The organism is Providencia sp. PROV141 (genome assembly GCF_028481645.1).
Taxonomy (GTDB): domain Bacteria; phylum Pseudomonadota; class Gammaproteobacteria; order Enterobacterales; family Enterobacteriaceae; genus Providencia; species Providencia rettgeri.
Genome location: NZ_JAMPPR010000014.1, coordinates 173,015 through 403,700, shown reverse-complemented (window position 1 = coordinate 403,700; position 230,686 = coordinate 173,015). Strand labels below are relative to the sequence as shown.

The following is a 230,686-nucleotide window of genomic DNA, read 5'->3' as shown; positions in this document are numbered from 1 at the left end:
ATGTGAGTGACTGCCACTATAAACAAAGTTAAATCGCTAGATATTTTACCAAATTATAATTAACTTGGTTGTTTGCCAGGTTAACCAAATGACGTATTAAGGATAATTAAAAATGGAAACGTTAAAGCAAACTGTTGCCACATCGTTTGAAAAAACCTTTGGTTATCAACCTGAAATATATGTTCAAGCGCCAGGACGAGTAAATATCATCGGCGAGCATACAGACTACAATGATGGTTTTGTTTTGCCTTGTGCGATTGATTACCAAACAATGACTGCAGCGGCAAAACGTGATGATCGCATTATCCGAGTTGTTGCGGCTGACTACCATAATGAGTGCGATGAATTCAGTTTGGATAGTGATATTACATTTTTGCCTGAAAAAATGTGGGCGAACTATATACGTGGTGTAGTGAAGTTTCTCTTACAAAGAGGGTTTTCGTTTAATGGTTGCGATATTGCAGTCAGTGGAAACGTTCCGCAGGGTGCGGGATTAAGCTCTTCAGCCTCACTAGAAGTTGTAATTGGACAAACATTTAAGGCCTTGTATCAATTAGATATTAGTCAACAAGATATCGCGCTGAATGGCCAACAAGCTGAAAACCAATTTGTTGGTTGTAACTGCGGCATTATGGACCAACTGATTTCAGCTTGTGGGGATGCTGGCCATGCTTTACTTATTGATTGCCGTAGCTTAGCACTATTTCATATTTCCATACCTGATGATTTGGTTGTGATGATTATCAATTCAAATAAGCAACGGGGTTTAGTTGGGAGTGAATACAATACACGCCGCCAACAATGTGAAGAAGCTGCTAATGTGTTTGGAGTGAAAGCGTTGCGCGATGTCACATTTGATGAATTTTTACAGCAGCAACACCAGTTATCCCCTGTCGTTGCCAAGCGAGCCAAACATGTGATCAGTGAGAACGAGCGTACTTTGGCGGCAGCAAAAGCATTAACGCAAAATGACTTATTGCAACTAAGCGAATTAATGGCGCAGTCACATATTTCCATGCGTGATGATTTCGAAATCACAGTTAAAGAAATTGATACTTTAGTGGATATCGTTAAGTCCGTTTTAGGTGTTCAAGGCGGGGTACGTATGACCGGAGGGGGCTTTGGTGGCTGTGTGGTTGCGGTGATGCAGCAGCAATGTGTTCAACCAGTGATTGATGCGGTAGAAGCGCAATACCAGAAAGCGACAGGTTTACAAGCCGATATTTATGTATGCCAACCTAGCTCAGGTGCGAGTGTGGTGCGTTAAAAGCAAATCAACACATTGAGAAGTTGAGATAACATGATGTTTACTCAAGAAAAAAATCAGACATTAGGTTCACCCAAAGTCGTCGTGTTAACCAATCAAAATGATATGGAAATTACCCTGACAAGTTTAGGGGCAAGTTGGCTAGGTTGTATTTTACCGCTAGCGAGTGGGAAGCGAGACGTTATCCTAGGTTCACCAAACATGGATAAACAGAAGGAACAAGACGTGTATTTGGGGGCGACAGTGGGACGCGTGGCTAACCGTATCGCGAATGCACGCTTTTCTATTCATGGTGAAAATTATTTAGTATCAGCCAATCAAGGGGCGAATTGCTTACATGGTGGGAAAGATAATTTTAGCTATCGAGTTTGGGCAATTTCACAGACTAGTGCTCAACAGGTTATTTTTTCACTTATTTCGCCAGATGGTGACCAAGGTTTTCCTGGGGAACTGAACGTTGAGGTGAGTTATGAATTAACGGATGAAAACCAAGTGATTATCCGCTATAAACACCAAACTACAAAGAGCTGCCCTGTGAACCTAAGCAATCATGCTTATTTTAATTTGGCGGGTGAAGGTAGTGAAAAAACAGCTCTAGATCACGCTCTTACGATTTGCAGTGATTGTTATTTACCGACAGATAAAACAGGGATCCCCAGTGGAGAGTGGCGTAATGTGACTGGCGGCAATTTTGATTTTCGTCAAAGCAAACTCATTGGCCGTGATTTTCTCCAAGATAACGACCAAGTTTCTGCTGGGGGATATGATCACACATTTATTCTCGAAACATCTCGTATTGATGGGCGGCAAACGGTGGCATCGCTGTGTGCTCCTGAAGGGGACGTAAAAATGAATATTTCTACAACAATGCCCTCTATGCAGCTTTATACAGGGAATTATTTGATTTCAGTTGCGGGTAAAACAAAATCGTATACGCCTTTTTCTGGTGTTGCATTTGAAACGCAATTTCCACCCGATGCAGTTAACCACCCTGAATGGGGGGAGCGATACAGCCCGATTTCACAGCCTAATCAAATATATTGTAGTGAAACGTGTTATCAATTTATTTTTTAAGCCTACTGTTGATTAACACCGCTGAAATGCGGTGTTTTATTTTTCTATACTATGCATTGATGAGTTTCAGCTAAATAATTTTAATATGCGCTATGCCATTGTTTTTAATTCTAGCTCATTGTTTAATAAGCCATCCTAATTGTAGAGGTACACGATGGCGACAATCAAAGATGTGGCAAAAGAAGCAGGTGTTTCTGTTGCAACTGTTTCACGGGTGATTAATCAATCACCTAAGGCAAGCCAAGCTTCTATTGCATCCGTAAAAAAGGCAATGAATAAGCTAGGGTATCGCCCAAATGCGGCGGCTCGCGCGTTAGTGAACCAAAGCTCAAATACAATTGGGGTACTCGTTAACGATGTGTCAGACCCATTTTTCGGTGTTATGGTTAAAGCTGTTGATGCGGTAGCCCATAAAAATGGCAAACATATCTTGATTTGTAACGGTTATCATAATGCAAAAGAAGAGCGCCAATCTATCGAGCTATTGATTAACAACCGCTGTGATGCTTTGGTTATTCACTCTAAAGCCCTTGATGACGCTGAATTGCTTCAATATGCGAACGAAGTCCCGAGTATGGTACTGATCAACCGCCATATTGATGAGATTGCAACCCGCTGTATTTCATTGAATAACTACAAAGGTGCCTATTTAGCAACGGAACACCTCATTCGACATGGGCACACTAAAATTGCGTACATTTCTTCAAATCACCAAATTGAGGATGCGGTACAGCGTTTGCAGGGTTATCGAGATGCGTTAAAAAATAATGGTATTCAGCTGTCTGATAGCTATGTTGAATATGGTGCTCCTTATGGGGAAGGTGGGGAGCAAGCGATGACTAACTTGCTGATAAAATCACTCGAAATCACTGCGGTCGTTGGTTACAACGATTTTATGGCCGCAGGAGCCATTGCGGTATTAGATGAAAATGAAATTCACTCACCAGAACAGGTTTCGGTTATTGGTTTTGACGATGTATTGATTGCCCGCTATATCCATCCACGTTTAACAACGATTCGTTATCCCATTCAAATGATGGCAGAAAAAGCCACTCAGTTAGCACTTTCTTTAGCAAGAGGGGAAAAAACGACAGGTGAAAGTTTGATTTACTCACCGACATTGGTTCAACGCAATTCAGTTAGGCCCTTACACACCTAATTACGTTATAGGTATAGAATTACGGCATGAAATGTAAACGTTTTCATTAATATTTGATGGGCTTCACGGAACCATCAAAAAATAGATTACTTTTCAGTAATTCGTCTTCGTTCTTCTCTGAAAATTTGCATTAAAATCTGTTATTTAATCCACTAAGTTAACATTATTGAGGATATTGTGAAAATATGTGATTCATTTAACGGTGATATCTTGTGGTAACGTTTACACTTGCTTCGTTATCATTTGGCGAAGGAATTTGATTATGCAAACTGAAGGGGTTGGGCTAAGCACATTAGATTACGGAATATTCATTCTGTATGTGCTTATCATTATTAGTGTGGGTCTTTGGGTTTCTCGAGATAAAAAAGGGCAAAAAAAAGGTACAAAAGACTATTTTCTGGCAGGAAAAACATTACCTTGGTGGGCGATAGGTTCTTCACTGATTGCGGCAAATATCTCTGCAGAGCAGTTTATTGGTATGTCTGGCTCTGGATTTTCAATTGGTTTAGCCATCGCATCCTATGAATGGATGGCGGCACTAACACTGATTATTGTCGCAAAATACTTTATGCCCGTATTTATCGATAAAGGTATTTTTACCATTCCAGAATTTGTTGAAAAACGCTTTAATAAAACATTAAAAACGATCTTAGCTGTATTCTGGTTAGCATTATTTATCTTTGTTAATTTAACTTCAGTTCTCTATTTAGGGTCATTAGCATTACAAACAATCCTAGGTATCCCAATGCATTATGCTATTTTTGGCTTAGCATTATTTGCAGTGGTTTATTCTCTTTATGGCGGGCTATCTGCGGTTGCATGGACGGATGTCGTACAAGTTTTCTTTTTAATTTTAGGCGGTTTTTTAACCACAATAATGGCGGTGAGCTATATTGGCGGCGATGCAGGTTTATTCGCAGGTATGAGCCGTATGGCAAGTGAAGCGCCTGCACATTTTGAAATGATTTTAAGCCAAGACAACCCGCAATTTAGCAATTTACCCGGTATTGCCGTATTAATTGGCGGACTATGGGTTGCCAATTTATATTACTGGGGCTTCAACCAATATATTATTCAACGTGCATTAGCGGCTAAATCTATTAATGAAGCGCAAAAAGGCTTGGTTTTTGCGGCATTTCTCAAATTGATCATCCCAATCCTTGTTGTCGTACCGGGTATTGCGGCATTTGTGATTGTTTCTGACCCTGCATTACTGGCGGGATTAGGAACGATGGCACAAGAACATATGCCAACACTGGCGCAAGCGGACAAAGCTTACCCATGGTTAACACAATTCTTACCTGTCGGCGCTAAAGGGGTCGTATTTGCGGCATTAGCTGCGGCTATTGTCTCTTCTTTAGCTTCCATGCTGAACTCAGTGGCAACTATTTTCACTATGGATATCTACAAAGAATATATTGCTCCGTCAACCGCGGACCATAAATTAGTGAATGTCGGGCGGATCAGCGCGGTTGTTGCGTTAATTGTGGCATGTTTTATCGCACCATTATTAGGTAACATTGGACAGGCTTTCCAATATATTCAAGAGTATACGGGGTTAGTTAGCCCTGGTATTTTAGCGGTATTCTTACTAGGTTTATTTTGGAAGAAAACCAATGCAAAAGGCGCGATTATCGGTGTGCTGCTCTCAATTCCGTTTGCATTATTCTTAAAACTGATGCCGTTAGGTATGCCATTCCTTGACCAAATGATGTACACCTTCTTCTTTACTGCGGTCGTGATTGGTTTAATTAGCCTGACAACGGCAAAAGAAGATGACTGTGAGGGGGCAATTATTTTAACGTCGGAGACCTTTAAAACATCGACAGGTTTCAATATCGCATCCTACGCAATTATGGTTATTTTATGTGTGTTATATGCGTTGTTCTGGTAGCGCAATATTTCTAACAACCTGATAAGTAAATGATAGCACTAGGCGGGAAGGAACACCCCCGCCTTATTTTTTGCATTTATTAACTTAAATAATGAGCTAACATTAGTATCGCAATCATTTTCGTTATTCTCGCCTAATAATATCCCTTTCTTATGTATGGTTAATTGTGTCTAAATTGATTTTTTTAATAACTATTTGTTATAAGTAAATATGCCAAATTGATTTTAATTTGACTTATTTTTAGGAATAATACTGAGACTTATTATTATTATCATTGGAACTATTTTGTGAAAAATTTAGGTTTATTTCGTTTACATCAGGTTGCCATTTTCACCTTGTTAGCGCTGGCTGTTCAAAACCAATCCATGGCAAATGAACAAAATAGCGACAAACAAGACTCTTTCGTTGTCAGTGCACAAGCACTCAAAGTGAATACTGCGCTGCAAGAAACGCCAAAATCAGTTTCGATTATTACCGAACAAGATTTGACCATACATGCTCCGCAAAAAATTGATGAAGCACTTCGTTATACCTCAGGGGTTGTTGCACAGCCTTATGGAGCTGATAATGATACTGATTGGTTCAAAGTCCGCGGTTTTGATGCCGCAACCTATTTAGATAATAGCCGGTTATATCGAGATGGCTATTATACTTGGTTGCTTGAACCTTATGGGTTGGAAAGTATTGAAGTCGTGAAGGGGGCATCAGCTGTTCTCTTTGGCGAATCCACTCCTGGAGGCGCTGTTAATTTAGTAACGAAAAAACCATCTATTAATGCTAAAAATGAAATATTTTTAGAAGCGGGTAATAACGATCACCAAGCGCTAGGTTTTGATCTTTCTACGGCATCAGCCGATGCAGGTGCCCGCTACCGTTTAGTGGGAACGATGAAAAAATCGGATGGGGAACTCAAAGACACAGATAATAAACGTATTTATCTGGCGCCAAGTGCGGCATTTGACTTGTCTGACCAAACTGTACTTACGTTAATGGGAACGTATCTGCACGATGATGGTACGCCCACGAATCCTTTTTTCCCCGCAGCGGGAACATTAATTCACTCTAATTATGGCAAAATTAAACCATCAACCAATTTAGGTGAGCCTGATTACGATAAATATAAGCGAACTCAGTTCTCAGTAGGTTATTTACTAGAACATCAATTTAATGATGAGTGGCGTTTTGCACAGCGTGTGAATTACGGTTACAACGACCTAACACTCAGAAGTGTTTATGCCTTCTTTAATGCAGATCCTGCTGTGCAAGAATTGGAGCGAGGTGTTGTTTTTCGCGATGGTAAAAACCAAAGTTTTAGCTTAGATAACAATATTGTCGGTGAATGGGATAGTGAGCGGTTTGAAAATACTTTACTTGCGGGTATTGAATTTCAATATCATCAAACCAAAGGTGATGAACAGGATAATTATGCTTTTGGTAAAATTAACCCGTGGAAGCCAGTTTATGGGCACTATACCCCACTAGACCCATCTAATAATATTCATCGCACTATTGATAAAACACAAACTAGTATTTATTCACAATACCAAACAAAGCTTGATAGCAAATGGATTGGGGTCATTGGCGCACGTTATGATTGGGTAAAAACTGAAAATAAAGCACATAAAAAAGCAGAAGATGAGTCTAGAAACGATGGGCAGATGAGTTTAAATGCGGGTTTAATGTATATTGCTGACAATGGCATTTCACCTTATTTAAATTACTCTCAATCTTTTGAAGTTCAATCGACGATCGACCCAACCACCCAAAAACTGTATAAACCACTTAAAGGTGAGCAATTTGAAGCCGGTATCAAATATACGCCTTATTTTGTGGATGGCTATTGGAATATTGCTTGGTTCGATATCGAACAAAAAAATGCGTTAGTGACCAATCCCAAGACTTTTATTGCAACTCAAACGGGTAAGGTGACTTCACAAGGTATAGAAACGGAACTCTTCGCAAGTGTTACTGATAATTGGGATATTAAAGCGACATACACTTATACCAATGCGCAAACAGATAATACGGGAGGGAAAGGACGCAAGCAGGCTGGCATTATTCCCAAACATATGGCGACTGTCTGGACTGACTACGAAATTCCAATCGTGAGTAACCAGTCGTTAAAACTCGGAACAGGTATTCGCTATTATGGTCAATCAAAAGACAACCCAGCGAGTAGCAACCTTTCTGTTCCTAGTGCGACACTCTGGGATATGGCCGCGATATATCAATTATCGAACAATTGGCAGTTCCAGTTCAATATGAATAACATTCTTAATAAAGAGTATGTTTCATCTTGTGATTACTGGTGCTACTACGGCCAATCGCGTTCATTTGTGTTACAAACAAAGTACACTTGGTAATTTTAAAAAAGGCATGCTAATAACCTTGGCATGCCTTGAGTCCTTTCTATGTTTCGATTAGCAAATATTAATATCGTTCGTGATCATCGTTCTATTTTATCTATAGATTCGCTAAATATACCGACAACAGAACTCACAGTAGTTCTTGGTCATAATGGTTCAGGAAAATCTACACTGGTTAATCTCCTTTCAGGGCAGATGGCACCGGATAGCGGACAAATCGATTTAAATGGCACGAGTCTTTCTCGATATAAAACGAAAGAATTAGCGCAGAAAATCGCGTATTTACCACAAAAACTGCCAGCCTCAGCGGGGCTGTCTGTGAAAGAACTTGTGCGCTTAGGCCGCTTTCCGTGGCGAGGTGCACTTGGTCGCTGGCAAGCTGACGATGAAATTATTATCCAGCAAGCAATGGAAAAAGCGGGAGTTGAGGGGTTTTCTTCGAGCTTAGCAGACAATTTGTCTGGTGGAGAGCGCCAGCGCGCATGGGTTGCCATGTTACTTGCCCAACAATCACCGGTTTTAATACTGGATGAACCGACTTCTGCATTAGATATTCACCATCAATACCAGTTAATGAATTTATTGAGTGAGCTTAATAAAGTTCATGGGATTGGTGTGATTGTGATCCTTCATGACCTCAACCTTTCTCTACGCTACGCAACACACATAGTGGCATTAAAAAAAGGGAAAATAGAATTTGAGGGAAAAAGTGTTCTTCTTCATGATGAAGCAAGGCTATCGTCACTTTACGATACCCCGATTAAGTTAATACCACACCCTAATTTTCCAGAGTCAGAACATCATAGGGTTGCTATCGTATGCGCTTAAAAATCAATTTGCTTGGCCTTATTTTATTAACAAGTACATTATTATGCTCATTTTATACACGGGCTTATTCTGTTACGGACAGTCGTGGTATTGTCGAGTTCAATTCACCGCCTCAGCGTGTTGTGGTTTTAGATTGGGATTTACTCGAGCAGCTATTAACCCTTGAAGTCACCCCTATTGGGGCCACGGAATTAGAAAGTTACCAGCAATGGGTTGTTGACCCTGTTGTTCCTTCTTCAGTCAAAGAGGTAGGAACCCGAGCTGAGCCTAATCTAGAGCAAATTGCCGCATTGAAACCTGATGTTATTATTGCAAGTAGCGCGCAAGAAGATTTACTGCCTTTATTGGAAAAAATAGCGCCAGTCGTTTATTTATCAAATTTTGCACGCCAAGATGACTCAGGGCTTGTAGCCATTGCGCATTTTAAAACGTTGGCTCACTTATTTAACAAAACCTCTTTTGCCGATGAATATTTAGTGAAAATGGATAAACGTTTTGCTGAATTAAGATCACAGCTTGAACGAGCTTTTTCCACGAAACCAAATGTTGCTGTTATCCGGTTTTCAAGTTTAAGCACTATTTTTCTTTATACTGAGAACTCAACGCTAAATTATGTTCTTGAACAGCTTGCATTAAAGCCCGCTATTTTAGTTCCCGCACGTGCTTGGGGAATAGAACAGAGACGAATAAATTCATTACAGTTTATTAATGATGGGTACGTGTTATATATCAAACCATTTGTAGAAGAAAAAAAACTAAATGATTCTATTTTATGGCAGTCGATGCCCTTTGTTAAACAAGGGCGGATAAATAGTGTTCGTCCCGTTTGGAATTATGGTGGTGTATTTTCCTTGCAATTAATGGCGGAAGCATTAACAGAAAGCTTATTACAGGTTGCTCCTCATAATGACAACTAAACAGTACTCAATACTATTTTTTGTATTAATGGTGTTTGCGCTGATTAATCTTCAGCTCGAACCTGGGGTTATACTCAGTCAGCAATTATTTTTAATTATTCATCCTGCTTCAGCCGATACATTTGCTGATTATTTTTATTTATATGGCCAATTACCACGCCTTGCTATGGCATTATTAGTGGGCGCGACTTTTGGTTTATTGGGCAGTTTGATGCAGCAATTAACACAAAATAATCTTACTTCACCACTGACATTAGGTTCATCATCCGGTGCTTGGTTAGCATTAGTGGTAGTCAATATTTGGTTTAGTAATGAGATTGGGTTATATCAAACGCTAGCTGCGATGGTGGGAGCATTACTTGCATTTGGGTTGGTAATATTAATTGCAGGTATTCGCAATATGACAGGCATTCCGTTGGTTGTTTCGGGAATGGTCATCAATATTTTGTTTGGTGCAATAGCGACTGCATTAATTACATTAAATTCTCAATTTGCACAAAACATTTTTATGTGGGGAGCTGGAAATCTAGCGCAAGATGGCTGGCAAAAAGTGGTTGGTTTATTACCTTTATTGTTCCCTATCATTATTATTATCTGTTTTGCACCTCGTATTTTGACATTATTGAAATTAGGTCATGAGGGGGCTAAAGCTCGTGGCTTATCCGTTTTACCTACTTTCTTGTTTTTTATTGTTTTAGCATCTTGGTTAGTGGCGGCGACTATTTCAACTGTAGGGGTTATTAGTTTTATTGGTTTATTAGCCCCAAATATAGTACGGCGAATGGGTAATATGAGTGCAAGGCAAGAGTTATTAAACAGTGCAGTTGTAGGCGCTATTTTATTGCTTCTTGCAGACAGCTGGGCTATCGCACTAACAAACTACCTTAATATTGTGGTTCCTACGGGGGTAATGACTGCTGCTATTGGTGCTCCTTTATTGATCTGGTTTAGCCGCCGAGCAATGACAGCCCAAGATCAATTATCGATAGGTCTATTACCAACAAAAATAATACTTTCCAAAACCACGGTATGTATTCTTATTTTATTGTTAGCAAGTGGAGTTGTATTTTCACTTTGCTTACAAACGAATGGTGAACAATATTATTGGCAACTGCCATCAAGTTTTCAATGGGATATTAAATGGCCTCGTTTATTAGCGGCTATATTCTCTGGCTTAGCATTGAGTATTGCAGGCGTTTTATTACAAAGAATTATTTATAACCCGTTGGCCAGCCCAGATATTTTAGGGGTTTCTTCAGGTGCTACAGCGGCACTTGTTCTATTTAGTTTACTATTAGGCACTGCTATTCAAACCTCATTTTGGGGTATTGCTTTAATCGGGAGCCTGATTGTATTAGGGCTATTGTTGTACCTAGGTAAGCGACACCAATACGCACCAGCAAGCTTAATTTTGACAGGGATCTGCCTAACGGCAACGTTAGAAGCTTTTGTTCAGTTCTTTTTAGCTCAAGGTACATTGAGTAGCTATCGGATATTATTATGGCTTTCAGGGTCAACTTATCGTGTGGAAGGGCAACAGGCCATTATTTTTTCAATCAGTATTGTTGTGTTAGCTATATTAGCGATCACGTTAAATCGTTGGCTAGTTTTATTATCAATTAGTCGGTCATTTGCACAGGGAAGAGGACTAAATTCACAATTAGCGACTATATTGCTATTAATCTTAGTTGCATTATTGTGTGCTTTTGTCACTTCTACTGTTGGCCCTATTGCATTTCTTGGTTTAGTTGCACCCCATATGGCTTTTTTAGTTGGCGCTAAAAAGGCGAAACAACAACTTATTATTAGTGGGTTGATCGGCAGTATATTAATGGTTTGGGCAGATTGGTTAGGACAAATTATTATTTATCCAACACAGATAGCTGCTGGAATATTTGTCGCCATTTTAGGTGGCGGGTATTTTTTATTGCTGATGGCGATGAATAAAATCAAGTCATAATTTATGGTGTAAATATGGCTAACCAAATCGCTACTCAAAAGACCTAACTAATATTGATAAGTCAGGTCACATCGCGATAGCCATAAAAAAAGATAAATACGAAAAGAAAATAGTAGTATTTATCTTATCCGTATTATTTCAATACCACAGCCCCAGAATGGCAGTAAAAAGGTGAGTTAAGTTGAGCCACGCTCAATTAATTGCCATTCGAGGATTTCATGGCTGTCATCGAGTTGCGGGTGCTTAATTTTATTGAGTAGCAGTTGAACGCTACGGATGCCAAATTGATGCATCGGCTGTACAATAGTACTTAATGGCGGCGTGGTTACTTCACCGAAGGGCACGCCATCAAACCCTAACACGGCAATATCATTGGGAATATGCAACCCCTGCTGATGTAAAACACTCATTGCACCGCCTGCGGTGACATCAGAAATCGCGAATACAGCATCGGGTTTGGGCGCATTTTGCAGTAACTTTTCCATGGCCTTCGCCCCTGCGGTGTAATCTAATTCTTCTACATACTCGATTTTACAATACTCAAAGCCAAGTTCAGTGAGTGCTTTTCGATATCCTTGTTCCCGTTGTTGCGAATAGAGGTAACGCATATCACTGTTAATTAATGCAATGCGTTGGCGATTTTTCGCTGCTAAATGATAAACGCCAGCGCTAGCGGCTTGTGAATTATCAATAGTAACCGAAGAAGCACGAAATTCTGGATCCCCCTCACCACACTGCACCCACGGAAAATCGCCAATCATATCCGTAAGCCCTGGCAAACAACTCACGGCATCCATAGTGATGACGCCATCAACAACCTTACCTCTGAGTAAACTCAGATAAGCGGATTCACGTGTTGGATTGGATTCAGAATTACATAACAAAATATGATAGCCGTGGCGTTCCGCTTCTTCTTCAATACCTCGTACAACGAGTGAACAAAAGGGGTTAGTGATATTAGATACCAACACCAATAGCATACGACTACGCGAGGTACGTAGTTGGCGCGCTAATAAATTAGGCTGATAATTACACTGAGCGATGGCGGCGAGAACTTTATCGCGAGTTGCGGGTTTGACAATATGTTGATCATTCAATACCCGTGAAACCGTTGCGGCAGAGACTCCTGCGATTTTCGCCACTTTTTCTATCGACATTGTTCACTTTTCCTTTTGTCTATTGCCATGCACAGTATGCAACATCGTGATGAAAAGTACGATTGATACAAGCAACTTGTGATGCAGATTGCAAATTTACCTTTTAGGTCATTATTGAACCATTCAGCTAGTTGCTGAAAGAAACAATTTGGCTATATTTTATAAATGAAATCGATTTCAGTAAAAATGTAATCGATTTCATTTTGGGATCTAGCTGCCATTTAGCAAAAAGCCTCATTTTATAAACAATAAAACATGAGAGGTAATGAATGGATATACAACTACAGCTTGCGAAATACACTGATCGGAATGAAGTCGCGCATTTGATTTATCACTCAACGAATGTCTGGTATCAGCAACATGGCTTAGGCGCAATATTTCAGTCTGCGCCTGAAGAGTGCCACTTATTTGTTGATGTATACCAACAACTTGATCCTGACTACCACTGGGTAGCCCGTGATCCACAACTTAATATTCTTGGCTCGTGTTTTTTTCACCCACGTGAAACCCATTTGGGCCTTGGGATTATGAATGTCCATCCCGATGCATTCGGACAGGGTATTGCAAAGAAATTATTGTCCAAAGCGGATGAATTAGCAGGAAATTTACCCATTCGCTTAATTTCAAGTGCCCTGAATTTAGACTCTTATTCTCTTTATCGCCGTGGCGGTTTTACACCTTACGCAATATACCAAGACATGGTGATTTCAGTACCCGAGCAAGGCGTAAATCTCCCTCGTTTGACCGAAGGAATTGTACGAGATGCTCGAACCGAAGACTTACCAGCTATTTTACAATTGGAAGCGGATTTATTGGGTATTAGTCGTCAGCGGGATATTGAATATTTTTTGAATGACACCAGCGGGTTATGGCGAATTGCAGTCTGGGAGCATAACCAGCGCATTGAAGGTTATCTTGCCTCTATCGCACATCCCGCATCGAGGATGTTAGGGCCCGGCTGCAGCTATCGTGATGAGGTAGCGCTGGATTTACTCGGTTGGATGTTAGACAAACATCATCGTGGTGCGATGCCAGTCGTTTTAGTTCCCGTAGAGCGAAATGCACTGTGCCAAGCACTATTGCGATGGGGCGGTCGAATTTGTGAATTACATCTTGCGCAAGCCAAAGGTTATGCGCAGAAACCAAGCGGCGTGGTTATGCCGTCCTTTTTACCTGAAAGTGGCTAATAAAAAATAGAAATTATTGGGGGTCTTATGGGTACAAATAGTCTCGCTCAAGGCGGTAAAAATACTGCCCATGTATGGGTAGTACCGCGATTGGCGTTAATGATGTTCCTTCAATTTTTTGTGTGGGGGGCATGGTATGTCACGCTAGGGGTTGTCATGGGGAAATATGGTTTATCAGCAATTATTGGTGATGCCTATTCGACAGGGCCTATCGCCTCTATTTTATCTCCTTTTGTACTAGGGATGGTGGTTGACCGTTTCTTTGCATCACAAAAAGTGCTTGGTGTACTGCATCTCATCGGTGCCGCTTTATTATGGATGATCCCAAGTTACTTTACGGGGGATCATAGTGGTCTGTTATGGATAATCTTTGGTTATATGCTTTGCTATATGCCAACTATTGCTCTTAGTAACAACGTTGCCTTTTATAGTTTACCGAACAGTGAGAAAGCGTTCCCAGTTGTGCGTGCATTCGGTACATTCGGTTGGATTGTCGCGGGGTTGATTGTCGGTTCAACAGGGTTATCAGATAGTACAGAAATTTTCACCTTGGCGGCAGCGGCTTCGTTGGTACTGGCGATTTACAGCTTTACATTACCACACACGCCAGCACCAGAACGAGGTAAGCCCGTAGCAATGCGCGACTTGTTATGTGCGGATGCGTTTGCCATGCTCAAGCAACGTCATTTTTTAGTTTTCATCATTTGCGCAATGCTGATCTCCATCCCATTGGCGGCTTATTATGCCTATGCGGCGCCATTTGTTGCAGCGACAGGGTTTACTAACGTTGGTGGCGTGATGTCTTTAGGGCAGATGTCAGAACTGTTCTTTATGTTATTGATACCTTTCTTCTTTGCGCGTCTTGGCATTAAAGTGATGTTACTCATTGGGATGCTGTCTTGGTGCTTACGTTATGTCATGTTTGCCTTAGGGATCGCTGAAGAACTGCGCTGGATGATTTATATCGGCATTTTCTTACATGGTATGTGTTATGACTTCTTCTTCGTTATTGGTTTTATCTATACAGACAAAGTTGCTGGTGAGAAAGTAAAAGGGCAGGCGCAGAGCTTGCTGGTTTTGTTCACCTATGGCGTGGGGATGTTAATTGGTTCACAAATCAGTGGCATGCTGTTTAATAGCATTGTTACAACGGAAGGTGCAGCGGCTCTGCCACAATGGCAAAGTTTCTGGTGGTACCCAGCGATAGGTGCGTTACTGATAGCCGCATTGTTCTTCTTCACGTTCAATTATAAAGAAAAGCCGGTGGAGGGGAAATAAGATGGCTAATTTACGCGTCTTAGTCGTTGGTTGCGGCAATATGGGAGCCTCTCATGCAGAGGCTTACCACCGAATGGAAGGGGTTGATATCTGCGGGCTGGTGGCTCGTGGCCATTCAAAAAACACTCTCAATGAACATTTAGGTGGTGAATATGCCACGTTTGATAATTACGAACAGGCATTAAAAGCAACGCAACCAGATGCGGTTTGCTTAACGACATACCCTGATACGCATGAAGCTTATGCATTGCTAGCACTCAAGGCTGGCTGTCATGTGTTTATTGAAAAGCCGTTAGCCACTACGGTTGAAGGGGCCAAGCGTGTCATTGCTGCGGCTAAACAAGCCCATCGACAAGTGGTGGTCGGTTATATTTTGCGTCATCACCCATCGTGGCAACAATTCATTCATCTAGCTCATGAGCTGGGTAAGCCATTAGTGATGAGAATGAATTTGAATCAACAAAGCCATGGGCAGATGTGGAATGTACACCGTAACCTGATGCAATCACTATCACCGATAGTTGACTGCGGCGTTCATTATTTAGATGTGATGTGCCAAATGACTCAAGCTCAACCAGTGAGTGTCAGCGCTATTGGCGCAAGATTGACCGATGAATTACCAGATAATATGTATAACTATGGTCAATTACAGGTTCGTTTTGATGATGGCTCAGTGGGTTGGTATGAGGCGGGTTGGGGGCCAATGATCAGCGAAACGGCGTATTTTATCAAAGATGTCATAGGCCCTCGCGGTGCGGTTTCGATAATGGCTCGGCATGGAGAAGGAAATAGTGACAATGTTGATGGGCACACACGCACTGACTCTTTACGTATTCACTATGCGGAGCTTGATAAAAACAATGCCTTTAAGCATCCCGACCGTTGGGTTGACTGCCAAGACGAGCCAGACCATTTGGCGCTGTGCCTAAGTGAACAACATTATTTTATTCAAGCGATTACGGAACAATTTTCATTAGAACAGCATCTACAAGACGCACTCAATAGCTTGCGAATTGTTCTTGCTGCGGATGAAGCTGTGCGTACACAGCGCACCGTGATTTTAGGGAGTGAGTCATGAAAACAATCCAAGGCCCCGGTATCTTTCTGGCACAATTTATTGGCGAAAAAGCCCCTTTTAACTCATTAGAAGGCCTCGCTGAATGGGCATCAAGCCTAGGTTTTACCCATATCCAAGTGCCAACGATCGACCCACATATCTTTGATTTAGATTTGGCAGCCACAAGCCAAACTTATTGCGATGAGCTGGTTGCCATGTTACAGCAATATGGTATTCAGATCAGTGAGTTATCGACTCATATACAAGGCCAATTAATTGCGGTACATCCAGCGTATGACACGGTTTTTGATGGTTTTGCCCCTGTGAGCGTCAGAGGCAATCCTCAAAAGCGCCAGCAATGGGCGGCAGAGCAACTCATCAAAGCGGCAAAAACCTCGCAGCGCCTAAAGCTAACTACGCACGTGACTTTCTCAGGCGCGCTGGCGTGGCCTTATTTTTACCCTTGGCCACCCCACAATGCACAGCTATTTGATGAAGCATTTGCTGAACTTGCGTTGCGTTGGTTGCCTATTCTGAATGTGTTTGACGAGTGTGGCGTCGATGTATGTTACGAGTTACATCCAGGGGAGGACTTACACGACGGTGTGACATTTGAGCGTTTTCTCGGCCTTGTCGATAACCACCCACGTTGCCATATTCTCTACGATCCAAGCCATTTATTGCTCCAGCAGATGGATTATCTTGCGTTTATTGATTGCTATCACCAACGCATTCGCGCATTTCATGTCAAAGATGCGGAATATTCACCAAATGGCCGAAGCGGTGTCTATGGCGGCTATCAATCATGGGTTGAGCGCGCAGGGCGTTTTCGTTCGTTAGGGGATGGCCAGATTGATTTTGTCTCTATTTTCAGCAAATTAACCCAGTACGGTTTTTCCGGTGTTGCCACAATGGAATGGGAGTGTTGCCTTAAATCTCCAGATGCCGGGGCGAAAGAGGGAGCTGATTTTATCACCAATCATATTATTCCAGTGGTTGATCATGCCTTTGATGATTTTGCAGCGGTAGATACTAATCTTCAACAAATCAAAGCATTACTTGGGATCGTGAGTGATAAATAAAGGATAAGGCGATGAGACTAAAGTTGGGAATGGTTGGAGGCGGCGAAGGTGCATTTATTGGTGCTGTGCATCGATTAGCAGCTCGTATGGATGATGAGTTTGAGTTAGTCGCGGGCGCGTTTTCTTCAAACGAGCAAAATTGTCAACGTACAGGGCAACGGTTACATCTTGCTCCTGAACGTAGTTACGCCAGCTATCAGCAAATGGCGCAAAGCGAGACGGCACGTGATGATGGTATTGATGTGGTTGCGATTGTTACGCCTAATCACCTGCATGCCCCTATTGCCGTTGAATTTTTGCGTTCAGGTATCGACGTGATCTGTGATAAACCATTGTGTACATCATACTCAGAAGCTTTGCAGCTTGCCGATGTTGTGCGAGAAACGGGTAGGCAACTGATTCTCACGCATAATTACAGTGCTTATCCGCTAATTCGCGAAGCGCGCAGCCGGATATTGGCAGGTGAACTAGGCGAAATTCGTTATATTGAAGTGGAGTATTTGCAGCAGTGGCTAGCAACACGATTAGAGGAAACTGAAAACAAGCAGGCGAGCTGGCGTACCGATCCACAAAAAGCGGGAGCGGGCTGTATCGGTGATATCGGTACTCATGCGTGGCAGTTAGCTTCATTTGTCACAGGGATGCTACCAGAGGCCATTTGTGCTGAACTCACATCAATGATCCCTGGAAGAGTGCTAGATGATGATGTGCGTGTGCAAATGCGTTATCACAACGGAGCAAAAGGGCGTCTATGGGCGAGCCAAGTGGCCTGTGGTGAAGAAAACGGGTTGAGACTGCGCATATATGGCAGTCAAGGGAGTCTTTCATTTTCCCAAGAAAATCCTAACCAGTTATGGTTAAAACCATTTGATTCACCCATGTTTTGTGTGACTCGGGGATCAATGTCTCAATGGGCGGAAAACCGTGCGATGTCAAGGGTTCCGGCCGGGCATCCTGAGGGATATTTAGAAGGTTTTGCTCAGGTTTATCGTGAGGCGGCAACTCGTTTACGCGAGGGTAGCGGCGCATCACCGTTATTACCAGGTATTGAAACTGGCCTACAGGGAATGGCATTTATTGATGCCGCAAAACGTAGCCATGATAACAGCGGCCAATGGATTGATTTTACGCAATATCGTTGCTCATCATAATCTCTGCAATAAATGGTCTGAGGCTAATGAGTTGGTATAATCTCGTTAATTACAGCTACAGCCTCTGTGTAATATCAGAGGCTGTAATAATGATTTTTTTCTTTGTAATACGGATAGGCAAAAGCATCGGGGGGAGTGAACCGGAAAGCTATACTACGTGATAGCATCAGTTAAAAGGAGAGGCATTCTCTCCTAGTGATGTTACACCACCAGCATGGTGTAACAAAAAGTGTTTCAATGTCGGTATGTATCTTGTTACGTGTGCAACTTAATGTCGTTATTTAATCTATTCTCGTTGAATAATTTCGACACTCAATGAGTAATTGATTTAGAGAACAACTGGATAATAACAATTCCCAGTGCAATGCATGCTAGACCAATTAATGCTGGAAAATCAAGTTTTTGTTTATAAACAAAAAATGATAATGCTGAAACAAGAAATATTCCCGCTCCAGCCCATATCGCATAGGCGATACCAATATTCATACTTTTTACAACTTGGGATAATCCATAAAAAGAAATGGCATAACCAATAACGACAATAATACTGGGTACCAACTTAGTAAACCCATCAGACGCCTTCATCATGGTTGTCGCGGTTGTTTCAGCTATGATAGACACCATTAAGATTGCGTACACTTTCAGCATAAAAACCTCTTTAACTTATTTAGCAAACATTCCAAAATGACAATTTTAAACGATGTTTGAGATAAAAATACCTAATGGCTATGAAACTCTACGCCTAAGTAAGCGTTTATACCAAGGGACTGGAACTGGGTGTACAATAGCCCGCAAAGCACGTGCATAATCCATAATTAATCCAGGGGTCCATGCCATCATCAGTGCACGCCGACGAATTTGAGCCGCAATCCATAATTCTGGCATACAAAGTACATTTAATATTCCGATAAAATCACTTCTCTTTTGCATAGACAAAACACCATCTAATGCAGCTTCTAAACCATATGCAACACTGCTGGAACAGTTTTGGTATGTTAGGTTATAAATAGGATACTGGCGATATTTTTCCCAAAAACTCAATAAAGAAGCATAATTATAAACATTGAAAACAATCTGTCTGTCAGATTCACACCATTCTGATGCTTCAGCTTGATAATTAGGCAAGAAACGCCCTGGAACGTTATTATCAGCGGTTGCTTTTAGTAGCCTGAAAAATTCTGAAGGAGAGCGATCAATATCTTCTTCAGGGTATAAGCTGATATAGAGGTGCGGATAGAGTTCTAGAGATGCATGCCCCGTAGAGATTACTCCCTCAGAATCAACAGCCGCAATATAACGATTAATAATTGGCCGTGGTACAGGGCGTTGGTTCGCGGAGCCTTCGGGGGTCCAGATATGAACAGTCAAAATAGTATCTTGTTCAGTTTCTCTATTTAAAGGGGAAGATTGTAGGCTCTCTGTTATTGGTCGCATTGCTCCTTTTTTCTTAAACGACACAGGTAAAGGACGCATCAGTTCAAATATAGATGTTCCTCGTTGGATATGACGGGCTCGAAATGCTAACTTCAGGCATCCAAATCCACTTCCTATCATCAAAAAGCCAATGAAAAAAGAAATTGTTGCTTGGTGATGGGTAAACAAAAAAAAGGCAAACAGCATTTCAATGACGCCCCATAATAGGATTAATTGCCATCCAGGAAAACGTACGATCCAAGCTGATGCAACAACAAATAATCCGGTAATAAAAAAAACAAAACCGAACATCGCTGACAATAATACATTGCTATATGTTTGATTAATTAAGATAACCAATGCACAGAACAAAAATAGACCACCTTTAAAGAAAAGTATCGTTTTTTGTGTTCCAATTCCGCTTGAAGCGACACTTAAAGTGATCAGACTTTCAAGTAACAGTAGAATACCAAACAAATGTATTGGAAAAAAAAGAATACCATCAACACCATCAATGAAAATAAATATACCAATAAAACACCAAAGGAGCCCAATCCCCCAGAGGTAATGTGCTTTTCCTCTGATAAATTCGGCACCGAAAAGTAATAATGCAATTTGTAGCATCACTTATCCTTTGTTATTACATCAATTTTAGGATACTTCACCCAAAATAAACCAATTCCCAACAATCATTACTGGCTTGTTATGACTAAAAATAACACTTCCACGATCTTCTATATTCCACCAACGACCTTCTTTATCTTTCAGACAAAAGGTTATTATTGGAAGAGTGGTCTGAGCTTGCTCTTGTTCCCAATGTCGAGCGAGTTTTTCTCGGTCGTCAGGGTGAATAGATTCCATAATTTGCCTTAAATCGGAAAGGGGTATTAAATCAGCCTTCGGATATGAACAATCTGTGCTTCCCCATTCTATACCACCATTATCTAGATTAAGTTGATATACTAGGTGCTGCGGTTTATAAGCTCCTTGTGTGTCATCAATTCTATGAGTACTTCGAGCGACAACTCGTAAAAAAACCATTAATAATGATATTACGGTCAAATATCCCTGTATTAACCACAGTGACTCATGGCGAAATAGGCCATGAAGATAAAAAGGTCCATGCTGATTACGCGTGTAATAGATTGTAATAGTGGCAAGTATTAATAGTGCTATTGATCCTCCTCTGTTTCCCCACAGCATAGACAGGGTAACAGCAAGCAAAATAGGGATACAGAGTAGCGATAATTTAGCAGTATTACGATGATGATGAAAATAGGAATGGTATACCTGTATCGCAGTATCATTGAATATTAATATAGTGCTAATAATAAGAAGAATAAAAACAATACTTCCCCAAACTATATTAATTTTGAAAGAAGGCACCACCTTTTTGAAATGGGTATTAATTAGCCCCATAATCACTGTTGTCGCAAAGATATTGCCAGTAATATCAGCAATAAAACCATCCCAAAAAATATCATTAAGTGATGTATTATCAAGCCAATACAAACTGATAGAAAATAGAACTGCATCTGCAAAACTGACAATTATTGTTGCCGATAGCCATAACAATATTAGTTGCAGATCATCTCCTCGCTGAGCATACCTACGGACAATCCAAGCAATAGCAATACAAGAAAGTACTGCTAGAGCGGCATATATAAGTGAAAGGGTGATTTGCTCACTATCAAAGCCATTCAGAATCAAGTTTAATACAATGAAGCCAACCAGTAATGGTAGCCATTGGCGTTTGTGCATACATAAAAAAGCGGTTGTTGCGACCCCCGCAGGAAACCAAACAACAGAAATATCTGAATTCTCTGGTGTAAGTATTTCGGAGATTTCACCTGTTACGTAATAAAGTAATAGCCATCCTATTATTACGATTAACGTGGTTTTATTTGATAGTAAAGATGTTTTCATAGTTTATTTCAGGTTATGCATCATAAAGTTATGTTTGGCCTTATCTTAACGCGTAAAGGTCTACATCATTTCTCTTTTCAAAAAATATCAAAATGATATCTTGAGGTATAGCTATTATTATATTTTTTCCTGTATTTTTAGACACTTTTTATTTTATTATGAGTTCGGCGCTGTAGGTACTTCAATGAACATTACGCACCTAGAAAAAGCCAATAGCACACCTAATCTAAATTTCTTAAAAATAAAACACGGCTTGTTGTTTTCATAGACAGCTATTCGTGAAAGATACCCACGTCATATAAAGCAGTAGCCGAGCAATAATGGCAAAAATTGAGCGTGTCCACCACAATTAAAAATAGCTAACAAGAGTTAGGTATTTTTTAGACATTACCATGAGATAACACTATAAAAATACTAAAATAAGTATCTGACAGCAAATACAACTTCTTGAGATTTAAGGTGTGCTTTTATTTGCTCGTCTTGTAAGCCTCGAGTATTAGCAAATCGGTTCATGCCACTTTCGATTTTACCTAGAGCTACATAACAATACATCGCCGCACATCAAACTGTTAGAGCATACTGCCTTAAAAAATCCCGGCAACATCTGATAGCTGCTTGAGCCATTATGGCTGTTAAGTAGGATAATTTCAGTGACTTGTATGCCTGTAATTTGGTCATGTCGCCGAAGTCGTAACATATGTTTGGTGTGCTCTCGGCGGCTGACATCACGCCTCCGAGTTTGGCAAGCAAAGAACGGATAAAAGCCTTCTTTTTGCAGGCTGTCTAACAAGGTGATGGTTGGAATGTAAGTATAACGTTCACTGCAAGAATCGTGTTTTTCTTCAGAAAATACACTCGGTACAGTACGGAATAACTCTTTAAACCTGTTGTCCTATCACTGACCCACCAAATTTGGTGGGCTGGCGGAGTCTGAATTCGTCGCTTAACTAAATGATTTTATAGTGCTAATGTTCAATTCAACTTTTCAAAAGTGCCTAATAAGGTACCTAAAAATGAATTAGTTTATTTCTTGAGTCTATGATTACTTAAATTCACGTAAAAAACTATATTTTTTTCGGTTAGCTTTAAATAAGGTATAATTTTTCATATTGGAAATATTCATAGTGGCTGTAATACTATTAATTTTCTAATAACCTTCAAGGTTTATTCATTATTGGCTCTTGTATAAAACATAATGGATGTTGTTCAGGATATGAATAATGTTGTTTAAAACCTAGAATAACATCCTTGGTTCTTACGGTATTGAATATTATTGGCCATAATTTAAATTAACCAGAAACTTTAACTTATTGATAATTAATGTGAAATGTGGATTTTACTGAAGGTAAATTATAATTAGTCTATTAGAAATTAAACTAAAAAAGGCCCACATGCCTAATGCGGGCCATAATATTTTTCGGTTAACATAAGTTTTAATATCCATCTTCATTAATTGAGACGTATTCATATAGATATTAATAGTACCTTCGATAAATTCATTGGTGTAATTTTAACTAATCTGTTGTTTTTTTAAAAGAAAATCAGAAAGTTCTGGTGATAAATTTTGGCTGCCCATTTTAGGTGATGGCGTTTGCTGGTTACGATTTGGCTGGGGAACGTACTTTGCTAGAGTGAGTGCCGTTGAAATGGTTACTGCGAGATTATCAATCAGTGGAACACTTACTCGCTCATGAAGGATTGCGGGGAAACCTGCGAGTGCAGCTCCCCCCAAAATGACACAGGATGCCCCATCTTTTTGTGCACAGGTATCGCTGAGTTTCACTATCATTTCATAAGCTTTATCTGGATTGTTAACGATTTCTGCACCTGTCATTGAAACAGTTCTCACGGAAGCTAACCGGTTTGCTAGGCCAAAATTTTCAACTTGTTTTTCCAAAATAGGCTTCCATTTTTCGCCTCCCGAGAGAATTGAAAATTTACGTCCAAATAGCAGGGCAGTGGACAGAGATGCTTCGAGTAAGCCGATGACTGGAAAAGGCACCATCTCTTGTAAAATAGAGGCTTCGCCGCAGCCGAAACCAGCAATAATCGCGGCATCAAATTGTGCGTCTTTTTTAAGTTGTTTAGCCATCATATCAATGAGTGAATGCATTGCGATACCGATAGCAACCTCGCTGCCGATATAGTCAGGCCCAAAACTGGATGTTAGCCCAACAACCTCGACATTATCTCCTGCAGCTTTACGTGTTTCAGAGACGATGAGCTGAGTAAATTTCTCAGAAGTATTTGGATTAAGGACTAATAAACGTATTTTTTTCATTAAATTATTGGCCGTTGAGTCGGTAGATGCGATAGTTTTTTGGGTAACCGCTATAGTCGCTAAAGCCGATGCTCCGAGTATAAAATTTCTACGGCTGCTATTCATATTCATTTGAACTGTCCTTAGTTGAAATAACATAAATGTGATTATTGAACGGTATCTAATAAACGAAATAGGACAATCTTGTATTCTTGCTGTAAGGCAATTTTAAATTCTAGATCTCTGGTATTATTGATTCTGGTTTTAAGAGAAGAGAAAATTTGTTGTTTAGAGGCTTTTTTAACGGCCAATAAAAAAGGGAAACCAAATTTTTCATTATATTCTTTATTTAATTTAGCTAGTTCTTTGGCCTCTTCCTCTGTGCATTCATTGAGCCCAGCACCTGATTGTTCCCCTTGTGATAAGGCTGCGATGTTATTATTGCGCAAATTTTTGCACGCTAATTGAGGATGAGATTTAATGAGCTCTAATTGTTTCTCTGCTCCCGATTTTTCAACCACATTAACAAGATCAATATACATATTAACAAACCCAGTAAAAGGGCGTTTAGAGGCACTCTCGACAATAGGCCACGTTGTATCTTCAAAAATATTCGAGAATGTTTTTTCGTAATCATTAACACTCATTTTATTTACTTCATCAATATTATAAACTTGACTGGCAGTTACATAGTGTGCAGAAAGTAACAAAGGCAAAGAAATTAAAGCGCATTTAATTAATTTCATATCTATTCCTTTATATAATGGTAAAGTTGATTTTAATTTTAAAGAAATCAAAGGCATTATTTATTAATGCCTTTGATTGCGAGTGAGACTATTCTGTTTTCTTACAATTCAAATAATTTAGAATATAGATAATGAATTGCAAAATAGTTATTTGAAATTATAGTTCAATATCACGGTTACAATCTTTAGAATAAATATAGCTAAATTCTTCGTCGCCAACAGCATAACCTGCTTGCAGTGCATATGATGCCATAAAAATATAATCGCCTTTCTTGACAGGAACCCAATCATTATCGAGGTTATACATACCTTTACCCGATAATATTAACGCACCATGTTCTTGATAATGGGTTTCGATATAACCGTGGCTAGCACCTGGTTGGAAGGTTAGAATATGGATATTCATATCAAAACCAAGGTCTTTAGGTAATAAGTCTTGTAAATGAACGTTGTGCATTCCTTCATAATCAATTTTAGGAAGCTCATTGACGTTACCACAAACCACGTGTGCTTTATGGCCCTCTGTTGGTTCATAAACGCGTTTGTATAAAAATATTTGTGAAGGGTTACCCTTGTTATTATTTTTAAAGCGCATGGTGACACCCGCTGGGCAATACAGGTAACCACCTTGGGTTAATTTATGTTCATCTTTATCAGAATAAGCAATTAGTTCGCCTTCAATGACATAAATAATACATTCAATTTTACCGCCACCAAAACCCGCTAAGTTACCACCTTCATTGAATAAGGTTCCGACGTAGTCAACAAAGCTAGCTCCTAATTTTGGGGTGGATAAAATTGTCATATTACAGTCAGTAAAACCGGGAATGATATTACAAACAACCCCGTTAGGTGGAATGATGGCATAATTATCTTTTTTGATAATTGCACGTGACGCCAAAATATCATTTGGGTAGCCAATTTGATTATCTAAATAACCCATTTTAACCTCTCCTAAGTAATTTCATTATTTGTTGTTTTGGCTATATGTTGCAGAACATCTATTCCAGATAGGCCAATTTATATAAAACTTCCGTCAGTAATTTCACTCCTTCAGCGAGATCGCTTAATGTAGTGGCTTCCGCAGGATTATGGCTGATCCCTTTAATGCTGGGAACGAACATCATGACGGTTGGAACAATAGGGGCAAATATTTGTGAGTCATGGCCAGCACCACTGTGCATGACTTTATAGCTATATTGATTTTCATCACAAATTTTTTTTACGAAAGTAACTAGCTGCTCATCCATTGGAATTGGTGCTTCGTCCATCCAGAGGTCGATTTTTACCTCAATACCCATTTCAGCGCAAATTCGTTGAATATCGTTCTCTATCATAGCGGTGAATTCAACTAGCGTTGCTTTATCGGTATGGCGACAATCAATCGTAAAATCAGTTTGGCCTGGGACCACATTCACCGTATTTGGGTGGGGAACTACTCGACCAAACGTGAGTACTAATGGGTCACCATACTGTTTGGCTTTTTCAGTGGATTCATAGCAAATACGGCTGAAGGCACAGATAGTATCTTTACGATACCCCATTGGCGTTGTGCCTGCGTGATTGGCTTCACCTTTTAAGGTTATATTGTAACGACGTTGACCAACAATGCTATTCACAACGCCAATTGTAATATGTTCACGTTCAAGAACGTTACCTTGTTCAATATGTAATTCAACAAAGGTTTTAATATCACTGCGAGGTTTTTGGTTGGCGGGGCGAAATTTAAAACCAGCTTGCGACATTGCGTCGACAAAATTGACCCCTTCAGCATCTGAAATATGTTTAACGTCTTCCTTTTTGGCGATACCGACAATATTTTTGCTACCCCAGTACACGTAAGGGAAGCGGCTACCTTCTTCTTCCGCTAAGGAAACAACCTCTAATGTTCTGAGTGGCTGGCCATATGTTTTTTGCAGATAATCTAAAGCTATAAAGGCGGCTTCAATTCCGAATTGCCCGTCTAGATTTCCACCATTAATAACGGTATCGATATGTGATCCTGATAAAATCACTTGATCTGGATATTTACGGCCCTTGAGTTGACCAAACAGATTGCCAATATCATCGTAATAGGCATATAGACCTGAACTTTCGAATGCATTTTTTAACGCTTTTTGTGCACTAACCCATTCTTGAGTATAAAGCAGGCGCGTCATGCCATTATTTTCTACCGCGCCGTGTTGAGACAGCCAATTTGAAGTTTCTTTAACTTCTTTTGTAAAGTCCTTCATATTCATACCACCTAGTGATTTTTATACTGTGTGCTGTAGCAACAAAACAGTTTGTGTTGTCACTAAAGCGCGATATTTGTTTTCATAGGCAAAAGAAAATAATTAATGGTTCTACTGTATCTTTGTTATATTTGGCAAGGAACCCCTAATCTCTTATTTATCGAGTGATTAGGGGTAGAACGATGCAATAAATATTGGCAGGAGATCCGATTAATCATCGTATTTCCGTATTTATTTAGCTGGCAAATGGTGATTTATTGTCATAGGATTTTTGGTAAATATCATCAGAAACCAAATAATCATAAATTTCATCGACAATATCGATACCATTTACTTCACTTTGTTTTTCTCTTGCTAAGCTATTTTGTCCTGGGAATTGAACCTTATCGAAGCCTGGAGCAGGCTTAACGGCATTGAGTTCATTCATGACTTGAGTGATGTGTTTGCGGAACATCACAGGATCAGTAAAATAAGCAGGGTTGATAACAATATGTAATTGGCCCAGCTCTCTTCCTTGCGTTAAATCGTGGTACATGGAACTGACGTGTTTACCAAAAGGCAGTCCAAGTAATACACCGGAGAGAATATCGACCATCATCATCAAGCCATAACCTTTAGGCCCTGCAATTGGGACTAATGCCGTTACTGCAAATGGATCTGTTGTTGGGTTACCGTCTTTATCTACAGCCCAAGTATCTGGAATTTTTGCATTTTTTGAACGAGCATCTAACACTTTGCCCCAGGCTTGTACGGTAGTCGCCATATCAAAAGTGATATTATCTGTTTCACCCGGCGCTGAGAATGCGATAGGGTTAGTACCATAGTAGGTTTCAGCACCACCATAAGGAACCACCATCGGGTCTGACTGACAAACTGAAATACCTATCATGCCAGCACTAGAAGCCTGTTGAACAAAATAAGATAATGAGCCGCTGTGACCTATACGGCGCACTCCTACCACTGCAATCCCATTTTCTTCTGCCATTTTAATGGCTTCGTCCATACTCAGTTTTGCAGCAACGTGGCCTGCGCCGTTATCACCGTCAAAGACAGCACTACAAGGACCTGTTTTATCAAAAGTAAAATTAGGTGAGTTATTTGTGCCACCTTTCGAAATGCGCTCTGCATAATATTCGACACGCACTGCACCGTGGGAGTGAATACCCTTTGCATCGGCATGGACAAGAACATCAGAAACGATATCAGCATGATCTTTAGATAATCCTGCTGCATGGATTTTATTAGCGATGAGCTGATGGAGTTTTTCTTTAGAAACTTTCATACATAAATAACCCTTTAGTGTTTTCGAAGTTTAATAAAACTCTTTGCTGATACCAATGTAACAACTAAATTATCTATAAATGTGATCTAGATTATTTTTATTTGATTTTATAAAAAATTATGCAAATAGCCCCTTAATTATTAGAACGAATCTAATAGTTTTAAATTTGGTGTTTTTTCTTTTAATGTCCAGTGTATTTTAAAGGAATTTCTAACAATATATAAAGTGTGAGCATTCTCAACTTATTTGTAAGGTTTATTTGTAATTTTATTTTTCAATAAATGCCTATTTACTTTTTCATCTCATATATTGAGTAAATAAAACTTCAATTAATAAAAGTTGTTTAAAGGATGTCACTATGATCCATGCTTTCATAAAAAAAGGGAGCTTCCAAGATTCAGTGAGCTTAATGCTGATATCTCGAAAACTAAGTGAATCTCCAAATGTTTCAGAAATCTCCGTCATGATGGGAACACCAGCAAATAAGTCGTTACTTGATGCGACCGGATTTTGGCATTCATCCTTTGATGAAGCAACACCGAATGATATCTGTGTTGCGATTAAAACTGAATCTGCAGATACCGTTATTGTTGATGAAATTGCACAAGCGCTGGATGAATCACTCAAAGCATTGGCTCAAGGACAGCAGCAAACGGGGAAAAAACTCCAGCGTGTTCGTAGTTGGCGAATGGCCAAGAATAAGCTTCCAAATGCCAATGTTGTATTAGTTTCTATTGCAGGGGAGTTTGCCGCAGAGCTGGCTGACCAAGCATTAGATGATGGCTGTAACGTCATGATGTTCTCCGATAATGTGTCGCAAGCGGATGAGCGTAGATTAAAACTGAAAGCAAGCGAACGTGGTCTGATAGTGATGGGACCAGACTGCGGTACGGCTTACTTAGCCGGGGCACCATTAGCGTTTTCTAACGTAGCACCACAAGGAAACATCGGCATTATTGGGGCATCGGGAACTGGTATTCAAGAGCTGATATCTCAAATTACGCTTGCGGGACAAGGTATCACCAATGCGATTGGATTAGGTGGTCGTGATTTAACGGCGGAAATTGGTGGAGTCAGTGCCATGACCGCCATTGAATTACTCGCATCTGATCCGCAGAGTGATGTTATCGCCTTTGTTTCTAAGCCTCCAGCCAAAGAAATCCGTAGCAAAGTGATTGATAAGCTTAAGGCTCAAGGAAAACCAGTTGTCGCATTATTCCTCGGGACAAAACCCGAAATCAAACAGGATGGAAATTTATACTTTACTGAAACATTGGATGAAACTGCACGTGTTGCGGCCATGCTTGGCCGTGTTGAAAAAGCAGCAGCATTTCAACCGCAAGCAAAGGGCAAGAAAATTTCAGGCCTATATGCTGGGGGGACACTCGCGGCTGAGTGCGCAATGTTATTGGCAGAAAAATTAGGACTGCAAACAGACGCAGCTCACGATCAGGGAATGATGCTTAATCAAGATGGCCACAGAATTATTGATTTAGGTGATGACTTTTATACACAAGGCAAGCCTCACCCAATGATTGACCCTTCTACTCGCAACCAGCAAATTGCTGCGTTTGCTCAGAAAAATGATGTTGGGGTGTTATTGCTGGATGTGGTTATTGGTTACGGTGCTCAAATAGATTCCGCGCAAACACTAGCCAAAGAAATCAAAGCATTAAGAGAAAGTCGTCCAAGTAGCTCACCGATTGCGGTTATCGCTACCGTGACGGGGACTGAGCAAGATCCTCAAGTGCGCTCCGAACAAATCGCTTATCTAGAAGAGGCCGGTATTGCGGTGATGAATTCACTGCCTGAAGCGGTGACGCTGGCATGCAATATTATCTCTCCACCTGTGATTGTATTCCCCCAAAAAGAACAAGATATCCTGCAAAGCGTTTCGGTCATTAACGCGGGCGTACGCAGCTTTGCGGATGACTTACAAGCCAATGATATTCCAGTTGTTCACTACCAGTGGGCTCCAGTCGCTGGTGGGAATAAAAAATTAGCTAATATTCTGAAAAAATTGAAATAAGGGTTTGGATATGTACTCAACGATTGAAGAAGCAAATACCGCAGTAATTGAACGTATTCGTGCCGCTCGTCCTTTTTGGCAAAGTGTTGAACCTGCAAAAGATCTCATCCCAACTTTGCAACAAGGCAAAAAATTACTGCATGCGGGCCCACCTGTAACTTGGGAAGAAATGAGTGGTCCAGTGCGTGGTGCTTGTATCGGTGCGTGTTTATTCGAGAAATGGGCCGATAATGAAGATCAAGCACTTAACCTATTGAATAATGGCGAGATTGAATTTATTCCTTGTCACAGTGTAAAAGCAGTGGGGCCAATGGGGGGAATTACTTCCGCCAACATGCCTATGTTAGTTGTCAAGAATATGACCCATGGCAACGTTGCATACTGCAACATGAATGAAGGAATCGGTAAAGTCATGCGTTTTGGGGCATATGGTGAAGATGTGCAAGTACGTCATCGCTGGATGCGTGATTCATTAGGTCCTGTTCTGAAAAAAACCTTACAAACGTTAGAAAATGGCATTGATTTAACGGCGGTGATGGCACAAGGCATTACCATGGGTGATGAATTCCACCAACGCAACATTGCCACTTCAGCATTGTTATTAAGACAACTGGCACCAATCATGAGTGCGCTGGATATCGATAAAACTGAACTTCAGCAAGTGATGCAATTTTTAAGTATCACAGACCAATTTTTCCTCAATCTTGCAATGGCTTACTGCAAATCGGCGATGGATGCTGGCGCTGAAATTCAGCATGGCACCATTGTGACCGTATTAACGCGTAATGGTAAAAACTTTGGTGTGAAAATCAGCGGTATGGGTGATCAGTGGTTTACTGCGCCAGTTAACACACCGGAAGGTCTCTTTTTCTCAGGTTACAGCCAAGCTGATGCCAACCCAGATATTGGTGACAGCGCAATCACTGAGGCGTTCGGTATCGGCGGTGCAGCGATGGTAGCAGCACCGGGTGTTACACGTTTTGTTGGTGCAAGTGGTGGTATGAGCGCCGCATTAGATGTGTCTGAGGAAATGACTGAAATTTACTTAGAACACAACATGATGCTGCAAATTCCGACTTGGGATTTCCAAGGCGCGTGTATTGGGCTGGATGCGCGTAGAGTCGTTGAAACGGGTATAACACCGCTCATCAATACAGGGATCGCACATAAAGAAGCAGGGATTGGTCAGATTGGTGCGGGTACGGTAAGAGCACCACTGGCTTGCTTTGAAAAAGCGATTGTTGCGCTAGCTGAAAAAATGGGTATCAGCGAATAAATCGATAATTTTCACTCTGAAGGAGTTTAAAAATGATCATGCAAGCACTGTCCGTTAGCGCTCACTTACCTAAAGAAACAGGAATATTGAATTGCGTTGGACGCTTTAATCATGCACTTAATTTTGTCACTCCTTCAGGTGAATTATTGACATTACATCGCTATGGTCGAGGATTAAGCCCAATGGGCTGGATGGTCTCTGATACTGATTTTCAAGCTATTTTTAATGATGAGAATGAGTTTGTTGAGTATAAAAACGATCGATTGGTCAGCCCTAACTGGCAACTCATTGCGCCAAAAGAACACTTATCGCTCAAGTTGGTGCCACAAAAACTCCCTGATGGAACGTTTACAGCGCTATGGGATATCTTAAGGCAATCGAAAGCGAAAAGTGGTTTACACGGCAGTTTGAGTGAAGCGACAACCGGCCCATTATGTCGAGAGCTAAAAGAATTAAAAGCAAACTATCAACGATACCTTCAAGGTGAACGTATTGATTGGCAGTCGATAATTGGAAGAGGGCCGGGGTTAACACCAAGCTTTGATGATATCTTAATAGGTATGCTATTGGTCACCTTTCTTAATCCAGAGATTGACAGCGACAGCTTACCAAACTTTTTTCAAGATACTCCTTCTTTAGGGTCATTAACGACTCTGGTCAGTGTGAACTATTTACGTTTTGCTTCCCAGGGCATCTTTTCTACTCCACTACAAACATTAGCAACTGCGTTAGTGCAGCCGATGAAATTATCACAGGCGGTTCGCTTGCTGCTTCAGGTCGGCCATTTTTCTGGTGCGGATACGTTAATAGGCGTGTGGTTAGCGGGTATGGATGAAATGGGTTAACGTTCGCGAATAAACAAGGACAAACATGGAAACTATTGTTATCGCCTTAGGTGGCAATGCATTACTGCAGCGTGGAGAAGTGCTTTCCGCTGAAAATCAATACCAAGCTATCGCATCGATTGCGGGTACTTTGGGGCAACTTGCACAAAAATATCGTGTGGTGATTGTACATGGCAATGGGCCTCAAGTCGGGCTATTGGCCTTGCAAAATTTAGCTTATACCGATGTTCCTGCTTATCCTTTGGATATTTTAGTGGCCGAAAGTCAGGGAATGATTGGATATATGCTGATGCAAGAACTGGGACGCAAGCACCCTAAACAGCCAGTAGCAACGCTGCTCACTCGTGTTGAAGTTGATAGCAATGACCCTGCTTATCAAAACCCCACTAAATACATTGGCCCTGTGTATGACAAGCAGGAAAAAGAAAGCTTAGAAGCTGAGCTAGGTTGGGCGATTAAACCCGATGGCAAATATTATCGTCGGGTTGTTCCATCTCCTCAACCTAAAGCCATTCTGGAAATTGATGCCATCAAATGCTTATTAGATCAAAAGCATATTGTCATCTGTAATGGTGGCGGTGGTGTTCCTGTTATTCAGCAGGATAATGGATTTTGTGGGAGTGAGGTGGTTATCGATAAAGATTTATCCTCCGCACTATTAGCAGAAGTGCTTGAGTCTGACCACCTAATTATTCTAACCGATGCGGATGCCGTCTATCGGAATTGGGGAACTCCTGAGCAAAGCGTGATTAGATGCGCAACGGTAGCAGAGGTTGCCCCTATGGCAATTGATGATGGTTCTATGGGACCGAAATTGATGGCGGTCAGCCGTTTTGTACAGCGTTCTGGTAAACCTGCTTATATTGGTGCGTTAAAGCAAATAGATGCTATCTTGAAAGGAGAGGCAGGCACTAGAATTATACCATAGTGATTAATTGCTTTGATAATCAAGGAAGTATTAATGAAAAACGTTTCATTTGGTCATGATGTTTTACCCGCAATTGGCATGGGTAGTTGGAATTTGGGGCAGCAGCGGAAAAGTGCAAAAGAAGAAATTGAAGCGATACAAGCAGGCCTTGATGTAGGCTTAAAATTAATTGATAGCGCTGAAATGTATGGCAATGGGGCTTCTGAACAGTTAATTGGTAAAGCAATTTCAGGACGACGCGATGAAACGTTTTTAGTATCAAAAGTTTATCCCTTCAATGCCGGAGGTAAAGCATTAGTTAATGCTTGTGAGGCATCTTTACGCCGGTTAAAAACGGATAGGCTTGATCTTTACTTGCTGCATTGGGCTGGCGATATTCCTCTCGAAGAGACTATTAATGGTTTCGAAAAACTGCAATCTGCTGGGAAAATTCGTTATTGGGGAATATCTAACTTTGATATCAATGAACTGCAAGATATGTACGATCACCTCGCGGGTGGACGTTATTGTGCGACAAATCAGGTGCTATATAACCTTGGTAGCCGCGGTATTGATTATTCATTACTTAACTGGTGTCGGCATAAAAAAATGCCATTAATGGCTTATTCACCACTCGGCAGCGGCAATCAATTACTTAGACATCCAACGTTGAAGATGATTGCGCAAAAATATCAGGTCGTGCCAGCAACGGTTGCATTAGCGTGGGTGATCCGTGGCGATGGGATCGTTGCTATTCCTGAGTCAGGTAGCAGGGCGCATATGTTGCAAAATGCGCACGCTTGCCAGTTAGTATTAGACAACGACGATATTGCTTTATTGGATGAAAGCTTTCCACCGCCAACACATAAGCAATATCTGGATATTTTGTAATTCATTCAACGTTATTTTGTTGCTGGGTCAATTGGGCTCAGCAAGCTTTGGATGATGGGATCGCGCAGTTTGAACAGTTTCACGACCGTTTTTAATACTTCCCCTTGCTGATTGCTATTCCAAGCTAAGGATAAGGGGGACGGTCTTCTAGGCCTTTTTATTGATTTCTCAATCAGTTGTTGGTTTTGAATATAGGGTTTGCAAATAGAGGCAGGTAAAAAGCCGATCCCCGTTCCTTTTAGGTGACAGAGTACTTTGGTTTTCATATCAGGCACTTTGATTTCTCGTTGGCCTGATAATAGCCATGCAGTGCGTTTGGATAAAACTTGCGAGGTATCTTCCACATTGATAGTCGGGTAACAACGCAGTTGTTCATCGCTAAGAATACCATCAATAGAGGCAAGTGGGTGTTGATTGGCAACTGCAAAGACCCAATTGATTTTGCCTAAAAACAAGGTATTCATGTCGCTGTCCAATGATTCAGAACCTGGGACACCGATTGCAATATCACATTTGTTACTGAGTAGGGCATCCCATACCCCCATATACACTTGCCGAGTGATATTAAGGCGGGTGAAAGGAAAGCGCTCGGTTAGGTGTTGGAGTAGGTCAGCGACGGCATTTGGCTCATAGAGTAAGTTATTAATTGCAATCGTAATTTCTTGCTCGACACCTTCATTAATCAGCCGTAACTGATTTGGCATATTACTTAACCAGTTATACCATTCGCGGCAATGTTCAAGGAGATATTCCCCCGCAGATGTTAGGTTAACGGTTCGTGTCGTTCGAGTGAAAAGCTGGACTCCAACATATTCTTCTAAGATTTTGATCCGGTAACTGATAGTTGCAGTACTTTTGTAGAGTTGTTTTGCGGCTTGAGAAAAGCTCTGACACTGCGCAACAGTGATAAAGGTTGTCATCGTTTCTTGATCTAACATGTTTGTATCTCCCTAAAGTCAAAGGAAAAACCAATTTATAATATTTTTTAGATCTGCATTTTGTTTCACGTCATCCATTAAGTAGGCTTCATCATAATTGAAAGTGATAAGTATAAATTCTGGAGAATTGTTAGTAATTATTATCTTACTGAATATTAAGGAATTATATATAAAATAAAATGAAAAACTGTGACCTGTGATTTTTTATGGAAAAATTTTCCAAAAAATGATGTTAAATGTAATACAACCTGATAAACTGATTTTGTCATGTAGGTGGTTGTACAAAATAGTGGCTTAAAATTTTTAGTGTGTTAGGAGAAAATAATGGAACTTGTTCTATCTGATCTGACACCGGAAGCGTTTGCCCCCTATGGAGACGTCATCCAAGTTGAAGGATCTGAATTTTTTCATATCAATGATGGTACGACAGAACGTTATCATGCTTTAGGTAAGGCAGAGATTACAGATGCAAGTCCCGTTCTGATGAGTATTAGCCGTTCAGAACCTATTGATATGCCAATGAATGTTAAGCTTTTAGAAAAGCATCCGCTTTCCAGCCAAGCTTTTATCCCAATGAATGGTGAGCGTTTCATTGTGGTGGTTGCTGAGCCAGGGGATGATATCCCAGTTGATACCTTACGAGCATTTATCACCAATGGTAAGCAGGGTGTAAACTATCACCGTGATGTTTGGCATCATCCGATTTATGCATTTCAATCACAAACGGATTTTTTAACGGTAGATAGAGGCGGTGCTGACAATTGTGTCGTTAAGGATCTCCCTGAGCCTTGTCAAATAGTTTTTCCTTAACTACTCTATTGGGCAATAAGGGCTAGGTAATATAATTCCTTTCTGCCGATAGCAAACATAAAAGGTAAAAATAAATGACTGAACCACGCACAAAAGGAAGACCACAGACAGATAAAAGTTCGCCAAAAGGTGCGCAAGCACTTGAGCGCGGGTTAGATATTCTTCAATTTCTGGCTAACTCAGGTGGTAGCTCATCAGTCTCTGTTTTATCTGAGCAGTTAGGTTTGCCTTTATCAACGACATTTCGCTTGCTGAAAGTCCTTGAGCAATCAGAGTTTATTTTTCAAGACTCACAGCTTGGCTGGTGGCATATCGGTCTGCAATCATTCACAGTTGGGGCCACATATATGAATGATAGGGACGTCGTATCAGTTGCTGGGCCATTTATGCGCAGGCTAATGTTGCTATCAGGGGAAACGGCAAACTTGGCTATTCGTAATAATTTAGATGCTGTTTTAATTCGCCAATGCGAATGTCATGCGTTAGTGAGAATGTGTGCACCGTTGGGGAGTCGTTTACCATTACATGCATCAGGGGCTGGGAAGGCATTATTGTTCCCACTTGATGAAGAGGAAATGTTAGAGCTTGTCACACGCTCTGGTTTACAAGAATTCACCCCTAAAACTATCACCAGCATTAATGTGTTGAGAAAGGCGTTAGGGCATTATCAAGAACTGGGTTATGTCATTGATAATGAAGAACATGCTCTGGGTCTTAATTGTTTAGCGGCACCTATATTTGATCGTAATAATTCAGTGATAGCAGCAATATCTATTTCGGGCCCTAGTGCAAGGGTAACTGAAGAACGTTTTACTGAGCTAGGGGAACTGGTTCGTGACGTTGCTGCGGATATCAGCGCGGCATTAGGTGAGCGCCAATCATAAAGACCAGAGATCAGCGGGTGTTAATCATCCGCTAAAAAGAGGCTATTTAACAGGTGGTTAGCAGGTGATCAATGAGCTGACCAACCAACGAGTACAGAATACATAGATAATCCGTTTTTAAAACGGTTTTTTTAGACAAAAAATAAAGTTGGAAAAATTTTCCAAATAGGAGTTGTTATGGCTAAGATGCGCGCAGTTGATGCTGCAATGTATGTACTGGAAAAAGAAGGGATCACAACCGCATTCGGTGTTCCTGGAGCCGCAATAAACCCATTCTATAGTGCGATGCGTAAGCATGGTGGAATCAAACACTATCTTGCTCGTCACGTAGAAGGTGCTTCTCATATGGCTGAGGGATACACGAGAGCAAATCCGGGTAACATTGGAATGTGTCTTGGTACATCAGGTCCTGCGGGAACGGATATGATCACAGCATTATATTCCGCCTCTGCTGATTCAATTCCTATTTTGTGCATTACAGGCCAAGCACCAAGAGCTAAATTGCATAAAGAAGATTTCCAAGCAGTCGATATCGAGTCTATCGCAAAACCGGTCACCAAAATGGCTACAACGGTGTTAGAGCCCGCATTGGTTCCTCGAGTATTGCAGCAAGCTTTTCATTTAATGCGTTCTGGTCGTCCTGGACCCGTATTAATTGACCTACCTTTTGATGTGCAAGTCGCTGAAATTGAGTTTGACCCAGAGACTTATGAACCATTACCTGCTTACAAGCCAGCGGCAACAGTTGCTCAGGTTGATAAAACACTGGATATGTTATTCGCGTCGAAAAAGCCACTGATTATCTCCGGTGGCGGCGTTATTAACGCGGACGCGGCAGATAAGCTGCAAGAGTTAGCTGAAATCTGTAACGTGCCAGTCATTCCAACTTTAATGGGTTGGGGAACTATCCCTGATGACCACAAATTAATGGCAGGTATGGTGGGCTTACAAACGGCTCACCGTTATGGAAATGCCACTTTATTAGAATCTGATTTCTTATTAGGCGTCGGTAACCGCTGGGCGAACCGACACACTGGTTCTGTAGAAAAATATGTTGGTGACCGTAAAACAGTACATATTGATATCGAGCCTACACAAATTGGCCGTATTTTCTGCCCTGATTTAGGGATTGTCTCCGATGCTAAAGCGGCGTTAGCGCTCTTGGTTGAGCGAGCAAAAGCACGTAAACAAGCGGGGGCTTTACCTGATTACAGCAAATGGGTAGATGAGTGCCAAGCGCGTAAACGTACTCTGTTACGTAAAACGCATTTTGACAATGTACCTGTGAAGCCACAGCGTGTTTATGAGGAAATGAACAAAACATTTGGCCGCGATGTTTGCTATGTCACAACCATTGGTTTATCGCAAATTGCAGCCGCTCAAATGTTGCATATCTTTAAACCGCGTCACTGGATCAACTGCGGTCAAGCGGGCCCATTAGGTTGGACTTTACCTGCTGCATTAGGGGTATGTGCCGCTGATCCTAAACGTAAGGTCGTTGCCGTATCAGGGGATTATGACTTCCAATTTATGATTGAAGAATTGGCGGTCGGGGCTCAGTTCAAATTGCCATATATCCATGTATTAGTGAACAACGCTTACTTAGGTCTGATCCGTCAATCACAACGTGGCTTTGATATGGATTATTGCGTCCAGCTTTCCTTTGAAAATATCAATAATGATGCCATTGGTGAATACGGTGTTGATCACGTCAAAGTGGTTGAAGGCTTAGGTTGTAAAGCTATTCGTGTCTTTAAACCAGAAGATATTGCGCCAGCATTCAAACAAGCTGAAAAACTCATGAAAGAATTCAGTGTGCCTGTTGTTGTGGAAATCATTCTAGAGCGCGTCACAAATATCTCCATGGGAACCGAGTTGGATAATGTGACTGAATTCGAAGAGATAGCAACTTCTGAAGCCGATGCGCCAACCGCGACCGCATTTTATCAATATAAATAAGGATGCGAGAAAATGACCAAGTTTGCAGCTAACTTATCCATGTTATTTACTGAAGCAGAGTTTATGCAGCGCTTTAAATTGGCGGCTAAAAATGGCTTCAAAGCCGTAGAATATATGTTTCCTTATGATTTTCCAGCACAGTCTATCAAGCAAGAGTTAGATGAAAATAAACTGACTCAAGTTCTTTTTAACCTTCCAGCGGGTGATTGGAATGGTGGCGAAAGAGGCATTGCTTGTTTGCCTGAAAGGCAAAAAGAGTTTCAAGAAGGCGTCAAAAAAGCAATTGAATATGCAAACGTCTTGAATTGTAAACAAATTAACTGCTTAGTGGGGCGTAAAGACTCATCTCTTAGTGAAGAAAAAACGATGGAAACCCTCGTAGCAAATCTTCGTTATGCGGCTGAGCAGTTAGAAAAAGAGAATATACGTTTACTGGTAGAAGCTGTGAATACATACGATATTCCAGGTTTCTATTTGAATAAATCAGCTCAGGTCGAAGATGTAATTAAGCGTGTCGGTCATGCCAATATTTACTTCCAATATGACATTTACCATATGCAGCGAATGGAAGGTGAGCTAACTGAGACAATGAAACGTTTATTAAAGCATATTTGCCACATTCAACTCGCAGATAACCCTGGCCGTCATGAGCCAGGAACGGGTGAGATTAATTATACCTATTTATTTAAACAGCTAGAACAGATGGGCTTCACAGGCTGGATCGGTTGCGAATATAAGCCTGCGACAACAACAGAAGCGGGTTTAGGCTGGATGAAACCGTATTTATAATTAGGAGAGTATCATGAAATTAGGCTTTATCGGTTTAGGAATTATGGGTGGCCCAATGGCTGCTAACTTATTAAAGGGTGGTCATGAGCTAGCTGTAAATACTCGTGGGCAAATTCCGGCTTATCTTACAGATGAAGGGGCAAAGACATTTTCATCAGCTAAAGAAGTGACTGAAAACGCTGATGTTATCTTTGTTATGGTGCCAGATACCCCTCACGTTGGGGAGGTACTATTTGGTGAGAACGGCTGTGCATCTACAGCGTTGAAAGGCAAAATCATTGTGGATATGAGCTCCATATCCCCGATTGAAACCAAAGAATACGCTAGAAAAGTCAATGAATTAGGTGGCCAGTATTTAGATGCACCGGTTTCCGGTGGTGAAGTTGGCGCTAAGCAAGGCACATTAAGCATTATGGTGGGTGGTGAAGACTCGACTTTTGCTAAGGTAAAACCGCTATTTGAATTAATGGGTAAAAATATCAGTTTGGTGGGCGGAAATGGGGATGGGCAAACCTGTAAGGTTGCCAACCAAATTATCGTTGCATTAACCATTGAAGCTGTTTCTGAAGCATTAGTTTTTGCGTCAAAAGCAGGGGCCAATCCTGCACGCGTTCGTGAAGCATTAATGGGCGGATTTGCATCCTCGCGTATCCTTGAAGTTCATGGCGAGCGCATGGTAAAACGCATATTTGACCCAGGATTTAGGATCTCTTTACATCAAAAAGACTTAAATCTTGCTTTACAGGGTGCGAAGGCATTATCGATGAGCTTACCGAATACCGCGACCTGTCAGGAACTCTTCAATTTATGTGCCGCACATGGCGGTCAAGATAATGACCATTCAGCCTTAATCAAGGCAATTGAAATTATGGCTAACCATAAATTAGGAGACTAATACTTAGTCTAATTGTTTGAATGTAATGATCCTCATGTTTTAAGTGTAAATGTAAGTAGTAAGCAGTTTAACTAGTCGTTTATTTGCCCCATGTATCTGGGGCTTTTTTTTTGCATAGCATTAAGTGAATAAAAAAGAGGTAATATAATTAATGCATATTACCTCTATAAAATCTTACTTATTTATCTTTTCTATTTTATAGCATCCCACTTAAATATATTTTCAAGAATAATAGAAATAATAATTCCCATTAATAACCCATTTGTGATGATAGGCCTTACTATCAATGGAATATCTTGCATGTAAGTTGGAGGAACACTCATCAAAAATATGCCAATAAAAATAGGCAAAGCAAGCCGATAAATATTGCGCGGGTTTAAATCTAAAATACGAATAAATAACAAAGAAGACCAAAGCAGAGGTAAGTAAGTGACCATCATCACGGTACTACTGATCACTAAAGGAAAGGTAGAAAAGAACCCTGACAAAACGGGAACGAAACTAATAACAAAGAATAACAAACTACCAATAATAAAGGGCTTTTTACTAAAATCGTTGGTTTGAGTAATGAGCCCTATTGAAGAAACAAATGGCGCGAAAGGCACAATTCCTAGTGGTGAACAGGCAAAAGTGAGCGCACCAGAACTAATAAAACTACGACGATACATGGCTGGCGTTGCTGGCGAATCTGGATGAAATAAATCTGTTCCCTTAATCGCGCCAAACGTATTGGACGTATTTAGTAGTGAGGCAATAACACAGGTTGTGACAATACCATAATTGATAGTTTCAATTTTTCCGAGAGGGAATAGCTGCCAGCCAATGCCACTCACGCCTGTTGAGCCACTTCGAAAGATAACTGAAAATAATAACCAACCCAATATTGAGCCAATCAGTACAGCATATTTATTAATATGACGAGGGAGTAAGACAATAATTCCAATGATCAATACCATGATAAATAAAGCTAACAAGAATGTATTGAAATTAATATGGACAATATCTGTTGTGGCACTAAAAGGTAAGCCCAACATACCTTTTAAAAAAATAGTAATTAAGTTAGCGCCGAGTAACAGCATGAATACTGCCATCACACCAGGCGAAAATAGCAGAGCCAAATACTTTCCTGCTCCACTCAAACCGATAATGACAGTGATGATCCCTGCAATGGCAATTCCCACTGCAAAACTACCACCAATAACCTCTAATGGTGTTCCTTGAGCAGACTCTGCAAATGCAACAGATAAAATCGTTCCCCACCACAGCCCCGCAGGACCTTCCATGATAGAGCGCTTGTGTCCGAAAATAGCTTGAATTAAGCAAGCCAGTGATGTGGCTAAAAAAGCATACTGGGTAATTGTGTAAGTGGTGGCATTGCTCAGATGAAATGCAGATTGTAATGTAGGAGGTATAACGACTGTATTACAGAAAATAAAAAAGAACCATTGCAAGCCTGATAACATATTATCTTTGTTCAAACTAAACATAAATTACATCCTGTTATAAATAACAATACAGCACACTCAGTAAAGAGTGTGCTGTATTATTTACATCATATTACTGTTGGTGTTTTAAAATAAATTGCCCGATAGGCGTTTCACGAACACCAGTATTAATATCGTAGATAGTTTCTCCGCGTAAAATAGTGCGTGCAACTTGTGCACCTATTTTGCGCCCTACATAAGGGCTGACTTTATGGCGATACTCTAAATCTTGAGCTTTTAATTCATAAGGTGAGTTTGGCTTGATGAACACGAAATCTGCATCTTTACCAACGGTAATGGAGCCTTTATGCTTAAGGCCGAAGATCTTAGCTGCATTAGTTGCCATTAATTTGGCAAATAATGGGAGTTCCATTCCACGTTTTTGCACTGCTTCATCAAACATCAAGTCAACACAGCTTTGCATCCCTGCAATTCCACCCCAAGCTTTGAATACATGACCCGCTTTCATATCTGGTGGGCATGGTGAGTGGTCAGAACCTAAACAGTCGATTTCACCATTAAACAGTTTTTCCCACATGCCTTCTTGGTTCGCTTCATCACGAATCGGTGGTGAGCATTTTGCTAAATTACCAATTTTTTCAAACTGATTAGTTGTTAAGGCAAAATAGTGAGGGCAAGATTCTGAGGTAACATCCTGTCCTTCATTACGTGCCTTAGTCACTTCAGCAATGCCTTCAGGGCTACTGATATGGCAAATATGTATTGGGCAATTAGCCACTTTTGCCAGATATAGCACGCGGCGAATTGCCTCAATTTCAGTATATACAGGGCGCGAGGCTACATAGTCGTGAGCAGTTATGCGTCCTTGAGCTTCAGCTTCTCGACCTAATTCATCACAGATTGATGCATTTTCACAGTGAACTAATACACGAGAGTCGTTAAATTTACTGATAATTTCTGCACCACGTAAAAACTGAAAGTCATCAACATCACGGAAGTCATTATCAATAGTTTTGTCACCACAGGTGGCAACAAAGCATTTGAAGCCAACAACACCCACTTCATCTAGCTCGTGCAGTCTATCGAGATTATAAGAGACTAAACCGCCAAATTGGGCTGCATCTACTGACAGTTTACCTGCGGCAGCGTCGAATTTTATTTGAATACTTTCACGGTCAACAGTTGCAGGTAGCTGATTTAATGGCATTTCGATGATAGTTGTGATGCCACCTTTTGCTGCTGAACGCGTCCCTGTTTCATAGCCTTCCCAATGTGTTCTTCCTGGTTCCGAAATGTGGGCATGAGAGTCAACCATACCTGGTGAAACGACTAGGCCTTCGGCGTTTATTTCTTCTTTTGCACCAGATAAACCAGAGCCAATAGCGGCAATTTTTCCATTTTTTACCGCGACATCTGTTTTAATTGCTTCGTTTTCAAGAATGACAGTACCGTTTTTAATGATTAAATCGTATGACATAGGGTATTCCTTAGATAAGATTATAATTTCATTTATTAACATTACTGTTCAGCGTGTTTTCAATATATTAAAACGGGCTGAATAGGGTATTTAATTCAGATTACACTGGGTTTTTTATGCCGATATCTGAATCATTCGTAGCTTTTACTTTATTTTCAACCACCTTAGTGGTGTCTTTTTTGAATAAAGAGTAGAGAACAAAGGCCAATATGACGCCAGCAAACCAAGACACTCGTGATATAGGCTCTAATACAGGAATGAATTTTCCACCAAGGGAGAAAATAACTGCAATAACAGTGACAACGAAAGCGGTAATATTAAATCCGTGCTCATAGAATTTATAATCGCCTGCACGGGTATATAAGACATCTAAATTAATATTTGTACGCATTACGATGAAATAATGCGATAGCATGACACCAATAACTGGACCTAAAATACCGCCAATAATATCCAAGAAAGTATAAATACTGTCCTGATTCTCAATTAGTTTCCAAGGCATGATTAATACGCTGATAACGCTGGCAATAATAACGCCGTGACGATAAGTGAGTTTGGATGGGTACAGTGCAGCAATTTGGTATCCTGCAGGAATAATATTACCAGCAGCGTTGGTGGAAATTGTCGCCATCAGAATAACGACTACCGCAAAGAGTGAGGCATATAAACTATCCCATTTTTGAACAATATCAAGTACGTTCCATGTATCAACGCCGTAGTGAATACTGGCGCCGGCTAAAATACATACGCTACTAATGGCAAAGAGCAAGTAAGCCACTAACAGGCCAGCGGTTTGTCCAATGGCTTGTTGTTTAAAACTAGTCGAATATTGAGTGAAATCAGAAGCATTTACCGCAGGAGCTGCCCAGACAGCGACAACACTATTAATAACGATAAAGAAAAAGAATACTTTACTTGGCGTTTCACTAATACCATTTGGGATATAATCCAAAATAGGTTGAATGCCCACTAAAGAAACTGACCAAATTGCCATACCACCAAACAAAATATAAATACAGGGGTTAAGAATGGCAGTAAGTTTATTTAATACCTTGCCTCCACCTAGTCCTATGGCAACATTCATTGCCCAGAAAATGATGAAAACAATAAAGGCTGGAATGGTAACCCCCATATAGGTTTCACCATTGCCTATATTTAAAAATTCAGGCCAAATTTTCCCGATTAATATTAATAGCGCTAATGAACCAGTAAAGCATTGTAAGCCAAACCACATAATAGCAGCAATACAGCCTCTTAATACGCCAGGAAAGAGTGAGCCTTTAATTCCATAAGATGCCCGAAGTAGCATCGGGAATGGGATACCATATTTAGACCCCGCCGCACCATTCATTACCATAACGAAAGCTATGCATATTGCGCTTAGTGCGATGGCAAACATAATGTTCAAAGTAGAAAGGCCTAGAATAAAAAAACCGCCAACCATTAGATAATTTGGGACATTGTGTACGGAACCCATCCATAGCGTAAAGTAGTTAAATGTTTTCCATGTTCGTTGCTCCGGTGTTTTAGGTAATAAATCATTTGTATAACCACGTTCACGATAAATCTCTTTTTCTTCTGAATAGTTCATATATGAGTCCTTCCACGCATATAATTTAAATTTGAAAGCGAGAGATTTAACTAATCGAATTTTTAATAAAGTAATAAAGTTATTGTTTTAATTTTTTAAATAATATTATTTTTTATATATACATCAACTTAATAACTAATGGTTTATATATAGTTATTAGCGTCAGTTTAATTAATTATATTGACTACCCAGGAATTAATTCTTGAACTCAATATAGCCACCGTTAACTGATGGATGCAATATAAATTTAAAAAATTTTTCCAAAAAATAGATCTGGAGCGCTTTTTTGACAAAATAACATAATAAACAATGCGTTATGAAATGTTTGGTTTTTTGTCATTTCTCTTTTTGTATTTTTTTTTGAGATGTTTTGTTCAATTTAAGTTAATTTACTCTATTTCTTCTTGATTTTAATGAAGTTTGATTCATTTTAAGTTTGTTTTAATGCTTTATTACTTTTGATTTGAATGCAGCTTATTGATTTTTTTTATGAAAAATAATTGGAAAATTTTTCCAATTAAATCTTTATCAATTATTTTTTTTTGATACAATGACGAATAGAAGTTAATGGCTATACTCAGTGCTAAAACGTTTTTTAGAAAGTGGTGCTGAATATAATTCTCTCAATTTAATAAGCTAATCTATTTATCAGTAATATGCGCGCATTTGTAAAAATGAATGTGTATTTTGATAACCGATAATATTTTTCGAAATTAACAATATTATTTAACTGATTACTTAACCGTTCTATAGGTAGCCATATATGAAAATTATCATAGCCCCTGATTCTTTCAAGGAAAGCATGAGTGCAGAATGTGCCGCAAATGCCATAACTAAAGGATTTAAAAGTGTATTCCCTGATGCCCAATACCTTTGTTTACCGATTGCTGATGGTGGTGAAGGAACTGTTGATGCATTGATTGCAGCCGCAGGTGGTGAGCGAGTATCACTTGAGGTTAAAGGCCCATTAGGGGATATGGTAAGTGCTTACTATGGTTTATTACACAATGGCGAAACCGCTGTTATTGAAATGGCTCAGGCCAGCGGATTAATGCTAGTTAGTCCAGAGCAGCGTAATCCAATGCTGACGACGAGTTACGGAACAGGTCAGCTAATTCAAGATGCGCTTGAAAAAGGGGTGAAAAAAATCATCTTAGGGATTGGCGGTAGCGCAACCGTTGATGGTGGTGTCGGTATGCTTCAAGCCCTAGGTGTTGTTTTTTATGATAATCAACAAAATAAACTTGGTTTGGGCGGTGAAGTTTTAAATCATATCGCAACGATTGATACGTCAAGTCTGTCTCCTCAATTGCAACACTGTATGATCGAAGTGGCTTGTGATGTAGATAATCCTCTGGTTGGAGAGCGGGGTGCTGCGATGATATTCGGGCCACAAAAAGGGGCAACGGCTTCAATGGTATTGGAATTGGAAAAAGGTTTAAATCGTTTTGCTGAGCTTATCCAACAAATTAAAGGGCATGATTTTAGGCATTTATCTGGCGGAGGTGCTGCTGGTGGGATATCTGTTGCTGCCGCTGCATTTATGAATGCTAAGCTTAAACCCGGCATTGATATCGTTATTGATGCAGTGAAGTTAGAGCAAGAAATCTTTGATACCGATTTGGTTATTGTGGGGGAAGGTAGCATGGATGGGCAAACGGCAGGGGGGAAAGCGCCTTTAGGAATAGCCAAGGTTGCGGCCAAACACAATGTCCCTGTTATTGCATTAAGTGGTGTATTAGGTAAAGGCGTTGAAGCACTACACCAAGAAGGTATCGATGCTTTTTTCAGTATTTTGCCAAGATTAAGCCCGTTAGATGAGGCGCTAAAGCAGGGGGCGGAGAACGTGCAACAAGCGGCATATAATATTGCAAAAGTTTTACAGTTAGGTAAATTATTGTAATTATTTTTATTTTTTTGGGATGTTGAGTATTCGATAAAATTAATAACATTTAGTATAAAATAGATAAAATCCGTTTTAGTGTTGTGAAAACCTGTTTTGATTCAGGGTAGTTAGAAAGTGGATAGGGTTAATACCAATCCGCATTTGGTTATCTAGAGAGAAGCGTCGTAAAGGCAACCGTAATGCCAGTAATATCTATCAACTGAATGTTGAGAAGCTGGCTTCAGCGGCACGTATTACATTTCCTCAACCAGCAGATTCTGACCCGTCAAAATCTGTTCCCTCAAAACCTGATGCGTCAGAATCTGTCGCATCAAAATCTGTCCCGTCAGAATCGAGCAAAAATAACCGTTTTGACCCGTCAGAATCTGGGGGTGATCCGTCAGTAACTTCAAAACAAGATCCATCAGTAACTAATCCTTCATCGCAGAATTCTAACGAATCCAGCGACTAGTCAAAAATTGATTTTTTAAATCGTTACCCAGAGGTAGTGATTTACAGGACTAACTTACAGAAATGGGGATCTGCGGATGACCTTAAGTGCGCTGAATGGCTGTTTAGCCGCAAGTGTGAAGTATTCAAAGAGCTTGGACTGCAAGAGCCGAAGAGCCAAATTTCACAGAGTGGGCTAACGATGTTCGCTTGATGGTTAACCAAGACGGGCGCACCCACAAGGAGATTTGCCAATTCTATAAACGTGTTAGCTAAGATGCATTCTGGAAAAAGAACGTTCAATGCCCGAAAACATTACGTACTCAGTGGGATGATTTATAGGCGGGCAGCATGAAATTAGAAAATGTACTAAAGAACTTCCATCCTAAGTCACCCACATTTAGTGACTCAGCCAGTTGTACGTCGCCAGACCGTTTAACGGGTACTGATATTATGGCTGCGATCGGGATGACCGAATCACGAGCTAAGTTTGGGATGACAGCCTTTCTGGCTAAAAATGATGCCAGTGAAGAGGATAAATTTTCTACCGTGGAGGGCTTGACTCAATATGCGCTAAAAATAGCGCCTAAATTAGTTCGCAAAGCTGCTGGCAATAAATTGGGCTACTGTTTAATTGTTCTGTCTAAAATGACTTTTGAGGATTACGCTCGATCAGCAGGTTCGGTTTGCCAGTGTTCAGCATGTAGTGGGAAAGGAATGCTTGATAAAAAAATTACTACAACAAAGTATTCAACGAGGGAAGCTATTTTTCCATCATTTTCCAAGAGCCAGCCCAAGCGATATACCAATACAGAGCGCGATGTTGTGGAAACTAAAAAAGTGATTTGTGAGTCATGTAATAGTAAGAGCCAATTAATAAACCGTTGTCGTTGTAAAGGGAGGGCAAGGTCTTAGATGAAGTTCAGAGTGAATTACAAGTGACACCAGTTTATAAAGATTGTTCTCGTTGTGCTGGGCGTGGCTTCAATCGTGTACCGTCATCTGTAGCATTTAAAGCAATAAGACATTTAGTACCTGACCTTAATGAAAGAACATGGCGTAGAAATTGGAAGCCGTTCTATGAAATATTGATAAGTAAGTGTTTTGTTGAGGAAAGTATGGCAGAACAAGCATTTAGTCGAACAATTAAATGGTTTTAGTAATTAATTAAATTCAAATTATTTTAAAACTGTAAATTTAATGTTATTTGGTGTAAAAATAAAAACTTGTAAATTTACATGAGGTGGTATTTATGTGGAGTAATAAGATAAATTTAAAGATAGTTGTTTGGGGAACTATTATTGGTGGCTTCATTAGCTCATTAGTTAAATGGGGCTCTGAAGTGAATATGCCCCCGAGAGTTGCAGGTGAAATATCACCACCAGCAGCGAATATTGATGCGTGGTTTAGTTGGTTAGGCATCAATTCTCATTCTCTTGATTATTTTTATCAGGGATCATTGGTCGGTGGTGCTGTAACCTTATACCATTGGTTATTTAGTTTTGCGTTCGCTTTTGTATACGTCTTTATATCAGCTTATCTGCCTAAAATTCGAATGTTTTATGGTGTATTATATGGTGTTTTGATCACAATATTTGCTCATGGAATAATGATCCCATTATTTGGATTTCGTCATCCCTCATATAATGAGGGTAAAGTTGGTTGGCTCTGGAATTTAAATGGTTATGAATTAGTTAGCGAGATTTTAGGACATATTTATTGGGCTGTATCTATAGAAATATGTCTCATTGCAGTTTTAGCATCTTTTGCTCGCCCTATACGTGGTAGCTGGACTGTACGATAAAAAATACTTGCACTCACTGGTATAGAGTGTTGCATTTTGTCCGGAACTGGCTTATTTTTTTCCGAAAATGGACATTCTATAACTAGTCGCATAAAACCAATTCAAGGCCTGCAATCGCGGGCTTTTTTACATCCAATATATTCATAAAAAGTACTAGTGCGCTACGTAAATTCGATGTTATTGTGATAAGAGTGAATACGTTGTCACCTAACTTATAGAATGAAACCTTGCGATGTGATCTGACCCCATAAAGTTGGATGATTCATTAAGCGGGGTTTTTTATTGCCTCATTATTTAATCTTTAATAATATTATCTATCTAAATTAAATAGATATCTGATGTTCATATTTAATGAGGGGGTAATTAAATGAGTAAATTATTCTCAGTAGTACTAGCCATCTCAATTATGGCTGTATCAAGCAGTGCTTTAGCAGCAGAGAGAGGTCTAAATAAGGAAGAAGAAGCAAAGGTAGTTAGCCTAATAAAAAACCACCTTAAATTACCAATATCTGCAAAGTTCAAACTCGGTAAAATGATTGCTAATCCGTATGATGCATATTGCGGTTTAGTCGCTAAATCCAATAAAGAAACAATCCCTTTCATCACATCAATGCCTGAGCCTGTAGGTAACATTGACTTACGTAGAGTTGTTCTGGTTGGTGATAATGAATATAAGTATCGCAGTGTTATTGAACAATGTGAAGAGTATGGATACAAATTGAACTAATGCAGATCGGTGAGTCTTGAAAAGAATAGCATCCCGAAGTATAAATATATCATATTACACGTGTTATAGACCCGTCAGTAATGTCAGGTTTTATACCTAAAACAAACATAAGACTTGCTGTTACGATTGTTCATAGTTACATGTGTAGTTATGCACAATAAAAGAAAACCCCACCAGAGGGGTGGGGTCTTTAGATTACATTTTTTTCAAATGAGCTTCGACTTTTTGAATAAATGATTCTTTGGGAGCTTTTTCGCAAGCTTCAACAATTAACGGAGTGGATGTTGCAATACCACTAATATCTAAAGTAGGGTCTTCTACCTTACCTTTCTGGGTAATAATCTCAGCAGCACCAATTGCTGTTGGATAAAATGCATCATCGATTGCTAAGAAATCTTCGCATGTCCATTGAGATACAGGTTTTGCATCTGTTGCGGCGAAAGCTGAAGTGGTCATTAACGATGTTGCAATGATGCTAGCAAATAATATTTTTTTCATAAAATATCCTCATTTTTTTTAGTGAGACTTGCCTAATGCTTATTTTAATATAACTTATTATTTTAAAAAGCAAAATAATCATTATTTGAATGTTGTTTTTTGATGGCTATTATGTGTCGGATTATTGAAATAATAAAAATATATCTTCAATTTTTCTCTATAACGATAAAGTAATTTCAAGTGGTAGGTCTGCCGTTCTTGAAATCCACACGCAAAGTTGGGAGTTACTTTTTCATTCTGGTGCATGTCAAGGCTGACTGGCTAAACCCTATGACAATTACTCAGGGATCTGAGCAGGGGTATCGATTGAATTTTTTATTGTCGTTGATTTTTTATTTATATTTAATGAGCCATCTTTTGTTACTATGCTTCAAGCATCCCAACACATTAAAAATAATAATTATACTAATAATAAACAATTGCCCTTTTCTCTACTATATTCATAATATCTATTCATAAGGCGTGTATGTATAATGATTGATCTATTTAAATTGACAAAGAAAAGCTCTAGGCATATTTGTATAGCAATATATGTTGGTATTATTGCGGGTATATTTTCCGCTTTAGTTAAATCTGGCTTTGAAGGTTTGATTCCACCGAGAACGCTAGAAACAACCCCACCTCCCATTGTCTTGTTAGAAAAGCTTGGGCTAAATATAGATACTATGACTTATCATTGGATGGGATATAGTATTAATTGGGGCGGGAATGGTGTTCATATATTATTTTCGATAGTTATTGCAGTTATATATTGTGTTATCGCTGAATACTTACCTAAGGTGAAATTATTACACGGTATATGTTTTGGTATCGGTGTTTCTGTTTTTGCTCATGGCTTAGTTGTACCATTATTAGGATTGTCTGGCTGGCTTTGGACTGCTGGTTATCAAGCACTAATATCTGAGTTTGTTGGAACTGCTTTTTGGATTTGGTCTATTGAAGCTATTAGGCAAAACTTGCGTTATTGTTTAACTAAAGAAAAAGACGCTGAGTAGAGAGTGATGTTCACTCTTAATCTTTAATAAACTTATGGTCAGGTTAAACTTTTCATCTGAGCTATATCAGTTATTCATAAAAGATCGCCTAGGCGGTCTTTTTTATAGTTAAAATAAACATAAGATTTTCTGTCACGATTGGTCAGAGTTACATGTGCTGCTATGTGCAATAACCGATCTAAAGTGTTAATTATTTGCCTTAAGATTCTGTTAAGGTTTAATTGATAAACTATAAAAAATTAACAGACAAAAGGAATTATTATGAATAAGACAGTTATTGCGCTCGTATTATCAGCAGCTTCATTTGGCGTATTAGCTAATAACCATGCTGGTGGATTTGTTTCGAATGATGGTTCTGTTGGTCCAAAAGGTGGGTTTGTTGCAGCAGCTCAAGCAGTAACAACTGTCGTTCAAGCGAAAGAGCTTCCTGATGATGCATGGGTTTCACTTGAAGGTCATATTGTTAAACAGATTGGTAAAGAGCTTTACGAATTTAAAGATAGTACTGGCTCAATTGCTGTAGATATTGATGATAGGCGCTGGCGTGGACAGGTTGTGACACCTGAAACAAAAGTTCGTTTAGATGGTGAAATTGATAAAGAGTGGGCTTCATTAGAAGTTGATGTAAAGCGAGTAACCATTATCAATAAATAGCTGTAAATTTTTAATGAGCCCCATGATTGGGGCTTTTTTGCAATGAAAACTCGCTTACTAGCTTCTGTCTAATTCATATGTTAGATAGCTTTATCTATAGCTCTTTCAATCGCTTTACATTCGGGACTATTTCCACTGGACTGCTCTATTTTCCCAGGCAAGTTACCTTCGGGAGTATCCATTTTTATCTCGCAAGTATCTGACTTAGTTTGGGGTTTAGTGTTTGATGAACAAGCTGTTACTAAAGCGATAACAAAACATACTAATATAGCTTTGTTTTTATGCATACTGTCTATCCTGTTTTTAAAGGGCTATTCTTGATGCTATCAAAGGTTAAGCGTGAAGTGCAAAGTAATCAATAAAGCTGGTCAGTACGGCTTCTTTATCTTCTATAACGATGAGGTAATCGCAGAGAAGCGGAGGCGGCTATATGTCATGGAAACTTATAGTGGTAGTAATTTGCTTTATGTTACTCGCGATATCAATGATTGTATTTGGCGCTAACAGACTCACAGACAATACATGCGGTATTGATAAAGCCAGTTTAGAAAAACGCGCCAGAAAGTTATAGAACACTACAAAGGTCGGCAAGTTAACTTTTAATTATCTATATAGTAGATACCATGAATACAGTCAGAGCATTGTTATTTATCGCTGCGTGGATGGCCTTATGGGGAATGTGGAAACAACACGAGAGGATAGGTAAGTTAAATACCAAAAATGCCGGACTACTCGTTGAATTGACAGAGCAGGTCAAAATTAATGAGGATTACCAAAAACGCATTAACTCACTTCACGAACTCGACAAAACTCACACAATGGATCTCTCAAATGCAAAAGCTGAAATTGATAAGCTGCGCAATGATGTTAGTAATGGTACTAAGCGCGTGTACGTCAACGCCAAATGTTCAAAACCCGAAGCGAATACCTCCGAAAGCCGAAGCAATGAAAGTTCCGCACAACTTAGTGAAGCAGCTGAACAAGATTATTGGCATCTCAGAGAAATGATGGCTGAGAACGAAAAGCAAACTTTGTATTTACAAGATTATATTAGAACGGAGTGCTTACATTAGTTCCAGCCAATGAAGGTTCTAATTAAAAAAAGTAAGTTTAAGAAGGAGATAGCTGCAAGTAGATATATAAAAGCCTTAAAGAATAGAGTTGTCACGCCTGCTTGATAGTTATCACTAATAAGAATAAATACAACGCAAAGAAATAGGGAGGTAACGATAAGTATGGTTGTGAACGGGAGGTTGTGTATAAGGTTCATATTTTTGAAAACGTGATTTTATCTTGATTCTGTAATGGTGAGAGCCTTAAAAGTTATAGTACCAGAAATTGTATGGATAAAAAAAGCCCACACAGTGTTGGGCTAAATATGTTGCTTTATACAATTAAATATCGCCTTAAATATAGTTGGTATTTCAAAATACGCAAAAGTATTTCCAAATATTTTAAATTGATGGCTGTGTAAGACAACAACAGCGAGCTTCTAAGAAAACAGAGGCTTTTTAAAGGCAAAAAAATAGCCCCTAGATTGGGGCTTAAAAGGGATGGTCTATTTAACTGAGGGTAACTCTTGTAAATAGTTATACCGCTAAATAGGTCATTTTTTGAAAGTGAAAATAAAAGAACTCATTGTTTTGTAAAGATAGCAATCAAACCACTTTTCACCCGGTATATAGCAGGCATATTTAAAACACCAAGAACCCACAGAAGGGAGCATCGGAACTGTTGCTATAAATGGCGATCTCTCTTGGGAGCTTTTTTGTGCTAACAGGTTGCTTTTATTTAACTAACTATTGATAAGCTTCTTATATCAAAAAAATGGATTTTTCATATTTTATAGGCGTACACTGATAGTTATGGCTAGCATGTATTTATTATTAAGATGGAGCTATAACATGGGGTTATTAAGTAGTGAATACGAACCTTTTGGAACTTTACTCGGATATGCTCCAGGAGGCGTAGCAATATACTCATCAGATTATGATTCATTGCCTAATGTGGAAAATAAAAAAGATATTTCTTTTCGAAGTTATATTGGCAATGAATATATGGGCTATAAATGGCAATGCGTTGAGTTTGCTCGTCGTTTTTTATACCTCAATTACGGTACTGTTTTTAGTGATGTTGGTATGGCCTATGAAGTATTTTCTCTACGCTTTCTAAGACACGTAGTTGATGATGACATTTTACCATTAAAAGCTTTTGTTAATGGGAGTCCTGTTAAGCCTACCGCGGGGTCATTGTTAATTTGGGATGAGGGTGGTGAGTTTAATAAAACAGGCCATATAGCAATTATCACCAAGGTTTATGATGATAAAGTTCGTATCGCTGAGCAAAATGTCATTCACCATAAATTGCCCATAGGCCAGCAGTGGACAAGAGAATTGTCTCTGAAAAGAGATAAAGGAAGATATACACTATCAGATACTTTCCCAGACACTAAAATTTTGGGATGGATGATACAAACAGATAGTGATGAGCATGCTTATTCAGGGCCGTATACTAATCCTGAGTTGCTAAAGATTCATGCTGCTAAAATAGATAATAAGATTGACTATAATAACGAATGGTTGAATAGCTCAAATCCCATAGAAAATAAATATATTCAAGCTAGACAAGGTCGCGCGCTAAATAGCGCTCTTCATGAATATTTTACAATATCTAGTACCGCTGAAAATAAACTGATACAAGCAACCAATGAAGTTCATCTTATGTATCTGCATGCGACAGAAAAAGTATTAAAGAGTGATAAGTTATTGAAACTTTTTAATATTCCAGAAATGCTTTGGCCTCGCATACGTTTATCCTGGAAGAATCGGCGTCATGATATGATCACAGGAAGATTAGACTTTTGTTTGGATGAGCGAGGGTTAAAAGTCTATGAATATAATGCGGATTCAGCTTCTTGTCATACAGAGGCAGGGGTAATTATTGATAAGTGGGCAAAGGTAGGGCAGCTGAAAGATGGCAAAAACCCAAGTGGTTACTTAACTGAATTACTTTCTAGTACATGGGAACATTCTTCAGCTAAACCGTTTATTCATATTATGCAGGATGTAGATAGTGAAGAAGATTATCATTCGCAATACATGGCGCATGCAATTACTGAAGCGGGATTCGATTATAAAATTATTCATGGTTTAGACGAATTATTTTGGAATGAAACAGGTCAAGTCGTTGATAGTGATGGCCGTATATTAGAGTGTGTTTGGAAAACATGGGCGTGGGAAACGGCTCTTGAGCAAATTCGGCAGGAATGTGAGAAAGACTATGAGCATTCAGCGCTACAAATTCGTACCGGACACTCAGAATATAATGACGTCAGACTAGTTGATGTATTATTAAAGCCTGAGATTCGTGTCTTTGAGCCTTTATGGACAGTCATTCCAAGTAATAAAGCGATATTACCTATTCTTTGGTCGTTATTTCCCAATCATCCCTATCTTTTGAATACAAGTTTTGATATCAATGATGAGTTACGCTCGAGTGGTTATGCAATAAAGCCAATAGCAGGCCGCTGTGGTGACAATATCGGTTTGATAGGTGAGTGCGACACGATTTTAGATGAGACTTCTGGCCAATTCGATAAACAGGAAAATATTTACCAACAACTATGGTGCTTACCAAACGTTGCAGGGCGTTTTATTCAAGTCTGCACATTTACTGTCGGAGGTCACTATGGTGGAGCGTGTTTGCGTTCAGACCCATCATTAGTTATCAAAAAAGATAGTAATATGGAGCCATTATGGATACTTGATGATAATGATTTTTTGGAAAAATCATTACGTTAGAAAGTGTATTTTAAAATTAATATAGTTATATTTTGAAAGTGGCATTATTAAAATCTGATTTTTTGTAGTTTCTTAGGCCTTAAGTTAATTGCTGATGGCCTTTATTTATAAAAAAATTGAAAAGCAAAGAAAAGCCCCAAATATCGAGGCAAAATAAACTGATCAATAGTTTAGAACACACTATCAGCATAGACACATTTATAAATGTTTTACATGAATAAAGTGTAAGTAAATACGGAAAAGAAAATACAAATTGGAGTTTCGTTAAATGAATAAGGAAATACTAGAGGATTTAAAATAAATATACCCTCTAGCATTTGAAATAAGAGCATTAATGTTTACTGGGCTGCTCTTTGTATTGCTTCTCCTCCTGCTTCTATATCTTCACCAACACCTTTAGTGGTATTACAGGCAGTTAATGTGAAAGCAACAACTAATGAGCAGATGAGGAAACTGATTTTTTTTAACATATTGTCTTCCTTTCAAGTTTGAAGTTATAAGTTACAAAAGATCATTTTTAATTATAGCAGAACAATTCGATGACTATTTCTAGCTGTATACAGCAGTAAGATTGGGGTTAAACCCTCATGTTTATGTGGAATTGGCGTAGTTAGTGATACCTGACAAATGAAAATGAGCTGCTATATTTTAAGTGTTAGTACTTATTTTGGTGGTCAGTCTACATTAGCAATAAAGGGTATACTCTATGATATTAAAAGAGCTATTTATCCGTATGCTTTATGTTTTTCAATACTTAGTAGTTGGTTTTCTTTTGTTATTATCATCAATAGCCTTACCTAATTGGTTAGGTAACGTCACAAATTTTTTGTAGGATAGTATCTCATCGATAAATATTCAACGGAGTTACCATGCGAGTGAAGTCAATTTTTATGTTTTTAAGTATGCTTCTACTTAACGGATGTAGCGTTAAAGTGCCAAAAGATATATCACCTGTTGAGAAGTTTGATTTATCACGTTACCTTGGCGAATGGCATGAAGTAGCGAGAATAGATAATCGATTTGAAAAAGGATTAAGTAAAGTCTCTGCTAACTATTCTCTTCGTAATGACGGAGGTGTAAAAGTAGTGAATAGAGGATGGAATTCTGAAAGCAAAAAATGGAAAGAGAGTATAGGGAAAGCTTACTTTGTTGAATCCTCGGATACTGGGGCTTTAAAGGTTTCATTCTTTGGGCCCTTTTACGGCGGCTATAATATTATTAAGCTAGATGATAACTATCAATATTCATTAGTTGTTGGACCTAATAAAGATTATCTATGGGTGCTATCACGTACTCCAACTATGCCACCAGAGTTATTAAATGAATACCTTAGTTTTGCAAGTAACCATGGTTTTGATAGGCAAAGAATATTGATATTCCAATAGTATTTATTCCTTGTGATTAGCTTTACAGTGTTGGTTACTGAAGCTATTAATGTTAAATGAGTCGGTTATTTGTGTTTCACACCAATTGAATAGATAGGGGATTTAACAGAATCAATAATATGCATTAGACTGAGAAATTTACAAACAGAAATTTTGTTTAGCGGGTTCGTATATGGCTGTTAGTAAGAAGAATTTAATTCATCAGTCTGAGTTTGCTTGTTAGGACAGTTATTCACAATTCGCAGACTATGTTCGCAAGACTAGCCGTTACATCTTAAGTAAAGAGCAGAATGTATTCCTTGATACTGTTCTAGCTACAATCAAGGGACGAGATCGTGAGTTGAAAGAGGGGAGCATTTTTTATAGGGCTCAGCTTGGTATAGATATTTGTGATAGGACCGATAATGATGGCAACTGGATCGAAGAGGATATGTTAGGTTTTAGAGCTTCTCGTATGAAGCCTTTGGTTGATAGAGCCAAAGAAGGGCGTGCAAATCCCTAAGGCATTCCAGTGCTATATGTAGGTACAACAGTAAAGACTGCGATTTCTGAAGTGCGGCCTTGGGTCGGTGCTAATGTTTCTTTAGCAACATGCAAACTTTTATCTCCATTGAGGGTACTCGATCTTTCGCTTGGTCATGGTAAGTCCTCACTTTCTGGGCCTATTTTTAGTTATATACTCGGTGTAAAAGAGCTTACAGCACAACAGAAAGAGAAAGCTGTTTGGACTGATATTGATAACGCATTTTCAACGCCAGTTACGCGGTCGGATGATAAGGCTAATTACGCACCGACTCAAATACTGGCTGAACTTTTTCGCAGTGCTGGGTATGATGCAATAGCATATAAAAGCCATTTCGGAGATGAGGGCTATAACATCGCAATATTTGATTTAGATTCGGTCGGTGTAGTTAGTTGTGCTCCCTATCAGGTAAAAACGATAAATATTATTGCCGAACAGGTAAATAATGCATGGTATAAGACTTCTACCTAATGAATCATGTTTTTATGTTTGCAAGGCTTAACATGAAAACTATTATATATTTCAGCAAAGGATAATTAATTTAGTGTGATGGTAAAAAAAGCCTAATTCTTTTAAGAAAATTGAATAATAAATAGTTATTGATGTTTACTTTGAATTCAACTCCCTTTTAGGGAGCTGAATTAAAGGATTGATAGTATCACTAAATTAGTTATACGGTTTTAACACTATGTATAGTAGAGTTAGTTAATCCATAGTTCTATCTTTAGTTCCCCTTCGTATTGTTTAAAAGAAACATCATTTTTTTGTATAAAGCGATTCCAAAAAGGTATCGATTGATTCGTCACTTCTACACAAAGAGTATCTTCATTAGAGACAGCTATTTTTTTTATTAAATAAAGGACAAACTGCTCAGCTATACCTTTCTTCCTGTTTTCAGGAAGGACATACAGTTTATATAGTTCTCCATCATCTGCTACAGCAGCTACAGCAACAGCGGTATTGTTATCCATTGCAACATAGTATTTTCCAGAAAAGTTCATCCATATGTCTGTAATACCTACAAAATTGTTTGGCGCTGAGTTTTCTTCTGTAAGGCGACGTTGTATACCGTCTAATATTTTTTTACTGGGATTATCATCGTATATCATCAGATTGCCCTTGATATTTAAATGGTTTTTTTGAAATAAATATATTAATTTACTAGTGCAATTCAAATACTATTAACTTAATAACTCCGTTAGCACCTGATTTAGAATTCACAATGTTGATCATTCAATATAATAGAAATGATTTGGCTTGAATACTGTAAAAATCACATTTGAATTTTACTGGAGCATCGAACCAAGGGGGGGAGATAAGTTAATTTACTATTGGTTTTAAATTATCTATTTCTCAGTTTAATGCCAATATATTCTAGTTATGCATCACATTTTAGTCGTTTATTTTATACTGATTATTATTCCGACATGTATTTTTGTAATTTATAACAGCAATAGCTACATCGTCCACCATTAATTAATTCTTCTGGTGATAAGTAATCACCACATGTATCACATTCATGTGATGCAGAGCTCCCACAATAAATACAAATATCATCGCTAACTATATACGTACTATTATAACAATCAGGACATTCTGTATATGGGATATTATCTCCTTGAGTAACAGATAAATACATATCAGTAGCATAAAAGTTTTTTATGGCATCGGATATTATATCGTGATAGATAAACTTAGTTTCGCAAGTGCGACACTGAAAAATTGTATCCTCAGCATCTTCAGTATCTGATAGCGTTTCTATTAAGTCAGAACCGCATTCAGAGCAGCAATATTCTTTTAATACTTCAAGAGCGTTGTCTGTAAAATATATCAGTTTTTCGAGACTATTATTGCAACTAATCTTCTCTTTTTGATGTACTTCATGAACATCTACTAAAATTTTCCAATACTGATGACCTAGTAATTCTTTGGGATCTACTGATAGCTCATCTGCGATGAAGTCTCTAATAATTATGAAGGAGTTAGATATAAGTTGCTGAACTGATTTACGATCTAATGTACTATAATAGTGTTCGATTTCATTACGATAGTTATTAATTTGCTTTAAAATTTTCCAATCAGTGTTTATGCCGAGTGATTTAAATCGTTGCTCTATTGAAAAAACATCAACAGTTTTGTTTCCTTCACCAGACCACTGCAACAGCCCATTAGGATTTAAGATAGGTAAAATACGTTGCTTAATTAATACCTCATCAGAATCAGGGGGACTTAGTTCACAGAGCTTATATTTGAAAAGTAACAATATTCCCGCAAAAATATTCCGAGTTGAAGAAATGATTCTTCTGTCATCATTTGATTCAAAATCTTCAAGGCCAATAGCAATAGAATCTATCGCATTTTGTAGTATTTTCATGATTCTTCTATATTTAATAATTTGAGTGCTTTTATTAGGATGTTACTCAAGTTGAGATTAGTTGTATGTAACTAGAATTTATATATCTCAAGAATTTCTTTATTACGCTCGGCTTCTTCTAAATACCATTTGAGATCCCATGACCAGCTATCCGGTCTGGGGTTACAGTCCGTACATTTATCACAATTTGATTGTTTGAAGCTATTACCGAAATCATAGTCACCAGTGCTATCATATAATTGGCTTAATAAATTTCCAGTTCCTTGTACATATTTATGTTTTAAGCAGAACAAAAGATGCATACTACCGAGAGAATGCATTCTCAATGATTGAGCAAGTATTCCTCCGGGGCGATAGTGGACAAATAGATGTTCGCAGTTTTTCATTATATTTGTGGGGTCATAATTAGCAAATCCAATTCTAAGAAATTCATGGTATTGTCCTTGTGTGTCATCCGGATCCATTCCTAGATTTTTGGCCATACTTAAAAAATATTCCTTTTGCTCTTCAACTGTAAGGTCATAAAAATCTTTTTTATTGTCAAGGCTGATGACATGACATTCTATTTCAGTTAGCGCTTTATCAAAGTCAGGAAAAGTTGAGAGAATCATCTCTCTATGAGGTCGAGTCGCATTTGGATTTTGTTTAAGCAAGGTGGCGGTAAGGAAGTATATTCTTTCAATTTTATCTAAATTTTTTGATATTATACAGTACGCCATTACCAATAATGACATTTTTTCATACCAATCATCGAGAAATTCAATTGTTTCCTTAGAGCCTCTTGCTTCATGAACTTGCTTGAATATTAAAACTGACGCATATATGTTAACGAAAAAATCTGAAAGTATGTGATATTGCTCATTTCTTATCATACGGTTACATAATTCAATGATCTTTTGTAGCAAAGTACAGCAGTCTCTATACATTATTTGAGTTTGGTCATTGAAAATATAATGTTCTAAAGATTTTTCTTCGAAGTGATTGACTGAATGATGAGTAGCATGTAGTTGTTCTAATTGAGCTTTGAATTTTGCTCCTCGTGATTTACTCAGAGCAATTAGCCTGTGAACCCGACTTTTTTGTTCTCTAGCTAATAACATTAAATGTTGGCAGATATAAAAATTTTCTCTGTAAACTTCTCTCTTAATATTAGTGTAAGGGGAAATTTGGAATGCTTGCCAGTAGTATAAGACAGCAACAAATCTATCTTTGGCAGGAACTATTGGCGAATTACTTATTTCGGTAGAGCGTTCAAAAACAGTGTCATATTTTTTTTCAGCTAAAAGGTTATCCAGTTGTTGATGATATGCTTTATATAATGTTTCCCCTATATCTTCAATTTTTTTGTCGAGAGATGACGGACTAATGATTGGATATCTAGCAACTGAGTCCTTAAGTCCTTTAACATTTAAATAATCCCAGCAATCCATGACGACATCCAATATTTTATTTGCTGATGAAATATTTTTTCTGACCAATGTATTCTCAATTGGAATATGAACTTGAACTGTTTCATTTTGATTAGATTTTGATGTCTTTTCTCTTAGTATTTCATTGTTTGTTATAGGTAACCAAAATATTTTCTCAGATGTTACTTCTACAATAACGAGAATAACAGGTACTTTAAATTCAAAGTAGTATCTCAAACGCTCGGTTTTTAGTGTAAATGAAAGGATGTTATTATCATGAATAAAATTTGAGTGTTCTTCACCCTTAATTTGAACTTTAAACACACTATCTTTTCCAAGAGCTTTGCCACTATCATCTTTGCGTTCAATTTCTCCATCAATACCAAAATCATTTTGATCTTCTTGGCTTCGGAAAATCCAATTACTTGGTAAGTTATATTCAAAAATACGTCCAGCTTCTGTTCCAATCTCTCCAGCGTTCATCTGGCCCCTCGATTTTGCAAATTATATAAGACCCTCTTACCATATAGTACCATACTCAAGTAATAGCACAGTGATCAACCTAAAGTCATGCTCTAAAATTGAATTATAACCATGTAGAGATGAAATTAAACTAAAAATACTACATATGGTTATTTACATGGTGTGTTTAATACAATATATTGAAAATTGACTTAAACTTAAAGGAGTAAGAAATGACAGTCAATAAGAAGAAAAGCTCGAAACAGTTAGCATCTCAAGCAGCTAAAACTATTCAAAGCAAAAATGCATCCCAAATCCAAAAAACCTTAGCGGCTTCAGTTCTTTCGCAATCAAGTAGCTCGAAACAAACAGGGGCTGAGATGGAAACTATTGCATCTAATGTGTTAAAAAGCACAAAGTATAGTGACGAAACTAAAACTTTTGCTGCATCTGTGTTATCACAGGCAAATAAAGAACGTACTAGTAAAAAATAAACTATTTAGTGTATGCAAGCCCATCAGATTTGGGCTTGCTATTATGTGCGGAGTTATTTGGAATCAGTTTTTTGCTTCCAGTAAAGTTGTCTACTATCGTCAATATCATACGTGCCATCAGCATTTTCTTTCGTTATGACTAGCAACATTGATTCGCCAAGGTAGTGTTGTGATGGCTTATCCCCTAAGTTTGCGGCTTCTTCTAACAATTTGATAGCTTTTTCAGTATTCTGTTCAACAAGGTATCCTCTCTCATGCATTATTCCTAGTATTCTTAATGCGTCCAATTGCTTACGTTGAGCATTTGACTGTAGTTGTGCCAAATCTTTACAACTATAAATGCCGGGATCGAAATCAACGCCTTCATTCTCTAAGTCTTGCTGTGACGGAAAGGTAATGTTGCAGTTCTTTGTGTTAGAAGATTGATTTGAAGCAATGGCACTTTGGCAACTGATGCTAACGGTCACAAACAATAATGTGGTTGATACTATACTTTTAAAGCTCATAAATAATCCCAGTAGTGGTTTTTAGTTTATGTAGCCATAAGTAAGTCTTAAGGCTACATTTATTTATTTTTGAGTATTATCTTTCGGTTTTATAAACCCTTGACCTGCAATATTACCAATTTGTTTACCAAATACTTTACCTGCGGCAGCACCAATTCCACCACCGACGATTGTACCAACACCGGGGAGGAAGAATGAACCGATGATCGCACCTGCCTTGGCTCCTGCAACGAAGCCGCCTACGTTGCCAGCCAATTCACCATACTTCGCTTCCTTGCTGTCAATTTGACCTGATACAACACCAATATCGACGTTAATTTGTACAACTTCATCAAAGTTTTCACAGGGAAGGCTGGAAAGTTGATAATCGGAAAAGTCGGCTAGTAACTTGTTAGGTGGTACACCTTGGTTAATGAGTTCATCACAGACGCCAAGCACTAAATCAAGGCCAAACCCACGGTATAAGCGAGTTATCTTTCTAACCAGTGGGTTTTCATCATATTGTTTAGTGATGGTATCTCGAATGGTTTTACCCAAAGGGTTTGAAAATAGATTGTAGAGATGAGCAGCATGACTTAGCCAATTATCGTTATCCGCTAGCATTGCTGTAACTGCACTGATGCTTTTCGCTCTTTGCTCATCAGTTAGTTTTAAGTGGATATAAAGCTCCGAATTGTTCACTTCGCAAAGTGATTTGCACAGTGTGTAGGGGATATCTACAAGACAAGCGGTATCCTCTTCTTTTTCAATGAATTCGGTAGCCTGCATTATCATGATGGTCAATGCAGTAGCTTCAATGCGTTGAAAGTCGTCCATATCAACTACCCCAGAAATTTATGAAAGAAGCTGGACAATCCATCAACGTGTTCGTCAGTGAGGTTATCCCCAATCATTGAGATGTGTTCAGATGAGCCATCGACAACATCATGCAACGTCATACCTTGAAAATCGGGTATAGACATGGCTTGGAATGAACCTGTTGAACTCAAGTAGTCAACACCACCAAAAACGTTAGGTCTGGCAAAGCCTTCAAGCTGTCCCATATCACTGTGAAACATTTCAGTGTCACCTAAGGTGCTAGTGTGGCCTAGAGACTCTCCAGTTGCTCCTGAGAGGTTATAACCACCGAATACGTTTGGCATTGCTGAACCGACATACTGACCATCTTTCATGAAAGAGATACGGTCTGCAAAATTTGTCATTGTATAAAACGCCATGATAATTTCCTTATAATGAAAGTCTTTTATGATTGTTAACAATGCGATAAATGCTAGTGATACTGATATTCAGCTGTTTTGATATTGCAGGTTTGGTTGCCCCTTGAGCGAGCAAATTCAAAACTTCTGTTGTTTTCGCTCTAGCTGTGGCTTTACGCCCTGTATACCGACCTTTTAATCTGGCAAGTGCAATACCTTCTGCTTGCCTTTCTAACATGATTTCTCTTTCGAATGTCGCAATGGCAGCGATAATGCTTATCATCAATTTGCCTGTTGGGGTTGCGGTATCAATACCGATATTCATGATGAGCAGTCTGACCTGCTTAGATTCAAGGTAATCGGATATTTCGAGGAGGTGCTTTGTATTACGTGCAAGGCGATCAAGTTTCGTGACTTTGACGGTATCGCCCTCTCGAACATAATCGAGTAGAGCCGCTAACTCGGGGCGGTTGTTTTTGGCTCCACTGATGACTTCTTTAAATATTTTGTCACAATCTTGCAGCGAGTTGAGTTGAGTCTCTAAGCTCTGTCCTCGTGTCGATACTCGTGCGTAACCAATCATTGCCACAATGGCCTCCTTACCCCTAGCGATAGGGCATGGTATGATGGATTTCTATACCAAAGCTCAAATAGCCACTTTTGCTATGGTGGGATAACTTATTGAGTTATTTAGCTGGTGGTATGATATCGAAGCATGCTTATTGGTAGGGGTGATAATGAAATTTAAGTTAGGTTTAGTTGTATGCAGTCGATACAACTTTTAGTAGATGAAAGGCAAATGTGATAAGCCCTTTTATTAATGCAGTGAGGAGGATTGCTTTCATAGCAGACCTTTTTCAGCAAATGACATTGTTTCTCCACCAGCCACAATAATGTGATCAAGCAGCGTTATATCGAACAACTGCATGACTGTTTTCAGCTTATCGGTAACTTTAATATCGCTTTTTGATGGAGTTACCGTACCAGAAGGGTGGTTATGGGCACAGATAATGTTGGTGGCGTTGAGTTTTAAGGCTAGTTTTGCTATTTTACGAGGATAGACGTTGGTGTGATTAACGGTGCCATTAAACATCTCAACGTACTGTATGACTTGATTTTGAGCATTCAAGTAGATTACCGAAAATACTTCTTGCTCTTTATCTCCGAGTTGAACAGCAAGAAAGTCATAAGTGGTTTGGGGGGAGGTGAGTTGGTCAGTCAGGTAAAGACGGCTGGATAAGTATTCTCGAACTTCATTAATTTTTGCTTGCATGGCTAGCTCCTGTGGTTAATTCAACTTACTTATACCGGGAGCTAGCACGATTCATGAAAAAGCAGTTATAACCAAGTGACTTCTGGGTAAGCACACTTTAAGGGCGTGTATCTTAACCGCCGATTGCGAAACCGCATGGTGACAGCGCCAAGTGGCTCGATGATTTCTTTTAGGTACTTCGCCTTACTGAGTGCCTCCGCTTCAGATAGGCGGCATTCAGAGTATGACTTGTCGATGCGTTTCAAGATTTTTTCTTGAATTTCTTCTGGAAGCGTCCCTATCGTATGCAAGTCGATATCAAAAGCGGGCTCAAGCCGGTCAGTTCTGTTTGAGGTTTCAAAGATGATGATTGTGTTTCTCATCGTATTTCCTTACTAGGTTTTGGTTATCCAACTCATAAGAGAAGGAATAGCGTGCCGATTTTTCAGCATTTTCATAAACTTTCCATAGAGAAAATTCACAGAAAAAGTTTACTAATATGCCGTTTAATCGGCACTCAGGATTAGACCACGAAGATCGGGTTAATCACTTTGGTACTCAGCGGAGCCAAGTCAGGGTCAAGTAAGGCAATACCTCTAAATCCCGTCTTGTTATTCCGTCTGACTTTCTCAAAGCCACGTTCGACCATTTTCTTCGTGAATATCCGTTGCGTCATTCGCCACTCGTTACCTTCACTGGCAAAACTTAAAAACGCTTGATAAAGTTCGCTGGCGGCGGTGTAAGCATCCGGTTCTTGCAGACAACCTTCAAGAAACTCACCAATGAGGTCGCTTTCTTGGCGGTACTCATCGTTAGCCGCAATAACCGCAGCAGGGAGTGAGCGTTTAAGGCCTTCGGAATGCCACGCCTGTACGCCTTCCAGTGCCCAATTTAAGATCCCTTGCAGCTCTTTTCCTAATTTTACAGGTAATTCAGGGTCAATCTGAGCTGCCGTGAAGTTTGCCGCAAAAGGAATTAAGCACATTCGCCGCCACATGCCGTGAGACATATCGTGAATGGCGGGCTTGTGGTTGCCGATAATCAGTAAGCTGAATTGTGACTGAAACTCAAGCTCGTGCTTGCCGTATACCTGTCTAGCGACTAAGGTATCTCCACCTGTCATAGCTTTAATGAGCGTGTCATCAAGGCGACCATTTTCAGGCAACTCATTGGCAACCACTAATCGCTTTCCCGGTAGCTTGGCTAATGAGGCATTAGGACCTCCGCTGTTTTTATTCATCATTAGCACATCACTGTTAATCTGGGTGGCATAACTGCCCATCAGTGACTGAATAATCTGAATGAATGTGGATTTGCCGTTGCTACCGTGACCGTAGAAGAAAAACAAGAGCTGTTCATCTGTTCGACCTGCTAAGAAGTAACCCACCAACCGTTGTAAGAAGCTAGCGAGTTCAGTATCGCCGACGGTGATATCATTAATGAATCGCATCCATGTTGGGCATTTTGCATTCGGATTGAAATCAACTGGCGTATAACGCGTGATAAGGTCTAGACGGCGGTTCTCACGGTATTCACCTGTTTTTAAATCGATAACACCGTTACCCACCCCGAGTAACATTGGAGCAGCGTCAAGGTCAACCGTACACACTTCCAATTTAGACTTCACTAATTCAATCATCGCCTTTAACTTCGGTAGGTTATGAAGCTGTATGGCTGCTTTTATCAGTTGAGTACCTTTGGTGTTGTCGTCTGCAAGCACGTTATGACCTTCTGCTAGCATGTTAGCGGCAACTTGCTTGGCGTACTCCATGACCTGAACACTAGCCGGCTTCCATTGATTATCAACAAAATGGATGAAGCTGTCAGTTTCACGAATATAGCGTAAATCATGACCAAACAGACGGGCAAGACGGTTAGCATTACCCACGTCATTGAAGCCTTCAGCACCGCAGGAGTTCGGTAGGTTGCTGACGGGCGTTTCTATGAGAGGTATAAATGTTTGCTCAGCTTCGAGTATTTGCCAATCGCCACCTTGACGAATAAATTCATCAATATCACTGCCACGTTCTGGCACAATGTAATGCGTTGCGGATGGGAATTTAGAACGGTATCGGTCACCAGCATCATCATTATCAAAGTAAGTATTGATAGGACGTCTCAGAGAATTGATATAATCAACTTGCGATTGGCTAAGTGAGCCGATGGATGCAAGTACGGGGCCTGTATATCCTGCTTCAATTAGCGTCAAGGCGTCATTTTCGCCTTCCACGAGTGCAATCGTTCCGGGTTTTTCCAGTGTTTGCTGTCCGTACCAATGCGCTTCTGGCAACCAGTATTTTTTCGGTTGCTGAAATTTGAAGACTTTTTTCGGATCTTTAAAGGTAAAGCGAACGATCCTTCCATTATGAATGTGCGGGTAGACGTACACTCCCTCTGGCACGAAATCGACAATGCGACCGTGAAACTCACGAAACATACCGGTAGCTAAGAGGGTTTTATCATCATATTTACCGGATAACGTGGCGTAGCACTGCCCACCTGCAATACCGATATGGTGCTGTTCAAGTAGTAGCTGTGAGTGTCCGCGTTGCTCAACTTGATAATCTAATGCTTCATCAACCAGATTTTTGGCATAGTGAAGGGCTATATCCATACACACGCTTGAAATCACGTTATGATCTCGGTTATCTTCCTCAATAGTAGTTTCTACGGGGTGAATTGATGATGTTTCAGTTGGTATGCTAGATAGATAGCGAGCGGCTTCAACGACATTAGTAAACCCTTTCAGTTTCAATACTAAGTCAAGTACACCGCCGTGTTCTTCGCAAGAATAGCAATGGTATTGGTTGCTATCAGCATGAAAGCGAAAAGCATTTTTATGTCCACAGAATGGACAGGTCTCATCTTTTGGCTCTAGGGTGTCTGAACCACAAGAAGATATGCTTATATTAGTTAGTTTAGTGAAAACATCGTGGATAGGATAATTGTTGTTCAACGAGTTAAAATCATACTGATGCATGATTAATCTCCGCTACTTCCAAGTAGTAGCGTACTTTATATAGAAGCCATATATTTCAACATACAACAGCTTCTTTTTAGAGATTTGTATCTCTTCGTAATTTAGAGCAGCTACAAACTGCTCTTGGACAAATTAACCGATCACTAAACTATCTGTAAAGCTTTATTTTTTTATGAAACGATTGAAATTGAGATTTGCTATGTGGTAACAGCGAAATCATGAGTGTAAAGAATTGTCAGCTTGTGACTTTGTTTCAGTGGAAGATATCGAATGTTTCATAAGGCTTTACCTGAGCAATAATGGCAGAAAAATCAACTTTGTTTACGAGTTCATGCATGGCTTGTTGTTCCTTTGGTAAGGCTTTACCGTAAGAACTGGTTTGATGCCCCATAATCTTATTCAAATATTCATCAGACGGGTGCAGTGCGAGCAGCTTATCTCTAAAGTAATGACGAAAACTATAGAGTGTGACGTGCTCAGGGAGCGATTGACGGTCTCGTAAATTACGGTTGAACCATTCACCGGGCTTGGTGGCAAAAGAGTCCTGAATGAGCGTAATTTCAGGGAACAGACGTGTATCTTCACGGTGTGTGCCTGCTTTATCGTTCACAAATACCAAGAAGCCTAAGTCAATAAGTTGTTGATGGATAGGGATGTAGCGTTTGGCATTCGGTGTTTTCAACCGCTGCTTTTCATATCGGTTATCCACACGAATACACCAAATGTCATTTACCTTTTCAATGTCATTAATGAACAACTGGCAAGCTTCACCGGGACGCATGCCGGTAAATAAACACAATAGCGGTAACCAAAAGTGGTAAGGCTGTTGTATCTTCTTGGTTTTGACGCCTTTATGCATCGTAAACAGGGGATGCTGAAAAACTTGTATGGCTTCCTCGTCAGTGATGACGGCTCTATCGTCTTTATGGTTAACTCGTGGAGCCGGAAGCGGTTCTTGAGGGATAGGGTTGCGAGTTAAATACCCTAAGGACACTATCCAATCAAAAAACTGGGACACTTTTTGCAGGTGCGAATTCGCTGTTTCCACCGATATGGTTTGAGCGTGTGGATGTTTTTTTATGATTTCACTCAGTGACTGTGCCAGCATCTCTTTTGTTTTAATCCTAATAGGAAAGGTCTTTAAGCACTCTCGAAAATGTCTGCCTTGCTCGGGTGTAATCGTATCAACAAGCACATCACCAAAGTAGCTAATTGCTAAGGCGAGGCATTGAGCATACTTATTTTTGGTCTTTTGGCTGTGCCCTTTTTGCTGGCTTTCTTCTTGATATTCGCTAATCAGTTTAGATAGGGGGTAACGTGGCTTATTATCAATAATTGGCTCAACCTCAAAGGTTGCGGGTGCGTTTAACCAGTCAGGTGTTGGGTTGGATAAATACGTATTGAGTCGTTGATAGTGGTGTAAAGAGGCTTGATCAACCATACGTGCCAGTTGCTGATAGTCTTGTTCGGTTAAGTTAGGGATGACATCCAATTATTGCTCTTGGATTTCATCTAATAACGTGGCGGCTATTCTCTGGTTTTTGGCATTATCTCGATACTCTTTTTTAATAATACGCTTGTGATGAAACTCAATAAGCCCCGTTGCGACGTGCTGTAAATCATTGAGTTCATCAATGCCCTTATCAAGGTTGCCATGAAAATCATCCATTTCACGCTGCCACCACGTGCTGACTAATAATTTGAGTTGCTGCTGAAAAAAGGCAATCTGTTCCTTGGTCATTTTCGGGCTTCCTGAATATTGGACTTGCCAGTGATTATATTGACTATTGAGGACTAAGGCTAATGATCGAGCTGCATGCAGTTGCTTAGTTTTGAGGCTTAAACGGATGTCATAGCGAGTGTTTGTGGTCGGGATGGTTTTACGAAACCACCACGTATTAGCACGTTGGTAAAGGTAGTGGGGGAGTTTTAATGTCGTCATGCGGTACATTCCTGCGGCACAATTTCGACATGATAGAAAGAAAAACGACCTGAAACTTGTTAAGAATCAGGTCGTTAGATAGTGGTGGAGCTGGCGGGAGTTGAACCCGCGTCCGAAATTTCTACATCCTCGGTACTACATGCTTAGTCTAGTCTTTAAATTCATTTGCCAGCTGCGGACAGACACGCCACTAACAAACTATCCTGATTAAATTTAACGCTTCAACCCCAGGCAAGGCATCCACGCGATCTCTTTTGGGTTTGACCTCTCTTGATCCCCGTCCTAAGAGCGGAGGCTAGGGAGAGAGGGCTCTAAGCAGGTTATTAAGCTGCTAAAGCGTAGTTTTCGTCGTTTGCGACTATTTTTTTGCGGCTTTTTACGAGGCCAACCGCCCCTCGGCATGCACCTTGGGTTTCGCAAATCCCGTCGAATCCAGAATCAGCCCCAAGTTGTTGAACGCAGTATAACAGAAAAATACTCTATAAAGCTAGAGGTTAGCGGTTAGAATGTTTCATTATACGTGCTTTATCGAGTTGCCATTCACGTTCTTTAATATCAGAACGCTTGTCGTGAGATTTTTTACCTCTGGCAACACCGATTTTAACTTTACACCATGCATTTTTCCAGTAGAGAGAAAGTGCAATAACGGTATAACCTTCACGATTAACTTTACCGTAGAGTGTATCTAATTCGCGTTGATTTAAAAGTAATTTACGGCTACGTGTTGGGTCACATACAACATGTGATGATGCAACCGTCAGTGGTGTGAAGTTTGCACCGAATAAATAAGCTTCACCGTCCCGCAAAAGAACGTAGCTGTCTCCAATGTTGGCTTTGCCTGCACGGAGTGATTTTACTTCCCAACCTTGTAGGGATAGACCCGCCTCGAACTCCTCTTCGATAGAATATTCGTGGCGAGCACGCTTGTTCATAGCAATTGTTGCTGAACCGGGTTTATATGGTTTTTTCTTTGTCATAGTGCAATCATTATACTGTAAGCTGAGTTGAAAGAAATCTTTCTAAGCTGATATTTTTTTGATTGTGCAAATCTTGCCCTATGTGGGTTTTGTTTTTTGTTTAACCAATCAAAGATGGTATTATACGATCAGTTTTTGGGGATAGGAATTGATATGCCACAGATTAGTCGCTCTGCGTTGGTCCCTTTTAGCGCAGAACAAATGTATAAACTCGTTAATGACGTTATTTCATATCCAAGCTTTTTGCCGGGATGTGTAGGTAGCCGAATTATTAGTCATAGCTCTGAAGAAATGACCGCTTCTGTTGAAGTTTCAAAAGCAGGTATTAGCAAAACTTTTGTCACAAAAAATGTGCTAGAGGATAACAGATGCATACACATGCAACTCGTTGAAGGACCATTTAGCAAATTAGCTGGTGGTTGGAAATTTATTCCTTTAAGTGCAGACGCTTGTAAAATCGAGTTTCATCTTGATTTTGAATTTACAAATAAATTGATAGAGCTTGCGTTTGGCAAAATTTTTAAGGAACTAGCAAATAATATGGTTCAAGCTTTCACTTTAAGAGCAAAGGATGTATACAGTGTCTGAGGTGAATATTGAAGTGACATATGCGCTTCCTGAAAAGCAATTTTTGCTATCAGTCAAAGTGAAAGAGGGGACGACAATAGAAGAAGCGATATTAGCTTCTGGTATCCTAGCCCTTAGGGATGATATTGATCTTAAAAAAAATAAGATTGGTATTTATAGTCGCCCCGCTAAATTGACAGATTTAGTGCAAGATGGGGATCGAGTTGAGATTTATCGACCTTTGATTGCAGACCCAAAAGAATTACGACGTAAAAGAGCTGAAAAGTCTAAAGAAGTTAAAAACAAGTAAATTAATTTACTATGGCGAACCGAGCAAAAGCTCGGTTTTTGTCTTTAAATTTATTTGTGCGAAATGCGTTTAAATAAATTTTTAATAAAGGTACTCATAATAACAACCTGCCTGAATAAGTCCTTCAGAAATCAGGTTGTTATTGTCACACTAGGTAGTTCTTAGTGTTTATGGTTAGTCAGCTGTTTTAGTTTCTGATGCTTTTGTTTCAGCAGCTTCCATTGATTCCTGCGCGGCAAGATTTTTCTCATTTTTGATGTCAGTAAGAATACCATTACGATCAAAGACAAGAGTCAAAGTTTCTTGCTGAACTGGGTCATGCCCAAGTTCTTGGCGGAAAACATAATACCAAGTCTGAGTACCAAACGGGTCAGATAACATTGGGGTGCCCAAAGTATAAGCAACCTGTTGCTGTGTCATTCCTTTTTGGATCTTAGCGACATCTTTCGCTGTGAGGTAATTACCTTGGTTAATATCTGGGTGATAGACAAGACGTTCCATCATTGAACAGCCCGTAGACATTAATGCGAGTGATAGCGCGGCAGCAGTTAACAATTTATAACGCATGGATATCTCATTCCTTTTGGAGTCAGAACATCAATGATAATCGACATTGATACAATTTAAAACCTTCCTTATCGACTCTAAGACCACATGAGCGTAAAAAAGTTGTCAAAAATTATGCTGCAAGCAACTCTTTTGCGTTTGCTAGCGTATTTTTTGTTACCTCAGACCCAGCAAGAAGACGCGCAAGCTCTTGTAATCTAGATTTTTTATCCAGTAATTGCATGCGAGTTTCTGTTTCTACACCATTTGTCTCTTTGCTGACATAAAAGTGGTGATGACCGCACCCTGCCACTTGGGGTAAATGTGTAACGCACATAACTTGCGTTGATTCACCTAATTCACGTAGTAACTTTCCTACAATTGCTGCGGTTGGTCCACTAATACCAACATCGACTTCATCAAAAATTAATGCTGGAGTATCCATTTTTTTAGCTGTAATCACTTGGATAGCAAGTGCTATACGTGATAACTCACCGCCCGATGCCACTTTAGCAAGTGCTTGGTGTGGCTGCCCTGGGTTAGTCGTCACATTGAATTCTACTTTACAGGCACCATCAATTTGTAGTTGAGCTGGAGTAAATTTTACATCAATAGTAAACAGACCATGAGGCATTGAAAGTTGGTGCATGCTATTGGTAATTAACGTACTTAATTCTTGGGCATAATGTAAACGTACATGGTGTAAACGTTCTGCACATTCGAGAGCAATACTATGATTTACTTGTACTTGCGCATTTAAGGCTTCAGAGTCTTCATTCTGGTTAGCGATTAGTTCTTGTTCGCTAAGTAATTGCTGAAATAATTCGGGTAAAGCTTCTGGAGTGACATGATGCTTACGCGCTAAGTTAATTTGTTTAGAAATGCGTTTTTCAAGTTCAAACAAGCGATTAGGGTCAAGCTCATATTGGTCACAATAATGCTTTATTTCATCGCTGACTTCGCTGACTTGTATCGATGCTTCTTCAAGCATATCAAGTAGCTCTGAAAATTTAGGGTTGAGAGCGACTAGATCAGTCAATTCATTTTTTGCCATATTTAATAAGCTAATAACATTCGCATCATCATTTTCAGATAGTATTTGCGTTGTTGCTTGGCCAATAGCTAAAAATTGCCCATGATTAGCGAGTTGTTTATATTCTTGGTCTATCTCTTCAAATTCCCCTTGAACAGGAAGGAATTCGTTCAGTTCTTTGAGATGATATTCTAGCAACTGTTGTCGAGATTCACGCTCTTGCATTTGTTTTTGAAATACGGCTAATTGTTGGCAGGAATCGTGCCATATTTGCCATGCTTTTTTCATTTGAGCAATTAGCTCTTGCTGGTTTGAATAGGCATCAAGCAGGGATTTTTGATGAGCGCTATCTAGCAAGAGCTGGTGTGCGTGCTGGCCATGGATTTGGATCAGTAATGTTCCTAGTTCTCTAAGTTGCGATAAAGGAACTGAAACGCCATTAATGAAACCACGTGAACGGCCATCAGCAGAGATAGTACGGCGTAATAGGCATTCATTTTGGTTATCAAGTTGGTGCTCAGTAAGCCAATTGGCAGCCAGTTGAGCATCCTTTAAGGAAAAGCGAGCACAAAGGTCAGCACGTTGTGCGCCGGGGCGTACCATATTGGCTTCACCCCGATTGCCTAAACACAGGCCAAGAGCATCAATAGCAATGGACTTACCCGCACCTGTCTCACCGGTTATGGTTGTCATACCATTACGGAAATCAATTTCTAATTCACGTACGATTGCAAAATTATTGATTGTTAGTTGGGTAAGCATCGGCGCTCTCCTGTAAAAATAAACACCTGTATTTTAATACAGTGTATGACTGTTTTTTTATACAGTAAAGAGGCAGATTGAAAAAATTAAAAAGTTTTTTTAGCCCATCCTAGTTTTGAACTTAACGTATTGAAATAATTATAATCTTGCGGGTGAACTAAATTAAGATTTTTATTACTACGTTTAACAATGACTTCTTCACCGTCCTGAATAGGGAGCATGATTTGGCTATCACAGCTGACTTCATAATCAATATTTGTTCGTAAAAATTTCAGCCGAATACTGCTGTCGCTGCTAATTACCAGAGGTCTAGAGGATAAGGTATGTGGAAACATTGGAACCAATACAATAGCATCCAAATTCGGGGTTAAAATAGGGCCACCAGCGGAAAGTGAATAAGCTGTAGAACCTGTTGGTGTAGCAATAATTAAACCATCAGAACGTTGAGAAAAGGCAAATTTTTCATCAATATAGACCTCGAACTCAATCATATGAGCAACTTTGCCTGGGTGTAGAACAATTTCATTAATTGCGGTGCTTTTACGTGCTTTTTGGTTAGCTTTAATGACTTGTGCTTCTAGCAAAAAACGTCTTTCTTCACGGTATTCACCTTCAAGAACACGTGAAAGTTGTTGTAGTGCGTTATCAGGGTCTAAATCGGTAAGAAAACCGAGATTACCACGATTTACACCGATAACTTTATTATTATACCGAGATAATATACGAGCAGCGCCGAGCATATTGCCATCTCCTCCAACAACCACAACTAAATCAGCCTGTTGGCCTATTTCAGTTAATGTCCCAGTGTTGGCATTGACTAATTTTAAATCTTTAGCAACTTGTTTATCGATAATGGCGTGATAGTTTTTTGAAATTAACCAATGGTATATTAATTCATGAGTTGCCAATGCTTCAGGGTGCCTAGGGTGCCCGACAATGCCTATCGTTTTAAAATGTGGTAGTGGTGTATTATTGTCCTTTCGCATACTTTTTTGGCCTCTGATTGTATGACTTCCCTTGAATCCCTGTATTAGATCCCCATAATACTCTCATATATGGGATTAATGCTAAATACGCGGAGATATTCATGAGTAGTAAAGACCAAAACATGCATGATGAGCAAGCTTTTGAACAAAATGAATCACAAAAAGTGCAAGCTGAGCAAGAAGCCAGCGTTCAACAAGCTGATGAATTACAAGCAGACGAACAAGCGTTAGCCGCGCGTATTGCTGAGCTTGAGCAACAGTTAGAAGCCTCACAAAAAACTGAACGTGAAGCGATGTTACGTGCACACGCAGAAATTGAAAATATTCGCCGCAGAACTGAGCAAGATATCGAAAAAGCACATAAGTTCGCACTGGAAAAATTCTCAAATGAATTACTACCAGTGATTGATAACTTAGAACGTGCGATAGATGCAGCAGATCACGAAAGTGAAGAGTCTAAAGCGATGTTAGAAGGGCTAAATTTAACGCTAAAAACTTTTTTAGATGCAGTGGCTAAGTTTGGTATTGAGCCTGTCGGTGATGTTAATGTGCCATTTAATCCTGACGTTCATCAAGCGATAACGATGATTGAGTCACCTGACCACCAAGCTGGCCATGTCATTAACGTAATGCAAAAAGGTTATACTTTGAATAGTCGTTTATTAAGACCCGCTATGGTGATTGTCTCTAAATAAAAAGTATTGTTATTTAAATGGAGGCAAATGCCCCCAAGAGAATATTACCAAAGGGAAATCTATCAATTGATTTCCCTTGTGTTATGGTTTAGCGCCAAAAATCATCTATGGTTGTAGATTTGGCTCATCGATTACAGGGTTCCAATCAATAGGTGTTTTACCTAGTTGTTCTAAAATAGTGTTAGTTTGTGAGAAATGACCACAACCTAAAAACCCTCGATGGGCAGAAAGCGGGGAAGGGTGAGGAGCCTTGAGTACATGATGGCGCTTTGTATCAATTATTTTACCTTTTTTCTGTGCATGGGAACCCCACAGCAGAAAAATAACGCCTTGTGTATTTTCATTGATTGCTTCAATAACTTTGTCCGTGAAGGTTTCCCAACCTAAATGAGCATGGGAGTGAGCATTGCCTTGTTCTACGGTGAGGACGGTGTTAAGGAGCAAAACACCCTGTTGAGCCCAACTGAGCAAATACCCATGATTAGGTCTTTGGAAGCCAGCAATATCCTTTTCTAATTCTTTATACATATTCACTAATGATGGTGGCGGCTTAATTCCAGGAAGAACGGAAAAAGAGAGGCCGTGGGCTTGTCCTGGCCCATGGTAAGGGTCTTGTCCTAGGATAACGACTTTAATATCGGCAAGTTCGGTATACCTAAATGCATTAAAAACGTCGTCTTGAGCAGGGTAGATAATTTTACCATTTTTGCGCTGTTCTGCTACATAAGCGAGTGTCTCTTTGAAATAGGGTTTTGATTTTTCAGGGCCAATAACATCGTGCCACGTAATGGAGTTTGACATGAAATATTCCATAACAATGAATTTAGGAAGGAACAATTATATGAACCAGTTGATAGCTATAAGCTTACTGGTTCATGAGAGAGAGATAAAGCCCTGATATTGACTATTAATTTTAAAAAAAATTGAAAATTTATATAAATAGTTAAAAAAATGAATTATGAATTTTGATTTAAATCATAAAGTTGAGTTGGTTAAATTGGTTGCTAAGTGGAATAATTGATAAATATCAAAGAAAATGGGGGATCTAGCTGGTATAAAATACCTATATAGATTGGTTAGACCAAATATCCAATTACAAGTTTTCATAGATTGATGGTTAATGCAGCTTCGATTTATTAAGCAAATCGAATGCAATCTAGCTCGAACGTGGAGGTCGACATGATTACAGGTATTCAAATTACTAAAACTGATAACGCAGCGTTGTTGAATTCTTTTTGGTTACTCGATGACGAAAAAAATGAAGCTCGTTGTGTTTGTGCGAAAGCCGATTATAACGAAGGGCAAATCGTTGCTAAAGACGAATTAGGTGCTTTTGAGTACCGTGAAGTACCTTTAGAAATGAAGCCAACTGTGCGTGTTGAAGGTGGTCAGCACTTAAATGTTAACGTATTGAGCCGTGAAACATTAGAAGATGCTGTTAAGAATCCAGAAAAATATCCACAATTAACAATCCGTGTTTCTGGTTATGCTGTACGTTTTAATTCATTAACACCTGAACAACAACGTGATGTTATTACTCGTACTTTCACTGAAAGCTTATAATAAATATTAAATGTAATTACATCTAATAATACATAATAAATTCTAAAGCCATTGTTATCAATGGCTTTTTATTTGCGCCTAATAAAGTTGATTATTTCCCCTCTTGGTTATTTGTATTTCAATATTCTTCCAACAAATACACTTGTTAGGGAGAATTCATGTCATTATCAACACTACAAACAATATCAAAAAAGAATGAATATATTTTTGTTAGAGAGAATTTAAATATTTATTTACAGGCTCAATATCAAGAAATTAAACCTTGCATACCAGATATTTGGCCTAAATCTGTATTAAGAGAAGATTTTTTAGGGAGAGGGTCACAACAAAAAGATTATATTTTAGCGCTACTTGCTCAAGGTGCTTATCATAAAGATTGGTGGAATATACAGGGAATTGAAAGGTTAAGTAATAAAGAGATTAATGAGCTCGGAATTAATGCGGAATTATTAAATGATGAGCAGACGGGGCTTCAAGCTAATATTTGTAGATTTAATGATTTATATATTCTTTGTTTTGCGGGTACTAATGATATTATCGATTTTTATAGTAATATCCGTCAAGGACTTGGCTTTTATGACTCTCAGTATTTTCAAGCTGTTGGTTTAATGAATATTTTATTCAATGCAGTAAATGGAAATACGATTTGTACGGGGCATTCATTAGGTGGGGGATTGGCTTCAATTGCGGCGTTAGCGAGTCAATCACCTTGTATTGCATTCAGTCCTGCAGGGTTGGCAGAAAACACGATTAATAATATTGGGATTGACTATCACATTGCTAAAAAAATTGCACAAGAAGGGTTGATACGTTATTACACGGTGCAATATGACTGGCTCGATAGATTACAAAACTCTTTACCGATCCCTTCTGCGTTGGGAAATTGTATTAAAATGGCTTATAGCGAACATAGTTCTTGGAAAGATTGGTTACCGACCCGCTTACTTACACGAAGTTTTATCGCTCATTCAATGCTTAAAATTATTAGGGTTATGTGCAAACATAAACCATGGAATAATTGGAATGCAATCACGGGTGAATATAATAAGGTACAAGAAATACCATTAGAAATTTTCCCAACTAAAGAAGAAAAACAAGAAATGAGTTGGCAAGAATGTTGTGAAAGTGCAATCAAAAAAGGCAATATAGCTGAATTTTCAACGCTGTTATCATTAGAACATAAGTCTTGTGACATTAATATATTGGCCCAGCAATCAGTCAGAACAGTCAATGGGCAATTTATTAAAGTTTTAATGGAATCTCGATATGGGCAAACAGTTAAGATGCTTCAATCAAAAGGGCAAAGAAGTATTTTACATTTAGCTGCACAGAATGGTCGTCTTATACAATCGCAGCTTTTATTAAAAAATGGATTAACAATAAATATTAAGGATAGTTTAGGAAATACGCCTTTACATGATGCTTTAAATAGCCATGCACTCGATGTTGCTACATTATTATTGGAAAATGGAGCAAATTGGCGTATTAAGAATAATAAAGGTCTAGATTGTAAGGATATACTTGGTAACCATATTATTAAGCCTGATTTGCTGACACATGAAGGAAAACAAATGCGAGAGAAAGTTTTGCAAATGATGGGCTAAATAAAAAACGGGCCTAAACCCGTTTTTAGTCATTAGCTTTTATCGTTATCGGTTGATATAGAAGGGCTAACAGGAGTACGACGTTTCCCAATATTTTTCTTGTCGCGATGGCGTACTTTTTCTTTTTTCTTAGTTTGTTCTTCTTTTTTCTTTTCTTTACGCTTAGCAAGTACTTTCTTCGATGGTTTTGGCTTATTTAACATCGCTTCTGAAGGGGCTTTAGTTGTTGGACGTAAAGAATCAACAACGCGGATCTTGATAGGTTCTTCAATATAACGAGTAATTTTACCAAATAATGGGAAGTCATGCGCTTCGACTAAAGAAATTGCCGTGCCTTTACGGCCAGCTCGGCCAGTACGGCCAATACGGTGTAAGTAGACATCTGCAGTTCTCGGCAAGTCAAAGTTAAAAACATGGCTAACGTTTTCGATATCTAAGCCACGAGAAGCCACATCTGTTGCAACGAGTACTTTAACTTGGCCATCAACTAGGCGGCGTACAGCTTCATTACGCTTGGCTTGTGGCATTTCACCTTCAAGATAACAAGGTTCGATACCCGCTTCACGTAACCATTGAACTAATTCACGTAAACGCTCACGTTTACGTACGAAGACGATGGCTTTGGTGACTTCATCTTGTTTTAACAAATGGCACAGTAAGGCTGTTTTATGCTCTAGTGTGTCAGCACGGTAATGAAATTGCTGAATTTTTTTACGTTCACGACGTGAAGGGTCGGCATCAATTTCAATTGGGTCTTCTAATAAACGCTCAGCAAAGTCACGAATAGCTTCGCCTTCAAGAGTGGCAGAAAACAGCATGGTTTGCTTGCGCCAGCGTGTTTCGCCCGCAATTGTTTCTATGTCATTGGCAAAACCCATGTCGAGCATACGGTCAGCTTCATCAAGGATCAAAATCTCAACGGCGCGGCAGTCAAAGTTTTCTTCCTTAATATACTGGAGTAGTCGGCCTGTTGTTGCGACGACAATATCTTGATTTTCGCTGAAAACTTCAGCGTGGTTCATATAAGCAACACCACCAGTGATGGTGGCTATATCTAGGTGATTATGGGCGCATAATTCTTTTGCTTGGTCAGCAACCTGCATGGCTAGTTCACGAGTTGGCGTGACAACTAGAACGCGAGGGGGCCCTGATTTCTTTCTCGGGAAATCAAGTAAATGTTGGATCGCAGGCAGTAAAAACGCGGCGGTTTTACCTGTTCCTGTCGGGGCTGAACCTAATACATCGCGGCCATCCATTGCAGCAGGAATTGCTGCCGCTTGAATCGCGGTCGGACGTTGATAGCCTTTGTCTGAAAGCGCATCAATTAGGCTTTCATCAAGTTCAAGTTCAGTAAAAGTGGATGCAGTCATGATATACCTCTATTTGGGGCGCTGATTATAAACAGGTTAGCAAAATTGTTCACCTGAAAAAATCAGCTTTGCTCAAGTGTAACTGTTTTCACTACGGACAGGGAGCGATATATCTATGGATATGAGTGAAATATAGAGAAGGTAAATAGTTGAAGGAGGAGGGTACTCCTCCTTCAGTATGCTTAGCTAAGCATATTAATTAACCATGTATGATAAGGAATACCCACTAAGTCAATGAGTACTGCACCACTGAGTGGCACAATCATGAAAGCTTTCATCGAAATTTGTTTGTAACGTTCACAAACCGAGGACATATTTGCCATTGCGTTTGGTGTCGCGCCTAAACCGTGCCCCATTAAGCCAGCACACATTACCGCGGCATCGTAGTTTTTGCCCAATAAGCGGAAAATGACAAAGACAACTAATAAAATTAAAATAATAACTTGTGCCAATAGGATGGTGAATAATGGCAATGCAACGGCTTTTAGTTCCCATATTTTCAATGACATCATAGCCATAGTCAAAAATAGGCCAAGTGAAACTTCAGAAATAAGGTCAACCGATTTTTGGTTAATACGGAATAATTCGACTTGGTCATTAATATTACGGATAACTATCGCAATAATCATCGCTCCAACATAGCTGGGTAATGAAAACCCAGTGGCTTTGGTAAATTGCGCTGAAGCGAATTGACCGATAACCATAATCCCTAGAACGAGAGCTAGCATTTTTAAAAAAGCGTGCGCATCGATAGATTCAATTTTCCCCGCGATAGTTTCAGGAACCTGAACTCGCTCAACGTTTTCATCAGCTTTAATCTGAACGTTAAATTTCTTAATTAAGAATGTTGCAATTGGGCCACCGAGTAAGCTGCCTGTAATTAGACCAAAAGTTGCCGCAGCAATGGCTGCAACTGTTGCGGATTGCACGCCAAGGCCTTCAGCCATGCCACCGAAGGCAGCCGCACCGCCATGGCCCCCAGTAAGAGACACGCCACCGGCCATGATACCGATAACGGGATCAATACCGAGTAAATGTGCGAGGCCTGCACCAAAGGTGTCTTGGAAGATAACTACAAACCAGCAAATAAACAGGTAGATAAAGAGTAACCGGCCACCGCTTTTTAAGATGCGGAAACTGCCATCAATACCAATGGTAGTAAAGAAAGCAACCATTAAAAAGGTTTGTAAACTGGTATCAAAATTGATTTCAGCAAGGTTAAATGATTTGAGCCCCCAGATAATCAAACTAACCAGAAAACCGCCAATGACGGGAGAAGGGATACAAAAGCGCTGTAGCCATTCGATGCGTTTTTTTAAGTGGATCCCCATGAGTAGGCAGATCACCGTTAGGAAGAGGGTTGAGAGTGTGTCGAGGTGTAGAATCATATTTTTCCCTTTTTAACTGTTGTCTTTCACGCTACAGCGTTGTTGGCCGAGCTCTGTTACCCTAGTCACATACTTTTGTATGCTCCTAGGGATAACGTCACTTGCCGCCTAGCTGTAACGCGAAATTCAATAGTTAAAAACCATTAAGATATTGCGCTACGGCTAGTTTGATAATCAACTTCAAAGCTATTTTTATTGTGGTGTTTGAAAATTAATTATCTTAACAGCGTGAGAAACAGTGTATTTATCAGTCGAATTGTTGTGTTGTTTTATTAGAATAAATATTGGTAAATCAAATAAGCCGCGAGTTTGGCGGTATGGTTGTCAATATCAAATTCAGGGTTGCATTCTGCAATATCAAAAACAGCAATTTTTTGGCTACTTTTGATAATGGCAAACAGGTCATCAAAAACTTCAGTGGATATGCCTTTCGGTGCTGGTGCACTAACGCCCGGTGCAATGGCAGCGGAAAATACATCTAAATCTACGGTGACATATAAGTAGTCTACGTTGCCAATAAACTTTTTAATTTTTTCAATTGCTTGTGGAAGTTTAGAATAAGCGAGTTCTTTATCACGGATATATTGGCAACCTAATGAATCAGCCGTATCGAACAATATTTTAGTATTGCCGTGGTCTGCGATGCCTAAACATAAATATTGAAAAGGGCGTTGGTGCTGCTGACATAACATGGCAGATTGTAAAAATGGAGTGCCAGAAGTTGCTATAGAGGCTTCGCGTAAGTCAAAATGTGCATCAAAGTTAATAATACCGATCGTTTTACCTGCTTGATATTGTTCAACGTAGTCAAACAGGCCTTGGAAGCTTGCAAATGCCACTTCATGGCCACCGCCAAGTACAATCGGCTTTTGGTTCTCAGCGAGCAGTGCGATAAGCTGGTCAGATAAACGACGTTGTGCCGCTTCTAGATTGCCATCATCACAGCTAATTGTACCGGCATCTTTGATTGCAAGCGGTTGATGAATAGGTAACCCTGCCAGTTGATGGCGAATCGCATCTGGGCCTGCTTTAGCGCCTTGTCGACCTTTATTGCGCCGGACGCCCTCATCAGAAGCAAAACCAATTAATGCAAATTTGGCAGGTGCGTGTTTATTAATGACTTGATGGATGCGCAAATGCTCTTGTGTTTCACCATCTGTGCGCCCTTGCCATTGGAAAGGTTGTGTCATAGTTACTCCAAGTTAATTAATTTAGTGATGTTATGCGCTGTTTGGCGGGTGTGCGTGATAAATTCATCTACGCGATGTGTAGAGCGGAATTCAGGAGCCATAACTGAAACGACAGCTAACACATCATTCCCTTTGAAAATAGGTGCAGATACCCCCAGTACGCCTTCATCGATTTCACTCACAGACATGCCGTAACCTTGCTTGCGTATCTGTTGTAAATCTTGTTGTAGCTTTATTTTTTGTTGTTCAGTGGTTAACTGTTTTGTATGAGCTTCAAGTACTTGGTTTTGATAGAGTTCATGACGAAAAGCCAACAACGTTTTCGCACTTGCTCCCTTAACTAAAGTATTGCCTCGGCCAATAATAAAAGAACAGCGTAGCGCTTGTTCACTCTCAATCATGTCGACACAAATGGTCTCTCGTAAATTTGAGGTAATAATCGCCACCGTTTCTTGGGTTTTTTTCGCTAAAGTTTGCAGTTCTTGTTTAGATGCGCTCATCAATAAACTGTGGTGATAGTATTTTTCTTGATTTTTGATACTCTGCGAGCCAACACAGTATGTGCCATATTGTTTTGCGTGAGATACAAATTCCCAATCTATGAGAATTGTCAGTAAACGATAGACGGTTGATAATGGGATCTCTAACGCTGATGAGATAGACTGTGGCGTCACTGGAGATGCGCAAGTTGTGATGTAAGACAAGATGTCTAAGGTTCTATTTATACTGTTCATGGCATCTCCTTTTTTTCGAACTTATCAGTAAATTTTTTTCGTCTCAAATATAATTCCCATAATATGAGAATTATATTGTAGCAAATAGGTTAAATTATGACTTTTATTTGCTTAGAATGAGAATATTCGAACAAGTATTAGCCAATTAGAGTGTTTGCATGTGTAAGCAAAAAAAGAATTACCGTAAAGGCGGTTTTACATTTAAACAGTTTTTTGTGGCTCATGACCGATGTGCGATGAAAGTGGGGACGGATGGCGTGCTATTGGGGACTTGGGCTCCTGTGGACGGTGTTCAGTCTGTATTAGACATTGGAAGCGGTAGTGGGTTAATCGCCTTGATGTTAGCGCAAAGAAATACAAAGTTACGTGTTGATGCGGTCGAATTAGATAACGATGCGGCAGTGCAAGCACAGGAAAACTTTACTGAGTCGCCATGGGCTGAGCGTTTGCATGTTATCAACCAAGATATTGTCAGCTACAGCCAGTTACATTCAGCTCAATATGATTTGATTGTGAGCAATCCACCGTATTTCGAACCTGCGGTTGCGTGTCGGGATGAAAAACGAGACCAAGCGCGATATACCGCGACATTAACTCATGATGTATTATTAGAAAGTGCAAAATCCTGTCTTACATCTCATGGGCTATTTTGTTTAGTGCTGCCCTACGAGGTTGGTAAAAAAATACAGAAGATGGCTGAGAATTCAGGCTGGTTTACCGCTTTTCGCGTTAATGTTAGTGATAAACCTACAGCGGCTTACCATCGCATGCTATTAGGTATTCAACGGCAAGAGACACAAGCTCAAGTGACATCGCTGGCACTCAAAGATGAAAAGGGTGAGTATACTGATGAATTTCGTAAACTAATTCAGCCATTTTATGTAAAATACTAAAGCCGGCACTTAAGGCCGGCCAAAGTTCTGGTTATTCAGGCTGTAAAATAGTGGGGCCTGAATTAGGAAGTGGTTCTGGGTAATCTAAGGTGTAATGCAATCCTCGGCTTTCCCTACGCTCTAATGCGCAGCGAACCATTAATTCAGCGACTTGTACGAGGTTTCGTAGTTCCAATAAATTATTTGAGATACGAAAGTTGGCATAATAATCGTGAATCTCTTGTTGAAGTAAATGGATGCGGCGTAATGCACGTTCAAGGCGTTTAGTCGTTCTGACGATCCCCATGTAGTCCCACATAAATAGGCGTAATTCATGCCAATTATGTTGAATAACTACCTGTTCATCTGAGTTATGTACTCGGCTTTCATCCCACTCAGATAAATAGGGAATATCATCGATCTGTTTGATCGTTTTATTAATGTTTTCAGCCGCCGCCCAACCATATACCAAGCATTCTAATAGCGAATTGGATGCCATACGGTTTGCACCATGTAAGCCAGTGTAGCTCACCTCACCAATTGCATAGAGATTCGCGATATCAGTCATACCTGTTTCATCGACAATTACACCACCGCATGTGTAATGGGCCGCTGGGACGATAGGGATGGGCTCTTGAGTGAGGTCTAACCCTAAAGTCATCAATTTCGCATAAATAGTCGGGAAATGGTTTTTAACGAAATCGCTAGGTTTATGGCTGATATCCAAATACATGCAATCAGCACCAAGGCGTTTCATTTCATGGTCAATAGCACGTGCAACGACATCGCGAGGGGCAAGTTCACCGCGATCGTCGTGATCTGGCATAAACCGGCTACCATCAGGGCGCTTGAGGTAAGCTCCCTCACCACGTAATGCCTCAGTTAATAAAAAATTACGGGCTTGTGGGTGAAATAAACAAGTTGGGTGAAATTGATTAAACTCAAGGTTAGCAACACGGCAGCCAGCTCGCCAGGCCATTGCAATGCCATCACCAGAAGAAATATCTGGGTTAGTCGTATATTGATAAACTTTAGCTGCTCCACCCGTGGCGAGAACAATCGTTTTCGCTCGAATGGTTTCAACTTGCTCTTTTTGGCGGTTCCAAACGTAAGCACCTAAAATTCGTGGTGATTCAGCTGTGCTAGAAAGGATCAAGTCGACGGCATTATAGCGTTCTTTAATATGAATGTTTGGGTGAGCAAAAGCGAGATCGACTAACGTGGTTTCAACTTCTTTTCCTGTCGCATCAGCATGATGGAGAATTCGTCGGTGGCTATGGCCGCCTTCACGGGTCAAATGATACTGTGTTTCGCCGTTCTCGGTAATTTCAGTATCGAATAACACACCTTGGTCGATAAGCCATTGCACACAATGTTTTGCATTGGAGGCAATAAACTCAACGGCTTCTTTCTGGCAAATACCTGCACCAGCAATTAGTGTATCTTCTACATGAGATTCGATGCTGTCAGTGTCATCAAAAACTGCAGCAATACCGCCTTGTGCGTAGTAAGATGCCCCTTCGCTAAGGCTGCTTTTACTAAGAATGGTCACTTGATGAAAGGGGGCGAGCCGTAAGGCAGCTGAAAGTCCTGCGACACCACTCCCAATGATTAAAATATCAGTGTAATGCTGTGTGGATTCGTTCATAAGTGTTTGCATGTATATAATAGTATGTATTGAGTTTTTTATGTTAGCCTATCGAGTGTCCTATTGCTATGAGTGGATGGCTGTTAAGGTACAGTATATTGACCTAGCGCTACTTACGTATTCAAATGGTTTTAGTGTGATAGCTATCGCATTCGTGCCTAAAATCTGTATGCTGTCTTATGGGTCTTGTAGTTAGTTGTTTTAATAAGGATCTTTAAGATCACCCAAGTAATTTTTTCATCAGTTTTGTAAATTTTTGACTATTTTTTTAGATTAAATTGAACTTCAACGAGTTCTACTACTCAAAGTAGTGCTTGCTTTAGGAAGGGAGAACATGATCAAGTTAACATATTATCGGCCTGAATTCGGGAGATACTTCCTGGAATGAGCGAGCAACTGACCGACCAGATTTTGGTTGAAAAGGTACAAAAAGGCGATCAACAAGCTTTCAACTTATTGGTGATAAAATATCAGCATAAAGTCGCGAGCTTAGTATCTCGCTATGTACCGCAAGCAGATGTGCCTGACGTTGCGCAGGAGTCTTTTATAAAAGCTTATCGCGCCATTGGTTCGTTTCGTGGTGACAGCGCATTTTATACTTGGCTTTATCGGATTGCGGTAAATACAGCTAAAAATTATTTAGTTGCCCAAGATAGACGCCCTCCTGCGTCGGACTTGGAAGCGAGTGATGCAGAAAACTTTGAAACCGCGAGTGCCTTAAAAGAAATTTCGAACCCAGAGAACTTAATGTTGTCTGATGAATTAAAGAAAGTTGTTTTCCGGACCATCGAATCGCTGCCTGAAGATCTTAGAATGGCAATTACGCTCCGCGAGTTAGATGGTTTGAGCTATGAAGAAATCGCAGAAATAATGGACTGCCCAGTTGGCACCGTACGTTCTCGTATTTTTAGGGCAAGGGAAGCGATTGATAATAAAGTTCAGCCACTGATTCAACAGTATTAGTATGTTAAATCAGTCAATTAAACATAATTGTGATGCAATTAACTGAAGGTAATTGGGCATGCAAAGAGAGAAACTTTCCGCAATGATGGATGGCGAAGTACTAGACTTAGAACTAGTCAGCGCCATTTCACGTGATTCAACGTTAAAACAACGTTGGGAGAGCTATCATCTTATTCGTGATACTCTACGTAACGATACTAGTGAAGTCATGCATTTTGATATTGCAAGTAAAGTTGCGGCAGCATTAGAGAATGAAGCTGTGCGTATTAATCCTCAGGTAGTTGTCGAATCGCAGCCAGAGCCTGCGACTTGGGGAGCTTTCCCATTCTGGGGTAAAATTCGTCCTTGGGCGAGCCAGTTAACTCAAATTGGTGTTGCAGCCTGTGTGTCTTTGGCTGTCATTGTTGGCGTTCAACAATACAACCAAAGTAATGCGGTTGACTCACTGGTTGATGAGCCAATGTTCAATACCATTCCTGTTGGCAGCGGGGCGCCAGTTAGTTTAAATATCTCAGATAACCAATTATTTGGTAATGAGCAGCAACTTCAACAAGTTGAACAACAAAATCAACGCATTAATGCGATGCTGCAACAGTATGAAATTGAAAGACGCTCGATGCTCAACCAGCAATATCAAGAGTCTGCACAACCTGTGTCTTCAGCAGGAGTTAAATTGCAATAATGAATAAATGGTTATCCGTCATCTGCCTGACGGGCAGCCTGATTATTTCTAATCAAGCTTCGGCATCTGAAATAGATGCCGATGTTCTTTTTAAAGAAATGGGAAATGCTGCCCAGAACCTCTCTTACGAAATGTCTTATATGACATTCAGCCCGCAATCAATAACACCGGTACGTTATCGCCATGCCATCATTAATGGTGAACCAGTTTCACAAATGATCCAAATGGACTCATCGCGTCGTGAAATTGTTCAAAAAGGTAATAGTATTAGTTATTTTGAACCTGGTTTTGATGCATTTAGCTTAAATGGCAAATATATAGTTGATAATTTGCCATCAGTAGTTTTTGCCAATTATCAACAAATTAAACCTTATTATAATTTTATTGATGCGGGACGTACCCATATTGGTGATAGGCCTGCGTTAGTGATTCGCATAATATCGAAAGACAATTCGCGGTTTAACTATGTAGTATTAATCGATGAAGAAACGAAATTGCCATTACGTATCGACCTTCTCGATAATAATAGCCAAACATTAGAACAATTTCGTGTGATCTCGACGGTGCTAGATAGCCAAACAGTGAAAGACTCATTGCTCGCATTAAGTAAGGTAAATATGCCTCCATTATTGATTTCCCCTAAAAATGGAAATCCTTCTTTTAAATGGCAAGTTGGCATGTTACCTCCTGGTTTTGAAGAAATATCCCGTTCTTCGCGAAAATTAGCTGAAGACGACGTAGTAGAAACCGCAATGTTTAGTGATGGTTTATTTACCTTTTCTGTAAACGTGACAAAATCGACTAAAGGCCCGTTACTTGATCAACCGCTTCAAAATGGGCGTCGTACTATTTATACGATGACGCAAAAGCAAAATGTTATCACTATCATTGGTGAATTACCGTTGGCAACAGCGCAAGTGGTAGCAGGTAGTATTCAGTTTCGGGAGTAAATTATGGTAAAAGAGTGGGCAACAGTAGTCCGTTGGCAAAACGGTAGGGCTTTATTGCGCTACGGTTCTTCGTCCGGCTGTGGCAGTTGTGGTGCTCGTAAAACCTGTGGTTCTTATGCTTTAAGCAAAATAGGGCCAAATACGGAACATGAATTAGAAATTGCGATTGAACAACCGTTAGTTGAAGGGCAAAAAATTGAAGTGGGCATCCCGGAGGGAAGCTTGATCCGTTCAGCGCTATTAGTTTACTTAACACCTATTTTGGGGTTGTTTATTTTTGCAGGATTGGCGCAGGCGTTTGATTTTGAGCAGTTCTGGATAGCGATTTCAGGTGTAATTGGTGGTACTATTGGCTTTTATATCGCGCGTAGACTAGCCTCAAATTGGCGTGATGATGAAGCTTTTCAACCTGTTGTTTTACAGATAGGGCTACCTCCGAGTGAGCTTTCAGTACAAGTTAATTACTAAATTTCAATATGTTGAGTTAGAAGGTTAATTTGATATTGTCAATAGAAAGGGGAAACTTAAGTTTCCCTTTTTTGTGGATTAGAGTTAACAAACAAATAGTATTATGGCGAACAAAGCTATTAACCAATTTTGTCTGTTTTGAGTTAGAAATTACAATAGATTGACTAGGGCTATAGAAGTGGTTGGTGTGAGTTGTATTAATGATGAATCACGGCAACTAATCTATTAACCTGATGCAGGTTTACAGTTGTTTTACATTGAATCTTTGTGTTAGCGGGTTCTTATATGTAAAATGCAGCTAATTAACAATCTTGTGATAATCATAGCATTTTAGTTTTGTTGCAATATTTGCACAAAGCTGATTTTGTAAGGCAATTTAAAAGAAGATATTACCTTGAAAATCAATAATATAAGAAATTTCTCCATCATTGCACATATCGACCACGGCAAGTCGACCTTGTCAGATCGCATCATTCAAATTTGTGGTGGCTTAACCGACCGCGAAATGGCGGCACAAGTTTTAGACTCGATGGACTTAGAGCGTGAGCGTGGGATCACTATTAAAGCACAGAGCGTAACGCTTGATTATAAAGCTTCAGATGGTGAAACTTACCAATTAAACTTCATTGACACACCGGGTCATGTTGACTTCTCTTATGAAGTGTCTCGTTCATTAGCTGCCTGTGAGGGTGCTTTGCTGGTGGTTGATGCAGGGCAAGGTGTTGAAGCTCAAACTTTGGCAAACTGTTATACCGCTATCGAGATGGACTTAGAAGTTGTTCCGGTCTTAAATAAAATTGACTTACCTGCTGCCGATCCTGAACGTGTTGCCGATGAAATCGAAGATATTGTCGGCCTTGACGCACATGATGCGGTTCGCTGCTCTGCAAAAACCGGTGTTGGTGTTCAAGATGTGATTGAACGTCTTGTTAAAGAAATTCCACCACCTGTTGGTGATGCAGATGCTCCGTTACAAGCACTGATTATTGACTCGTGGTTTGATAACTATTTAGGCGTTGTTTCCTTGATCCGTATTAAAAGCGGAACATTGAGAAAGGGCGATAAAATTAAAGTTATGAGTACAGGGCAAGTGTATAACGCGGACCGCCTTGGAATTTTTACACCGAAGCAAATTGACCGTGATGTATTAAGTTGCGGTGAAGTGGGCTGGTTAGTTTGTGCGATTAAAGATATCACTGGCGCCCCAGTTGGGGATACATTAACTGGCGCTCGCAACCCAGCAGATAAAGCGTTACCTGGGTTTAAAAAAGTTAAACCACAGGTATATGCAGGATTATTCCCTGTCAGTTCTGATGACTATGAATCATTCCGTGATGCATTAGGTAAATTGAGTCTAAATGACGCATCTTTGTTTTATGAACCAGAAACTTCTACTGCGTTAGGCTTCGGCTTCCGTTGTGGTTTCCTTGGTTTACTGCACATGGAAATCATTCAAGAACGTTTAGAACGTGAATATGACCTTGATTTGATTACCACTGCACCGACTGTTGTGTATGAAGTGCAGCAAACTAACGGTGATATAGTGTATGTCGATAGCCCATCTAAGCTACCGGCATTGAACAATATTGAAGAATTACGCGAACCAATCGCAGAGTGTCACATGCTGATGCCTAAAGAATATTTAGGTAACGTTATTACACTTTGTATTGAGAAGCGTGGCGTTCAGACCAATATGGTCTATCATGGTAATCAAGTATCGTTGACTTATGAAATCCCAATGGCAGAAGTGGTATTGGATTTCTTCGATCGCTTAAAATCAACGTCTCGTGGGTATGCATCTTTAGATTATGCATTTAAGCGCTTCCAAGCATCAGATATGGTGCGTGTTGATGTTCTTATTAATAATGAGCGTGTTGATGCTTTAGCCTTGATCACACACCGTGCGAATTCTCAATATCGCGGTCGTGAACTGGTCGAAAAAATGAAAGAGCTAATTCCGCGTCAGCAGTTCGATATTGCGATTCAAGCAGCGATTGGTAACCATATTATTGCTCGTTCTACAGTTAAACAATTGCGTAAAAACGTACTTGCCAAGTGTTATGGTGGTGACGTTAGCCGTAAGAAAAAACTGTTGCAGAAGCAAAAGGATGGTAAGAAACGTATGAAGCAAGTTGGTAACGTTGAGCTACCACAAGAAGCGTTCCTTGCTATATTGCATGTTGGTAAAGACTAAGTTTACAAGGAGCCTCAATGGCTAACACCTTTGCCTTGATCCTAACACTGGCAACATTAATCACAGGGATTATATGGTGTTTAGACAAGTTTAAATTTGCACCTGCGCGTAAAGCAAAACTCAAGCAGTTACAGGATGCAACGAATGGCGCCGTGAGTGAAGCGGATGTGGCAAATGCTGTCCGCCGCCCATCATGGCTTGAAACAGGGTCGTCTATTTTCCCTGTGTTGGCGATTGTACTGATTGTGCGTTCATTTATTTATGAGCCATTTCAAATACCTTCAGGGTCAATGATGCCAACGTTGTTAGTTGGCGATTTTATGTTGGTTGAGAAATTTGCTTATGGCTTAAAGGACCCAATTACACAAACGACATTAATCGAAACGGGTAAGCCGAAACGTGGCGATATCGCAGTTTTTAAATACCCAAGAGATCCTAATGTTGATTTTGTCAAACGAGTTATTGGAATGCCGGGTGATAAAATTATTTATAACCCAGATGCAAAGGAATTAACAATTTACCCGAATTGTGCAGATAACAAATGTACAGAGACCTTACCTATTGTTTATGGTCCTCTGGCGCCGAGTGAATGGACAATGTTCCTTGATATCGGTTCTGTTGTTGACAACCAAAAGGGAAATTATGAAATTCCATTAGACCAACCTTTACCAAGGAATGCACTGCGTCAGTATGAGCGTAGTGAAAAGCTGGATACGGTTGAGCATCAAATTTTAATTATTCGTCAAGCAATTACTGAAGCTAAATACCTGCAACCAGGTATGCCAAAGAATGAATGGATTGTTCCTGAAAAGCACTATTTTATGATGGGTGACAACAGGGATAATAGCTCTGATAGCCGTATGTGGGGCTTTGTACCAGAAGAAAATTTAGTTGGTCGCGCAGTATTTATTTGGTTAAGTCTTGATAAACAAGAAAACGAATGGCCGACAGGTATTCGCTTTAGCCGAATTGGTCCACTATAATTTGATTAGTGGCCCTACTAGCCAAACGTTGAAAATGCGGGTTTTCGTTTGAAAATCCGCATTATCCGAAGCATTATTGTTTTACCCGGTGTACAATATAGATTAATTAATATTATTGGCTCCCCAATTATTAACTCTCCCATTTTAACTTATTGTAACTAATGAATTTTTATAATTAGTTCCACTGAGCTGTAAAATATATGGAAGGATAAGGAGTCAGTGCAAACGCAACAGTTTTGTAAAATAATGTATTTTACAGGTCTGTTGCGTGTGCTTTTTTATCAAATAAAAAATGGTTGGGCGCACATGAACCCCTCTTTATTAGAAAGATTACAGCGTAAGCTTGGTTATCAATTCAAACAGAATGAGTTATTAATTCAAGCATTGACGCATAGAAGTGCAAGTAGCAAACATAATGAGCGTCTAGAGTTTTTAGGTGACTCAATTTTGAGTTTTGTGATTGCAAATGACTTATACCACCGTTTTCCAAAAGTAGACGAGGGCGATATGAGTCGTATGCGAGCAACGCTTGTACGTGGAAATACATTAGCAGAAATCGCACGTGAATTTGAACTCGGTGAGTGTTTACGTTTAGGGCCGGGGGAATTAAAAAGCGGTGGTTTCCGTCGCGAATCTATCCTTGCTGATACTGTTGAAGCACTGATCGGTGGTATTTTTTTAGATAGTGATATCCAAACGATCGAAAGAATTATTTTAGATTGGTATCAAAGTAGACTGATTGAGATCAGTCCGGGTGATAAGCAAAAAGACCCTAAAACAAGGTTACAAGAATATCTGCAAGGGCGCCATTTGCCACTACCTAATTATTTGGTTGTTCAGGTTAAAGGCGAAGCTCACGATCAAGAATTTACGATCCACTGCCAAGTTAGTGGTATTGACCAACCTATTAATGGTGTTGGCTCAAGCCGTCGTAAAGCAGAGCAAGCAGCAGCAGAGCAAGCATTGAAAATTTTGGAGCTTGAATGAGTGAATTACAATCCCACTGTGGTTTTGTTGCCATAGTTGGACGGCCAAATGTTGGTAAATCGACATTATTGAATCAATTACTGGGGCAAAAAGTTTCGATTACTTCGAGAAAGCCACAGACGACTCGCCATCGTATTATGGGGATCCATACAGAAGATAATTACCAAATTATTTATGTTGATACCCCAGGACTTCATATTGAAGAAAAACGTGCAATTAACCGCTTAATGAACCGTGCTGCATCCAGTTCAATTGGTGATGTTGAATTAGTTATTTTTGTCGTTGAAGGGACTAATTGGACCGCTGATGATGAAATGGTATTGACTAAGTTATCTAGTTTACGTTGCCCCGTTATATTAGCAATTAACAAAATTGATAATGTGACTGATAAAACGATACTATTGCCTCATATCAGTATGATCAGTCAGAAAATGAATTTTTTAGATGTCGTTCCGATTAGTGCTGAAAAAGGTACTGGTGTGGATACAATTGCTAAAATTGTTAAACAGCATATCCCTGAAGCAGTACACCATTTTCCGGAAGATTACATTACTGACCGTTCGCAGCGTTTTATGGCATCTGAAATTATCCGTGAAAAGCTCATGCGTTTCTTAGGTGACGAACTACCATATTCGGTGACGGTAGAAATTGAGCAATTTAAGGTGACAGAGTCAGGTATTTACCATATCAATGGCTTAATTCTTGTTGAGCGTGAAGGCCAGAAGAAAATGGTTATTGGTAACAAAGGTAGCAAATTGAAAACCATTGGTACCGAAGCGCGAATTGATATGGAAAGAATGTTTGATAACAAGGTGCACCTTGAGCTTTGGGTTAAAGTGAAATCAGGCTGGGCTGATGACGAAAGAGCATTACGTAGCCTAGGTTATGTTGACGACCTAAAATAGTAGGTGGCAAAGTGAGTGGTTGGCAGCGTGCGTTTGTACTCCATTCAAGGCCTTACAGTGAGACGAGTTTATTGCTCGATTTCTTTACTGAAGGCGAGGGGAAAATACGTTTACTTGCAAAAGGTGCTCGCCGTAATCGCTCACCATTAAGGGGCTGCTTACAGCCCTTCACACCTTTGCTAATCCGTTGGGGAGGCAAAGGTGAAATCAAAACCTTAATTAATGCAGACCCGGTTTCTTTAGCCCTCCCTTTAACAGGAACCGTTCTATATAGCGGTTTATACCTTAATGAATTAACCGCGCGTGTATTAGAATTTGGTACACCCTATTCTGCGCTATTTTTTGATTATCTCTCCTGTTTACAAATCCTTGCTGCAAGTGAGCACACTCCCGAATTTGCCTTGCGTCGCTTTGAACTAGCCTTGCTTTCTTACCTTGGCTATGGTGTTGATTTTTTACATTGTGCTGGTAGTGGAGAACCTGTTTCTGACACAATGACTTACCGGTATAGAGAAGAAAAGGGATTTATTGGTAGTTTGGTTGTTGATCAACTTAGTTTTACGGGTAAACAACTTAAAGCACTGGCGAGTCGCGAATTTCCTGATGCGGATACGCTTAAAGCAGCAAAACGTTTTACTCGACTTGCTTTAAAGCCGTATTTAGGCGGTAAACCTTTAAAAAGCCGAGAATTATTTCGCCAGTTTACTTATTCGCCTGTTGTGCAGAACAAACAGAGTTGAAATTGTTTTTAATTTTATTTTTACCTAGTTTGTTATACCGCTAATACCGCTATATATCCTTTTCTCATGTATCTTTTTAGCTGAACTGGCTTTATCAAACAATATATTTTTTTGTCGATATAAAATCTTACGAAGCGCTTCGCAAAAATAAAATACAACGACTGAAATAGGGTATGAATATTGGAATTTACTTCGAATGATGAGAGATTTATTCCCTCAACACAGGAAATTACAGTAGGATAGTAGGCAGATAAGTTTATTAGCGTTTACTAATGGGGAATAAAAAATGGCAGAGCTTTTGTTAGGCGTAAATATTGACCATATTGCAACGGTTAGAAATGCAAGAGGAACCCAATACCCTGATCCAGTACAAGCTGCGTTCGTTGCAGAACAAGCGGGAGCTGATGGTATCACCATTCATTTACGTGAAGACCGCCGTCATATTACAGATAGAGATGTCACATTGCTAAATGAAACCATTCAAACTCGAATGAATCTTGAAATGGCGGTAACGGACGAAATGGTAGAGATTGCTTGTCGTATTAAGCCTGCATTCTGCTGTTTAGTACCTGAAAAACGAGAGGAAGTGACCACGGAAGGTGGCTTAGATGTCGCAGGGCAAAAACAGAAAATTGCAGATGCTGTTAAACGCCTCACGGAAGCGGGTATTTTAGTTTCATTGTTTATTGATGCAGACCACGCACAAATTGATGCTGCGCAAGCGTGTGGTGCTCCGTTTATTGAAATCCATACAGGAGCTTATGCAGACGCTAAAACAGAACAGGAGCAAGAACTGGAGTTTCGCCGTATTCATGATGGTGTTATATATGCGGCGAGTAAAGGAATTAAAGTCAATGCAGGTCATGGCTTAACCTATCATAACGTTCAACGTATTGCACAGTTGCCTGAAATTTATGAGCTTAACATTGGTCATGCAATTATTGGCCGAGCATTGTTCAGTGGGTTAGCTCAAGCCGTAGCTGATATGAAAAAAATTCTGTTGGAAGCGCGCAAATAATGGCAATTGTAGGGTTAGGTACAGATATTGTGGAAATTGCTCGTATTGAATCTGTGATTGAACGTACAGGTGACAGCCTTGCGAAACGAATTCTAACGGAGGCTGAGTTAGTCCAGTACCAACAACAATCAAAACCAGCTCGCTTTTTAGCAAAACGCTTTGCAGTTAAAGAAGCGGCAGCTAAAGCACTAGGTACGGGGATCCGCAATGGCCTTGCGTTTAACCAATTTGAAGTTACTAATGACAAGCTTGGGAAACCGTTATTGAGTTTAAGTGATGAGGCATTAAAGTTGGCTAATTGTATACATGCAACACACTTTCATGTTTCGATAACCGATGAACGGCATTATGCGGTAGCTACCGTGATAATTGAAAGCACTATAAAAAATTAAAGTATTTCTAATCAGTAGAAAAATATAGGTTATTTACTGCTTGTTTTATTAGGTAATAAATAACCTATTAAAATAAAAGATATGTTATCTAAAATAAAATAATTATTGTAAGTTGAATATTTATGCTTGAAGTTATGTAATCAAATGAGATTTCAATCAGTCAATAAAAAACGGACTAGCTAATAATATGTAATTTTATAATCATTTTGGTTATTATATTTATTGAAGAATTTATTTTAATAAAATATATAGTATTGTGTAGTTTATTGTTTTTGTTGTTAAACAGCGACAATGGGTTGTATAAATTAAAATTTACACAACCCTAAGCTAAGTAAGAACCCATCATGGGAGGTAAAATATCACTAAAGGTTAGCATGTTGTATTCATTCATAATAATGAACTCTTAACATGATATTAGAAATTTAAATTTTGTCTGCGTGGTGAATCATGACAAATTTATCCCATAGCTGCTCTTGGCTTTCGATATGATGAGGATCAATAATGATAGTATTGTTTATGGGGCATACTGATTGGCAGGTAGGCTTATCATAGTGTCCTACACATTCAGTGCATAGGTTTGAGTCAATCTCATAAATTTCATTACCCATAAAAATTGCATCATTTGGGCATTCAGGTTCGCACATATCACAATTGATACAGCGTTTTGTAATTAATAAAGACATATCAGTGACTTATACTCTACTAAGTTAAAAAATAGTAACTTATACCTTGCACCTATTCGTTACTTCTATTCGATTCTTGTGTTTTTGTGCAACCATTTTACATTGAAATGTTTGAAAAAGTAATACTAAATTACAATACTTATTTTTATATTGTTTAAACTTGAGCTTTGTTTAAGTTTATTTTTATTCAGAATGGTTATTTTTCTATGAAAAATAGAAATCCACAAAAGAAGTTGTTTAGTTAAGTTTATGGAAATGCATCGTTTGATGTTATTAATGAATTTTTATTGCTATTTAATAGTAGGTTTTATTTTCAATAAAAACCAAAATATATTTATAATGGGAAATCTTTATTTAAAAATAAATTTAAAATAGATTTTTTTAGCATTAAAAATGCTTGATGTTAATCGTATTGCTTATTCATATTTTACGGTTTTTATGGTGAAATATGATTATTTATATCAATAAGGGCCTTTAATCAGACCCTTATCCATTTTAAATTTTAACCTAAATATAATTCGGTGTTATTATTCCTCTATTGAATAGCTATGGATTTTCCAGTTTTTATCTTTTTCTGCTTGGCTATATATATGAATAAGACCATTAGCGACATAAAGCGTTGCTGATTGAATTGTATCTCCAACGTTGAAGTTATCAATAAAGATCGGTTGTATACCAGCTTTATCATCTATTTGGTACAATTCGACAATTTTTTCATTTAAATTATACCCATATAAGTACTGTTTGTTTTTTGCCGAATCATAGAATGCTTGAATATTACTAAGGTAGGATCTTAGTTTCCCTTTTTGTACTGGTGCATTCGGGTCAACTTTACCATTATCTGCCATAGAATATACAACGTAAGTTTTATCTTTTGAGTGACCTAAAAAGTAATTACGTTTAGCGGCACTAAAAGTCATCGTTGTTGGATAGAAATCTTCGAATGCACCATTTTGTACTAAGGTTCTAATAATAAGCATATATTTATTCCTTTTGTTGTTAATAATGAATAACAATGTGATTGCCTAGTAATCATAAATAAATAAGTTTGATTTAAAATAATCTTTATTATTAGTTCATTTCATATATCTAATTAATTGAATAAATATTCACAAAGAGTGAAAGTTATGATAAAAATAATAAAAAAGATAAAGGGTCAAAAATATGTTCGAAAATCTTGGTGTTCTTAACTTCTGGACTTATTTGGCAGGGTTAGTTTTAATCATTATTGTACCAGGACCTAACTCATTATATGTATTAAAAACAAGTACATCGAGTGGCACTCGGTTTGGTTATCGAGCTGCTCTAGGGGTATTTACTGGAGATGCAATATTAATTTTTCTGTCATTTATTGGTGTCGCTTCAGTGATTAAAGCATCTCCAACATTATTTATGATAGTTCGCTATTTAGGTGCGGCTTATCTACTATATTTAGGCAGTAAGATTTTATATAGCACATTTATGCGTAAAAAATCGAAGCCAGACGGTATTGACGCTATCCCAATTAAAACAGAAAAACACTTTACTCGTGCCTTAGTGCTGAGCTTAACAAACCCGAAAGCAATTTTATTTTATATTTCTTTCTTTATACAATTTGTTGACTTTAATTACTCACATGCATGGGTACCTTACCTTGTACTTGCGACGATTTTAGAATTAGTGAGCTTTTTATACCTGAGCTTATTGATTTTTAGTGGCTATTTGATTGCGCGTTTTTTGCGTGAAAAACAACTCCTTGCAAAGCTTGGAAATTGTACGGTAGGCGCCTTCTTTATGGGGTTTGCAGCTAAATTAGCAATTTTTAGCAATTAAAATTAGGTTGTTATTACAGAGATAAAAGCATTTTAATTGCGGTCATTCTAACATTTGAGGATAATCGCGTGTAAAACGCATTGACCAGAGGTAAGAGTGACGCAAATAGAAATTGATGAGTATTGGATGCAACAAGCCATTGAACTTGCGCTAACAGCACAAGATCTCGGTGAAATTCCTGTTGGTGCGGTCTTAGTTAAAGACAATCGTTTAATTGCTTCGGGCTGGAATCGTTCTATTATTGACCATAATCCAACAGCACATGCTGAAATTATGGCTCTGCAACAAGCAGGGCAAGTGTTGTCAAATTATCGGCTATTGGATACCACATTATATGTAACATTAGAGCCTTGCATTATGTGTGCAGGCGCGATGATCCACAGCCGTATTAATCGTGTCGTTTATGGTGCTAAGGATTTTAAAACTGGCGCTTGTGGTTCCTACCTAGATATTATGGGGCAAGCAGGGCTAAATCATTATGTGGATGTGACTGGTGGTGTTCTAGAAGAGCAATGTTCTTCAATGCTGAGTGCTTTTTTTAAATTGCGTAGAGCGCAAAAAAAAGAACAAAAGCGCTAACACAGTAAAATTTAGCGCACTTATTTTATTTCAGCATGATTTATAGTGGCTTTTCAGGTGCTTTTGGTGGTGAGATAGGTGTTTCATCATCGGCTTCATCAGTATGTTGTGATGGGTGTAATGAAAGTAAATATTTTCCTAATGGCAGCCTTTTTTCATCAAGAGTTTTAGATGGCTGCGCCGCAGAACTCATTTTCCCTAGATTGGTTACACTAACTTTGTCAGGAATAGGGGATTGATTTTGCATTGCTTGAGATTCTATTTTGGTATGGCTCTCAGGCGAAATCAAATAAATAAGTGACTTTTGCGCAATATCAAGTGCATGCTGCTTTCTTTCTTGGCTTTGTAAGTAACCCACTAAACTTTGATGATAACGACGAATATTCTCAACGTAACGATAAGCTTCGTGGCCACGTGCATAACCATAAGTGAGTTGTGAGTAATATTTTTTCTGCGTCAATAGAGGTAAACGGGCTTTTACATCTAACCACCGGTTAGGGTCTCCGCCTAACATTTCAGTTAATTTACGGACATCCTGCATATGCCCATACCCCATATTATAGGCTGAAAGGGCAAACCAGATACGGTCATCCTTTTCGATGGTTTCAGGTAAACGCTCCATAATATAAGCAATATAAGCGGCGCCGCCCTTTATGCTTTCTTCCGGATCTAACCTATCCGCAATACCCATTGTTGTTGCGGTTGGCTTTGTTAGCATCATTAGCCCGCGCACCCCTGTAGGTGAGGTCGCTAAAGGATCCCAATGGGACTCTTGCCATGCAATAGCCGCTAATAATTTCCAGTCAATTACCTGAGCATATTTTTCAAATAGGGGTTGATACTCGGGGAGTTTATTATCAATGGCTTTAATAAATGCCATTGTGTCGAAATAATCGAAAGACTCTACATGGCTGAAATATTTTTCATTAAGGCGCGCGAGTAACTCGCTTTCATGGCTGATGTTGAAGAAATCAAGCAACGCAGCATCTAAACTGTTTTCTTTACTACGACGCATATACCAAGTAACAGCATGATCATCCAATAAATCAAAAGCAACCGCTAATTGCGGGTGAATACGTTGCTGTAGTGCAACTGCAATAGAGTCTTCTAATGTGTAGTCAACCTCACCATCGGCAACCATTTCAAGGATTTGATTAGTATTGTATTTTGAGGTTTCTTCCCATTTTAGGTTTGGGTATTCTTTAGCGAGCTCTTTCAAGGTACTTGCATGCGCCGTACCCGCCGTCACCAATAATTTACCATTTATTTCATTGAAGTTTTTGGGGCGATTTGTTCCTTTGCGATAGACGAGTTGTTGAGTGACATTGAGATAACTTGGACCTGTTTTCGTTTTAGCTAAACGGTCTTTGTTATACAGTAAACCCGCAACCGCGATATCGGCATCGCCATTTTCAAGGTCATCAAATATTTGCTCGAATGTTGGGCGAATGGTTATCTTGAGTTTAACTCCTAAGTATGAGGCAAAGCCTTGAGCTAGCTCGTAGTCGAACCCACGCAGCTGTTTTTGCTCATCAATATAGATAAGTGGCGAGCTAACGGCACTAATACGTAATTCACCTTGAGAAATAATTTTATTAATTTGTGAATTCTGCGTATTGGGCCAGCGGACGTTAAAACCGATGACCATAGTTGCTAGTAGCGCGATGACCACGATAATTAAATAGTTAACTTTTAAGTTATTCAAATAATAGTTTCTCGTGCATTGACTGGTGCTGTATGTCCATAAAAGAGTATGGCTAAGTAATGGTTATAATTCCAGTAGTCGGCTATTTTGCTCAACATTTAGGAACGGTGCAACCTATATTATCGTATTTAGCACAGAATAATATTTAACTAATCGCTTCATTTTTAATCACGCAAACGGTTTCGTATTGATGAACATTGCTTTATAATGTGTTCCGGTTTCCCTGCTTTCATGTTCAGGGCTGGCGTTTAAAAGAGAGAAATTAAGACGATGGAAATTTTGCGTGGTTCACCTGCTCTATCAGCATTTCGTATTACCCGCCTTTTGGCGCTGTTTGTAGAAAAACAGCTTCCTGTCACGGATATCTATGCTGAATATATGCACTTTGCTGAATTATCAGCGCCGTTGAGTGATAGTGAGCAAGGCAAACTGAGCAGTTTGTTAAAGTATGGTCCTTCTCTGGCTGAGCACGACCCATTTGGTAAGCTTATTTTAGTCACTCCTCGTCCAGGAACTATCTCTCCGTGGTCTTCAAAAGCCACCGATATTGCACATAACTGTGGCCTTGGCCAAGTAAAGCGTATTGAACGTGGTATTGCTTATTATGTTCAAGGTGATGCATTGACCCAAGAACAGTGGCATGAAGTGATCGCCATTTTGCATGATCGCATGATGGAAAGCATTTTCTCTTCTTTTGAACAAGCGAGCGCACTGTTTGTGCAGCAACAGCCGGCACCAATGAAATCCATTGATGTGATTGCGGGTGGCCGACTTGCATTGGAAACAGCAAACAGGGAAATGGGCCTAGCGTTGGCTGATGACGAAATTGATTACCTGTTAGAGGCGTTTACGGGGCTAAAACGTAATCCAACGGATGTTGAGCTCTATATGTTTGCGCAAGCGAACTCTGAACATTGCCGCCACAAAATCTTTAATGCAGACTGGGTGATTGATGGTGAAGAACAACCTAAATCACTGTTTAAAATGATTAAAAATACGTTTGAAAAAACACCTGACTATGTTTTATCTGCTTATAAAGATAATGCTGCAGTTATGGAAGGTTCGTCTGTTGGCCGCTTTTTTCCTGAACCTCAAGGACGTACATACCGCTACCACCAAGAAGATGCTCATATCTTAATGAAGGTGGAAACTCATAACCATCCAACAGCGATTTCACCATGGCCAGGAGCAGCAACAGGCTCTGGCGGTGAAATTCGTGATGAAGGCGCAACAGGGCGCGGCGCGAAGCCAAAAGCCGGTTTAGTTGGTTTTTCTGTTTCTAACTTACGCATTCCTGGTTTTGAACAGCCTTGGGAAGAAGATTTTGGTAAACCAGAGCGCATTGTGACGGCTTTGGATATTATGATGGAAGGGCCATTAGGTGGTGCAGCATTTAATAATGAATTTGGTCGCCCTGCGTTATTAGGCTATTTCCGTACCTATGAAGAAAAGGTCAATAGTCACAATGGTGAAGAGCTTCGCGGCTATCATAAACCGATTATGTTAGCAGGTGGCATAGGAAATATCCGTGCAGATCACGTGCAAAAAGGTGAAATTACGGTCGGTGCCAAACTTATTGTACTGGGTGGCCCTTCGATGAATATCGGGTTAGGTGGTGGAGCCGCGTCATCAATGGCATCTGGTCAATCAGACGCAGATCTCGATTTTGCTTCGGTACAACGTGATAACGCAGAGATGGAACGCCGTTGCCAAGAAGTAATCGACAGTTGCTGGCAGCTTGGTGATGATAATCCTATCTTATTTATCCACGATGTGGGCGCGGGCGGTTTATCGAATGCCATGCCAGAATTGGTGAGTGATGGTGGCCGTGGTGGGCGTTTTGAATTACGTAAAATACTGAATGATGAGCCAGGCATGAGCCCGCTAGAAGTTTGGTGTAACGAATCACAAGAACGTTATGTGATGGCGGTTTCACCTGAACAGCTTCCTGTCTTTACGGCGATTTGTGAACGTGAACGTGCACCGTTTGCCGTGATCGGGGAAGCCACTGAAGAGCGTCATTTAATATTGAATGATGAACATTTTGCTAACCAACCTATTGATATGCCTCTGGATGTTTTACTAGGTAAAACACCAAAAATGCTGCGTGATGTAACAACATTAAAGGCAGAGCCTGATTCATTAGATAGAACAGCGATCAATTTAAATGAAGCGGTTAAACGTGTTCTACATTTACCTGCAGTTGCTGAAAAAACATTCTTAATTACCATTGGTGACCGCACCGTTACAGGTATGGTTGCACGTGATCAAATGGTTGGCCCATGGCAAATTCCTGTTGCTGACTGCGCGGTCACTACCGCTAGCTTAGATAGCTACTATGGGGAATCCATGTCAATTGGTGAAAGAACACCGGTGGCATTAGTGGACTTTGCTGCATCAGCACGAATGGCAGTGGGGGAAGCATTAACTAATATCGCATGTTCTTATGTGCAAGATTTAAAACGCGTTAAATTGTCGGCTAACTGGATGGCAGCGGCGGGGCACCCTGGTGAAGATGCGGGTCTATATGAAGCGGTTAAAGCGGTGGGGGAAGAACTTTGCCCTGCATTAGGTTTAACTATCCCAGTTGGTAAAGACTCCATGTCAATGAAAACGCGTTGGCAGCAAGATGGCGAAGAACGCGAAATGACCTCGCCACTTTCTTTGGTGATTAGTGCATTTGGCCGTGTTGAAGATGTTCGCTTAACAGTGACACCTGAATTAAAAGTAACTAATGATAATGCCTTGTTATTAATTGACCTTGGGCAAGGCAATAATGCGCTGGGCGGCTCTGCGCTGGCACAGGTATATCGTCAGTTAGGTAATAAAGCCCCAGATGTACGCAGCCCTGAAGTATTACTTGGCTTCTTTAATACAATTCAGAAGTTATTATCAGAGCAAAAACTTCTAGCCTACCATGACCGTTCAGATGGTGGTTTATTCGTCACTTTAGTAGAAATGGCTTTTGCGGGTCATTGCGGTATTAATGTTGATATTAGCTCTTTTGATGAAGACACGCTTGCGGCGTTATTTAACGAAGAGTTAGGGGCAGTCATTCAAATTAATGAAGCCGATAGAGCGTATGTAGCAGAATGTTTCGAACTAGCAGGGTTGGCAGGTTGCGTTCATTATTTAGGTTCTGCAATACATGATGACGCCGTGATTATTAATAGTCGAGATACGGTTGTATATCGTGAATCACGTAGCTTATTGCGTCAATGGTGGGCTGAAACTACTTGGCAAATGCAACGCTTGCGTGATAACGAGGTTTGTGCAGACGAAGAGCATGCGATGAAGCAGGATAACCAAGATCCTGGCTTGAATGTGAAACTGACGTATGACATTGAAGAAGACATCGCAGCGCCGTTTATTTTGTCAGGTGCGCGCCCTAAAGTGGCTGTTTTACGCGAACAAGGCGTGAACTCGCATGTGGAAATGGCTGCTGCTTTTGACCGTGCTGGTTTTGATGCGGTTGATGTGCATATGAGTGATTTACTTGCAGGTAACTTATCTTTGGAACAATTCCAAACATTGGTGGCTTGTGGTGGTTTCTCTTATGGGGACGTATTAGGTGCGGGTGAAGGTTGGGCAAAATCTATTTTATTCAATAATAAAGTTCGTGATGAATTCGCTGCGTTTTTCAACCGTCCTGATACCTTATCACTGGGGGTATGTAATGGTTGCCAGATGATGTCAAATTTACATGCGCTGATCCCAGGAGCGGAATTCTGGCCGCGTTTTGTACGTAACCGTTCAGAGCGTTTTGAAGCGCGCTTTAGCTTAGTTGAAATTGCGAATAGCCCATCGTTATTACTGCAAGATATGGCAGGCTCTCGTATGCCTATTGCCGTTTCTCATGGTGAAGGACAAGTGGAAACACGTGCAGCTGCACATTTACAGCAACTGGAAGATTACGGGTTGGTGGCGATGCGTTTCGTGAATAACTATGGTCAAGTGACTGAGCAATATCCAGCTAACCCGAATGGGTCAGTTAATGGTATTACTTCTGTGACATCGAAAGACGGCCGTGCAACGATTATGATGCCTCATCCTGAGCGTGTTTTCCGTACGGTAAGTAATTCATGGCACCCAGAGAATTGGGGGGAAGACAGCCCATGGATGCGTATTTTCCGTAATGCACGTAAACAATTAGATTAATGAGTATTTTAATAAATTAGCCGCTGAGCTAAATTGAATGCAAGCACGCTATCGTTAGGTATAAAACTAAAACGATAGCGTGCTTTTTTATTATTTAAATATTAATTAATTTTAAATTGGTTTTATGAATGAATCTCTTGATATATCAGATTAACTTTTTAATTAAAAAATGAATTAAATGTTAAATTATTGAATGCTAAATACGGCTAATTCAATTAATGGATTAGTCGTTTACATTCAAATAAAATTTAACGAGTATTAATATGAATGCTATAAATAAATTGAAGGAAGTTATTCATTTAAATAAGACAGTCGTAGGTTTAAATTATCGTGATAAAGGAGACGTATACATTAATTTAATGAAGGAAAACCTTGAGTTAGGTGAAGGTAAAGGGCATGAAGTCAAATTGGAATATACTAATAATGTGTTTTTTTCAGGGGGAATTGAATCCAATTTATTTATAAAAGGGAATAAAAACAATAATGTATTAGATGCGGGTGTAATGAAAGCGTCTATTAATGGATACGGCGGGAACGATCATATTATTTTTAGCTCGGGTGTTGCGAGAGGCGGGGATGGTGATGATAATTATTATTTACGCCGTTATCAATGGAAGAATGTTAAAAATAAAAGTATAACTAAATTAAATGCAAGAATCGTTGAGAACACAAAAGATAAGAGTGATGTTCACTTAGGGTATACTTTAGAGGAAATAGTTAACGTAAAACGCATAGATAATGACCTAGCATTAACAATAAAGGCAAAATCGCCATATAAAATCTCAGATGTTTTAGAACTAAATATTACATTAAAAAATGCTTATCAAGATACTTTAAATGGAAAAAAACTAAAACATCATTACCAGCTCTATACACATGATGGGTTTTGTTTAAATCCGATTTTAAATAACAATAGTGATAAGAAAGATTTGGAAAAATTTTATGAGATTACCTATCTTCAAGATAATGATTATCTTAAGAGAAGTGATGAAAGTGATAAAGTCAAAATAAATCAAGAAAAGCAAAATATAATCATTAATAATCATGGATATTTTTCTCCTTCCTGGGGTGATTTCAATTTTAATGGAAATATTAAAAACCTAACTTATACAGGTAGTGATCATAATGACCATTTAGTTATGGTTAATAGGAATAGCTATATTATTGCTACAAAGGGGAATGATATTTACCAGTTAAAACACAGTGATCTTGTGCCCTCGGAATTGGTTATTGACCTTGGTAATATGAAAGGGAATGATGGCCGTAAAAACAGTATTATTATAAAATTACCTGATGAATATGAAGACCAGTTACGTACAGATGGTCAATCAATATACGTTACTAATATTTTCGATGATAGAAAACTGGATATAAAATTTGTTGGCTATGAAAATAATGAATTTCAGCATATATATATTAAGGATGCAAATGATAATTTAATTAAGATTAATTTAAATAACGAAGGGCATGAAATAGCAACTAAAAAGATAACCAGTTTATTTACTGAACAATCGGATAAATTCAACCTTAGAAGGAAAGGGGACTATCTAGAGGCTATTGTTGATGCATTAGATGGGGATGATTCCATTTATAATCATAGTGGATTTGGAATGATAGCTAATGGCGGTAATGGTAATGATAAACTTATAGCATATAAGGGGATGAATGTTTTATATGGTGGGTCGGGGAATGATGTTATAGATGGAGGTATGCAAGGAGACTTATTACTTTCGGATTTAGGTGATGATATTTTAAATGGTAATGATGGGAATGATCACTATATTGTTGATGGTTCCAAAGGTATCGGAACAACAATTATCAATGATAATAAAGGTATCGGAACAACAATTATCAATGATAATAAAGGTATTAATAACATTCATTTAATGTATTTTAATAAAGAATATAAAGAAGTAGAAGAGAATGGAATAAAGTATCAGGTTTTCACGTCAGTTTCAAAATTACGTGAGGTAAAAATAAAGAAAATATCATCTAATGAAATAAATAAAAATCACATTCATCATTATGACAGGCTTCCTGATAATATTCCTAACGATGTCAAAGAAAGTATGAGCCATATGGTAAGGTACCTGGCTGAGCAAAAAAAATTCTGGGAAAGAGAGTATCCACTAATACCTTGGCAGCCGATATTTGAATTTAAAGGTTTTTTTGAAAACACAAATTACTCAATAAGAGATTTATCTTCACTAGAGATTAATATTAAGAAGGATTCAAAACCTTTTCAGTTAGTTATGAGTTTAACTGGCAATCAACATAAAGTAGTCGATAAAAGCAAACACGGACGGGTATTTAAAGCAAAGATGGATATAGGAAGTGTATCTGTTGTACACAATAATGCTGGCCATAATGTTTTGTATGCTGAAGAAGGAAATATCGATTTATCCGGTGGTGATGGAAATGATGTGCTTATTGCTAATGGTCATAGTGGGGAATTAAGTGACCAAAAAGGAGAGAATACGTTTATTGTTAATGGGGAATTCGTAGGGAAGAGTATTATAAATCACTATAGTGATAAAGACACGATACACTTAATTAGCTTTAATAGAACACCAGAAATCTTAGAACCTGATGACCGAAATGAAATAGCCCGCCATGTGTACAGTTCAGAGTCCGGTTATAAAGTTACGCTTATCCAGCGTAAAAATAACCAAGCGCCAGTTGTTGTCCATCATAATTCATTACCCGGTACGCGAAAATATACAACAGCTCAAAAGCTTGATTATTTAGTGAATACTTTAGCTGAAATGCGGTTACAAGATGAATATAACAGCGTTGGGACTCTTGATTTTGAAAGAATAAATAGTGATTGGCAACCCGTTCAGCTTGTGAACGATTTTTTGTCGAAGGGATAAGTATAAAATGAATAGTATGTTAATGAGTTACTGGTTTTAAACGTTGTAGAGTGAATAAAATCAAAAGCCCTAAAATATTCTGTTGATTTTAGGGCTTAACTAGAAACATATTTAGCGTAGTTTAGGCCCAAAAACGGTCGATTTGCTCACGTAATGCTTCTGCCGTTTTTTTACCTTTTTCGCCCACTAATGCACGGCCAGCAATAAAGGCTTTGGCCTTGATACCGTTAAATAAATGGATATCCTCCGGCACGATACCGCCAGTAATGGACAACTCTAGCCCTAAATCAGACAATTTGCGCATTTTTTCGATATCTTCACTAGTCCAGCCAATACCGGCGAGTTCTGCATCGCGGGAACGATGGTAAATCGCTTGCGAAATACCAAGTTCGACCCAATTTTTGGCATCTTCAAAAGTCCAATTACCATAAATTTCAATTTGGATCTCACGATTAAACTCATCGGCAACTTTTTTACAGGCAGCCATAGTGGCAATATGCGCCGCGGCTGAGACTGTGATCCAATCTGCTCCTGCTTCAAATGCCATTCTTGATAAAATGGCGCCACCATCCGTCGTTTTCATATCACAAACAATAATATGGTTTGGATATTTCTGACGGAGTGTCGAAACGGCTTTCATGCCTTCTGCGAAAGCTAAAATGGTACCCACTTCGATAATGTCGACAAAAGTGTGTACATTGTCAGCCACTTCGAGTGCGGCAGGTAAGTTGGTTTGGTCTAAAGCAATTTGGATCAAAGGCTTTGTCATTGTGATTGTCCTAAAATATTTTCATGGATTAGACGTGCAAGGCCATCACCGTTATTATCTGTAGCACAGACGGAATTCGCATGTGATTTCACTGTGTCATCAGCATTTTTCATTGCAACTCCTAGACCCGCTAGCTCAATCATGGAGATATCGTTGTGGTTATCACCAACAGCAATAACTTGTTTTGAGTCATAACCCTGAGAGTGAAGATATTCCGCTAAACGCGTTCCTTTGTTATTGCCTTTTGCGGCAAAGTCGAAACGGTTTGACCATGACTTTTCGGCATTAAAAGTTTGTTTAATCCAAGGGGAATTTAAGAAACGTTCTAACGTAGACGGTTCACCTTCGACGACGAACTTCCAAATATAGTCAGCCTGCTGGACTTGTTCTTCAAATGAATCAATGCGATAAATTTTCGGCGGATGGCTCATGGTTGGGTCGTTAGCCCACTGTTCCATTGCACTCATGTAATCGATAGGGTCGATTTTTGAATACACCATGGCATCGGTGATATACATCACCATTTTCAGTTTATCGTTCTGCGCTAATTCGATGAATGTCAGTGCATTTTCTTTGGTAAGGGCATTGTGCGTGATGACTTTTTCATTTTGGTAATCATAGATATAAGTACCATTGCAACAAATAATCGGCGTAGTTAGCCCGAGTTCATCATAGTAAGGACGCGCAGCGGTATGGTGGCGGCCAGTGACTATCATGACGTGGCATTGTTTTGCTGCTTGTTTAATGGCTTGTTTGACTGCAGGGTGGATTGTATGTTCTTGAGTTAAAACCGTTCCATCCAAATCAAGCGCTAATACTTTATACATAGTTGATTACCTCTATCGCTAATTAATGATTCTCTTTTATTATCATTAAATTAGCATAATGCTTGATCAATAACCTGATAAACATCATCAATCGTGCGGCAACGGCGTAGTTTTTCAAGATCGACACCTGTTTCACTGTTTTCATCATCGAGAACGCGGGTCACTTCCATCAAGCCTTCCATATGTTCATCGGATGAACTGCCTGCTAAGGTGATCAGTACATCAACGGGTTCATCTTCACCCTCAAAAACAATCGGTTTTTCCAGTGTGACTAAAGCAAAGGCAGTTTTCAGCACACCATCTTCAGGTCTCGCATGGGGAAGTGCTAAGCTAGGTGCGATACAAATATAAGGGCCGAGCTTTTCGACGCTGCTGATGATTGCTTCATGGTAGCTGGGTTTTATCGCACCTGAAGCGATGAGCAAGTCTGTACCTATCTTAATGGCATCACGCCAGTTATCAGCGGATGCTTGTAGCTGTATCGAATTATTGTCGATTAATGATTGTTTAAATCCCATCATTGCCTTCCTATTTTTCAACGTTAGGGGAGTCGATACCGTTATGAGCGATATTGACTCCTACGACTTAGGCTATTTATTACCTATAAAATTGGTATGTATGATATCGAGTAGTTCATCACCGAATGAGTTGGGGTTGAGCATATTTTGTACGCCAAGAATGAATTTACCATCACCGGGATCCATTTCTGAGCTTAAATGTTTAGATGAAACAATAATATCTGTAGCGATTAATTTTGATTTATAGTCAGATACGGCGCAGGAATCCATGATGTGCGGGATACCTTTTTTCTCAAGATACTGGCCAATTTTCATCTTCATCATCATGGAAGAGCCTTGTCCATTGCCGCAAACCGCTAAGATACGTACAGGTTTAGCACCACTATGTTCAATAGATGCCGCTTCGGCTTCTTCAATGGTTTCTATTTCTCTTTCAATTGGGCTTTGTGCATCTTCTTCAGCGCGTAGTTTCTTCGCCGCAAAATACATATAGATAAGGGAGAGAGCGACAATAACAAAGAAGAACATTTTGGAGAAAGAAAGGCCTTGCATAATCACTGGGAAGGCGAGCGCCCAGTCGGCCATACCCATCCAACCACTAAAGTCAGTACCTTGGTTATTAATTAAGCTGATTGCCCAAGCGGAACCTAATACTTCAATGATACCCATCACGAAACACACTTTCATGACGGCTTTCCAACCCCCAAAATGGTTGGCAAAAATACCGATAGTGGCGTTCGAGAAGAACATAGGGATAAAGCCAGGAATGATCATAATTGGTGAGTTAAACGCCAACATACCCAACACAGCCACAAATTGGCCTATTGCCCCCCACATAAAACCAAATACCATGGCATTAGGTGAGAATGCATAGATAGCTGCACAATCAATGGCGAGCACGGCGTTAGGAATGACACGTTCGGAGATCCCTTTAAAGGCCTCAGAAAGCTCTGCAACAAACATGCGCACACCCGTTACAATAATTTGGATAGCGACGGCAAATTTTAAACCAGTTTCAATAATATAAATGGTCCAGTGAGTGGTACCTGCCATGGTTTGTAGGTTGGGAATGCCAAAAGAAATCAAAATAACGCCAAAGAATAAGGTCATCACAATGGCAGTAGCGGAAATGCTGTCGTGAAAAATATGCAGCCATTTGGGCAGTTTTAAATTATCTACACTGTCTTTTTTATCGCCCAGTTTAGGAGCAACTTTGGTTGCTATCCATGAGGCAAACTGCTGCTGGTGCCCAATCGAAAAACCGGCACCACCAGTGACTTCTTGCGTTGGTTTAAACATAATATTGGAAGAAATTCCCCAATATAGCGCCATTAAAACTGCGGAATACAAAATAGTTTCCCACATGCTTGATCCGAGAACAAAATAGAAAACAGCGATCAAGCCTGCTTGTTGAAACATAATATGCCCTGTCAGCATAATGGTACGAATACCCGTGACGCGGCGGAAAAGGACTAAAAGAATATTAATTGCGAGAGCTAATAACACGGTATAGCCCACCCAAGAATAGTTATCACCCATGGTTTCCATTGTCGCCATCATTGATGTATATGGGTCAATGACGGACCCTGTAAGTCCATGGTATTCAGACATTTTTTCGATGACGGGTTTAAAACTGGACACTAAGGTACTGGCACCCACGCCAACTAGCATAAAACCAACAATCGTTTTGATTGTCCCTTTGAGGATTGTCGTGCCATCGCGCTTTAATAGCCAATAACCAATAAATGTGACTAAGCCTAATAATAGAGGTGCTTTTGTCATTACTTGGCTGTAAAAAATATAGAAAGCGTCGTATAAAAAATCCATATTTTTACCTCTAATCAAATTGTATTTGTAATTTATCTGGGTCAGAGATTAATCATATTGATCGTATCTGGTGTTATTGCGATATAATCATTTAAAGCGATTAATCAGTCTCGCAAAAATCAAATGTGATCATATGTAATCACGAATTGCTCTTTTTTGATTGTTCTCATTTGTGCGTTTTTTTACCAGTAAAAAAATAAATAAATGGCGACCTGATCACGTAAAATTTAAAATATACATATGTATCAATCACTTGTTTTTATTTATATTAAATGTTGTTTTTTTGCATTCGCAAAGGTTGACAATAGTAAACGAGATAAATAGAATCAAAACCAATCACTAATAATCATTTTGAGTCACAAGGTGTCATCAGGATGATTATTAATTAATAAGGCGATGATTATGAATGAAGTGCAAAGACACAATGAAATATTGTCGTTATTGGAAACACATCGAGTGATCAATGTTTCTCATATTACCGAACAGTTTAGTGTGTCTCCTGCAACAGCTCGTCGTGATATTTCAAAGTTAGATGAGCAAGGTAAATTGCGAAAAGTCCGTAATGGCGCTGAACGTATTGAAAATAAAAAGCGTAAGTGGACACCGTTAAACATCAACAGTACTGATCACTATGAAGAAAAATCGGAAATCGCAATTAAAGCGGCTGCACTTTGTCTTCCTGGGGAAAGCGCAGTCATTAACTGTGGTTCCACCGCGTTTATGTTAGGGCAGCAATTGTGCGGGAAAAACGTGCAAATTGTGACTAATTATTTTCCATTAGCGAGCTATTTGATAGACCAAGACCATGATGACGTCATTTTAATCGGCGGGCAGTATAACAAAGCACAAAACATTTTTTTGAATCCGGCTTTGAACACGTTAATGGGTTATGCAGGTAACTGGATGTTTACTTCAGGTAAAGGGTTAACGGAGGCCGGCTTATATAAAGCTGACATGCTAACTGCGGTAGCAGAGCAGCAAATGCTTGACCAAATTGATAAATTAGTCGTTGTTGTAGACAGTTCCAAAGTGGGTCATCGAACCGGAATGTTATTCTGTCCAGCTAATAAGATAGATGTTCTTATCACTGGAAGAAATGCTAACTCTGAGGTTATCAAAGCGATTGCTGCACAGGGCACGCGAGTGATACTGGTTTAATTCCACCGTATACCTAATTTTTAAAACTTAAACTAATTCTGCCGCCATGCCTTAATTTCTCGATTAAGGCATCAGGCTCCCTACATCTAAAATTCTGGAAAAAGGTATTATTACTATGAGCAAAGTAAATGAAATCACACGTGAATCTTGGATTTTAAGTACGTTTCCTGAGTGGGGAACGTGGCTAAATGAAGAAATTGAAAAAACGGTTATTGAACCTAATACCTTTTCAATGTGGTGGCTAGGATGCACAGGAATTTGGTTAAAAAGTGAAGGGAATACCAATGTTTGTATCGATTTTTGGTGTGGAACAGGGAAAAAAACACAGAAAAACCCATTGATGAATAAGCAACATCAAATGATGCGTATGGGAGGGGTGGAAGCGCTACAACCAAACTTACGAACCGCGATTTTCCCTTTAGACCCGTTTGCCATTAAAGAAGTTGATGCGATTTTAGCGTCTCATGACCATGCTGACCATATTGATGTCAATGTGGCCGCGGCGGTAATGCAAAATTGCGGCGACCACGTTAAATTTATAGGTCCTCAAGCCTGTGTGGATTTATGGATTAAGTGGGGCGTACCAGTAGAGCGCTGTGTAGTCGCCAAAGTTGGCGATGTACTGGAGGTAGGAGATATGAAAATCCGTGTGTTAGATTCATTTGACCGCACAGCATTGGTGACATTGCCACAGGGCGTTTCTTCCACGGATAAGCAAATTTTAGATGGCATGGATTCTCGTGCAGTAAACTACCTGATAGAAACAACTGGCGGCTCTATTTATCATTCCGGTGATTCACATTATTCAAACTATTATGCGGCGCATGGTAATCGTTACAATATTGATGTCGCACTGCTTTCTTTTGGTGAAAACCCACGTGGTGTGACCGATAAAATGACTTCATCGGATATTTTGCGTGCAGCAGAGTCATTAGATTGTGAGCGGGTTATTCCATTCCATCATGATATTTGGGCAAACTTCCAAAATGACCCGCGTGAAATAGAAGTGTTGTGGAATATGAAAAAAGAGCGCCTGCAATATAAATTTGCCCCGTTCTTCTGGCAAGTGGGTGGGAAATATACTTATCCAACAGATAAAGACCGCATGCATTATCAACATTTCCGTGGCTTTAGTGATATTTTCAAAAATGAGCCTGAATTACCATATAAAGCATTTTTATAATTAATTGGTTTGTTAAGAAAAGCAGAAGGGGAAACGCTTCTGTTTTTTTATTTGAACTTAATAACGAAAAAACCGCCACTATGAAGTGACGGTTTAGATTATTGATCAGAAATTATTCTTTTTCGTTTAAGATAAACATGCCGTATGGGTGGATCTGCAAATAAAGGTTTTCCCCAACAGCGGGTTGCAACTGCGTCGCATTAATTTGCAGCAACATTGATTGACCATGCCAATCAACAGTGACTTCGTATTGAGGCCCCATATAGGCAACGTGAGTAACCGTGCAGCATTGGCTATCTTCGCCTTGCAAACTCAGTGTGATGGCTTCAGGGCGAACCCCCACAGTCACCGTAGTTTTATCAGTAACAAACTGCTCTGGACGCGGTAAACGATAATTGAAAATATCGACGGAATCAGCACTGAGTGTTGCAGGGAAAATATTTGCATCCCCCATAAAGCTCGCCATAAATTTTGACGCTGGCTGGCGGTAAAGCTCTTGCGGCGAACCTAACTGCATGATTTTCCCTTTATTCATCACTAGAACCATGTCTGAAACCGCAAAGGCCTCGCTTTGGTCGTGGGTGACATATAAAGAGGTGATATTGAACTGTTGCTGTAACTCACGAATTTTTTCACGCATGCTACGACGCAAATTTGCATCTAAGTTACTTAATGGTTCATCGAATAATAGGACTTTGGGTTTAAGGATCAATGCACGCGCCAAGGCTACACGTTGTTGCTGACCTCCAGAGATTTGGTCAACAAAACGGTCAGCAAAGCCAGCCAAATCCACTAACTCTAATGCTTCTTCAACCCGTTTTTTGATCTCAGCTTTGGGTAATCCTAACATTTTTAAGCCATAGCCGACGTTGTCCCCCAAGGACATATGCGGGAATAGGGCGTAGGATTGGAATACCATACAGATATCGCGTTGCTGAATGGAACGGTCTGTCACATCTTCGCCATCAATAAACATACGGCCTTCAGTGGGTTTTTCTAACCCCGCCACTAGGCGTAATACGGTAGTTTTACCACAACCAGATGGGCCGAGTAGGGTCACCATGCTACCTTGCGGAATTGAAAGACTTAAATCATCGATGACGGTGTTGTTGCCAAAGCGTTTAGTCACATTTTTTAGTTCAACAAAATGATGTTGTGTCATGTCAGTTACTCCATGATTACTGTGCATTTTTGGCTTTGGAACGTGAAACACGGGCTTCGCCAATCAAATAGTCAAATAAGAAAATAATTGCCAACATTACGACAATCAGGATTGAGCCATAGGCAATGGCAACGCCATATTCACCGTCTTCTACACGGTTTAAAATATAGGCTGTTGCGACGCGAGTATCAGGAGTAACTAAGAATACAATCGCACTGACAGTCGTGATCGCACGGACAAAGCTATAAATCAGCGCCGATAAAATGGCTGGGCGCAACAAGGGTAGCAGAATAAAGAAGATGGTACGCATTGAACCTGCCCGTAAGCTGAGAGAGGCTTCATCCAATGATTTATCAATTTGGCCTAAGCCTGCAATACCTGCGCGGATCCCGACAGGAACATTACGCATAGTCATTGAAATAATAACAATGGCAGCTGTCCCTGTTAAATAAAACGGTGAGTCGTTAAAGGCTAAAATGTATGACACACCCGCAACAGTTCCTGGCACCGCAAAGCACAGCATCGTGGTAAATTCGATAGTCTTTTTACCGCGGAACTCTTGGCGAACCACAATATAGGCAATAAGTAAGCCAAGAATCGCGGTGATGGGAGCGGCAATACCAGCGTACAGAAGCGTATCCAACAATGACGGCCACGCACCATCGCTCATACCTTGACCGAATAATTTAATAAAGTTATCGAAGGTTAAAGTGTAATCAACACCCCAGTTAACAGTGAAGCTACCGTAGAAAATACTGCCGTATAACAAGACGTTAAATGCAACCCAAATCGCTAAGAAAGTGGTTACGATAGTAATTAATGACGTTGGTAACGGTTGAACATCACCACGGTAAGATTTTCCTGATACGGTGACATAGGAGCGTTTACCTATCCACATATACTGAACACAGAAGACTAATAGTGAGAACACTAATAGTGATGCACCCAAGGTACTGGCGGCTTGATAATCCAGTTGTGAACCAGTGATATAAAAGTAAATTTGCGTTGCGAGTACGTCGAAGTTACCGCCTAAAACCAATGGGTTACTAAAGTCAGCGAGCGATTGTACGATGACGATTAAAAATGCGTTCGCCAAAGCAGGTTTCAGTAATGGCATAAAAACATTAAAGAAAGTTTGGTAACGGTTGGCACGTAAAGTATAAGACGCTTCTTCTAAAGATGGGTGAATGGTTTTAATCGCACCGTCTAAAATCATGAATGACATTGGAGTGAATGCCAGTACTTGCGCTAACCAAATACCCGTAAAACCATATAGCCAGTTGGTATTTTCCAGACCCATATAGGTCGCAAGGAATTCAGTAATATAGCCCGAACGCCCCATCATCAAGGTGACCCCTAGGCCAACCACAAATGGCGGAGTGACGATAGGCAAAATAGAAAAAACACGGCCAATGATGGCAGAGCGCTTAGCAATACGCGTCGTATAAATGGCTAAAATTAAGCCAAAGAAAGTACAGCCAGCCCCTACCGCTAACGATAAAAATACTGAGTTAATAATAACTTGGACAATGTGAGATTGCGTCAGAATTGCCACAAAGGCGAATGGTGCAAAGTCCCCATTCCCATCAGTAAACATCGGAATGAAAATAGCGACACTCGGGAACACAATAAACAGGGTTATCAAAGCAACAACGGTGATCAGCGAGCCAATAACGAATTGGTCTCCACCGAGCCACTCAAGGCGGGTTAACGCCAGTGTCATCACCATACCCAAGGCGATAAATAGTACAATAGTTGAGTAACCTAACCCTTTTCCTTCAAAATAAGAGGTTAAGATCACCACGGCTGCGGTGACAACTGCTACGCCAATATCGAAATAATGCCGTGTTTTATGATAACGATCCGCTGGTGTTAACGGGCGAATAAATAAAATGGACGGTAATAAATACCAAAGCCAGCTAATGTTTAGTCCACTCCAACCGTAAGCTGCTATGATTTCGTCTTGTGTTGAGTCAAGTACGCCATAGTCTAAGCTCCAAGAAGGCAGCAACGCGAAACCTAGCCAAGCAATCAACAGCCAAAAAAATATGCTATCTTTTTTGGTTGGGGTCGATAAGGTTAGGGTTTGAGACATAGTTCCCCCTAAGCTCGTCATATTTTGCGTTGTCACGGTGTTGGCTTCACTTCGTTACCCTAGTCACATACTTACTGTATGCGCCTAGGGATAACGTTATGCGCGGCTGGCGACAACTCAAATTATTCAGAGCTTAATTAAATTTAATTTTTATTTTAGTTTAGTAAGAGCTCAGTGCGGTGGATGACCACCGCACGAGATAGCTATTTGCTCATTTTGACTTCTGTTACCCATTTATTGATAAGGTTCTTACGGACATCAGCATCACCGTATTTGTCCATATCATAATTAATTAGGTTTAACTCATTGAGTTTTAATGAAATAGGAGAGGACTCTGCCGTTGTATTGGTTAAGATTTGGTAAGATTTACCTTCTTTCCAACTTAACTCTTGGGCTTCTTTCGATAAGACGAAATCAACAAACAGTTTCGCGTTATCCATATTGCGTGCATTTTTTAGGATACTGATCCCGCCAATTTCATAGCCAGTACCTTCGCATGGTGCGATAAGCTCTAATGGCGCGCCATTTTCCACTTCTAATGAATAATCATGTAAGAAACCAATACCAATGGCGGACTCACCGCGGGCGGCGTTACGTGCTGGGGCAATACCTGACTTAGTATATTGAGAGATATTTGAGTTTAATTTTTTCAGGTAATCAAAGGCTTGCTCATTACCCCATAATTGGTCGAAAGTGGCTAATGCGGTATAAGCAGTTCCTGAACTTTGTGGGTCTGCAATTTGAATCTCACCTTTATATTCAGGTTTAGTTAAATCTTTCCAGCAAGTAGGGATAGGTAAACCTTTCTCTTTTAGACGGTCTTTGTTAACGCCAAACCCTAAAATACCGATGTAAACAGCAGAAGAATAATTGCCTTTACGCTTTGCGGGATCTTGGAACTGCGGCATGATCTCAGCCAGATTTGGCGATTTGTATGGTTCAAGCAAATCCATTTCCCCTGCTTGTGAGTGGGGGTCTAATGTACCGCCGTACCACACGTCAGCTTGTGGGTTACGTTTTTCAGCTTCGATTTTGGCTAACGTACTGCCAGAACCATTACGCACAAAGGTGGTTTTGACATCATATTTCTTAGCAAAAGCCTGCGTTTCCGTTTCACACATGGCGTTAGTGGCGCTACAGTAAACAACTAAACGGCCCGCAGCATTTGCAGTGGTAGTAATCGCTGCGAGGGATAAGCCAGCAGCAACAAGCGTAGAGAGAGTTTTCAGTTTCATTGTCAGTCCTTTATTCAGGTTTTATTATCAGAGGGTGAAACAGTGCCTGCTAAATGCTCTCGTTTGCTGACATTGGCAATCAATAGAGGCATTAGCAGTAATCCCATCAAAGCCGCAGCACTCGCTAGTAAAGAAAACATTCCTGACCAACCATAGTGTGCAATGACTTGAGAGAGTGGCCATCCCGCAATTGCAGCGCCTAAATAGGCATACAATCCAAGATAGCCAGTTACCGCTCCAGCTGCTTTTTTATGACAATATTCTGTTGCAGCTAGACCGATTAACATTTGTGGACCAAAAACAAAAAATCCAATCGCAAAGAAACATGCAGCCAATAAAGCATAGTGATGAATTGGCGTTAACCATAAGGCACTTACTGAGACACAAAGACCCAATGAAAACAGCAGGATCATGGGCGCTCGTTGGCCACGAAACAGAATATCAGAGCCCCAACCAGAGCAGAGTGCACCTAATAATCCGCCCAGCTCAAATAACGATAATGTTGCATTCGCACTGAGTAAATTGGTGCCATGTTTTTCTGTTAACCATAAATTTCCCCAATCGTTTATCGCCATGCGGATCAGATAAACCAAAATATAGGAGAAGCCCAGTAACCAAATCATACGGTTAAAAATGATGGCATCTTTTAATATTACTAGCATTGGCATTGGCGGTGATAAGCGTTCTTGGCGCATTTCCAAGACATCGTGTCGCCACAGCCCAACACTTGGTAGTTGCTCTTCTTGCGGTGTGCCGCGTAATTGGCGACACAACCATAGCCCAATGATGACACCAATGATCCCGGGAACAATTAAGGCCATTTGCCAACTGTATTGGGTTGCTAATAATGCCGTCAGCAAGGGAAGCAACATTCCCCCTAGATTGATGGAGATATTCCACAGTCCCCACCAAAACCCGCGTTCATTGCGTGAATACCAGTTCGTTAGAATGCGTGCACAAGGTGGCCAGCCCCAACCTTGAAAAAAGCCGTTTAGTGTCCAGACAATTAATAACGCTGGAAATGATAAGCAGTAGGCAAAAATAATATTCAGTAGCCCTGTCATCACTAAACCGGCACCCATAAACCAACGGTATCCTGTGATATCGTGGAAGATCCCCGATAAAAACTTAGAAATACCGTAGGTTAAATAAAAGGCAGTCGCTATCCAGCCAATGTCGCTTTTATCGAGAAACAGCTCGTTTTGCATCACAGGCATCACGAAATTAAAACTCTTTCGCGTAAGGTAAAAAGTGGCATAACCAATAATCATTGATAGCATTAAGCGGCGACGCCAAAAACGATACGTGTTATCCAGACTCAACGTGTCTTTACCTGTCATAGGGCGGTTTCTCTTGTTAGGCAAAATGTAATCAAATTTTTAACAAAAAGGATGAGAGAAGGTATTAGAGGGCTAGGAATTATTCCTAGTTTTACGATGTTTTATCTCAAAATGTGGGCAAGTTAACACTTATTTGTGTACCGTTTAGGGTTGTTAGTGTCCAGTCACCGCCTAAGGCTCTCACTCGCTCTTCAATACCGCGCAAACCAAAGCCACTCGTGCGTTTGCTAAATGGAATACCGACACCATTATCATTAACAATAAGCTGGATCGAGTCACCTATTTGCTCAAGTGAAATGTGGATTTGTGTGGCTTTTGCATGTTTACTGATATTGTTAAGTAGCTCTTGAACGAGGCGATAAAGCGTAAACAACACCGTTTCATTGATCGGCGTTGTTTGTAAGCCATAATGAAAGTGGCACTGAATATTATTCTGTGGAAAAGAAAATTCAGCAATTAAGTGTGTTAGTGCATTTTCAAGAGACATTTCATCTAACACAGGAGGGCGCAATTGGCGCAATAATTGCCGCGTAGATTGATGAATTTGCTGCGCTAATTCATTTATTTGACTGGCTGCTTGGTGGCTGATGTCATCTGTCGCTGTTTTTTTCACTAGCATCGACTGAATTTGAATAGCAGTAATATTTTGCCCAATTTCATCATGCAGCTCACGGGCAATCGCTTTTTTGATATCTTCTTCGGTGTGCACGAGCTGCAACATTAAGTCGCGCCGTGTTTTTAGTTCTTCTTCTAAGCGCTGGCGATAACGTTGTAGATTACTTGCCAGCTGTTTTTGTCGGCTAATTGCTATCCCAAGGCCAATACCAATTAAGGCTTGAGTGCTGAGAAACATTTCTAATTCTTCTAAATCAGCAAATGCACCGTGGAATTGCCGCGCAAAAGTAATGATTAAACTACCTAATAATGCAGAAAGTACGCCACCTTGCCAGCCATAACGATATGCCATAAAAACGTTAGGAATAAACACCAGTAAGACAATTAACCGTTCAATTTCGGGAGCAAAAAATACTTGGGCGCTGAGCCCAACGACACAAAATAGAAAACACCAAACAATCAAAGAGGTTCGTAATTGTTTATCTGGCGTCCCATAATCAAGTAGCATTTGGTAGTGTTGTTCGTGTAGATATTCATAAATAAGGTAAACAAAAGGAGAAAGTAGTATCCCTCCGGTGAATGTTGTTAGGAATAATTGGCTAATAGAATAAGATGATAACCCACTGAATAATAAAGCATGCAATACACTATTTGCCGCAACGCCTGCGAGTAATAATAACAACCGCTGCCAATATAACGTATAACGCCACCAGATATTTTGAATAACAAAAGCCACACCGAGACTTAATAACGGTGATAACAGTAAAATAGGTTGGAAGAGAAGTTGCTCTGATGATAACCAAAAATTTAATATCCCTTCGCTAAGCAGTAGTGTTGGCCAGTAGCGTCTCCAAAGGATAATCATCAATGCTAGGCGTAAGCCTTGTGGCAGAAATAAAGTTGCCTGAAAACTGTTTTGACTTAAATAAAAGCCGATAATCCACAAGCCAATCCATAACAAGGAATAGGTAAAAAATAAGAAGATGGATTGCAGCGTTAACCGTAAGCTTTTATTCATGCCTGAATTACCGTGAAATTAGGTTATGTTCTAACGCGTAGTGAACAAGGTCGATGGTATTTTCGCATTGCAATTTGCCTAGTATATTTGCGCGGTGAACATGCACGGTTTTATGGCTTAATTCAAGTTGCTCTGCGATCACTTTTACACTCAAGCCAGCAACTAATAAATCAAATACTTCCCGTTCCCGAGGTGTCAATTCATGTAGACTTTGCTGTTGCTTAGGAGAGTGGCGTAGTGCTCGCATAGCATCGGCACATAAATAGCAGCCGCCTTGGTGGACAGAGCGAACCGCTTGCACTAACTCTTCAGGGCCACAGCGTTTAGTTAAATACGCACTGGCTCCCGCATCTAAAGCGCTTTGCACAAAGGCAGGGGTATCATAAATGCTCAATATAATGGTGCGAAAATCAGGCTTTTTTTGACGCAACCGTGATAAAAGTTGTAAACCGTTTTCATCTGGCATTGAAATATCCATGATGGCGACATCAATATCTAAATTGAGTAAATTCGGCCATGCTTCTTGGGCATTTGCATATTGCCCAACAACTGAAATATCGGGTTCCAGTGTTAAAAGTTGTGCGAAACCAGAACGCACAACCACGTGGTCATCAACTAAAGCGATTTTTATCATATTTTTTATCAATTTGATGAGTAGGGTATTGGGAAATCTTATATCAAGACGAGAAGAGATAAGCTACTAACATAATTTAGAATTAGGATATTCATCAGAAAAGCAGGAGGAAGTCATGAAAATATGCCAATAGCCACAATACAGCTAAATACTGATAAGGTAATAAAACGAATGCTTGATGTTCTATTACCTGATGGTTATACAGCGTTTGCTTACATTTAAATAGGTAGCACTTCAATGAGCTTAACATGGGTACCTGTGCTAATAATTTGATTAAGCTTCAACCCAGCTTGGGAAAAAAGAGCCTCAAATTCTGCTTTGGTATGCTCACCGCCTTCAGAGGACAATTGAATGCAAATTAAATCGAGCTCTTTACCAAAGTCAGGGGTGTTATCATCGGCAACAATACAATCAACTAAGAGTAGCTTAGCGGTTTCTTTCATCGCACGGCGAATGGTGGTTAAAATTTCAACAACTTGTTCATCCGGCCAATCATGACTGATGTATTTTAATAAAAAGATATCGGCATCTGGGCATTTTTCAAAGAATGAACCGGGGTAAAGAGTCCAACGTGAACTATCGTTTAATGCATGTAGGACATGATTTTCTAACACATGCTCTCTGTCGAATAGAATGCCGTTTACGGTTGGGTTTTGTTGGAGAACTTCAAGAAGTAAACTACCAAAGCCACCTGCAATATCTGCAACAGTGGCATTTTCAGGGAAATTATAATGCTTAACGACATAATGGTTTTCCAAAGCAGACATGGAGGACATTCCATTATGAAAGTTATCAGCTAAATCAGCATTTTTTTCCCAATACTCGAAAAAATTACAGCCAAACAAGTTCTCAAATACAGGTTGTTTTAACGCAAGCTCACCTAACTGATAAAGTGGCATCCAGAAGGTTTGGTCGGTGAGCATTAAGACCGCTTGACGCAATGAATATGGGTGGTTTGCCATCAGGAAGCGGGCTTCTAAATTTAATGCAAACCGTGAATTACCCACAGATTCAAATATGCGGTGGCTCGCGAGTAGGCGTAGTATTTGATTAAGCGTGCGTTCTCGTCCCCCGATTTCTTGTGCCAACTGTTTCGCTGTTTTGGGCCCACTCTCCAAATGCTCAGCCAGATTGAGCTGTACTGCAGCACGTAATGCGGCTTGGTAAGAAAAACCAATGGCTTGTTGTAACACATATTGGCTAGCACTGAGTTCACATGATTTATTGTCTATTATCATCGTTCTATGTTCCATGGAATCCCCTACGATAAATTAATGGAAAAATGAATTCATTTCTTTGGTTTAAGTATTATCTGGTTTTGAAAAATAACAACCTATTCCCTTTAAATAAATTGCTGATTATTTTTAATTTAATTTATTGATTTTCATTAATAATAATGGTTTTGGTTAGTTGTGTGCTATTTTTCGGATGCTAATAAGTTATAAATATATTTAATGTTCTTTGACTGGAATTAACAAATTTGATTATACGTCACCCAAAAATGCGTATGTCTAAAATTGGCGACAGACGCCACTTTAGAGTGTCGTCAAAAGGAGACATTTATCTTATTGATAAATATAGATTTATAAATTTGATGTTAAGGGTGTCTTAAATTAGCGACAATATGGAGAAAGAGATAAGCCGTTTTAGTGTATCCAGAATCAATGAATAGACAGTAAAAAATAAATAATATTATTTTTCAATTAGTTAAAGAGTGACTTGAAAAGTTGGCACGGCATGTGCATAATAATACTCAGTTGCTCATTCAACTTCTTATGTAGGTCCAAAATTAGTTGGGTACATACCACATAAACCAAGAATGACGCCAAAGTAAGGTGCCTACCGTCCAACAGCACAGATATTCGCCTACGGGCCTTATCAAACACAGGGCGACACGTGGAGTGAGGCACCACCTATATAATTATCTTTAATGTAAAGACATAATTATATAAAAGCAGTAACCATCAGAGTCGTTGTTATCGCTGGCGGGGTAAAGGTAAGTCCTTTATCCCGCCTTCCTATTTTATGCCCACCATAATGCCCGTCATACTTCGTGCGTTCAGCCACTCTAGTCACATACTTTTGTATGCTACTAGAGATATCTTCACTTGGCGCCTAGCTGCAATTCGAATTATTTAGGACATAGCTAAGTGTTTTATTTTTAAAGAAAAAACTAAAGAAAAGCCGAAAGAATTCATTTAGTAAGACCTATCGATTCTTTTATGCTTTCGTTTATGCGAAAAAGGAACATCCGGAGTGATGAATATACCTATCTGAAAATTATCATTTTTTACCAATTAACTTGGCACGTTCATTGCTTTTTGATTGTTACACTTAGTCTGATTTTAACGCTATGGGACACATAATTTGGATTGTGCTTTTCGCATGACAAAGAGTTCTGCTACCATTGCAATACGTTTAATGGGTATGAGATGAATGTATTGAGTAAATGGCGTTTTTTCCCGCGCTCCTTGCGCCAACTCGTTGTGATGGCATTTTGGCTTGTACTACTTCCTTTATTAGTACTCGCTTACCAGGCGTATCAAAGCCTGGAGCAACTCAGTAACCAAGCTGCCAATATCAATAAAACCACGCTGCTTGACGCACGGCGTAGTGAGGTCATGAGTAGTCTCGCCTTAGAGATGGAGCGAAGCTATCGGCAATACTGTGTTTTACAAGATGCCACCTTGCAAACGCAATATCAGAAACAGTTTGCAGATTACCAGCAAATGTTCGAGCGTCAAAAAACAATCTTACCCACTTCGTCAGACACCTCCGCATTGGCTAACACTTTGGATGTACTTAAAACAGTCACTTGTGAAAATAATGAGCCAACAGAAAAAAACACACTAGCCTTAGAACAGTTTTCTGCCGAAAATGCCTCATTAGTGCAAGAAACTCGAGATGTGATTTTTAGCCGTGGAGAACAGCTACAAAAAGCAATTGCGAATAAAGGTCAATTATTTGGCTGGCAGAGCTTAATTTTATTCTTATTAAGCGCTTTGCTAGTGGCATTATTCACTAGGATGATTATTGGCCCAGTTAAAGCTATCGAACGAATGATTAACCGTCTTGGAACTGGACGCACGATAGCCAATAATATTGAGCGCTTCAAAGGTCCTAGGGAGCTACGGACAATCGCGCAGCGTATTATATGGTTAAGTGAGCGATTAGCATGGCTTGAATCACAACGTCATGAATTTCTTCGTCATATTTCGCACGAATTAAAAACGCCTCTTGCAAGTATGCGTGAAGGAACGGAGTTACTTGCTGATGAGGTAGCCGGGCCATTAACGGTGTCTCAAAAAGAAGTTGTAGAAATTTTGGATCACAGCAGTAAGCATCTTCAGCAACTTATTGAGCAATTACTTGACTATAACCGTAAGCTCGTAGATACCCCACCGGAAGCACAGATTGTTGATTTACAAAAACTCATTGACGATATTGTCAAAGCGCATAACTTACCCGCACGGGCTAAAAACATCAAAACAGAAGTGCGTTTAAAAGTGGATAGCTGTTTAGCTGAACCCTCACTTCTTGGGAGAGTTATTGATAATATCTATTCCAATGCGGTGCACTATGGTGGCGAATCAGGTAATATTTGGATCTCTAGTCGCCAAACAGGCAATAAACTGCTAATTGAAGTTGCGAATACGGGTACGCCAATTCCTGAATCTGAGCAAAGCATGATTTTTGAACCTTTCTATCAAGGTTCATTGCAAAGAAAAGGTGCTGTTAAAGGAAGTGGGCTAGGGCTGAGTATTGCGCAAGATTGTATTAAACAAATGGGGGGCGAGCTTTCTCTTGTTCCCACTAAATCAGCAGATGTCTGTTTTAGAATTGAACTGCCTCTAACCGCAGAGAATGAATAATGGTAAATCGGTCTACAGGTGTTTGGGCGGTACTTTACCGTAATGCATCGTTAAGTAAACATAGTCAAAGAGTACCTTATGTGATGAGACGTACAGGGCTCAATTTTGGGGCGGTCTTATTTTCCCTAATCTTAAGTGGATGTGTCGCTAAAAATGGTCAGTCACCGCTCGAAACTCTAGCACAAGTCGTTGTGCCTGAGGTAAAAGTTACGGACTACCGGTATACATCATGTGAAACGATCTGGAATAATGACCAACCTACTGCACGGGAAAACGCGCTATTTTGGTTGCGAATGATGGACTGTGCCGATCGCACTGAAACCAGTCAAGCACGTGATGAAGCAGGTAAAATCGAGGTAACAAACTGGTCGAGTGCATTTCAACAAAATATATTGTTGAATTCTGCTGACCCGTCTATTGCTGAGCGCCGCAAAATGCTTGATAGCATCAATACGTACAGTTTGAATTTTCCAACAGCAGTACGGCCATTATTACAATTATGGCGTGAGCAACAAGTCCAAATTATCAACTTGTCTGACGCGGGTGTTCGCTATAAACGCCTACAACAAGAAATGGATACAAAGCTCGACCGCTTGAAAGAAGATAATGCTAAATTGGCTTTCGAACTGAATACGACCTCCCGTAAGCTTGAAAACTTAACGGATATTGAACGTCAACTTTCATCTCGCAAAAAGAGCACGAACGAAACTGAAAAAGAGGTGGAAAATGGGGTTGAAGGAGATAAACCTATTTCCTCTGAAGAGCCAAAGCCTGATAGCAGTGTATCTTCTCCAGTAGAGCAAAACTCATCGGAGAATGAACAAAAATGACGAATCGTAAGTCAGCAAATTTATTACTCGTGGATGATGACCCAAGTCTTCTGAAACTGTTAGGTATGCGTTTGAGTAGTGAGGGTTTTAAAGTCACTACAGCAGAAAGTGGTCCTGAAGCACTAAAAATCTTACAAAAAGAAAAATTAGATTTAGTCATCAGTGATTTACGTATGGATGAAATGGATGGCATGGCGCTTTTCGATGAGATACAAAAAGCCCATCCAAACATGCCTGTCATTATATTAACAGCTCATGGCTCGATTCCTGATGCCGTCGCGGCAACACAACGAGGCGTATTTAGTTTTTTAACTAAGCCAGTCGACAAAGACGCATTATATAAAGCGATTGATGAAGCACTCGCACTTTCTTCAACACCCATGAGTGATGAAGAATGGAGCTCAGGTATTGTCACACGTAGCCCCTTAATGATACGCCTGTTAGAACAAGCGCATATGGTGGCACAATCTGATGTTAGCGTATTGATTAACGGGCAAAGTGGTACTGGTAAAGAGGTTTTAGCGCAGGCGATTCATAAAGCTAGCCCTAGGGCACGTAAGCCGTTTATTGCCATTAACTGTGGTGCACTACCTGAACAATTATTAGAGTCTGAACTATTTGGGCATGCAAAAGGCGCCTTTACTGGCGCAGTCAGTAATCGCGAAGGGTTATTCTTTGCTGCCAGTGGTGGAACGTTATTTTTAGATGAAATTGGTGATATGCCAATGCCATTGCAGGTTAAATTACTGCGGGTATTGCAAGAGCGCAAAGTTCGTCCTTTAGGTAGCAACCGTGATTTAGATATTGACGTACGTATTCTGTCTGCAACTCACCGTAACCTACCAAAAGCAATGGAAAAAAATGAGTTTCGTGAGGACCTTTACTATCGTTTGAATGTGGTTAACTTGCGTATTCCTGCGTTAAATGAACGTTCAGAAGATATTCCATTATTAGCTAATCATCTATTGCGTGAAGCTGCATCACGTCATAAACCTTTTGTACGTAGTTTTTCCAGTGATGCAATGAAATGCTTAATAACAGCGAGCTGGCCGGGCAATGTCCGTCAATTAGTGAATGTTATCGAACAGTGTGTTGCATTAACGACTTCTCCTGTTATAAGCGAAGCACTGGTCAGCCAAGCACTTCAAGGTGAAAATACGGCGCTACCAACATTTGTTGAAGCTCGCAATCAGTTCGAATTGAATTATTTACGTAAGTTATTACAAATGACGAAAGGAAATGTTACTCAAGCTGCCCGAATGGCAGGACGAAACCGTACAGAATTTTATAAATTACTTGGTCGTCATGATTTAGAAGCTAATGATTTTAAAGAATAAATAAGTATTATTTACCACATGGTTGTTATCGATTACATTATGTGGAATAAGGCAATTCATATTCACGCTCCGGGAGAAAAAACACCTTATGAGCCGTAAGCTTAATATTTCACTAGCACAACTTAATTGGTTAGTCGGTGATATCGAAGGCAACTGCGATCGCATGCTGCAAGTTGTGAGTGAACAAGCACCAAACACAGATATTGTCATGTTTTCAGAACTGTCTTTGACAGGGTATCCACCAGAAGATTTAATTTTCCGAGCTGATTTCGAGGACCGCTGTTTAGTACAACTTGACCGTTTGCAAAAAGCTAGCCAAGAAACGGCGATTATTGTTGGTCATCCATGGTATGAAGGGGATGATATCTATAATGCGCTGTCCTTTTTCTATCAAGGTAAATTGCACGCTCGCTATTTTAAACAAGAGTTGCCAAATTATGGTGTGTTTGATGAACCCCGTTATTTCACTGCAGATGAAAAATCCTGCGTTGTTGAATTTAAAGGTTATCAACTCGGTTTATTAATTTGTGAAGACATTTGGTATGACGAGCCAGTAGATGCAGTCAAAGGGGTGGGTGCTGAAATATTATTAACCATCAATGCATCTCCTTATGATATTCATAAAGAGCATATTCGAACCGACTTATTAGTCGAACATTGCAAACGCACTCATATGCCAATTGTGTATCTCAACCAAGTGGGGGGGCAAGATGAATTGGTGTTTGATGGTGGCTCAAAAGTCATTGCGAATAAAGGTAAACAAATCTTTAAATTGGCAGAATTTAAAGAGCAGGTGATCACAGTACAATTTGATGAACTTGCATTGGTGAGCGAAGGTAGCGTATTTATTGAGAATGACCCAGTTGCTCAGGTATACCAAGCTTTAGTTATGTCAACTCGTGATTATATCAATAAAAATGGTTTTAATGGTGCAATCTTAGGGCTATCAGGTGGTATTGACTCAGGGCTAACGGTGGCCATTGCCGTTGATGCTATAGGGAAAGAGCATGTACAAGCTGTCATGATGCCATTCCGCTATACTTCTGAAATGAGTATTCACGACGCTAAAGAGCAAGCTGATTTGCTTGGGGTTGAATTCGATATCGTATCCATCGAACCGATGTTTGATGCCTTTATGGCCCAGTTAACCCCGATGTTTGAAGGAACCGCGGTTGATACCACTGAGGAAAACTTACAAGCGCGTTGCCGAGCGGTTATTTTAATGGCAATGTCAAATAAACGTCGTCGCTTAGTGTTGACGACCAGTAATAAAAGTGAATCTGCTGTTGGTTATTCAACATTATATGGCGATATGGCGGGTGGCTTTGACGTATTAAAAGATGTACCGAAAACTCTCGTCTTTGAGTTAGCTAAATATCGTAATACATTATCTCCAGCAATTCCTCAACGTGTGATTGATAGACCACCGTCAGCAGAACTTGCTCCAGGGCAATTAGATCAAGACAGTTTGCCGCCTTATGATGTGTTAGACGCATTATTGGAAGGCTATGTGGAAAAAGACTTGTCAGTTAATGATTTAATCAAACTTGGTTTTGATAAAGACGTAGTGCGTAAAGTTGTACGTCTTGTTGATATTAATGAATATAAACGCCGTCAGGCTCCTGTTGGGCCACGTATTACGATGCGTAATTTCGGTAAAGATCGCCGCTATCCGATCACCTCAGGTTTTGGCCGTAAAAACTGGTCATAACAGGAATTATTTATGAAAAAAATTGATGCAATTATAAAGCCATTCAAACTTGATGATGTTCGTGAAGCATTGGCAGAAGTGGGTATTACCGGAATGACGGTAACTGAAGTGAAAGGCTTTGGACGTCAAAAAGGGCATACCGAGCTTTACCGTGGTGCAGAGTATATGGTTGATTTTTTACCTAAGGTAAAAATTGAAATTGTTGTCCCTGATGATATTGTTGAAAACTGTGTCGAAACCATTATGCAAACGGCACAAACGGGCAAAATTGGTGATGGGAAGATCTTTGTTTATGATGTAGCTCGAGTGATCCGTATTCGGACCGGCGAGCAAGATGAAGAAGCGATTTAATAAATTACGTTATGTGAAAATGCGGTAACGGAAAATACACAGGAATGGGATTAGAATTGCGTATTTATTATGCGAGTCCGTTACCGCTAAACTTAGAAAAATGGCAAACACTTAACCATTTAAACCATTTTCTTCAGTTAACATGTTTCAGAGAATGCTCTTCTAAACAGAAGAGCATTTTTTATCCATTAATTGAGGGGCAATACTTTGTGTGGTCCAAAACATTCATAGTGAATAGCATCGGCATCGACACCCATTGCAATTAGCTGTTTGCCTACGTGCTGCATAAAACCAACAGGGCCACAGAAATAGAATTGCATGTTCGGTTGTTCAATCCATTCACGTACCAATTCTAAATTCATTAAACCTTCATATTGGTAATCAAACCCGAGACGATCTTCCTCTCTTGGTTGATTAAACCAAATCGCAGATTGGCTGGTTTGTTGTTTTGCTAATAGTTGTTGAATTTCGTGCCTAAAGGCATGAACAGCACCATTTTCAGCGGCATGGAACCAATTAACTTGTGCATTGTGACCTTGTTCTGTTAGATGATTTAACATACTCAGCATTGGGGTTAAACCAACGCCTGCAGAGATCAAGGTAACAGGTGTCTGGTCATCAACATCAATGAAGAAATCACCACATGGTGGGGCGAGCAGTACACTATCACCTTCATTTAATTGTTGATGTAAGAAATTAGAAACGGAGCCTTGTTCTTCACGTTTTACTGCAATACGGTAGCTACGGCCATTAGGCGCGGTCGTTAGTGAGTATTGGCGGATTTCTTGGTTTTCAAATCCCTGATTGTTGACATAAATAGTGATATATTGGCCTGGACGGTAATCTGCGACGGGTTTCCCATCGACAGGTATGAATTCAAAACTGGTGATTACATCGCTTTGTGGTTGTTTTTGTTTCAATTTAAATTCACGTAAACCCTCCCAGCCTCCAATTTTATCTGCATTCTCTTGGTAAATGACTGCTTCACGACCAATAAAGATATCAGCTAAGACCCCGTAAGCTCTTCCCCAAGCATCAAGCACTTCTTGGCCTGGACTAAGTAGCTCATCGATAGCCGCCAGTAAATTTTCCCCAACAATAGGGTAATGCTCAGGTTTGATATTTAAACTAACGTGTTTTTGGGCAATTTTTTCAACCGCTGAAATCAGTGCTTCAGGGGTTTCAATATTTACCGCATAAGCACAAATAGCATTGAACAGCGCTTCACGTTGGTCGCCGTTCATTTGGTGAGTCATGTTAAAAATATCTTTTAGTTCAGGGTGTTGTTTAAACATCCGATCATAAAAATGTGCGGTTAGTTTTGGCCCTGTTTCAGCAATGGCAGGAATGGTTGATTTAACAATGGCGATGGTTTGGCTATCTAGCATACAGGTGCTCCTGAATTATTTTCATGTTCTCATCGTAGTGAGCGTAAGGCGTCAGTTTTTAGTTTTGTACAAACATATCCTTTTGCATCATTGGGATAAGTTTATTTCATCCCAATAAATCACTCTTTTTTGAGAGACATAAAGTTTATTTATAAACATGCATTTTAAATACAACTTATAATATTTAAGGTTTTATGTAAAGACTCAAACTGGGAAAATATGTCGGAATTAGGCACATAATGAGAAGGGGCTAGCAAATCTGGATGTTTCTACGTTAAAAATTAAAATTTAAGCTATTTTATAGTGGAGCCTTCAGAAGCAAATGAAGTGAAAAAAATTAATGCAATCGTTTGCGTATATTTTTTCTTTAGGGCTATCTCAAGAGAGAAAAAGAGTTTACACTGTGTGTCATTGCGATGAATCGATTTTCAACCTATTGAATTGCTGAGGCAGGAGAAGCGAATGTTAAAGCGTGAAATGAATATTGCTGACTACGATCCAAAATTATGGGAAGCAATGGAGCAAGAAGTACAACGTCAAGAAGAACACATTGAATTAATTGCTTCTGAAAACTATACCAGTCCACGAGTCATGCAGGCTCAAGGTTCTCAGCTAACCAATAAATATGCAGAAGGCTACCCAGGCAAACGCTACTATGGCGGTTGTGAGTATGTTGATGTGGTAGAACAATTAGCGATTGACCGTGCGAAAGAACTCTTTGGTGCTGACTATGCGAACGTGCAACCGCACTCAGGTTCACAAGCTAACGCTGCTGTTTACATGGCGTTATTACAGCCAGGTGATACTGTTCTGGGGATGAACCTTGCACATGGTGGTCACTTAACTCACGGTTCACCAGTTAACTTCTCAGGTAAACTGTATAACATCGTGCCTTATGGTATCGATGAAAGCGGTAAAATTGATTACGATGATATCAAAGCACAAGCTGAAAAACATAAACCAAAAATGATTATCGGTGGTTTTTCTGCGTATTCAGGTGTGGTTGATTGGGCAAAAATGCGTGAAATCGCAGATGGCATTGGCGCTTATTTGTTTGTGGATATGGCTCACGTTGCAGGTTTGATTGCTGCCGGTGTTTATCCAAACCCAGTTCCTCACGCACACGTTGTGACGACAACAACACATAAAACTTTAGCAGGTCCACGTGGTGGATTAATTTTAGCTAAAGGTGGTGACGAAGAGTTATACAAAAAAATCAATTCAGCCGTATTCCCTGGTTCTCAAGGTGGCCCTTTAATGCATGTGATTGCAGGTAAAGCGGTTGCTCTGAAAGAAGCGATGGAACCAGAATTCAAAGTTTACCAACAACAAGTGGCTAAAAATGCCAAAGCAATGGTCGACGTTTTCCAAAAACGTGGCTATAAAGTCGTATCTGGCGGAACGGAAAACCATTTGTTCTTAGTAGATTTAGTAGACAAAGACATCACAGGTAAAGATGCCGATGCTGCACTAGGCCGTGCAAATATCACGGTTAACAAAAACAGCGTACCTAACGATCCTAAGAGCCCATTCGTAACGTCAGGTGTACGTATCGGTTCTCCTGCAATTACACGCCGTGGCTTTAAAGAAGCAGAAGCGAGTGAGCTAGCGGGCTGGATGTGTGATATCCTAGACAACCTCAATGACGAAGCGACCATTGAGAGCGTAAAACAAAAAGTATTAGCAATTTGCAAGAAATACCCAGTTTACGCATAATTTAAACGACAATTCGTGATTAAAACCCGCTTCTACATGCATGTATGAGCGGGTTTTTTGCATTGAAAAAACGGAGGGATGATGGTCATTCCATCAACGCGTTGGCTAGCCATTGATTATTTTACCTACTTTTTTGCTTACAGTATTTTCTTACCATTTTGGTCAGTTTGGCTACAAGGTGAGGGAATTGATGCAGAAATGATTGGTGTTTTGTTAGGGGTAGGGTTAGCAGCCCGTTTCCTTGGCGCGATGTTCATTACTCCTTTAGTTAAAGAGCCCTCGAAACTGATTACTGCACTACGTTTACTTGCAGGGCTTTCACTCATTTTCTCTGTTGGTTTTGCTTTGGGCTCTCATTGGGCATGGTTGCTATTTGTAATGATAGGCTTTAACTTATTTTTTGCACCAATGGTCCCGCTGGGAGATTCACTGGCGGGGACATGGCAAAAACAATTTACCTTTGATTATGGCAAAATTCGCGTCTGGGGTTCGATAGCTTTTATTATTGGCTCCTCATTGATGGGTTATTTAGCAGGTGTTTGGGGTAATAAAGCCATCATGGTGGCGTTGATAGTAAGCTGTTTAGCATTATTACTCGGCGCAATGCTGAAACCGGCAATTATGCCAATGGGAGCGGCGAAAATTGAAGGTGGCAATAAAGTCACTTTTAAACAGTTGATTGCCGATAAAAACGTCGTTAGGTTTTTAATTTGTGTGACCTTATTACAAGGGGCCCATGCAGCTTATTATGGTTTTGCTTCCCTATTTTGGAAAGAGGCGGGTTATTCAGATTTAGTGATCGGTAATTTATGGTCGCTGGGTGTGGTTGCTGAAGTCATTGTATTTATGTTAAGTCACCGTTTGTTCCGGCGTTGGAGTGCGCGTAATTTACTGCTGCTATCCGCATTTTGTGGAATTATCCGTTGGGGGCTGATGGGGGCGTTTACTGCATTACCTGTGTTAATTGTAGTGCAAATTCTTCACAGTGGGACTTTTACGATTTGCCATCTAGCGGCAATGCGCTTTATCAGCGCAAGAAAAGAAAATGAAATTATCCCATTACAAGGTGTTTACTCTGCCCTCGCAACCGGTGGTGGGTTAGCCGTACTGACTATTATTGTGGGGTATATTTATGAACGAGTGCCTGCTCATCATGGTGTAGTTTTCTATTTAATGGCGCTTCTTGCTGTTCCTGCCGTGTTTATCCGCCCTAAAGTTGTAGCTCAATCCTAGTATTTATCAACCAAGCTATAAAAGGGTTTATACCTATTTTTATAGCTTGGTTTGGTACTGAATTTGTTTCCCTGTATCGTCAATATAAATCATTGTTATATTTTCCCCATGATTAATTGTGGCGGTTGAAGGGAAGATTTGTGATGAAAATGGCGCAATCATCGAACTTTTTGTAATAGAACGGCTTTCATTATTAGCTAGATAAATATTGGCAATACTTAAAAAATAAGGGGTCGGGTTGTTGACGATAATACCATCTTTAGCTAAATGGAATTGAATGTTATTGATTGAATCATCGGGTTTATTTATAAGCGCAATTGGTCGATAAAAAACTTTAATCCGTGTTTGAATGGCAAATTGTAGCAAATTTGCACTATTTATTTGTTTTGGCTTTGGCGCAATGTCTAATACATTTAAATAAAATACAGACTCTTTATTCGTAGGGAGTTTGTCGCCAATAAAGCGTATTCGTAATTGAACTCCGTCATTTGCCGCGATTTTAGTCATGGGGGGGGTCACAATAAATGGCGCGTTCGTCGTTTCTGGTGTTGAATCGAGGTTACCTTCATCCACCCAGCTTTGAGTCAATGTGGCTTGTTCACTGTAATTAGTAAGTTGAATTCCGACGGCCTTTTTATCGCTAGGAAAAATAATTCGTGTTCCTTGTAAAACAAGGCTCGCACTTGTTTGGACGCTAAAAAATAGTAACGTAGCGAACCCTGTGATTTTAATTATTCCGGTCATAATATTTTCCTTTCTAATTGTATGACATCACCACGGTTGCAGTACTTGAGACTTGTCCTTGAATAACACTACTTGGGTTGTATGCATGGTAATAGGCACCTAAATTTACTGAAAAAGAAGGGGAAATCGGATTTCCCTTGAGAACAGTAAAAATATTTGTTGCCCCACTTTTATCTGCCACGCTATCCGAAAGTACTAATGGTGTATTGAGATTACTTGCGCTAACTAATCGGAAGCCAACACCCTTAGCACCTTGACTAATGGTATTATTCAATGTTGTTTTATCATTTGAGAGCAGGTTGCTACTGGATAAAAAAATAGATACATCACGAGAAGCATTACCACCTGCTAAAAAATCTTGGCAGGTAAAATTAAGTGTAAATGGCGTGTAGCCTGCTCTGGTTACAGTTTTCACCACATTGATACTTACTGGGGGTAGTGCAACGACTAAACCTTGGTTAACAAAATTACAGGTAGTGAGAATGGGATTATAAGTTAAGGTCATTGGTTGTAAGTAGATATCATCGGCACTGGTTGGCCATTGTAGCGTTAACAGAAAAGTGACTAATTTGACTACAATATCTAATAACCACTGTAGAATTCCCAAGCTGGATGCATCAGAGGCGAGTACAATAGGGGTAATTGTGGCGGTACTTCCTGATACTTCGACATAGTTGGTTCCGGGTTTGGTTGTGAGCAAATTAAATTGAACGGTAAAATTTGTATCGAGCTCACTACCTTGATGTATACCTTCCGTAAGGCCGACAACCCTATCTTTTTCTAATGCAGTGACTGTAATTGAGACAAACTGCTTTCCACCATTAAAACCAATAGTGGCTGTTCTGCCTTGGAAAGGGGATGCAATACCGATAGAGTTAGGGAAAAGCAGCCCTCTTGCAGTACAGGTAAAAGTTCCAGGGTAGATGGTTCTGCTATTTTTACTAACTTGAGTCGATGTACTGGTAAGTTCGGTCGATAAATCAAAAGCAATAGCGGGAGCCGTCACCGTAGATGTTTGTCTACAATGTGCGGAGGAATACTGACTATAAGCCAATATACTGGAAAGCATCAGTGCTAAAGTGACTTTTTTCATCATATTTACCTTTATCGACAGAGGTTTTTGTTTTTATCCATCGTATTGAGTAGTGGCTCAATAACACATGTTTGTTTCCCTTTAAGCTTTATGTGCAATGCCATCGGTAATTGCTCACTTTTGATATACATCACGCCAGATTGACCGACATAACCAACACTTTGCTGTTTAGCATTTGTGATTTCTGTACCAAAAGGTAAGCTATCGCCATTAGCAAGCACGCCTCGGATGAGATAAGTTTGTCGTGTATCGGTTTCGAGTTTGATGTAATTCACCGCTCCTTGATATGGACTTACATTGGCCATATTACCGAGCACCTCTGCACCTGCGGTTTTTTCTGTATCTGTTAAGGTATAGGTATTGGTTCTATATGGTGTGGAATTGGCAACTAAAACAACACCTTGTTGGTTGGTTAAGGTGGTTTTATCGGCGTTGACCATCATGTTACTGGCCATTGGTGCGTCAATGATGGTATAGGTTTGCCCTGTTTCCCCTGAAAAAACAATATGTCCAGGGATAGCAACTAGAGTCCCTCTGGCGCCTAAACCAGTTTGGCGGTAATTATTGGCTTCGGTGTAAGATCCTGAAAGCGTGCTAGAGGGGAGCTGATAGCTGGCGTTGCCACCCACTAAGTTATTCCCACCGCTTTGATTTGTTGCAGTTAGCGTATAATTGACTTGGTCATTTTTACCTGCAATACCACTGACACTTAGCGTAGTTTGTTGGTAACGAGAGTCAGTGAAATAACTTCCCATACTAATATTGGCGCGTTTTTCAAATAAAGAAAAAGGAACACTAAAATTGGCATAGATACGTGTTTCTTCTTCGCTGTCGTAATTCCGAACACGTGAAACAGACACACTATAGGAAATATCGTTATAGTTGTTGGCATAGCCAGCTTGATATTCACGGCTATTACCGTTTGTATTCCAATAATCACGGTGTGTCCCCGAGATGAATACCGAACCATAACCATCAGCTAATTGTTGGTTTAAATTCAATGTAAATGTATTTTTAGCACGTGAACCGCGTAAGGCGTCATAATTAGTGAGTGAAAGTTCAGGTGGAATATTATTGCCGAGTTTTTCGGATAGCTGGTCTTGATAAGCTTTCCAAGCGCGATAATTGTCTTGAGAATAAATGGCATCAATAAAACTATAGTAACCACTAGTCGAATAACGATATGACGCCAAGGTTAAATTGGTCGACGTTGTGTTAATATATTTGTTATAAGTCAAGCGATAGCTTTGACCTCTATGATCGCCTGAATCTAATTTAGTATTTGCTTGCGTGATATCAGCTGAAATGGCCCCAAAACTAAAATTCCAACCACTCCCAATAACGCCGGAATAGTATTTTTCGCTAAATAACATTCCTGCATAAAGCGTCACTAAATTATTTAAACCATAGTGAAACTCGCCTTGAGTAAATTTGGGTTGGTAATGGGTACTATCGATTTTAGTTTGACCAACAATAAAATTGTAATTGTAGACACCTTGTTTGAGCATATCAGGTACAGCAGAATAGGGCACAGTAAAGGTTTCTTGCCTTCCATCAGCTTCTTGAATAACGACAAATAAGTCACCACCACCAGCACTAGGTTGAAGGTCATTAAATGCAAATTCACCAGGGGGAACGCTCTCTTGATAAACTAGATTATTATTTTGGTACACGCTGACTAAGGCATTTGTTTGAGCGACACCGCGTATAATGGGGACAAAATTTTGACTTGAATTTGGCAACATACTAGCTTCTGTTGCTAATGCAATGCCTCGAACTCGAATACTATTAAATAGGGCTGCTGGCGTATAAAAATCACCTAATTTCAACCCGGATTTGATTGCACTAAGGGGGCGGTAAACATAACGGGTACTGTTTTTCCATTTTTGGCTACTATGAGAGCTATGTCGATAGCTGGATTCATCTCTAAATTGCCAGGCGCCCAAATTAATGCCTGAATTTAAGGTCGCATAAAAATTGTCACTGCTGGTTTTTGAGTTTTTTTTCTCTTTGTAACTATAATAATTTGTATTATAAGAAAAAATAATTGCAGGCTCGCCATAATTCCAGAGACTGGGGTCAACATAGTTAGCTTCGAGTTGCTTCAGAGCGACTTGAGGGACGATAATATCGAGCCTCAAGTCGTTGATATTAAATTTATATTTTATATTGGGTACTAAATCATCTATAGGAATAAGTGGCTGTTGTTTGGTTTGCTCAATCACCTCAGCAGATAAATTCAGGTTTAATCTCTGTACATCAGCAGCAGCAAGGCTAATCAGTTTGCCATCATTATTGACATCAATTTCAAACTGACCTTTCCAATTATTATTGACATAAAGATCGGCTAATTGTTTACCTGATGGAATGTTATTGTCAGTATAGAATCGTGAAATATCTCCTTGCGCAGATTTGCCAACCAATAGGGAAGTCTCAAACTCGTCCGCTATTGAGTTCTTTTGATAACTTTGCAGTCCTATTAAGATTAGGAGATAGAGATAATTTTCTTTTTTCACGATGATTTCTTCTATTAAAGTTTAATATTTTTAGATTTGAAAACACCATAGTCATCCACATACATTACAATCATGTCGTGGTTTTTTATTATTCCTTTAATAGGGAATTCTTTTTCAGACATAGGGGCAATCATCGCAGAATCAGTTAATGAATTATTTTTATCGTCAGATGGTGTGATAGCTGCAATAGTTAAATGGTATTGCGAGTTATTTTTAACTAATATTTTATTATTTTTAATCTGGTAGCTTGCATTATTAATAACCTCATCGGGGGGGGCAGTTAGCCCAATAGGACGATAAAAAATTTTAATTCTTGAACGTGTGGCTAGTTGAATTGCATTTTTGCCTTTAGCAGATTCTGGCGTTTTAGGAATGTCTAAAACATTTAAGAAAAATACACTTTCAATATTTTCAGGAAGTTTTCCGGGTATTTTTTTAATTTTTAGTTGCTGACCTTGTAAACCTTCAATTTTAACAATAGGAGGGGATAAATAAAAAGGCGCTTCAGAATTCTCAGGCGTGGAATTTTCATCACCGTTATCAATCCATGACTGAACAAGAGAAGATGTTTTGCTGTTATTAGTTAATTGTACAGCAATACTATCAGCGTCAGCAGGATATATAATTCGAGTGCCTGTAATAATAACATTAGAAAATGTTGTGCTCGAAAATAAAATAGTGAGTAATAAAACTAGAGTTTTCATAATAGCATCCATTTAAAGCCAGGCTAATAAAAGCCTGGCTAAGTCATAATTATAAATAGGAAACTGTATATATTACGTTTGATTGCAAAAGACCGACTTTGGCAGCAGTTGTATTAGTTTTATAATAACTGGCTATTAAATTAAGAGTAGCTCCTGTTGCGCCACCAGTGTCAGCCCCTGTAAGGTTAGTATCAAAAGCTACATTGAGTGGAATTGCAGTGGTTGGAGTACTGGTTTTAGATAAACTAAACCCGACGTTTTTGGCAACGGAAGCATCATTTTCATTCACGGAAGTATTCACTAAATACAAACCGGAAGGCGAAATGTTACTTGATGAATAAAAATGTAATTTCAGATTACTGACTGGGACGCTTGCGGGCGCACAATCTGAGAAAGTTAAAGAAAATTGTTTTTGATTTTTAGAAATAACCGTTGCGGCAGTTATCCCTGCATCTGTTACGGTTATTGGGTCAAGAACAACAGTCATATCGGCACTATTTCCGCCATTAATGGTACAGGTTGTATCGCTTATTGCTCCAGAAATTGAAATAATTCCCCCAGCACTATTCGTTATTGCAAGTGCTGAGCCTGATATAACAGATAAAGAAAGTAAAGACAGAGGTAGTATATATCTAGGCATAATTAACCCCATAAGGTCAAAGTAAGATAAAGTTATATAACTTTGATTAACAGCTGAATGTAAATTAGCTGTCTTGTTTTATGCTAGATATAAAATATATTTTTTTCAAATTCAAAATTAAAAAAATAAATAATGAGATTGGTGTGTTTTTTATATGTATGAATTTAATGTAATATTATTTTTTTGATTATTTCAGAATAACTCGTAATAAGTGTATTTGTTGGTGGTTGGCGGTTTGTCTATTTGAATGTTTCTTGTGGTAAGTGTTATTATGACAAGGGTAAAGATCAATTAACTTAATCATAAATTTAAGTAATATTAACTTATGGAATTAAATAAAATTTAATTTATAAAAAATAAGTTGATAATAAAATGGCAAATCATAGGAAATGATTTGCCATTGAAATATACATTTATCTTATAAGCTTGGTAGGAAAGTCGTAAATACAGGCATAAAAGTGACTAAGAGTAAAACGATAATTAATGCAAAGAATAAGGGCATAACTTCACGAATAAAATCAGAAATACGGACACCAGTAATCGATGTAGCTACAAACATGACAGTTCCCATTGGCGGTGTTAAGCAGCCGATAGCTAAATTAAGGATCATGACAATGCCAAAATGGATAGGGTCAATTCCTAATAATTTTACTGTAGGCATTAATAATGGAACAAGGACAATAATTGCGGCATTTCCTTCAATAAACATACCTAAGATTAACAACACCGCATTGACAATCATTAAGAAGACATATGGGTTATCAGAAAAATTGGTCATCATTCTGGCAACATCTTGCGCCACTTGCTCGTTCGTCAATACCCATGCTAATGCGGAACAAGTCATAATAATGAGCATGATACTTGCTGTTGAACGGGCTGTTTCTAAAAATGAGGCAGCAATGTCTTTTAACTTCATTTCACGATAAAAGAAGGTACCAATTACAATAACGTAAAGTACAGCAATAGCACCAGCTTCTGTTGGTGTAAAAATACCAAAGCGAATTCCGCCAATAATGACAAGAACTAATAGGAAAGCAGACATCGCTCCTTTACCTGTTTGGTAAACCTCAGCAAATGTAGGTGCTTTATCTCTAGCTGGCTTATATCCACGTTTTTTTGCAATCAGATAAATTGCAACCATTAAAGCAACGCAGCACATTAATCCAGGAATGATTGCAGCCATAAACATCTTACCAATAGAGACATCAGCGACAAATCCATAGATGATTAATGCAATACCCGGTGGAATTATAGGCGTTATTAATGATCCTGCGGCAGTGACAGCGGCAGAGAAGCTTTTTCCATAGCCTAATTTTGTCATTTCTGGCACTAACATTTTAGATAGCATTGCACAGTCAGCGAGGTTAGATGCAGAAAGCCCGCCCATCATTGTACTTAATAATACGTTAGATTGGGCAAGTCCTCCTGGATAGTGGCCAGACAGAGTGCCAGTAAATTTCAACATTCGTCTGGTAATACCAGTGTAATTCAAAAGGTTACCTAACAAAATGAAGAAAGGGATAGCAAGTAACGTCACATTTTCCCCAGCCCCAATAATGCGTTGTACTGCAATGAGGGGAGAAATGTCACCCGCAGAGAAAAAGTAGGTGAGTAATGCAATCAGTACACTTAAAAAGATGGGAACATTAATTAAAAAGCAGAATATTAATACGATACAGGCGATAATTACTGACATGGTTTATCTCCTTTTATTAATTTACTCATGTCTTCCAGTAAATGTTGGATAGAAAATAACACCATGATGGATGCGCCAATGGGTACAGAAAGGTCGATATAATAATAAGAGACACCAATTATTGGTGTTATTTTGTCTTCTGCGATAATAGAGAGTTCATATCCAAGATAACCAAAAATTGATAAAGCAATAATGGCCATAATATGAGTAACGACCGCAATAGCTAATTGTACTTTTTCAGGAAATAAAGAGGTAATTGCATCAATACTGACATGCATTCTTTTGCCTGCCGCAGATGCTGCGCCAATCATCACCAACCAAATGTAGCAAATGATTAAAACTTCCTCACTCCACATTAAAGGGTCATTAAGAAGCCAACGCATGAATACAGCAAGAATGGTAATAATGACAATAGCGGCAACGGCAAGAGAAGCTACTATATCACTTAATTTCCCCAGAAATTTAAACATAAAAGATCCTTGCGAGAATAATATTTAACCGTTTGTTTTGTAAAAATATTGGCGGTGTTAACCGCCAAGTAATAGGGTTAATTATTAATAATATCTTGAGTTTGTTGATATAAGTTCGCAGACCATTCAGGGAACTCATTATAGAAAGGTTTAGATTTTTCTTTGAAGAGTGTTCTATCTACTTCAACAACAGTAACGCCTTCATTTTTCATTTTCTCAATGATTTCTTTTTCTTGTTGTAAGACTAAATCTGTTAAGAATTGGCCTGCTTCATTTCCTGATTCAACTAAAGCTTGTTGAATATCTTCAGGTAATTTAGCGTAGGTTTTGCTGCCCATGACTAGGTTGGTTACGTTCTCTACATGACCCGTTAAAATCAAGAATTTGGCCGCTTCATGGTGTTTTTGCCCATATAGCACAGGAATTGGGTTTTCTGCGCCATCAATAATTTTAAGATTAAGTGCAGTATAAACTTCTGCTAAAGGTAATGGTGTTGGTGTGGCACCCATTGCCTCTAAACCTTTAATTTGAATTTTATTATTGGGGACGCGAATTTTTAAACCTTTTAGGTCATCTGGGGTTTGGATCATTTTATTGGCTAAGATATGGCGTGAACCATATAACCAATCTTTAGAAACCATGTGAAGGCCTTTTTTATCTAACTGTTGTTCTAAGGAACCATACCAAGGTGAGGCATTTAATTTAAAAATATCTTTATAAGATAGCCCTAAATACGGCCCAAACATAATGCCGTAATCAGGCACATAATCAGAAAAGAATGCACCATCTGCTAAGGTAATTAGTGGGCTACCTAACTTCATTTGTTCGATGACATCTTTTTTGGAGCCTAATTGTGAGCTTGGATAAGGAATTAATTCACCTTCACCATGAGTTTTTTCATTGAATTTTTTTGCCCATTCGTGAATAGCTAAGTCAAAAGGCTCACCAGGGTTATTTTCATAAGCGACTTTTAACTTATATTTAGCATCTGCAAATGCGGCATTTGTCATGCTGCCCATTAATAGCATTGTGCTGAGTGTTAAGCTAAGAAGTTTTTTTCCGTTTAATGTGCTCAGTTTCATAAAGGTATCTCCTGTAGGGGGATTTATTATTTTAAGTATTTATTTTCTTTTTCTAGCCAACGTATTTTTTGCGTAGCATTGATTCTGTACCGCTACTCAGAATTTCAGTGATTTTCTGGCTCACATCATCTTGTAATTGCGGTATTTCGTTGAGGTTTAATCCCCATAAATCAGACATTGCTAGCACATTTTCAGTAAGTTGTTTTACATTTGAGTCATAGAGTTCATGCCAAGCTTTAAAGCGTTCAAGTAAATGGTCATCATCATTTAAAGGAATGAGTTGTTCGGCCTGTTTTCCTCGATAGAAAACAATAAGTGCAGCAAGTGAAAATGAAATGCAATAAGGAATTTTATTGTATTGCCTAACATAAGATATTAATTGAGGTAATAGGCGAGTTTTAAATTTAGTTAACGAGTTTAGTGAAATTGAAATTAATTCATGTTCTATATATGGGTTATTAAAGCGGTCAATAACTGCGGAGGCAAAAGCTGCGAGCTCCGAAGGGTTTTGAGATAAAACAGGAATAACTTCATTATCAATTAAATCTTTAATGAAAGCTAAAAAGATTGGGTTGCTAGTGACATCACGAACAGTTCTGATCCCTGCCAAGTAAGCAACAGGAACCATCGCGGTGTGCGCACCATTTAAGATTGCAACTTTACGTTCTTTGTAGGGCTTTATGTCATCGACTACTTTGATATTTAATGGTAATTCATTCAGTTTTAGCTTCTGCTCTAGTATTTTTGGCCCTTGAATGACAAATAAATAGAAATATTCAGCAGTGACGAGAAAATCGTCTTTATAACCTAATTCTTTTTCCAGTTTCTCAATTTCATTTTTCGGGTATCCAGTAACGATTCTATCGACTAATGTAGAACAAAACGTATTACTGCTATTTAGCCAAGCAATAAAATCTGCAGGGAGTTGCCAGTCATGTGCATGTTGATTTACAAACTCTTGTAATTTATCGCCATTATAGTCAATTAACTCACAGGGGATGATGAACAACCCTTTGCTACTATCGCCATTAAAATGTTGAAAGCGGTGAAATAAAAACTGAGTAAGTTTCGCTGGAAAACTACTTGCTGGTGTATCTTCTAAGCGTACGTCGTACTTATATACGATTCCTGCTTCTGTAGTGTTAGAGAAGACCCATTGTAATTCAGGATTTTCTGCACATTTTAAAAATTGATCATATTCAGAATAAATCAGTATTTCACGGTTAACCGAATTAATAATTCTTATATTCGAAACGCTTTGTTTTTGTTCATTGATTCCCCTGGTGATGGCAGTATAGAGTCCATTTTGTTGATTAATTGAGGGATTAGATGAGTCAATTGGCCTGACAAGCGTAATGCCACTATTGAAATCTGTTTTTTCATTCAGTTGGTCAATCATCCAGTCGATAAAAGCACGTAAAAAATTGCCTTCTCCGAATTGCAAAATTCTCTCTGGGTATTGCTTATTAGCCATTGACTGTCTATTTAAGTAATCCATGACCATTCCTCTAGTTATTATGTGTATTAATCATCCGGTGTTGATTCAGACTAGAAGTATTTTTTTCTATGGACTATTAATTGCATCAATTTTGTGGAATGAATGGCTTTTGATGTTTTTATTCTGTTTTTTATCAGTTAAAAACAGATGAATTATTAATTGATTCAATCTATTTAGTAAGTTTGTTCTTTAATTGTATGAAAAATAGTAATATTTTTATTTGTCATAATTTTGATTAATAATGATTTTATAATTAAGTTGTTTTTTTTACTAAAAAATTCAGATTTTTTCTGATGTGCATATTATCGAGCCAAAGAATAAGTCATCGTTGGCCATCCATTGGTCTTGTAACTCAATGTAATTTATTCATAAGTTTGTTGTATGGAATTAATCATAGTTCGTTTAACGGTATCTAAGTGATGTCTAAGTTCATTCATCGCGACAATATCATTACGGCTAATCAAAGCACTTAAAATGGTCATATGTTCTTCAATTGCCAGTACATTTCTTTCTTTTAAATCTGATTCATCCCATTGATATTGAAAGTGAAATATCACAGTGATGATTTCAAGAGACTGATTAAAAAAGGGGTTATTGGCGCCTGATAAAATAAGACTATGTAGTTCATAATCTAGTTGGGAAAAGTCGCGGTAATTGATAGTAACGGTTTCCCGTAGTGTCCTATGTTTGAGTAATAGCTCTTTTGCTAAAATCCAACGATGGTCATCTGGTGGTAAATTTAAAAAATGAGTCAATGCATTGGTTTCTAGTAACCCCCTGAATTCAAATAGTTTTTCTGCATATTCACGTGAAAACTTCATCATATGCCAATTTCCTCGGTGAGTATTTTTAATTAACCCATAGCGGGAAAACTCCACTAAGAACTCCCGAACAATACTAGAACTCACATGACTTTTTTTTGCTAGTTGTAATTCAGTAAAAGTATCTCCAGGCATCAATTCTTTGCGCTTAATCATTTGGTAAAACGCTTTTTCGAATAAGACGATTTGTTGATCAGGGAGACTTGATTCAACAGGAAAGAAATCAGTTTTATTGGGGTAGCGAATGACATGATATTCATTCTCTTGTTTTTCAATGATTTTCTTTTCTAATAAATATTCTAGGGTATGTCTCACGGTGGTTCGACTGATATTAAACATCTCTGCTAAAGAAGATTGTGAGGGGAAGGGGGATGTTAATAAATTTTTATGTATAGCGTCTAAGAATTCATTAATTGACCCATAGCGTATATTTTTACTCCTCACCATTTAAGCACTCCTTAGTCTGATTTTTATTCTTTAAAGACCGATTTAAAACCGATTTAAAAACATTTAATCACAAAATTTGGTTGTTAAGTATCTAGTTTATGTTTTTTAAATTAAAAAAGACAGATAAATTGATGGAGGGAAATATGAAACAATTGATATGCCAAGAACCTAAAAAATTAGTTTACCAACAAGTTGCTGAACCTACAGTTCAAATTGGGCATGTAAAAATAAAAATTCATGCGGTTGGAATATGTGGAACTGATATTCATGCATGGGGAGGAAACCAGCCATTTTTTCAATATCCACGGGTATTAGGACATGAAATTTCTGGAACTATTTGTGAGGTTGCACCTGATATTACACAGTGGAAAGTTGGGCAGCGTGTTGCGGTGATGCCTTATGTTGCATGTTACGAATGTGGTGCGTGCAAGGAAGGCAAAACAAATTGTTGTGAAAAAATTTCAGTTATTGGCGTTCACGAGGACGGAGGTTTTTGTGAGTATTTAAATGTGCCAGAGAAAAATGTATTAGCGATTGAAGACACTGTCACAGATATTGATGGCGCCTTGATCGAACCATTTTCAATCAGTGCTCATGCCGTTAGACGTGCGCAGGTTAAACCTCAAGATACTGTTTTAGTCGCAGGGGCTGGGCCGATAGGGCTTGGTGTTGCTGCAATTGCTAAAGCGGATGGTGCTAACGTATTAGTGGCTGATACCAGTGAGGCACGTCGTCAACATGTTGAAAAGGTATTAGGCTTAAAAACGTGCGATCCAGCCGCTGAAAATTACTTATCAAGTATTGAAAGCCATTTTTCAGGTATGCTTGCAGAAAAAGTCATTGATGCAACGGGGAACCAACACGCAATGAACACTGCGGTCAATTTAATTCGTCATGGTGGCTTAATTGTATTTGTTGGTTTATTTAAAGGTAATTTATCGTTTCCAGACCCTGATTTCCATAAGAAAGAGACAACAATGATGGGAAGTCGAAATGCCACTCCTGAAGATTTCAATAAAGTTGCAAGGTTAATGGCTGAAGGTAAGTTATCTAGTGGGATGATGCTAACGCATCAATTTGACTTTAATACCATTGGTGATATTTATGAAAGTGATGTCATTAATAATCGTGAATTAATTAAAGGTGTTATTTTGTTTTAAATAGCAATGTATTTTTAAATAACAAAAAAACCCACAATAAAAGTGGGTTTTTTGTTTCTAGTTCGTCTCTAGAAAGAATGGGTTAGCGCTTTAATGCTTCCGATAGTTCATCTTTCATGACGGACAGTATGTCTCTAACAACACGTGGGCTACCAGCAACTAAGTTACCGGAGGCTAAATAATTGTGGCCGCCAATAAAGTCAGTCATGATGCCGCCAGCTTCACGCATGATCAGTTCACCGGCCATGAAATCCCACGGTTTTAAACCAATTTCAAAAAAAGCATCGACACGGCTAGAAGCCACATAGCATAAATCTAATGCTGCGGAACCAGTACGACGAAAGTCAGCACATTTGTTAAACATCGCAGTCATGATGTTCATATAGACAGGTGCATGTTGTTTTTGTTTGAAAGGGAAACCTGTCGCAACGATGGCGCCATCAAGGTCACGTTTTTCGTCGATACGAACACGATAACCGTTAAGCTGAGCGCCTTGTCCACGTACTGCGCTAAATAATTCATTACGCATTGGGTCGTAAACAACAGCGACTTCTGTGCGGCCTTTAACGCGCACAGCGATAGAAACAGAAAAATGAGGGAGACGTTTTGTGAAGTTGGTAGTGCCATCCAGTGGATCGATTACCCATTGAATATCATCATCTTTACCAATTAATTCACCACTTTCTTCAGTGATAATAGTGTGGTCAGGATATGATTTGCGGATGATTTCAATAATCAGTTGCTCAGATTCTTGGTCAACGTTAGTAACGAAATCGTTAGTGCCTTTCTGAGTGACTTTAATATTGCTAGGCATTTCATAGTTTTTAGCTATGTGATTACCGGCCTTACGTGCTGCACGTATGGCGATGTTAAGCATCGGATGCATGGGCTTTTTCCACTGGAATGTTAAAGAACGAAAAACTTGAGTGCCGAAGTATATAGATGTTCGTCACAATAAGCAATTTTGTGTTAAGCTATTGCGATAATTTTTTCATTAAACGTATAAACCATGTTAGATAATATCCGTATTGTTCTTGTTGAAACCTCACACACTGGTAATATGGGCTCAACGGCTCGTGCCATGAAAACCATGGGGCTTTCTAATCTGTACCTCGTTAATCCTCTCGTTGAACCTGATTCACACTCTATTGCACTTTCTGCTGGGGCAAGTGATGTTATCGGTAATGCGAAAATAGTTAAAACTCTCGATGAAGCTTTAGAGGGCTGTAAGTTAGTTATCGGCACGAGTGCGCGTTCTCGCACCTTATCTTGGCCAATGGTTGAGCCGCGCGAATGCGGCGTGAAGTCCGTTGAGCAATCAAAAGAATCACCTGTTGCTATCGTGTTTGGTCGTGAGCGAGTCGGCTTGACCAATGAAGAACTACAAAAATGCCAATATCACTTATATATTCCCACGAACCCAGAGTACGGTTCTTTGAATTTAGCGATGGCAGTGCAATTGGTGAGTTATGAAATACGCATGGCGTATCTTTCAATGGATGAAAAAAATACGGTAATTGCAGCTGATGATGAGGTAGAATATCCGCCGTCAGAAGATGTTGAACGTTTTTATGTCCATCTTGAAAGTGTGTTGAATGAATCAGGTTTTATTCGTAAAGCGCATCCCGGCTTAATTATGAATAAATTACGCCGTTTATTCACTCGAGCGCATATCGAAACCCAAGAGTTACATATCCTGCGGGGTATTTTAACGTCAATGGAAAAATGGGCGAAAAAATGAGGCAAAATCCGTGGTAAAAGCAGGTGAATAATACTTGAGTAAATTAGTCAGGTAAATAGTTGACTAAATTACTCAGGAATGTCACAATCTGACCATAATTTACCACGGAGTAATATGTTATGAGACTCACTTCCAAAGGGCGTTACGCAGTAACTGCGATGTTAGATGTCGCATTACACTCTCAGTCAGGTCCAGTGCCTTTAGCTGACATTTCTGAACGTCAGGGAATTTCCCTCTCTTATCTTGAGCAACTTTTCTCTCGTTTACGTAAAAATGAGTTGGTTTCGAGTGTGCGCGGCCCAGGTGGCGGTTATTTGCTTGGTAGAGACGCAGACCAAATCTTTGTTGCTGAAGTAATCGCTGCGGTAGATGAATCTGTTGACGCTACTCGTTGTCAGGGTAATAAAGAAGGTTGTCAAAATGGCGACCGCTGTTTAACTCACGCATTATGGCGCGATTTAAGCGATAGAATTACAAGTTTCCTTAGCAGCATTAGCCTTGATGAACTGGTTAAAAACCAAGAAGTCATGGTTGTTGCTGATAGACAAGATAATGAACAGCGTAAGACCATGCCAAATGGGATTACACCTGAATCGATTATCAATGTACGTGCTTAAAAATATTAAAAAAATTGCAGTCGATACATCTTGGTGAGTTATTGGACGAAGAGCTAATTTCCGCCATTTGTATCTTTAAAAATTAAAGGCAAGTTAGCTTGTCCTTTGGAGTAAGTGAGCAATGAAATTACCAATTTATCTTGATTATTCAGCAACAACACCGGTTGACCCACGTGTGGCTGAAAAAATGATGCAATGTCTAACAATGGATGGGAACTTTGGTAACCCAGCGTCCCGTTCTCATCGTTTCGGCTGGCAAGCTGAAGAAGCGGTGGATATTGCTCGCAATCAAATCGCTGAATTAGTGGGTGCTGACCCACGTGAAATCGTATTTACCTCAGGCGCAACTGAGTCTGATAACTTAGCGATTAAAGGCGCTGCTAATTTCTATAAAAAGAAAGGCAACCACATCATTACCTGTAAAACGGAACACAAAGCCGTTTTAGATACCTGCCGCCAATTAGAGCGTGAAGGTTTTGAAGTGACTTATCTGTCACCGCAAAGCAACGGTTTAATTGCTATGCAAGACCTACAAGACGCTATCCGCGAAGACACCATTTTAATTTCTATTATGCATGTTAATAATGAAATAGGTGTGGTTCAGGATATCGCAGCTATCGGTGAATTATGCCGTAGCAAAGGAATTATTTTCCACGTTGATGCAACACAAAGTGTGGGTAAATTACCTATCGACTTAAGCACATTAAAAGTGGATTTAATGTCATTCTCTGCACATAAATTATATGGCCCTATGGGTATCGGTGCACTATATGTTCGCCGTAAACCTCGTATTCGCCTTGAAGCACAGCAGCACGGTGGTGGTCATGAGCGCGGCATGCGTTCTGGGACATTACCTGTACACCAAATCGTGGGTATGGGCGAAGCTTACCGTATTGCCAAAGAAGAAATGGCAGCGGAATCTGAACGCTTACGCGGTTTAAGGTTACGTTTGTGGAATGGCATTAAAGATATCGAAGAAGTTTACCTCAATGGTGATTTAGAACACGGTGCGCCGCACATTCTGAACGTCAGCTTCAACTATGTTGAAGGTGAATCACTGATGATGTCATTAAAAGATTTGGCTGTATCTTCAGGTTCTGCATGTACTTCTGCAAGCCTAGAACCTTCTTATGTACTGCGCGCTTTAGGGATGAATGATGAGCTGGCACATAGCTCAATCCGTTTCTCTTTAGGTCGTTTCACGACAGAAGAAGAAATTGACTATGCAATCAAAATGATTCATGGCGCAATTGGCCACTTACGCGAGCTGTCTCCTTTATGGGAAATGTTCAAAGACGGCGTAGATCTTAACAGCATCGAATGGTCTCACCATTAATCAGACGGTTTCAGGAGTTTAAAAATGGCTTACAGTGAAAAAGTTATCGATCATTATGAAAACCCACGCAACGTTGGTTCGTTTGACAACAGCGACCCAAGCGTAGGAAGCGGTATGGTGGGTGCACCTGCCTGTGGTGACGTCATGAAATTACAGATTAAAGTAAATGATGACGGCATTATTGAAGATGCGCGCTTTAAAACGTATGGTTGTGGTTCAGCCATTGCATCAAGTTCACTCGTGACTGAGTGGATGAAAGGCAAAAGTTTGGACGAAGCGGAGTCAATCAAAAATACAGCGATTGCCGAAGAGTTAGAATTACCACCAGTGAAAATTCACTGTTCAATTCTGGCTGAAGATGCAATTAAAGCTGCTATTGCTGATTACAAAAGCAAACGCCAAAGCAAATAAGTTTTTAATCAGTCTATAGGGCAACCCATATTAATAAATAACAACAAGTTATCGTCCTATAACTGGAACAATACCCACGGCGTCTAGGCTAAACATCGCTGAGTTTCTTAGTTTAGAAATAGGGTGGGTATAAAATAATTTGAAGGCGGATGCGACTCATGAGTAGCATCTGCCTTGTTTGTTTCTAAAGTGAGGTTTGCAATGTCTATTTCTCTTACAGAAAGTGCTGCGCAGCGTATTCAATCCTTTCTACAAAATCGTGGAAAAGGCGAAGGCTTGCGTTTAGGTGTAAGAACTTCAGGTTGTTCAGGAATGGCTTATGTTCTTGAGTTTGCTGATACAATCAATGAAGAAGACACAGTTTTTGAAGATAAAGGTGTGAAAGTCATCATCGATGGCAAGAGCATCGTTTATCTTGATGGTACTGAGCTGGATTTCGTGAAAGAAGGCTTAAACGAAGGGTTTAAATTTAATAACCCTAACGTCAATAGTGAATGCGGATGCGGTGAAAGTTTTCACGTATAATGCGTTTTATTAAGCCTAATTTTCGGCCAATCTCACTAATTTTAGTTTATTAGTGGTATTGGTAACCGGTTCGAGAAACTGAGCACTTATGGATTATTTTACTCTTTTTGGATTGGCTCCCATCTATGCCATCGATAGCGAACAACTGACGTTACGTTTTCAAGACTTACAGCGTCAATACCATCCTGACCGTTTTGCAACCTGTTCTGAACAGGAGAAAATGCAAGCGCTGCAAAAAGCAGCAACCATTAATGCTGCTTATCAAGCCCTTCGTCATCCGCTAAAACGCGCGGAATATATGCTTTCATTGCATGGTTTTGATATTAATAACGAACAACATACCATGCATGACACAGCATTTTTGATGGAGCAGCTTGAGCTACGCGAAGAGTTAGACAATATTGAAAACAGTGATGACGCACTTGATCTATTGGCTAAATTTATGCAGAACGTCAAACAAATGCAGCAAGCACGAAGTGCACTGATGGTGACAGAACTAGATGCCATGCAGTGGGAAAAAGCCGCTGATACCGTACGTAAACTACGTTTTCTCGACAAGCTTCAGCAGCAAGCTGAACAACTCGAAGAACGGTTACTAGATGAATTTTAAGAGAAAACGATTATGGCGTTACTACAAATCAGCGAACCCGGTATGACCGCAGCTCCGCATCAGCGCAAATTGGCTGCAGGCATTGATTTAGGTACCACCCACTCTTTGATTGCGACAGTGCGTAGTGGTGAAGCTGCGGCTTTACCTGATAGCCAAGAGCGCTTTTTATTACCATCGATTGTTAATTATCAACCTGAAAATAGATTAGTGGGATGGGAAGCTAAGCAACTTGCCGAACAAGACCCGGTAAATACTATCATTTCTGTAAAACGCATGATGGGACGTTCTCTAACCGATATTCAAAAACGCTACCCCGACTTGCCCTATCAACTGAGTGCCAGTGAAAACGGTTTACCGTTGATTCAAACCGCGGCTGGCCAAGTTGACCCAATCCAAGTTTCTTCTGATATTTTAAGAACACTAGCAAAACGTGCTGAAGAAACCTTAGGTGGGGAAATGGATGGTGTAGTGATCACGGTACCGGCTTATTTTGATGACGCACAACGTCAAGGTACCAAAGATGCCGCGCGCCTTGCAGGCTTACATGTATTACGTTTGCTGAATGAACCAACAGCGGCTGCGATTGCCTATGGATTAGACTCTGGGCAAGAAGGTGTAATAGCCGTTTATGACCTCGGTGGTGGTACGTTTGATGTATCCATTTTGCGCCTGAGCCGCGGTGTTTTTGAAGTCTTAGCAACGGGCGGTGATACCGCGCTTGGCGGTGATGACTTTGACCAAGTATTGGCTCAGTGGATTGCTGAGCAGGCAGGCGTCTCATTACAAGGTGATCATCATTTAAATCGTCAGTTATTAAATGTGGCGACAGAAACCAAAGTCGCGCTTAGTGATGCAGAAACAGTGACTATCCAGCTTGCCAACTGGCAAGGGGAAATTCGTCGTGAGCAGTTTGAAACGTTAATTGAAACTTACGTAAAGCGCACACTGATGGCTTGTCGTCGTGCGTTAAAAGATGCAGGTGTTGAGGCTGAAGATGTTCTGAATGTCGTGATGGTAGGCGGTTCGACTCGTGTGCCATTAGTACGTCAAAAAGTCGGGGAGTTTTTTGGTAAATCACCACTGACATCCATCGACCCAGATAAAGTGGTGGCAATTGGGGCTGCCATTCAAGCGGATATCTTAGTCGGAAACAAACCTGACAGTGAAATGCTGTTGTTAGATGTGATCCCACTCTCTCTTGGTTTGGAAACGATGGGGGGATTAGTCGAAAAAGTGATCCCGCGTAATACCACCATCCCTGTTGCTCGAGCTCAAGAGTTTACCACCTTTAAAGATGGTCAAACGGCGATGAGCGTTCATGTCGTACAAGGGGAACGCGAAATGGTGGCAGATTGCCGTTCATTAGCTCGCTTTACCTTGCGTGATATTCCAGCGATGGCCGCAGGTGGGGCACATATTCGTGTGACGTTTCAAGTCGATGCCGATGGGCTGTTGAGTGTTAGTGCCATGGAAAAATCGACTGGTGTAGAAGCCTCTATTCAAGTTAAGCCATCGTATGGGTTAACGGATAACGAAATTTCAAACATGATTAAAGATTCAATGACTAACGCGCAAGATGATTTAAATGCGCGCCGCTTAGCGGAGCAAAAAGTTGAAGCTGCAAGGGTGCTTGAAAGTTTAACGAGCGCATTAGCCCAAGATGGCAATTTACTGACGCCAGAAGAAGAGTCAGAAATTGATAATGCGGTCAATGAGTTAATTAAAGCGGTTGAGGGTACAGACCCAATCGTAATTGAAAATGCCATTAAACAACTGGATAAGCAATCGCAGGAGTTTGCAGCGCGTCGCATGGATACGTCCATTCGACAAGCGTTGTCAGGCCATTCTGTGGATGAGATATAATTATGCCTAAAATAGTTTTTTTACCTCATAGTGATTTATGTCCAGACGGTGCAGTAGTTGAAGCACAAGAAGGCGAGTCTATTTTAAATGTTGCACTACGCAGCGGTATTGAGCTTGAGCATGCTTGTGAAAAATCCTGTGCTTGTACAACCTGTCACTGCATCGTTCGTGAAGGTTTCGACTCACTGGAAGAAAGCAGCGAACTTGAAGACGACATGCTAGACAAAGCGTGGGGATTAGAGCCAGAAAGTCGCCTAAGTTGTCAGGCGCTGGTGACGGATGAGGATTTAGTGGTAGAGATCCCGCGTTATACTATTAATCACGCCCGCGAACACTAATTTTTGTCATACTTCACGCTGTAGCGTTGTTGGCTTCCTTCAAGTACTCGGATCACATATTTTTGTATGCTCCTAGGAATTAGCTCAATTTGCCGCCTAGCTACAACGTGAATTATTTAAAAAATTGAACCGCTCGGCATGTTTGGCGTTGTAACGTAGAGCATCAATGGTAAAAATCATTTAATAATCAAATTGGTGAGAGAACATGAGTTTAAAATGGTCAAATAGCCGCGAAATCGGTGAAGCACTGTACGATGCATTTCCTGATGTTGATCCTAAAACCGTGCGTTTTACCGATATGCACCAGTGGATTTGCGATTTAGAAGAATTTGATGATGACCCGCAAAAATCGAATGAGAAAATTCTAGAAGCTATCTTGTTAGTATGGCTGGATGAGTTCGAATAATTAGCAATTAATATTAAAAACCGAGCAATCATTAGAAAATGTGCTCGGTTTTTTATTTTATATCAGCACTATAATGATATCCCTATTGGTATTTATCAGTTAAGGTAATGCTATCTGCCGACAGAATCAATGGGTTTTTACTGTCTGCAAAAATAGACAAAGTGAGAAAAACGATGACAAAACAAATTATGCCAGTAATGATTTCTTGTGAGCCGGCTGCACCTTGTTGGGGTGAAGGCGCATTGTTAAGCTCTAGTGATAAAGGGATGACAATCCACCTGAAACATGCAGGTAAATTATGTGCAGTACAAAGCGCTGGCCGTAAATTAGATGGTCAAGGGATCCGCAATGTTGCTTTGGCTGGCGAAGGCTGGGATTTAGAAAAAAGCTGGGCATTTTGGCAAGGTTTTCGTGCGCCAAAAGGGGCGAGAACGATTGAATGGCCAGTATTGCCTGAAGCAGACCGCAAAGAATTAGAAAACCGTATTCGTACCATTGATTGGGTACGCGATGTCATTAACGCACCTGCAGAAGAGTTAGGGCCAGAACAACTCGCACAACGCGCCATTGATTTACTCTGCACCGTGGGCGCACAAGATATTAGCTACCGCATTATTAAAGGCGATGACTTATTAGAACAGGGTTATACTGGTATTCATACGGTTGGCCGTGGTTCAAGTCGTCCACCTGTCTTTTTAGCATTAGATTACAACCCAGGTGCCAACCCAAATGCCCCTGTTTTTGCTGCGTTAGTCGGCAAAGGTATTACTTTCGATTCAGGCGGTTATAGCATTAAACCTTCTTCTTCCATGAATTCAATGAAAGCGGATATGGGCGGTGCTGCAACCTTAGCGGGTTCATTGGCATTAGCTATTTCTCGTGGCTTACAAAAACGCGTCAAAATGTTCCTGTGCATTGCTGACAATATGGTTAGCGGCAATGCATTCAAATTGGGTGATATTATTCGTTACCGTAACGGTAAATCCGTTGAAATTATGAATACGGATGCTGAAGGCCGTTTAGTGTTAGCCGATGGTTTAATTGATGCAAGCAAAGAAAAACCAACGCTGATCATTGATGCTGCAACCTTGACGGGCGCTGCGAAAACCGCTGTGGGCAATGACTACCATTCAGTGTTGAGCTTTGATGACAAGTTAGTTGCTGACTTAATGAATGCTTCAGACGCTGAGTTTGAATTATTCTGGCGCTTACCATTAGCAGAGTTCCATCGCCAACAGTTACCATCTGGCTTCGCGGATTTGAACAACATCGCGGCACCATCGCACACTGCAGGCGCAAGCACCGCTGCGGCATTTTTATCGCATTTTGTCGAAAATTATCGTCAAAATTGGGTGCATATTGACTGCTCAGCGACTTACCGTAAATCTGCAGTTAGCTTATGGGCAGAGGGCGCAACCGGTACAGGTGTAAGAACACTAGCAAACTTATTAATCAGCAAATCAAAATAAATTACGTTTGATTAATAACAGGCACGGGAAGATGGCTTTTCGTGCCTATTTTTTTACCTTGACGTATTTGCGAGTATAATAAGCACTTCTTTTTAATAGCAGGGGATTGGCAATGTCGCAGCAATCGAATAATAACAGTTCCAACCAAGAAACTGAGATCCAATTTACTGAATTAACCGTACCGAAAGGCTCATCACTTAAATTAAGTGCGTTAGAGGAACAACCGCAGGCTATTGTTGAGGCGCTGACAGAGTTTTTTAAACAACACAAAGTTGTCAGACGTGGTTTTATGGTCTCCGCAGTAGAGAGTGATGACTCTGAAGAAATGCCAATATTAATGATAGCGTTAGAGTTTACTGCAGGGGCAGAAAATATTGATTCCATTATTCATGAGGCGGGGACACTTGCTTGTGAGTTTTTAGCCGATGACGAGTCTATTGATTTTTGTGTGGTAAATGAGAATGAGCAAGGTGTCAGCCACTTTATTACTCAACACATTCAGCCTTTTTATCAGCGTCGCCTTGGTAGCTTCTTACGAGACACAATCCCAGTAAAAAACACCTAATAATTCCATGTATAGAGTGAGAAAAATGCTTTTCTCACTCATAAAAGGTATATTGCTCATTTATTAAAGATATATTCTGCTTACTATTTGAAAAATATTATTTCATTTCTCTGTTTTTCTCGTCCATCATTTTTTCCGTTTTGTCTGATAGGTGTTCTTATAACATTCTGTTAAATTATTTCGATAATTGAAACAATATCGGCAATATTCATCTAGACATATTTTTAGCCATTTCCAAGCAAGTATATAGTGGGTTTTAACCTCCTGTTAAAACCTTAAAAAACAGAATAAATTTTAACTAATTAAAGGGCGGGCGGTAATGAAACAACAATCTAGTTGGGCTTCATTGGCGGGTCTAAAAACCAAAAAGCGTTATTTAGCACTTGCGTTGGCGTCGGTTGTGGCATTGGCCGGTTGTGATAATACAGAAGAAGCAACCAAAAATGAGCCAAATGTTTCCACGACAGCGCCAGAAAATCAAACTAAAACAGCGCCAGTTGCAGAGCAGAAAAAAGCAGCACCAAAACTTTCCACTGAAGAAATGGTAAAAAAATATGCAGGGAAAGATCTCACTATTTTGGATGCGTCTGAATTACAGCTTGATGGTGCGAGTGCCATGGTGGTGACATTCTCTGTTCCACTGCAAGCCAACCAAGATTTTGGCCAGTACATTAACCTTATTGATGTTAAAACCGGTAAGTTAGATGGTGCTTGGGAACTGTCTGATAACCAAATGGAATTACGTTTTCGCCACCTTCCACCGTCTAAAGAATTAAACCTCACCATTAACCCGGGTATTAAAGCGGTTAATGAGCGTACGACGACCGAAAATTTTGAGAAAAAATTGACCACTGCACAAATCATCCCAACGGTTGGTTTTGCAAGTAAAGGCTCGTTATTACCTAGCAAGGTTGCCCAAGGCTTACCTGTGATTGCCTTGAACGTTGATAAGGTAGACGTCAATTTCTTCCGTGTGGATGAAAAGCAATTGCCACAATTTTTAGCACAGTGGCAGTATCGTAGTAATTATGAGTATTGGTATTCCGAAGAGTTTCTCGACAAAGTGGAGCTGGCTTATACCGGCCGCTTTGACTTAAATCCAGATAAAAATACCCGCCAAACCATTTTACTGCCGTTGAAAGATGTCAAAGAGTTACAGCAAGATGGCGTGTATTTGGCCATCATGCAAAAAGCAGGTAGCTATAGTTATCAATTCCCTGCCACTGTTTTTACACTAAGTGATATTGGTGTGTCACTACACAGTTATCAAGACCGAGTCGATATTTTCACTCAATCCTTAGCGAAAGGTTCCGCCATTAAAGGCGTTGAGCTACGTATTTTGGATGAAAAAGGTCAGTTAGTGACCAAAGGCACGACAGATGGTGATGGTCATGCTCAATTAGATAAATTAGCAGGTGGAAAATTATTACTGGCAACCCATGAAGGGCAAACCAGTATGATTGACCTCACTCAGCCAGCGCTTGATTTATCTGAATTCGACATTTCAGGGCCAGAAGGCTACGCAAAACAATTTTTCACCTTCGGTCCTCGCGATTTATATCGCCCAGGTGAATTATTACTGGTAAATGGTCTATTGCGTGATGGCGATGGTAACCCAGTCAAAACTCAGCCAGTTAAAGTTGATGTATTAAAAACAGATGGGCAAGTGGTTCGTAGTTTCGTGTGGCAGCCGGAAGAAAACCAAAATGGGTTATATCAATATCAATTTGAAATTCCTAAAAATGCAGAAACGGGCGGTTGGTCGCTACGTTTTGATTTAGGTGACGGTTCACCGCAACGTTATTACAAATTCAATGTTGAAGATTTCATGCCAGAACGCATGGCGCTGGAAATTGTTGGCAGTGATGTTCCTCGTTTAACTGACCAATCAGTTGATTTTGATATTCAAGGCCGTTATTTATACGGAGCACCTGCAGCAGATAACCAGTTGCAAGGCCAAATTGTTTTAAAAGCAGATCGTGAAGCGGTAGCAAAATTACCCGGTTTTGAATTTGGCGCTGTCAATGAAGAGGGCTTACCTCGTAAATTAGATGAATTTGACTTGACGCTGGACAGCAACGGTGAAACGGTAATTTCAATTCCAAACAGTAATTGGAGCTCGACTCGCTCACCAATTTCAGCTGTTTTGCAGGCCAGTTTGCTTGAGGCAGGTGGTCGCCCTGTGACGCGTCGTGCTGAACAAGCCATTTGGCCAGCAGAAAAATTGGTCGGTATTCGTCCATTATTCGCCAAAAAAGAAATTTACGATTACCGCACAGACCGTTATGTCAAACGCCACAATGTGGATGAAAATTCACTTGCAGAATTTGAATTAGTTATGGCTGATGCAGCGGGTAATAAACTGGCAGCAGAAAACTTAACCGTGCGTTTAGTGTACGAACGCCGCGATTATTACTGGAGTTGGTCTGAAAGTGGCGGCTGGTCTTCAAATTATGACCAGAAAGACCTCGTCATGGCGAATGAAAATATTGCCATCGCCAAAGATGGTACAGCGAAAGTCTCCTTCCCGGTGGATTGGGGCGCATTCCGTTTAGAGGTATTAAACCCAGAGAATCAGCTCGTTTCCAGCGTCCAGTTCTGGGCGGGGTATTCATGGCAAGATAATACAGGGGGAAGCGGTTCAGTTCGTCCTGACCAAGTGAAACTCAGCCTGAATAAGCCTGCATATTTACCGGGTGAAAAAGCCAAAGTTCGCATTGAATCCCCTAAAGCCGGTAAAGGCTATATATTGCTCGAGTCGAGTAATGGCCCACTGTGGTGGGAAGAAATTGATGTACCAGAAAAGGGCTTAGACGTTGAAATCCCAGTCAATAAAGAGTGGGCTCGTCATGATTTATACGTTTCTGCCGTCGTTGTTCGTCCAGGTGATGACTCTAAAGAAGCCACAGTGAAACGTGCGGTGGGTGTGTTGCATTTACCGATTGCAGATGAAAACCGTAAGATTGCATTGGCCTTAACGACGCCAGACAAAATGCGCCCTAATCAAGACTTAACGGTAAAAATTAAAGCGACAGCGCAAGATGGCAAACCGTTACCTGAAAAAGTGAATGTGCTGTTATCTGCGGTTGATACTGGTGTATTGAATATCACCGATTTTAAAACGCCAGATCCTTATGATGCTTTCTTTGGTCGTAAGCGCTATAGCGTTGATCAGTATGACGTTTATGGTCACTTAATTGAAGGACAAGGCAAGGTTGCTAACTTACGCTTTGGGGGCGACAGCGAAGATGCTGCATTAGAGCGTGGTGGTATGAAGCCACTCACTGAAGTGCAAATTATTGCAGAGCAAGCCAAACCTGTCACATTAAATAAAGACGGTGAGGGTGAAATTAGCCTTGCTATCCCTGATTTTAACGGGGAATTACGTGTGATGGCTCAAGCATGGAATGAAAAAGAGTTCGGCCATGCGGATAGCAAAGTAATTGTCGCAGCACCATTAGTGACACAAATGTCGATGCCACGCTTTATGGCTGGCGGTGATAAGTCTTACTTTGCGCTTGATTTGACCAATATGACGGACAACACACAAAATGTGACGGTTAACTTCAAGGCATCAGGAATGGTGAAACTTGATGGCGTCAGCAGCCGTGAGTTGGAGTTACCAAAAGGCAAACGCACCACCATTAATTTACCTGTCAGAGCAGACTACGGTTTCGGTGAAGGCGAAGTGTCGATGACTATTAATGGCGTGAAAATTCAAGGCGAAGCCAATAAAGATTACAGCAATAGTTGGAAAGTTGGCGTTCGTCCGGCACAGCCAGCAGAAACGGTTTCTTTTGCTACCGCGATTGAGCCAGGTACTTCATGGGCACTGCCAACTAACCAAATTGCTGGCCTGCAACCGGATACCATTGAAGGGCAAGTCCTGTTAACCAGCCGTCCGCCATTAGATATCTCACGTTATATTCGAGAGTTATTTGCTTATCCATACGGTTGTTTGGAACAAACTATCAGTGGTTTATACCCTTCATTGTTCTCAACCCAAGCCGAACTGAATAAGTTAGGAATTAAAACGCAAACAGATGCAGACCGCCATAAAGCGATTGAAATTGGTATTCCACATTTGTTAAGTATGCAACGTAATGATGGCGGTTTTTCGCTGTGGGATAGAAACGGCCGCGAAGAATATTGGTTAACTGCGTATGCGGCGGATTTCTTGAATAAAGCTAATCAACGTGGCTTTACTGTCCCGCAAGAGGCTATAAGTAACGCCAATACGCGTCTACTGAGCTATTTACAAGATGGTAGCCAAATTAACTACCCGTATACGGAAAACCAAGAGGGCGCTCGTTTTGCTACTCAGGCCTATGCAGGTTTAGTATTAGCATCACAGCAAAAAGCACCGTTAGGCGCATTACGTCAACTTTATAACCAAAGAAACGCTGCGGCAAGTGGCTTACCTCTGGTTCAGCTTGGAGTTGCATTGAACTTGATGGGTGATAAATCACGTGGTGAGAGTGCAGTGATTGACGGACTGAAAAAACAACGTAACCGCTACAGCTATGTAGGGGATTACGGTTCGGTGATCCGTGATGACGCGATGATTGTTGCGCTATTAAATGAATATAATTTAATGCCAAAATCCCGTGACCAAAAACTGCAAACTTTGTCTAATAATTTAACTTCTCAACGTTATTTCTCAACACAAGAGAGCAATGCGTTATATTTAGCGGGCCGTTTTTACTTAAATGAAAGTGAAGCACCGTGGAAAGCTACGATTAATGGCCAAGAACCTCCGATGGTCTCAGATAAACCTGTGAGTGAGTTCCTGAGTAAAGATCAGTTGGAGACAGGTTATAGCATCGAAAACAGTGGAACGAATACTCTGTATACACGCTTAAATGTGGTGGGTTATCCACAACATTCACCAAAGCCAAGCTCGAATGTATTAGGTATTACTCGTAGCTACTATGATATGAAAGGCAATCGCATTTCATTAGATAGATTAAGAAGCGGTGAAATGGTGGTGGTTAAACTGGAAGTTCAAGCATCCCAAAGTGTGCCAGATGCGTTAGTGGTTGACTTGCTGCCAGCAGGCTTAGAACTGGAAAACCAAAATTTAGCGAACAGTAGCGCTAATTTGAGTGAGTCTGCGCCGAACTTGCAAGAATTAATTGATGATATGCAGCAATCGCAAATACGCCATATGGAATATCGTGATGACCGTTTTGTGGCTGCGGTTGAAGTTCAGCAATACCGCCCAACTACCTTAGTCTACTTAGCGCGAGCGGTAACGCCGGGTGTGTATAGTATTCCGGTACCACAAGTTGAATCAATGTATGTCCCTGACTGGCGTGCGACTGGCTACTCGGATGGCCAATTAGAAATCGTTCGCTAATCACCTTCTAAAGCCCTTATATTGATACTCAGATATAAGGGCTTTTTTAATTTATTTTCGGTACTCCCATCAATGAAAAAATGGTTACGTCGCACAGGCATTACACTGGTTCTGTTGGTCATTATTTTGCCACTGGCTTTTTTAGCCGCTGATAAAATTTGGCCGTTGCCGATTAAGCAAATTGAAATGGCACGAACCGTGGTTGCAGCGGATGGTACACCATTGTGGCGCTTTGCAGACAAAGAGGGAATTTGGCGCTTTCCTGTTACACTCGAAGAGGTTTCTCCTGATTTTATCGAAGCGTTACTAACGTATGAAGATCGTCATTTTTATCGTCATCCGGGGGTAAACCCGTTTTCGCTGATTAGGGCCGCGGGGCAGTTTGTGAGTTCAGGGCGTATTGTGTCGGGCGGAAGTACCATTTCGATGCAAGTTGCACGGTTAATTGATCCCCATGAAAGAACATTGGGTGGTAAGCTGAAACAGCTTTGGCGTACGGCTCAACTCGAATATCACTATTCGAAAGATGAAATTTTAGAAATGTATTTAAACCGTGCTCCGTATGGCGGAACCATTGAAGGTATTGGCGCAGCTAGCTGGGTATATTTGAATAAGTCACCGGCAAAATTGACGGCGAGTGAAGCGGCATTATTTGCCGTATTGCCGCAAGCTCCGAGCCGTTTAAGACCGGATAGATATCCAGAAAGGGCACAAGCTGCACGTGATAAAGTATTGGATAGACTAGAGGAATACCAAGTCTGGAGCCCTGAAAAAGTTGCCGATATTAAACAAGAACAAATTTGGTTAGCACCGCGGAAGAACCCGCATTCAGCCCCTTTACTTGCAAGGCGGGTAACCAAAGATACGCAACAGTCCATCATTGAAACCACTATCGATGCCAGTTTGCAAAGGCAACTGGAAGATATGGCCATGAATTGGAAAAACCAACTACCAAAACAAACATCATTGGGAATTTTGGTGGTTGATCATACAGATATGGCAGTGAAAGCGTATATTGGCTCAATTGATTTTCAAGATGATAGCCGTTTTGGCCATGTGGACATGATTAGCGCTTGGCGCTCTCCAGGCTCAACGTTAAAACCATTTTTATACGCATTAGCAATGGATGACGGGCTCATCCATGCGGAATCGTTATTACAAGATGTTCCACGGCGCTTTAATGATTACCGTCCGGGGAACTTTGACAGTGGTTTTAATGGGCCAGTGAGTGTTAGCGATGCACTCGTTCGTTCATTGAATTTACCGGTGGTTCAGTTATTAGATGTGTATGGCAGTAAACGATTTACCGCTCAACTACGCAATGTTGGGACTGAGCTGCGCTTTCCGTTAGGGAGTGAACCAAACTTATCGCTGATTTTAGGTGGCACAGCCACACGGATGGAAGATTTAGTTTCTGCCTATAGCGCATTTGCGCGAAAAGGCAATGTGTCACCGTTACGCTTTAAACCAACCGATGAAATTCGCGATAGGGCGCTGATGTCACCAGGAGCTGCATGGATAATACGTCGTATTATGGGCGGGGAAGCACGACCTGTTCCTGAGGCTAATTTAGCAGGGCAACTCAATTTGGCATGGAAAACGGGAACCAGTTATGGTTATCGTGATGCGTGGGCGATTGGTGTTAATCCGCGTTATACCATCGGCGTTTGGGTTGGTCGGCCAGATGCAACGCCTGTAGCAGGGCAGCTAGGCTTTGCAACCGCTATTCCGATTATGAATCAAATTAATGGCATGTTACTGAGCAAAATCTATCAATCCCACGAACCGCTACCAAAAGATGTGAAACCTGCCAGTGTGAGCCAAGCGGTGATCTGTTGGCCGGGAGGAACTTCATTACTGAAAGATGATAATAATTGCCGCCAAAGGCGTCTTAGTTGGATCTTGGATAACACCCTTCCACCCACGTTAATGGTGCGAGACCAAGAGTCACTATTAGGATTAAGACAAAAAATCTGGGTGAATGACAAAGGGCAACAAGTCGCGGCAGATTGCCCAAATGCACAGGAAAAAGAAGTACATTTATGGCCGATTACTGTGGAGTCATGGTTACCAAGCAGTGAGAAACGGGAAAATCGGTTACCTAAGGCGGATTCAGCTTGCCCGCCATTGAAGCTAGAAATGCCGCCATTATTGATTTCTGGTATCCGTGATGGGGAAGTTTTACAGCGTCTACCCGGGAAAACCAGCTTAGATTTACGTTTAGTCACGCAGGGTGGACAAGGGCAGAAATGGTGGTTTTTAAACGGAGAACAAGTGAATACAACCGAGCAAAACAGTTCTATTTTGCTGACACTCGATAAAAGTGGAAACTACCAAATTTCGGTATTAGATTTAAGCGGCCAAGTGACGGCAATGAGCTTTAGAGTGAAGTAATAGATGAAAAACGTGACTTACCCGAAAAAATAGTGTTTTTTGCTATAAAAAGTTTAACAAAATGTTGTTGTGACTGTAGGAAATTGTAATCAGAGCCCCTATAATCATCGCCTTATTTTTCTTTTTCCTAGATATGGTTGCTTTTGAAGTCTAAAAGCCTAACAATAGAATTAGAAATAATATAAAAAACTACAACATGCCTATTTTAAGTTCTTACATCCTAAGTCACAGGGAAGAATAAAGAATAAAGGCCTAATGAATCGCTAAGAGGTTATTTATGACTGTTCAACGTACATTTTCTATTATTAAACCAAACGCTGTGAAGAAAAACGTTATTGGTGCAATCTACAACCGTTTTGAAAGCGCGGGTTTCACAATCATCGCTGCTAAAATGATGCATTTGACTCGTGAGCAAGCTGAAGGCTTCTACGCTGAACACAAAGGCCGTCCTTTCTTTGAAGGTCTGGTTGAATTCATGACTTCAGGCCCTATCATGCTGCAAGTGTTAGAAGGTGAAAACGCAATCCAACGTCACCGTGACCTGATGGGTGCAACTAACCCAGATAACGCATTAGCGGGTACTTTACGCGCAGATTACGCAGACAGCTTCACTGAAAACGCAACTCACGGTTCAGACTCTGAAGAATCTGCTGCACGTGAAATCGCGTATTTCTTCACTGCTGATGAAATCTGCCCACGCTAAGACTTCTTTAACTAATGCATTAGCATTATTGTTATAAAGTTTGTACAATGCGACGCCCTGCTATGATTAGCGGGGCGATTATATTTTTAAGACCGCAAAAATTACGTCGTGCTATACTCACCATTAGCACTGCCGAAAGTGTAACAACGAGGCAATACACCATGTCTGATATGACGACAGATGCACAATGTGCAACTTCTTCCGCTATTTCTGTCACACCAGAAAAAACGAACCAAAAAACCAATTTACTTGATTTAAACCGCAAGCAAATGCGCGAGTTCTTTGCTCAAATGGGTGAAAAACCATTCCGCGCGGATCAGGTCATGAAATGGATTTATCATTATTGCTATGATGATTTTGACCAAATGACCGATATTAATAAAGTCCTTAGAGCAAAACTGAAAGAAGTCGCGGAAATCCGTGCACCGGAAGTTGCTGATGAACAGCGTTCATCAGATGGCACCATTAAGTGGGCAATCAAAGTGGGTGACCAACTGGTTGAAACGGTATATATCCCAGAAGCAGACCGTGCAACATTGTGCGTTTCTTCACAAGTAGGTTGTGCATTGGAATGTAAATTCTGCTCGACGGCGCAACAAGGCTTCAACCGTAACTTACGTGTTTCAGAAATTATTGGTCAGGTTTGGCGAGCAGCCAAAATTATTGGTTCGCTAAAGTCCAGTGGACGCCGTCCAATTACCAACGTCGTGATGATGGGAATGGGCGAACCATTGCTGAATTTGAATAACGTCGTTCCTGCGATGGAAATTATGTTAGATGACTTCGGTTTTGGTTTATCTAAGCGCCGTGTCACGATTTCCACTTCAGGTGTTGTACCTGCACTGGATAAACTAGGGGATATGATTGATGTTGCGTTAGCGATTTCATTGCATGCGCCAACAGATGATATCCGTGACGATATCGTTCCAATTAATAAAAAATACAATATTGAAACCTTCCTCAACAGTGTGAATCGTTATTTAACGAAATCGAATGCTAATGCAGGGCGAGTAACCGTTGAGTATGTGATGTTAGATCACGTGAACGACAGTGTTGAGCAAGCACATCAATTAGCGGAATGTTTAAAAAATACACCGAGCAAGATTAATTTAATTCCATGGAACCCGTTCCCAGGGGCGCCATACGGTAGAAGTTCGAACAGTCGTATTGACCGTTTTTGTAAAGTATTGATGGGATATGGTTTCACCACGATAGTGCGCAAAACGCGGGGTGATGATATTGATGCTGCCTGTGGGCAACTTGCTGGCGACGTGATCGACAGAACAAAACGAACGTTGAAAAAACGCTTAGCAGGGGAACCTATCAAGGTAAAAACAGTCTGATTTATAAATAAGCTTGAATCAGTGAATTAGGTGATGATTTAGGGCGTTTTAGAGTTAGGCAAAACGCCTTTGTTCACCTACAATAGTAGAAGCAATAAGAAAAATTTAATTGTTGTTTCAACATGATGATAAATTATTGACGAATAAAGCTGCTCAATGTTCGCTTTATATCTTTTAAACTTGGAAATAGTGTTGCCAGCAAATGACTATCGAAAATAATACCGAACAAGCTACGACCACAGTAGGACAATTATTGACGCAAGCACGTGAGCGCATGGGTCTAACCCAAGATGTTGTTGCAGAACGATTATGCCTTAAAATCAGTACGGTAAAAGAGATAGAACAAGATATTGCTCCCGCTGGCGTGGAACCGACATTTTTGCGTGGTTATATTCGCCTTTATGCTCGTATGGTAGGCATACCCGAGAGCGAATTAAAAACGTATATGAAAACAGAAGAAACCGTTACATTAGCCAAAGTTTCTCCTATGCAAAGTTATTCTTTGGGGAAAAAACGCAAAAAGCGTGAAGGTTGGTTAATGAAACTGACTTGGTTGATTGTGATTGTTCTCATCGCAATGGTTGGCGTATGGTGGTGGCAAGATCATAACGCCCAAAAAGATGAGCTAGTTTCAATGGCAAATCAAAATGATTTGATTTTGTCCCAACAAGATAACAACACCACACCAGTTGAATTACTGACATCAACAGAGGTCGTCTCAACTGATACGGCACCTGCTGTACCGGAAAATACCCTTGAATTACAAACTCAAGAACCCGTATTAGCCACTGACCCTATCACTGAGCCGGTCAGAACAATTCCATTACCTAATGCCCCACAATCTTCAGTTGCATTAGACAGAACACAAAATACAGAAACGACTGAACCTGTTGCTGCAAGCAGCCAAGCCCTAGTATTGAATTTTACTGGCCAGTGCTGGTTAGAAATTCGTGATGCAAATAATAAAATCCTATTCAGTGGCACCAAAAATAGTGGTGATAAGTTGGAACTCGATGGGCCGCAACCTTATCGCCTGAATATTGGTGCACCCGCGAATGTTACTGTACAGTTCCAAGGCAACGCTGTTGATTTAAGCCGCTTCATTAAAGCGAAACGTCCGGCAAAATTGAAGTTACCTGAAGCCTAAAAACAGACAGGTAAAAAGAAGCAAACTATATCCGAAAACATCTTTTTTGATAGGCTATAGTTTGCTTTCTTGTGTATAGTTGAGCGTATAAAAATAATCGTTAAAACTATATCACGGTAACAAAGAATATCACGGTAACAAAGAGTACCACGGTAACAAAGAGCACATGGACGTTCGGAGAATTAAACCAAAATGCATAATGAATCACCGATAAAAAGACGTAAATCCACTCGTATCAACGTAGGTAGCGTGCCAGTAGGCGATGGCGCACCTATCGCTGTCCAGTCAATGACGAATACCCGTACAACTGATGTCGAAGCCACCGTTCGCCAAATAAAATCCCTTGAGCGTGTTGGTGTTGATATTGTGCGTGTTTCTGTTCCTACCATGGATGCCGCTGAAGCATTTAAACTGATTAAACAACAAGTTAATGTTCCACTGGTGGCGGATATCCATTTTGACTATCGTATTGCATTAAAAGTAGCGGAATACGGCGTTGATTGCTTGCGTATTAATCCAGGTAATATTGGTAGCGAAGAACGTATTCGCCAAGTTGTTGATTGCGCACGCCACTACAATATTCCAATTCGTATTGGGGTTAATGGTGGTTCCCTTGAAAAAGATATTCAAGAGAAGTACGGCGAGCCAACACCGGAGGCATTAGTTGAGTCAGCAATGCGCCATGTGGACATCTTAGACAGACTTAATTTTGATCAGTTTAAGGTCAGCGTAAAAGCATCAGATGTATTTCTTGCTGTCGGCTCTTACCGTTTATTAGCGAATAAAATCGATCAACCCCTGCATTTAGGGATTACCGAAGCCGGTGGTGCCCGTGCAGGATCAGTAAAATCTGCAATTGGCTTAGGAATGTTACTGTCTGAAGGTATCGGTGATACCTTGCGTATTTCTTTAGCTGCTGACCCTGTTGAAGAAGTTAAAGTGGGTTTTGATATCTTAAAATCACTGCGGATTCGTTCGCGTGGTATTAATTTTATTGCTTGTCCAACTTGTTCACGGCAAGAGTTTGATGTGATTGGTACCGTGAATGAATTAGAACAGCGTTTAGAAGATATCATTACACCAATGGATGTATCGATTATTGGCTGTGTGGTTAATGGCCCCGGTGAAGCGGAAGTTTCTACGCTAGGCGTTGCAGGGGCAAAAACCAAGAGCGGTTTTTATGAAGACGGTAAACGTCAAAAAGAGCGTTTTGATAATGACAACATTATCGACCAGTTAGAGGCTAAAATTCGAGCCAAAGCGGCGATGATGGATGAAAGCAAGCGGATTGAGGTCAACTTAAAAGATTAATTTTGTGTATTCTACTGCTAAGCGGCTCACAGAGTCGTTTGGCATGTTTAGAACAAACACTATATCAATCGTCCGCATTTTTTTCTAAAATCGGTCGCTCACCGTACAAATTGACAGATAAATCCCGATTAGTATCAGTAATTGGTGTTTGTTGATTGAACCAGATGATATTTCGCTCTTATAATCAAACTTATGTAATTCTGAAAATAGAGAAATAAAGTGGGAAAAAATATCCAAGCCATTCGCGGCATGAATGATTACTTACCAGCTGACACGCGTGTATGGCAGAAAATCGAAGCAACATTGAAAAATATTTTACATGGTTATGGTTTTAGTGAAATTCGTACCCCGATTGTAGAGCAGACCCCGCTATTTCGCAGAGCGATTGGTGAAGTGACGGATGTCGTTGAAAAAGAAATGTACACTTTCAATGACCGCAACGATGAAAGTCTGACATTACGCCCTGAAAATACCGCTGGTTGTGTCCGTGCCGGTATTGAGCATGGTTTGCTGTACAATCAGGAACAGCGTTTGTGGTATTTAGGACCTATGTTCCGTTATGAGCGCCCACAAAAAGGCCGTTATCGTCAATTTCACCAGTTAGGGGCTGAAGTTTTTGGTCTTGCAGGTCCTGATATCGATGCTGAAGTCATCTTAATGACGGCGCGCTGGTGGAAAGCGTTAGGCATTAGTGAGCATGTGACTTTAGAGCTGAACTCGATTGGCTCATTAGAAGCGCGTGCCAATTACCGTGAGGCTTTAGTTGCTTTCTTAGAACAGCATAAAGACAAGCTGGATGAAGATTGTAAGCGTCGCATGTATACAAATCCTCTACGCGTTTTAGATTCTAAAAATCAAGAAATTCAGGCTTTATTGAATGATGCACCTGAACTGTTTGATTACCTTGATGTCGAATCACGTGAGCACTTTGATGGCTTATGTAAGTTATTAGAAGCTGCAGGGGTTCAATATCGTGTTAATCAACGCTTAGTTCGTGGTCTTGACTACTATAACCGAACCGTTTTTGAGTGGGTAACAACGGCACTGGGCTCACAAGGCACAGTTTGCGCGGGCGGTCGATATGACGGCTTAGTTGAACAATTAGGCGGTCGTGCAACACCTGCGGTTGGTTTTGCCATGGGTATGGAACGGATGGTGCTATTAGTCCAAGAAGTTAACCCAGAATTTACAGCGGATGCTTCAGTTGCTGATGTTTATCTTGCTTCTTTTGGCGAAGATAGCCAGCAAGCAGCGATATTAGTAGCCGAAAAAGTACGTGATGCACTACCAACACTGCGGTTAATGACTAACCACGGTGGTGGTAACTTCAAGAAACAGTTAGCAAGAGCGGACAAACAAGGCGCTAAAATTGCACTGATCTTGGGGGAAGATGAAATTAAAAATGACCAAGTCACATTGAAAGATTTACGCACAGGCGTACAAGAAACCATTTCGCAGCAACTTATGGCGTCACGCATCGCCGAGTTATTAGGTTAAGGAGAGACAAGTGGAAGTCTATACAAACGAAAATGATCAAGTCGATGCGATTAAACGCTTTTTTGCGAATAATGGCGTGGCATTAGTTGTTGGCCTCGTAATTGGCGTTGGTGGTGTATTTGGTTGGAATTACTGGCAGTCTCATAAAACCAATGTACTGCAGGAAAGTGCGCAAAAGTTTGAAGCAGTAAATAGCCAATTACGTTCAGGCTCAGAGCAAGGTATTGTTGCAGCGCAAAAATTCGCGGCTGAAACCGACGATGTATACAGTGCGATGATGGGCTTAGAGCTTGCGCAAATCGCGGTGGATAAAGGCGATTTAGCGAATGCACAAACTGCATTGACCAATGCATTAGCCAAGGCAAAAACCGTGGATATGCAAGATTTAATTAACTTGCGTTTAGCGCGAGTGCAATTAGCCCAAGGTAATGCTGATGGCGCGATAGCGTCAGTTGCAAATATTAAAAGTAAATCATGGCAAGCAACGGCACAGGATGTCCGTGGTGATGCTTTACTCCATAAGGGTGATAAAGCTGGTGCAAAAGCCGCTTATGCTCAGGGGTTAGAAAGTGAAGGCTCTCAATCTATTAGAGGTATTTTGACTCTGAAGTTGAACAACGTATCTAATTCATAAGAAGAAAGGAAACGACAAACATGCAGTTGCGCAAAACACTTTTAGTTGGCCTAGTCGCTTCAGCTTTACTTGCCGGTTGTTCCAGCGAAACTGATTCTATTATCATGGCGCCACTTCCACAGGTTGAAAATCAATTCACCCCATCAATTGTTTGGGATAAATCGGTTGGAAATGGTGTTGAACAATTTTATTCTGAATTATCACCTGTTTGGGATGGTTCAGCGGTTTATGCAGCAGACCGCAAAGGTTTAGTTAAAGCATTTGAACTTGATAGTGGCAAAGAGCTGTGGTCAGTCGATTTATCTAAACGAACAGGTTTTCTTTCTGCTAACTTGTCAGCATTGCTATCCGGTGGTTTAACCGTTGATGGCGACAAAATCTTTGTCGGTACTGAGCGCGGAACCGTTATTGCTCTGAATAAAGAAGATGGCCAAGTTGCTTGGGATGTCGAAGTTGCAGGCGAAGCCCTTTCTAAACCTGTTGTGAGTAATGACTTTGTTATTATTCACACCAGTAATGGTCAACTACAAGCTTTAGATGTCAATAGTGGTGAAATTAAGTGGACCGTTAACATGGATACTCCATCGTTGTCATTACGTGGTGAATCTGCTCCTGCGGTTGCTTTTGGTGCTGCGATTGTCGGTGGGGATAACGGCCGTGTCAGTGCGGTGCTATTGTCTCAAGGCCAATTAATTTGGCAACAACGTATTTCGCAAGTGACAAGTTCGACAGAAATCGGCCGCTTAAATGATGTCGATATGACACCAATTATTGATGACGGTAAAGTGTATGCGATTGCTTATAATGGTACTTTAGCAGCGCTGGATATGCGTTCAGGCCAAATTCTGTGGAAACGCGAGCTTGGCTCAATCAATGACATGGTGATGTCAGGTGAAAACCTGTACCTCGTTGACCAAAATGGCCGCGTGTTATCTGTTCGTAAAAGCGATGGTGTAACACTGTGGACACAGGAAGACCTGTTAAACCGTGGGCTATCTGCGCCAGAAATGTATAATGGTTACCTTGTTGTCGGTGATAAAGAAGGTTATCTGCATTGGTTAGACATGAGTACGGGCGGGTTTGTTGCACAAAACAAATTAAACAGCTCCGGTATTCACAGTCGTCCAGTGGTTGCAAGTGATAAGCTAATGGTTCAGACAAAAAACGGAACAGTTTACCTGTTAACTCGTTAATTTTCTGACAAACCGCCAATTTATCGATAAAATCAACGGTTCCTGAAGACAGGAGCCGTTTCGTTTTTTTGTTTTCTGAGTTAAAGCCTCAGAATTCCTTTAGTTAATAAAAGTTGTGAGGCATCTAAAAATGATACCCGTCGTAGCGCTGGTAGGGCGTCCAAACGTAGGAAAATCCACGTTATTTAACCGTTTAACCCGTACCCGTGACGCATTAGTAGCGGACTTTCCCGGTCTGACACGTGATCGTAAATATGGTCGTGCTGAAGTTGAAGGGCATGAATTCATTATTATTGACACGGGTGGTATCGATGGGACTGAGGAAGGTGTAGAAACGCACATGGCCGCACAGTCCTTGCAAGCAATTGAAGAGGCAGATATTGTTCTGTTTATGGTTGACGCAAGAGCCGGGTTAATGCCCGCTGATGAAGGCATTGCCAAACATCTTCGTAGTCGCAAGAAAAAAACCTATTTAGTCGCAAACAAAACCGATGGAATTGATGTAACTACGGCAATCGGAGATTTTTATTCTCTTGGCCTAGGCGAAATTCACCCGATCGCGGCATCACATGGTCGCGGTGTTACTCAGCTAATTGAACAATCGTTGAAACCTTTTGTGGGAGAAGACGAGGAAGAAGTTGAGTTGACTGAGGAAGAAGAAAATGCGGCATATTGGGCTGAGTTAGAAGCTCAATGTGAGCTTGATGAAGACGAAGAAGATGACTTCGATCCAACAACATTACCGATTAAATTAGCCATCGTTGGCCGTCCGAATGTCGGTAAATCGACATTAACCAACCGTATTTTAGGTGAAGAGCGTGTTGTGGTGTTTGATATGCCGGGAACTACCCGTGACAGCATTTACATCCCAATGGAACGCGATGATCGTGAGTACATTTTAATCGATACCGCAGGCGTACGTAAGCGTGGAAAAGTTACTGAAACAGTGGAGAAATTCTCTGTTATCAAAACATTGCAAGCGATTGAAGACGCGAACGTCGTACTATTAGTTATTGATGCACGTGAAGGTATATCTGACCAAGATTTATCTTTACTTGGCTTTATCCTCAATGCGGGTCGTTCATTGGTGATTGCAGTCAATAAATGGGATGGTATGAAGCCAGAAGACCGCGAGCACGTTAAAGACATGCTTGAACTGCGCCTTGGTTTCGTTGATTTCGCGCGTATTCACTTTATTTCTGCACTACATGGTAGTGGTGTGGGGAACCTATTTGAATCAGTGCAAGAAGCGTATGAGTCTGCAACTCGTCGAGTAGGTACCGCATTATTAACTCGTATCATGAAGATGGCAGAAGATGAGCACCAACCACCGCTTATTCGCGGTCGTCGTGTTAAAATGAAGTATGCCCATGCGGGGGGACACAATCCACCAATTGTGGTGATCCACGGTAACCAAGTTTCTGATTTACCTGATAGCTATAAACGTTATTTGATGAATTACTTCCGCCGTTCATTGCAAGTGATGGGAACGCCAATTCGAATTCTGTTTAAAGAGGGGGAAAATCCTTATGCAGATAAGAAGAATAAGTTAACGCCAACCCAGTTGCGTAAGCGTAAGCGTTTGATGCAGCACTTGAAAAAACGCTAATCAATAAAGCGCTGATGAAGGCTTAATTAGCCCTATTGGACGTATAAAAGCCGTAACAAAGTCATTATGTTACGGCTTTTTAATATTATCTGGATTAATATTTTAATAATAAATATCACCCTCACGTTACCAACATAGATCATGATGAACGTAGGGTAAGAATTAAAGATTGAGGAAAATTATGGACACTCGTTCTTCTACACGTTTAAACAAATATATTAGTGAAAGTGGTATTTGCTCAAGACGTGAAGCTGACCGTTATATTGAACAGGGTAATGTATTTATTAATGGTAAGCGTGCAGGAATTGGCGACCAAGTTTTTTCTGGTGACGTGGTAAAAGTTAATGGGCAATTAATCGAACCGCGTAATGAAGAAGATTTAGTGTTAATCGCACTTAATAAGCCTGTCGGTATTGTTAGTACGACAGAGAGTGGTGAAAAAGATAATATTGTTGATTATGTTAATCATAGTACCCGAATTTTCCCGATTGGCCGCTTAGATAAAGACTCTCAAGGGCTAATTTTTCTCACCAACCATGGGGATTTGGTGAATAAAATTTTACGGGCAGGCAATTCTCATGAAAAAGAGTATTTAGTCACTGTCAATAAACCCGTAACAGATGACTTTATTCGTGGAATGGGGGCTGGAGTACCCATTCTTGGTACAATGACGAAAAAATGTAAGGTCAAGAAAGAGGCCCCTTTTGTTTTTAGAATTACCCTTGTACAGGGGTTGAACCGTCAAATTCGTCGTATGTGTGAGCACTTTGGTTTTGAAGTCACTAAACTTGAACGTGTTCGCATCATGAATGTTAAGTTAACAGGCATTCCTGTCGGGGAGTGGCGTGATTTAACAGATGATGAACTGATTGAATTATTTGATATGATGGAAAAATCTGAATCAGATGTAAAATTGAAAAAGCCACAGAAGTCAGCTTCTGCTAACAAAAGTAATACAAAGCAGAATTCGCCAAGTAAACCTAAAGTAAAACCAGAAAACCCGACACGTAAAAAGTTTACACAACCAGGCAGAAAAAAGAAAAAACGTTAACGTGCAGGTTTGATTAATAAGGCTGAATAAAAGAGTTGTTTTAAGCTCTTTATTATCGGCCTTTATGTTTTATAGAAAAATTAATCTTAAATTAGTTTAATACTGTTTATATAAATTATTGCAGTTTTACAACTAATCCAACATCTAACCAGCTTTGCTGTGTTTTTTGCGCGATATTATCATCAAATAATTTCTTAGCAGCACGGATCGTTGCATCAGCAAATTCGATAAATGTTGCCTTTTTTGTCACTTTGTTGTCAGACACAGCTTCAAGCCAAATTTTACCGGCGATGTCCCATGTATAACCTCCAAGACTCTTAGCTAATAGGTAAAAGGCTCTATTTGGAATGCCTGAGTTAATATGCACGCCGCCATTATCAATAAAAATAGGTAAATCCTGATATTGAGACATATGACCAACTTGTGGGTCTCTAACATCGTCAGAAAGATAATAAGCATCCCCTGGATTTATCATAGAACGTAGTGCCGGTGCGTTTATTTGGTCAATAAATAAATTTTCGCCTAGCAACCAATTAGAAGCATCGGCTGTTTCATTATTTAAATATTGTTTCACCATAATCCCAAGCACATCTGCGACAGACTCATTGAGAGCACCAGACTGGTAAGTGTATCTAAAATCAGCTTTTGAACTAATAAAGCCGTGAGCCAGTTCGTGAGCGATTATATCGATGTCATTATAGAATGGGCCAAAAACGATTCCATCCCCGTCACCAAAGAAAATAGCTTGAGAATTCCAAAATGCATTAGCGTAGTTTGTTCCATAATGGATAACCGCATTAATATCAGCAGAACAGCCAAAAATTTGGTCAATATTTAATTTTTCCTTAAAAAAAGTACGGATAACGCCAATTGAATTAAATACTTGCCCCGCTGGTTCTGATGGTGCATGAGTATCTTCTTCGCGCATAATCACCGCGTAGTCATCATGTGGCATATGGCTATCAGGTGGAAGTCCTGAACGTTCACAAATTGGCAGGTCGGAATGCCAGTGATTTTTATGTGGGACAGGGCGTTGAGCATCGCGAATAAAGCGATTATAACGCTTTCCTATCATATCTATAGGGCAAGCTGAAAGGTTATTGCGGTGGAGTAATGCATCTTCATGTGAATAGGTTCGGCTCATAATATCATTGATATGCGTGAGCGTTGATTTTAAGTCTGTATGGCCTGATTTAGTGACTAAACTTGCTAATAAACAAGGTGATAATAATGAACGGCCTAAAATTTGATTCATATTACAACTCCATTCAGTTGGGTGAAATGGAATCATAATCTGTCGTGATTGTTTTGTAACTACCTGATATTTAAGCTTTAAAATTAATTATTGTTATTTTATGTTAGAAAGGTAGAACGGTTATCTTTCTACCTTAATTTATAAACCAGTGTTATTAATTATGGCGAAACCCACTCTTTATTTAAGACTAAAAATTCAGTATAGAGGGCAGCTTCTGGGCTACTAGGTTCGGGATGATAGTCGTATTCCCAGCGAACAATCGGTGGCATTGACATTAAAATTGACTCTGTGCGGCCTCCGCTTTGTAAGCCAAATAATGTACCTCTATCCCATACTAAGTTGAATTCTACGTAGCGGCCGCGACGATATAATTGGAATTGACGCTCTCTTTCACCCCATACATGATCTCGGCGTTTTTCAACAATCGGGACATAAGCATCTAAAAAACCATTACCCACCGCTTGAGTGAAGCTAAAACAAGACTCAAAACCACCTTGGTTAAGGTCATCATAAAATAGTCCACCAACACCACGAGGTTCATTTCTATGTTTCAGGAAAAAGTATTCATCGCACCAATTTTTATATTTAGGATATACATCAGTGCCATAAGGGCGACATAGATCACGAGCAACGGTATGCCAGTGGATGATATCTTCATGGAAACCATAGAAAGGGGTTAAATCAAAACCGCCACCAAACCACCAAACGGGCTCACAACCTTCTTTTTCAGCGATAAAGAAACGAACATTGGCATGGGTAGTTGGAATGTAAGGATTCAGAGGGTGAATAACAAGAGAGACGCCCATTGCCTGGAAGCTACGGCCAGCAAGCTCGGGCCGATGTGCGGAGGCTGATGCAGGTAACTTTTCTCCTTTAATATGCGAGAAATTAACCCCGGCTTGTTCAAATAATGCCCCTTTAGTTAGTACTCGGCTGCGACCGCCACCACCTTCAGCTCGTTCCCATGTTTGTTCTAGAAAAGTTTGCTTACCATCTAGTTCAGTAATTTTTTGGCAAATAGTCTCTTGCAAGCTCTGCAAATAGGCTTTTACGCGATCAATATCTGGGTAATTCATTGTTTTATAATAGAACCATAGCAAATAAATAATGGTTAAAGTATACCCTTTTGCTCGAAGAAAGGCATATTGAATATTGATTGTGTTGCAAAAGCAGAGATAATGGCAGAAAGATTAGCTTAAGTAGGCAAATGAGATGGAAATACGAGTCTTTCGGCAAAGTGATTATGAAGACGTCCTGACCTTATGGGAGCGTTGTGCTCTCAATGAGTTTTCAGGAGATCCTGAACTCGATATTGAACGCAAATTACAGTGTGGGGCAGACTTATTTTTAGTGGCTGAAGTTGCCGGTGAAGTTGTCGGTACTATTATGGGGGGCTACGATGGCATCCGTGGCACCGCTGTTTATCTTGCCGTTCATCCTGAATATCGTGGCCGTGGTATTGCTAATGCATTAGTGAGTCGACTAGAAAAAAAACTGATAGCCAGAGGCTGCGGAAGAATAGAATTATTAGTGAGTGAAGAGTCTGATGCTGCTATCTGCATGTTTGAAAAAATGTTGTATGAAGAAGAACAACCTGAACGTTTGATTTATTCGAAAAAATTAACGCACGAAACGGATTTTTAAGTTAATTGACTATTTATTTAACTTTCCATGGGAATGTTTTAGTAAATAGATTGTCACAATATGCATTATGCGACTCATAAAAGAGGATGATATGTCCCAACATGCAAAGTTGAACAGTAATAATGGATTATCGCCGTTGTTGAAGGTTTCTCTACTCTGTGGAGCTGCCTTGTTATCAGGGTGTGCGGGTGTAAAGGTTTTTTCGCCATCGACTTGGTTTAGTGGACCTCTGGTGGTTTCTAGCTCTGGGCTTGGTCAAGTGACAAGTTTTACACCAATGCAAGCGGATATCATTAAGAAACAACTTAGTGACCGCTATACATTACGCAGCGGTATGCAAATGGAAAGTGGGAATGTGGTCACAGTTTTCCAAGGTATGGATGACAATGAAGTAAAATTAGAAATAGTCGGCCCTGAGCACGGTTATGTATCACGTATAACAGTGAATGACCCGAATATCGTCACCGAATGGGGGCCTGCAGTTGGCACTGAATTTAGCGAAATTTACCAAAAAGCCTTCGGTATTTGTGGTTTAGGTGAGCGGGTCAATGACGTTCCGACTATTGAATGTAATTCACCGCAATCAAGTAAAGTGGTTTACCGTTTTACGGGTAAATGGCAAGGGCCAGAAGACTTAATGCCTTCCGATAATGACCTAAAAACATGGCAAATCTCACAAATTATTTGGCATAAATAGTTTTATTTCGTTAATGATATCGTCGGGCCTATTCAGACTGGCGATATCTTCCCACTAATACTTCTTTTTCGTTGTTTTCAAAGAAATTTCCCCTTTCTTAAATTTTCTTTCTTATAATAGACCTGAAACCTATATTCCCTTGCGTTAAAACAAGGTGAACATCATGACGATAAGATAGGATATTAATATCGTTTTATATAAGAAATAGGTTATATAACATATTCATTTTACGAGGTTTACCGTATGTCTCATTCTCAAAGTGGTATTTTGAAAGAACATAGCCGTTTTGGTATTTTTATTGAAGCGCAAGTGCTAGAGGGATCTCTGGATGAAGTCAAGTCTGGATGTAAAAGCTTTGTCGAGGCTTTAACCAAATTACAAGCGCAATACCCAGATGATCGCCTCGGCGCGGTTATCGCGTTTGGCTCTGACATCTGGAAACAGCTCGGTAAGGCAAATAGTGCCCCTGAATTGAAACCATTTCACACGCTAGGTAAAGGACTCGCTCCTGCCACTCAACGGGATATGTTTATTCATATTCAATCACTGCGCCACGATATTAACTTTTCATTAGCACAGGCGGCTTTAAAAGCATTTGGTAAATCTATCTCTGTGGTTGAAGAAATTCATGGCTTCCGTTGGGTAGATGATAGAGATTTAAGTGGTTTTATTGATGGAACCGAAAATCCGCAAGGGGAAGAAATTGCGGAAGTCACATTAATCGAAGACGGTGAAGATAAAGGCGGAAGCTATGTTTTAGTCCAACGCTATGAACACGATTTAAGAAAATGGGATCGTTTTTCGGAACATGAACAAGAGAAAATGATTGGTCGGACGAAAAAAGACAGTATTGAGCTGGACGAAGATGCTCGTAATGTTACCTCTCATGTTTCCCGTGTGGTTATTGAAGAAGAAGGTGAAGAGCTTGAAGTCATGCGTCACAGCTTGCCATATGGAACAGCAAGCGGTAAGCATGGCTTATTCTTTGTGGCTTATTGTGCAAGATTACACAACATCGAGCAGCAATTATTAAGCATGTTTGGTGAAAAAGACGGTAAATACGATGATTTACTACGTATGACGAAAGCGGTTTCGGGCAGTTATTACTATGCTCCGTCGATTGAGACATTGACGTCTCTGTAGCGTTACTCGTCATTCTTTGCGTTACAGCGTTGTTGGCTACGTAAGATTACCCTAGTCACATACTATTGTATGCTCCTAGGGCTAATCTTCCTTGCCGCCTAGCTGTAACACAAATTATTTAGAGTAACTGTTTATACTTAGCAATTTAAACATAATGATTTGTATTTATTCTATTATTATTAACCCGTTATCATTAATGCTTACTTACTACCTAGTAATGATTTAACTTATAGAATGCCCCTCCATTGAGTAATATTCATATCGCTAACTAATTAAAATATCAGTTAATTTTTCTGCTTATGACGTTCATTTCTTTGTTATTCCAATTTGATATATAAAAAGGTGATTGATAGCTACCCAGTTATAACCAAAACAGATACAGTGGTTTTAATCTTAGTCATTTGGGTTTAGTTACGAACAGGTGTGGAATGAAAAAATCATTTTTGAAAAAAACGGCACTCGCGAGTTTGGCAACGGTCTCATTACTCGGTAGCTCGCCACTAATTGCAGCTGAACTGCTTAACAGTTCTTATGATATTGCTCGTGAATTATTTGTGGCGTTGAACCCATCATTTGAAAAACAGTGGAATGAAGCTCACCCTGATGACAAATTAACCATCAAGCAATCACACGCAGGTTCATCAAAGCAAGCCTTGGCGATTTTACAAGGGCTAAAAGCAGATGTGGTGACCTACAACCAAGTCACCGATGTACAAATTTTGCATGATAAAGGCAATTTGATCCCAGCAGGCTGGCAAGCTCGCTTACCAAATAATAGCTCACCGTATTATTCCACCATGGCGTTTTTAGTGCGCAAAGGAAATCCTAAAGGAATTAAAACGTGGGATGATTTAGTCCGTGAAGATGTCAAATTAATCTTTCCGAATCCAAAAACTTCCGGAAATGGCCGTTATACCTACCTTGCAGCATGGGGGGCTTTTAACCAAGAAAATAAAGGTGATAAAGCGAAAACCCGTGAGCAAATGAAACAGTTTTTGAAAAATGTCGAGGTATTTGATACCGGTGGGCGTGGTGCAACAACATCATTTATTGAGCGGGAGCTTGGTGACGTCCTGATTAGCTTTGAATCTGAAGTGAATAATATTCGCTCTCAGTATGGTGAGTCAGACTATGAAGTTATTGTGCCACCAGTGGATATCTTAGCAGAGTTTCCTGTTGCTTGGGTCGACAAAAATGTACAAAAAAATGGGACTGAAGACATCGCTAAAGCTTACTTAAATTATCTCTATAGTCCGCAGGCTCAAGAAATCATCACTCAGTATAATTATCGGGTGAATGATAAAGCGGTAATGAATGCGAATAAGGATAAATTTCCTGAAACTCAGCTGTTTACGGTTGAATCTCAATTTGAGAGCTGGCCAAAAGTGATGGATGTTCATTTCTCCACTGGAGGAGAATTTGACAAATTAATGGCAGAAGGGCGCCGTTAATGAATCGTTCAGGAAAGCGCTTTTTGCCAGGTTTCGGGCTAACGCTAGGTAGCAGTCTATTTTATACCTGTTTGATATTATTATTACCCATGAGCGCATTGGTAATTCAGTTATCAGAAATGACATGGCAGCAGTATTGGGCCGTCATAAGCTATCCGCAAGTGGTTGCGGCGTATAAAGTGACGTTACTGTCAGCGTTAGTCGCAAGTTTGTTTAATGCAGTATTTGGCATGTTATTAGCTTGGATTTTAACGCGTTATCGCTTTCCTGGGCGTTTATTTTTAGATGGTTTAGTGGATTTACCCTTTGCATTACCTACCGCTGTGGCGGGGCTGACATTAGCAACCTTGTTTGCAACCTCGGGATGGTATGGGCAATATCTGCACCAGTTTGATATTAAAGTTGTTAATACTTGGTTGGGAATTGCGGTTGCAATGGCATTTACCAGTATTCCGTTTGTTGTGCGTACGGTTCAACCAGTGTTGGAAGAGCTCGGTCCTGAGTACGAAGAGGCTGCTCAGACCCTAGGAGCTAGCCGTTGGCAAACCTTTCGCCGAGTGGTATTGCCGGAGCTTTCACCCGCCTTATTAGCCGGAACAGTTTTATCCTTTACACGTAGTTTAGGTGAGTTTGGCGCCATTATATTTATTGCGGGTAATATTGCATGGCAAACCGAGGTTGTTTCATTAATGATTTTTAGTCAGTTACAGCAATTTGATTACCCGGCCGCCAGTGCTGTCGCCTCAGTTATTTTAGCGGTTTCATTGTTACTGTTATTTAGTGTCAATTTAGTACAAAGCCGCTTCGGTAAACGGTTAGGAGGCAAGTAATGGCGCAAATTACCCCCATTCATACGGCTAGTCGTACCCAAATTAACTGGGGGAAATGGCTATTAATTGCGATAGGTTTATTGTTTTCATTTTTACTATTAGTTATTCCAATTGTTTGGATATTTATTACAGCTTTTCAAAAAGGGTTAGATGCCGTTTTACTGAATTTGGCAGACCCTGATATGCTACATGCCATTGGTTTAACAGTATTAATTGCTTTAATTACGGTCCCGGTAAATTTAGTCTTTGGTACCATGATGGCGTGGTTAGTGACGCGATTTCAGTTTCCTGGTCGCCAATTATTACTAACCCTAGTTGATATTCCGTTTGCGGTTTCACCTGTTGTGGCGGGTTTGCTGTACTTACTTTTTTATGGCTCAAACAGTTGGTTTGGTGGATGGCTTGAAGGTTTTGACATCCAACTGATGTTTTCATGGCCCGGTATGGCATTGGTGACTATTTTTGTCACTTGCCCCTTTGTGGTACGTGAGCTAGTCCCGCTAATGTTAAGTCAGGGTAGCCAAGAAGATGAGGCGGCGGTTTTACTAGGGGCCTCAGGATGGAAGATGTTTTGGCGTGTGACATTACCCAATATCCGCTGGGCATTATTGTATGGGGTAGTTCTAACTAACGCCCGCGCGATCGGTGAATTTGGTGCGGTTTCGGTGGTTTCTGGGGCTATTCGCGGTGAAACATACACCTTACCGTTGCAAGTTGAATTACTGCATCAGGATTATAATACGGTGGGCGCATTTACGGCCGCAGGGATCCTCGCACTAATGGCAATTATCACCTTAATACTTAAAAGTGCATTGCAGTGGCATTTGAGTCGCCAGCAATCTGAATCAGGAGTCCATTAATCATGAGTATTGAAATTGAAAAAATCGGTAAATTATTTGGTAAAACCCAAGTACTCAACGATATTTCACTGGATATTGCATCGGGTGAAATGGTTGCCCTATTAGGGCCTTCCGGTTCAGGTAAAACAACCTTATTGCGTATTATTGCAGGGCTTGAGCAACAAAGTCAGGGGCTATTGCGTTTTCATGGTCACGATGTCAGTAAAATCCATGCTAAAGATAGGCATGTTGGCTTTGTATTTCAACACTATGCATTATTTCGCCATATGACAGTGTTTGATAATGTGGCCTTTGGTTTGACTGTCTTACCAAGAAAACAGCGCCCATCAGCTCAGGCTATTAAAGATAAAGTAACAAAATTGCTGGAGATGGTTCAACTGGGTCATTTGGCTTCACGTTACCCTGCACAACTTTCAGGGGGACAAAAACAGCGTGTAGCATTAGCAAGGGCTTTAGCCGTTGATCCGCAAATTTTATTATTAGATGAGCCTTTTGGGGCGCTCGATGCACAAGTACGTATTGAATTACGCCGTTGGCTACGTCAATTACATGATGAATTAAAATTTACCAGTGTTTTTGTGACTCATGATCAAGAAGAAGCCATGGAAGTTGCAGACAGAGTTGTGGTGATGAGCCAAGGTCATATTGAGCAAGTTGGCACACCGAGTGATATATGGCAGCGGCCAGAAACACGATTTGTCCTTGAATTTATGGGGGAAGTTAACCAAATCTCTGCCCATATCAAAGGTTCAACATTAAATATCGGTGGCTATGATTTCCCACTGAACCATACCAGTGTTCAACAAGGTGAAGTTGACGTATTTTTACGACCTTGGGATATCTCATTGCAGTCTGAAGTGGATGAGCAGCACCGTTTACCTGTAAGGGTCACTGAATCGGGGCCAAGAGGGCATTTTTGGCAATTAACCGTTCAACCGCTAGGTTGGGGGAAAGAGCCGTTGTCAGTGATTTGGCAGTCTGAAAAAACAATACCCACTCGAGGTGAACGTTATTTTTTAGGCAGCCAGCAGGCAAAGATTTATCAGGGGGAGCAGGCGTTAATTTTTCCCCAGCTTGCTGAAAGTGCATGAATATAAAATTCAATAATTTATAACACTAATACACAATATTATTGGTGTTATTTGCTCTATTACTTTCTAGGTATTATCATCGATAATTAGACTTTATATTTAAAATATATAGTCTAATCCTTTCTATATTTAAATCTCCATATAACGCATTGATATTATTGTGTTAATCGTTATATTTCTATGCGAAATATAACTGGTAATTCTATAAACTTATTGTAATATAATATATCAATTAGCTATATCAGAAATGGTAATTAAGATAATCTATTTTTCTAATATCAATGTGAAGAGATTTCAATTTTCACATATCAATATTGGGGTAATATCTTATTTCTATTGTTTCTTATTTATATATAAAAATTATAAGGATGGTAAAGTGTCGGCTCTGGAACAGTTTATCGGTAATACCCCATTAGTAAAACTTCAGCGTTTAACACAAGGGATTGACGCTGAAATTTGGGTAAAACTTGAAGGTAATAACCCTGCGGGCTCGGTAAAAGATCGTGCGGCATTTTCAATGATTAATGAAGCGCAATTACGGGGTGAAATTAAGCCAGGTGATACGCTAATTGAAGCAACTAGCGGTAATACCGGTATTGCCCTCGCGATGATAGCTGCAGTAAAAGGCTACAAATTAAAATTACTCATGCCTGATAACATGAGTAAAGAGCGACAAGCCTCAATGCAAGCTTATGGTGCAGAACTTATCTTAGTCAGTACGGCTGTCGGTATGGAAGGTGCACGGGATCTCGCTAAAGAAATGGAGCAGCGAGGAGAGGGGAAAGTTTTAGACCAATTTAATAACCCTGATAACCCATTAGCCCATTTTAAAACAACGGGTCCTGAAATTTGGCAGCAAACTAATGGCGCTATTACCCATTTTGTGTCGAGTATGGGAACAACAGGGACCATTACAGGGGTTAGCCGCTATTTAAAATCCCAGTCAGCGGACGTGCACATTGTTGGCTTACAACCTGCTGAAAAAAGCCAAATTCCGGGTATCAGGCGCTGGTCACCGGGTTACTTGCCCGGCATCTTCGATGGTTCATTAGTTGATAGCGTACTGGATATAAACCAGCAAGAAGCCGAGGAAACCATGAGAGCCTTAGCGAAGGTCGAAGGTATCTTTTGTGGTGTGAGCTCAGGTGGTGCGGTTGCTGGTGCTTTAAAAGTGGCTCAAGCTAACCGGGGAGCGGTGATTGTGGCAGTCATTTGCGACCGAGGAGACCGCTATTTATCAACAGGCGTATTTAATGGGTGAGTAAATTTGATTGCCACTGGCGTGCAATAAAGTGCCCCATCAATGAAAAACCATCAGGCAAGCCTGATGGTTTAAGCTAAATATGGGTAGTTGAGTTATTTCTTAATACGCATGACGACAGTTTCACCCACTGTCACTGAGCCTGTCAGTTTGTTTAGCTCTTTGATTTCGTCCATATTAGAAATGACAACTGGAGTTAGAACTGATTTTGCTTTCTCTTCTAATAGCGCTAAATCAAACTCAATGATTAAATCACCTTTTTTCACTGCTTGGCCTTCTTCGGCGATGCGTTTAAAACCCTCACCTTTAAGCTCAACAGTATCAATACCGAAGTGAACAAATAGTTCTATGCCATCATCTGATTCAATAGAAAACGCATGGTTAGTTTCAAAAATTTTACCAATTGTACCGTCTACAGGGGCAACGATTTTGTTACCTGCGGGTTTAATCGCAATACCATCACCAACAATTTTTTCTGCGAACACAACGTCTGGAACATCTTCAATATTGACAATTTCGCCCGATAAAGGCGCGATAATCTCAATACTGCCACTGCTACTTTTGTCTTCCGAAACGAGTGATTTCAGTTTGTCAAACAGACCCATGGACCTTCTCCTAATCGTTTTATATGGGACCGAACTAATGTGCTGTTCTTAGCATAACGTTTTTTCTTGGATAAAGGTATCTACAAGTTTCATCAATTCATCCGCTGTTGGTTGAGCAAGTGCTTGTTCAGCCAAAGCTTGAGTATCAGTAAAGCTCGCATTGCGAATTAACTTTTTGATACGTGGAATTGAAATTGCGCTCATACTAAATTCATCCAGCCCCATGCCAAGTAGCAATAAGGTTGCACGCTCATCTCCAGCTAACTCCCCACACATCCCAGTCCATTTACCTTCAGCGTGTGATGCATCGATCACTTGCTTAATTAAGTTTAGGACAGCAGGTGACATCGGGTTGTAAAGATGAGAAATCAGTTCATTACCACGGTCGACCGCTAAAGTGTATTGAGTGAGATCGTTCGTCCCAATACTAAAGAAATCAACTTCTTTTGCCAAATGGCGAGCAATAACAGCGGCTGCTGGCGTTTCAACCATCACACCGACTTCAATTGACTCGTCAAAAGCCTTACCTTCTTCACGTAACTGAGCTTTTAGCATTTCTAGCTCTGCTTTTAGTTCACGAACTTCTTCAACGGAAATGACCATTGGGAACATAATACGCAGTTTACCAAATTTAGAGGCTCTTAAAATAGCTCTTAATTGTGAGTGTAAGATTTCTTTGCGATCAAGACAAATACGAATTGCACGCCAGCCGAGGAATGGGTTCTCTTCTTTCGGCAAATTCATGTATGGCAGGTCTTTATCACCGCCGATATCCATAGTGCGGACAATAACGGCTTGGCTGCCCATTGCTTCTGCAACTGCTTTATACGCCTGAAATTGTTCTTCTTCAGTAGGAAGAGAGTCTCTATCCATGAATAAAAATTCAGTACGATAGAGGCCAACGCCTTCTGCGCCATTGCGTTCTGCACCGGCAACATCACGTACGGTACCAATGTTGGCACAAACTTCAACTTGATGACCATCAAGGGTGATAGCTGGCAAATCTTTTAATTTTGCGAGCTCTTCTTTTTCTTGAAGATATTCATCACGGAAGGCTTTTAGTTTATCGATTTCGGCTTCAGATGGATTCAAGTGGATAGTGTTGTTGACACCATCTAACACAATGAAATCGCCATTTTTAATTTTGCTGGTGGCATCGCTCGTGCCGACAATGGCAGGTAACTCGAGAGAACGCGCCATAATTGAGGTATGCGATGTACGGCCACCTAAATCAGTAATAAACCCTAATACTTTATCTAAATTCAGCTGTGCGGTTTCTGAAGGGGTTAAATCCGCAGCGACTAAAATAACTTCTTCGCTGATTGCACTTAAATCAACGATAGGAATATTTAAGATATTTTTTAATAAACGTTTACCAATATCGCGTACGTCAGCAGCACGCTCTTTAAGATATTCATCGTCAAGAGATTCAAGTGCTTGGGCTTGGTCTTCAATAACGGAATATGCAGCTGCATCTGCCGTTTTTTTATCACCTTTGATTAAAGAAACAATTTCTTGCTCCAGCTCTTCATCTTCCAGCAGCATGATATGACCTTCAAAAATCTCAGCTTTTTCGGCTCCAAGATTTTTTTCGGCTTTCTCTTTAATCAAATTGAGTTGTTCGGCTGATTTGTTACGGCCCTCAATAAAACGAGCAATTTCTTTATCAACCTGATCGTCAGCGATTTTTTTTGTGCTAACAACGATAGGATCTTCTTTGAGGATTAAAGCCTGACCAAAAGCAAAACCCGGGGATACTAAAATTCCTGAAATCATAATATTACCTTACTGCTGCTAGTGCTGGGAGTTCTGATGTTGCAGAGACGACAATGAATATAGCTGATTATACAAATGTCCCCGAATGACATCACTCAGGGACATTGAATGAAATCAGTAAATGCTATTTTCCTGCGAAATTATTCTAATTCGCCCATCAGTTTAACTAAATGCTCAACGGCTTCTTTTTCATCTTCGCCTTCAGCAGAAATTGTCACTACTGTGCCTTGTGTTAGGCCTAAGGTTTGTAATTTAAACAAACTTTTCGCGCTAGCGGATTTACCGCCAGAAATTAAAGAAATGTCGGAAGAGAATGCTTTTGCTTCTTTTACGAATTGAGCTGCAGGACGAGTATGTAGACCATTTGGTGCCGTAATAGTAACTTCTTGCTGAAACATAGTATTTCCTCAATAACTTTCGTTTTTTTAATTACCCAGCCAATTGTAGATGAAATAGACTAGGTTTGCGTATAAGTTAGATTATTAACTTGGAAAAAGGTTTCCTACTTTGTGCGGTATCAACCCTTTTTCTGTTTTTTTGCGAACTCGTAACTTTTTCTCGTTGGCAAATTATTTTACTTGGCCTAGAGATTGGCTAAAAAGTGATTAATTTCGAGGTGCAAAATAATTACTATGTTTAATACTAAACCCCGAATTAGAAATCATCTCCATCCGTGCTAAAGTTTGATCCATGCCACAAAAAAAGCACCATTTAGGTGCTTTTTTAACGATATTGTAACGAAATTATGTTATTCAGCAGAAATGTCAGCAAACAGGACAGTTGACAGATAACGCTCACCTGAAGAAGGTAAAATAACGACAATATTTTTGCCTTTATAAGCAGGGTCAGCGGCAATCTTAGTGGCAGCAGCAATAGCAGCACCCGATGAAATCCCTGCGAGAATACCTTCTTTTTCCATCAGTTCGCGTGCGGTTTTAATCGCTTCGTCATCACTGATTTGAATGACTTTATCAAGCAATTTTAAATCTAAGTTACCCGGAATAAACCCTGCACCGATCCCTTGTATTTTGTGAGGACCCGGCTTAATTTCTTCACCCGCCAAAGCTTGGGTAATGACAGGGGATGTTTCGGGTTCAACTGCGACGATAGTTACATCTTTACCTTTGGTATTTTTCAGATATTTTGCAATACCAGTAATTGTCCCACCTGTACCGACACCTGCGACCACAACATCTACATTGCCATCGGTATCTTCCCAAATTTCAGGCCCTGTGGTTTTTTCATGAATTTCAGGGTTTGCTGGGTTATTAAATTGTTGAAGTAATAGGTATTTTTTAGGGTTGCTATTCACTATCTCTTCAGCTTTAGCTATTGCACCCTTCATGCCTTTTGCTCCCTCGGTTAAAACGAGGTTGGCGCCCAATGCTTTGAGCAGTTTACGACGCTCAATACTCATGGTTTCAGGCATGGTCAAAGTTAATTTATAACCTCTTGCCGCAGCGACATAGGCTAAAGCTATTCCTGTATTACCACTGGTTGGCTCAACTAATTCTTTGTCTTTATTTAGGATACCTTTTTTCTCTGCGTCCCAAATCATGTTCGCACCAATACGGCACTTAACACTGAAGCTTGGGTTGCGAGATTCCACTTTCGCTAAAATATTGCCATTACCAAAATGTTTTAAACGGACAAGAGGGGTGTGGCCAATGGTCAACGAGTTATCATCATAAATTTTGCTCATGGGATATCCTTAAAAATCGGTTAGCCAGTAATGTAATCGGTATTAATGAAATAATGAGATGGATTCAACATACGTTAAGAACAAATTAATGCAAATATGATTTGAGTATAAGCTTATAACGTAATGCTATTTTAGATCCAATTGTTCTAAGAAATTTTGCTGAAAATAGGTGAAGTATTCGATGAAAGAAAAGCGCAGGTGATAAACCTGCGCAATGACTGATATATAACAATTGATATATTAGTAGCGTGCGTAACGGTCACGATAGCGGTCAACCCACATCAATGTTGCACCACAGACGGCAACAGGCATGATCACTAAGTTGACAAAAGGCACCATCATTAACAGGCTAACAACGCCACCAAATTGAACATTTCTCATCCGTTCTTTGGCAAGTGCTTGCTTCATTTCACTGAAACCAACACGGTGATTATCAAACGGGTAATCGCAATATTGGATTGACATCATCCAAGCACCAAATAAAAACCACAGTACCGGAGCGACAGTTTGGCCAATACCAGGTATGAAAAATAGGATTAATAACCCAATAGCACGAGGTAAGTAGTAGCCGATTCGGACAAACTCGCGTTTTATCATACGAGGGACATCTTTTAATAACTCAGCCACACCCGTATCTGGTGATGGCTTACCCGTTAGCTCAGCTTCGAGTTTCTCTGATAGCCAACCGTTAAAAGGCGCCGCGATAATATTAGCAACCGTACTAAAGAAATAGGTAAATACAAGCAGTATTGAGATAACGGCGATTGGCCAAATAACATAGTCGAGCCATTGTAGCCAGTCAGGAACGTAACTCATCACTTGGTTTATCCAGCCACCAAGCTTGGTATATAACCACCAAAATGCGCCGCCTAAGAATAAAATATTGGCTAATAGGGGCAAAATAACAAAACGTTTAATACCGGGACGAGTGATTAATCTCCAGCCTTGTGTAAAATAATAAAAACCGGAATGGTCTTTTTGTGTCGAAAATGTCGATTGGGTCATACTTCTTGTTCTCTCCTTTTCGGTTGACCATGTATCATATAGATATGAAATTAGGCTGACTAGCCATTATTCGCTTAAAAAAGCAGCAAATGAAAGCGGAATATTCTCTTTCTTGTAAGAAAATCGTTCTGGGGGTTGCACTTAGAGCCATTGAGAAATAATCTTAGGGTAGTTTCCGCCGTGTTGGCATTATCATTCATCAACTAGAGATAGCAGCGATGCAGGATTTGCGTCTGATATTAGTGGTCGTAGGTGCGATAGCGATTGTCGCTTTATTACTGCATGGTTTATGGACCAGCCGTAAAGAGCGCTCAAAGTTATTTCGCGATAGACCCGTAAAACGTAGAAAAAACGATATGCAAGAGAATTCATCAGAATATGATGATTCTGCATTATTTACTGAAAATCAACCTACTCAGCAAGCGCCTGTTCACTCCGCTGCGACTGAGCCTGTATATCCGGTAAAAAATGAGTCTCCAGTTGAACCTAATATACAGCCACAGGCATCGGTTGAACCTGACATTATTATGAATATGCAGCCAGAGGCTAAATCGCCAGTTCATAATGAGCTTACGATGCACCAACGAACTGAACCTGTTCATGTACCTGAGCAGCTCACCATTAATATGAGTGAAGAAGTGGCAATTGAGCCAGAAGTTCGTACTCAGCCAGTCATTGGTACTGCCGCTGAGCCGCATATTGATTCAACTAAATTGAGCGAAGAGCCTCAGCCGAGTACCTATGAACAAGAGACGCAGCATATTGAGAAGAAAGCTGAGCCGCAGGAAAATTCTGCTACAACAAGTAGCAAGGAGACAGTCCTGGTACTTCACGTAGCCGCTCTTCAAGGACAAGAACTTCAAGGTGAATTGTTACTGCAGAGTATTTTACAAGCCGGTTTCCAATTTGGGGAAATGAAAATATTCCATCGTCATGTGAATCCGTCTGGTACAGGGCCTGTGCTGTTTAGCTTAGCTAACATGGTGAAGCCGGGCTCATTTGACCCTGAGACAATGGCTGACTTTACCACCCCTGGGGTTTCCATGTTTATGATGGTACCGTCTTACGGTGATGCAGGGCAAAATTTCAAACTGATGTTGCAAGCAGCTCAACGTATCGCATCAGATGCGGGAGGGGTTGTTCTTGATGACGAACGCAAAATGCTGACACCTCAAAAAATAGAGGTGTATCATGCACGAATTAGAAACACACTAAATTAAATAAACGTTGAACAAAACCCCCATTATTGGGGGTTTTTTATCTGTATGAGTGAATCATGACTACCAAACAAGAAATAGACGAATTAAAAAAACAGTTACGTCATCATGAATATCAATACCATGTATTAGATGCGCCCGAAATTCCAGATGTGGAATATGACAAGTTAATGCAACGTCTAAAAGAGATAGAGGCGCAGCATCCTGAACTTGTCACCAGTGATTCACCGACTCAACGTGTTGGTGCTGCACCATTAGCTGCGTTTGATACCGTACGCCATGAAATTCCTATGTTGTCTCTAGATAACGTTTTTGATGAAGAAAGCTATCTTGCGTTTGATAAGCGAGTCAGAGATCGCTTGAAAAATCATCAAGAACTGACTTTTTGTTGTGAGCTCAAGTTAGATGGGCTAGCGGTCAGTTTACTGTATGAAAACGGTGAGCTAGTACAGGCTGCGACTCGGGGCGATGGAACCGTAGGCGAAAATATTACTGCGAATGTTCGAACCATTCGCGCTATCCCATTGCGTTTAACGGGAAGCAATATTCCTGATCGCGTTGAGATCCGTGGGGAAGTTTTTATGCCCCAAAAAGGTTTTGAAGCGCTTAATGAACAAGCACGCAAAACGGATGGCAAAGTCTTTGCAAACCCACGTAATGCAGCAGCAGGTTCTTTACGCCAATTAGACCCACGTATTACCGCCAAAAGGCCGCTTACTTTTTATTGTTATGGTGTGGGGCTTGTGGAAGGAGGCACTTTACCGGATACACATTATGACCGTTTGATGCAATTCAAGGCATGGGGTTTACCGGTTAGTGATTATGTTCAATTACGTGTAGGTCATCAGGCAGTATTGGATTTTTACCATGAAATTGAGCAAGTTCGACCTGAGCTTGGCTTTGATATCGATGGTGTGGTTATTAAGGTTAACTCGATTGCGATTCAAGAAGAGTTAGGGTTTGTTTCTCGAGCACCTCGCTGGGCGACCGCGTTTAAATTTCCAGCGCAAGAACAAGTGACATTATTAAAAGATGTTGAATTTCAAGTCGGGCGTACCGGTGCTATCACGCCTGTCGCGCGTTTAGAGCCTGTGCAAGTTGCAGGCGTCGTGGTCAGCAATGCGACTTTACACAATGCCGATGAAATCGAACGCCTTGGCGTGCATATTGGTGACACAGTTATTATTCGTCGAGCCGGAGATGTTATTCCGCAAATCGTCAGTGTTGTGGTTGATAACCGCCCTGCAGATAGCCGGGAAATTGTTTTCCCAACTCATTGCCCAGTATGTGGCTCTGATATCGAACGAGTCGAAGGCGAAGCGGTAGCGCGCTGTACAGGTGGGCTTATTTGTGGGGCACAACGCAAAGAAGCACTGAAACATTTTGTCTCACGCAGAGCAATGGATGTCGATGGCATGGGCGATAAAATTATCGACCAACTAGTTGAAAAAGAGTATGTCAAAACGCCAGCAGATTTATATCAATTAAGTGCAGGTATCTTAACAGGCTTGGATAGAATGGGGCCGAAATCGGCACAAAATCTGGTTGATGCACTCAATAAGTCTAAACAAACGACGTTAGCTCGTTTTATTTATGCCCTTGGAATTCGTGAAGTTGGTGAGGCAACAGCGGCAAACTTAGCCGCGCATTACACCACACTTGACGCCGTGATGACGGCAGATGAAGAGTCACTAAAAACGGTTCAAGATATTGGCCATGTGGTCGCGAAGCATGTAGTCAATTTTTTCCGCGAACCTCATAACCAAGCGGTGATTGAAGATTTACTGACTAAGGCAAATATTCATTGGCCTGAAGTGAAAGTCGTCAACAGTGCAGAAATCGATAGCCCATTTGCAGGTAAAACGGTAGTGCTAACAGGGTCAATGAGTATCTTGACGCGTGATGAAGCCAAAGACAAATTAGTCGCTTTAGGTGCAAAGGTTTCAGGAAGTGTCTCTAAAAAAACAGATTTGGTGATTGCTGGTGAGGCCGCAGGTTCTAAATTAGCGAAAGCGAATGAACTTGGCATACGTGTTATTGATGAAAATGAATTGATTCGTTTGCTGAATATTCAATAGTGAACTATATTCAATTTGGCTTAGTTGCCTACAATCTCTGTAGGCAACAATTTTGTACGCAGGTTGTTGTAAGTCTTAACTTAAATTCTCAGTAAAATTTCTGTGCAAAAAAAGCGAATACTAGGAATTGTTATAGTTGAAACGTGATCCCCTTCTTCTTTTTGCAAAATACACCTAGTAAGCTTTCATATTAATGTGACCTCCGTCTCATTTAAATGTTGTCTATTACATAGAATATGCACATAGACTGATTCTTAAATTTGTTGGAGTCGCATATGACCTCGATCCTGCATTTCGTTTTATCTTTAGTAGTAATTGCTGCTCTTGCAATTTTAGCTAGTAGTAACCGTAGAGGGATCCGCCCTCGCTATGTTGTTCAACTACTGGTTATTCAAATTGCATTAGCTTATCTGTTCTTAAAATCGAATATTGGCGAATCATTTGTTCTTGGTGTAGCAGGAGTGTTTACCCACTTGCTAGGCTATGCAGCAGAAGGGACTAAATTTATTTTTGGCGGTATGATTGAAGGCAACTTAGCGTTCTTCTTCTTACAAGTGTTATGCCCAATCATCTTTATTTCTGCGTTGATCGGGATCTTACAGCACGTCAAAATTCTTCCTATCGTGATCCGTATCATCGGTACCGTGTTATCGAAAGTGAATGGTATGGGTAAATTGGAGTCATTTAACGCAGTCAGCTCATTGTTATTGGGTCAGTCAGAAAACTTTATTGCGTATAAAGACCAATTGAATCGGATGTCAGATCGCAGAATGTACACCATGGCCGCAACAGCTATGTCAACGGTATCTATGTCTATCGTTGGGGCATACATGACCATGTTAGAACCACGTTTCGTGGTCGCAGCATTGGTTCTGAATATGTTCGGTACTTTCGTTGTACTCTCACTGATTAACCCGTATCCACCGGAAGGTGAAGAAGATATTCAAATGAGCAACCTGCATGAAGGGCAAAGCTTCTTTGAAATGTTGGGTGAATATATTCTTGCTGGGTTTAAAGTAGCGATTATCGTTTCAGCGATGTTAATTGGTTTTATTGCCCTCATTGCAATGATTAACGGTATTTTCTCAGCTGTATTCGGTATCGACTTCCAAACTATGTTAGGTTACGTATTCTATCCGTTTGCGTGGATGCTCGGTATTCCTGCTGAAGAAGCCTTACAGGTTGGTGGAATTATGGCAGTGAAAATGGTAACGAATGAATTCGTTGCGATGGATGGCTTACAAGCGATTGCTGGTGGGTTATCTGAGCGCTCTATTGGTATCTTGTCCGTATTCTTAGTTTCTTTCGCTAACTTCTCATCCATTGGTATTATTGCGGGTGCGATTAAAGGCTTAGATGAGAAACAAGGTAATACCGTGGCTCGCTTCGGTTTGAAATTACTGTATGGTTCAACCTTAGTTAGCTTCTTATCCGCAGCCGTTGTTGGGTTAGTTTTGTAATCCACTAAAACATGCTAAATTAAGAAACGGCGTTCAAATGAGCGCCGTTTTTTTATGCTTTGACACAAAAGAGAACTAATAATGGAAAAACAAGATCTCATCGATATGGCCAATACCTATATGCCATTTGGTAAATATAAAGGCTGCGTATTAATTGATTTACCCGAAGAATATTTATTATGGTTCTATAAGAAAGGAGAGTTTCCTGCTGGACGTTTAGGGCAGTTAATGGAGATGACCCTAGGGTTAAAAATAGAAGGTTTAGAAGGGCTAGTAAAGCCTTTAAAGCGAGGTTAATCGTGCCCCAGTGCGTGAGTAATCTTCTGGCTTAAAGTAATAAATAGTTTTTGTTCTTGGGGCGTTAATGCGGCTTTGACCTTTTCTGCATTTTCAGCACGTCCTGTGGCGGCTCGTTGCAAAAAATGATGCCCTTTTTCGGTTAAACGGGTGATCAGTTCCCGTCTATCTTCTTCAGATTGATATTGCTCGACAAATTCATAAGATTTCAAAACTCGAAGAAATTTTGATAAATTTTGGCGAGAAAGGCCAAGAGATTGGCTTAACTGACTTGGTGTTAAATCCCCTTTTAATCTCAATATTTCTAACACATCATATTGACCCCAAGTTATTTGCTCAGGGGTAAAGCTAACTCTGCGTGCAACTAGCGTACATTGCAGTAGCGAAAGCGCATCTTCTAGAGAATTTGGCATTATGATGATTCCGTAATATTCAGTCTATTGAGTATATATTGATTTTAATAATAAGACGACCAGTTGATTAACTTTAGTTAATTAACTATAGTTAACTAAAGTTAATTATAATCAAGGTGAGTTATGGGCAAATTTAATCAGCGAGTTGCACTTATAACAGGGGCATCGACAGGTGTCGGCTTCACTATTGCACAAAAGCTGTATTCACTTGGCGCGATAGTGGTAATTACGGGGCGTAATGAGGTAGCTTTACAACAAGCCGCTAAAGAAATAGACCCAACAGGACAACGTGTCTATGCCATAAAAATGAATGTCGCAAATGCACAAGACTTTAAAATAACAGTTGAAAAAATTGAGCAACAATACGGTGCATTGCACTACTTGGTGAATAATGCAGGGATCACTGGGCCTCATGGCGTCAATATTGAAGATTATCCTTTAGAGGCTTGGCATGAGGTGATCGAGACCGATATAACAGGAACATTTCATGGTTTGAAGTACAGTATTCCTGCGATTTTGCGCAGTGGTGGGGGAGCTATCGTGAATTTATCAGCTTGCAATGGGGTAACAGGGATAGCGGGCATAGCACCTTACACCGCAGCAAAGCATGCGGTACTGGGGTTAACGCGTTCAGCAGCCTTAGAAAACGCTCAAAAAGGTATCCGTATCAATGCGGTTGGCCCCGGCTATGTAGAAACACCGAATATTAGCGTATTATCACAGGAAACGAAGCAATGGATGGCTTCAACTCATCCAATGGGTAGAATGGCTACTCGGCAAGAAATTGCTAATGTTGTCGCTTTTTTGTTATCAGAAGAGAGTAGCTTTATAACAGGGGCATTTATTCCTATTGATGGTGGTTATACCGCGCAGTGATGCAAAATAATCAAGGTTTGGCGTCAGCCACAAAATGAGGGAAGACGCCAAAATTACTACCAGTCTACGAGCCTGCTTTTGATCCCTTGGTGGCTAGGGAAATGCGGTAAAACCTCTTCAGCTATTTCTTGTAGTACTTCTAAAGCTGGGCGCTCAGAGTATTGAATTCCAATCGCGGCATGGTTAACTCCCGCAGCTTGCCATTCTTCGAGTAGTTGAATCAAACCGTTACGGCCTGTTCGTAGAGTGAATCCTCCTCGTAATGGAGTGCGTGGGAAATCAGGATCATCGACAAGGTCAATCCATTCATTTGTCATATGTGGCCTAAAGTCATGTTCAGGGATGAGGGCGCGCCAGGCCGCAATTTTCTCCGCTAAACGAAGAGCGCCTTCTGGATGACTGGTAGCTTCAGGATAGGATAGCTGTGCATGGTGTTGAACATGATAAGCAAGCAACACGAGGTAGTGCATTTGATGATGATTATTTATTGATCCGTGCTGCGATTGCAGGGCAAGGTTTAGCCTTAGTCCCAAAAGAGTACGCGATACAGGAAATCGAAGATGGGCGGCTAATGCAAGTGATTGATAAGCCATGGCCAGCTCGATTTGCCTATTATTTGGTCATGTTACCCGAAGTGATTGAACGGCCTGAAATCATTGAATTTATAAAGTGGATTAAAGCAGAAGCAGGGAATAATTCATAAGAGAAATAAGATGGTGGAGCTAAGCGGGATCGAACCGCTGACCTCTTGCATGCCATGCAAGCGCTCTCCCAGCTGAGCTATAGCCCCAATCGAAATGTTTTGTATTGTGCCATCTAACAGGGAATTAGATGGTGGAGCTAAGCGGGATCGAACCGCTGACCTCTTGCATGCCATGCAAGCGCTCTCCCAGCTGAGCTATAGCCCCAAACAAAATCTTTTGGACGGGATGCATCATATTCAAGCTAACTTAGAGTGTCAATAAAATAATCGGGTTTTAGGTTTAATTGCTGAAATATAGAACATTTTGCAATCAGTTTAGTAAGAAAAGGAGGGGGCAGAGAACTGGCCCCCAATAAATTAGGGGCCGAAAATTTTAAATTATTGAGCCGAAGCTTCACGCTCAGCGATAAACGCTAAGGCTTTTTCAATACGAGCGATTGAACGGGCTTGGCCGATAGCGTGAACAGTGACATCAAGGCCTGGAGATTGGCTGGCACCTGTCACCGCAACACGTAAAGGCATACCCACTTTACCCATACCCACTTCTAACTCAGCTGCAGTGGCTTCGATGGCCTGATGGACATTTTCTGCTGTCCAATCTGTAATTGCAGCTAACTTATCTTTTACGACTTCTAAAGGTTGACGAGCAACAGGTCGTAAGTGTTTTTTCGCGGCATCAGCATCAAACTCTTCAAAATCTTGGTAGAAATAGTGGCAAGATTCCGCCATTTCTTTCAATGTTTTGCAACGCTCACCTAGTAATTTGATTAAATCAACTAATTGAGGACCTGTGCTGGTATCAATATTTTGTTGCTCAATATGCCATGCAAGATAGGTTGCAACTTCTTCTGCTGGTAACGTATTGATATAGTGGTGGTTTAACCATTGCAGTTTTTCAGTGTTAAACGCACTTGCTGATTTACTGATTGCATCAAGGCTGAAATATTCTTTCATTTCTTCAACGGTGAAAATTTCTTGGTCACCATGAGACCAACCTAAACGTACCAGATAATTAAGAAGCGCTTGCGGCAAATAACCGTCATCACGATACTGCATAACGCTAACTGCACCATGGCGTTTTGACAGTTTTTTACCATCATCACCTAGGATCATTGACACGTGAGCATACACAGGCACTGGTGCGCCTAATGCTTTTAGAATATTGATTTGGCGGGGTGTGTTATTAATATGGTCTTCACCACGAATAACATGAGTGATTTCCATATCCCAGTCATCAATTACGACGCAGAAATTATATGTCGGGGAGCCATCAGTACGGCGAATGATTAAGTCATCCAGTTCTTGGTTACTAAACTCAATTGGTCCACGAATTTTGTCGTCAAAAATAACGGAACCTTCTTGTGGATTACGAAAACGAACAACATGTGGCTCATCTGGTGTATGGTTGTGAGCATGATCACGGCAGCAACCATCGTACCGAGGCTTTTCGTTATTTGCCATTTGTTCTTCACGTAACGCTTCTAGGCGCTCTTTTGAACAATAACAACGATAAGCGGTACCCGCATCTAACATTTGGTCAATAACATCATTATAACGGTCAAAACGTTTAGTTTGATAATAAGGGCCTTCATCCCAATTTAAATTCAACCAGTTCATACCGTCCATAATGGCGTCGATAGCTTCCTGAGTTGAACGTTCTAAGTCAGTATCTTCAATACGCAGGACAAATTCGCCCTGATTGTGGCGACTAAATAACCAGGAATACAGAGCGGTACGTGCACCACCAACGTGTAAATAGCCAGTTGGGCTTGGCGCAAAACGGGTTTTGATTTTACTCATCGAGATTGCCTTAATTGCAAAACATGTTTTTGAAGCGCTTATCTATTTACTGTAGAAGACTAAAAACAAGCACAGTTAACTGGGTAGCAAGTTTGATGTTCTAAACAGTGAAATGTTTAAGCATTGCTAAAATGTATATCTATTCTATCATCCTACAATGATTCCTCAATCAAGTTATCAGGATAGAAGACAAGAAATTGCGCAGTTTCGCCAAATTTGACATAAATAAATGCGCTTTAAAAATAATTTCTGTTTTTTTCTTAAAAGAACAAAGAGAAAATGATAGGTAATTGATTAAAAAGGCAGCTTTTCTGGTGAATATTGAAACATCTTGATTATTTTTGCAACGAACGATAAAAATCTATTGAAAAAGCGTTGACTCAGAACTCAGTATCCCTATAATGCACCTCCATCGACGACGGGGCGATTAGCTCAGTTGGTAGAGCACCTCCCTTACAAGGAGGGGGTCAGTGGTTCGAGCCCGCTATCGCCCACCACCGTTGACGATGATAATAAATAATTGGGCGATTAGCTCAGTTGGTAGAGCACCTCCCTTACAAGGAGGGGGTCAGTGGTTCGAGCCCGCTATCGCCCACCAATTATTTATTACAATGTGATAGTATAAGTCATGAAGTGGGCGATTAGCTCAGTTGGTAGAGCACCTCCCTTACAAGGAGGGGGTCAGTGGTTCGAGCCCGCTATCGCCCACCACTTCATCCGTTACTCGCATTAAAATACAAATTTAGATGGGTCGTTAGCTCAGTCGGTAGAGCAGTTGACTTTTAATCAATTGGTCGCAGGTTCGAATCCTGCACGACCCACCATCTAAACCAGTATAAAATCAGAATTTCCAAGATGGGTCGTTAGCTCAGTCGGTAGAGCAGTTGACTTTTAATCAATTGGTCGCAGGTTCGAATCCTGCACGACCCACCATCTCAATATCAATTCAAGTCAATAAATCTAACCAAACAACATCAATACATTACTAAGTAAACGCTTAGTCGCTAAGCCATACCTCGGTAAGCTGGTTGTGGGTTCAGCCCGTAGGGTAAATCCGAAGGATTTAAATCCTGCACGACCCACCATCTCAATACCAATCCAAGTCAATAAACCTAACCAAACAACATCGATACATTCCCAAGTAAACGACTCAGTGGTTAAGCCATGCGTTGGTAAGCTGGTTGCGGGTTCAGCCCGTAGGGGAAATCTTACATGAGCTACCATCCAGACATAGTGTTATTGCAGATTAAATCTAGCGAATATACACATATTATGGCAGTTTCATTTCTTAAAGGGCTCGATAAGAATTTAAGCAATTAACAATTATGCTGCTTGCCTGATATGTAGAATAATTCAGGATACGCTTTGCAAGAATTATTTAGTTCTTACACCTATATTTCTATATGGTATTAGCAGAATATATTTTACTACTAATAGATAATAAAGGAGTAAGGGATAGACTATAATGATTTAATTAGGCATCAATGACAAAAGAAAATCGTATAAATGAATGTCTAATTGCTATTTTGTGGAATAGAGAAAGTAAATATCAATTTTTTATAAACTATTTTTATTATATCGTAAATGTGAGATACTACATCTTAGTTATAAACTCTGAGATCGTGTTTATTTTTGAAATTTTATAGCAATTTGCATACTGTAAAAAATAGAAACTAGTAAGAACCAAATTAGATTGTCGATGAAAGTCATTTTTCATAATTTTGTGATGCTCATCTAGTAAAATGAATAATAAGCTTTCTTAACGTTATGGTTTTGTTATGTTTGGTACTTGAATATTATAAATTCTATTCTTGCTACTTTAAAAATTTACTATTTCGCTAATTGTAACAGGTTAACTGGCTTTTTAACGTACTGATCTTTTGTCGAATCAGAGAGTTTTAGAGATAAAATTGATTGTTTTTACTATTTTTTACATAAAAGTACCATCTACACTGGGTTTATCACATTTCACCAACTTAAATTGTATCAATAACATTAATATTGTTACAGTGTTAAATAATTCTGTTTATTTCCTTTATTTTTAGGTTATACATCGGCCATATAGGTCTTTTTTAGACAAATATTCCAAGAGAAGGTGGGTGTCTTATGGAATATAAGCATGAGATGTTACTCATTTTGTGCGTAACTAGGTGATATTACAGTACTATTTTGATTTTAAGCATGAAGTGTATAGAGTGAAATACTTTGTTACATAGTTGCAATGTCAATTTAGGACTAGTTGAAACTAATTATAATGGTAGTATATCATTCTTTCCGATATATGCTGAATCGACTATAGCATTATCAAATGTTATACACATAAATATAAAAATAAAATATGTAGATAATTATCTGCTAATTTTTATTTCCTTAATATAAATTGAAGCGAGAATGTTTATGAACATGAAATATCCTGTCGCTTGTGCAGTTGGACAAAAAATAAAAGCCCTTAGAAGAGCTCAAGGCTTTACTGTTTTTCAGTTGGCTAAAGAGATAGATATAAGTGAGCAGCAGCTATTTCGTTACGAGCGTGGTGTAAATCGTATTGATATAGATTGCCTTGTTCGGGTATTAAAAGTTTTAGACGTTAACATGGGTGAGTTTTTTAGTGAAGTTCTACAAGAAGATACTCAAGTAGATGAGAGCACTGGTGATAAAGGGTTTGAAAGCTCTGCATATACCCTTGTATAACCAAATGTCATATTGTCTCAGAATGAAACGTAATTAACTTTCGTTCTTAATTATTTCAATTGGGAACGTAAATTAAATGTATCTGCTGTGTATGATTTAAATAAGACAATAGCTATTTTTAGCTTATGTTTCATAATAGAACAAATAAAAGCCCGAAAGGGCTTTTATTTTTATATCCTTAAACTAATAATTACTTAATATTTCACTCGGTATAGGCGTGTTTTTTTTCTGGCGTGCTTATGCCTAGTTAACTTTCTTGTTCTTTAATTGGCTCTAATATTACTGTGACGATACGTGTTCCTATCATTTCTCCAATTCTTAATTGCAGTTGTTCTAGTTTTATGACGGTATCTTGTAAAGGATCCGATATAGAAGCATAAATAAATTGGTTAAGCGTCCTTTCATCGCCGTTATCAATTTGGATACCATAAGAGGATTGGATCTCATTTAATCGCGTCGTTCCTTTTAGACTTAACCCTGTATCGGGTAGTTCAATAGGTATGTGCTCAGAGATATTTTTTTCTGAAAAAAGACGTTCAAGGAAAATACGATTTTCAGGCTTAAGAACAACAAATAAATGGTCATCAGCGTGAAGAATAGTTGACCCCCTTGGTGGTAAAACACTTTTTTCTCGCGTAATCATTGCAATGACAGTTTGGTCTGGTAATGCTAATTGTGATAATCGGCGACCTACCGCAGAGCAATCCTCCCCTAAAGTATATTCCACTAAATCAGCATCTATTTGGTCTACTGCGGTAATATCTAAAGTTGCTGCAGGGATCAATGGAGGTGGCTGCATTAAATTCAATTTACGTGCTACATAAGGCAAGGTTGAGCCTTGTAAAGTTGCTGAGATTAAGACCACAAAGAAAACCACGTCAAAAATCAGATGGGCATTAGGTAGCCCGTAGATAAACGGGAAAATAGCGAGAATAATAGGCACTGAGCCACGTAAACCTACCCAGGAAATCAATGTTATCTCAGGTTTTGGAAAACCAAATAATTTTAGGACAGGTATTACAGCCAACGGCCTCGCAATAAAAGTTAAGACAAGGGCAATAACTAAGCCTTCAAGCCAGACTTCAATAAGGGAACTTGGGTTGACAAGTAACCCTAACATAACGAACATGATAATTTGGCTTAGCCATGCCAACCCATCATGGAATAAAAATGTATTACGTTGAAAAACAAACCGATGATTACCAATTACCACACCAGTAACAAAAATAGATAAGAAACCACTGCCTTCTAAGTTACTGGCGAGCCCGAAAGAAAGTAGTCCACATGCAGCGACAAGGACAGGATATAACCCAGTTGCGAGTAGCTTAATCTTATTGATAATTTTGACTGAAACCCAGCCAACACTCAAGCCAACCACTGTCCCTATTCCCATCTGGCTAAAAAATAGCAAAATTAATTCACTACCTGAAGCTTGTGGATTCATTAAGAGTTGTAATAAACCAACCGTTAAGAATATGGCAGTAGGATCATTGGTTGCACTTTCTATTTCTAAAGTAGATTGCAGACGCTCATTTAAATAGATCCCAGCGTTGCGCAGTAAGGAAAAGACGGCAGCGGCATCGGTAGAACCGACGATAGCGCCAAGTAGTAGCCCTTCAAGCAGAGGGACGTCGAGAATATAAGCTGCCGCGAGCCCAGTCACGCCAGCGGTTACAAGAACGCCAAGTGTTGCTAGTGTAAAAGACGGTTTCCAAACTAAACGAATTGATTTTACGGATGTTTGCAGACCCCCATCAAATAAAATTAAAGCAAGAGCGAGAGATCCAACGGCATACGAAACATTAACGTTATCAAACGTAATCTTACCTATCCCATCTTCACCGGCTAACATGCCAATAAATAAAAACATGACTAGCATGGGTAAACCAAGTCTAGCTGACAATTTGCTAGAGAAAATACCCAAAAGAATAAGTATAGAAATCAATAAAATGAGTTGTTCAATAGTTGGCATAATCAGTTTAATCTGTAAGTGAATAAAACGCTGACGATGCATCGTAAAGCGCGCGTAGAAAGCAAAAAATGTCAAAATAGCAAGATAACTAAATATACACTGAGAATAGATTATTTTAGCGAAAAGCCGATAATATCCATTAAAAAGTATATCTACATGATTATAATATAAATAAATTTAAATAATTTGATTATTTATCGCATTTTTTATCATTAAAGTGAGTTAAAGCACGTAAAAAAGCGATAAATTTGAATAAGTAAGCATCGAGGTGAGTTTATTTTATTTTTTAATTAAAGATAATCATGGCGTGTGGGAGAGAAGCATTGAAGGGGGGGAATAGGCATTTATAAAGTAAGGTCAAATAAAGAAGGCCGAAAAGATTTTCGACCTTCACCATTACACTAATGGTAGCGAGCTTTTTTAGCTAAATAGTCGCCAATAAATTGCATGCCTTGAACGATAATTACCAATGTAACAACAGTGATAGCCATTGCGACATTATCAAAACGCTGGTAACCATAGTTTAGAGCTAAGTCACCCACGCCACCACCACCAACGGCGCCTGCCATGGCGGTTGCACCAACTAAAGTAATACTGGCAGCGGTTAAACTTAGGATTAATGATGACTTCGCCTCAGGTAAAATAAAGTGCCAAACAATTTGCCAGTTTGTTGCTCCCATAGAATCAGCTGCTTCAATAATACCTGAATGTACGCTGAGTAATGAGTTTTCAACTAAACGTGCAGTATAAGGAGCAATAAAAATAACTAATGGTACAATTGCTGCAGTTGTTCCTATTGAGGTTCCAACCATAAAGCGTGTTAGGGGGATCATGGCAACTAATAAGATGATAAAAGGCAACGAACGAATAATATTAATAATAGGGTTCACAATACGATAAATACATTTATTTTCCCAAATACCACCTGGCCTTGTTACAACAAGTACAATACCTAATAAAATCCCAAATATAGAGCCTAATACGAGTGCAACGCTGACCATCGTAAAGGTTTCTGACATCGCTAATAAAAACTGTTTCGTTGTTAAAGCGGTTTCGAATAATTGTGTCATAATGCCCCCTTATTGACAGCAACCCCACGTTGACGAAGAAAAGAAACGGCCTCATCCATTTTTTCTTTATCACCAATAAATTGGACAAACATACTACCCAGTACGACACCACTGATTTCTTTCATATTGGCAAATAAAATATTTATTTTGACAATCTCTTTCAGTATTAACTCATTAACAACCGGTTGCTGAGCGGAAGCCCCTAAAAATTCAAGACGATAAACATCTTGTTGATGTTCTAAGTTATGTAGAACGCGTTCTGGAATTTCTTCATTTAGCACGGTTCCTACAAACTTTCTGGTTGTGTCTTGGCGTGGGTTGGCAAAAATATCAAGTACGGTTCCTTCTTCGACAATTTTACCTGATTCCATAACAGCAACACGGTTACAGATTTGTTCAATAACTTCCATTTCGTGAGTCACGAGTAAGATAGTAATATGTTGCTCTTGGTTGATCTTTTTTAATAATTGCAAAATTGAGCGAGTCGTTTGTGGGTCAAGTGCTGAAGTCGCTTCATCACATAATAAAATTTGTGGGTTATTGATCAAAGCACGAGCAATACCAACTCGTTGTTTTTGTCCACCAGATAACTGCCCAGGGTATTGGTTTTTTTTATCGCTAAGTTCGACATATTCAAGAATGTTATCAACTCGCTGAGTGATTTCCGGTTTATCGACACCTGAGAGTACTAAGGGCATCGCAATATTTTGTGCAACAGTTTTCGTTTCCAGTAAATTGAAATGCTGGAAAATCATACCGATGCTTTTTTTATGTGAGCGAGTTTCTGCTGGGGTATGCTCAGCAACATTTTGGCCATTAATGATAACAGCACCACTGGTTGGTTTTTCTAATTGATTCACCAGGCGGATAAGTGAGCTTTTACCCGCTCCGCTATAACCAATAAATCCAAAGATATCCCCTTTATTGATATGCAAATTAATGTCTTGCAATGCAACTAAAGACTGCCCATCTTTTTCATAGACTTTTTGAATATTTTGAAAGGTAATCATAATTTACTCTACATTATCAGTTAATTGCATACGTTCTGAAGGGGGTGCAGCGGGGAGCCACTCATCACCTAATAATTCAGCTTCTTGGCTATTTTTAACTTGCTCAAGATGTTGTTCTTGATGGTTCAGATATAATTGAGCTGCAATATGGTCAGCCAATCGTTCTGCTCCAACATTCGTTCCAGGGATTAACCCTATAACGGGCCCCATACTGAGTGATGCGCTTAAATTAAAACAATATAACTGATTGATTTTTAATGTGTCTGAGTTGCTTTTAGCTTGAAATTCAAAGTGATTACCTAAATAAGGGTGCGAAGCTAACTCTGTATTTTCCTCATGGGCAAATGGCGTGTATACATCTTCCCATGTTTTAACTAGCGGGGATAATTGATGAAAAGCGCTCTCCTTGGCCCAATTAATTCGATAGCCAGTTGCCAAGATTAAGTAATCTAATACGAATTTGCCTGTCGTGGTCGTGACGTGCAATTTTTTGTTTTTTACTTCAATAAATCTAACTTGAGTATTGAAATTGAAATAAGCATTTTCATGGCGAGAGACTCTCAAGGTACTTCCGTGAGGGGCCGGTGTTTTAGCTTTTGCAACATAATCGGTGTAATGCCACTTTTGAGCATCGGTAAAATAGGCATATGCATTGGTAAAACCTGCACTTCCAGCAACTTTTCCTCGGTTTACACGAGGCATATCGTTAGCTCGGATCAAAATTTCAACTGAATTAGCGCCATTTTCTAATGCCGTTGCTGAACTATCCATGGCCCCTGCACTATAACCAACAACACCAATATCTAAGCCTTTAAAACGGCGATAGTCAGTACCTGCATAGGAGTGTTCCCAATAGGCTGTTGGAATATCATTCATAAAGCTAGGGATATTGGCCTCACTAAAAGACTCCATACCAGTTGCTAAAATAACATGTTGTGCTTGATAACTGACTATTCCTTCAGGGGTATTAAAAATTAATTCACGGTAGTTATCATTTAGCTGTACATCAACGAGATGGTATTGATTAAGTACATGGGGTGCTGTCATGGTTTTATACCATTGCAAATATTCGCCCCATTGCAAACGTGGAATTTTATCAAGTTCATCCCATTTTTGAATACCAAACTGGGCTTTAAACCAAGCTTGGAAAGTTAAAGAAGGGGACGCAAGCGCAGGGCCAACCACATGTTTTGGTGAACGTAATGTTTCCATTAGTGCAGGGGTTTGCCATGGGCCTTCTTTGCCAGAAGCGGCTTGATCGAAAACAATCGCGTTAATTCCACGTAATTTCAGAGCGAACGCTGCCGTAATCCCTGACATGCCCGCACCAATGATAGCGACATCAATAACTTGATTTTCTGGATTGTTTTTTGATAATGACCAAGACGTTATTGGTAAATTTAAATATTGCAAATCTTGTTTTATTTGCGCTTCTAATGCCTCTAAACCTATAATCAGTTCCATTGAATTACTCCTTGCCCTCGGCTATTTCAAAAGGTTCCCCTAGTGATAACATTAAGCGGTTTGCCCATGAAAAGAAGGCCGTTGATTGAACTAAATCGAGTAATTCAAGTTCAGACAAGCCTAATGTTTGTAACTCTTTAATTTGTGAAGATGTGGCTTGGATGGGAGTTGCAGACAAAGAAGCAACCAAATCTGTGATGGCGAGTAGCCTGTCATCAAACCCTTCAGCAAGTACAGAACCTGTCGCAGTTGCTAATAGTTTATCAACATCAGCACGTCGCTCTTTTGCATATTGACTGGCTTTTCTTGCGTGAACTGAAGCGCAGTATATGCAACCATTAACTTTACTTGTTACAGCTGCAGCGAATTCACGTTCCCAGCGAGGTAGCCCTTCAGAAGTGTAAAATACGCCACGGTCAACTAAGGTTCGTAATTCTAAAATTTTGCTTTGATGGGCGAGTAGTAAAAAATATTCAGAGTTTAATTGACCAAATTTTTTCATGACTTGGGCTTCTTCAGCGGATAATGTCTTCGCATCCCTTGCTGAAATCCAAGCTTCCCATCCTAAATTATCTTGTGTAAAAGCAGTTGGGGATGAATTTCCTTTGCGGGTTAAAGGTTGGTGGTTCCATTTACCTGCAACAACTTTTGGTGCACTATTTGTAAGATTACTACTACCTGTCAGTAATAGAATCCCTTCGATTAGCCGAGCTTGATAAGTGACATAAGTTATTAATTGAGCAAGTAAAATAATGTCACTTTCTTGCCAACCTTGGTTAGTTAATTCGGCAATTAATTGGTAATGGGTGTCTTTAGGTGATTGTGTTAAAACTTGCAGATATTCTTTTGCTGTGGCAAGTGGTTTGCTAAGTGGTTCATCAGGAATTGAGTTTACTAATTGCAAATAAAATTCAGCAAGGCGGGGACTTCCTGTAATTTTTGCGACCTCATGGGCAAAATAATATTTCACATCATTTGTTAGCAATGTCGATGGAGCTGAAAAAATGGCTTCAAATACGGCTTGAGTATTTTCAGTCGCCACAGTACGTTCATGGCGAATTTTAGCTAGATTGGAATCTGGTGTTAAATTAGTTAAATAATTAATTACATCATTATTGGAAATAGTCATAAAGTAACTCACTTTTTTTAAACGTTTTTTATCTCCTTCATTACATATCAATCACATCACTAATCGAACGATCTATTTGTTATATGCTTATAACCAAAAGAAATTAAACTAAGTCCTTATATTACTTTTGTATTAAGTTATAACGATATAGTCTAAGTCGTACTCTCTAATAATGATTATACTGCCCAAAATATCTTTACAGGGTTGTTACATATGTTAAAACAAAAAATAATAGGTTTGTCTTTAATTACTACGGCTTTAGTTGCGTTGGTAGGGTGTGGTGATAATAGTGAAAAAGATAATCCGAATAAAAAACAGATTACGATAGGCTTTGGTGTTGGTAATTATATTGACCAGGTGGATAAAGGTATCGTCCCGATTTTAGAGAAAAAAGGCTATACGGTTAATTTGCGCCAATTTTCGCAGAATAGGCAAATTAACCCTGCTTTTGAAGAAGGCTCTATTGACGCTTCTGTTAATCAAAGCCGTGCCTATATGGAAGCTTATAACAAAAAGAATAATATTAACATGGTGGCATTGACAGATTCACCGAGTGCGCCACAAAGTTTGCGGTCAAATAAACATAAAACACTGGATGATGTGAAAGATGGCATGATCGTTGCGCTATCTAATGACCCGGTTAATGCAGAACGTGGTGCTAGAATTCTGGAACAGTTAGGTTGGATTAAAATTAAGCCAAATGTGAGTACATTAAGCTTTAGTGTTAATGATATTTCACCTGATAAATATAACTTAGATATTCGAGAAACTGATGCTGCACAAGGGTTACGATTACTAGATGATGTCGATTTTGTCGTTGTGAATGGCAACTATGTTGCAAGTGCAGGTCAGCGCATTGCTGATGGCTTGGTCGTAGAAAATTCACCGTTAGAGCATCGTGTTATTGTGACTGTCATGCAAAAAGACCTAGATGCTCAGTGGGCAAAAGATTTGAAAGAAGCTTTTGAGTCTAAAGAATATGCAGATTATATTCGTTCGCAGCGTATTTACGATGGTTTTATTGAACCTGAAAGCTGGAACAAATACCCTAAATAAAATCCTAGTCTATTTTTTTATTATTAGTATTACGTTAACCACTAATTTTTATTAATTAGTGGTTTTTTCTATATAAACTAAATATCTTACTGATTTAATGTGAAAAATATTCGTGTTGAATTTGTAGACAATCTGATGTTTTTTCGTTATTTAATAGATTAAGAGCTGCATTATAAAAATAGAATATAGATAAGTTTATGTAAAAAATAGAACTGACAGGGGAAAGTATGAGTAACGAATTAATTGATGCATTTAATGTAATAAAATCCAAACGATGGGTTGATTTGACACATAGCTTCGATAAAGATTCACCGCATTTTTTTATGTTTGATTCTGCTGAGTTTAAAACATTATTTGGTTATCCAGAGGGTTTTTTTGCACAGCAATTTACATTTCCAGGCCAATATGGCACTCATATTGATGCTCCTTGTCATTTTGTCGAAGGAATGCGTTATTTACATGAACTCGAATTAAAGGAACTTGTTCTGCCATTGATTGTTATTGACCAGTCAGAAAGGGCAAAAAAAGATCCAAATTTTGTATTTTCTCTTGATGATATTCTCAATTTTGAAGCACAAAATGGCCGAATTGAATCTGGGAGTTTTGTTGCATTACGCACCGATTGGAGCAAACGTTGGCCATCACAAGAGCTTATGGATAATAAAGATGACGAGGGCAATAACCAAATACCGGGTTGGGGTATGGACGCCCTTAAATTTTTATTTGAAGAACGTGGAATAAAAGCTATCGGGCATGAAACATTTGATACTGATGCAGCAAAAGATTTTCGAAAAAATAATGCATTACTCGGTGAGTATTATGTATTAGAGCAAGATACATACCAAGTTGAATTACTCGCTAATTTAGACCAAGTACCCACACGTGGTGCCGTAATTTTTAATATTGTCGCTAAACCAAATAATGCCAGTGGTTTTCCTGTACGTTCTTTTGCAATACTCCCATAGGCAATATAATTATAACCAATCTGCTAATGTAATAGCAGATTGGTTAAAACGACTATAAAGCAAATATAATCCATGCAGCGGCTAATAGCATACACAATAGCGCGACAATTCCCCCTGATTTAGAAAACTCACTGAAAGAAATTTTTACGCCATATGCCGCTGATTGTTCAACGACAATAATCCCAGCAAGGCTACCAAAGACCAGTAAATTACTTGAAAAACCTGAACCCAATACAAGAGCAGCACCTAACGAATCGGCATTACCATCAGGTGTCAAGAATGGGACGAGTAACATAACTGAGGGGTTGTTTCCAACGATAGTGCTTAGAACACCGGTCACTAAAAATAGGGCTAATGGATTATTGAGATCCACACCGTAGCTTCGTAAATCAGTTAACAATTGCTGAGGAAGGCCTGTGGCGGCAAAAGCAGCGTTAACAACAAATAACCCCATGATGAGTAATAGAAGATTACCGTCGACGAGTTTAAGCATATCACTTGAGGCAATGGACCGGTTTAATAATAAAAACCCAGCAGCAGTCAATGCTATAAGTTCTTTAGGAATATCAGTCACAATAAAGGCAATGATGACTGCGAAGGTAATGACGCCAGCTTTTGCTGTTTCCCATACATTTAATGTTTCTTGGGTTGTTTGTAGGGGAGTTGTTTGCGTATTTTCTTTAGTCAAATACCAACGATTACGATATAACCAAACGAGTACCAACCATGTTAATGGTAAAGAAAGTAGAGCTGGTATTGCTGATGCCTGTAATAAGCCAACAAACGAGATATCGAGCCCTTGGGCTGCGATCATATTTTGTGGGCTACCAATTAATGAACCGGCTGCGCCATTATTCGCCGCGAAACAAAAACCAAGTAAAAATGGAATTGGGTTTAAGCCGCGAGACAAACTAATTGATACTAATAATGGTGTCATGGCGACAACAACAACATCGTTAGTGAGTAATGCAGAAAGAAAGCCACCGACAAGAATTAAAACCGCGAGTAATGTAGGGGGAGAAACTTTTAGTATTGCCACTCGGTTTGCGGTCCAACTATAAAAACCTGACACAACAAAAGAAGCAGAAACGACCATAAGCCCAAATAACATACCAATCGTTCGGTAATCGATAGCATTCCACGCATGAGGAGGTGTAATACTGCCGATAGCCATCATGGCTAGAGCGCCAATAACAGCAGCTCCAGTCCTATCAACTTTGAAGCCAGGTAGCTTACCAAAGCCCATTGCAATATAAACCAAAAGAAAAACAATAACGGTTAACGTCATGATATTCACATTTTAATTAAGAAAATTAGAGGTAATTTATCGATGAACACTCAGCGAAGCAAGGCTAAATAATGTATTGATAATAACATGTTGCAGTTAGCTCCATTTAAGATTGTCGCCAAAAGATAATAATAATGAAATTAAGAATGAAGTTTACAAATAGCGATAATAAGCATTGACCATAAGAAACGATAATCTGATTTATTGCAGTATAAAAAAACAAAGAAAATACATTGGGTAATTTTATTACAAAATTAAAAAAATATTTGTACAGATGAGAATTTGATGGCAACTCATAGGATTAAAAAAGAGAAATTGAAAATTAATTGTGACAAAAGTCACTATTTAAAGATAAATAACGTTTTTTAATTTGTGACAAAAATCACAAAAAATGGTTTTTTAGTGCAAAAAAAGAGCAATGTAATTTAGTAACACGAAATTTTTGTGAACTGCATCAATATAAATATAGGGTGGATAGGGGGGTAATGGTGACTTTGATCACATAAAGGCCCACGTGGTGCGAATCTGATAAAGCTCATGCTAGAGTGAAAGTGTTGAAAAAATCACGGACGTTATTTGGCGATAACGTTACAACTTTATCATTCTCGTACCACGGGGTTCTGTCATGGTAACATCAAATATCAAATTAAAGGTACAGAATTTTGGGCGTTTCCTCAGTAATATGGTTATGCCTAATATCGGTGCTTTTATCGCTTGGGGATTAATTACTGCGTTATTTATCCCAACTGGCTGGTGGCCTAATGAGACATTAGCTCAACTTGTAGGCCCTATGATCACCTATTTACTACCACTATTAATCGGTTATACCGGTGGCCGTTTAGTTGGTGGAGAGCGGGGTGGAATAGTTGGTGCAATAACAACAATGGGCGTAATTGTTGGTGCCGACATGCCAATGTTTATGGGGGCAATGATTGCTGGCCCATTAGGCGGATATGCAATAAAACGTTTTGATTTGTGGATAGAAGGCAAAATTAAAACGGGTTTTGAAATGTTAGTGAATAATTTTTCATCTGGCATTATCGGCATGTTATTAGCCATTTTGGCTTATTTAGCAATTGGGCCTCTTGTTGCAGGGCTATCCAAGATATTAGCAGCCGGTGTGAATGTGATGGTGGAGAATAATTTACTTCCACTCACGTCTATTTTTGTTGAACCTGCCAAAATCTTATTTCTTAATAATGCTATCAATCATGGTATTTTTTCACCACTAGGTATTCAGCAAGCGTCTGAAACAGGTGCATCCATCTTTTTCTTAATTGAAGCCAACCCTGGACCAGGTTTAGGTGTTTTACTCGCATATATGTTTTTTGGTAAAGGTAATGCTAAGCAGTCTGCGCCAGGAGCCGCAATTATTCACTTTTTTGGTGGCATCCATGAAATTTATTTTCCTTACGTCTTAATGAATCCTCGGTTAATTCTTGCTGTTATTCTGGGTGGAATGACAGGGGTATTTGTGATGAACCTTTTTCATGCTGGGTTAGTCTCTCCTGCATCCCCGGGCTCAATATTTGCAGTTCTACTGATGACGCCTAAATCATCACTTATCGGCGTTATTTTATCGGTCGCAAGTGCTACAGCTGTTTCTTTCATCGTTTCAGCTCTTTTATTAAAACGAACACGAATTGGTGATGATGATGAACTCGAGAGTGCGACGAAAAAAATGCGTAATATGAAAACGCAATCAAAGTCATCATCAGTAAATTCAATCAATAAAGATGCTTCTATCAATTTAGCTCAAGTGCACAACATTATTGTCGCTTGCGATGCAGGCATGGGTTCAAGTGCAATGGGAGCGGGGGTATTAGCCAAAAAAGTACGTGATGCTGGCTTGCTAGACATCACCGTCACTAATATGGCAATCAACGATTTACCAGAAAATGTTGATATTGTTATCACTCATAGGGATTTAACGCAAAGAGCGAAATCATTTGCGCCAAATGCAATCCATATTTCTTTAACAAACTTCTTAGATAGCCAGACGTATAATGATTTAGTCACGAATTTAATAGCTAAAAAAAATCCTAAGGCAGCTAATGATGGGCATTTAATTAAACAAACTATTGTTGCGGCTAATGATGAGTCATATGACATAACCGAACATGAAGAGGCTTTGTTTACTTTAAGTGCGAAGCACATCCATTTAAATCTGGCGGCAGAAAATAAAACTCAAGCTATCCGCTTTGTAGGGCAGAAGTTAGTTGAAGGCGGGTATGTTGAGCCAGAATATATAGAGGCTATGCTAGCTCGTGAAAAACTAACACCAACGTATCTTGGAGAGTCTATTGCGGTACCTCACGGAACAATAGAAGCCAAAGACCGCGTATTAAAAACTGGCATTGTTATTTGCCAATATCCTGAAGGCGTACAATTTGGTGAAGAACCCGATGAAATTGCTCGCTTAGTGATTGGTATTGCAGCACAAAATAATGAGCACATTGAAGTTATTACACGAATTACTTCCGCTTTAGATGAAGATGGGGTCATTGAGCGTTTATGTGAAACCCAAGATGTTCAGGAAGTACTCGAAATTTTAGCGTCTCAAAGTGCAGCATAAGGAGAATAATAATGAAAGTCATTCATTTTGGTGCAGGAAATATAGGCCGCGGTTTTATTGGCAAATTATTAGCAGACGCAAATTCACAAGTAACTTTTACTGATGTCAATCAGCCATTAATTGACCAACTAGCACATCAACAATCTTATAATGTTCATGTTGTTGGTCAGGAAAATCGTATTGAGAAAGTCCAACACATTCACGCTGTTAATAGTAATGACCCTAAAACGATAGAGTATATTGCAACGGCAGATATGCTTACAACAGCAGTCGGGCCTCAAGTGCTTGAAAAAATTGCCTCAACGATAGCTAAAGGCATTATTCATAGAAAATCGTTGGGAAATAACCAGCCACTCAATATTATTGCATGTGAAAATATGGTGAGAGGAACTAGCCAATTAAAGCAACATGCATTGGCTCAATTGCCTGAAGAGTTACATCAATGGGTTGAGCAGCATATTGGTTTTGTAGACTCCGCAGTTGACCGTATTGTTCCTCCGATGGAGGCAGCGAATGATGACCCGCTTGATGTTACCGTCGAATCCTTTAGTGAGTGGATTGTTGATCAGACACAATTTGTTGGTGATATTCCTATTATCGAAGGAATGGAATTAACGGATAATCTAATGGCATTTGTCGAACGTAAGCTATTTACGTTAAATACAGGCCATGCAATAACAGCTTATCTGGGACAATTATATGGATACCAAACAATTAGTGAAGCGATTGGCGATTTGAGGATCCACACTATTGTTAAATCGGCAATGAAAGAAAGCGGGCAAGTATTAATTCAACGTTATGGCTTTGATTCGAAAATACATAATCAATACATAGATAAAATACTGAGCCGCTTTGCGAACCCATATTTAAAAGATGATGTTAGCCGAGTAGGACGACAACCTATGCGAAAATTAAGTTCAAATGATCGCCTAATTAAGCCGTTATTAGGTACATTTGAATATCAATTATCACATGAAAATCTGATCATAGGTATTGCAGCTGCATTGCATTTTAGGTGTGAAACTGATCCCCAAGCAAATGAAATGGCAAGGTTAATTGTAGATAAAGGCCTTATCCAAACAGTCATTAAACTTTGTGGAATAGAGCAATATCCAGAGGTAATTGATAAAATTTGTACTCAATACCAGTTAATGATGTTGAGTAAAAAGTAATATTACGGATAATGGGTTAATTATTGAGGTTCAATCACTTTATGGCTATCTACTATGTCAACGAAAGTAATATAGCTATAAAGTGATAAAAGAAGCTAATATGGAAAATAAACAAAACATTGAAAATCAAATTCTTGAGCGGTTGAATCAACGACCAGAGGTGCACTTATTTGTTCAAGATGTCGTTATTTTAATTTCACAAGCTATTGATAAATTAATGTTAAAAGTTTTCAGAAAGGATGACTATGCAGTAAAATATGCAGTTGAGCCTCTTTTAACTGGAAATGGCCCATTAGGGGAGTTATCGGTTCGTTTGAAACTCTTATTTGCGTTAGGGGCTATTTCTCGTGAAACCTATGAAGATATAGAATTATTTCTTGCTTTGAATGAGTCATTATCTGCAGAAAAAATAAATGTAAATTTTACGGATGATGAAATTTTAGGCAGTATTAAAATGCTTCATTGTATAGAACCATTACCAGAAATGATGAGATTTAATCAGCCAGAAGATCTTATTGATAATCAATTAATTGAATTGCAAAAACACCGTTTTCAGCAAATGATCAAATCTTCATTGATATTGTCTGTAACAGCCTTAATTACCCAAATTATCGAAACGGATGTATTTTAAAATCGGTTATTCTATCATCCCTATTTTACTGTTTACTTATCAAGGTAAATATGTTTGAAATAATGCATTATTAGCCGAGAATCAGCAGAGCATCGAATGAATATTATTATTGCACATGAAATCACCACCGAAGATAAAGAAGAATTACTTGCAGGGTTGCGTAGTTTTAATACTAAGTTTTTAAATGCCGACCGATTTAGTTCATTAGGAATTTATTTTAAAAATGATGATGGCGTGATGCTTGGTGGTTTACTTGCCTCAATTAAGGCAAATTGGTTATGTATTGATTATTTATGGGTTAGTGAAAGTGCCAGAAATGATGGATTAGGCCGTGAATTGATGTATACCGCTGAACGGGAAGCAAAAAAACTAGGCTGTATGCATAGCTTAGTTGACACATTTAGTTTCCAAGCTTTGCCATTTTATGAAAAATTAGGATATGTGAAACAAATGTCATTACCTGACTTCCCGGAGACAGGTATGCAACGACATTATTTAACTAAGCGTGATATATGAATTTTATTATTACAACTAATTTCGGTGATAACTTTATTTGTATTCTCCTCAGTTGGGCTTATGCTCTCTAAAGGCTATTTTTACTTCATCTCTTTTCTTCTGGTATCGGCTAAATAAATTTACCAATAAAAAATACTATATACATGAGTACTTAGATTCCACTAAAAGTTACTAGACCTTCTTGGAAGTAAAAATAATCAATTTATTGTTTTTATTTGAAAATGGAGGTCTTAATAGATCTTTAGAAGTCCCTGCAGGAATCGATTTTTTATGTTATCAGTTTGATTAATAATGATTAAATTAATATTTATTTCTGATTGTAACCTTCTTTATACCCTCACTTTTTATTGGTGCTTTAATTACAAAGAATCTAAGATACTTAACTACCAAACCTTTATCCATGCCATGGGTCGTATTCTTATCGATATGTGCGAGCCTGGTTTCAACCCATGCTAAGTTAAAACCTTCCTCATGCAAGATAGTGCCCATCTTGTGACGGATACCATGTTTTGTTAGCCTTCCCTCATACCCAAACAATTAAATAGCCATGTACATCTGCTGCTGGTTGTAACATTCTCCAATACCTTTAATGATTACTTTAATATAATTGTTGCTAGCTATGAGGTTCATGATGCGCTTACCTTTTCTCCATTGATTTGTATACTTAATGTTATATATGGAAGGCCATATACTTTGTTATTATCCTACCGAAGGAGCAATACTCACGAGCCAAAATTGGTATTATGCTTATGTGGTTTCAGATTTAAAGAAAAACTGTTGATAACAGCCTGTTAATGAGCCCAGAAGTGTTGGCTTATTTTTCAATTAATCAATTCTCGTATAAAAAGTAAAATAACATTCAAGCGGCCAAGTCATTTCAATTACTCAGAACGGCACTCAATCAGTTGGTAGGAGGAGGGATCATTAATTAAAAGTGACTCATTTTTAATTAAATATCTATTAGCATTTTTGCTTATAACGAATTGAGGTGGGGGGATTTTACAATCCTGTTTATTAATAATAGATGCATTAAATCCTGTGGCTATTTCTTTTAATGTATAATTCCCCTCGCAAGAATATAATTCTTGCCAAGATGAAATAGTTAACTTAGCCTCATTGTTAAATTTAAATTTTAGATTAATAAGTGTATTAACATCATTATTTGATTTTTTCTCGGGATCGTGAAAATAATAGCAACCGATGGTTTTAGTTGCATATGCACAATTTAATATAATGAATGAGAGTAATGCACTAATAAATAGAAGGTAACTCATTTTTGATTCATTCATCGATGATAACTAGTATACATAGCGTAATAGCAGAAAGTAGGTTAGCACTTCGTTAATTAACCGATTAATAAGCATTTTGACGAACTTTAAAGGATTGTAAAATCCTATTCCAGATTTCAATCATTTGTTATATCTGTCTTAATAATGAACTCTAAAATTTCTTTTCTGTCTAAATTTATAGAATATTTAGGCACTGTACCGTCACCGTGCCCGCCCTCATAATCCATTGATGGCGTACTTTTCCATTTATTGCTAGATTTGAGTAACGTATATTCGTGCTTATCGCCATACATCTCAGTAGAACGGTTGTCATCAGATACCCATAAGCAAGGGGTCTTATCACGTAATTTCCACGTCACTGTTGCATCTGAACGACGACTATCTTTCGGGGCATTTTCATCAAAATACGTTCCGTAAAATTGGTAAGTATTCGCATGATATTGATCATTTATATCTAAAATGAAAGGATGAACATCATCATTACCTACCTTTTGACTAAAATCCGTTTCAACTGCGTTAGAGTCTAGTAATTCACGCCAACGCTTTTCTGACGTAAAAACTCACCCGAGAGTATCCCATGCTATTAATGCCAGATTACGGCGTATTCACCAGACTGAATCGCCCGTATCTTTATGTTTTAAGTTAGACCCCATAATGCTAGGTAAAAAAATAACAGGAACCACTTTGGTTGCAGGGATATCAAGGTGGACTTTGGCGTTCCGTGATTGATGTTCAGTCGTACATTCCCAAGAAACCCGTTTTTTCACATTAAATTGACAAAAACGGTGTTGGATATTTTCGCCTTGTTCATCCTGACTCATTGTATTTCCTTCAAATAGAGCATGGCGATGATTGATTTGATGTTCCCACTTATACTCAAATACATTTATTAATGAAAAATAAGGCGAGAATGATGACAATATCGATGAGCAATTTATTGAGTGATAGGGAATTATTTATTTTGCTGAATCAATGCATACCGGTTCAATAGTTGCTTAAAGTGGGTATCAATACGTTGATATTCTGATTCAGGTACAGTGCCTTGCGCTTGTAATTGTTCTAGTTGGCGTAGCTCTTCCTCGAGTGGCAACCCTTGATTAAAATGCTGACGTGCATTAAAAATAATCGTTTTTAATTCAGATCCAGTGATATAGCTGCGAGGTTTACCATCGAGACTGTCTAAGCGCGTACTGAGATTATTTAACTCCGTCATCCCTTCCGACCACTGTTGGAGTTTATCGCGAGATGACGCGTTGATTTGCATATTTTGCTGCCATTTATCGTTTAACGCGGTGACTTCTTGTCGCTCACTATAGTGTTTGGTGAGGTAATTCACCATACTCAGCCCATATTGCTGAGCCCAAATCGGGGATATCGACTCCAATTCCATAAGGTAGTTATCGATCATATTGAGTTTTTCGGGCGAGAAACTATTCGGTTGGGCTGAATTGGTTTGTAATTGCAGCTCAACTATCGATGCAATATTCGGTGTAAATTCAGGTAGTTGTGGGAGTGCCTGCGCTAAGGCATGACTATTAGTTGATGGTTGGAAAACATAGAACGCGCTGGCACAAAGTGCCCCTGTGAGAATGATACCTGCCGCCAATCCAACGTAAAGTCCTTTACGATAAGAAGGTTTGGCAAGTGGTGGAGGACTTATGGTCTCACTGGTTTTAATGGAAATCGGGGTGACTGCGGTATGAGCTTGAAATGTCGAGGGTGACGTTTTCGGGAGTTGCGGAAGTGTCGGTGGAATAAAACCGTTATCGGGCGCATCTGTACTCTCTAATTGCCTTGCTTGAGAGGCGAGTAAACTTTGTAAACGCTCTAGCTGAGTCAGGTGTTTGAGTTCTAATGTTTGTAACTGCTGTGCAATTTGGTTCAGCGTGATTTCAGTTTGGTAAAGTGCAGGGAGATCGGCATAAATGGGAGCATATGCACGTAATCCCGTCACTAATTGTTGGCTTAATGTGGCGATAATTTCGACGCGAGCATGGGTTTGCTGTGGCCAAAGTCCTTGCCAGTGGTGACGGAGTAAATGCTGGAGCAGTGATAATCCTTCATTTAATCCTTCGATGCCATTTTGATGCTGGCGGATCAGGGTAAACCAGGCGCAAGTTTGTAGATCTCCTCCATTTTGATTGAATAAGGATAAACATAAGCCATGAGCTCGAGCCCAGTCAACATCAGGGCGGGCAGGGTGGAAGCGTTTGTTTAACTCGTCTTTAAGGGCAGAGAAATCAGCCAGGGTGCGCGGGTCACCACCAAGGCGTAATGTCTTTAAGTCTGGATTCATAATTGTCTCATGCAATCGTCGGTTTAAATCGTATCGAATTGTTTTTTTAGATGATGTAATAAAATGCGTCCATCAGGCATAAATTGGGTGCCATAGCGGATCAAACCTTGTTCGTGCAACTCAACTTCAAGGGCATAGTGGAGTGCACCAAAGCTATTTTGCGGTAATAACATTAAAGAAAGAGATTTGATGCGGGGCTCATACTTGAGCAACGTTGCCGATAAAACAGTCATCATATTGTGAGCGGTGCCGGGGAGACCTTGGATCATTTTACTCATATCGGGAAGCCCGTAATCTGGAATATGTTCGATGCTCCCTGCTCTGGTATTGAGAATACGGCGAATATTGTCCATGACGGAAACCATCACTTGGTCATGTTCTGGAATGTCATCAATATTCAATCCTCCCGCAAAATACCCTGTCAACATTTCATATAATGAAGGTTGAGACATGTTATTTTTCTCCCAGCGGTTTTAGTGTCATCGTGTTATCCACGAGCGTTAATAAACGTGGGTCATCAGGTAATAACCGTTTTTTGGGGATCACCACACGCCAATCATCGGTGACAAGGTCTGGATGGTGAAACATCACGGCGATAGCAACAAACTCAGCGCCTTCTTCGAGAGGCATATCAAGAGAAATTGATTCGCCAGGGCGAATTCGCAGGTCTTTTTGTGTGACTAATGAGGATTTGAGTACTTGGCTATCTTTAGCGAAAAGGGTGGAATAGTCGCTTTCTACAAAGCTTTCAAAGTTTTTTAGTTGATAAACACGGATAATCGTTGATAACGATGCGCCAGTATCATCGGTATTTAATGCTTCACGTGCGACAAAATCTAAGTGTACGACTTTCACTTGTTTATAAAAGAGGGAGCTTGCAACATTGCGAGTACCATCACCGACCATCTGAGTAAGACCACAGCCCGATAGATTTAATGCGCTGAGGAGCATTAATGTTTTGCCGCAAAAGGAGAATAGAGGGAATTGTTTCATAAGTGATCCTCAAACTTAAAATCGATAATTAGCATAGTGTTGGGGAGGCGTACTCTGTATTGACGTCGTTAATCGTTGGTAACGCCCTAAATTTAACGTGATAACGTGTTCTTGATGCGCAGTTTGTGGGCTGAGTGTTCCCATTGCTGCGGTACGCCCCAATTGAACACCTTGGTGAGATTGAGTGCTTAACGCCGCATTGGGTAATAACTTTCTTGGTAACGTTAAGTTAAGACGAGCATTGACGCGTGATCCGAGATAAACATGCAATAGTGCCATTAAATCTTGATACAGCACCCCATCAGGCAACCAGTTCCGAGCTTCTTCAAGGTTATTGGTTTGTAAGATAATCAAAATTTGGCTATTAACATCGGTGGCGTACTGACCTAATACGGGTTTGTTGGCTAATGTCATCGGTGTTCTGCAGGATAACCCTGTTTGAGTGGCTTGCTCGATGCGTCTTGGGTCATGAGGCTTGATGTTAACTTGGGTATCAGGCGCCAGTAATTTAACTAATGATATAACCCCTTCGGCGGTACGAGTTGGAAAACGTAGCGTACCCAGTAATGCGAGAAATCGGGATAATGGCGCTTGTATATGTTGCGCCGTGCCAGGTATACCTAAGCCAATTAACCCATATAAATACTGGGAAGTTTCGTCTTCACCTCCCGCTAAAAATGTTGCAGGGTAAGAGTATTTTCGCCAAATACGATAAAACTGCGTCGTCAGTCGGTGGTTAAAAATATCTAAAAAATCGGCAAGAGACTCGGTTCCCTCACGTCGTTGTGCAATGTCATCAAGGTAGGTTGTCGGTAGCGGGGAAGTGACACCATATAACCCTAAAAAAGTCGTTCGAATGCTCGGAGTTATACTATCACGGTATCTATCGTCAATATCCAACCCTTTAATTTCGGTGACGGGAAAGCCCATTCCACGGTGAGGGCGAAAACGAATCGCATCTGTTTTGGGGTCTTGAGTACTGCCGAGCGGCGAGCTCTGTGCATTACTTTGTTCTAGTAGCTGGCAAAATCGATAGAAATTAACTAACGGAAGACGCTCCCCAAGCGCATCAAGAAGCGGATTTACTGAGGATGATTTTCGGTCCATGTCAGACTATTTCCTGTCGGTAAAATATGTAAAGTCAATTGGTTAAACAGGTGTACATCGGTATAGAGGGCAAAAAAACGGTTGAGCATTTCGCCAAAAAGATGAATGTCACCTTCACCGTTAAAGCCGTGGCTATCAATAGTGATGTCAATGGCAATACCTCGGTGTAAAAAGCCTTTTTCAAATCGTTCGATGAGATGCTGCTCAACGTGGATCATGGCATCGAGTTTACGGCTATTCAGGTCATCCTCTCGCCAATCGTAAAGTGCGAGAGTGCCTCGTAATACCTCTACGTTATCCATCATATTCAGGAAGCTGGCACCAAGGTGGCTAAGTACACGCCAATGAAATCTATCTTCAGCAGGTGGGTAGCAAGGTAGCGTAGGTTTGCATAAGTTACGAACCCGTAACTGTGTCTGTAAAGTCTCTTCAGTTCTGTCTAATAATGTACTTTGTAACGCTTTGCGAGGGAGTTGTCCGTTAGTCCCGGTTAATTGGAGCGATAGTGTTTCACTTTCAAGAGATGCGCTTGGTTGCTCGTGCGCTCTCCCTACAATTAACCATGTGTCATGTAGTCCGCTGACGCCGCGTTTAATTCGTGTGTGATAGTAATGTTCAGGGGCGTTGTGGCGGAGCATTCCCCCTCTGTGACGGAAACTACTGAATGGCACATAGTGAATATGTTCATCTCGCCTTGTGCCATGAACCGTATCGACTGCATAAATTTCGGTGTGTCCATCTTGCAAGCGCCGAGGGCGTAGTAAATATTCACTTTCTAGCCCATTAACCGTCAGTGGGTCGGCTTCAATGTTGAATAAGTTGATCACCGGAACGCTGTGCAGTTTTAGGTTATCCGTACTTAATGGAATATCGCTATCCCATAGCGTATCAAGCACAATTTCGAGTTCAAAATGACTCAATCCTTCAGGTAATTGAATCTCACCGAGCCCGTTTAAGTTGACGAAGAAAAATTTTTCACGGAAAGAAAAATACTCCAGTAATAGCTGGTAGCCGCTGAAAGTGCTATCGCTTTTAGGCCACAGTTGGTCTTCTTCAGCAAAGCCCCCCGGGGAAAACCAAAGGGGTAAACGAATACGATCAGGGGACGATGGCAGGCGAATATAGGTGGCTGCAACTTGCTTAGTCAGCGCTAAATGGAGTGCATAGGTCGTTGGAACGTCACCAGAGAGATAAAAGGGGAGTGCATTAAGCGCGGTTTGTTTCCAGTCAGCGAGCTTCCCACAATCGAACTGCAAACGAATTACGGAACGGCCATCAGGCTCTGTGGTTAAATTAACGGTTGATAGCACAATGGGATTGAGCGTTAAGTCTCGCGTTGTGCGATAGCGGCAGACGGTCTTTTTGGGACCAATCGGGCGCGAAAGCACTTCAAAGTTAGCAGGGATCACCGATGAGAGTTTCATATCGTGAATATCTGGCGCGAGTTCAACGACAGAAAGTGATGGAATAGTTTGTAGATAATGAGGCCAAAGTAGGCTAACTAACCCTTCTGTTAACTCAGGTAAATCATCATCAATTTTTTGGCGCAATTGCCCCATGGAGAAGGCAAAACCTTCAAAAAGTCGTTCAACAAAAGGGTCAGGAATGCCCACTTTGTCTAAATCTAATAACGCCGCACGATCGGGGTGAGCTTGAGCGAATTCTTTAGCTGCTTCACGCAGATATCGCATCTCCGCATCATAATAGCGAAGGGTTAAATCATCCATTTGTGTGGTTCTCATTGATTAATTTAGGGGTAGAGCACTAAGGCTCGCACAGGATCTAATCGTGTGAGTTGAGCCAGTAACTCAGACATTTGATGATGCAGTTCAGCTTTGTCAGGCGTGTTACGCTGCGTTTTCCCTCGCAACAGTTGCAATTGGCGGGCTTTAACTTCAAATAACGAGTGTGGTTCCCAATCAGCGAGACGCATCTGCTCAGCACTGTGGTCTAATTCACGAAGTAAATTCAGTGCCAAATCATAACGAGCAAATTGTTCAGCCACTCTTGCCATCACTAATTGCAGCAACCATTTTTGACGGGGTGTTTGGATATTCGGACGTGACATTAACCAGGCTAATGCGGCTTCAACGCCTTCAGTGTCAGCTTGAGTTAACGCTTCTTGTTCTAACGAAAATATTGAGTCGTTATCATCGTCACTTGTGCCACGAACAGGCATGTGGTGGAGAGACTGAATATTCTCTTCTAGAATATGCTGTTTGATCCACGCTAATGTAACTTCATCAGCGAAAGGTGTGCCATCTTCCCAAGCGAGATTTTCTAAACCCGGTAAGCGAAGTAAGAACTGCTTTAAATCAGAAGTAATCACTTCTGCCCAGCCGTCCCACGGCGCAGGGGATTTACTCAATGCCTGATGCAAATACCACTGCACATCTAACCAAAAATGATTAACGCCTTCTGCAAACAATCGATCGGCTTGCTCGGTGAGTTCGAGCCAATTTTGTTGCAGATATAAACGTTTTAGCTGCGCTTTGGCATCTGAGCGTGGTGGGGCTAATCGAGTACAACCTTGCTGATTTTGTGGGGGAGATTGGTGTAGCGTATCCCACCGTACGGATTTCATCAGCCGGTGACCTGACAACCAACCATTAGGTTGATTACGCAGATAATTGGCAAGCACTTTGGCTTGGTCAAGTAATTCGCGACCCGATTGAATAGGGGTAATAGAGCTGATACCCGATGATGTCTGTTTTGTTGATGTATTTTCTGTTGATTTAATATTTTGAGGAACAACACTATTCGCACCGCCAGATTGTGCAAGTCGATTTTCTAAGGCACGTAAGAGGGGCGCAAGGTTAGGGCGGCTTGCTTCATCCCATGTACTAAATTCATCCACAATCGAGCTAAGTAACGCCACGATACGTGCAAATTCGTTACTATCCACTTCAGGATAAAGGGATAAGCTGTCGATAACTCGTTGACCCGCGAGCCATTCAATGGCGGATTTTCGGCTATTTGGGCGATTTGGCAGCAAGTCATCATGGTAACGGTGGAGTAACCCTGCCAGTAATCCTAACCCATCGGCTAATCCCGTTTCCCCTTCACGATGCAAACGCGCCCAAATATAGTAAGTGATAACGCGTGCGTCTTTACAGACATGAGTTAAGAGATTTTCGGCAAGTGTACAGATTAATTGTGTATCTGAGCCTGATAACTTGTTGACTTCTTCTTTCATACGTTCGAAGTCATCGTCATAGCCAGGGTCTTCCCCAACCGGATTTTCAGCTGTGATTGGCAATAACCAGCGTTCCCATAACACGACTTGTTGTTCCACTAATTGATTAGCGACAAGCGGATTTCCGGTAAAACAGGCTGTGCGCAAGGCAGTTAATAAAGGCATAGGTGATGTCCTATCGAGGCTAATCCAAGAAGATTTTTTCAGGTAGCACAAAGTTACGTAGTTTTAATAGCGCCAGTGGGCCTTGGCCCATTTCAGTACGCAGTTGGTAATTGAGTGTATTGCCAGCTGGCGTGGTCCATGACACGGTATAGCTACTGGTGCTTCCTGCATAAGGCGCGACATTGGCTGTCTCGAGTAAACGGATTAACCCCCAGACACCAGGATGATCGCCATAGAGTCGGGTACCGGTGGAGGTCGTCATCCAAGACAATGAGGCGCCTGACGCGATGGTATCGGCAGGCCATACAAACCGTTGCCATTGCGGGAACTGGTTATCGTAGGTAAGATTTTGCTTATCGATCACCAGTACGGTCTGCATCACCTGTTTACTGGTTCCCGGACGCATCTCGAAGTACAGGCGAGCCTCTCCATCGGCGAAGGCCACATCGCCTAGCTCACTCAAGGTATTCATAGCCTGAATAAACTCAGGGTTAAAGCGTAAACCTTGAGCATTCGTGCTATTGGGTACCCAATGGTTACCTTCTTTGCGTAAGACACCTTGCAAACGTGTTTCTAAGAAGCGCTGAATACGTCCATTATCAGGGCGAAGATATTGTGCCATCAGAGGCAAAGAAATATCACTTTGCGTGTCTTTCAAGGGATAGCGACCGCCAAAGGCGTTGTTCCATTCATTGACAATCGCATTTTGCCATTCGCTATTGATCCCTTGAGCGGTAGGTGTGAGCAATTGCTGCCACGCTTGGGTCATGGGCTCCACTAACAGTGCATCGCCAAAAGGTTGCCACTCTTGCCCAAAACTGGCGGCAATCAAGCTCCCCATATCCCGCGTTTCGGCAAAATCGACACTTTTACCTTCTAGAATACTTTGTGCGAAGGCTTGGGACATGGCTTGTGGGTCGGGGGCATTTACCACTTGCTGAAGTTTTAAGCGCACACGAGTAATACGGGTTAAATACGCTTGTAAACTCAGATTATCACCGGTTTGTGAGGTGGCTTGAGGATCAACAAAGTTTAGGATAGGACCAAACGTCTCTTCCAATGGCCCCGTAAAATCGGCTTTTTGGTTAATCACCGGTTTTTGTTCTTTGTTGAGCAGCTCTTTTGCCGAATTAACAAACGAGTCGGCCAGTTTTTCTGCCTGACGTCCGGTTTTCCCTTGGTAGGCGAGGGTATTCATCAGGGCAATGACCGGAGATTGGCGAACATCGCTCATTAATGTGAGCTGGTCAATAGTATCGGACAGGCTGTCGGTCTGTCGCCATTGCAGGCTGTTTAAAAAATTTAACCAGCTACTTGAAAAATCGGCAAAATAACGCTCGGTGAGTTGCTGTTTAAGTACGTCAGGCGAAATATCTTGGCTAAGTTCATGCTGGTTGTCGCTCAATACCCAGTCAATTTCATTGCGACGGGATTCAACCACTTTTTTGATGGCGGGTTGAATGGATTCTTCCCACGCTTTGCGGGTAAAAATGCCCGGTACAAACTCTTCTGTCGTCAATAAAAAGCTAACATCAGTATCGTTTGTCATGTCATTGAGGGTCATATCCGGAAATTGGTTCTGTGCCTGCAAAAGCACTTTTTGGTATAATGAAGCACTTTCGCTGCGTTGGCCGATTTGTCGAATGAGTAAGGTACGGCTTTGATTAATCAGGTTATTGTTAGCCGATAATTGCCAGCCAGGGTGCTTGGGTAGCTGCTGCGCGTAGAACATAAGCAACTCTTTGCCGAGAGTGTGCCATTCTCCTTCATCCATTCCCTGAGGGGCGGGTAGGGTAGTTAGGATACTATCAGTAAAAAACGCCGGATCCATGCGTTCAGGCGTACTCATCATGAGATAAGTTTTTAAATCTTGATATGCACGTTGTGTCGCTTGGCGACGCTCATCACTATTTGGCGATAATTGTGTATAGGCTTGCAATCGTTGCTCAAGTTGTTGACGGATATTATCTCGCAGAGGAGGGAGTACCGTCTGCTGATACAACGGCCATAAATGCGCTAATAGCGGCTCATTGCTATTCAAGCCAAAATGCAGCCAAAAAGGCACTGAGTTCTGTTCCCGATGAGTTAACAGCCCAAGAGTTTGCTGAAAATCATACTGAGCTTTGAGGCGTTCAGTTTCCGGTAATTGGCTGTTAGCGGCGACGCTCGCACTTTGGTAGCTCTCTTCGATAAGCTGGCGATTGGCGAAATAAGAGACAATCATGCCTGCACCCCACAAGGTCATGGCGGTAGCAGCACCGTATTGAAGGAGACGTTTTTTGTCAAAGCCTAAAGAGGCAGGCTGTAAACCGGATGCCAGTTCAGATTGCACATTTAACCAGCTTTGCCAGCGCGTATCGGGGTGCCAACTATTGGGTAAACGTTGCTGATTTAACGGATTGATAGAAGGGCTAAATGCGATACCGGAAAAAGGCAGCGTACGTAATTGGGTATTGAGTGGCGCTAATGCGGTCGCAAGCTGCTGGCTGCCCCCGTTTTGTAGAAATTGGGCTAAAGCGAGTAGATAGGTGTGTTTCTGTTCGCGAAGTAATGCTTGGGTTCCGTTGATCACAAGTGCGGGGATCAGGCTTAACAAGCTAGGTGATAGCGCCTCGGCTGGCATATTTTGTTCTGTCATGCAGACAATAGATGGCATTTCGACAGCACTGAGGGATTGTTGGTCACTGACACTCCATACCCAAACAGGCGCACGCCAACCTAATGCTTGGAAGAGGTTTTGGATTGCACGCCCAGCGTTATGGGCTGTTGCGGTATTGAGGTTAGTGAAAGTGACGTTGTTGTCTAAAAGCTGGGAGGAAATGCTGTTTTCAGTCACCCAAATCACGCCATCGAGCGGACGACGTCGGCGTAGGTGTTTGAGGATCTCTAGTCGCTCTGAATCTATAGAATTCCCTATGTCACCACCATAGACAAGTAGGGTGCCATCGCACTCTTGCCAGATTTCTTGAGTCAGGCTAGGGGCGAGTTTTTCGACGGCGGAGTGGGAGCCGAGGAGATAAATAACAGAAATTTTATGTAAACCAAATCGACCATATACTTGCCTTAGAGCCTGCAACATTTCATTCGACGTATTATTATCATTGGCTTTTTTTAACCATTTATATTTATGTAAAAATGGCGCTATTGATGAAAGCGATATTCGGCGAATGAAGAACAAATAGACAGGGGCAATTAAGAGCAGAATGAACCAAGAAATAATTGAATATAGAAAAATGGATTTATCAGAATATTGGGTCGCAAAATAGTCATTTCCGGATAAGGAATAAAAAGTGCCCGCTAAGATCACGATTACAGTGATCGCGAGTAAATAGCCAATAATCAATGCACTTATTGGGGTTTTGGGGCTTATTTTATTTTTGCTCATGACGGGAAATAACTCCAGCAAGGTGTTTATTGTCAATGATGTTCGACGTCCATCCACAAGAATCGACATTATTCTGTATGCAATGGGTTGTTG

The 230,686-nt window shown here is 40.0% G+C and carries 201 protein-coding genes, 7 tRNA genes, 1 other RNA gene and 3 pseudogenes (2 of these 212 cut by a window edge); 115 read left to right on the top strand and 97 right to left on the bottom strand.

The genetic code is table 11. The annotated features are described in order from the left end of the window. From PSF09_RS10490 to fhuB, 9 genes are all read left to right on the top strand, one after another. Positions 1-32 carry the final stretch of a UDP-glucose--hexose-1-phosphate uridylyltransferase gene (locus PSF09_RS10490; RefSeq protein ID WP_272665992.1) on the top strand. Its footprint begins 1,021 nt before the window's first position, so only the last 32 of its 1,053 coding nucleotides appear in the window; its start codon lies beyond the left edge, outside the window; its stop codon occupies positions 30-32. 80 nt (positions 33-112) lie between these two features. Then, complete coding sequence (gene galK / locus PSF09_RS10485; protein WP_272683869.1) at positions 113-1,267, top strand: galactokinase; 1,155 nt, start codon at positions 113-115, stop codon at positions 1,265-1,267. Between the two features lie 33 nt (positions 1,268-1,300). Further along, positions 1,301-2,341: a galactose-1-epimerase gene (galM, locus tag PSF09_RS10480; protein ID WP_272683868.1), complete on the top strand. Its 1,041-nt coding sequence runs from the start codon at positions 1,301-1,303 to the stop codon at positions 2,339-2,341. Between the two features lie 154 nt (positions 2,342-2,495). Continuing rightward, positions 2,496-3,500, top strand: coding sequence for a substrate-binding domain-containing protein (locus tag PSF09_RS10475; RefSeq protein ID WP_272683867.1), 1,005 nt, complete (start codon positions 2,496-2,498; stop codon positions 3,498-3,500). Positions 3,501-3,762: 262 nt separating this feature from the next. Next, positions 3,763-5,394, top strand: coding sequence for a sodium/sugar symporter (locus tag PSF09_RS10470; protein WP_272683866.1), 1,632 nt, complete (start codon positions 3,763-3,765; stop codon positions 5,392-5,394). A gap of 287 nt (positions 5,395-5,681) precedes the next feature. Beyond that, positions 5,682-7,757, top strand: coding sequence for a TonB-dependent siderophore receptor (locus PSF09_RS10465; protein WP_272683865.1), 2,076 nt, complete (start codon positions 5,682-5,684; stop codon positions 7,755-7,757). A gap of 48 nt (positions 7,758-7,805) precedes the next feature. Beyond that, on the top strand, positions 7,806-8,588 hold the full coding sequence (locus tag PSF09_RS10460; protein ID WP_004912924.1) for an ABC transporter ATP-binding protein: 783 nt from the start codon (positions 7,806-7,808) through the stop codon (positions 8,586-8,588). Beyond that, positions 8,579-9,505 carry an ABC transporter substrate-binding protein gene (locus tag PSF09_RS10455; RefSeq protein ID WP_272683864.1) on the top strand — a complete coding sequence of 309 codons (927 nt, stop codon included), beginning with the start codon at positions 8,579-8,581 and terminating at the stop codon, positions 9,503-9,505. Before PSF09_RS10460 ends, PSF09_RS10455 begins: the two co-directional genes overlap by 10 nt. Then, entirely contained in the window at positions 9,495-11,465 is a 1,971-nt protein-coding gene (gene fhuB, locus PSF09_RS10450; RefSeq protein WP_272683863.1) for a Fe(3+)-hydroxamate ABC transporter permease FhuB, read from the top strand. The genes PSF09_RS10455 and fhuB overlap by 11 nt, the downstream gene beginning before the upstream one ends. A gap of 176 nt (positions 11,466-11,641) precedes the next feature. Here the strand turns inward: fhuB and PSF09_RS10445 are convergent, their stop codons facing one another. Then, on the bottom strand, positions 11,642-12,622 hold the full coding sequence (locus PSF09_RS10445) for a LacI family DNA-binding transcriptional regulator (protein ID WP_272665985.1): 981 nt from the start codon (positions 12,620-12,622) through the stop codon (positions 11,642-11,644). A 269-nt stretch (positions 12,623-12,891) separates the two neighbouring features. Between PSF09_RS10445 and PSF09_RS10440 the strand changes: the two genes are divergently transcribed. Genes PSF09_RS10440 through PSF09_RS10420 form a run of 5 tightly spaced genes read left to right on the top strand, consistent with a single transcriptional unit; the run spans position 12,892 to position 18,377 of the window. Then, positions 12,892-13,809: a GNAT family N-acetyltransferase gene (locus tag PSF09_RS10440; protein ID WP_272665984.1), complete on the top strand. Its 918-nt coding sequence runs from the start codon at positions 12,892-12,894 to the stop codon at positions 13,807-13,809. Positions 13,810-13,836: 27 nt separating this feature from the next. After that, positions 13,837-15,087 (top strand): MFS transporter, encoded by a 1,251-nt coding sequence (locus PSF09_RS10435; protein ID WP_272665983.1) that lies wholly within the window; start codon positions 13,837-13,839, stop codon positions 15,085-15,087. A 1-nt stretch (position 15,088) separates the two neighbouring features. Next, a complete protein-coding gene (locus PSF09_RS10430) occupies positions 15,089-16,165 on the top strand; it encodes a Gfo/Idh/MocA family protein (protein ID WP_272683862.1) in 1,077 nt (358 codons plus the stop codon). Continuing rightward, entirely contained in the window at positions 16,162-17,226 is a 1,065-nt protein-coding gene (locus PSF09_RS10425) for a sugar phosphate isomerase/epimerase family protein (RefSeq protein ID WP_272665981.1), read from the top strand. The genes PSF09_RS10430 and PSF09_RS10425 overlap by 4 nt, the downstream gene beginning before the upstream one ends. Before the next feature lie 11 nt (positions 17,227-17,237). Next, positions 17,238-18,377: a Gfo/Idh/MocA family protein gene (locus PSF09_RS10420; protein ID WP_272683861.1), complete on the top strand. Its 1,140-nt coding sequence runs from the start codon at positions 17,238-17,240 to the stop codon at positions 18,375-18,377. A 312-nt stretch (positions 18,378-18,689) separates the two neighbouring features. On the opposite strand, the gene PSF09_RS10415 is transcribed toward PSF09_RS10420, so the two are convergent. The 9 genes and pseudogenes from PSF09_RS10415 to allD form a co-directional block, all read right to left on the bottom strand. Continuing rightward, on the bottom strand, positions 18,690-19,022 hold the full coding sequence (locus PSF09_RS10415) for a DMT family transporter (protein ID WP_371021498.1): 333 nt from the start codon (positions 19,020-19,022) through the stop codon (positions 18,690-18,692). Between the two features lie 81 nt (positions 19,023-19,103). Beyond that, complete coding sequence (locus PSF09_RS10410; protein ID WP_272665979.1) at positions 19,104-20,414, bottom strand: HdeD family acid-resistance protein; 1,311 nt, start codon at positions 20,412-20,414, stop codon at positions 19,104-19,106. A gap of 27 nt (positions 20,415-20,441) precedes the next feature. Continuing rightward, a complete protein-coding gene (locus tag PSF09_RS10405; RefSeq protein ID WP_272665978.1) occupies positions 20,442-21,716 on the bottom strand; it encodes an MASE1 domain-containing protein in 1,275 nt (424 codons plus the stop codon). A gap of 550 nt (positions 21,717-22,266) precedes the next feature. Then, positions 22,267-22,596, bottom strand: a pseudogene (locus PSF09_RS10400) (DUF932 domain-containing protein); the annotation flags it as partial. Between the two features lie 630 nt (positions 22,597-23,226). Then, positions 23,227-24,108, bottom strand: coding sequence for an aspartate/glutamate racemase family protein (locus PSF09_RS10395; RefSeq protein ID WP_272683860.1), 882 nt, complete (start codon positions 24,106-24,108; stop codon positions 23,227-23,229). 35 nt (positions 24,109-24,143) lie between these two features. Next, entirely contained in the window at positions 24,144-24,722 is a 579-nt protein-coding gene (uraD, locus tag PSF09_RS10390) for a 2-oxo-4-hydroxy-4-carboxy-5-ureidoimidazoline decarboxylase (RefSeq protein ID WP_228367522.1), read from the bottom strand. Between the two features lie 157 nt (positions 24,723-24,879). After that, a complete protein-coding gene (gene allE / locus PSF09_RS10385; RefSeq protein ID WP_004261565.1) occupies positions 24,880-25,665 on the bottom strand; it encodes a (S)-ureidoglycine aminohydrolase in 786 nt (261 codons plus the stop codon). A 58-nt stretch (positions 25,666-25,723) separates the two neighbouring features. Beyond that, positions 25,724-26,956 (bottom strand): allantoate deiminase, encoded by a 1,233-nt coding sequence (gene allC, locus PSF09_RS10380; protein ID WP_112307246.1) that lies wholly within the window; start codon positions 26,954-26,956, stop codon positions 25,724-25,726. 235 nt (positions 26,957-27,191) lie between these two features. Beyond that, entirely contained in the window at positions 27,192-28,238 is a 1,047-nt protein-coding gene (gene allD, locus PSF09_RS10375; RefSeq protein WP_004261559.1) for an ureidoglycolate dehydrogenase, read from the bottom strand. 358 nt (positions 28,239-28,596) lie between these two features. On the opposite strand from allD, the gene fdrA reads away from it, so the two are divergent. From fdrA to PSF09_RS10350, 5 genes are read left to right on the top strand one after another with little or no spacing between them, the layout of a single operon-like run. Further along, a complete protein-coding gene (gene fdrA, locus PSF09_RS10370; RefSeq protein ID WP_036958432.1) occupies positions 28,597-30,267 on the top strand; it encodes an acyl-CoA synthetase FdrA in 1,671 nt (556 codons plus the stop codon). Between the two features lie 10 nt (positions 30,268-30,277). Further along, positions 30,278-31,543, top strand: a complete 1,266-nt coding sequence (locus PSF09_RS10365; RefSeq protein WP_094962122.1) for a DUF1116 domain-containing protein — start codon at positions 30,278-30,280, stop codon at positions 31,541-31,543. 32 nt (positions 31,544-31,575) lie between these two features. Continuing rightward, the gene (locus tag PSF09_RS10360; RefSeq protein WP_104872850.1) at positions 31,576-32,388 is read left to right on the top strand and encodes a DUF2877 domain-containing protein; all 813 of its coding nucleotides are present in this window, start codon (positions 31,576-31,578) and stop codon (positions 32,386-32,388) included. Positions 32,389-32,413: 25 nt separating this feature from the next. Then, positions 32,414-33,316, top strand: coding sequence for a carbamate kinase (locus PSF09_RS10355; RefSeq protein ID WP_104872849.1), 903 nt, complete (start codon positions 32,414-32,416; stop codon positions 33,314-33,316). A gap of 33 nt (positions 33,317-33,349) precedes the next feature. After that, positions 33,350-34,186, top strand: a complete 837-nt coding sequence (locus PSF09_RS10350; protein ID WP_004261547.1) for an aldo/keto reductase — start codon at positions 33,350-33,352, stop codon at positions 34,184-34,186. Positions 34,187-34,197: 11 nt separating this feature from the next. On the opposite strand, the gene allS is transcribed toward PSF09_RS10350, so the two are convergent. Further along, complete coding sequence (gene allS / locus PSF09_RS10345) at positions 34,198-35,124, bottom strand: HTH-type transcriptional activator AllS (RefSeq protein ID WP_196719142.1); 927 nt, start codon at positions 35,122-35,124, stop codon at positions 34,198-34,200. 324 nt (positions 35,125-35,448) lie between these two features. Here allS and PSF09_RS10340 point away from each other — a divergent pair, with 324 nt between their 5' ends. The 5 genes from PSF09_RS10340 (at position 35,449) to glxR (ending at position 40,461) form a co-directional block, all read left to right on the top strand. Continuing rightward, positions 35,449-35,934 carry an ureidoglycolate lyase gene (locus tag PSF09_RS10340; RefSeq protein WP_004261541.1) on the top strand — a complete coding sequence of 162 codons (486 nt, stop codon included), beginning with the start codon at positions 35,449-35,451 and terminating at the stop codon, positions 35,932-35,934. Between the two features lie 74 nt (positions 35,935-36,008). After that, positions 36,009-36,818 (top strand): IclR family transcriptional regulator domain-containing protein, encoded by an 810-nt coding sequence (locus PSF09_RS10335; protein WP_094962123.1) that lies wholly within the window; start codon positions 36,009-36,011, stop codon positions 36,816-36,818. 177 nt (positions 36,819-36,995) lie between these two features. Then, positions 36,996-38,777, top strand: a complete 1,782-nt coding sequence (gcl, locus tag PSF09_RS10330; protein WP_004261535.1) for a glyoxylate carboligase — start codon at positions 36,996-36,998, stop codon at positions 38,775-38,777. Positions 38,778-38,789: 12 nt separating this feature from the next. Further along, positions 38,790-39,566, top strand: coding sequence for a hydroxypyruvate isomerase (hyi, locus tag PSF09_RS10325; RefSeq protein WP_004261532.1), 777 nt, complete (start codon positions 38,790-38,792; stop codon positions 39,564-39,566). Positions 39,567-39,579: 13 nt separating this feature from the next. Continuing rightward, the gene (glxR, locus tag PSF09_RS10320) at positions 39,580-40,461 is read left to right on the top strand and encodes a 2-hydroxy-3-oxopropionate reductase (protein ID WP_094962124.1); all 882 of its coding nucleotides are present in this window, start codon (positions 39,580-39,582) and stop codon (positions 40,459-40,461) included. Positions 40,462-40,652: 191 nt separating this feature from the next. On the opposite strand, the gene PSF09_RS10315 is transcribed toward glxR, so the two are convergent. The 3 genes from PSF09_RS10315 to PSF09_RS10305 all read right to left on the bottom strand — a co-directional run bounded on the left by PSF09_RS10315 (position 40,653) and on the right by PSF09_RS10305 (position 44,974). Continuing rightward, positions 40,653-41,948, bottom strand: a complete 1,296-nt coding sequence (locus PSF09_RS10315; protein WP_004261525.1) for a uracil/xanthine transporter — start codon at positions 41,946-41,948, stop codon at positions 40,653-40,655. Between the two features lie 70 nt (positions 41,949-42,018). After that, positions 42,019-43,383: an allantoinase AllB gene (gene allB / locus PSF09_RS10310; RefSeq protein WP_272683859.1), complete on the bottom strand. Its 1,365-nt coding sequence runs from the start codon at positions 43,381-43,383 to the stop codon at positions 42,019-42,021. 100 nt (positions 43,384-43,483) lie between these two features. After that, positions 43,484-44,974, bottom strand: coding sequence for an allantoin transporter (locus PSF09_RS10305; protein WP_272683858.1), 1,491 nt, complete (start codon positions 44,972-44,974; stop codon positions 43,484-43,486). 763 nt (positions 44,975-45,737) lie between these two features. Between PSF09_RS10305 and PSF09_RS10300 the strand changes: the two genes are divergently transcribed. The 4 genes and pseudogenes from PSF09_RS10300 (at position 45,738) to PSF09_RS10285 (ending at position 49,840) form a co-directional block, all read left to right on the top strand. Beyond that, positions 45,738-46,877 (top strand): glycerate kinase, encoded by a 1,140-nt coding sequence (locus PSF09_RS10300; RefSeq protein ID WP_004261517.1) that lies wholly within the window; start codon positions 45,738-45,740, stop codon positions 46,875-46,877. 783 nt (positions 46,878-47,660) lie between these two features. Then, positions 47,661-48,469 (top strand): annotated as a pseudogene (locus PSF09_RS10295) (antitermination protein Q). 92 nt (positions 48,470-48,561) lie between these two features. Beyond that, complete coding sequence (locus PSF09_RS10290) at positions 48,562-49,113, top strand: YagU family protein (RefSeq protein ID WP_004261499.1); 552 nt, start codon at positions 48,562-48,564, stop codon at positions 49,111-49,113. A gap of 367 nt (positions 49,114-49,480) precedes the next feature. Then, positions 49,481-49,840: a hypothetical protein gene (locus PSF09_RS10285; protein WP_004261497.1), complete on the top strand. Its 360-nt coding sequence runs from the start codon at positions 49,481-49,483 to the stop codon at positions 49,838-49,840. Between the two features lie 195 nt (positions 49,841-50,035). Here PSF09_RS10285 and hdeA read toward each other — a convergent pair whose 3' ends face one another. Further along, the gene (gene hdeA, locus PSF09_RS10280; RefSeq protein ID WP_004261494.1) at positions 50,036-50,338 is read right to left on the bottom strand and encodes an acid-activated periplasmic chaperone HdeA; all 303 of its coding nucleotides are present in this window, start codon (positions 50,336-50,338) and stop codon (positions 50,036-50,038) included. 473 nt (positions 50,339-50,811) lie between these two features. On the opposite strand from hdeA, the gene PSF09_RS10275 reads away from it, so the two are divergent. Together PSF09_RS10275 and PSF09_RS10270 are read left to right on the top strand one after the other, a co-directional pair. Then, positions 50,812-51,333, top strand: a complete 522-nt coding sequence (locus tag PSF09_RS10275) for a YagU family protein (protein WP_004261490.1) — start codon at positions 50,812-50,814, stop codon at positions 51,331-51,333. 261 nt (positions 51,334-51,594) lie between these two features. Next, positions 51,595-51,987 carry a YgiW/YdeI family stress tolerance OB fold protein gene (locus tag PSF09_RS10270; protein ID WP_272683857.1) on the top strand — a complete coding sequence of 131 codons (393 nt, stop codon included), beginning with the start codon at positions 51,595-51,597 and terminating at the stop codon, positions 51,985-51,987. Between the two features lie 80 nt (positions 51,988-52,067). Here PSF09_RS10270 and PSF09_RS10265 read toward each other — a convergent pair whose 3' ends face one another. Continuing rightward, on the bottom strand, positions 52,068-52,274 hold the full coding sequence (locus tag PSF09_RS10265) for a hypothetical protein (RefSeq protein ID WP_004261484.1): 207 nt from the start codon (positions 52,272-52,274) through the stop codon (positions 52,068-52,070). Positions 52,275-52,417: 143 nt separating this feature from the next. Between PSF09_RS10265 and PSF09_RS10260 the strand changes: the two genes are divergently transcribed. The 3 genes from PSF09_RS10260 to gss all read left to right on the top strand — a co-directional run bounded on the left by PSF09_RS10260 (position 52,418) and on the right by gss (position 55,787). Next, entirely contained in the window at positions 52,418-52,558 is a 141-nt protein-coding gene (locus PSF09_RS10260; RefSeq protein WP_164564164.1) for a hypothetical protein, read from the top strand. 52 nt (positions 52,559-52,610) lie between these two features. Next, complete coding sequence (locus PSF09_RS10255) at positions 52,611-53,060, top strand: lysis protein (protein WP_272683856.1); 450 nt, start codon at positions 52,611-52,613, stop codon at positions 53,058-53,060. A gap of 831 nt (positions 53,061-53,891) precedes the next feature. Next, on the top strand, positions 53,892-55,787 hold the full coding sequence (gene gss, locus PSF09_RS10250) for a bifunctional glutathionylspermidine amidase/synthase (RefSeq protein ID WP_272683855.1): 1,896 nt from the start codon (positions 53,892-53,894) through the stop codon (positions 55,785-55,787). 338 nt (positions 55,788-56,125) lie between these two features. Here gss and PSF09_RS10245 read toward each other — a convergent pair whose 3' ends face one another. Next, positions 56,126-56,257, bottom strand: a complete 132-nt coding sequence (locus PSF09_RS10245; protein ID WP_004261473.1) for an entericidin A/B family lipoprotein — start codon at positions 56,255-56,257, stop codon at positions 56,126-56,128. 399 nt (positions 56,258-56,656) lie between these two features. On the opposite strand from PSF09_RS10245, the gene PSF09_RS10240 reads away from it, so the two are divergent. Together PSF09_RS10240 and PSF09_RS10235 are read left to right on the top strand one after the other, a co-directional pair. After that, a complete protein-coding gene (locus PSF09_RS10240) occupies positions 56,657-57,172 on the top strand; it encodes a lipocalin family protein (RefSeq protein WP_094962129.1) in 516 nt (171 codons plus the stop codon). A 511-nt stretch (positions 57,173-57,683) separates the two neighbouring features. Then, on the top strand, positions 57,684-58,166 hold the full coding sequence (locus tag PSF09_RS10235; RefSeq protein ID WP_272683854.1) for an RES family NAD+ phosphorylase: 483 nt from the start codon (positions 57,684-57,686) through the stop codon (positions 58,164-58,166). Positions 58,167-58,396: 230 nt separating this feature from the next. On the opposite strand, the gene PSF09_RS10230 is transcribed toward PSF09_RS10235, so the two are convergent. From PSF09_RS10230 to PSF09_RS10220, 3 genes are all read right to left on the bottom strand, one after another. Beyond that, positions 58,397-58,804 carry a GNAT family N-acetyltransferase gene (locus tag PSF09_RS10230; protein ID WP_196724361.1) on the bottom strand — a complete coding sequence of 136 codons (408 nt, stop codon included), beginning with the start codon at positions 58,802-58,804 and terminating at the stop codon, positions 58,397-58,399. Between the two features lie 308 nt (positions 58,805-59,112). Continuing rightward, positions 59,113-60,069: a hypothetical protein gene (locus tag PSF09_RS10225; RefSeq protein ID WP_272683853.1), complete on the bottom strand. Its 957-nt coding sequence runs from the start codon at positions 60,067-60,069 to the stop codon at positions 59,113-59,115. A gap of 71 nt (positions 60,070-60,140) precedes the next feature. After that, positions 60,141-61,961 (bottom strand): DUF4365 domain-containing protein, encoded by a 1,821-nt coding sequence (locus PSF09_RS10220; protein ID WP_272683852.1) that lies wholly within the window; start codon positions 61,959-61,961, stop codon positions 60,141-60,143. A gap of 212 nt (positions 61,962-62,173) precedes the next feature. Between PSF09_RS10220 and PSF09_RS10215 the strand changes: the two genes are divergently transcribed. Continuing rightward, entirely contained in the window at positions 62,174-62,434 is a 261-nt protein-coding gene (locus tag PSF09_RS10215) for a hypothetical protein (RefSeq protein WP_196724357.1), read from the top strand. 53 nt (positions 62,435-62,487) lie between these two features. On the opposite strand, the gene PSF09_RS10210 is transcribed toward PSF09_RS10215, so the two are convergent. From PSF09_RS10210 to smpB, 11 genes are all read right to left on the bottom strand, one after another. Next, complete coding sequence (locus PSF09_RS10210; protein ID WP_272683851.1) at positions 62,488-62,940, bottom strand: SEL1-like repeat protein; 453 nt, start codon at positions 62,938-62,940, stop codon at positions 62,488-62,490. 63 nt (positions 62,941-63,003) lie between these two features. After that, positions 63,004-63,756, bottom strand: a complete 753-nt coding sequence (locus PSF09_RS10205; RefSeq protein ID WP_272683850.1) for a glycine zipper domain-containing protein — start codon at positions 63,754-63,756, stop codon at positions 63,004-63,006. A 5-nt stretch (positions 63,757-63,761) separates the two neighbouring features. Then, positions 63,762-64,157 (bottom strand): hypothetical protein, encoded by a 396-nt coding sequence (locus PSF09_RS10200; RefSeq protein WP_272683849.1) that lies wholly within the window; start codon positions 64,155-64,157, stop codon positions 63,762-63,764. A gap of 10 nt (positions 64,158-64,167) precedes the next feature. After that, positions 64,168-64,719, bottom strand: a complete 552-nt coding sequence (locus PSF09_RS10195; RefSeq protein WP_258867336.1) for a recombinase family protein — start codon at positions 64,717-64,719, stop codon at positions 64,168-64,170. Positions 64,720-64,977: 258 nt separating this feature from the next. Then, positions 64,978-65,409 (bottom strand): RadC family protein, encoded by a 432-nt coding sequence (gene radC / locus PSF09_RS10190; RefSeq protein WP_272683848.1) that lies wholly within the window; start codon positions 65,407-65,409, stop codon positions 64,978-64,980. A 65-nt stretch (positions 65,410-65,474) separates the two neighbouring features. Then, a complete protein-coding gene (locus PSF09_RS10185; protein ID WP_272683847.1) occupies positions 65,475-65,771 on the bottom strand; it encodes a hypothetical protein in 297 nt (98 codons plus the stop codon). Between the two features lie 140 nt (positions 65,772-65,911). After that, entirely contained in the window at positions 65,912-68,368 is a 2,457-nt protein-coding gene (locus tag PSF09_RS10180) for a phage/plasmid primase, P4 family (RefSeq protein WP_272683846.1), read from the bottom strand. A gap of 253 nt (positions 68,369-68,621) precedes the next feature. Continuing rightward, on the bottom strand, positions 68,622-69,860 hold the full coding sequence (locus PSF09_RS10175; protein ID WP_272683845.1) for a site-specific integrase: 1,239 nt from the start codon (positions 69,858-69,860) through the stop codon (positions 68,622-68,624). After that, complete coding sequence (locus tag PSF09_RS10170; protein WP_272683844.1) at positions 69,861-70,310, bottom strand: hypothetical protein; 450 nt, start codon at positions 70,308-70,310, stop codon at positions 69,861-69,863. It lies immediately after the preceding gene. 82 nt (positions 70,311-70,392) lie between these two features. Continuing rightward, positions 70,393-70,756, bottom strand: a transfer-messenger RNA (tmRNA) gene (gene ssrA, locus PSF09_RS10165). A gap of 48 nt (positions 70,757-70,804) precedes the next feature. Next, on the bottom strand, positions 70,805-71,287 hold the full coding sequence (gene smpB / locus PSF09_RS10160) for an SsrA-binding protein SmpB (RefSeq protein WP_004265004.1): 483 nt from the start codon (positions 71,285-71,287) through the stop codon (positions 70,805-70,807). A gap of 153 nt (positions 71,288-71,440) precedes the next feature. On the opposite strand from smpB, the gene PSF09_RS10155 reads away from it, so the two are divergent. Both PSF09_RS10155 and PSF09_RS10150 read left to right on the top strand, forming a co-directional pair. Beyond that, entirely contained in the window at positions 71,441-71,875 is a 435-nt protein-coding gene (locus PSF09_RS10155) for a type II toxin-antitoxin system RatA family toxin (protein WP_272665933.1), read from the top strand. Continuing rightward, positions 71,859-72,164 (top strand): RnfH family protein, encoded by a 306-nt coding sequence (locus tag PSF09_RS10150; RefSeq protein ID WP_272665932.1) that lies wholly within the window; start codon positions 71,859-71,861, stop codon positions 72,162-72,164. Before PSF09_RS10155 ends, PSF09_RS10150 begins: the two co-directional genes overlap by 17 nt. 174 nt (positions 72,165-72,338) lie before the next feature. On the opposite strand, the gene bamE is transcribed toward PSF09_RS10150, so the two are convergent. From bamE to nadK, 3 genes are all read right to left on the bottom strand, one after another. After that, complete coding sequence (gene bamE, locus PSF09_RS10145) at positions 72,339-72,731, bottom strand: outer membrane protein assembly factor BamE (RefSeq protein ID WP_272665931.1); 393 nt, start codon at positions 72,729-72,731, stop codon at positions 72,339-72,341. A 112-nt stretch (positions 72,732-72,843) separates the two neighbouring features. After that, positions 72,844-74,505 (bottom strand): DNA repair protein RecN, encoded by a 1,662-nt coding sequence (gene recN / locus PSF09_RS10140; protein ID WP_272665930.1) that lies wholly within the window; start codon positions 74,503-74,505, stop codon positions 72,844-72,846. An 86-nt stretch (positions 74,506-74,591) separates the two neighbouring features. Beyond that, the gene (nadK, locus tag PSF09_RS10135; protein ID WP_210837108.1) at positions 74,592-75,491 is read right to left on the bottom strand and encodes an NAD(+) kinase; all 900 of its coding nucleotides are present in this window, start codon (positions 75,489-75,491) and stop codon (positions 74,592-74,594) included. A gap of 101 nt (positions 75,492-75,592) precedes the next feature. Between nadK and grpE the strand changes: the two genes are divergently transcribed. Continuing rightward, positions 75,593-76,186, top strand: coding sequence for a nucleotide exchange factor GrpE (gene grpE / locus PSF09_RS10130; RefSeq protein WP_272665929.1), 594 nt, complete (start codon positions 75,593-75,595; stop codon positions 76,184-76,186). A gap of 105 nt (positions 76,187-76,291) precedes the next feature. Here grpE and ung read toward each other — a convergent pair whose 3' ends face one another. Then, positions 76,292-76,987 (bottom strand): uracil-DNA glycosylase, encoded by a 696-nt coding sequence (gene ung / locus PSF09_RS10125; protein WP_272665928.1) that lies wholly within the window; start codon positions 76,985-76,987, stop codon positions 76,292-76,294. Positions 76,988-77,365: 378 nt separating this feature from the next. Here ung and grcA point away from each other — a divergent pair, with 378 nt between their 5' ends. Both grcA and PSF09_RS10115 read left to right on the top strand, forming a co-directional pair. Beyond that, positions 77,366-77,749, top strand: a complete 384-nt coding sequence (grcA, locus tag PSF09_RS10120; RefSeq protein ID WP_004912835.1) for an autonomous glycyl radical cofactor GrcA — start codon at positions 77,366-77,368, stop codon at positions 77,747-77,749. Positions 77,750-77,907: 158 nt separating this feature from the next. Then, on the top strand, positions 77,908-79,353 hold the full coding sequence (locus PSF09_RS10115; RefSeq protein WP_272665927.1) for an ankyrin repeat domain-containing protein: 1,446 nt from the start codon (positions 77,908-77,910) through the stop codon (positions 79,351-79,353). Between the two features lie 32 nt (positions 79,354-79,385). Here the strand turns inward: PSF09_RS10115 and srmB are convergent, their stop codons facing one another. From srmB to PSF09_RS10095, 4 genes are all read right to left on the bottom strand, one after another. After that, positions 79,386-80,723: an ATP-dependent RNA helicase SrmB gene (gene srmB, locus PSF09_RS10110; RefSeq protein ID WP_210837116.1), complete on the bottom strand. Its 1,338-nt coding sequence runs from the start codon at positions 80,721-80,723 to the stop codon at positions 79,386-79,388. A gap of 182 nt (positions 80,724-80,905) precedes the next feature. Continuing rightward, positions 80,906-82,111: a sodium/glutamate symporter gene (gltS, locus tag PSF09_RS10105; RefSeq protein ID WP_272665926.1), complete on the bottom strand. Its 1,206-nt coding sequence runs from the start codon at positions 82,109-82,111 to the stop codon at positions 80,906-80,908. 272 nt (positions 82,112-82,383) lie between these two features. Continuing rightward, positions 82,384-83,301: a formimidoylglutamase gene (gene hutG, locus PSF09_RS10100; protein ID WP_272665925.1), complete on the bottom strand. Its 918-nt coding sequence runs from the start codon at positions 83,299-83,301 to the stop codon at positions 82,384-82,386. 2 nt (positions 83,302-83,303) lie between these two features. Beyond that, positions 83,304-84,035 carry an IclR family transcriptional regulator gene (locus tag PSF09_RS10095; RefSeq protein WP_036959022.1) on the bottom strand — a complete coding sequence of 244 codons (732 nt, stop codon included), beginning with the start codon at positions 84,033-84,035 and terminating at the stop codon, positions 83,304-83,306. 158 nt (positions 84,036-84,193) lie between these two features. On the opposite strand from PSF09_RS10095, the gene trmN reads away from it, so the two are divergent. Continuing rightward, positions 84,194-84,928 carry a tRNA(1)(Val) (adenine(37)-N(6))-methyltransferase TrmN gene (gene trmN / locus PSF09_RS10090; RefSeq protein WP_272665924.1) on the top strand — a complete coding sequence of 245 codons (735 nt, stop codon included), beginning with the start codon at positions 84,194-84,196 and terminating at the stop codon, positions 84,926-84,928. 31 nt (positions 84,929-84,959) lie between these two features. Here the strand turns inward: trmN and nadB are convergent, their stop codons facing one another. Next, complete coding sequence (gene nadB, locus PSF09_RS10085) at positions 84,960-86,555, bottom strand: L-aspartate oxidase (RefSeq protein WP_272683843.1); 1,596 nt, start codon at positions 86,553-86,555, stop codon at positions 84,960-84,962. A 384-nt stretch (positions 86,556-86,939) separates the two neighbouring features. On the opposite strand from nadB, the gene rpoE reads away from it, so the two are divergent. The 11 genes from rpoE to acpS all read left to right on the top strand — a co-directional run bounded on the left by rpoE (position 86,940) and on the right by acpS (position 96,837). Next, positions 86,940-87,518, top strand: coding sequence for an RNA polymerase sigma factor RpoE (gene rpoE / locus PSF09_RS10080; protein ID WP_004912810.1), 579 nt, complete (start codon positions 86,940-86,942; stop codon positions 87,516-87,518). Between the two features lie 58 nt (positions 87,519-87,576). Next, entirely contained in the window at positions 87,577-88,200 is a 624-nt protein-coding gene (gene rseA, locus PSF09_RS10075; RefSeq protein WP_272683842.1) for an anti-sigma-E factor RseA, read from the top strand. After that, entirely contained in the window at positions 88,200-89,150 is a 951-nt protein-coding gene (gene rseB, locus PSF09_RS10070; protein WP_004912804.1) for a sigma-E factor regulatory protein RseB, read from the top strand. The genes rseA and rseB overlap by 1 nt, the downstream gene beginning before the upstream one ends. Before the next feature lie 3 nt (positions 89,151-89,153). Further along, positions 89,154-89,618: a SoxR-reducing system protein RseC gene (rseC, locus tag PSF09_RS10065; RefSeq protein WP_272665921.1), complete on the top strand. Its 465-nt coding sequence runs from the start codon at positions 89,154-89,156 to the stop codon at positions 89,616-89,618. 400 nt (positions 89,619-90,018) lie between these two features. Beyond that, positions 90,019-91,812: a translation elongation factor 4 gene (lepA, locus tag PSF09_RS10060; protein WP_210837135.1), complete on the top strand. Its 1,794-nt coding sequence runs from the start codon at positions 90,019-90,021 to the stop codon at positions 91,810-91,812. A 17-nt stretch (positions 91,813-91,829) separates the two neighbouring features. After that, positions 91,830-92,795, top strand: a complete 966-nt coding sequence (gene lepB, locus PSF09_RS10055; protein ID WP_004912796.1) for a signal peptidase I — start codon at positions 91,830-91,832, stop codon at positions 92,793-92,795. Between the two features lie 306 nt (positions 92,796-93,101). Beyond that, positions 93,102-93,782: a ribonuclease III gene (rnc, locus tag PSF09_RS10050; RefSeq protein ID WP_210837126.1), complete on the top strand. Its 681-nt coding sequence runs from the start codon at positions 93,102-93,104 to the stop codon at positions 93,780-93,782. Then, positions 93,779-94,687 (top strand): GTPase Era, encoded by a 909-nt coding sequence (gene era, locus PSF09_RS10045; protein WP_272665920.1) that lies wholly within the window; start codon positions 93,779-93,781, stop codon positions 94,685-94,687. The genes rnc and era overlap by 4 nt, the downstream gene beginning before the upstream one ends. Before the next feature lie 11 nt (positions 94,688-94,698). Continuing rightward, on the top strand, positions 94,699-95,427 hold the full coding sequence (recO, locus tag PSF09_RS10040; protein WP_198641507.1) for a DNA repair protein RecO: 729 nt from the start codon (positions 94,699-94,701) through the stop codon (positions 95,425-95,427). Positions 95,428-95,713: 286 nt separating this feature from the next. Beyond that, on the top strand, positions 95,714-96,445 hold the full coding sequence (gene pdxJ / locus PSF09_RS10035; RefSeq protein ID WP_272683841.1) for a pyridoxine 5'-phosphate synthase: 732 nt from the start codon (positions 95,714-95,716) through the stop codon (positions 96,443-96,445). Beyond that, entirely contained in the window at positions 96,445-96,837 is a 393-nt protein-coding gene (gene acpS / locus PSF09_RS10030) for a holo-ACP synthase (protein WP_210837131.1), read from the top strand. Before pdxJ ends, acpS begins: the two co-directional genes overlap by 1 nt. 422 nt (positions 96,838-97,259) lie before the next feature. On the opposite strand, the gene PSF09_RS10025 is transcribed toward acpS, so the two are convergent. Together PSF09_RS10025 and PSF09_RS10020 are read right to left on the bottom strand one after the other, a co-directional pair. Beyond that, complete coding sequence (locus PSF09_RS10025) at positions 97,260-97,520, bottom strand: YfhL family 4Fe-4S dicluster ferredoxin (protein ID WP_272665918.1); 261 nt, start codon at positions 97,518-97,520, stop codon at positions 97,260-97,262. Between the two features lie 527 nt (positions 97,521-98,047). Next, the gene (locus tag PSF09_RS10020) at positions 98,048-98,500 is read right to left on the bottom strand and encodes an XRE family transcriptional regulator (protein WP_272665917.1); all 453 of its coding nucleotides are present in this window, start codon (positions 98,498-98,500) and stop codon (positions 98,048-98,050) included. Positions 98,501-98,684: 184 nt separating this feature from the next. On the opposite strand from PSF09_RS10020, the gene leuE reads away from it, so the two are divergent. Then, a complete protein-coding gene (gene leuE / locus PSF09_RS10015) occupies positions 98,685-99,332 on the top strand; it encodes a leucine efflux protein LeuE (protein WP_272665915.1) in 648 nt (215 codons plus the stop codon). Between the two features lie 96 nt (positions 99,333-99,428). Continuing rightward, on the top strand, positions 99,429-99,911 hold the full coding sequence (tadA, locus tag PSF09_RS10010; protein ID WP_272665914.1) for a tRNA adenosine(34) deaminase TadA: 483 nt from the start codon (positions 99,429-99,431) through the stop codon (positions 99,909-99,911). Between the two features lie 40 nt (positions 99,912-99,951). On the opposite strand, the gene mltF is transcribed toward tadA, so the two are convergent. Continuing rightward, positions 99,952-101,616, bottom strand: coding sequence for a membrane-bound lytic murein transglycosylase MltF (gene mltF, locus PSF09_RS10005; RefSeq protein ID WP_272665913.1), 1,665 nt, complete (start codon positions 101,614-101,616; stop codon positions 99,952-99,954). Positions 101,617-101,886: 270 nt separating this feature from the next. On the opposite strand from mltF, the gene purL reads away from it, so the two are divergent. Both purL and PSF09_RS09995 read left to right on the top strand, forming a co-directional pair. Then, positions 101,887-105,774 (top strand): phosphoribosylformylglycinamidine synthase, encoded by a 3,888-nt coding sequence (gene purL / locus PSF09_RS10000; protein ID WP_272683840.1) that lies wholly within the window; start codon positions 101,887-101,889, stop codon positions 105,772-105,774. Between the two features lie 263 nt (positions 105,775-106,037). Beyond that, the gene (locus tag PSF09_RS09995; RefSeq protein WP_272683839.1) at positions 106,038-108,647 is read left to right on the top strand and encodes a calcium-binding protein; all 2,610 of its coding nucleotides are present in this window, start codon (positions 106,038-106,040) and stop codon (positions 108,645-108,647) included. A 121-nt stretch (positions 108,648-108,768) separates the two neighbouring features. Here PSF09_RS09995 and PSF09_RS09990 read toward each other — a convergent pair whose 3' ends face one another. The 4 genes from PSF09_RS09990 to PSF09_RS09975 form a co-directional block, all read right to left on the bottom strand. Further along, on the bottom strand, positions 108,769-109,416 hold the full coding sequence (locus PSF09_RS09990; protein WP_272665910.1) for a 3-keto-L-gulonate-6-phosphate decarboxylase UlaD: 648 nt from the start codon (positions 109,414-109,416) through the stop codon (positions 108,769-108,771). Next, positions 109,413-110,243, bottom strand: a complete 831-nt coding sequence (locus tag PSF09_RS09985; RefSeq protein WP_210840090.1) for a Cof-type HAD-IIB family hydrolase — start codon at positions 110,241-110,243, stop codon at positions 109,413-109,415. Before PSF09_RS09985 ends, PSF09_RS09990 begins: the two co-directional genes overlap by 4 nt. 50 nt (positions 110,244-110,293) lie before the next feature. Beyond that, complete coding sequence (locus tag PSF09_RS09980; protein ID WP_272666002.1) at positions 110,294-110,761, bottom strand: PTS sugar transporter subunit IIA; 468 nt, start codon at positions 110,759-110,761, stop codon at positions 110,294-110,296. Positions 110,762-110,833: 72 nt separating this feature from the next. Further along, positions 110,834-112,588 carry a PTS ascorbate-specific subunit IIBC gene (locus PSF09_RS09975; protein ID WP_272665909.1) on the bottom strand — a complete coding sequence of 585 codons (1,755 nt, stop codon included), beginning with the start codon at positions 112,586-112,588 and terminating at the stop codon, positions 110,834-110,836. 402 nt (positions 112,589-112,990) lie between these two features. On the opposite strand from PSF09_RS09975, the gene ulaR reads away from it, so the two are divergent. Together ulaR and ulaG are read left to right on the top strand one after the other, a co-directional pair. Then, positions 112,991-113,746 (top strand): HTH-type transcriptional regulator UlaR, encoded by a 756-nt coding sequence (gene ulaR, locus PSF09_RS09970; protein ID WP_272665908.1) that lies wholly within the window; start codon positions 112,991-112,993, stop codon positions 113,744-113,746. Between the two features lie 115 nt (positions 113,747-113,861). Next, positions 113,862-114,929, top strand: coding sequence for an L-ascorbate 6-phosphate lactonase (ulaG, locus tag PSF09_RS09965; protein ID WP_210840087.1), 1,068 nt, complete (start codon positions 113,862-113,864; stop codon positions 114,927-114,929). Between the two features lie 112 nt (positions 114,930-115,041). On the opposite strand, the gene fbpC is transcribed toward ulaG, so the two are convergent. The 7 genes from fbpC to PSF09_RS09930 form a co-directional block, all read right to left on the bottom strand. Beyond that, the gene (gene fbpC / locus PSF09_RS09960) at positions 115,042-116,091 is read right to left on the bottom strand and encodes a ferric ABC transporter ATP-binding protein (protein WP_272665907.1); all 1,050 of its coding nucleotides are present in this window, start codon (positions 116,089-116,091) and stop codon (positions 115,042-115,044) included. 16 nt (positions 116,092-116,107) lie between these two features. Beyond that, positions 116,108-118,186, bottom strand: coding sequence for an ABC transporter permease (locus PSF09_RS09955; protein WP_210840082.1), 2,079 nt, complete (start codon positions 118,184-118,186; stop codon positions 116,108-116,110). 203 nt (positions 118,187-118,389) lie between these two features. Further along, positions 118,390-119,421 (bottom strand): ABC transporter substrate-binding protein, encoded by a 1,032-nt coding sequence (locus PSF09_RS09950; RefSeq protein WP_004912741.1) that lies wholly within the window; start codon positions 119,419-119,421, stop codon positions 118,390-118,392. Between the two features lie 14 nt (positions 119,422-119,435). Continuing rightward, positions 119,436-120,761: an MFS transporter family glucose-6-phosphate receptor UhpC gene (uhpC, locus tag PSF09_RS09945; protein WP_210840081.1), complete on the bottom strand. Its 1,326-nt coding sequence runs from the start codon at positions 120,759-120,761 to the stop codon at positions 119,436-119,438. 106 nt (positions 120,762-120,867) lie between these two features. Next, a complete protein-coding gene (locus PSF09_RS09940; protein WP_272683838.1) occupies positions 120,868-122,394 on the bottom strand; it encodes an MASE1 domain-containing sensor histidine kinase in 1,527 nt (508 codons plus the stop codon). 7 nt (positions 122,395-122,401) lie between these two features. Beyond that, complete coding sequence (locus PSF09_RS09935; RefSeq protein ID WP_210840079.1) at positions 122,402-123,028, bottom strand: response regulator transcription factor; 627 nt, start codon at positions 123,026-123,028, stop codon at positions 122,402-122,404. A gap of 218 nt (positions 123,029-123,246) precedes the next feature. Further along, a complete protein-coding gene (locus PSF09_RS09930) occupies positions 123,247-124,281 on the bottom strand; it encodes a methyltransferase (protein ID WP_272665905.1) in 1,035 nt (344 codons plus the stop codon). Positions 124,282-125,460: 1,179 nt separating this feature from the next. Between PSF09_RS09930 and PSF09_RS09925 the strand changes: the two genes are divergently transcribed. From PSF09_RS09925 to glnB, 5 genes are all read left to right on the top strand, one after another. Beyond that, entirely contained in the window at positions 125,461-126,900 is a 1,440-nt protein-coding gene (locus tag PSF09_RS09925) for a sensor histidine kinase (protein WP_210840043.1), read from the top strand. Then, entirely contained in the window at positions 126,900-127,730 is an 831-nt protein-coding gene (gene qseG / locus PSF09_RS09920; RefSeq protein WP_210840042.1) for a two-component system QseEF-associated lipoprotein QseG, read from the top strand. Before PSF09_RS09925 ends, qseG begins: the two co-directional genes overlap by 1 nt. After that, the gene (glrR, locus tag PSF09_RS09915) at positions 127,727-129,067 is read left to right on the top strand and encodes a two-component system response regulator GlrR (protein WP_210840041.1); all 1,341 of its coding nucleotides are present in this window, start codon (positions 127,727-127,729) and stop codon (positions 129,065-129,067) included. The genes qseG and glrR overlap by 4 nt, the downstream gene beginning before the upstream one ends. Positions 129,068-129,155: 88 nt before the next feature. Beyond that, on the top strand, positions 129,156-130,778 hold the full coding sequence (locus PSF09_RS09910) for an NAD+ synthase (protein ID WP_272683837.1): 1,623 nt from the start codon (positions 129,156-129,158) through the stop codon (positions 130,776-130,778). A gap of 12 nt (positions 130,779-130,790) precedes the next feature. Continuing rightward, positions 130,791-131,129, top strand: coding sequence for a nitrogen regulatory protein P-II (gene glnB / locus PSF09_RS09905; RefSeq protein WP_004912721.1), 339 nt, complete (start codon positions 130,791-130,793; stop codon positions 131,127-131,129). Positions 131,130-131,317: 188 nt separating this feature from the next. Here the strand turns inward: glnB and hmpA are convergent, their stop codons facing one another. Next, a complete protein-coding gene (gene hmpA / locus PSF09_RS09900) occupies positions 131,318-132,517 on the bottom strand; it encodes an NO-inducible flavohemoprotein (RefSeq protein WP_210840039.1) in 1,200 nt (399 codons plus the stop codon). A 462-nt stretch (positions 132,518-132,979) separates the two neighbouring features. Between hmpA and glyA the strand changes: the two genes are divergently transcribed. Further along, entirely contained in the window at positions 132,980-134,233 is a 1,254-nt protein-coding gene (gene glyA, locus PSF09_RS09895; RefSeq protein ID WP_004912718.1) for a serine hydroxymethyltransferase, read from the top strand. 81 nt (positions 134,234-134,314) lie between these two features. After that, positions 134,315-135,466, top strand: a complete 1,152-nt coding sequence (locus tag PSF09_RS09890) for a 3-phenylpropionate MFS transporter (RefSeq protein WP_115166964.1) — start codon at positions 134,315-134,317, stop codon at positions 135,464-135,466. Between the two features lie 39 nt (positions 135,467-135,505). Here the strand turns inward: PSF09_RS09890 and PSF09_RS09885 are convergent, their stop codons facing one another. The 10 genes from PSF09_RS09885 to PSF09_RS09840 all read right to left on the bottom strand — a co-directional run bounded on the left by PSF09_RS09885 (position 135,506) and on the right by PSF09_RS09840 (position 147,177). Continuing rightward, positions 135,506-136,210, bottom strand: coding sequence for a fimbrial biogenesis chaperone (locus tag PSF09_RS09885; RefSeq protein WP_272665904.1), 705 nt, complete (start codon positions 136,208-136,210; stop codon positions 135,506-135,508). Between the two features lie 13 nt (positions 136,211-136,223). After that, on the bottom strand, positions 136,224-137,303 hold the full coding sequence (locus PSF09_RS09880) for a fimbrial protein (RefSeq protein WP_336298617.1): 1,080 nt from the start codon (positions 137,301-137,303) through the stop codon (positions 136,224-136,226). An 11-nt stretch (positions 137,304-137,314) separates the two neighbouring features. Continuing rightward, positions 137,315-139,819: a fimbria/pilus outer membrane usher protein gene (locus PSF09_RS09875; RefSeq protein ID WP_272683836.1), complete on the bottom strand. Its 2,505-nt coding sequence runs from the start codon at positions 139,817-139,819 to the stop codon at positions 137,315-137,317. Between the two features lie 14 nt (positions 139,820-139,833). Further along, positions 139,834-140,523 carry a fimbrial biogenesis chaperone gene (locus PSF09_RS09870; protein WP_210840367.1) on the bottom strand — a complete coding sequence of 230 codons (690 nt, stop codon included), beginning with the start codon at positions 140,521-140,523 and terminating at the stop codon, positions 139,834-139,836. 49 nt (positions 140,524-140,572) lie between these two features. Then, the gene (locus tag PSF09_RS09865) at positions 140,573-141,163 is read right to left on the bottom strand and encodes a fimbrial protein (protein ID WP_272683835.1); all 591 of its coding nucleotides are present in this window, start codon (positions 141,161-141,163) and stop codon (positions 140,573-140,575) included. Between the two features lie 418 nt (positions 141,164-141,581). After that, positions 141,582-142,859, bottom strand: coding sequence for a TRAP transporter large permease (locus tag PSF09_RS09860; protein WP_109911474.1), 1,278 nt, complete (start codon positions 142,857-142,859; stop codon positions 141,582-141,584). Beyond that, positions 142,850-143,329: a TRAP transporter small permease gene (locus tag PSF09_RS09855; RefSeq protein ID WP_210838802.1), complete on the bottom strand. Its 480-nt coding sequence runs from the start codon at positions 143,327-143,329 to the stop codon at positions 142,850-142,852. The genes PSF09_RS09860 and PSF09_RS09855 overlap by 10 nt, the downstream gene beginning before the upstream one ends. 77 nt (positions 143,330-143,406) lie before the next feature. Next, positions 143,407-144,411 (bottom strand): C4-dicarboxylate TRAP transporter substrate-binding protein, encoded by a 1,005-nt coding sequence (locus PSF09_RS09850; RefSeq protein ID WP_272683834.1) that lies wholly within the window; start codon positions 144,409-144,411, stop codon positions 143,407-143,409. Between the two features lie 52 nt (positions 144,412-144,463). Then, positions 144,464-145,909 (bottom strand): tagaturonate reductase, encoded by a 1,446-nt coding sequence (locus PSF09_RS09845; RefSeq protein WP_272683833.1) that lies wholly within the window; start codon positions 145,907-145,909, stop codon positions 144,464-144,466. 362 nt (positions 145,910-146,271) lie between these two features. Next, entirely contained in the window at positions 146,272-147,177 is a 906-nt protein-coding gene (locus tag PSF09_RS09840) for a GntR family transcriptional regulator (protein WP_272683832.1), read from the bottom strand. Between the two features lie 131 nt (positions 147,178-147,308). Here PSF09_RS09840 and PSF09_RS09835 point away from each other — a divergent pair, with 131 nt between their 5' ends. Next, positions 147,309-148,337, top strand: coding sequence for a zinc-binding alcohol dehydrogenase family protein (locus PSF09_RS09835; protein ID WP_210838795.1), 1,029 nt, complete (start codon positions 147,309-147,311; stop codon positions 148,335-148,337). 82 nt (positions 148,338-148,419) lie between these two features. On the opposite strand, the gene suhB is transcribed toward PSF09_RS09835, so the two are convergent. Further along, entirely contained in the window at positions 148,420-149,223 is an 804-nt protein-coding gene (gene suhB, locus PSF09_RS09830; RefSeq protein ID WP_210838794.1) for an inositol-1-monophosphatase, read from the bottom strand. Between the two features lie 123 nt (positions 149,224-149,346). On the opposite strand from suhB, the gene trmJ reads away from it, so the two are divergent. The 22 genes from trmJ (at position 149,347) to rluF (ending at position 176,459) form a co-directional block, all read left to right on the top strand. Beyond that, positions 149,347-150,078 carry a tRNA (cytosine(32)/uridine(32)-2'-O)-methyltransferase TrmJ gene (trmJ, locus tag PSF09_RS09825; RefSeq protein WP_272665898.1) on the top strand — a complete coding sequence of 244 codons (732 nt, stop codon included), beginning with the start codon at positions 149,347-149,349 and terminating at the stop codon, positions 150,076-150,078. 119 nt (positions 150,079-150,197) lie between these two features. After that, the gene (gene iscR / locus PSF09_RS09820) at positions 150,198-150,695 is read left to right on the top strand and encodes a Fe-S cluster assembly transcriptional regulator IscR (protein WP_004264917.1); all 498 of its coding nucleotides are present in this window, start codon (positions 150,198-150,200) and stop codon (positions 150,693-150,695) included. A gap of 121 nt (positions 150,696-150,816) precedes the next feature. Beyond that, complete coding sequence (locus tag PSF09_RS09815; protein WP_272665897.1) at positions 150,817-152,031, top strand: IscS subfamily cysteine desulfurase; 1,215 nt, start codon at positions 150,817-150,819, stop codon at positions 152,029-152,031. A 24-nt stretch (positions 152,032-152,055) separates the two neighbouring features. Beyond that, positions 152,056-152,442 carry a Fe-S cluster assembly scaffold IscU gene (gene iscU, locus PSF09_RS09810; RefSeq protein ID WP_004264914.1) on the top strand — a complete coding sequence of 129 codons (387 nt, stop codon included), beginning with the start codon at positions 152,056-152,058 and terminating at the stop codon, positions 152,440-152,442. A gap of 201 nt (positions 152,443-152,643) precedes the next feature. Continuing rightward, positions 152,644-152,967: an iron-sulfur cluster assembly protein IscA gene (gene iscA / locus PSF09_RS09805; RefSeq protein WP_004912669.1), complete on the top strand. Its 324-nt coding sequence runs from the start codon at positions 152,644-152,646 to the stop codon at positions 152,965-152,967. Positions 152,968-153,055: 88 nt separating this feature from the next. Beyond that, complete coding sequence (gene hscB, locus PSF09_RS09800) at positions 153,056-153,577, top strand: co-chaperone HscB (protein ID WP_272683831.1); 522 nt, start codon at positions 153,056-153,058, stop codon at positions 153,575-153,577. Between the two features lie 12 nt (positions 153,578-153,589). Then, positions 153,590-155,440, top strand: coding sequence for a Fe-S protein assembly chaperone HscA (gene hscA / locus PSF09_RS09795; protein WP_272665895.1), 1,851 nt, complete (start codon positions 153,590-153,592; stop codon positions 155,438-155,440). A 2-nt stretch (positions 155,441-155,442) separates the two neighbouring features. Then, positions 155,443-155,778, top strand: a complete 336-nt coding sequence (gene fdx, locus PSF09_RS09790; protein ID WP_004912660.1) for an ISC system 2Fe-2S type ferredoxin — start codon at positions 155,443-155,445, stop codon at positions 155,776-155,778. A 205-nt stretch (positions 155,779-155,983) separates the two neighbouring features. Continuing rightward, entirely contained in the window at positions 155,984-156,184 is a 201-nt protein-coding gene (gene iscX / locus PSF09_RS09785; protein WP_004912658.1) for a Fe-S cluster assembly protein IscX, read from the top strand. Between the two features lie 173 nt (positions 156,185-156,357). After that, the gene (gene pepB / locus PSF09_RS09780) at positions 156,358-157,653 is read left to right on the top strand and encodes an aminopeptidase PepB (RefSeq protein WP_272665894.1); all 1,296 of its coding nucleotides are present in this window, start codon (positions 156,358-156,360) and stop codon (positions 157,651-157,653) included. Between the two features lie 112 nt (positions 157,654-157,765). Continuing rightward, a complete protein-coding gene (locus PSF09_RS09775; protein WP_272683830.1) occupies positions 157,766-158,218 on the top strand; it encodes an enhanced serine sensitivity protein SseB C-terminal domain-containing protein in 453 nt (150 codons plus the stop codon). Between the two features lie 319 nt (positions 158,219-158,537). After that, complete coding sequence (locus PSF09_RS09770; protein WP_272665893.1) at positions 158,538-163,577, top strand: alpha-2-macroglobulin family protein; 5,040 nt, start codon at positions 158,538-158,540, stop codon at positions 163,575-163,577. Between the two features lie 72 nt (positions 163,578-163,649). Next, positions 163,650-165,971 carry a peptidoglycan glycosyltransferase PbpC gene (gene pbpC, locus PSF09_RS09765; RefSeq protein WP_272683829.1) on the top strand — a complete coding sequence of 774 codons (2,322 nt, stop codon included), beginning with the start codon at positions 163,650-163,652 and terminating at the stop codon, positions 165,969-165,971. 277 nt (positions 165,972-166,248) lie between these two features. Continuing rightward, positions 166,249-166,674 (top strand): nucleoside-diphosphate kinase, encoded by a 426-nt coding sequence (gene ndk / locus PSF09_RS09760; RefSeq protein ID WP_004264899.1) that lies wholly within the window; start codon positions 166,249-166,251, stop codon positions 166,672-166,674. Between the two features lie 161 nt (positions 166,675-166,835). Continuing rightward, entirely contained in the window at positions 166,836-168,017 is a 1,182-nt protein-coding gene (locus tag PSF09_RS09755; protein WP_004912645.1) for a bifunctional tRNA (adenosine(37)-C2)-methyltransferase TrmG/ribosomal RNA large subunit methyltransferase RlmN, read from the top strand. 202 nt (positions 168,018-168,219) lie between these two features. Continuing rightward, the gene (rodZ, locus tag PSF09_RS09750; RefSeq protein ID WP_272683828.1) at positions 168,220-169,164 is read left to right on the top strand and encodes a cytoskeleton protein RodZ; all 945 of its coding nucleotides are present in this window, start codon (positions 168,220-168,222) and stop codon (positions 169,162-169,164) included. 192 nt (positions 169,165-169,356) lie between these two features. Next, positions 169,357-170,475 carry a flavodoxin-dependent (E)-4-hydroxy-3-methylbut-2-enyl-diphosphate synthase gene (gene ispG / locus PSF09_RS09745; RefSeq protein WP_140172321.1) on the top strand — a complete coding sequence of 373 codons (1,119 nt, stop codon included), beginning with the start codon at positions 169,357-169,359 and terminating at the stop codon, positions 170,473-170,475. A gap of 219 nt (positions 170,476-170,694) precedes the next feature. Then, positions 170,695-171,972 carry a histidine--tRNA ligase gene (hisS, locus tag PSF09_RS09740; RefSeq protein WP_272683827.1) on the top strand — a complete coding sequence of 426 codons (1,278 nt, stop codon included), beginning with the start codon at positions 170,695-170,697 and terminating at the stop codon, positions 171,970-171,972. Positions 171,973-171,982: 10 nt separating this feature from the next. After that, positions 171,983-172,606 carry a YfgM family protein gene (locus PSF09_RS09735; protein WP_004912636.1) on the top strand — a complete coding sequence of 208 codons (624 nt, stop codon included), beginning with the start codon at positions 171,983-171,985 and terminating at the stop codon, positions 172,604-172,606. A gap of 20 nt (positions 172,607-172,626) precedes the next feature. Further along, entirely contained in the window at positions 172,627-173,799 is a 1,173-nt protein-coding gene (gene bamB / locus PSF09_RS09730; RefSeq protein WP_272665888.1) for an outer membrane protein assembly factor BamB, read from the top strand. 130 nt (positions 173,800-173,929) lie between these two features. Further along, entirely contained in the window at positions 173,930-175,408 is a 1,479-nt protein-coding gene (gene der / locus PSF09_RS09725) for a ribosome biogenesis GTPase Der (protein ID WP_272665887.1), read from the top strand. A 181-nt stretch (positions 175,409-175,589) separates the two neighbouring features. Beyond that, positions 175,590-176,459, top strand: a complete 870-nt coding sequence (gene rluF / locus PSF09_RS09720; RefSeq protein WP_272665886.1) for a 23S rRNA pseudouridine(2604) synthase RluF — start codon at positions 175,590-175,592, stop codon at positions 176,457-176,459. A gap of 115 nt (positions 176,460-176,574) precedes the next feature. On the opposite strand, the gene PSF09_RS09715 is transcribed toward rluF, so the two are convergent. Both PSF09_RS09715 and hemF read right to left on the bottom strand, forming a co-directional pair. Further along, entirely contained in the window at positions 176,575-177,714 is a 1,140-nt protein-coding gene (locus PSF09_RS09715; protein WP_272665885.1) for a M4 family metallopeptidase, read from the bottom strand. Between the two features lie 158 nt (positions 177,715-177,872). Continuing rightward, positions 177,873-178,790: an oxygen-dependent coproporphyrinogen oxidase gene (hemF, locus tag PSF09_RS09710; RefSeq protein ID WP_272665884.1), complete on the bottom strand. Its 918-nt coding sequence runs from the start codon at positions 178,788-178,790 to the stop codon at positions 177,873-177,875. 136 nt (positions 178,791-178,926) lie between these two features. On the opposite strand from hemF, the gene PSF09_RS09705 reads away from it, so the two are divergent. From PSF09_RS09705 to cysM, 8 genes are all read left to right on the top strand, one after another. Beyond that, positions 178,927-179,358, top strand: a complete 432-nt coding sequence (locus PSF09_RS09705; RefSeq protein ID WP_004912619.1) for a GNAT family acetyltransferase — start codon at positions 178,927-178,929, stop codon at positions 179,356-179,358. A gap of 91 nt (positions 179,359-179,449) precedes the next feature. Continuing rightward, on the top strand, positions 179,450-180,055 hold the full coding sequence (locus tag PSF09_RS09700; protein ID WP_272665883.1) for an RpoE-regulated lipoprotein: 606 nt from the start codon (positions 179,450-179,452) through the stop codon (positions 180,053-180,055). Positions 180,056-180,298: 243 nt separating this feature from the next. Beyond that, positions 180,299-181,198: a Dyp-type peroxidase gene (locus PSF09_RS09695; protein WP_210837968.1), complete on the top strand. Its 900-nt coding sequence runs from the start codon at positions 180,299-180,301 to the stop codon at positions 181,196-181,198. A gap of 428 nt (positions 181,199-181,626) precedes the next feature. Beyond that, positions 181,627-182,649 (top strand): sulfate ABC transporter substrate-binding protein, encoded by a 1,023-nt coding sequence (locus PSF09_RS09690; RefSeq protein ID WP_272665882.1) that lies wholly within the window; start codon positions 181,627-181,629, stop codon positions 182,647-182,649. Continuing rightward, positions 182,649-183,479 carry a sulfate/thiosulfate ABC transporter permease CysT gene (gene cysT, locus PSF09_RS09685; RefSeq protein WP_004912608.1) on the top strand — a complete coding sequence of 277 codons (831 nt, stop codon included), beginning with the start codon at positions 182,649-182,651 and terminating at the stop codon, positions 183,477-183,479. The genes PSF09_RS09690 and cysT overlap by 1 nt, the downstream gene beginning before the upstream one ends. Continuing rightward, positions 183,479-184,339 carry a sulfate/thiosulfate ABC transporter permease CysW gene (gene cysW, locus PSF09_RS09680; RefSeq protein WP_210837966.1) on the top strand — a complete coding sequence of 287 codons (861 nt, stop codon included), beginning with the start codon at positions 183,479-183,481 and terminating at the stop codon, positions 184,337-184,339. Before cysT ends, cysW begins: the two co-directional genes overlap by 1 nt. Before the next feature lie 2 nt (positions 184,340-184,341). Continuing rightward, positions 184,342-185,430, top strand: a complete 1,089-nt coding sequence (cysA, locus tag PSF09_RS09675) for a sulfate/thiosulfate ABC transporter ATP-binding protein CysA (protein ID WP_272665881.1) — start codon at positions 184,342-184,344, stop codon at positions 185,428-185,430. Between the two features lie 376 nt (positions 185,431-185,806). Continuing rightward, positions 185,807-186,691: a cysteine synthase CysM gene (gene cysM / locus PSF09_RS09670; protein ID WP_272665880.1), complete on the top strand. Its 885-nt coding sequence runs from the start codon at positions 185,807-185,809 to the stop codon at positions 186,689-186,691. 95 nt (positions 186,692-186,786) lie between these two features. On the opposite strand, the gene crr is transcribed toward cysM, so the two are convergent. The 5 genes from crr to cysZ form a co-directional block, all read right to left on the bottom strand. Further along, positions 186,787-187,296 carry a PTS glucose transporter subunit IIA gene (gene crr, locus PSF09_RS09665; RefSeq protein WP_004912598.1) on the bottom strand — a complete coding sequence of 170 codons (510 nt, stop codon included), beginning with the start codon at positions 187,294-187,296 and terminating at the stop codon, positions 186,787-186,789. Positions 187,297-187,344: 48 nt separating this feature from the next. Beyond that, positions 187,345-189,072, bottom strand: a complete 1,728-nt coding sequence (ptsI, locus tag PSF09_RS09660) for a phosphoenolpyruvate-protein phosphotransferase PtsI (protein WP_004264877.1) — start codon at positions 189,070-189,072, stop codon at positions 187,345-187,347. A 140-nt stretch (positions 189,073-189,212) separates the two neighbouring features. Continuing rightward, on the bottom strand, positions 189,213-189,470 hold the full coding sequence (ptsH, locus tag PSF09_RS09655) for a phosphocarrier protein Hpr (protein ID WP_004264876.1): 258 nt from the start codon (positions 189,468-189,470) through the stop codon (positions 189,213-189,215). Between the two features lie 350 nt (positions 189,471-189,820). Beyond that, a complete protein-coding gene (cysK, locus tag PSF09_RS09650) occupies positions 189,821-190,774 on the bottom strand; it encodes a cysteine synthase A (RefSeq protein ID WP_004912592.1) in 954 nt (317 codons plus the stop codon). Between the two features lie 240 nt (positions 190,775-191,014). Further along, positions 191,015-191,779, bottom strand: coding sequence for a sulfate transporter CysZ (gene cysZ / locus PSF09_RS09645; RefSeq protein WP_210839197.1), 765 nt, complete (start codon positions 191,777-191,779; stop codon positions 191,015-191,017). A 218-nt stretch (positions 191,780-191,997) separates the two neighbouring features. Here cysZ and zipA point away from each other — a divergent pair, with 218 nt between their 5' ends. The 4 genes from zipA (at position 191,998) to PSF09_RS09625 (ending at position 196,831) form a co-directional block, all read left to right on the top strand. Next, the gene (gene zipA / locus PSF09_RS09640) at positions 191,998-192,999 is read left to right on the top strand and encodes a cell division protein ZipA (RefSeq protein WP_210839195.1); all 1,002 of its coding nucleotides are present in this window, start codon (positions 191,998-192,000) and stop codon (positions 192,997-192,999) included. A gap of 56 nt (positions 193,000-193,055) precedes the next feature. Next, positions 193,056-195,074 carry an NAD-dependent DNA ligase LigA gene (gene ligA, locus PSF09_RS09635; RefSeq protein ID WP_272665879.1) on the top strand — a complete coding sequence of 673 codons (2,019 nt, stop codon included), beginning with the start codon at positions 193,056-193,058 and terminating at the stop codon, positions 195,072-195,074. A gap of 275 nt (positions 195,075-195,349) precedes the next feature. Further along, the gene (locus PSF09_RS09630) at positions 195,350-196,534 is read left to right on the top strand and encodes a NupC/NupG family nucleoside CNT transporter (protein WP_210839191.1); all 1,185 of its coding nucleotides are present in this window, start codon (positions 195,350-195,352) and stop codon (positions 196,532-196,534) included. Positions 196,535-196,615: 81 nt separating this feature from the next. Continuing rightward, complete coding sequence (locus PSF09_RS09625) at positions 196,616-196,831, top strand: DUF3820 family protein (RefSeq protein WP_004912576.1); 216 nt, start codon at positions 196,616-196,618, stop codon at positions 196,829-196,831. Here PSF09_RS09625 and PSF09_RS09620 read toward each other — a convergent pair. After that, on the bottom strand, positions 196,828-197,244 hold the full coding sequence (locus PSF09_RS09620) for a MarR family winged helix-turn-helix transcriptional regulator (protein WP_272683826.1): 417 nt from the start codon (positions 197,242-197,244) through the stop codon (positions 196,828-196,830). The two genes, PSF09_RS09625 and PSF09_RS09620, sit on opposite strands and share 4 nt — an antisense overlap. A gap of 123 nt (positions 197,245-197,367) precedes the next feature. Between PSF09_RS09620 and PSF09_RS09615 the strand changes: the two genes are divergently transcribed. After that, on the top strand, positions 197,368-198,120 hold the full coding sequence (locus PSF09_RS09615) for an SDR family NAD(P)-dependent oxidoreductase (protein WP_272665877.1): 753 nt from the start codon (positions 197,368-197,370) through the stop codon (positions 198,118-198,120). A 56-nt stretch (positions 198,121-198,176) separates the two neighbouring features. On the opposite strand, the gene PSF09_RS09610 is transcribed toward PSF09_RS09615, so the two are convergent. Then, positions 198,177-198,437, bottom strand: a complete 261-nt coding sequence (locus tag PSF09_RS09610; protein ID WP_272683825.1) for a hypothetical protein — start codon at positions 198,435-198,437, stop codon at positions 198,177-198,179. 107 nt (positions 198,438-198,544) lie between these two features. On the opposite strand from PSF09_RS09610, the gene PSF09_RS09605 reads away from it, so the two are divergent. Next, entirely contained in the window at positions 198,545-198,823 is a 279-nt protein-coding gene (locus tag PSF09_RS09605; protein ID WP_272683824.1) for a LysR substrate-binding domain-containing protein, read from the top strand. A gap of 11 nt (positions 198,824-198,834) precedes the next feature. Here PSF09_RS09605 and PSF09_RS09600 read toward each other — a convergent pair. The 3 genes from PSF09_RS09600 to gltX form a co-directional block, all read right to left on the bottom strand. After that, a tRNA-Ala gene (locus tag PSF09_RS09600) sits at positions 198,835-198,910 on the bottom strand. A 42-nt stretch (positions 198,911-198,952) separates the two neighbouring features. Beyond that, a tRNA-Ala gene (locus tag PSF09_RS09595) sits at positions 198,953-199,028 on the bottom strand. A 173-nt stretch (positions 199,029-199,201) separates the two neighbouring features. Further along, the gene (gene gltX, locus PSF09_RS09590; protein ID WP_272665873.1) at positions 199,202-200,623 is read right to left on the bottom strand and encodes a glutamate--tRNA ligase; all 1,422 of its coding nucleotides are present in this window, start codon (positions 200,621-200,623) and stop codon (positions 199,202-199,204) included. Positions 200,624-201,044: 421 nt separating this feature from the next. On the opposite strand from gltX, the gene PSF09_RS09585 reads away from it, so the two are divergent. From PSF09_RS09585 to PSF09_RS09565, 5 genes are all read left to right on the top strand, one after another. Then, positions 201,045-201,120, top strand: a tRNA-Val gene (locus PSF09_RS09585). A 25-nt stretch (positions 201,121-201,145) separates the two neighbouring features. Continuing rightward, positions 201,146-201,221, top strand: a tRNA-Val gene (locus PSF09_RS09580). A gap of 37 nt (positions 201,222-201,258) precedes the next feature. Next, a tRNA-Val gene (locus tag PSF09_RS09575) sits at positions 201,259-201,334 on the top strand. Between the two features lie 37 nt (positions 201,335-201,371). Then, positions 201,372-201,447 (top strand) — tRNA-Lys (locus PSF09_RS09570). Between the two features lie 33 nt (positions 201,448-201,480). Then, positions 201,481-201,556 (top strand) — tRNA-Lys (locus PSF09_RS09565). A gap of 27 nt (positions 201,557-201,583) precedes the next feature. On the opposite strand, the gene PSF09_RS09560 is transcribed toward PSF09_RS09565, so the two are convergent. Continuing rightward, positions 201,584-201,847, bottom strand: a complete 264-nt coding sequence (locus tag PSF09_RS09560; RefSeq protein WP_272683823.1) for a hypothetical protein — start codon at positions 201,845-201,847, stop codon at positions 201,584-201,586. Between the two features lie 1,173 nt (positions 201,848-203,020). Here PSF09_RS09560 and PSF09_RS09555 point away from each other — a divergent pair. Next, positions 203,021-203,314: a helix-turn-helix domain-containing protein gene (locus tag PSF09_RS09555; protein ID WP_272665872.1), complete on the top strand. Its 294-nt coding sequence runs from the start codon at positions 203,021-203,023 to the stop codon at positions 203,312-203,314. A gap of 247 nt (positions 203,315-203,561) precedes the next feature. Here the strand turns inward: PSF09_RS09555 and PSF09_RS09550 are convergent, their stop codons facing one another. The 5 genes from PSF09_RS09550 to PSF09_RS09530 all read right to left on the bottom strand — a co-directional run bounded on the left by PSF09_RS09550 (position 203,562) and on the right by PSF09_RS09530 (position 209,959). Further along, complete coding sequence (locus tag PSF09_RS09550) at positions 203,562-205,328, bottom strand: potassium/proton antiporter (protein WP_272665871.1); 1,767 nt, start codon at positions 205,326-205,328, stop codon at positions 203,562-203,564. Between the two features lie 359 nt (positions 205,329-205,687). After that, complete coding sequence (locus tag PSF09_RS09545; protein ID WP_272665870.1) at positions 205,688-206,356, bottom strand: methionine ABC transporter permease; 669 nt, start codon at positions 206,354-206,356, stop codon at positions 205,688-205,690. Beyond that, positions 206,353-207,366, bottom strand: coding sequence for a methionine ABC transporter ATP-binding protein (locus tag PSF09_RS09540; RefSeq protein ID WP_272665869.1), 1,014 nt, complete (start codon positions 207,364-207,366; stop codon positions 206,353-206,355). Before PSF09_RS09540 ends, PSF09_RS09545 begins: the two co-directional genes overlap by 4 nt. Positions 207,367-207,369: 3 nt before the next feature. Beyond that, positions 207,370-208,830: an FAD/NAD(P)-binding protein gene (locus PSF09_RS09535; protein ID WP_272665868.1), complete on the bottom strand. Its 1,461-nt coding sequence runs from the start codon at positions 208,828-208,830 to the stop codon at positions 207,370-207,372. A gap of 4 nt (positions 208,831-208,834) precedes the next feature. Then, positions 208,835-209,959 carry a CMD domain-containing protein gene (locus PSF09_RS09530; protein WP_272665867.1) on the bottom strand — a complete coding sequence of 375 codons (1,125 nt, stop codon included), beginning with the start codon at positions 209,957-209,959 and terminating at the stop codon, positions 208,835-208,837. Between the two features lie 213 nt (positions 209,960-210,172). On the opposite strand from PSF09_RS09530, the gene PSF09_RS09525 reads away from it, so the two are divergent. Next, positions 210,173-211,015 carry a MetQ/NlpA family ABC transporter substrate-binding protein gene (locus PSF09_RS09525; protein WP_272665866.1) on the top strand — a complete coding sequence of 281 codons (843 nt, stop codon included), beginning with the start codon at positions 210,173-210,175 and terminating at the stop codon, positions 211,013-211,015. 227 nt (positions 211,016-211,242) lie between these two features. After that, a complete protein-coding gene (locus PSF09_RS09520) occupies positions 211,243-211,980 on the top strand; it encodes a cyclase family protein (RefSeq protein WP_272683822.1) in 738 nt (245 codons plus the stop codon). 52 nt (positions 211,981-212,032) lie between these two features. Here PSF09_RS09520 and PSF09_RS09515 read toward each other — a convergent pair whose 3' ends face one another. Next, a complete protein-coding gene (locus tag PSF09_RS09515; protein ID WP_272683821.1) occupies positions 212,033-213,268 on the bottom strand; it encodes an SLC13 family permease in 1,236 nt (411 codons plus the stop codon). Between the two features lie 625 nt (positions 213,269-213,893). On the opposite strand from PSF09_RS09515, the gene PSF09_RS09510 reads away from it, so the two are divergent. The 4 genes from PSF09_RS09510 (at position 213,894) to PSF09_RS09495 (ending at position 218,162) form a co-directional block, all read left to right on the top strand. Next, positions 213,894-215,843, top strand: coding sequence for a PTS mannitol transporter subunit IICBA (locus tag PSF09_RS09510; RefSeq protein ID WP_272683820.1), 1,950 nt, complete (start codon positions 213,894-213,896; stop codon positions 215,841-215,843). A gap of 11 nt (positions 215,844-215,854) precedes the next feature. After that, complete coding sequence (locus tag PSF09_RS09505; RefSeq protein ID WP_272683819.1) at positions 215,855-217,015, top strand: mannitol-1-phosphate 5-dehydrogenase; 1,161 nt, start codon at positions 215,855-215,857, stop codon at positions 217,013-217,015. 100 nt (positions 217,016-217,115) lie between these two features. Continuing rightward, positions 217,116-217,646, top strand: coding sequence for an MltR family transcriptional regulator (locus PSF09_RS09500; RefSeq protein ID WP_272683818.1), 531 nt, complete (start codon positions 217,116-217,118; stop codon positions 217,644-217,646). 96 nt (positions 217,647-217,742) lie between these two features. Further along, entirely contained in the window at positions 217,743-218,162 is a 420-nt protein-coding gene (locus tag PSF09_RS09495; protein WP_272665859.1) for a GNAT family N-acetyltransferase, read from the top strand. A gap of 402 nt (positions 218,163-218,564) precedes the next feature. On the opposite strand, the pseudogene PSF09_RS09490 reads toward PSF09_RS09495, so the two are convergent. From PSF09_RS09490 to PSF09_RS09435, 12 genes and pseudogenes are all read right to left on the bottom strand, one after another. Next, positions 218,565-218,699: pseudogene (locus PSF09_RS09490) on the bottom strand (tyrosine-type recombinase/integrase); the annotation flags it as partial. A gap of 344 nt (positions 218,700-219,043) precedes the next feature. Continuing rightward, positions 219,044-219,451 carry a hypothetical protein gene (locus tag PSF09_RS09485; RefSeq protein ID WP_272665858.1) on the bottom strand — a complete coding sequence of 136 codons (408 nt, stop codon included), beginning with the start codon at positions 219,449-219,451 and terminating at the stop codon, positions 219,044-219,046. A 116-nt stretch (positions 219,452-219,567) separates the two neighbouring features. Further along, positions 219,568-219,810 (bottom strand): hypothetical protein, encoded by a 243-nt coding sequence (locus PSF09_RS09480; protein WP_272683817.1) that lies wholly within the window; start codon positions 219,808-219,810, stop codon positions 219,568-219,570. Between the two features lie 246 nt (positions 219,811-220,056). Next, on the bottom strand, positions 220,057-220,272 hold the full coding sequence (locus PSF09_RS09475) for a hypothetical protein (protein WP_272665857.1): 216 nt from the start codon (positions 220,270-220,272) through the stop codon (positions 220,057-220,059). 131 nt (positions 220,273-220,403) lie between these two features. Then, a complete protein-coding gene (locus PSF09_RS09470) occupies positions 220,404-221,747 on the bottom strand; it encodes a VasL domain-containing protein (RefSeq protein WP_272683816.1) in 1,344 nt (447 codons plus the stop codon). A gap of 23 nt (positions 221,748-221,770) precedes the next feature. Next, entirely contained in the window at positions 221,771-222,199 is a 429-nt protein-coding gene (tssE, locus tag PSF09_RS09465; protein WP_210839138.1) for a type VI secretion system baseplate subunit TssE, read from the bottom strand. A 1-nt stretch (position 222,200) separates the two neighbouring features. Beyond that, the gene (gene tssJ, locus PSF09_RS09460; RefSeq protein ID WP_272665855.1) at positions 222,201-222,740 is read right to left on the bottom strand and encodes a type VI secretion system lipoprotein TssJ; all 540 of its coding nucleotides are present in this window, start codon (positions 222,738-222,740) and stop codon (positions 222,201-222,203) included. Between the two features lie 15 nt (positions 222,741-222,755). Continuing rightward, entirely contained in the window at positions 222,756-223,847 is a 1,092-nt protein-coding gene (gene tssG / locus PSF09_RS09455) for a type VI secretion system baseplate subunit TssG (protein ID WP_272683815.1), read from the bottom strand. Next, positions 223,823-225,574 (bottom strand): type VI secretion system baseplate subunit TssF, encoded by a 1,752-nt coding sequence (tssF, locus tag PSF09_RS09450; RefSeq protein ID WP_272665853.1) that lies wholly within the window; start codon positions 225,572-225,574, stop codon positions 223,823-223,825. The genes tssG and tssF overlap by 25 nt, the downstream gene beginning before the upstream one ends. A gap of 23 nt (positions 225,575-225,597) precedes the next feature. Then, positions 225,598-227,208: a type VI secretion system protein TssA gene (gene tssA / locus PSF09_RS09445; RefSeq protein ID WP_272665852.1), complete on the bottom strand. Its 1,611-nt coding sequence runs from the start codon at positions 227,206-227,208 to the stop codon at positions 225,598-225,600. A gap of 19 nt (positions 227,209-227,227) precedes the next feature. Beyond that, the gene (locus tag PSF09_RS09440; RefSeq protein WP_272683814.1) at positions 227,228-230,593 is read right to left on the bottom strand and encodes an ImcF-related family protein; all 3,366 of its coding nucleotides are present in this window, start codon (positions 230,591-230,593) and stop codon (positions 227,228-227,230) included. After that, on the bottom strand, positions 230,580-230,686 hold the end of the coding sequence (locus PSF09_RS09435; protein WP_272683813.1) for a hypothetical protein. 1,024 nt of this gene lie beyond the right edge of the window; the window shows 107 of its 1,131 coding nt (coding positions 1,025-1,131); its start codon lies beyond the right edge, outside the window; the stop codon is at positions 230,580-230,582. The genes PSF09_RS09440 and PSF09_RS09435 overlap by 14 nt, the downstream gene beginning before the upstream one ends.

Excerpts from the sequence above, each read along its gene's own strand:
- galK (WP_272683869.1), top strand. The coding sequence starts at position 113 with ATGGAAACGTTAAAGCAAACTGTTGCCACATCGTTTGAAAAAACCTTT.
- galM (WP_272683868.1), top strand. The coding sequence starts at position 1,301 with ATGATGTTTACTCAAGAAAAAAATCAGACATTAGGTTCACCCAAAGTC.
- PSF09_RS10475 (WP_272683867.1), top strand. The coding sequence starts at position 2,496 with ATGGCGACAATCAAAGATGTGGCAAAAGAAGCAGGTGTTTCTGTTGCA.
- PSF09_RS10470 (WP_272683866.1), top strand. The coding sequence starts at position 3,763 with ATGCAAACTGAAGGGGTTGGGCTAAGCACATTAGATTACGGAATATTC.
- PSF09_RS10460 (WP_004912924.1), top strand. The coding sequence starts at position 7,806 with ATGTTTCGATTAGCAAATATTAATATCGTTCGTGATCATCGTTCTATT.
- PSF09_RS10455 (WP_272683864.1), top strand. The coding sequence starts at position 8,579 with ATGCGCTTAAAAATCAATTTGCTTGGCCTTATTTTATTAACAAGTACA.
- fhuB (WP_272683863.1), top strand. The coding sequence starts at position 9,495 with ATGACAACTAAACAGTACTCAATACTATTTTTTGTATTAATGGTGTTT.
- PSF09_RS10445 (WP_272665985.1), bottom strand. The coding sequence starts at position 12,622 with ATGTCGATAGAAAAAGTGGCGAAAATCGCAGGAGTCTCTGCCGCAACG.
- PSF09_RS10440 (WP_272665984.1), top strand. The coding sequence starts at position 12,892 with ATGGATATACAACTACAGCTTGCGAAATACACTGATCGGAATGAAGTC.
- PSF09_RS10435 (WP_272665983.1), top strand. The coding sequence starts at position 13,837 with ATGGGTACAAATAGTCTCGCTCAAGGCGGTAAAAATACTGCCCATGTA.
- PSF09_RS10430 (WP_272683862.1), top strand. The coding sequence starts at position 15,089 with ATGGCTAATTTACGCGTCTTAGTCGTTGGTTGCGGCAATATGGGAGCC.
- PSF09_RS10425 (WP_272665981.1), top strand. The coding sequence starts at position 16,162 with ATGAAAACAATCCAAGGCCCCGGTATCTTTCTGGCACAATTTATTGGC.
- PSF09_RS10420 (WP_272683861.1), top strand. The coding sequence starts at position 17,238 with ATGAGACTAAAGTTGGGAATGGTTGGAGGCGGCGAAGGTGCATTTATT.
- PSF09_RS10410 (WP_272665979.1), bottom strand. The coding sequence starts at position 20,414 with ATGCTACAAATTGCATTATTACTTTTCGGTGCCGAATTTATCAGAGGA.
- PSF09_RS10405 (WP_272665978.1), bottom strand. The coding sequence starts at position 21,716 with ATGAAAACATCTTTACTATCAAATAAAACCACGTTAATCGTAATAATA.
- PSF09_RS10395 (WP_272683860.1), bottom strand. The coding sequence starts at position 24,108 with ATGAATATGAATAGCAGCCGTAGAAATTTTATACTCGGAGCATCGGCT.
- uraD (WP_228367522.1), bottom strand. The coding sequence starts at position 24,722 with ATGAAATTAATTAAATGCGCTTTAATTTCTTTGCCTTTGTTACTTTCT.
- allE (WP_004261565.1), bottom strand. The coding sequence starts at position 25,665 with ATGGGTTATTTAGATAATCAAATTGGCTACCCAAATGATATTTTGGCG.
- allC (WP_112307246.1), bottom strand. The coding sequence starts at position 26,956 with ATGAAGGACTTTACAAAAGAAGTTAAAGAAACTTCAAATTGGCTGTCT.
- allD (WP_004261559.1), bottom strand. The coding sequence starts at position 28,238 with ATGAAAGTTTCTAAAGAAAAACTCCATCAGCTCATCGCTAATAAAATC.
- fdrA (WP_036958432.1), top strand. The coding sequence starts at position 28,597 with ATGATCCATGCTTTCATAAAAAAAGGGAGCTTCCAAGATTCAGTGAGC.
- PSF09_RS10365 (WP_094962122.1), top strand. The coding sequence starts at position 30,278 with ATGTACTCAACGATTGAAGAAGCAAATACCGCAGTAATTGAACGTATT.
- PSF09_RS10360 (WP_104872850.1), top strand. The coding sequence starts at position 31,576 with ATGATCATGCAAGCACTGTCCGTTAGCGCTCACTTACCTAAAGAAACA.
- PSF09_RS10355 (WP_104872849.1), top strand. The coding sequence starts at position 32,414 with ATGGAAACTATTGTTATCGCCTTAGGTGGCAATGCATTACTGCAGCGT.
- PSF09_RS10350 (WP_004261547.1), top strand. The coding sequence starts at position 33,350 with ATGAAAAACGTTTCATTTGGTCATGATGTTTTACCCGCAATTGGCATG.
- allS (WP_196719142.1), bottom strand. The coding sequence starts at position 35,124 with ATGTTAGATCAAGAAACGATGACAACCTTTATCACTGTTGCGCAGTGT.
- PSF09_RS10340 (WP_004261541.1), top strand. The coding sequence starts at position 35,449 with ATGGAACTTGTTCTATCTGATCTGACACCGGAAGCGTTTGCCCCCTAT.
- PSF09_RS10335 (WP_094962123.1), top strand. The coding sequence starts at position 36,009 with ATGACTGAACCACGCACAAAAGGAAGACCACAGACAGATAAAAGTTCG.
- gcl (WP_004261535.1), top strand. The coding sequence starts at position 36,996 with ATGGCTAAGATGCGCGCAGTTGATGCTGCAATGTATGTACTGGAAAAA.
- hyi (WP_004261532.1), top strand. The coding sequence starts at position 38,790 with ATGACCAAGTTTGCAGCTAACTTATCCATGTTATTTACTGAAGCAGAG.
- glxR (WP_094962124.1), top strand. The coding sequence starts at position 39,580 with ATGAAATTAGGCTTTATCGGTTTAGGAATTATGGGTGGCCCAATGGCT.
- PSF09_RS10315 (WP_004261525.1), bottom strand. The coding sequence starts at position 41,948 with ATGTTTAGTTTGAACAAAGATAATATGTTATCAGGCTTGCAATGGTTC.
- allB (WP_272683859.1), bottom strand. The coding sequence starts at position 43,383 with ATGTCATACGATTTAATCATTAAAAACGGTACTGTCATTCTTGAAAAC.
- PSF09_RS10305 (WP_272683858.1), bottom strand. The coding sequence starts at position 44,974 with ATGAACTATTCAGAAGAAAAAGAGATTTATCGTGAACGTGGTTATACA.
- PSF09_RS10300 (WP_004261517.1), top strand. The coding sequence starts at position 45,738 with ATGAAAATTATCATAGCCCCTGATTCTTTCAAGGAAAGCATGAGTGCA.
- PSF09_RS10290 (WP_004261499.1), top strand. The coding sequence starts at position 48,562 with ATGTGGAGTAATAAGATAAATTTAAAGATAGTTGTTTGGGGAACTATT.
- PSF09_RS10285 (WP_004261497.1), top strand. The coding sequence starts at position 49,481 with ATGAGTAAATTATTCTCAGTAGTACTAGCCATCTCAATTATGGCTGTA.
- hdeA (WP_004261494.1), bottom strand. The coding sequence starts at position 50,338 with ATGAAAAAAATATTATTTGCTAGCATCATTGCAACATCGTTAATGACC.
- PSF09_RS10275 (WP_004261490.1), top strand. The coding sequence starts at position 50,812 with ATGATTGATCTATTTAAATTGACAAAGAAAAGCTCTAGGCATATTTGT.
- PSF09_RS10270 (WP_272683857.1), top strand. The coding sequence starts at position 51,595 with ATGAATAAGACAGTTATTGCGCTCGTATTATCAGCAGCTTCATTTGGC.
- PSF09_RS10265 (WP_004261484.1), bottom strand. The coding sequence starts at position 52,274 with ATGCATAAAAACAAAGCTATATTAGTATGTTTTGTTATCGCTTTAGTA.
- PSF09_RS10260 (WP_164564164.1), top strand. The coding sequence starts at position 52,418 with ATGTCATGGAAACTTATAGTGGTAGTAATTTGCTTTATGTTACTCGCG.
- PSF09_RS10255 (WP_272683856.1), top strand. The coding sequence starts at position 52,611 with ATGAATACAGTCAGAGCATTGTTATTTATCGCTGCGTGGATGGCCTTA.
- gss (WP_272683855.1), top strand. The coding sequence starts at position 53,892 with ATGGGGTTATTAAGTAGTGAATACGAACCTTTTGGAACTTTACTCGGA.
- PSF09_RS10245 (WP_004261473.1), bottom strand. The coding sequence starts at position 56,257 with ATGTTAAAAAAAATCAGTTTCCTCATCTGCTCATTAGTTGTTGCTTTC.
- PSF09_RS10240 (WP_094962129.1), top strand. The coding sequence starts at position 56,657 with ATGCGAGTGAAGTCAATTTTTATGTTTTTAAGTATGCTTCTACTTAAC.
- PSF09_RS10230 (WP_196724361.1), bottom strand. The coding sequence starts at position 58,804 with ATGATATACGATGATAATCCCAGTAAAAAAATATTAGACGGTATACAA.
- PSF09_RS10225 (WP_272683853.1), bottom strand. The coding sequence starts at position 60,069 with ATGAAAATACTACAAAATGCGATAGATTCTATTGCTATTGGCCTTGAA.
- PSF09_RS10220 (WP_272683852.1), bottom strand. The coding sequence starts at position 61,961 with ATGAACGCTGGAGAGATTGGAACAGAAGCTGGACGTATTTTTGAATAT.
- PSF09_RS10215 (WP_196724357.1), top strand. The coding sequence starts at position 62,174 with ATGACAGTCAATAAGAAGAAAAGCTCGAAACAGTTAGCATCTCAAGCA.
- PSF09_RS10210 (WP_272683851.1), bottom strand. The coding sequence starts at position 62,940 with ATGAGCTTTAAAAGTATAGTATCAACCACATTATTGTTTGTGACCGTT.
- PSF09_RS10205 (WP_272683850.1), bottom strand. The coding sequence starts at position 63,756 with ATGGACGACTTTCAACGCATTGAAGCTACTGCATTGACCATCATGATA.
- PSF09_RS10200 (WP_272683849.1), bottom strand. The coding sequence starts at position 64,157 with ATGGCGTTTTATACAATGACAAATTTTGCAGACCGTATCTCTTTCATG.
- PSF09_RS10195 (WP_258867336.1), bottom strand. The coding sequence starts at position 64,719 with ATGATTGGTTACGCACGAGTATCGACACGAGGACAGAGCTTAGAGACT.
- radC (WP_272683848.1), bottom strand. The coding sequence starts at position 65,409 with ATGCAAGCAAAAATTAATGAAGTTCGAGAATACTTATCCAGCCGTCTT.
- PSF09_RS10185 (WP_272683847.1), bottom strand. The coding sequence starts at position 65,771 with ATGAGAAACACAATCATCATCTTTGAAACCTCAAACAGAACTGACCGG.
- PSF09_RS10180 (WP_272683846.1), bottom strand. The coding sequence starts at position 68,368 with ATGCATCAGTATGATTTTAACTCGTTGAACAACAATTATCCTATCCAC.
- PSF09_RS10170 (WP_272683844.1), bottom strand. The coding sequence starts at position 70,310 with ATGACGACATTAAAACTCCCCCACTACCTTTACCAACGTGCTAATACG.
- smpB (WP_004265004.1), bottom strand. The coding sequence starts at position 71,287 with ATGACAAAGAAAAAACCATATAAACCCGGTTCAGCAACAATTGCTATG.
- PSF09_RS10155 (WP_272665933.1), top strand. The coding sequence starts at position 71,441 with ATGCCACAGATTAGTCGCTCTGCGTTGGTCCCTTTTAGCGCAGAACAA.
- PSF09_RS10150 (WP_272665932.1), top strand. The coding sequence starts at position 71,859 with ATGTATACAGTGTCTGAGGTGAATATTGAAGTGACATATGCGCTTCCT.
- bamE (WP_272665931.1), bottom strand. The coding sequence starts at position 72,731 with ATGCGTTATAAATTGTTAACTGCTGCCGCGCTATCACTCGCATTAATG.
- recN (WP_272665930.1), bottom strand. The coding sequence starts at position 74,505 with ATGCTTACCCAACTAACAATCAATAATTTTGCAATCGTACGTGAATTA.
- nadK (WP_210837108.1), bottom strand. The coding sequence starts at position 75,491 with ATGCGAAAGGACAATAATACACCACTACCACATTTTAAAACGATAGGC.
- grpE (WP_272665929.1), top strand. The coding sequence starts at position 75,593 with ATGAGTAGTAAAGACCAAAACATGCATGATGAGCAAGCTTTTGAACAA.
- ung (WP_272665928.1), bottom strand. The coding sequence starts at position 76,987 with ATGTCAAACTCCATTACGTGGCACGATGTTATTGGCCCTGAAAAATCA.
- grcA (WP_004912835.1), top strand. The coding sequence starts at position 77,366 with ATGATTACAGGTATTCAAATTACTAAAACTGATAACGCAGCGTTGTTG.
- PSF09_RS10115 (WP_272665927.1), top strand. The coding sequence starts at position 77,908 with ATGTCATTATCAACACTACAAACAATATCAAAAAAGAATGAATATATT.
- srmB (WP_210837116.1), bottom strand. The coding sequence starts at position 80,723 with ATGACTGCATCCACTTTTACTGAACTTGAACTTGATGAAAGCCTAATT.
- gltS (WP_272665926.1), bottom strand. The coding sequence starts at position 82,111 with ATGATTCTACACCTCGACACACTCTCAACCCTCTTCCTAACGGTGATC.
- hutG (WP_272665925.1), bottom strand. The coding sequence starts at position 83,301 with ATGACACAACCTTTCCAATGGCAAGGGCGCACAGATGGTGAAACACAA.
- PSF09_RS10095 (WP_036959022.1), bottom strand. The coding sequence starts at position 84,035 with ATGAACAGTATAAATAGAACCTTAGACATCTTGTCTTACATCACAACT.
- trmN (WP_272665924.1), top strand. The coding sequence starts at position 84,194 with ATGTGTAAGCAAAAAAAGAATTACCGTAAAGGCGGTTTTACATTTAAA.
- nadB (WP_272683843.1), bottom strand. The coding sequence starts at position 86,555 with ATGAACGAATCCACACAGCATTACACTGATATTTTAATCATTGGGAGT.
- rpoE (WP_004912810.1), top strand. The coding sequence starts at position 86,940 with ATGAGCGAGCAACTGACCGACCAGATTTTGGTTGAAAAGGTACAAAAA.
- rseA (WP_272683842.1), top strand. The coding sequence starts at position 87,577 with ATGCAAAGAGAGAAACTTTCCGCAATGATGGATGGCGAAGTACTAGAC.
- rseB (WP_004912804.1), top strand. The coding sequence starts at position 88,200 with ATGAATAAATGGTTATCCGTCATCTGCCTGACGGGCAGCCTGATTATT.
- rseC (WP_272665921.1), top strand. The coding sequence starts at position 89,154 with ATGGTAAAAGAGTGGGCAACAGTAGTCCGTTGGCAAAACGGTAGGGCT.
- lepB (WP_004912796.1), top strand. The coding sequence starts at position 91,830 with ATGGCTAACACCTTTGCCTTGATCCTAACACTGGCAACATTAATCACA.
- rnc (WP_210837126.1), top strand. The coding sequence starts at position 93,102 with ATGAACCCCTCTTTATTAGAAAGATTACAGCGTAAGCTTGGTTATCAA.
- era (WP_272665920.1), top strand. The coding sequence starts at position 93,779 with ATGAGTGAATTACAATCCCACTGTGGTTTTGTTGCCATAGTTGGACGG.
- pdxJ (WP_272683841.1), top strand. The coding sequence starts at position 95,714 with ATGGCAGAGCTTTTGTTAGGCGTAAATATTGACCATATTGCAACGGTT.
- acpS (WP_210837131.1), top strand. The coding sequence starts at position 96,445 with ATGGCAATTGTAGGGTTAGGTACAGATATTGTGGAAATTGCTCGTATT.
- PSF09_RS10025 (WP_272665918.1), bottom strand. The coding sequence starts at position 97,520 with ATGTCTTTATTAATTACAAAACGCTGTATCAATTGTGATATGTGCGAA.
- PSF09_RS10020 (WP_272665917.1), bottom strand. The coding sequence starts at position 98,500 with ATGCTTATTATTAGAACCTTAGTACAAAATGGTGCATTCGAAGATTTC.
- leuE (WP_272665915.1), top strand. The coding sequence starts at position 98,685 with ATGTTCGAAAATCTTGGTGTTCTTAACTTCTGGACTTATTTGGCAGGG.
- purL (WP_272683840.1), top strand. The coding sequence starts at position 101,887 with ATGGAAATTTTGCGTGGTTCACCTGCTCTATCAGCATTTCGTATTACC.
- PSF09_RS09995 (WP_272683839.1), top strand. The coding sequence starts at position 106,038 with ATGAATGCTATAAATAAATTGAAGGAAGTTATTCATTTAAATAAGACA.
- PSF09_RS09990 (WP_272665910.1), bottom strand. The coding sequence starts at position 109,416 with ATGACAAAGCCTTTGATCCAAATTGCTTTAGACCAAACCAACTTACCT.
- PSF09_RS09985 (WP_210840090.1), bottom strand. The coding sequence starts at position 110,243 with ATGTATAAAGTATTAGCGCTTGATTTGGATGGAACGGTTTTAACTCAA.
- PSF09_RS09980 (WP_272666002.1), bottom strand. The coding sequence starts at position 110,761 with ATGGGATTTAAACAATCATTAATCGACAATAATTCGATACAGCTACAA.
- PSF09_RS09975 (WP_272665909.1), bottom strand. The coding sequence starts at position 112,588 with ATGGATTTTTTATACGACGCTTTCTATATTTTTTACAGCCAAGTAATG.
- ulaR (WP_272665908.1), top strand. The coding sequence starts at position 112,991 with ATGAATGAAGTGCAAAGACACAATGAAATATTGTCGTTATTGGAAACA.
- ulaG (WP_210840087.1), top strand. The coding sequence starts at position 113,862 with ATGAGCAAAGTAAATGAAATCACACGTGAATCTTGGATTTTAAGTACG.
- fbpC (WP_272665907.1), bottom strand. The coding sequence starts at position 116,091 with ATGACACAACATCATTTTGTTGAACTAAAAAATGTGACTAAACGCTTT.
- PSF09_RS09955 (WP_210840082.1), bottom strand. The coding sequence starts at position 118,186 with ATGTCTCAAACCCTAACCTTATCGACCCCAACCAAAAAAGATAGCATA.
- PSF09_RS09950 (WP_004912741.1), bottom strand. The coding sequence starts at position 119,421 with ATGAAACTGAAAACTCTCTCTACGCTTGTTGCTGCTGGCTTATCCCTC.
- uhpC (WP_210840081.1), bottom strand. The coding sequence starts at position 120,761 with ATGACAGGTAAAGACACGTTGAGTCTGGATAACACGTATCGTTTTTGG.
- PSF09_RS09940 (WP_272683838.1), bottom strand. The coding sequence starts at position 122,394 with ATGAATAAAAGCTTACGGTTAACGCTGCAATCCATCTTCTTATTTTTT.
- PSF09_RS09935 (WP_210840079.1), bottom strand. The coding sequence starts at position 123,028 with ATGATAAAAATCGCTTTAGTTGATGACCACGTGGTTGTGCGTTCTGGT.
- PSF09_RS09930 (WP_272665905.1), bottom strand. The coding sequence starts at position 124,281 with ATGGAACATAGAACGATGATAATAGACAATAAATCATGTGAACTCAGT.
- PSF09_RS09925 (WP_210840043.1), top strand. The coding sequence starts at position 125,461 with ATGAATGTATTGAGTAAATGGCGTTTTTTCCCGCGCTCCTTGCGCCAA.
- qseG (WP_210840042.1), top strand. The coding sequence starts at position 126,900 with ATGGTAAATCGGTCTACAGGTGTTTGGGCGGTACTTTACCGTAATGCA.
- glrR (WP_210840041.1), top strand. The coding sequence starts at position 127,727 with ATGACGAATCGTAAGTCAGCAAATTTATTACTCGTGGATGATGACCCA.
- PSF09_RS09910 (WP_272683837.1), top strand. The coding sequence starts at position 129,156 with ATGAGCCGTAAGCTTAATATTTCACTAGCACAACTTAATTGGTTAGTC.
- glnB (WP_004912721.1), top strand. The coding sequence starts at position 130,791 with ATGAAAAAAATTGATGCAATTATAAAGCCATTCAAACTTGATGATGTT.
- hmpA (WP_210840039.1), bottom strand. The coding sequence starts at position 132,517 with ATGCTAGATAGCCAAACCATCGCCATTGTTAAATCAACCATTCCTGCC.
- glyA (WP_004912718.1), top strand. The coding sequence starts at position 132,980 with ATGTTAAAGCGTGAAATGAATATTGCTGACTACGATCCAAAATTATGG.
- PSF09_RS09890 (WP_115166964.1), top strand. The coding sequence starts at position 134,315 with ATGGTCATTCCATCAACGCGTTGGCTAGCCATTGATTATTTTACCTAC.
- PSF09_RS09885 (WP_272665904.1), bottom strand. The coding sequence starts at position 136,210 with ATGACCGGAATAATTAAAATCACAGGGTTCGCTACGTTACTATTTTTT.
- PSF09_RS09880 (WP_336298617.1), bottom strand. The coding sequence starts at position 137,303 with ATGAAAAAAGTCACTTTAGCACTGATGCTTTCCAGTATATTGGCTTAT.
- PSF09_RS09870 (WP_210840367.1), bottom strand. The coding sequence starts at position 140,523 with ATGAAAACTCTAGTTTTATTACTCACTATTTTATTTTCGAGCACAACA.
- PSF09_RS09865 (WP_272683835.1), bottom strand. The coding sequence starts at position 141,163 with ATGCCTAGATATATACTACCTCTGTCTTTACTTTCTTTATCTGTTATA.
- PSF09_RS09860 (WP_109911474.1), bottom strand. The coding sequence starts at position 142,859 with ATGTCAGTAATTATCGCCTGTATCGTATTAATATTCTGCTTTTTAATT.
- PSF09_RS09855 (WP_210838802.1), bottom strand. The coding sequence starts at position 143,329 with ATGTTTAAATTTCTGGGGAAATTAAGTGATATAGTAGCTTCTCTTGCC.
- PSF09_RS09850 (WP_272683834.1), bottom strand. The coding sequence starts at position 144,411 with ATGAAACTGAGCACATTAAACGGAAAAAAACTTCTTAGCTTAACACTC.
- PSF09_RS09845 (WP_272683833.1), bottom strand. The coding sequence starts at position 145,909 with ATGGATTACTTAAATAGACAGTCAATGGCTAATAAGCAATACCCAGAG.
- PSF09_RS09840 (WP_272683832.1), bottom strand. The coding sequence starts at position 147,177 with ATGGTGAGGAGTAAAAATATACGCTATGGGTCAATTAATGAATTCTTA.
- PSF09_RS09835 (WP_210838795.1), top strand. The coding sequence starts at position 147,309 with ATGGAGGGAAATATGAAACAATTGATATGCCAAGAACCTAAAAAATTA.
- suhB (WP_210838794.1), bottom strand. The coding sequence starts at position 149,223 with ATGCATCCGATGCTTAACATCGCCATACGTGCAGCACGTAAGGCCGGT.
- trmJ (WP_272665898.1), top strand. The coding sequence starts at position 149,347 with ATGTTAGATAATATCCGTATTGTTCTTGTTGAAACCTCACACACTGGT.
- iscR (WP_004264917.1), top strand. The coding sequence starts at position 150,198 with ATGAGACTCACTTCCAAAGGGCGTTACGCAGTAACTGCGATGTTAGAT.
- PSF09_RS09815 (WP_272665897.1), top strand. The coding sequence starts at position 150,817 with ATGAAATTACCAATTTATCTTGATTATTCAGCAACAACACCGGTTGAC.
- iscU (WP_004264914.1), top strand. The coding sequence starts at position 152,056 with ATGGCTTACAGTGAAAAAGTTATCGATCATTATGAAAACCCACGCAAC.
- iscA (WP_004912669.1), top strand. The coding sequence starts at position 152,644 with ATGTCTATTTCTCTTACAGAAAGTGCTGCGCAGCGTATTCAATCCTTT.
- hscB (WP_272683831.1), top strand. The coding sequence starts at position 153,056 with ATGGATTATTTTACTCTTTTTGGATTGGCTCCCATCTATGCCATCGAT.
- hscA (WP_272665895.1), top strand. The coding sequence starts at position 153,590 with ATGGCGTTACTACAAATCAGCGAACCCGGTATGACCGCAGCTCCGCAT.
- fdx (WP_004912660.1), top strand. The coding sequence starts at position 155,443 with ATGCCTAAAATAGTTTTTTTACCTCATAGTGATTTATGTCCAGACGGT.
- iscX (WP_004912658.1), top strand. The coding sequence starts at position 155,984 with ATGAGTTTAAAATGGTCAAATAGCCGCGAAATCGGTGAAGCACTGTAC.
- pepB (WP_272665894.1), top strand. The coding sequence starts at position 156,358 with ATGACAAAACAAATTATGCCAGTAATGATTTCTTGTGAGCCGGCTGCA.
- PSF09_RS09775 (WP_272683830.1), top strand. The coding sequence starts at position 157,766 with ATGTCGCAGCAATCGAATAATAACAGTTCCAACCAAGAAACTGAGATC.
- PSF09_RS09770 (WP_272665893.1), top strand. The coding sequence starts at position 158,538 with ATGAAACAACAATCTAGTTGGGCTTCATTGGCGGGTCTAAAAACCAAA.
- pbpC (WP_272683829.1), top strand. The coding sequence starts at position 163,650 with ATGAAAAAATGGTTACGTCGCACAGGCATTACACTGGTTCTGTTGGTC.
- ndk (WP_004264899.1), top strand. The coding sequence starts at position 166,249 with ATGACTGTTCAACGTACATTTTCTATTATTAAACCAAACGCTGTGAAG.
- PSF09_RS09755 (WP_004912645.1), top strand. The coding sequence starts at position 166,836 with ATGTCTGATATGACGACAGATGCACAATGTGCAACTTCTTCCGCTATT.
- rodZ (WP_272683828.1), top strand. The coding sequence starts at position 168,220 with ATGACTATCGAAAATAATACCGAACAAGCTACGACCACAGTAGGACAA.
- ispG (WP_140172321.1), top strand. The coding sequence starts at position 169,357 with ATGCATAATGAATCACCGATAAAAAGACGTAAATCCACTCGTATCAAC.
- bamB (WP_272665888.1), top strand. The coding sequence starts at position 172,627 with ATGCAGTTGCGCAAAACACTTTTAGTTGGCCTAGTCGCTTCAGCTTTA.
- der (WP_272665887.1), top strand. The coding sequence starts at position 173,930 with ATGATACCCGTCGTAGCGCTGGTAGGGCGTCCAAACGTAGGAAAATCC.
- rluF (WP_272665886.1), top strand. The coding sequence starts at position 175,590 with ATGGACACTCGTTCTTCTACACGTTTAAACAAATATATTAGTGAAAGT.
- PSF09_RS09715 (WP_272665885.1), bottom strand. The coding sequence starts at position 177,714 with ATGAATCAAATTTTAGGCCGTTCATTATTATCACCTTGTTTATTAGCA.
- hemF (WP_272665884.1), bottom strand. The coding sequence starts at position 178,790 with ATGAATTACCCAGATATTGATCGCGTAAAAGCCTATTTGCAGAGCTTG.
- PSF09_RS09705 (WP_004912619.1), top strand. The coding sequence starts at position 178,927 with ATGGAAATACGAGTCTTTCGGCAAAGTGATTATGAAGACGTCCTGACC.
- PSF09_RS09700 (WP_272665883.1), top strand. The coding sequence starts at position 179,450 with ATGTCCCAACATGCAAAGTTGAACAGTAATAATGGATTATCGCCGTTG.
- PSF09_RS09695 (WP_210837968.1), top strand. The coding sequence starts at position 180,299 with ATGTCTCATTCTCAAAGTGGTATTTTGAAAGAACATAGCCGTTTTGGT.
- PSF09_RS09690 (WP_272665882.1), top strand. The coding sequence starts at position 181,627 with ATGAAAAAATCATTTTTGAAAAAAACGGCACTCGCGAGTTTGGCAACG.
- cysT (WP_004912608.1), top strand. The coding sequence starts at position 182,649 with ATGAATCGTTCAGGAAAGCGCTTTTTGCCAGGTTTCGGGCTAACGCTA.
- cysW (WP_210837966.1), top strand. The coding sequence starts at position 183,479 with ATGGCGCAAATTACCCCCATTCATACGGCTAGTCGTACCCAAATTAAC.
- cysA (WP_272665881.1), top strand. The coding sequence starts at position 184,342 with ATGAGTATTGAAATTGAAAAAATCGGTAAATTATTTGGTAAAACCCAA.
- crr (WP_004912598.1), bottom strand. The coding sequence starts at position 187,296 with ATGGGTCTGTTTGACAAACTGAAATCACTCGTTTCGGAAGACAAAAGT.
- ptsI (WP_004264877.1), bottom strand. The coding sequence starts at position 189,072 with ATGATTTCAGGAATTTTAGTATCCCCGGGTTTTGCTTTTGGTCAGGCT.
- ptsH (WP_004264876.1), bottom strand. The coding sequence starts at position 189,470 with ATGTTTCAGCAAGAAGTTACTATTACGGCACCAAATGGTCTACATACT.
- cysK (WP_004912592.1), bottom strand. The coding sequence starts at position 190,774 with ATGAGCAAAATTTATGATGATAACTCGTTGACCATTGGCCACACCCCT.
- cysZ (WP_210839197.1), bottom strand. The coding sequence starts at position 191,779 with ATGACCCAATCGACATTTTCGACACAAAAAGACCATTCCGGTTTTTAT.
- zipA (WP_210839195.1), top strand. The coding sequence starts at position 191,998 with ATGCAGGATTTGCGTCTGATATTAGTGGTCGTAGGTGCGATAGCGATT.
- ligA (WP_272665879.1), top strand. The coding sequence starts at position 193,056 with ATGACTACCAAACAAGAAATAGACGAATTAAAAAAACAGTTACGTCAT.
- PSF09_RS09630 (WP_210839191.1), top strand. The coding sequence starts at position 195,350 with ATGACCTCGATCCTGCATTTCGTTTTATCTTTAGTAGTAATTGCTGCT.
- PSF09_RS09625 (WP_004912576.1), top strand. The coding sequence starts at position 196,616 with ATGGAAAAACAAGATCTCATCGATATGGCCAATACCTATATGCCATTT.
- PSF09_RS09620 (WP_272683826.1), bottom strand. The coding sequence starts at position 197,244 with ATGCCAAATTCTCTAGAAGATGCGCTTTCGCTACTGCAATGTACGCTA.
- PSF09_RS09615 (WP_272665877.1), top strand. The coding sequence starts at position 197,368 with ATGGGCAAATTTAATCAGCGAGTTGCACTTATAACAGGGGCATCGACA.
- PSF09_RS09610 (WP_272683825.1), bottom strand. The coding sequence starts at position 198,437 with ATGACAAATGAATGGATTGACCTTGTCGATGATCCTGATTTCCCACGC.
- gltX (WP_272665873.1), bottom strand. The coding sequence starts at position 200,623 with ATGAGTAAAATCAAAACCCGTTTTGCGCCAAGCCCAACTGGCTATTTA.
- PSF09_RS09560 (WP_272683823.1), bottom strand. The coding sequence starts at position 201,847 with ATGGTAGCTCATGTAAGATTTCCCCTACGGGCTGAACCCGCAACCAGC.
- PSF09_RS09555 (WP_272665872.1), top strand. The coding sequence starts at position 203,021 with ATGAACATGAAATATCCTGTCGCTTGTGCAGTTGGACAAAAAATAAAA.
- PSF09_RS09550 (WP_272665871.1), bottom strand. The coding sequence starts at position 205,328 with ATGCATCGTCAGCGTTTTATTCACTTACAGATTAAACTGATTATGCCA.
- PSF09_RS09545 (WP_272665870.1), bottom strand. The coding sequence starts at position 206,356 with ATGACACAATTATTCGAAACCGCTTTAACAACGAAACAGTTTTTATTA.
- PSF09_RS09540 (WP_272665869.1), bottom strand. The coding sequence starts at position 207,366 with ATGATTACCTTTCAAAATATTCAAAAAGTCTATGAAAAAGATGGGCAG.
- PSF09_RS09535 (WP_272665868.1), bottom strand. The coding sequence starts at position 208,830 with ATGGAACTGATTATAGGTTTAGAGGCATTAGAAGCGCAAATAAAACAA.
- PSF09_RS09530 (WP_272665867.1), bottom strand. The coding sequence starts at position 209,959 with ATGACTATTTCCAATAATGATGTAATTAATTATTTAACTAATTTAACA.
- PSF09_RS09525 (WP_272665866.1), top strand. The coding sequence starts at position 210,173 with ATGTTAAAACAAAAAATAATAGGTTTGTCTTTAATTACTACGGCTTTA.
- PSF09_RS09520 (WP_272683822.1), top strand. The coding sequence starts at position 211,243 with ATGAGTAACGAATTAATTGATGCATTTAATGTAATAAAATCCAAACGA.
- PSF09_RS09515 (WP_272683821.1), bottom strand. The coding sequence starts at position 213,268 with ATGACGTTAACCGTTATTGTTTTTCTTTTGGTTTATATTGCAATGGGC.
- PSF09_RS09510 (WP_272683820.1), top strand. The coding sequence starts at position 213,894 with ATGGTAACATCAAATATCAAATTAAAGGTACAGAATTTTGGGCGTTTC.
- PSF09_RS09505 (WP_272683819.1), top strand. The coding sequence starts at position 215,855 with ATGAAAGTCATTCATTTTGGTGCAGGAAATATAGGCCGCGGTTTTATT.
- PSF09_RS09500 (WP_272683818.1), top strand. The coding sequence starts at position 217,116 with ATGGAAAATAAACAAAACATTGAAAATCAAATTCTTGAGCGGTTGAAT.
- PSF09_RS09495 (WP_272665859.1), top strand. The coding sequence starts at position 217,743 with ATGAATATTATTATTGCACATGAAATCACCACCGAAGATAAAGAAGAA.
- PSF09_RS09485 (WP_272665858.1), bottom strand. The coding sequence starts at position 219,451 with ATGAATGAATCAAAAATGAGTTACCTTCTATTTATTAGTGCATTACTC.
- PSF09_RS09475 (WP_272665857.1), bottom strand. The coding sequence starts at position 220,272 with ATGAGTCAGGATGAACAAGGCGAAAATATCCAACACCGTTTTTGTCAA.
- PSF09_RS09470 (WP_272683816.1), bottom strand. The coding sequence starts at position 221,747 with ATGAATCCAGACTTAAAGACATTACGCCTTGGTGGTGACCCGCGCACC.
- tssE (WP_210839138.1), bottom strand. The coding sequence starts at position 222,199 with ATGTCTCAACCTTCATTATATGAAATGTTGACAGGGTATTTTGCGGGA.
- tssJ (WP_272665855.1), bottom strand. The coding sequence starts at position 222,740 with ATGAAACAATTCCCTCTATTCTCCTTTTGCGGCAAAACATTAATGCTC.
- tssG (WP_272683815.1), bottom strand. The coding sequence starts at position 223,847 with ATGGACCGAAAATCATCCTCAGTAAATCCGCTTCTTGATGCGCTTGGG.
- tssF (WP_272665853.1), bottom strand. The coding sequence starts at position 225,574 with ATGGATGATTTAACCCTTCGCTATTATGATGCGGAGATGCGATATCTG.
- tssA (WP_272665852.1), bottom strand. The coding sequence starts at position 227,208 with ATGCCTTTATTAACTGCCTTGCGCACAGCCTGTTTTACCGGAAATCCG.
- PSF09_RS09440 (WP_272683814.1), bottom strand. The coding sequence starts at position 230,593 with ATGAGCAAAAATAAAATAAGCCCCAAAACCCCAATAAGTGCATTGATT.